Source organism: Herbaspirillum sp. 3R11 (assembly GCF_004563925.1).
In the GTDB taxonomy this organism is placed as follows: Bacteria; Pseudomonadota; Gammaproteobacteria; order Burkholderiales; family Burkholderiaceae_D; genus Herbaspirillum.
Genome location: NZ_SPNJ01000002.1, coordinates 632,355 through 859,465, shown reverse-complemented (window position 1 = coordinate 859,465; position 227,111 = coordinate 632,355). Strand labels below are relative to the sequence as shown.

Below are 227,111 nucleotides of genomic sequence, written 5' to 3'. Positions count from 1 at the left end.
GGCTACCACTACTTTTCAAGGCAAAAAAATGAAACAAGGCATTCACCCGGATTACCGCGAAGTTCTGTTCCACGACGTTTCGAACGACTTCAAGTTCATCACCCGCTCGACTATCGGCACACGCGAAAAGGCCGAATTCGAAGGCAAGGAATACCCACTCGTGAAGATTGAAGTTTCTTCCGAATCGCATCCGTTCTACACCGGCAAGCACAAGATCGTCGACACCGCAGGTCGCGTCGAGAAGTTCCGCCAAAAGTTCGGCACAGTCGGTTCCAAGACTGCAATCGCAGCAGAATAATCTCTGCACGATGTCAAAAAAGGCAGCTGAGGCTGCCTTTTTTGTTTTTTGCGGAACGGGGTGCAGCTTTACCGCTGCAGGATTGCCCCGCCGTTACCATCCAATACATCCTTTAACGGAATTTTGCTGCACAATATCGGCTACCCGATAATTGCACCCGCACAGTGCAGCAACACGTACAAGAGCAATAACACCTTGATGAAGCCAGTCCGCCTCCCTGCCGCCGCGACCAATGCTCTGCCTCGCTGGGGCCTGCTCGCGCTCGGCTTGCTGTATATCCTGCCCGGCCTGATCGGCCGAGATCCCTGGAAGAACGATGACGCCGCCAGCTTCGGCATCATGTGGACCATGGCGCACGGCAACCTGATGGACTGGCTGGCGCCGAATATCGCCGGCATGGCGATGCCCGCCGAGAGTCCGCTGGCCTATTGGTTCGGCGCCATCTGCATCAAGCTGTTCGGCTGGCTGCTGGGCGATCCGCTGGCGGCGCGCATCTCGACCGTGGGCTGCTTCCTGATCGGCTCGCTGTCGATCTGGTACGCCACCTACCTGCTCGGCCGCCGCAGCGAGGCGCAGCCGCTCAAGCTGGCCTTCGGCGGCCAGCCGGAGCCGCGCGACTTCGGCCGCACGCTGGCCGACGGCGCTTTCCTGATCTATCTGGGCTTCCTGGGCTTGCTGCTGCACAGCCACGAGACCAGCGCCAAGACCCTGCAAATCGCGCTGGTGGCCTATGCCATGTACAGCGCGGCACGCGTGTTCGACACCAACAAGCCGCATCAGGCGCTGTCGCTGGGCGCGGTGCTGGGCCTGCTGGTGCTCACGCACGGCTGGCTGCTGCCGGCCGGCGTGCTGCTGGGACTGCTGGTGTTGTCGGGCCTGCATTACCGTCCGGTGTTCAAGTCGCTGGTGGGATTGACGCTGCCGGCGGCGCTGGCGATCTGCCTGATCTGGGTCTTTTCGATCCGGGCTTTGCTGCCTGAAGCCAGCGCACAATTCTCGACCTGGCTCAGCTGGAATATTTATCAGATCAACTGGCCGACCATGGCCTCGCTGAAATTCTTCGGCAAGTACGGCGTCTGGTTCGCCTGGCCGGCCTGGCCGTTCGCCGGCTGGGCCGTGTACGCCTGGCGCCGCCAGTTGCAATCGCTGCATATTTCGCTGCCGCTGGCCTTCTTCATCCCGTTGACGTTGCTGGTGCTGCTCAACGTGCACAGTGAAGAAGGCATCCTGTTGCCGCTGTTGCCGGCGCTGGCGATACTGGCAGCCTTCGGCCTGCCGACCATGAAGCGCGGCGCCATCAATGCGGTGGACTGGTTCTCGGTGATGACGCTGACCACCTGCGCGGCCTTCATCTGGATCGGCTGGATCGCCAAGGAAACCGGCTGGCCGGCGCAGATCGCCAAGAACGCCTTCAAGCTCGCTCCCGGCTACAAACCCGGCTTCAATGCGATCGCGCTGGCGGTTGCGGTGCTGACCACGATTTTCTGGATCCTGCTGGTGCACTGGCGCATTTCGCGCCGGCCGTCGGTGCTGTGGCGCGCGGTGGTGCTGTCGTCCGGCGGCGTGGTGCTGTGCTGGGTGCTGCTGATGACCTTGTGGCTGCCATGGGTCAACTACGGCAAGAGCTATGCCGGCGTGGCGCAACAGATCGAAGAACGCATGTCGGCGGTCAAGCAGTGCGTGGAGTCCAACGTCGGCCCGGCGCAGCGCGCATCGTTCGCCTACTTCGGCCACGTGCATTTCGAAGACCGCCCGGACATGCGCTGCGACTTCCTGCTGCTGCAGGACAGTATCGACAACCAGAACGCCGAACAGATGCTGCGCCAGTATGAAGGCCGCTGGCAGCTGCTGTGGGAAGGTCGGCGCCCCTCCGACCGCGACGAGCGTTTCCGCCTGTATCGCCGCATCGGCAACTGAAGCGATAAGCGAAGCGACAAACGAAGCAACAAACGAAGCGATGCCGGCGTCCTGACCCAGGCCAGGCCGGCGTCGACTTTTCAACAGCATGACATCACGCATCCATACTTTCCGCATCGCTTCGCTGGCCTGGCCGATCCTGATCGGCCAGCTGGCGCTGATCGCCAACGGCGTGATCGACACGGCGATGGTGTCGCGCTTCTCGGCGATGGATCTGGCGGCGCTGTCGCTGGGGGTGTCGATTTACGTGAGCGTGTTCGTCGGCTTGTCAGGCGTGTTGCAAGCACTCTTGCCGACCATCGGCCAGTTGTACGGCGCACGCCGCTTCGGCGACATCGGCCGCGAAGTGAAACAGGGATTGTGGCTGGCCTTCTTCCTCAGTTGCATCGGCTGCCTGGTGCTGCTGTTCTCGCCGGTGTTCCTGTCGTTCGCGCAGGCCTCGCCGGAACTGGCTGAAAAAGCCACCCTCTACCTGCGCATCGAAGCGCTGGCGCTGCCGGCGACGCTGGGTTTCCGCGTCTATGCCGCGCTAAACAACGCCATCTCGCGCCCCAAGATGGTCATGGCGATCCAGATCGGCGCCCTGCTGCTCAAGATTCCACTCAACGCATGGTTCATCTTCGGCGGCCTCGGCATGCCGGCCTTCGGCGGTCCGGGTTGCGCCATCGCCACCAGCCTGATTGCCTGGCTGATGCTGCTGACCGGCTGGATGCTGGTGCGCGGCGCGCCGATCTATCGCGAACTGCGCGTATTCGGCAGCGGCTTCGTCGCACCGCAATGGAAGGCGCAACGCAGCCTGCTGAAGCTCGGCATCCCGATGGGCCTGAGCTATTTCATCGAGGTCACGGCGTTCACGCTGATGGCGATCTTCATCGCGCGCCTCGGCGCGGTGGCGGTGGCCGGACACCAGATCACCGCCAACGTCGGCACCGTGCTGTACATGCTGCCGCTGTCGCTGGCCAACGCCACCGGCACACTGGTGGCGCAAGCCATCGGTGCACGCGACTGGCAGACCGCCAAGAAGATTTCCCGTGCCGGCATCCGCCTCTCGGCGATCCTGTCGGTGCTGATCGGCGTGGCGGTGTGGTTCGCCCGCGAGCAGATCATCCGCGCCTATACGCCGGACGAAGTTATCATCGCCTCGGCCTTGCCGCTGTTCCTGTTCATCGCCTTTTATCAGCTGTTCGACTCGCTGCAAGTGACCACGGCCTTCGTGCTGCGCGCCTACAAGGTCGCGGTGATCCCGACGGTGATTTACGCGGTGGCGCTGTGGGGTATCGGACTCGGCGGCGGCTATATCCTCGGCCTCGATCCGTTTGGCGTATCGCCGGCATGGCTGCACGGCGCCGCCGGCTTCTGGCTTGGCAACAGCGCCAGCCTGGGGCTGGTGGCGTTCTTCCTGATCTGGTATTTGCGCGTCATCCAGCGACGCTCGATTTAGTACCGAGGAGCGTTCAGGCGAACGCCCTGCCCTGTCCCAGGAAATGCTGCACATCCCCCGCTGCAGCCGGACGCGCCAGCAGGAATCCCTGCACCTGGTCGCAGTTGAGTTTCTGCAACGCGGCGAGTTGGGCTTCGGTCTCCACCCCTTCCGCCACCACTTCCATGTTCAGCGCATGCGCCAGCGCGATGATGGCCGAGACGATGGCCAGTCCGGAGTCGCCGCCCTGATCCAGGCGCGACGTGAAGAACTTGTCGATCTTGATCTGGCGGCAGTGGAACTGCTGCAGATACGCCAGGCTGGAATAGCCGGCGCCGAAATCGTCGATGGCGATGTCGTAGCCGAGCTCCTGCAGGTCGGTGATGATGCGCGCGCTCTTTTCGACGTTCTTCATCGCCGCGGTTTCGGTGATCTCAAACATCAGGCGCTGCGGCGCAATGCCGGCATGAGTGACGATGGCGGTGACGCTGTCGATCAGGTCGGGGCGCATCTGCAGCGGCGACAGATTGAGCGCCACCTTGACCGGCGGCATGCCGGCCGCATCCCAGCGCACGATCTGCGCACACACTTCGCGCAACACCCAGTCGCCGATCGGAATGATCTGCCCAGAACGTTCGGCGATGGGGATGAACTCGGTCGGACTCATGCTGCCCAGTTCCGGATGATCCCAGCGCAGCAAGGCCTCGACGCCGGTCAGCGTGCGCTGGTGGCCTTCAAATTTTGGCTGAAAATGCAGCGACAACTGATTGTGTTCCACCGCCAGTTGCAGGGCGTGACGCACCGTCAGATGGCGCATCGCGCTGGCGTGCATGGCCGGCTCAAAAAAACGGTAAGTATTGCGGCCGTTCTGCTTGGCCTCGTACATCGCCGCATCGGCATTCTTCATCAGCGCATCGACGGTGTCGCCGCTGTTGGGATACACCGCGATGCCGATGCTCGACGTCACGCGCAAGGTCGCCTCGTCCACGCGAAAATCCTGACGCAGCACGCTCAGGATGTTTTCCGCCAGGTTCTCGACCACTTCGGGCGAGGCCAGGTTACCCATCACGGCCACGAACTCGTCGCCGCCGATGCGCGACACCATGTCTTCGCTGCGGATGCAGGCGCGGATGCGCTGCCCGACCGCGACCAGCAAGCCGTCGCCGACCGAGTGGCCGAGCGAGTCATTGATCCCTTTGAAGCCGTCCAAGTCCATGAACAACACCGCAAACGACAGCCCGCTGCGCTTTGACACGTGAATTGCGTGCTGGATGCGCTCGGCCAGCAAGGCGCGATTGGGCAGGCCGGTAAGCACGTCGTGCGTGGCGAAGTGCAGCAGCTTGTCATTGGTGCGGCCGACGATCTTGCGCAGCAGCTTGGTCTTTTGCGCGCCGCTGAAAATCAATGCGGCGATCAGCACGAACAGCGTACCAAGCACCACCGCGCTCATCAGGTTGTCGCGGTCAATGCTGGCGTAGGTGCTGCTGACGCTGTCCGGCGAAAAATTCGCCGCCGCCATGTTCAGGCAATGCATGAAGAAGATGCCCAGACCCAGCACGCCCGCAAAAATCACGCGACGCCAGAAGTGATCGCTCTTGCGCGCGTTGAGGGTGTAGATGATCCAGATGTTGAGTACCGCGACGGCCATCGTCGCCAGCACCGACAGAATCTCCACCCAGGGCGTGTAACGCACCGCCGGGAGGATTTGCATCGAATGCAGGCCGAGCCAGTGCACCACTGCCATGCCGCCGCCGAGCGCGACGCCGTCGGCCAGCATGCGCGGCCAGCGCAGCCGGCGTTGGGTGGAACGATGCAGGAGGTAAAACGACAGGCCGATGCACAGCAGCAGCGAGATGCCGGTGAAGAACGCGTTGTAGCCGACGTTGATCGGCAGCTGGAACGCCAGCATGCCGGTGAAATGGGTGGACCAGATGCCGACGCCGAACACCAGCGCGCCGCCGGCCAGCCACATGCGGCGGTAACGTGCGGTTTCCTGCGATGAAATGCGTTCAGCGATTTCCAATACTGTGTACGAAGCGAGCGTCGCAACAAATAGAGAAAAGCAAATCAGCAAAAGGTTATAGGAGCCGGCCATGATCTGATAAATCCGTCTGCATCTTCCGTTCGAACTGCGTGTTACGAAAATGAATCCCGTGAATCCACGACAACAAACAAAGCTTCCCCGATGCGTGACGACGCATCGATGTTCACAAACAAAATCAGGAGAAAAAAGCGTCGCAAACGCTCGGTTTTTTGTATGCGCAGCCGCTTGTCGTTTGCTCTTTATTCATTAGCGACAATGGGCGCCATCCGGCGCAATCCCTTTATCCGCGCCTATTCTAGCTGGTTTGCACCAAAAAATCCCGGCTTCTTCCGCGGTGTTTTCACCCTGCGAAAAGAACTGGCTGTTCTGACGAAATCACAGCTTCCGCACGCGACTCCGGAATGTGACCGCCAAGGCAACTTTTCTGCCGTGGGGCAGGCGCCGAACGAGGTTCGCGCAAACACCGTTACCGGCCTGAAAGTCTTGCTGGGCGTCATGTTGGGAGATTCCCACACGTTACAATTGTTATCTATCAGTCAAGTTGAAAATAAGACAAGATAGCTACAACTTGGTGACGTTAAGCGGCGTTGATTATAAGTCACATCCTCCGCGTAATTATTCCGAAAACCAAAAGTACCCAATCCTCACCCACTAGGCAGTAAGTTCCAGTCATGGAAAACGCGAACGAAAAATTTGCAAAACGACTGCGCGCCTCGATGGAAAAAGCGGGATATGAACCAAAGCCCGCTGTTCTGGAACGCGAGTTCAATTTGCGCTATTGGGGTAAACCGATGACGTTGCACGGCGTGCGACGCTGGCTTCTCGGCGAGTCCATGCCGAATCAGGACAAGCTCGAGACGCTCGCAGAATGGCTCATTGTCACGCCGCAACATCTGCGCTTCGGCGAAGAAATCGGCAAGCGCATCGACAAGCGCCGCGCGCGCTGGGAAGAAGCCATCGGCTATCGCGAACGCGAGGCCTTCGAAGCCTTCATCAACCTGCCTGCGCCACAACGCAAGATCGTCAAGGAAGTCATCTTCGCCTTTGCGCAAGTCGCTGCAGCGCTACCCGTCAAGGTCGTCAAACCCAAAGCCTGAGCAGCCGTCGCGACCGCGCTCATCAGCCTCAGGGTGTGCGCGCCTTGATCGCTTTGGATACCGTCATGCAATGCTCGACCTGTTCGGTGATCGCAATCGGTACGGTTTTCTCGCCGCGCAGTACCGCCTCAATCCAGCGCGCCGTCACGGCGGCGTCCCTGCCCTCCGGCAAGTCCGGAATCTCTTCCGCCACTTTCTGTTTTTCCACCAGCAACGTGCGTTCGCCGCCATGGAACCAGTCGATCTGCTGTGCACGCCGCGCATTGGCGACGGTCTCGCCTTCGGTGCCGCGCATCAGGAACGCGTCGCCGCGTTGAGGCGGCGCGGCGTCGACAAAATACTTGCCGAGCATTTCCAGGTATTCGGGATGGGTGTATGAGGTCAGGCGCAAGGACGGTGCCGAAAAAGGCTGCATGATCTTGACCAGCGTATGGGTCGAATTGCGCACGCCGAGTACGCGGCGCATCGCCAGCAGGCGCGCCATCTTTGGCGCCAGCACCTGGATCGGAATGAATGCCGGTTGCCGGTTGGCCAGCGCCGCCTCGGCTTCGTGCGGACCGATCGCGTGATGGATCCCAAGCGCTTCGAAAATCTCTGCGCTGGTGACGCGTTGCGGATCCTGGGTCACCCCATGCATCAGCACCGGCACGCCTTCGCGCGCCAGCAGCAAGGCCAGCAAGGGTGTCAGGTTGGCCATGTGGCGCGAGCCGTTGTAGCTCGGAATCACCACCGGCGCATAATCGCCCAGCGGCGCCTGTAGCGGCGTGAACGAGGCTTCGGCGGCATCCAGGAAGCCGGCGATTTCTTCCACCGATTCGCCCTTGACGCGCATGGCCAGCAGGATCGCCCCGAGTTCGAGGTCGCTGACACGGCTGTCCAGCATGGCGCCGTAAAGCAGCTGCGCGTCGTCGCGCGACAAGCTGCGCGCGCCGTCCTTGCCGCGGCCGATTTCCTTGATGAAGCGGGCCGCAGCCAACATTTCCTTGCCTGATTCCGTCATGAGTTTGCTCTCGTATTGGTGCCGACGTTGTTGCCGTTATTGCTGCCGTTTTTGATGTGCGCAAGAGTACACCATGCGACGCTTCTTGTGCGCCGCCGGGCGCTTGACATTCCCCTGTGCGCCTTTCCTTTACAATAGCGCCTTCGGACGCAGTCGTCCCCATTGTTTTCCCTGCTGCAATCCATGATAGTTCTCGGCGTCGAATCCTCCTGCGATGAAACCGGTCTGGCGTTATACGACACGCAAAAAGGCCTGCTCGCCCATGCCCTGCATTCGCAAATTGCGATGCATCAGGAATACGGCGGTGTCGTCCCCGAACTGGCCTCGCGCGACCATGTGCGGCGCGCGATTCCTTTGCTCCGGCAAGTCTTTGAACAAAGCGGTATCGCCCACGACGACATCGACGCCATTGCCTACACCCAGGGCCCCGGACTGGCCGGCGCGCTGCTGGTCGGTGCATCGGTCGCCTGTGGTCTCGGCCTGTCGCTCGACAAGCCGATGCTCGGCGTGCATCACCTGGAAGGCCACCTGCTGTCGCCGCTGCTGTCGTCCAACCCGCCGCAGTTTCCGTTCGTGGCGCTGCTGGTGTCGGGCGGCCATACGCAGTTAATGCGCGTGGACGGCGTCGGCCAGTACGAACTGCTGGGCGAAACCCTCGACGACGCCGCCGGCGAAGCCTTCGACAAGTCGGCCAAATTGCTCGGCCTGAGCTATCCGGGTGGTCCGGCGATTTCGCGGCTGGCTGAGTTCGGCGATCCGGGCGTATATCAATTGCCGCGTCCGATGCTGCATTCCAAGAATTTCGACTTCAGCTTTTCCGGCCTGAAGACCGCCGTGCTGACCGTGGTCAAGAACCAGACCACCAACATCTGCGAGCAGGACAAGGCCAACATCGCACGCTCCTTCGTCGATGCCATCGTCGACGTGCTGGTGGCCAAATGCATGAATGCGCTCAAGCACACCGGCATGAAGCGCCTGGTCATCGCCGGCGGCGTCGGCGCCAACAGGCAGTTGCGCGAAGGCCTCAATGCCGCTGCGGCCAAGCGACGCTATCAGGTGTTCTATCCGGAACTGGAATTCTGCACCGACAACGGCGCCATGATCGCCTTCGCCGGCGCCATGCGCCTGCAGCAGCACCCCGAAGCGGCAAAGCGCGAGTATGCCTTCAGCGTGCGGCCGCGCTGGCCGCTGGATGAGATCAACACGTAGTCACCGCGTAATCAACACGCAATCAAACGCAATATCCGAATAAATACGATTCCCGCAGGAAATACGCGCAGCTAAGATGCATCTTTTTTTCAAAAACAGATGCCTCACAGCGACTTTTCCGCCTTCGCAAAAAAATACAAATCCAAATTCAGGAAGATCTCCGCAGCGACAAAAGGAGAGCACGAAGCTGATGACGTGCAGGCGGAAGCCTGGCTCATGGCGGAAAAAATAAAAGCGAAACAGGGATTCGAAATCGACTTTCTGAATCCGGCCCACGTCGATTTGCTATTCAGTTATCTGTACCAGCAACTGGTGAATTACGACGAGAAGACTATCCGCATGGCGGTCCGGCTGGACGCGTGGGATTATGGCGACAATCCAGAGCATGACAGCCATCCGCTGCTCAACAAGCTGCACAGCGATTTGGCCGATGATCCGTTGGCGATGCTGGAATTGAAGGAAGCCGAGAATCGGGAGTTGCACGTCAGCCCGCATCATTCACGCGCCGCGGCCTATCTCAAATTGCTAGAACACTGCGACAACAATATCGCAGTGCTTGCTACGTATTTGCTGATTTCCACGTCCTGGTGTTATCGCTGCTACAACCGCGCCAGACACACGGTAGAACGACAAATGCAGTTGCCTGAGACGCTCAGGAGTGATTTCATGCCACGCACGTGGCGGAAATTTCAGTTGATCCGAACATCCCTGCCGCAACAGCGTTCGTTCAATTTCCATTTGCCATGGGAGCAGTAGTCGCTCCCGGCCGGCTGGCGCTCGGCGATTATTTCTTCTTAGCGCCGATCTTGCTTTCCTTGCCGGCCAGCAGGTTGGCGATGTTCTTGCGGTGGCGGAAGACCAGCAGCGCGCTCATTGCCAGCACCGCCAGCAGGATGCCGTCTGCGCTGCCGAACAGCAGGCCGTAGTAGAACGGTGCGAACACGCTGGCAATCAGCGCCGCCAGCGAGGAATAACGGAAGGCATAGGCGATCACCAGCCAGGTGACCAGCGTTGCTACGCCGAGCCAGACGTTCAGCGCCAGCAGGATGCCGAGTGCGGTCGCCACGCCCTTGCCGCCGACGAAGCGGAAGAACACCGGCCACAGATGGCCGAGGAAGACGGCGATGGTCGCCAGCGCGACGCCGGTGTCGCCGACGCCGAATTGCGGCCCCAGCTTGATCGTCAGCCACACCGCCAGCCAACCCTTGAAACCGTCGCCCAGCAGGGTCAGCGCCGCCGCCTTTTTATTGCCGCTACGCAGGACGTTGGTGGCGCCCGGATTTTTCGAGCCGTAGGTGCGCGGGTCCGACAAGCCGAAGGCCTTGCTCACCACCACGGCGAATGAAATGGAGCCGATCAGGTAGGCGGCGATGGCAAACAGTACTGTATTCATTGAATCCTTCTTTCTTGACGCTGTTTTGCAGCAGCTTGTTTATTCTTCCAGCGCGCAGTGTACAGGCTTGCTGGGCAAGACCTTGCTGATGACGTCCGGCGCAATCCCGATCAGGAAACCGCGCCTGCCGCCGTTGATGTAAATCTTCGGAATCGCCAGGATGCTTTCTTCGACGTAGACCGGCATGGCCTTGCGCGTGCCGAACGGCGAGGTGCCGCCGATCAGGAAGCCGGAATGGCGGTTGGCGACTTCCGGCTTGCACGGCTCCACCGACTTGCAGCCGATCTGCCGCGCCAGGTTCTTGGTCGAGACCTTGCGGTCGCCGTGCATGAGCACCAGCATCGGCTTGGCCGCCTCATCCTGCATCACCAGCGTCTTGACGACATGATGCTCATCCACCCCCAGTTCGCGCGCCGACACGCTGGTACCGCCGTGCTCTTCGTAGGGATAGGGATGTTCGGTAAAGGAAATGCCGTGCTTGCGCAGGAATTGCGTCGCCTGGGTTTCGGAAATATGGTCTTTTCTGGAGCTCATTTGGCGCACATTATGCCGCAACTTGAAGCGTGTTATCCACGCGGATGATGTTCCGCATGCAATTTCTTCAGGCGCTCGCGCGCCACGTGGGTGTAGATCTGGGTGGTCGAAATGTCGGCATGCCCGAGCAGCAGCTGCACCACGCGCAGGTCGGCGCCGTGGTTGAGCAGATGCGTGGCGAAGGCGTGGCGCAGCGTGTGCGGCGACAGCGGCGCGCGGATGTCGCCTTGCAGCGCGTATTTCTTGATCAGCGTCCAGAACATCTGGCGTGTCATGGCGCCGCCGCGTGCTGTGACGAACAGGGCGTCGTCGACCTGGCCTTCGAGGATCAGCAGGCGGGCTTCGCGCAGGTAGCGCTCGATCCAGCTGCGCGCCTCTTCGCCGAACGGCACCAGGCGCGTCTTGTTGCCCTTGCCGGTGATACGGAGCACGCCCTCATTCATGCCGACTTCCACCGACTTCAGCGACACCAGTTCGGACACGCGCAAGCCGCTGGCGTACATCAGTTCAAGCATGGTGCGGTCGCGCAGGCCCAGCGGCGTCGTCACGTCAGGCGCGGCCAGCAAGGCTTCGACCTGGCCTTCCGACAAGACCTTGGGAAAGCGCGGCGGCTGCTTGGCCGAGCGCAAGCGCAGGCAGGGATCTTCGCTGATGCGGTTCTGCCGCAGCGCCAGCAAAAAGAAGCGCTTGAGCACCGCCAGCCGGCGATTGGAGGAACTGGCCTTGGTGTCGGCGTGGCGGGCGGCGAAATAGGCGTTCAGGTCCTCTGCGTGCGTCGCCAGCAAATCCTTGTGGCGCTCCGTCTGCAGCCAATGTGCAAACAGCGTCATGTCGCGCCGGTAGGCTTCCAGCGAATTCTTGGCGAGGCCGTCTTCCAGCCACAGCGTGTCGCAAAACTCGTCGATGGCGGCCAGGCTGGCGCCGGTGGCTTCGACCTTGGGCGCACGGCCGGTGACGCTTTTCCTGACGGGCTTGGCTGCGTCAGTAGACACGTCAGCAGATGCGTCAGTAGCCATCGACGCCTTCATGCGCGAGCAGCCAGCGCTTGACGCTGAGCGGGAAGCCATCCTCATCGTCGCGATGCGAATAGCCGCCCAGCCCGCCTGCTGCCGTTACGCGATGGCAGGGAATGACCAACGAAAACCAGTTGGCGCCGCAAGCCTGTCCCACCGCACGCGGCGCCGACCGGATGAATTTGGCGATCTGGCCGTAGGTGCGCACTTCGCCGCGTGGAATCGAGACGATCGCATCCCAGACGCGGCGTTGAAAATCCGAGCCGACTTCGGCCAGCGGCAGCTTGAAACGGTAGTCGGGCTTGTCGATGTAGCGCAGAATTTGCTTGGCAGCCTTGTCCGCCACGGCGTCGGTCGCATCCTTTTCGTGGAAGTGCCTGGGCAGGGTCACCATCTCCAGAATCACGCCGGCAGAAGTGCGAATGCCGATGCCGCCGAACGGTACGTGTACGATGGCGGAGAAAATATCGCCAGCTTGTGTATTCTTCATGACTCGGAAACATTGAGGGAATACGCTATTTAAGCACATCGCCGCGGGCCGCTGCCAACCTGCTGCCAACCCGCCGCCATTCCACCGCCACCCGCAGCAATCCAGGAACCAGATCCATGACAACACCTACCAGCCACGCCGATCATCTTGTCGTCACGGCCCCCACGCTGGCCGCAGGAATTGCCTACATCGAGCAGACCCTCGGCGTATCGCCGCAAGCCGGCGGCGAGCACGTACGGCTCGGCACCCACAACGCCCTGCTCAAGCTGGGCCGCGGCTTTTATCTGGAAGTCATCGCAGTCAATCCCGCCGCCCCTGCGCCGCAACGCGCGCGCTGGTTCGGACTGGACTACGTGACTGCCGGCAGCAAGCCGCGCCTGGCGACCTGGGTGGTGCGCACCGACAATATCGAAGCCGCAGCGGCAGCGTCCGCCATCTCGCCCGGCGTCGTCGAAGAAATGAGCCGCGGCGCGCTGCAATGGCGCATCACCATTCCCGCCGACGGCAAGCTGGTGATGGATGGAGTGATGCCCAGCCTGATCCAGTGGAACAGCTCCAGCCACCCGACCGACAACATGGCCGATCTCGGTTGCGGCCTGGTCAAACTGGAAGGATGCCATCCGCAAGCCGAGGCAATCGCCGCCTGCCTGGCGCAGATGGGCTTGCAAAGCCACGTCGACATGCACCAGCCGGCACCGGGACAGAGGCCGCACATGCTGGCGCTGATTCAGACGCCGACCGGTCTGCATCCGCTGGGGTTGGGTGAATAGTAAAAACAAGCAACGCAATCCGCGCGGAAAATAAAAAAGGCGCATCTTGCGATGCGCCTTGAAATTACCCTTGTGCGTCCCGGCCGTTTAAACAGCTTCTTGAACCCACGTCTCCTCAGTATCCTCGGTATCAATACCGTTTGTTATGTGCATCACCCACTTTAAATCTTGTTTTTAAAGCCATGAACTACCGACAATACTGCGGCTGGAATTCTGTTGTCCTTGCAGACGAGGTCGCACTTTAACAGTACTTGCCCGGCATTAAAAGTATTTTTTGCGCAAATTTAAAACATGTTTTTTGACAACATTTCAACCTGACAATATTACCGTCACCGCCGCTTCCAGCCTGCGGCGACGGCCCTGCAAATCAAACCAAGATCAGTCAAAAACCAGATTCGGCAACCACAGCGAAATCTGCGGCACGTACGTTATCAGCGCGAGGAACGCCAGCATCGTCAGCAGCCACGGCATCACCGCAATCGTCAGCTCGGTAATGCCCATCTTGGTAATGCCCGAGGCCACGTACAGGTTCAGGCCGACCGGCGGATGGCACATGCCGACTTCCATGTTGACCACGATCAGGATGCCGAAGTGGACCGGATCGATACCCAGCTTCATTGCCACCGGGAACAGGATAGGCGCCATGATCAGCACGATCGACGACGGCTCCATCACGTTGCCCGCCAACAGCAGCAGCACGTTCACCACCAGCAGGAAGGTGATCGGACCCAGGCCGCTGTCGGTGATCATCGCCGCCATCGCCTGCGGGATGTTTTCGCTGGTCACCAGGAAGGAGAACAGCACCGCATTGGTGATGATGTACAGCAGCATGGCCGACATCGAGGCGGAGTCCAGCAAGACCTTGGGCACTTGCTTCAGGCCCATATCCTTGTAGACGAACACCGCGATGATGAAGGCATACACCGCCGCCATTGCCGCCGCTTCCGTCGGCGTGAACACGCCGCTGTAGATCCCGCCCATCACGATCACGATCAGGAACAGGCCCCAGCCGCTCTTGCGGAAAGCCACACCGCGCTCGGCCCAGCTTGCCTTCGGCAGGCGCGGATAGTTGTTCTTGCGCGCCAGGTACCAGGTGGTCAGACCGAGCAGGAAGGCCAGCATCAGACCCGGCACCACGCCGGCCATGAACAGCTTGCCCACCGAGGTATTGGTCGAGACCGAATACATCACCATCACGATTGACGGCGGAATCAGGATCCCCAACGCGCCCGAGGTCGTGATGACGCCCGCGCCGAATTTGTTGGGGAAGCCTTGGCGCACCATCGCCGGCAGGATGATAGAACCGATCGCCACCACGGTGGCCGGCGACGAACCGGACACCGCCGCGAACAAGGCGCACGCCATCACGCCTGCCAGCGCCAGGCCGCCGTGCCAGTGACCGACCATCGCCGTGGCGAAGTTGATCATGCGTCGGGCCACGCCGCCGTGCGTGAGGAAGTTACCCGCCAGGATGAAGAACGGGATCGCCATGATCTCGAACTTCTCGATGCCTGTGAACAGCTTCAGCGCCACCGACTGGATCGGCACGTCGGTCATGGTGAACAGGAAGGTCAGGACCGTCAGGCCGAGCGAGATCGAGATCGGCATGCCGGTCAGCATCAGGCCGAACAGCAGGACGAAGATAATTGCTGCGTTCATACTTTTCCTCCTGCGATTTCTTCGTCGAGGCCTTCGACGTAGGCGTGGTCGTGTTTAGGCAATTCACCGGTCTTGATGAAGGCCCAGCAGACCTGCAGGAAACGGAAGCACATCAGGTAGGAACCGAGCGGCACGGCCATGTAGACCATCCACATCGGTATTTCCAGGACTTCAGAAGTGCTGGAGTGCTGCGAGATTTCCCAGACGAACTGAGCACCCAGCGTACCGACGATGCCGGTAAACAGCGCGCCGGCCAGCAGTCCCAGCACCACGAACTTGTTGCGCCATGGCGCGTTCATGCGATTGATGAGCACGTCGACGCCGACGTGGATGCCGGTGCGCACGCCGTAAGCGGCGCCGAACTTGGCCATCCACACGAACATGAAAATGCACAGCTCCTGCGCCCAGCTGGTGTTGATTTGTATCAGTTGGTCCTGCAGCCAGGGAATCGGCAGACCGGAGGCATAGCGGTGCAACACCGCCACGAAGATGATGACGGTCGCGGCCGCCATCAGGAAGGCGATCAGCCACTCTTCCAGGTGGTCCAGAAATTTCAGCATTGTCTTTCCTCGTTGGATGTAAGTCAGGGAATCGGGATAGACGGATCAAACCGAACGAATCGAACGAATCGAACGAACCGCTATCGAACTTTGCCCCATCCCTGTCAGCTTTTTCCGGCGCAGGAGGCTCCATGTGCCTGCCTGCACTCGTCTTTGTTTTTCTGACTGCTTACTTCTGACCCAACGCTGCTGCTTCCTTGTTGACCGCGGCGATCAGATCCTTGCCGATGCGGTCGGCCATTTGCGTCTGCACCGGCAACAGCGCCTTGCGCCATTCGGCCTTTTCCTTGTCGTTCAAGCGGTAGATGGTGGTCTTGCCGGTCTTTTGCACGGCGGCCAGCGCGGCATCGTTCTCTTGCTGCGCGATGGCGTTGGCGTACTTGGTGGCATCCTTCATCGCGCCTTCCAGTGCGGTGCGGATGTCAGCCGGCAGGCCGTCCCAGAACTTCTTGTTGACGATCACCGCGTAGCCCAGGTAGCCGTGATCGGAGACCGTCACGTGCTTCTGCACTTCATGCATTTTCTGGGTGTACAGGTTCGATGGCGGATTCTCGGTGCCGTCGACCACGCCGGTCTGCAGTGCCTGGTAAACCTCGGAGAAGGCCAGCACTTGCGGATTGGCGCCGAGTGCGCGCATCTGCGCGTCGAGCACCTTGGACGACTGGATGCGCATCTTCAGGCCGCGGAAGTCAGCCGGCACGTGCAGCGGCTTGTTGGCCGACATGCCCTTGAAACCGTTATCCCAGTATGCCAGGCCGGTGATGCCCTTGGGCTCCAGCTTCTTGAACAGGTCCTTGCCGATTGGACCTTCGGTCACGCGATACAGCACTTCCTTGCTCGGGAAAATATACGGCAGGTCGAAGACTTCGAATTCCTTCACGCCCAGCGGGCCGAACTTGGCCAGCGACGGCGCCAGCATCTGCACGGCGCCCAGTTGCAGCGCTTCCAGTTCTTCCTTGTCCTTGTACAGGGTGCTGTTCGGATAGAGCTCGACCTTCACGCGTCCCTTGGTAGCTTTTTCGGCCAGCTCCTTGAAGCGTTCGGCGCCTTTGCCTTTCGGCGTATCGTTAGCCACCACATGGCTGAATTTGATGATGATCGGCGCTTGGGCGAACGCGTTACCGGCAATAACGGTCGCTGCGGCAAGTGCGAAAACTAATGATTTGAGCTTCATGGTTGTCCCCTTTTTTGGTTTGAAAAATATGATAAAGGCGTGGTCACAATTCTGACTGAGCGCATTTTGACATGACAAAATGCTGACACAATTGTGGATAACCACAATTTTCATGACGCATCGCAACATCTGACGTACATCCGACGAACATCGTCCACCTCGATGCCGCCCGCGATAAACTACGCGCACCGAGCCATCGCCCACTTCCGAGTCCATGAAGCCGCAGCACATCTCCTCTCCCTCCCACCTGTTGTCGCCGGGGCGCCGCCACCTGCTGCGCTGGGTCATGCCCATCCTGCTGGTGCTGCTGTTCCTGATGACGCTGATCTGGCTGCCGCGCCAGGCGCAACAGATGGAGTCGAGCGAACGCCAGGAACAGCTCATCGCCGATTCGCTGTGGGTGGAGCAGGCGATCCGTTTCCAGCTCAGCCGCGACGATGAAAGCATGCGCCTGATCGCGCGCGAGATCGTCAACGAGCACCTGAAAAAAGACCAGTTCCGCAGCCGCCTCAACGCGCTGCTGCGCAACAACCGCGAGTTCTATCGCGTCACCTGGTTCAGCGCCGACGGCAAGCCGCTCGCTTCCACCGACGATTTCCCGGTCCCGCGCCACGAATTGTCGACGCCGTCGCAACAGGCCGAAGAACAGGCGCGCACCATCCACCGCCCGATCTACAGCGCCCCTGCCGTGCCGCCCGGGATTGCGGAGCCGGTCGTCATGGATTACCACATCCCGCTGTTCCGCGAGAATCACTACCTCGGCAGCGTCGTCGCCAGTTATTCGGTGGCGCGCGTACTCAATGAAATGGTGCCGTGGTGGTTCGCCCAGGACAACGAGATCGTGCTCACCGACACCGACGACAAAGTGGTCGCACGGCGCACCGCCGGCGGCCCCGGCCTCAACGTCTACACCCATCGGCGCGAGCTGGAGCTGCCCGGACTGACGCTGCGGCTGCACACCAACAGCACCAAGAGCGCGCCGAAGCTGCTACCCAATCTGCTGGTCGGCTCGGTCATCGTGTTGTCGCTCGGTCTGCTGTGGAGCCTGTGGGCGCTGTGGCGCGACATCAACCGCCGCATGACGGCGGAAGAAGCGCTGGTGCATGAAGTGTCATTCCGCAGCGCGATGGAAAACTCGCTGGTCACCGGCATGCGCGCACGCGACCTCGAAGGCCGCATCACCTACGTCAATCCGGCCTTCTGCACCATGGTCGGCATCCCCGCCGATGAACTGGTCGGCAAGATCCCGCCGATGCCCTACTGGGCGCCGGAAGCGATGGATGAATACCAGGAGCGCTTCTCCAACGTGCTGGCCGGCCGCGTCACGCCGCAATTCGAAACCATCTTCCAGCGCAAGGACGGCGAGCGTTTTCCGGTGCTGATTTTCGAATCGCCGCTGGTCGATCAGAACGGCAAGCAGACCGGCTGGATGGGATCGATCCTCGATGTGACCGACCGCAAGCGCGCCGAGGACCTGAGTCGCATGCAGGAAGAAAAGCTGCAGACTGGCGCACGCCTGGCCAGCATGGGCGAAATTGCCTCGACCCTGGCGCATGAGCTGAACCAGCCGCTGGCGGCGATTTCCAGCTACACCACGGGTGCGCTCAACATGATGCAGAACGGCGCACTCGATCCAGCCTCGCTGCAACCTGCGCTCGAGAAAATCAATACCCAGGCGCAGCGCGCCGGCAACGTCATCCGCAGCGTGCACCAGTTTGTCAAGAAGCGCGAGCCGACGCGCCAGCCGGTGTCGATCAAGGGCATCGTCGACAACATTGCACCGCTGGTGGAACTGCAGGCGCAGCAATTCCTGGTGGTGGTGCAAACCGCGATTCCCGCCAACCTGCCCAATGTGCTGGGGGATGCGGTACTGCTTGAGCAGGTGCTGCTCAACCTCACCCGCAACGCCATCCAGGCGATGGCCGCGATCGCGCCTGAGCGCCGCATCCTGCGCATTGCCGCCGCACTCGACCGGCAGACGTCGTCGCAGCAATCGACCCAGCAATCCGTGGTGGTGTCTGTGACCGACCAGGGCCACGGCATACCGCCCGAAGTCGCGGCTGCCCTGTTCTCGCCGTTCTTCTCGACCAAGGCCGAGGGCATGGGGATGGGGCTCAACATCTGCCGCACCACCATCGAATTCCATGGCGGCACGTTGACCTATGCCAACAACCCTGCCGGGGGTACAATCTTCCGGTTTTCCTTGCCTTCCCTGCCCGTGCAGGACTCTGCGGTTTGAACCAGAACAAAAACGCGCGCCTTCGGCCAAGCGTCAATATTTCACATGGCATCGATGCTGCACATTGTTGACGACGAAGAGATCATCCGTGATTCGCTCACGTGGCTGGCGCAATCGCGCGCCATTCCCGCCATCGCTTACGCCGGCGCCGCAGCCTTTCTGGCGGCAATGGAGCAAGCCGGCCCCGACAGTTTCGACGCCAATGGCGAATGCATCCTGCTCGACGTGCGCATGCCGGATCAAAGCGGCGTCGCATTGTTCGACACGCTCAAGAGCCGCGGCATCACGCGCCGGCGTCCGGTGATTTTCCTGACCGGTCATGGCGATGTGCCGATGGCGGTCGACATGCTCAAGAACGGCGCCTTCGATTTCTTTGAAAAGCCGTTCAACGACAACCAGCTCATGGACCGCGTGCTGGAGGCCTTGCAGGCCTCGCGCGAAGCCGGCGAACAGGACGCCGTGCGCACGCGGCTGGACTCGCTGTCGACACGCGAACGCGAAGTGCTGGACCTGATCCTGGCCGGAAAAATGAACAAGGTCATCGCCGACGAGCTCGGCATCAGCATGCGCACGGTGGAAGTGCACCGCGCGCATATTTTCGACAAGATGAACGTCAAGACCGCCGTCGAACTTGCGCGCCTGCTCAAGTAACAACGAACGCAAGCCGAATATCCATGCAAGTCATCTCACTGCTACTGCCCGATTTCATCCTGATCCTGATGGGCGTGATCATCTTCCGTATCACCAACTGGGGTGAAGCGTTCTGGGCCGGCATGGAAAAGATGGTTTATTACCTGCTGTTCCCGGCGCTGCTGTTTTATTCCACCGCGCGCCTGCAGCTCAATCTCGCCACCACCGGCACGTTCGTCGAAGTCGGCGTGCTGGCGTTGCTGGCCGGCGTAGCCCTGACCTGGATCGGCAAACCCTTCATCAAGGCCGGTCCGATGACTTACGAGTCGGGAATGCAGACGGCCTTCCGTTTCAATTCCTACATCGCGCTCGCACTGGCGTCGCGCCTGGCGGGCGAAAAAGGCGTGGGACTGATGGCGCTGCTGATCGGCTTCGGCGTCCCCTTGTGCAACATGGCGGCGGTGCATGCGCTGGCCCATCGCAGCGGCAACCTGGGTAGCGAGCTGGTGCGCAATCCCTTGCTGATCGCTACCGGTTCCGGCCTGTTGTTTGCGCTGTGCGGTTTCACCTTGCCGGAAGTTGCGGGCGCAGTCTTGTCACGCCTCGGCAGCGCCTCTATCGCGCTGGGCCTGCTGATGGTCGGCGCGGGTCTGCGCCTGTCGGGAATACGTGAAGACAAACTGATGACGACTTACTTCACCGCCATCAAATTGCTGGCGGTGCCGGCGGTCGCCTATGTGCTGGGACGATGGCTCGAACTGCCGCAGCTGCAACTACAGATCGTCGTGCTGTTCTGCTCACTGCCGACGGCATCGAGCTGCTACATCCTCGCCGCGCGCATGGGCGGCAACGGCCCGATGACGGCCTTCCTGATTTCACTCGGCACGCTGGTGTCTGCAGTGACGATTCCGTTCTGGCTGATGCTGGTGCATTGACCCAATTAACACATCTGCACAAACACGTTGGACCAGAACGTTCTCAAGAACGAAGAAAACTAAAGTATCAGAGAACCCGCCTCATTTGAAATTTCGATTTCCGGGCTTTTTTTCCAAAAAAATCGAACTAGAACCATATCAAAAGAAATCGCGTCAGGCGATACTTGATGATGCGTCAAAATCATTGACTTAGGTATTCCCGACTCTTTCAAACAAGCTACAAATCATCTTAGACATGAATCTTCAAATGAAAAACCTTTGCCACGTCGTTGTTCTCGCAATTTCCCCACTAATGATCGTTGCGTGTGCCACGTCTTCTTCAAATCTTGGCGAAAAACTTACATGTGATCAACATGCCGAGGTAGCGACAACGCTCAATGAGTGGGCCGCCAGAAACTTTGATAAAACGTATGGCGGCGACAAGAATCCGGAAAATGCATATGCGCAGCTTTTCTTAATTGAACAAAAAGCTCCATCAAATTTTGCTACCGCCTTCAATCAATATGAAGCCAAATCGATTGAAAATCGTAAATTTGCAACGGCCAAGAGTTGCGACACATCAGGCTATCCTGCGTCACCTATTCAGGAATTCAAAAATAAAATGAAAACACTTAATCGCTAAGTGTGATCTCAATATAAAGAACCTCCATTCAGCAAAGAAAATTTATGAAATTGTCGGTAATTACATTTTTCGCGCTATCTCTAATTTCTGTAGCGTCCAACGCCGCAGAGCCAGCGCAATGTCAGCAGCAGCTAGTAGAAACAACCATCATTGAGATGTGCATGCATCCTGGCGCTGCTTTTCAACACGATCTGTACACCATGAAAGCCGACGGTGTGATGATCTTTGCCTTGGTCGACGATTACTCGGAGAAAGTGGAGCTGGAACATACTATTCCGCCGGGTGAGACCCTGGAATTTCCATTATCGAAACAGGGAAGCAATCCAATTAAAATCACAGGCGGATGTGTCCCTGAAAGTAAAAATGGTCATGAGGTTGCGCGACTATGCAATTTCCATTGGGGGAAAACACAAGTAGTCAACGATGTTCGATTCACATTTAAGTAGGATCGGGTTTAAATAAAATCACAATATAAAAAAGCCGGTGTCTCCACCAGAGACACCGGCTTTTTCATTGCACCATCATGATCCGAATCACACCATCACTAATCAGTGTCCAGGCTGCAGCACGATCCTCTGTACCGTCGCCTGCTCCACCGCCTTGCGCGAATACAGCAGCGGGAAGTATTCCCCGTTCAGCCACTTGTCGGCCAGGTCGCGATAATGCGGGCTGTCCGGATCGCCTGATTGCCCCGGTGAATTGACGGCCTTGGAGTTATCCCAATTACCTACATCAACCACCACGCGGAACGACGGGCCGTTGGTCTGGCGGAAGTCGCTCGGACGATAGGTCGACTGGTTCGGCGAATAGGCGCCGCCATGTTTCGGCAGCGGTCCGACGTTCAGTTTCGCGCGCGTCGCTTCGTCCACCACGCCGGCCAGCGGATGCTCCATCAAGTTGTGATGCAGCTTGCCCCATTGCCATTTTCTGGCATCGTCACCCTGCAATTTGACCATCTCGGCAAAGGCGCCGCCCAGGCTCGTCAGCAGGACCTCATCGCGCTTCTTCGCCGCGTCGCCGCCGAACCGGGCCTGCGGCTGCTCCAGCGTGTCGAGCATCACGGCGACATCGGGTGCGGCCATCGCCGCGGCCGCTTCCTTGCTCAGCACGGCTTCCTTGAAGGCCTTGCCCAGGTGGCGCGTGAGCCAGACTTCATACAGCGCGGCCTGCGGTGAATCGACGCGTTCAACGTAATCCCAGCTGTTGAAAATATTCAACGCCGCTTGCGTCTGTGCATCGCCCGACGTCAGCGGCTTGAGCAGCGCGCCGAGACGACGTGCCGGAATCGCCAGGTCGTCGTTTTGCAGGCGCATCGAATCTTCCAGCGAGACCTTCGGCAAGGCAGCCAGCACTTCGCTGATACGCGAGAAGCGCGAGTTATTGGTCCACTCGAAGCCGAGTTTGCGCTCGCGGTAAGGATAGTCGTCTGGCAGGTTCATCTGGTTGGCCGAAGCGAACCAGCCCTGTTTGGGATTGTAGGTCGACGGCAACTGGTCGCCGGTCCAGAATCCGGTCCATTCATAATGACCGTCGCCCGGCACCGGCAGCAAGCCGTCCCAGTTCGGCCGCTTCGGCGCAAGACCGCCCGGCACCCAGCCGATATTGCCCTTGACGTCGGCATAGACCTGGTTCTCGGTCGGCGCGCCCCAGTTCAGCATGGCGCGCTTGAAGGACTTGAAATTCTTGGCGCGCATGTAATCGATGCTGCCGAAGTACGGCGACATGCCCGGCTCCAGCCAGCCGGAGCGCACGGCGAAGGCGCGGTTCTTGTCCTTCTCGACGAAGATCACCGGGCCATGTCGGGTGAACTTCAGCTCGGCAATCGCGGGCGCGCCGCCCTTGACCTTGATCGGTTCGCGCAGGACCTTGAAGCGTTCCCACTTGCCCTGGTATTTGTACTCGTCGGGATTGGCCGGATTGAGTTCGTAGACGTAGAGGTCTTCCTGGTCGATGTTGAAGATCGTCAGGCCGAACGCGATGGTGCCGTTGTGGCCGATGGAGACGCCCGGCAAGGCCGGTTCGCCGGCGCCGATGACATTGAGGCCGGGCGCGCTCAGATGCGTGATGTAACGCAGCGACGGTGCAGAGTAAGCGCGATGCGGATCGTTGGCCATGATGGCGCGACCGGTGGCGGATTTTTCCGGCGAGATCACCCAGTTGTTGCTGCCTTCCATGGTCTCTTCGGGGTTCTCGGCAGCGGCAATGCGGATAGCCGCGCCGTGATCATCGGCTGCGGTGCTCAGACTTTCCTTGGTGATCTTGACGTTTTGCGTGGCCAGCCCGAATACCTTGAGCAAGTCCTTGGGCAGGCAAGGATCCAGGCCCTGCGGCATGATCGCCTCCCATTGCGGCGTCAGGCCGGAGCGGATTTCATCGGACTTGAGGTCGGCCTTGCAGGCGACGTTGGCGCGCGCGACTTCGCTGGTGAGGTTGCGCGTCAGGCCGTGGCTGCGGATGCGCACCACATCTTCGGCCTGCCACCGCGCCGGCAGGTAGGCCAGCTGTTTGAATTCATAGGGCAGGCGCTCGGGATGTGCCGTGACGTAATCGACATAGGCGTTGATGCCGGCGACGAAGGCGGTCGCCACGTGTTCGGAATGCTTGCCGTAGGATTTCCACTCGCGCTGCATGTCGCCGCGATAGAGGAACAGGCGCGTCGCCTGGTCCTGCGCGACGTAGGCCGGACCGAACACTTCGGACAATTGACCCAGTCCGCGCCGGCGCCACAAATCAATCTGGAACAGACGGTCGCGCGCGGCGTTGAAGCCCTGCACGAAGAATGCGTCGTCCTGGCTGGCGGCGTAGATGTGCGGCACGCCCCATTTGTCGACGAGGATCTCGGCCTTTTTATGCAGGCCGGGGATGCGCAGGGTTTCGGTGGCGGCATTCTCCGGTGCTGCATGCGCCAGCGACATCGCGGCGCAGCCCGAGAGCAGCAGCGCCAGCGACAGGGGTTTCATTTTTGACATCGCTTGTCTCCATCTTTGTTTTTTGTGGAGACAACACTTTACAAGGAATGCTGTGCGAGCGCCCATTCAACGTGTTCGCGCACCAGTTCGGAAGGATGGTCGAGGCGTGCTTGCAAAGCCGCGACAATTTCCGCATCGCCCTTGTGCGTGCCGGCGGCGTTGCCAAGGCCGACCGCCATGTTGCGCAGCCAGCGTTCGTGACCGACGCGGCGGATGGCGCTGCCTTCGGTGTTGCGGTTGAAATCGTCTTCGCTCCAGTTCAGCAGCTCGACCAGCGAAGCGTTGCCGAGACCGTGGCGCGCGTCGAAGTCGGGCAAGGTCGAGGTCTGGGCGAACTTGTTCCACGGACAATACAGCTGGCAGTCGTCGCAGCCGTAGACGCGGTTGCCGATCAGGCTGCGCAGCTCGACCGGGATGCTGCCCTTGAGCTCGATGGTGAGGTAGGAAATGCAACGGCGCGCATCAAGCTCGTAAGGCGCGACGATGGCCTGGGTCGGACAGACATCGATGCAGGCGCTGCACTGGCCGCAATGCGGTGTGACCGGTTCATCGACCGGCAGCGCCAGGTCGGTGAACAGTTCGCCGAGGAAGAACATGGAGCCGGCTTCGCGGTTGAGCAGCAGGGTGTGCTTGCCGCGCCAGCCGAGGCCGGATTTTTCCGCCAGTGCAACTTCCATCACGGGCGCCGAATCGGTGAAGACGCGATAGCCGAAGGCGCCGATCTCCTTCTCGATGCGACCGGCCAGTTGCTGCAGCCGCGCACGCAAGACCTTGTGATAATCACGGCCGCGCGCATACAGCGAGACCACCGCGGCGCTGCCGTCGGCGCCGCGCGCTTCTTCGCGCTCGCGCCAGTCGGCGGCGGTGTCGCGCGGCAGGTAAGGCATGCGCGCTGTGATCACACGGACCGTGCCGGGCACCAGTTCGGCAGGCCGGGCGCGCTTCATGCCGTGGCTTGCCATATAATCCATCTCGCCGTGGTAACCCTTGTCCAGCCACGCCTGGAAACCTGCCTCCCGATGCGACAGATCGACGTCGGCAATGCGCAGGTCGGCGAACCCGAGTTCGCGCCCCCAGGCTTTGATGGTGTCGGCAAGTGCTACAAGATCAGTCATTAATCGTCGTCAATACATCGCTTCAAACAAGAATTTATGCAGCCATCGCGTCACACCCATTTGCAGGATGAAGCCGGCACCGCCGCCCTGGGCGCGTCGCTGGCCCAGGTGCTGGAACCCGGCATGGCGATCTACCTGCACGGCGACCTCGGCGCCGGCAAGACCGCGCTCACGCGGGCGCTGCTGCATGCCGCCGGCTACGTCGGCCGTGTCAAAAGTCCGACTTATACGCTGGCCGAACCGTATGAGGTGAAGCTGGCAGACCGCATGGTAACCGTAATCCACTTCGACCTCTACCGCATGGCCAGCCCGGAAGAGTTCCTGGATGCGGGTTTTCGTGAACATTTCAACGAAAACAGCATCTGCATCATCGAATGGCCGGAAAAGGGCGACCCCGTGTTGCCCGCACCGGATATCAATATCTCTCTAACGGTTGCAGGACACGGACGTGATGTAGAATTACGAGCGTTGTCTGACAAGGGTCATCAATGCCTCGCTCGACTGAAATTCGCTCCAAATCTGTGACATCCAAGACTCGCCGCACCATCCTCAAGGCAGGCGGCACGCTCCTCGTCTCCGTATTGACTCCCCTGCCGGCGCTGGCCTCGCAAATCCTCGCGGTGCGCGTATGGCCGTCCGACGACTATACCCGCGTCACGCTGGAAAACGACAGCAACCTCAAGGTCACCCATTTCATCGTCAAGAGTCCGGAACGCCTGGTGGTCGACATCGAAGGCATCGACCTCAATTCGACGCTGAAGGACCTGGTCGCCAAGATCCAGCCCAACGATCCCTACATCAAGCAAGTCCGTGTCGGCCAGAACCGCCCCAGCGTGGTGCGCCTGGTGTTCGACCTGAAGGACGAGATCAAGCCGCAAGTGTTTACCCTGGAGCCGGTCGGCGAATACAAGTATCGCTTTGTCATCGACCTCTACCCGGCCAACCCGCCGGACCCGATCGCTGCGCTGATCCAGAAGGGCAACTGGCCCAAGGATCAGCAGGCAGAAGTCAGGCCGCCGCTGGCCGAAGCCAAGCCGGACATCAAAGCCGCGCCGCCAACCCAGGATGAAGATCCGCCGTTCGCCGCCAAGGCCAGACCGCAGGACGACACCAAGCTCCAATTGACGCGCATGATCACCATCGCGCTCGACCCCGGCCACGGCGGTGAAGATCCCGGCGCCATCGGCAGCCGCGGCAACCGCGAAAAAGACGTGGTGCTGTCGATCGCCAAGCGCCTCAAGAAGAAAATCGAAGAGCAGCCGAACATGCGCGTCATGCTGACCCGCGACGCCGACTTCTTCGTGCCGCTGGGCATGCGCGTGCAAAAGGCGCGCAAGGTGCAGGCCGACCTGTTCATTTCGATCCACGCCGACGCCTTCGTACAACCGACCGCGCGCGGCTCGTCCGTGTTCGCCCTGTCCGAAAAAGGCGCCAGCTCGACCGCGGCGCGCTGGCTTGCCAACAAGGAAAATTCGGCCGACATGATCGGCGGCGTCAACATCAAGACCCACGACAAGCAATTGGCGAGCGTCCTGCTGGACTTGTCGACCACCGCCCAGATCAACGACAGCCTGCGCATCGGCAACGCCGTGCTCAAGGAAATCGGCGGCATCAACAAGCTGCACAAGGGCGCCGTGGAACAAGCCGGCTTTGCCGTGCTGAAGGCGCCGGACATCCCCAGCATCCTGATCGAGACGGCCTTCATCTCCAATCCGGAAGAAGAAGCCAAGCTCACCGACAACAGTTATCAGGATGACATGGCCGACGCCATCATGACCGGCATCAAGAAGTACTTCTCTAAGAATCCGCCGCTGGCCAAGAACAAGCTGACCTGAGTCAGCCGGGGTCTGCTCCCTCTGCTCTACTTCTCTTCCGCTCCCGGCCATCGCGCCGGGAGTTTTCATTTGCGCTGTGTTTTTTTGCCGGACGGCATCGGAACCGGCCTCCAAGGCCGAACAGACCGGTATTCACATCTCATTTCGGCCCATCGCTCCCGGCCCGCGCGGCCGTATGATGAATTGTGCCGCGATGTATCGGAGTTATTCCTTTGCGCCGCTGAACAATCATAAAAGAGCCGCCTTGCGTGCATTGCCTTCAGTGCGCTCCGGCTGCTCAACAATAGCAAATCGTCATCTTCCACTGCCATACCCAAGCCTTTACCGACAGCAATATTGTCATTGCGTGTTTTACAACTGGGAGGAATAAGTGAAGATTGCCAACATCACCATCAGCCGTCGTCTGTGGCTGGGATTCGGATTGCTGACACTGCTGATGATCGCCATGGCGGTGGTCGGCGTGAACCGGCTTGCTCAGCTCAACCGCCAGATGAACGACGTCATCCACGACAAATATCCCAAGACCGTGGCCGCCGGCGACATCGTCGACCAGATCAACCTGGTCGCGCGCTCGCTGCGCAACATCCTGCTGCTCAAGGACGCCACCCAGATCAAGAGCGAAAACGACCGCATCGTCGGCGCCGACAAAGCCATACAGGAACGCCTCGCCGAACTCGACAAGCGCATGGTCGACGACCAGAGCCGCACGCTGCTGGCCGGCCTGATCACCGCACAGACGAACTACGTCGACAAACGCGACAAGGTGCGCAAGCTGGTGGCCGACGGCACCCGGGACGGCGCCATCGACATGCTCATCAGCGAGGTGAGGCCGGTCCAGAGCGCTTACATGACCGCGGTCGACAAACTGATCAGGCAGCAAAACGAAATGATGGTGACGTCCGGCGACGAAGTGGAACGCAACTATGAACACGCCAGAAACATGCTCATCGTGCTGGCCGCCCTTGGCCTCGTGATGGCGGGCGGCATCGCCTGGGGCATCACGCGCAGCATCACCATACCGCTCAACCGCGCCGTCGCAGTCGCCAGGACGGTGGCGTCCGGCGACCTCACCTCCGAGATCGACAGCAGCGGCAAGGACGAAACCGCGCAACTGCTGGAGGCGCTGAAAACCATGAACGACAATCTGCTGAAGATCGTCAGCCAGGTCCGCAGCGGCACCGACACCATCGCCACCGCCTCCGGCGAAATCGCCAGTGGCAATCTCGACCTTTCGAGCCGCACCGAACAGCAGGCCGGCTCGCTCGAAGAAACCGCGTCGGCCATGGAAGAGCTCACCTCAACCGTCCGCCAAAATGCGGACAATGCACGCCAGGCCAATGAACTGGCGGCGTCGGCCTCGGAAGTGGCGACCCAGGGCGGCAACGTGGTCGGTCAGGTGGTCACGACCATGGAGTCCATCAACGCGTCGTCCCGCAAGATCGTCGACATCATCAGCGTCATCGACGGCATCGCCTTCCAGACCAATATCCTGGCGTTGAACGCAGCGGTGGAAGCAGCGCGTGCCGGAGAACAGGGGCGCGGTTTCGCGGTGGTGGCGTCGGAAGTGCGCAGCCTGGCGCAGCGCAGCGCGTCGGCGGCAAAAGAGATCAAGACGCTGATCAACGACTCCGTAGAAAAAGTCGGCAACGGCAGCAAGCTGGTGGCGCAGGCCGGCAACACCATGAACGAGGTGGTGCAAAGCGTCAGGCGCGTGACCGAAATCGTCGGCGAAATCACCGTCGCCGGTCAGGAGCAAAGCGAGGGCATCGAACAGATCAACCAGGCCATCACGCAAATGGACGAGACCACCCAGCAGAACGCCGCCCTGGTCGAACAGGCCGCAGCCGCGGCGCAATCCTTGCAGGATCAGGCTGACCGGCTGGCGCAGGTGGTTGGCGTATTCAAGCTTGGCGGATATCAACTACTCGGCGACGACGCGCTTGTGCAGCGCAACGTCAGGCCGGCGGCGATTGCGAAGCCGGTACTGCAGCGGCTTGGACGCACCGCACAACCGGCAGCCATGGCAAGCGGCGACAAACAGTGGGAGGAATTCTGAAAAGACGCAGCCGGGCAAGCGGTTGAGCGGGCTGCGCCTTGTTGACTACGAACGTTTGGAAAGGAACTTGCGGTAGAACTGCCACAACGCGCCGAGCACGATCGGCAGGATGGCGGCAACGATGCCGAGCAGGACCAGCGTGTTGAGATTCTGGCGCACCCACGGCAAGTTGCCGAACAGATAACCGAACACCACCAGGCCGACAACCCATAACAGGGCGCCGATGATGTTGAAGAACTGGAATCTGATGAAGGTCATCTCCGACACGCCGGCGATGAACGGCGCAAAGGTGCGCACGATGGGCGTGAAGCGCGCCAGGATGATAGTCTTGCCGCCGTGTTTTTCGTAGAAGGAATGGGTCTTGGCCAGCGCAGCGGGATTGAGCCAGCGGTAGTTGTGCGTGAAGACGCGGTGCCCGATGGCGCTGCCGATCCAATAGTTAAGTGTGTTGCCGGTCACTGCAGCGATCACCAGCAGGGACATCAGCAGCCAGATGTTCATGGCGCCGGTGGCGCAGAACGTGCCGGCAATGAATAACAGCGAATCACCGGGAAGAAAGGGCAACACCACCAGACCGGTTTCACAGAAGATGATCAGGAACAGCACTACATAAATCATCGTGCCGTATTGCTCTATCAGGATGCCGAGGGACTTGTCGACGTGCAACAGCACGTCCAGTAACTGCAAGTAATCCATGGAACTCATTTCATAAATAGCCGTGAGTGCGAACGATCCTGTTTGGGAGGTAGTGCAAGGCGCGTCGCGCAGCCAAGGGTGGCTCCCTTGGCAAGCGGCGCAACGCAGCAATACGCCCAAACAGGACGTTCCCGAAGGGTTTGCCCCAGAAAGGGCGCTGGCCGCGTTGCGCTCCTTGCGCGTGGCACCGCCACGCGACGCGTCGCACGCCTTGCCAGCGCCCTTTCTGGGGCAAACGCATCTCGCGGCTATTCATGAAATGAGTTCCGCACTCATTTCGTTTTTGACGCCGCTCAGGCTGCGCCGGAATCATACACTACTCGACCGGGCGGGCAGCCGCAGGATAGCGGGGCCGGTTTGGCAGGAATAATCCGGCGCGGACCGGCTTCACAGGTAAATCATTTTAAAGAAAAAACTTATTTGGTCTCCATGCTCAAGAACAACAACTTTTTTTCCGATAACAACGGATGTGCCGACCGCTTCGCTTCCCCAATAAAAGCGGCGGCATGTCTTATAAACGGGAGAACCTGAATGCGCATCACAAATTTGAAAATCGGCGTCCGGCTCGGACTTGGCTTTGCCATTCTGGTCGCGTTGCTCGTCGCCACCGGCTTTCTGGGCGGCAACCGTCTCTCCTCGCTGAACGTCCAGATGTCCACCGTAGTCAATGAGACCTATCCAAAGACGGTGTACGCCAACGACATCATCATTCAGGAAAACCTGATCATCCGCGCCACCCGCAATCTGCTGCTGATGACCGATCCGGAGCAACTCAAGGCGCAGAACGCGCTCTTCGCCCCGGCCTTCCAGACCGTGGCGGCCGACATGGACAAGCTCGACAAGGGCATCAGGAGTGACCGCGGCCGTGAGCTGTTCAAGGAAATCCAGCGCAGCCGCGCCGAATACGTCACCGCCAGCGACCAGGTGCTCAAGAACATCGCCGCCGGCGAAAAAGACAAGGCGCTGGCGCTGCTGTTCGCAGGCGGTACCTTCGACCTGCAACAGAAATACCTGAAATCCCTGGTCGAGCTGATCAAGTACCAGGACAAGCTGATGCAGGACGCCAGCACGGCGGTTCAACAGCAATACAGCAGCGCGCTCAACCTGATCATCCTGCTGACGGCGACGGCGCTGCTGATGGCCGTGACGATTGCCTATTTCACAACGCGCAGCATCACGCAGCCGCTCAACCGCGCCGTCGGCTTGGCAGAAACGGTGGCAGCGGGTGACCTTACCTCGCGCATCGACAGCGACAGCAAGGACGAAACCGGCAAATTGCTGTCCGCCCTGAAGGTCATGAATGCGCGCCTGCTGCAGATCGTCGGCGAAGTGCGCGTCAGCACCGACACCATCGCCACCGCCTCAAGCGAAATCGCCACCGGCAACCTTGATCTGTCCTCTCGCACCGAGCAGCAAGCCGGCGCACTCGAAGAAACCGCCTCCGCGATGGAAGAACTGACCTCAACCGTTCGCCAGAACGCCGACAATGCACGCCAGGCCAATCAGTTGGCGACATCCGCATCGCAAGTGGCCGAACAAGGCGGCGAGGTGGTCAGCCAGGTGGTCGACACCATGAACAACATCAATGATTCGTCGAAGAAGATCGTCGACATCATCAGCGTGATCGACGGCATCGCCTTCCAGACCAACATCTTGGCGCTCAACGCCGCCGTCGAAGCGGCCCGCGCCGGTGAGCAGGGCCGCGGCTTCGCCGTGGTGGCTTCCGAAGTACGCAGCCTGGCCCAGCGCTCGGCTTCGGCCGCCAAGGAAATCAAGGAACTGATCGCCGACTCGGTGCAAAAGGTCGGTGAAGGCAGCAAGCTGGTGGCGCAAGCCGGCACCACCATGGACGAGGTGGTCGCCAGCGTCAAGCGCGTCACCGACGTGGTCAGCGAAATCAGCGCAGCCAGCCAGGAACAGAGCCAAGGCATTGATCAGATCAACCAGGCCATCACGCAGATGGACCAGACCACGCAGCAGAACGCCGCGCTGGTGGAAGAAGCCGCCGCCGCCGCGCAGTCGATGCAGGAGCAAGCCGGACGGCTGACGCAGGCGGTCAGCGTGTTCAAGATTTCGAGCAGCGATTTCGCCCAGGCGCCGGTTGCGGCTGCTGTCGTACGCAAGGCGGTGCCTGCGATCACCAAAACCATCAAGCCGAGCACAGCGCCTGTCAGGAAAACTCCGGCAGCACTGCCCGCAGCAAAGGTCATCACGGCCAAGGCCGACGGCGACGATCAGTGGGAACAGTTTTAAGCGGATAGCTTTACACCGCACAAAACGGGACTAGACTCAAATTAGACTCAAATTGGATGCAGATTGGCTTCAGATTAAATTCAGATCAGGCTCAAACCGGACGCAGGACAGAAGCAACATAATCATACCGAGCGGAGATGTGACGCGTATGAGTGCAGTCAAGGAACGGGAGGGGAACGACTCCATGATGGACGCCGAACGCATCGGCCTCGAGCTTCAGCAATGCCGCAGCTCCCTTGAGGAAAAGGAGGCGCTGCTGGCGGCGTTTTCCCGCTCGATGGCCATCCTCGAACTGGCGCCGGACGGCACCATCCTGTCGGCCAACGAAAACTTCCTTACGTTGATGGCGTATCAGGAAGGCGATATCGTCGGCTGCCATCACCGCATGCTGTGCAATCCCGCGCATGCGGAGTCGCCCGAGTACGCCGAGTTCTGGCGTCGCCTGCATCAGGGTGAAGTGGTGTCCGGCACCTTGCAGCGCATGCGCAGCGACGGTTCGCGGCTGTGGCTGGAAGCCACCTGCAATCCGGTGTTCGACGCCGAGGGACGCTTGCTGCGGGTGGTTTCAATTGCCGCCGACATCACCGCGCACATCGACGACTCGCAGGAAAAACACAGCGTGCTGCGTGCGCTCAACCGCTCGCTGGGCGTGATTGAATTTTCTGCCGACGGCATCATCGTCGGCGCCAACGGCAACTATCTCAAGACCATGGGCTACCTGCCCGAAGAGATCGTCGGCAAGCATCACCGCTTTCTGTGCGAACCGGATTATGTCGGCAGCCAGGAGTACGACAATTTCTGGCGCGACGTCAACCAGGGCCGGTTCTTCTCCGGCCGCTTCAAACGCATCGCGCGCGACGGCCGGCCGGTCTGGTGGGAAGCCACCTACACGCCGGTGTTCGATCTCGAAGGCAAGCCGATCAAGATCATCAGCATCGGCTCGGACGTGTCGTACCGCATGGTGCGCGAGCAGCGCGACCGCGAGTACCAGCACTTGCTGTCGCTGGGCATCAATGAAACCGACAACGCGGTGTTCATCACCAACGACGCCAATCACATCGTCTTCCACAACACCGGCTTCAGCCGCATGCTCGGCTTCACTGCCGAGGAAGTCATCGGCCGCCGGCCACGCGAGTTGTTCGAGGGACAGACCGCCATCCTCAAGCTGATCGAGGATTGTTACGCAGTGATCGCCGAAGGCCGCAGTTTCCACGGCGAAGAAATGATGGTCGACAAGCAAGGCCATCCGCTGTGGGTCTCGACCGTGGTCAACCCCATCCTCGACGGCGACGGCAAGCTGATCAATGCGGTCTGCATCCTGACCGACATCACCAACACCAAGATGCACGAAGTCTTGCAGTACAAGACGCTCAACGCCATGGTGCGCGAAGCCAGCCTGCAGGAAGTGCTGACCATGGTGTGCGTGGAACTCGAACGCATTGCGCCGGACGTGGTGGCGTCGATCTTGCGCGTCGATGACAACGGCCTGCTGCATCCGGTGGCAGGCCCCAGCTTGCCCGACGCATACAACCGCGCCATCGAGGGCGTGGCGATCGGTCCGTGCGTCGGTTCCTGCGGCACTGCGGCGTTCCGCGCCGAACCGGTGGAAGTGGTCGACATCGCCACCGACCCGCTATGGGCCGACTATCGCGACCTGGTGCTGCCGACCGGACTGGAGTCGTGCTGGTCGACGCCGATCAAGTCGGCCGACGGCCGGGTGATCGGCACGTTCGCGTTCTACTATCACGGCAAGCGCCGTCCCGATCCTTTCCACCACCGCCTGGTGGATGTCAGCCTGCACTTGTGCGCGCTGGCGCTGGAGCGCGAAGAGACGCGCTCGCGCATCCACCGGCTGGCGTTCTACGATTCGCTGACCGGACTGCCCAATCGCAGCCTGCTGCTGGTCAACGCCAACCAGGCCATCGCCAATGCGGCGCGCACCAAGATTCCGCTGGCGGTGCTGTTCATCGACCTCGACCGCTTCAAGCAGATCAACGATTCGCTCGGTCACCAGGCCGGCGACGAATTGCTGCGCACCGTCGCCAGCCGCCTGCAGATCGAGGCGCGCAAATCCGACATCGTCGGCCGCCTGTCCGGCGACGAGTTCGTCATCGTGCTGGCGCAATGCGACCTGAACCGCGTCACGGATGTCGTCAAGCGCATCCAGGCCAGCCTGTCGCTGCCCTGCCATATCGCCGGCGTGGCGATCACGCCCTCGGCCAGCATCGGCATCAGCCTGTTTCCCGACAACGGTGAAACCATCGAGATCCTGCTGCATCGCGCCGACATGGCGATGTACCAGACCAAGGCCAACAACCGCGGCCGCTTCAGCTTCTTCAGCGAAGAGATGAATTCCCAGGCGCAGGAACGCCTGGCGCTGGAGGGCGCGCTACGCGACGCGCTGCGTGGCGGCGATTTCGAGTTGCACTACCAGCCCCAAGTCAATTTCCACACCGGCCTGTTGCACGGCGTGGAGGCGTTGGCACGCTGGCATCACGATCAGCTCGGCCAGGTCTCGCCGGCGCGCTTCATCCCGATCGCGGAAGAATGCGGCCTGATCGGAGAGCTCGGCAAATGGGCGCTGGAAGAAGCCTGCTTTCAATTGCACGACTGGCGCCGGCGCGGCATCAATGTGCCGTCGGTGTCGGTCAATTTGTCGTCCACCAATTTCCATGATCTGGAACTGCCGCAGTTCATCGCCGGCCTGCTGGAGCGCTTCGAACTGGCGCCGGGCGACCTGACGCTGGAAATCACCGAGACCGTGATGATGGACACCAACCCCAGCACCACGCGCACCATTCGTGAGGTACACGCGCAAGGCGTGAAACTGGCGATGGACGATTTCGGCACCGGTTATTCAAGTCTCGGCTACCTGCGCAACCTGCCGGTGTGCGAACTCAAGCTGGACCAGAGTTTTGTGCGCGACATGGACCGCGACGAGACGGTGCTGGCGCTGACCAACGCGGTCATCCGTATCGGTGAAAGCCTCGATCTGATCGTGGTGGCCGAGGGCGTCGAAGACAAGCGCCAATACGATTTGCTGAAACAACAGGGCTGCGATGTGGCGCAAGGCTACCTGTTTTCGCGACCGATGCTGGCGACGATTTTTGAGCATTGGCTGAAAAATTTCAAAATTGATAACTTTCTCTAAAAGTTTTATCAGGGAAACAATATTACGTAGCATTGTTGCATCGTTTTTCATTGGTCTTACCGTTAAAACTGCTTCATAAACAACGGGTTACGTTGTTTTTTGGCTCAAATGAGACCGCATGAAAAGCGAAGTTGGCTATACTTGCTCGCGTTCAAAAAACTGAAGTGTTTCTATCCAGCCGCGCACGCGCAAACGTTTGCTGAAGTTCGTCCTAGAACGTTTGCTCGCGGTTCCCAGGCGTCTTGCGCCTAAACAAAAAGAAAACCACACCATGCAAACATCTGCTTTCCACTATCGCAGCTGGGCCGTCGGCACCAAGCTCACTTCCCTTACCCTTGCGCTGGTCGGCGCGCTGTTCGTCGCGGCCATCCTGCTGATCGACCTCACCACGTCGGCCATGCTGGAACAGCGTTCGATGAACCAGATCAGCGGCGAGACGCGCGGGGTGGTCAACATGGTCGAGATGTTTGACCGTGCGGTGAACAGCCAGGTGGAACGCTTCTCCAACATGTTCTCGAACTCCTTCCCGGGCAAGTTCACGCTGGACGCCAACCGCACCGTGCAGATCGGCGACAAGGCCACACCGGTGCTGCGCAACGGCGACACCGATCTCAATCTCGACTTCACGATTCCTGATCGATTCACCGCGCAGACAGGCGTCACCGCGACCATCTTTGCCAAAACCGGCGACGATTTCGTACGCGTCTCAACCTCGGTCAAGAAAGAAGACGGCGAACGCGCGGTCGGCACTCTGCTCGACCGTGCGCATCCCGGCTACGCGGCATTGAAGGCGGACAAGTCCTATAGCGGCATCGCCACGCTGTTCGGCAAGCAATACATCACCAAGTACGTGCCGATCAAGGATGCCGCCGGCCAGCTCATCGGTGTGCTGTATGTTGGCGTCGACATCTCCGGCGACATCAAGGCGTTGAAAGACAAGATCAAGGCGCTGAAGATCGGTGAGACCGGCTTCTTCTATGTGCTCAACGCCAAGGAAGGCAAGGATTTCGGCACGCTGCTGGCCGGTCCGAAGGATGAAGGCAAGAACCTGCTGGGACTGAAAGACGTCGACGGCAAGGAATTCATCAAGGACATGCTTACCAAGAAGCAAGGCGTGATGCGCTACATGTGGGACAACCCGGACACCGCCGGCCACAGCGGCGAAGAAAAGATCGTCGCCTTCTCGCAATTCCCGGCCTGGAACTGGGTCATCGTGGGTGAGACCTACGCAGACGAAGTGACCAAGGAAATCGCCGCCATGCGCAACCGCTTCATGCTGTTCGGCGCAATCTTCCTGCTGCTGGTCGGCGTGGTGCTGACAATGGTGATCAAGCGGGTCGTGACGCGTCCGCTGGCGCGCGCCCGTGCCGCCGCCGATTTGCTGGCGAGCGGCGACCTGACTGCGCGCGTGCGCGTCAGCGACGGCCAGCAGGATGAAATCGGCCAGCTGATGCGCGCCGTCAACGGCATCAGCGAAGGCCTCGCGCATGTGGTCGCCGACGTCCGTCAGGGCACCGAGCAGATCACCACGGCCTCGAGCGAAATCGCCACCGGCAACCTTGACCTGTCCTCGCGCACCGAGCAGCAGGCCGGTTCGCTGGAAGAGACCGCCTCCGCCATGGAAGAATTGACCTCAACCGTGAAGCAGAACGCCGACAACGCCGGCCAGGCCAACCAGCTCGCGCTGTCGGCCTCGGAAGTGGCCTCGCAAGGCGGCGCCGTGGTCGGCAAGGTGATCGACACCATGGGCTCGATCAATGAATCCTCGCGCAAGATCGTCGACATCATCAGCGTGATCGACGGCATCGCCTTCCAGACCAACATCCTCGCCCTGAACGCTGCGGTGGAAGCCGCCCGCGCCGGCGAACAGGGCCGCGGCTTTGCGGTCGTCGCCTCGGAAGTGCGCAGCCTGGCGCAACGCTCGGCCGCCGCCGCCAAGGAGATCAAGGGCCTCATCGACGACTCGGTCGACAAGGTCGAAGCCGGCAGCAAGCTGGTCGAACAAGCCGGCGCCACCATGGGCGAAGTGGTCGCCAGCGTCAAGCGCGTGACCGACATCGTCGGGGAGATCAGCTCGGCCAGCCAGGAACAGCGCGCCGGCATCGAGCAGGTCAATCACGCCATCGTGCAGATGGAGCAAACCACGCAGCAAAACGCCGCACTGGTCGAGCAAGCCGCCGCCGCCGCGCAATCCTTGCAAGACCAGGCGCACAAGCTGACCGCCTCGGTCAGCACCTTCAAGCTGGATGAAACACATGCCATGGCGTTCGGCTCCACAGCGACACCAGCGGCGCCAGCGCACAAAGTCGTCACCAAGGCTGCGCCGCTCGTCAAACCGGCGGCTGCACCGAAAGCCGCGCCCATCACCAAACTCCCGGCAGCAAAAAAATCCTTGCCGGCGCCCTCCAAAGACGAGGACTGGGAACAGTTCTGAACACAATCTGCACAGCAGGCTAAAGGTGATCCCCGAGCGATCCCTGAGCCTGCTGGCGGTATAATCGCCGGATGAATGCACCAGATCGCCCGCCCCGCCCAATTCGCCCCATCCAGGCCCTGCCCGACCAGCTGATTTCCCAAATCGCTGCCGGCGAAGTCATCGAACGCCCTTCCGCCGTCGTCAAGGAATTGCTGGAGAACGCGCTCGACGCCGGCGCCACGCAAATCACCGTGCGCCTGGAACAGGGTGGCGTCAAACGCATCGCCATCACCGACAACGGCCGTGGCATTCCACCGGAGCAAATGCCGCTGGCGCTGGCGCGTCACGCCACTTCCAAGATCGCGTCGCTGACTGATCTGGAAAACGTCGGCACGCTGGGTTTTCGCGGTGAAGCGCTGGCCTCGATCGCCTCGGTCGCGCAACTCACGCTGACCACACGCACCGCCGACGCCGCCCACGCCTGGGAAATCATCGGCTCGCAGGAAGGCAGCGTCGTGCCCGCTTCCGGCGCGCCCGGCACCACCATCGACGTGCAGGATCTGTATTTCAATACGCCGGCGCGGCGCAAGTTCCTGAAATCCGAACAGACCGAATACGGCCACTGCGCCGAAGTCGTGCGCCGCATTGCGCTGGCGCGTCCGGACGTGACGTTTTCGCTGACCCACAACGGCAAGACCGTCGATCACTGGAACACCGGCGAATTCGCCAAGCGCAGCGCCCACATCCTCGGCGACGAATTCGCCAACGCCCGCCTGCCGCTCGACGAGAGCGCCGGCCCGTTGCGCCTGCATGGCTTCGTCGGTTTGCCGACCGCGTCCAAGGCGCGCGCCGACGGCCAGTATTTTTACGTCAACGGCCGCTTCGTGCGCGACAAGCTGCTGGTGCACGCGGTGCGTGCCGCCTATCAGGACGTGCTGCACGGCGACCGCTATCCGTCGTACGCGCTGTCGCTCGATCTCGATCCGGCGCTGGTCGACGTCAACGTCCATCCGTCCAAGATCGAAGTGCGCTTCCGCGACAGCCGCAGCGTGCATCAATTCGTTTTCCATGCGGTCAGCCGCGCACTGGCAGCGACGTCGGCGACTTCGTTCGGCAATGCGCCGGCGCCGCAAGCCGCAGGCAACGGTCCGCTGCCGTGGATGCGCGATCAGCAATCGCAGCCTCAGCCGCAATATCAGAACGAATTCGGCGCGCAGCTGCGTCCGAATTTCTCCGCCGGCAATTTCGGCGTGGCGCAGAACACGGCTGAATACGGTGCGATGTTCCGACCGGGTGAGCAAACGAATCTGGACATGGCGTCGACCTTCGGTAGCGAAGCAGCGCCGGGCGCTTTCACCATCCCGACATCCCCCAACACGCAGACGCTGCCGACCGACGACTTCCCGCTCGGCTTCGCGCTGGCGCAACTGCACGGCATTTACGTGCTGGCGCAAAACAGCAAAGGCCTGGTGGTGGTCGACATGCACGCCGCCCACGAGCGCATCCTGTATGAACAACTGAAGAACGCGCTCGACGACAATTCCATGTTCGTGCAGCCGCTGCTGATCCCGGTGACCTTCTATGCCGACGCCGTCGAAGTCGGCACCGTCGAAGAACATCAGGAAACCTTGAGCGCACTCGGCTTCGACATCGCCGCGATGTCGCCGACCACGCTGGCCGTGCGCGCGGTGCCGGCGCTGCTCAAGAACGCCGACGCTCAGACGCTGGCGCGCGACGTGCTGCGCGACGTGCGCGAGTTCGGCGGCTCGCGCGTGCTGCTCGAGCGTCGCAACGAACTGCTCGGCACGCTGGCCTGCCACACCGCCGTGCGCGCCAACCGCAGCCTGACCGTGCCGGAAATGAACGCGCTGTTGCGCCAGATGGAAGCCACCGAGCGCGCAGACCAGTGCAACCACGGCCGCCCGACCTGGAGCCAGCTGGCCCTGTCCGACATGGACAAACTCTTCCTGCGCGGTCAATAGGATGGTTGCAGCTCCAGCAGGACCTTTGCTCCCCCTTGCGGTCGCCATCATGGGACCGACCGCTTCCGGCAAGACGGCGGCGGCGCTGGAAATCGCCAAACACATTCCCTGCGAAATCATCTCGGTCGACTCGGCGCTGGTATATCGCCAGATGGACATCGGCACTGCCAAACCCAACGCAGAAGAACTTGCGAGCGTGCCGCACCACCTGATCGACATCCTCGACCCGGCCGAAGCCTACTCGGCCATGCAGTTCCGCAACGACGCGCTGCGCCTGGCGCAAGACATCCGCGCACGCGGCAAGCTGCCGCTGCTGGTGGGCGGCACGATGCTGTATTTCAAGGTCTTGCGCGACGGCCTCGACGACCTGCCCGAAGCCGACCCCGAAGTGCGCGCCCGCCTCGACGAAGAAGCCGCGCGCGACGGCGTACCGGCCCAGCACGCGCGTCTCGCCACGCTCGACCCGGAAACCGCCGCCCGCCTCAAACCCAACGACAGCCAGCGCATCCAGCGTGCGCTTGAAATCATCGAACTGACCGGCAAGCCGATGTCGGCCTTGCTGACGCAAAAGACCGCGGCAGCGCTGCCCTTTACGCTGCTGCCGCTGGCGCTGGAACCATCCGACCGCGCCGTGCTGCACGAACGCATCGCGCGCCGCTTCGACCTCATGCTGGAAAACGACGGCCTGCTGGCCGAAGTCCGCAAGCTGCGCGCCCGCGGCGACTTGCACTTGGGCCAGCCATCGATGCGCTGCGTCGGCTACCGCCAGGCCTGGGAATATCTCGACGGCCAGTACGACCACGCCGAAATGCGCGAGCGCGGCATCATTGCCACACGGCAACTGGCCAAACGCCAGATCACCTGGCTGCGCTCGACGCCGGACCGCATCGTCATCGACTGCAACGCGCCAGACGCCACGCAAACCGTGATGGCACATGTGCGCAAGGCACTAGACGTCGATTTGAAGAGCCAGTAATCATCGCAGGTTAGCGATACACCAACCCCGGGGCCAATTCGCTTGACTAAATCAGCGCCTGACACTATACTTGCGGGCTTGCTTTTGGTGATATAGCTCAGTTGGTTAGAGCACAGCACTCATAATGCTGGGGTCGGTGGTTCAAATCCACCTATCACCACCAAAGACACTGTAAGCCGTTGATTCGAAAGGATCAGCGGCTTTTTTGTTTTTTGCGCGCACTTGATCCAGGTCTATTGCCCGCCCCGCAAGACATGAGGGACAATCAGGTATCGTCAACGGAGGAGCAATGGCTGGAGTCAGCATCAAGAAGATCATGACCGTGAAGCTTGTCACCGTCACCCTGGACGACAAGCTGGAAACGGTCAAGGAGATTTTCGACAGCTTGAAATTCCACCACCTGCTGGTGGTGGAAGAGCACAAGCTGCTGGGCGTGGTGTCCGATCGCGACCTGCTCAAGGCGCTGAGCCCGAACATCGGGTCGGCCCGGGAAACTTACCAGGACATCGCCAGCCTGAACAAGCGCGTGCACCAGATCGTGACGCGACGTCCGATCGTGCTACAGGAAAGCGCCACGGTCGATGACGCGATCCAAGCCTTCAATACCCACGGCATTTCCTGCCTGCCGGTGGTCGACCTGAACTTCAGGCCGGTCGGCATCGTGACGTGGCGCGACATTCTCAAGAATCTGCGGATCAAGCCAAGCAATCCGGCCACCCCAGCCAACCAGTAAACATCCCTGTTAGTTCAACGCAGCCGCATCCGGCACGATCGTCGCAAAACGATCGGACAAGGCCGCCAGGGTCGCGCGCTGTACTTCGGCCGCCGGCACCACGCCCTTGCCCAGCGCATCCGGCAGGTCGCGCGTGGCGCACGCCGCCGCCACCACCGTCGACACATAGCCATGATCCAGCGCCGAGCGCGTGGTGGCGCTGATGCACATGTGGGTGGCGAAGCCGGCGATGATCAATTCCTTCTTTCCGGCTTTCTTCAGCTCGGCGTCCAGCGTGGTGCCGGCGAAGGAATTCGGCAGCGCCTTGACCACCGTGACTTCGCCGTCCTGCGGCTGCAGGCCGTCAATGATGCCAACGAATTCCCGCTGCGGATCGAACAGCGCCGCGCCCGGCTTGGCGTGATGGACTACATGGAATACCGGTGCGCCGGCGGCGCGCGCCTGCTTGAGCAAGGCGGCGATCTCACCGATGGCGGCGTCGATGCCGGCCAGCGGCACGCCGCCGGCGGTGTATTCGGTCTGGTGGTCGATCAGCACCAGCGCGGCGTCTTGCCACTTGGGCGAGCGCGGCGCGGCGCCGGCGATTTGCAGCAGAGTTTTTGGTGTGGACATGTTTTTCTCCTTGATGATGGTGAACGATGGAACCATCCTAGACGGTTAAAATACGTTCATCAATTCACAAAAAAAGCGAGCCATCCGTGAATAAATTAACAGCACCCGTCATCCCTCCGCCGCCCCTTTCTGCCGATTGGGAAGGCTTGCGCACCTTTGCCGCCTTCATCGAATCGGGCAGCTTCTCTGGCGCGGCGCGCACGCTGAGCGTGACCCATGCCACTGTCAGCCGGCGCCTGCAGATGCTGGAACATGCCTTGCACGGGCCGCTGTTCACACGGCGCGGCGACGATACCGAGCTGACACGGCTGGGAGAAACGGTGCTGGCCGCCGCGCGTGAAATGCAGGCGCAGACCGCGCAGCTGGCGCGCCGGCTGGCCGGCGAAGACATTCGCATGGAAGGCAAGCTGCGCATCGCCAGCACCGACGCCATGGGCACCATGTTCCTGGCGCCGCGTCTGCCGGCGCTTCTGGAGCGCTGGCCGCAGCTCGACATCGAGTTCAGCATGAGTCACCAGACCGTGAGCCTGGCGCGCCGTGATGCCGACCTGGCGATCCGTTTCGCACGGCCACAGGATGGCGATCTGATTGCGCGCAAGCTGGGCAAGATCCGCTATTTCCTGTGCGGCAGCCGCGAACGCGTGGCCGAATGGCGCGCCACGCCCGGGTCGGCGCCGTTCATCGGCTTTGACGACGGCGTGCCGGACATCCCCGAAACGCAATGGCTGGCCGACCACGCCGGCGGCAATCCGGTACGCTTTCGCAGCACCAGCCTGGTGACGCAGTGCATGGCGGCGCGCGCCGGCGTCGGCATGGCGTTGCTGCCGCATTACCTGCTGGCGCCGGAGCTGGAGGTGGCCGAAGTCGATGGTGATTCGGCGCCGCAATTGCAACGCGAGGCGTGGGCCGTGTATCACCGCGATCTGCGGGCGCTGCCGCGTCTGCGGGCGGTCCTGGACTGGCTGGAAAGCTGCTTTGCCGACGGTTCGCCCGCCTGAATGGTGCAAAAGCCTCGCTGAAAAACTGAAGAGTTGCCTGGATGGCATTTTCCGGTATTTACAACAGTGTTTCCGGCATCCCCTGATCCGCGCCCGCCAACGGCTCCGCATGGCATCCGGTGCTATAATCGCGGACCTTGGAAGCACTGACTGCAGGCGCTCCAGATCGCGCCGCACAAGCCGGCTTTCCGGCTGCTTCGACTGTAGTTTTTCATGATCAGCTTCCCCTTGCCGGCGCTTGGCCGATGCGCTCCATAGATCATCGCGCACAGGACCAGGCCTCCCGCCGCGCCCTCATGCCTGAATGACACTTATGCAGAAAAAAGTATTCATCAAAACCTTCGGCTGCCAGATGAACGAGTACGACTCGGACAAGATGGCTGACGTGCTGCACCTTTCCGACGGCCTGATCAAGACCGACCGGCCGGAAGACGCCGACGTGATCCTGCTCAACACCTGTTCGGTGCGCGAAAAAGCGCAGGAAAAAGTGTTCTCGGACCTCGGCCGCCTGCGCGAACTGAAGAAGAAAAATCCCGACCTGCTGATCGGCGTGGGCGGTTGCGTGGCCTCACAGGAAGGCGAAGCCATCGTCAAGCGTGCGCCCTTCGTCGACATGGTGTTCGGCCCGCAAACCCTGCATCGCCTGCCGCAGATGATCAGCGAGCGCCGCTTCACCGGCCGGCCGCAGGTCGACATCAGCTTCCCTGAAATCGAAAAATTCGACCACATGCCTCCGGCCCGCGTCGAAGGCGCGACGGCCTACGTGTCGATCATGGAAGGTTGCAGCAAGTACTGCAGCTACTGCGTAGTGCCGTACACGCGCGGCGAGGAAGTGTCGCGCCGCTTCGAGGACGTGCTGACCGAAGTGGCCGGACTGGCCGCACAGGGCGTCAAGGAAATCACGCTGCTGGGCCAGAACGTCAACGCCTTCCGCGGCATCATGGAAGACGGCGAGATCGCCGACTTTGCGCTGCTGATCGAATACATCGCCGAGATGCCCGGCATCCAGCGCATCCGCTTCGTCACCAGCCATCCCAAGGAATTCACCCAGCGCCTGATCGACACCTATGCCAAGGTGCCAAAGCTGGTGGATCACCTGTACCTGCCGGCGCAGCACGGCTCCGATCGTATCCTGGCGGCCATGAAGCGCGGCTACACGGCGCTGGAATACAAATCGGTGCTGCGCCGCTTGCGCGAAGTGCGTCCCAACATCACGATTTCGAGCGACTTCATCGTCGGTTTCCCGGGCGAGACCGACGAGGATTTCAATGCGCTGATGAAGCTGATTACCGATATCGGTTTCGACAGCAGCTTCAGTTTCGTGTTCAGCCCGCGGCCCGGCACGCCGGCCGCCAACCTGGCCGACGACACGCCAGCCGAGGTCAAGCTGAAGCGCCTGCAACATCTGCAAGCCGTGGTGCAGGACAATGCAAGCAAGATCAGCCAGGCCATGCTGGGCACGGTCCAGCGCATCCTGGTTGAAGGTCCTTCAAAGAAGGATCCGAACGAATTGCAAGGCCGCACGGAAAACAACCGCGTGGTGAATTTCGACGGCGGTCCGAACAGCGCCCGCCTGATCGGCGAATTGATCGACGTCACCATCGTGCAGACGTTCGCGTTCTCGCTGCGCGGCGAGATCATCGTCAAACAATGACGCCATCGCCATCCGTTACTTAAATCCACCTGACGACAACGAGCCAGATTGAAAAAATCACCCAACCAGCCTCACTACTTCATCCCGCAGCCGCTCGACAACAAGCGCCTGGCGCATCTGTGCGGTCCGCTTGATGAAAACCTGAGGCAAATCTCGTCCGCCCTCGACGTGACGATTTTCCGCCGCGGTGAAAAGTTCATCGTCAGCGGCACCAACGCCGAGCGCGCGGTCGCCGTCCTTGAGCGTTTTTACACGCTGGCCGACAAGCCGGTGTCGGTGGAAAATGTCCAGCTGGCGCTGGTCGAACAACGCGCCACCGCGTCCATCGACGCCGAGCTCGACGCTGCGGATATCGCCGTCGACAAGAAAGACAAGACCGAAATCGAAAGCCCGGTGCTGAAGACGCGCAAGCACGATCTGCGCGGCCGTACGCCGCATCAAAGCCAGTACCTGCACGCCATTCTCGAGCACGACATCACCTTCGGCGTCGGCCCGGCCGGCACCGGCAAGACGTATCTGGCGGTGGCCTGCGCCGTCGATGCGCTGGAGCGCGACGCCGTGCAACGCATCGTGCTCACGCGCCCGGCGGTGGAAGCCGGTGAACGCCTGGGCTTCCTGCCGGGCGATCTGGCGCAGAAGGTCGATCCGTATTTGCGCCCGCTGTATGACGCGCTGTACGACCTGCTCGGCTACGACCGCACGCAAAAGCTGTTCGAGAAACAGGCGATCGAAATCGCGCCGCTGGCCTACATGCGCGGTCGCACGCTGAACCACGCCTTCATCATTCTCGATGAGGCGCAGAACACCACGCCGGAACAGATGAAGATGTTCCTCACGCGTATCGGTTTCGGCAGCAAGGCCGTGGTCACCGGCGACGTCACCCAGATCGACTTGCACCATGGCCAGAAGAGCGGCCTGGTCGATGCGCTCAATGTACTGCACGACGTGCGCGGCATCGCCTTCTCGCGCTTCACCAGCAGCGACGTGGTGCGCCATCCGATGGTCGCGCGCATCGTCGACGCCTATGAAGCAGTGTCGGCGGCCGGCAGCTCCCATAACGCTCATAACGCCCACGTCACTTCCACCACCGCCGTCAAACGCCTCAGCCAAGGCCTGACTCAGTCAGCCAAGCCACGCAATGCAAAAAAATAAACTGACCCTGTCCGTCCAGTACGCTGATCCACGCCTCAAGGAAAGCGTGCCGCGCCCGCAGATCCGCCGCTGGATCCAGGCCGCGCTGTTCGCGCCGGCGGAACTGACGATCCGTTTCGTCGACACAGAAGAAGGCCGTACGCTCAATCGCGACTATCGCGAGAAGGACTACGCCACCAATGTGCTGACCTTTGCCTACACGGAAGAGGAAGACGCCGAAGTGACGCAGGCCGACATCATCCTGTGCACCGACGTGCTGGAGAAAGAAGCGCTGGAGCAGAAGAAGCCGCTGCTGGACCACGCGGCGCATCTGATCGTGCACGGCGTGCTGCATGCGCAAGGCTACGATCACGAAGACGAAGAAGAAGCGACTGAAATGGAAACGCTGGAAACTGAAATCCTGGCAGGCCTGGGTTTCGCCGATCCTTACGCGGACCGCCGGTAACCTCTGCCGCAACACTGAACATTGCCGGCCGCAGCGTTGCGCTGCGACGGCATTATGTTCCCTACCCTATTTTTCTGCACTACTTCTCGCCTTACTTCCCATCCCCGCCGTCGCGGTAACGCCGCACCGCCGTCCGCAGGAAATCCAGCTGACGGCCGAAACGCGTGCAATGGTCGCAGATAGCCAGATGCCAGCGCAGCGTCAGCCGCCGGGCAAAGGACAATTTGCTGTCTTGCGCCTCACACAAGACGCGATGTGCTTCCTTGCAGTTCATATATTTGCTCCTGTGGCGCTCCGGTTGGCATTGTAAATCAGCCAACTCGCAGTCGCGCTTTCAGCGCCGTTCTCCGGCTCCCTGCATGTTGGTCGCGGCAGGGCGTCGTTTCTTACAGTTCACTGACAATTATTTTCTGCGACGGCATTCCTGTTGCTGCGAGCAGAATTGCGCCGGCAATTTTCACTTTTTTCAAATTCCTTGTAAGAAACCACAAGCTCGTCCGACCAAGCTGCATGAAACAACTATTCGCCATGCAGTGAGGAGACGAACTTGAACATCCACGCCCCCGCCCTTCCAACCACGCCCGCGACCATCCATCCGCTGTGGCTGCGCGTCACGCACTGGACCAATGCGCTGGCCGTCGTGCTCATGATCCTGAGCGGCTGGCGCATCTATAACGCCTCGCCGATTTTTTCCTTCTCGTTTCCCAAGGAATGGACCTTGGGCGGCTGGCTGGGCGGCGCACTGCAATGGCATTTCGCGGCGATGTGGCTGCTGGCAATCAACGGCGTGATTTACCTGGCGCTCAATCTGCTGAGCGGACGTGCACGGCGCAAGTTCTTTCCGCTGCGCCCGAAGGAAGTCTTCCACGACTTTGTCCAGGCGCTCAAGGGCAAGCTGCAGCACGCGTCGCTGGATCATTACAACGCCGTGCAAAAGCTGGCGTATCTCTCGGTGATCGCCGACCTCGTGCTGATCGTGGTGTCGGGACTGGCGATCTGGAAATCAGTGCAACTGCCTTTGCTGCGCGACCTGATGGGCGGCTATGACAACGCGCGCATCGTGCACTTTTTTGCCATGAGTTTCCTGGTGCTGTTCATTGTGGTCCATGTCGCGATGGTGGCGCTGGTGCCGCGCACCTTGCTGGCCATGCTGCGCGGACGCTGAAAGGAGACCATCATCATGATCAGAAAACCCAACCGCCTGCCGTCCACCCTCGACAGCGAACTGATTCTCAAGGATGCACGCCGCGAACTGGAATTGTCGATGCCGTCGCGACGCCTGTTCGGCAAGCGTGCGCTGACGCTGGGCGGGCTGTCGCTGCTGAGCGGCTGCAACCTCACCGAGCAGGAATCGGTGAACCACATGCTGACCAAGATTTCACGCATGAACGATGGTGTGCAGGGCTGGCTGTTCGATCCGAACAAACTGGCGCCGACGTATCCGGCGTCGATGATCACGCGGCCATTTCCGTTCAATGCATTCTATGGCGAGGACGAAATCACCGAAGTCGACGGCGACGCCTATCGCCTTGAGCTCAAGGGCCTGATCGCCAGCCGCCGCAGCTGGGCCTTGCCCGAACTGCGCCGCCTGCCGCAGGTGGAACAGATCACACGCCACATCTGCGTCGAAGGCTGGAGCGCCATCGGCCGCTGGGGCGGCGTGCCGTTCGCCGGTTTCCTCAAGCATATCGGCGCCGACCTGAGCGCGAAGTACATCGCCTTCCGCTGCGCCGACGACTATTACACCAGCATCGACATGGCCACGGCGCTGCACGCGCAGACGCAGCTGACGCTGACGTATGACGGCGAAATATTGCCGCCGAAATACGGCTTCCCCATGAAGCTGCGCATGCCCACCAAGCTGGGCTACAAGAATCCGAAGCACATCGTTTCGATCGAAGTAACCAACACTTACCCCGGCGGTTACTGGGAAGACCAGGGGTACAACTGGTTCGGCGGCGCTTAGCAATGGGCCAAGCATCTGCCGTAGTCATGGCGCTTTTGCCAATTTTCAACATCTAGGAGATTCACATGAAAAAAGCACTCTCGACCCTGTTCGCCTGTCTGATGATGGCTGCCGTATCGGGCGCCTACGCTGCCGATACGATGGCCAAGGACGACATGTCCAAGGATTCCATGTCGAAGGACGGCATGAAAAAAGACGGCATGAAGAAGGATGGCATGAAAAAGGACAAGATGAAAAAGGACTCCATGGGTAAAGATGGCATGGGCAAGGATGAAATGAAAAAAGATGAAATGAAGAAGTAATCTTCGTTTCTTTCGACATGTCTGCGGCATCCCCTCGCCGTGGACATGTCCGTCGGTGGACATGTCCGTCGGGAAACTGTTGCCATTTGATCCAGTCTGCCGCTTGCATTCGTTGTGCGTCTCGGGCGCGAAATCGTGTTTTAGTAGATTTGTCATATATTTGTTGTATCCTATGGCTCATCGAAACAACGTCGGACCCACGGCTCACGCCATATGCAAGATCACTCTAGTAGCGTCAAATCTCTTGACGCTAAACCACATCGTTCCCTGTTCGAACGCCTCACCGCCCTCATCTCCCCCGAACCAGAAAACCGAGCAGAGTTGCTCGAGGTCCTGCAAGACGCCCATGAACGCAACCTGATCGACGCCGATGCGCTGTCGATGATTGAAGGTGTGTTCCAGGTATCCGATCTCGCCGTGCGCGACATCATGGTGCCGCGTTCGCAGATGGACACCATCGATATCAGCAAGCCGATTGAAACCTGGATGCCCGACGTGCTGTCGACTTCGCACTCGCGGTTCCCGGCAGTCGAAGGTGAACGCGACAAGGTCGTCGGCGTGCTGCTGGCGAAAGACCTGCTGCGTTATTACGCTGAAGAATCCTTCGACGTGCGCGACATGCTGCGCCCGGCCGTGTTCATTCCCGAATCCAAACGCCTCAATGTGCTGCTGCGCGACTTCCGCGCCAACCGCAACCATATGGCCATCGTGGTCGACGAATACGGCGGCGTGGCCGGGCTGATCACGATTGAAGACGTGCTGGAACAGATCGTCGGTGACATCGAAGACGAATACGATTTCGACGAGGAAGAAGACAACATCCTCGCCATCAAGGACGGCGCCCACGGCCCGCGCTGGCGCATCAAGGGACTGACCGAGATCACCCAGTTCAACGAGACGCTGGAAACCGCCTTCTCCGATGAGGACGCCGACACCATCGGCGGCCTGGTCGCCAACCACCTCGGCCGCGTGCCGCGCAAGGGCGACGAATTCGACATCGGCGGCATGCGCTTCGAAGTGTTGCGCGCCGACGCCCGCCAGGCGCATGTGCTGCTGGTGGAAAAACTGCCGGACACGCCGGCAGCCGAGGAAGAATAATAGTTTTTCCGCGTGAATTCTTCTTCGCCCATCCCTGCTGACTTTACCGATGCTGCGGCTGCCGCCAACAGTTCGACGGTGTCCCGCTTTGCACGCTGGACGCCGCTGTTCGCCTTGCTGGCCGGCGTCGCCAACGTGCTGGCGTTCGCGCCGTTCAACATCTGGCCGGTACAGATCCTCACGCTGGCATGGCTGTTTCGCCAGATCTCCCGCACCGCGTCCTTCCGCCGCAATGCATTGACCGGCTGGCTGTACGGCTTCGGCTGGGCCGCCGCGGGCGTGCACTGGCTCTACATCAGCATGCACGACTACGGCGGCATGGCAGGATGGATGGCGGCGCTGGCGGTGGGCTTGCTGGCGGCTTACCTGGGTCTCTATGCCGCGTTGACCGCAACACTGGCGCGCTGGCTGCAGCAGCGCTGGGCGGCCTCGCAAGTGGTGCTGTTGCTGCTGCTGTTGCCGGCGCTGTGGGCCTTGTCGGAATGGTTGCGCGGCTGGCTGTTCACCGGTTTCCCATGGCTGACCTCGGGTTACGCACACAACGTCGGTCCGCTGGCAGGCTTCGCGCCCGTGGTCGGCGTCTACGGCCTGGCCTGGCTCGCCGCGATCGTTGCCGGCAGTCTCGCCATGCTGAGCCTGCGCACCGGGCCGCGCGTCCTGCCCGCCGCGCTGACGCTGCTGCTCGCCGGCGCCGGCGTGGCGCTGCACGCGGTCGATTGGACGCATGCAGCGGGACAGCCGATCAGCGTACGTTTGCTGCAGGGAAATATTCCGCAGGAGATGAAATTCTCCAACGAAGCGCTGCTGTCGTCGCTGATGATGTACGACGAGATGATCCGCAGCGCGCCGGCCGATCTGATCGCTACTCCGGAGACGGCGGTGCCGCTGCTGCCGCAACAATTGCCGCCGGATTACCTGGCGCGCCTGACGCGCTTTGTACAGACCTCGGGCAGCCACTTGGCACTGGGGATTCCCTTGTCGGACGGTCCGGGCCAGTACGCCAACAGCATGGTCGGCTTTTCTCCGGATCCGGCCAGCGAGCGCACACCGTATCGCTACGACAAGCATCACCTGGTGCCTTTCGGTGAATTCATCCCACTCGGTTTTCGTTGGTTCGTCGACTTGATGAACATCCCGCTGGGCGACATGACGCGCGGCAAACCCTTGCAGTTGCCGCTCCAGGTCAAGCAGCAATGGATCATGCCCAACATCTGCTACGAGGATCTGTTCGGTGAAGAGATCGCCGCCCAGCTCGGTGGCGCCTACTACGCCGGCCAGCCGCAGGCCAGCATGCTGCTGAACCTGTCCAACATCGCCTGGTTCGGCAATTCGATCGCGTTGCCGCAGCACTTGCAGATTTCCCAGATGCGCGCGCTGGAAACCGGCCGCCCGATGCTGCGCGCAACCAACACCGGCGCCACCGCCGTGATCGGCCCCAAGGGCCAGCTGGTGTCAGAATTGCAGCCTTACACACGCAACATGCTGAGCGCATCAGTACAAGGTTTCCAGGGCCAGACGCCCTACATCCTGCTCGGCAACAAGCTGATGCTGGCATTGACTATCGCTGCGCTGGCGGCGGCCTGGCTGCTGTCGCGCCGCAAACGCTAGTCGCTACTGCGTTTTTCTTTGTTCGTTCCCGGGCCTGTCTTCGTTATTTCCGGCCTGTTCCTGCGTTTGGGCCGCATGACCCCCTCAAAAACCGCTAAAATTCAGGGTTTTAGCAATTCCTTGCCCGCCATCACCGGCAACATAAAAAGATGCTTACATTTCAACAGATCATTCTCAAGCTACAAGAATATTGGGATGCGCAAGGTTGCGCATTGCTCCAGCCCTACGACATGGAAGTCGGTGCCGGCACTTCGCACACCGCGACCTTCCTGCGCGCGATCGGGCCGGAGCCATGGCGCGCCGCCTACGTGCAACCGTCGCGTCGTCCCAAGGACGGCCGCTACGGCGAAAACCCCAACCGCATGCAGCACTACTACCAATATCAGGTGGTGTTGAAGCCGGCGCCTGAGAACATCCTCGATCTGTACCTCGGTTCGCTCGAAGCGCTCGGCCTGGACCTGAAGCAGAACGACGTGCGTTTCGTCGAAGATGACTGGGAAAACCCGACGCTGGGCGCTTGGGGTCTGGGCTGGGAAGTCTGGCTCAACGGCATGGAAGTGACGCAATTCACCTACTTCCAGCAAGTCGGCGGCCTCGACTGCAAACCGGTGCTGGGTGAAATCACCTATGGCATCGAGCGCCTGGCGATGTACCTGCAAAACGTTGAAAACGTCTACGACCTGGTCTGGACCGAATGGGTCGAGAACGGCGTCAAGAAGAAGCTGACCTACGGCGACGTGTTCCATCAGAACGAAGTGGAACAATCGACCTTCAACTTCGAGTATTCGAATACCGACTTCCTGTTCTCGCTGTTCGGCAACTACGAAGCCGAAGCCAAGCGCCTGCTGGAAGTGCCGCTGGCGCTGCCGGCGTACGAAATGATCCTGAAGGCGGCGCATACCTTCAACCTGCTGGATGCACGCGGCGCCATCTCGGTGACCGAGCGCGCAGCCTACATCGGCCGCATCCGCAATCTGTCGCGCGCCGTGGCGCAGGCGTATTACGAATCGCGCGAACGCCTCGGCTTCCCGATGGCGGGCCCTGATGTTTCCCGCCAAGCGGCCTGAATAGCGTATTGACCGGATCGCGTTGCGGCTGATACCAGTTGCAACGCCAAATAAGCAAGAAATCGGCAAGAAAACAGAAAATGACTCAAACACTTTTAGTAGAACTCCTGACCGAAGAACTGCCGCCGAAAGTGCTCGCCAAACTGGGCGACGCCTTTGCCAACGGTATTTTCAACGGACTGAAATCGCGCGACTTCCTCGAAGAAGGCGCGGTCGCCACCACTTACGCGACACCGCGTCGCCTGGCCGTGGCTATCACCAAAGTGCGCGCCACCTCGCTCGACAAGGCAATCCGCGAAAAGGTATTGCCGGTCAGCGTGGCGTTGGATGCAGAAGGTCGCCCTGCGGCGCCGCTGGTCAAGAAACTGGCGGCACTGGCGGCGCAAGTCGGCGCCACCGTGATCACGCCGGACCAGTTGGAACGTGCCCAGGACGGCAAGGCCGAGAGCTTCTTCTACAACTACACCTCCAAGGGTTCGGCACTGCAATCCGGTCTGCAAGCCGCGCTGGAAGAATCGGTCGCCAAGCTGCCGATTCCGAAGCTGATGAGTTACCAGCGCCAGCACGGACGTGATGCCGGCAATACCGTTCATTTCGTGCGTCCCGCACACCGCCTGATCGCGCTGCACGGCGCCGCCGTGGTGCCGCTGAACATCCTCGGCCTCGACGCCGACAAGATCACCCAAGGCCATCGCTTCCTGTCGCAAGGCGCGATCGCCATCGACTCGCCTGAGAGCTATGTCGAAACGCTGATCAGCAAAGGCAAGGTTATTCCGGGCTTTACGGAACGCAAGGAAAAGATCCGCCTCGACCTGCTCGGCAAGGCCGGTGACGACAAGGTGCTGATGCCTGAAGCGCTGCTCGACGAAGTCACGGCGCTGGTCGAGTGGCCGGTGGTCTACGAATGCAAGTTCGACGATCAATTCCTGGCGGTGCCGCAGGAATGCCTGATCCTGACCATGCAGACCAACCAGAAATATTTTGCGCTGACCGATGCCAACGGCAAGCTGCGTTCGCGCTTCCTGATCGTCTCGAATCTGGAAACCGCCAACCCGCAACACATCATCCAGGGCAATGAACGCGTAGTGCGTCCGCGTCTGTCGGATGCGAAATTCTTCTTCGAGCAAGACAAGAAGAAGACACTGGCCGACCGCGTCCCGCAACTGGCCAACGTGGTGTATCACAACAAGCTGGGCAACCAGTTGCAACGCACCGAACGCGTTCAGGCGCTGGCGGGCGCGATTGCCAAATTGCTGGGCAATGACGTGGCGCTGGCCGAACGCGGCGCGTTGCTGGCCAAGACCGATCTGCTGACCGACATGGTGGGCGAGTTCCCTGAGCTGCAAGGCATCATGGGCACCTACTACGCGCGTCACGACGGCGAGCCGAATGAAGTCGCGCTGGCCGCCTCCGAACATTATCAGCCGCGTTTCGCCGGCGACGCCTTGCCGGCATCCGCGACCGGCACCGCCGTGGCGCTGGCCGACAAGCTCGAAACCCTGGTCGGCATCTGGGGCATCGGTCTGCAGCCGACCGGCGACAAGGATCCGTTCGCCCTGCGCCGTCACGCTCTGGGCATATTGCGCATGCTGGTTGAAAAGCGTCTGCCGCTGGCGATTCCTGCTTTGCTGCAGGCAGCAGTGGCGCAATTCGCCGGCAACAGCAATTTCAAGGACCCGAGCGCCGACGTCAGCGCCTTCCTGTTCGATCGTCTGCGTGGTCTGCTGCGCGAGCGCAATTACTCGCCCAACGAAATCGAGGCGGTGGTGGCGCAACAGCCGGAAGTGCTCGACAACATCACTGAACGCCTGGATGCAGTGCAAGCCTTCGCCGCGCTGCCGGAAGCCGAAGCGCTGGCCGCCGCCAACAAGCGCATCACCAATATCCTCAAGAAGATCGAGGGTGGAGTGAGCGGTACCGTGCAGAACGGCTTGCTGCGCGAAGCCGCCGAGCAGGCGCTGTACTCGGCCATGCTGCTGCTCAAGCCGCAAGTCGACGCTGCGTATGTGCAAGGCAATTTCAGCGGCGCATTGAAGGCGCTGGCGCAATTGCGTCAGAATGTCGACGCCTTCTTCAACGACGTGATGGTCAACGCCGAAGACGAACAACTGCGCAACAACCGCCAGGCTTTGCTGGCCGAATTGCATCAGATGCTCAACCAGGTTGCCGACATTTCCAAGCTGGCGGCATAAGGTCCATCAAGTTCTCAGGGATAGGGTAAGAAGAACATGAAGCTGATCATTCTGGATCGCGATGGCGTGATCAACCAGGACTCGGACGCCTTTATCAAGTCGCCTGCGGAATGGATTCCGATCAAGGGTTCGCTGGAGGCGATAGCCCGCCTCAACCAGGCCGGCTATCGCGTCGTCGTCGCCACCAATCAGTCGGGCGTGGGCCGCGGACTGTTCGACATGATGACGCTCAACGCCATTCACCAGAAGATGCACAACGCTGCGCAGCAGGTCGGCGCCGATATCGACGCCGTGTTCTTCTGCCCGCACGCGGCCGACGACAATTGTGATTGCCGCAAACCCAAGCCGGGCATGTTCAACGAGATTTCCAAACGCTTCGGCATCAGCCTGCGTGGCGGCGTGGTCACCGTGGGCGATTCGCTGCGCGACCTGCAAGCCGGTTTCGTCGCCGGCTGCGCGCCGTTCCTGGTGCTCACCGGCAAGGGTGAAAAGACCCGCGAAAAAGGCGGCCTGCCGCCCGGCACGCTGATCTATCCGGACCTCGCCGGCGTGGTCGACTTCATATTGAAAGCACCGGTAGAAATGTCGGTTTAGTGGATAAGTGAGAAGGCAGCAGGCCGCCGCATTGCGGACATGGCCTCGCCGGCTCTGAAAAGGGAGACTGTATTTTGCGTATCAACCTGTTTTTGCGTTCCGTGCTGTTCACGCTGGTGATGACGGTGACCACCGTGGTGTGGTCGATGGCTTGCATCCTGTTTGCACCGTTCCCGTACGCCAGGCGCTATTACCTTACCTCGCGCTGGAACGTCATCGTGATCTGGGCCGCGCGCGTGATCTGCGGCATCCGCTATCAGATCAAGGGCATGGAGAACCTGCCTGACGCGCCGGTGATCCTGCTGTCCAAACATCAATCGGCGTGGGAAACGATTTTCTATCTCATCGTCATGCCGCGTCCGCTGGTGTTCGTGTTCAAGAAGGAACTGACCTACATTCCCTTCTTCGGCTGGGGCATCGCGCTGTTGCGCATGATCCCGATTGATCGCAGCAAGGGCCGCGACGCCTTTGCACAAGTCGTGGTGCAGGGTCGCAAGCGCCTGGCCGACGGCCAGTGGGTGATCATGTTCCCGGAAGGCACGCGCATCCCGGTCGGCCAGACCGGCAAGTACAAGCACGGCGGTTCGCGCCTGGCGGTGGAAACCAACACCGTGGTCGTACCTATCGCCGTCAATGCCGGCGAGTGCTGGCCGAAGGGTTCATTCATCAAAACTCCGGGTATGATCACGGTATCGATCGGCAAGCCGATCTCGCCGGAAGGCCTGGATCCGGCACAGTTAAGCCAACGCGTTGAAAATTGGATAGAATCCGAAATGCGCGTGATTTCCCCGGCGGTTTATGCCGCCGTCGACAAAACAAGAAACTGACACCATCGGCCCCACTACATTGAAACTGCTTCGTCACTCTCAGCCGGATCCTAACCAGCTCACGCTGCAACTGGATTTCTTCACACCGACGCCTCTGGAGACGACGCAGGACAGCCCACCGCCACCGCTTTTGCAGCAGGACTACGCACCGGCGCCCGAACTGAAACAGCAGACGCCGTTGCCGCCGATGTCGCCGCCTATCGGTCGTCCGGCCGACGGCATGCGGCGCATCCAGCTCGGCGAACATCATCTCGACTATGCGCTGCTGCGCTCGAAACGCCGCTCGATCGGCTTCCTGATCAGCGACGAAGGCTTGCGTGTCACTGCGCCGAAATGGGTGACCCTGGGCGAGATCGAAAACGCCATCCGCGAAAAGCAGCGCTGGATCTTCACCAAACTCAATGAACGCCGCGAACGCTCGGCGCGCCGCCTGCAACCGCAGATGCAATGGCGCGACGGCGCGACGCTGCCGTATCTGGGCCAGGACATCACATTGCGCATCGGCACCAACCAGGCGGCCGGCATTGCTTACGATGAAGACACACTGGAATTGACCGTGGGCCTGCCCGCCGACGCCGGTGAACAGCAATTGAAGGACCGCGTACAAGGTTGGCTGCAAGCGCGCGCCAAGGAAACCTTTGCTGCGCGGCTGCCGATTTACGCCGAGAAACTGGGCGTGACCTATCAGTCGTTCGCGCTGTCGTCGGCCACCACGCAATGGGGCTCCTGTACTGCCGACGGTCGCATTCGCCTGAACTGGCGCCTGATGCATTTTTCCCTGCCGCTGATCGACTACGTGATCGCGCACGAGTTGTCGCACCTGCGTGAAATGAACCACAGCCCGCGCTTCTGGGCCACGGTGCAATCGATTTTCCCTGAGTTCGAAACCGCCAAGCGCGCCCTGCGCGACAGCGCACCCGAGACCCTGCCGATCTTCTGACCGGCAATTCCGTTCGGCAAAAAAAATCGGCCTGCTGCATGTCTCCATGCAGCAGGCCGAATCGTTCGGTGCCCCGCGTCGACTTAGTCTTTGCGTTCGATGAACTCGATCTTGTAGCCGTCGGGATCCGTCACGAATGCAATCACCGTGCTGCCGCCCTTGACCGGGCCGGCTTCGCGCGTGACATTGCCGCCTGAAGAACGCGCGGCGTCACAGGCCTTGTAGGCGTCGTCGACCGAGATCGCGATATGGCCGTAGGCAGTGCCCATCTCATACTTGTCGACGCCGTGGTTGTAGGTCAGCTCGAGCTCGGCGTGATCCGGATTGCTGCCGTAGCCGAGGAAAGCCAGGGTGTATTTGTATTCGGTGTTTTCGCTGGTGCGCAGCAATTTCATGCCGAGCACCTTGGTGTAGAAATCGATGGAGCGTTGCAGGTCGCCAACCCGGAGCATGGTGTGCAGGATACGCATAGTGAGCCTTTGCCTAAGAACTTATCGGAGTGCAGGATTGTAGCGCTGTTCGTGCCGGCTTGCCGGGGTGCATTATTAACGTCGCGTTCCAGATCGGGAAAATGCCGCGCGCCTGCGGTCAGGTGACGGCAGGCGCGCAGTGATGGCGATAACATCAGACAACGATCAGAACTGCTCCCAGTCGTCCTCCTTGGTGGTGACAGGCGTGCGTGCAGCAGCCGGCAGACGCGGCGCTTCCTGCTTGCGCGCCAGCGATGGCGTCTTGGGTGTCACGTCACGTGACCGCTGCTGGGCCGATGGCGAGACGCCGGCATTATTCGGCAGGCGATTGCTGTCGATCTTGAACACGCCGACGATCTGCGACAGGCTGGTGGCCTGATCCTGCAGCGATTGCGCCGCAGCGGCGGCTTCTTCGACCAGGGCGGCGTTTTGCTGCGTGACCTGGTCCATCTGCGTGACCGCCTGATTGACCTGCTCGATGCCTTCGCTTTGCTCGCGGCTGGCCTCGGTAATTTCACCGACGATGTCGGTCACGCGGCGCACGCTGCTGACCACTTCGTTCATGGTCTGGCCGGCCTGCTCGACGAGCTTGCTGCCGGAGTCCACTTTTTCCACGGAGTCGTCGATCAGCGATTTGATTTCTTTCGCTGCGGCGGCGCTGCGCTGCGCCAATGTGCGTACTTCGCTGGCCACCACTGCGAAGCCGCGGCCCTGCTCTCCGGCGCGCGCTGCTTCGACGGCGGCGTTCAGCGCCAGGATGTTGGTCTGGAAGGCAATGCCGTCAATCACACTGATGATGTCGACGATCTTGCGGGATGAGGCGTTGATCGACTCCATCGTATGCACCACTTTGCCGACCACGTTGCCGCCTTCGACGGCGACGGCCGACGCCGACACGGCCAGCTTGTTTGCTTCGCGTGCGTTTTCGGCGTTCTGCTTGACGGTGGAAGTCAGCTCCTCCATTGACGAGGCGGTTTCTTCGAGCGAACTGGCCTGCTGCTCGGTGCGGCTGGACAGGTCCAGGTTACCGGCGGCGATCTGGGTCGATGCGGTGGCGATGGTGTCGGTGCCGTGGCGAACCCGGCTGACGATGTCGAGCAGGTTGTCGTTCATGGAGCGCAAGGCGCGCAACAACTGACCGGTCTCATCCTTGCCGGAGGCATCGAACTGCGAGGTCAGGTCACCTGCTGCGACGGTCTCCGCGACCTTGACGGCGCGGCTCAAGGGCGATGTGATGCTGCGCGTAACGAGCCAGGCAATCAGGCCGGCGAACACCAGCGCGATGGCGCTCAGCGCAATCACCAGATTGCGCGCTTCACGATATTCTTCTTCGACTTCCTTGCTGGCGACATGCATCAACTCATTCTGATGCGCAATCAGGGTTTCCACTGCCGACATGTAGGTCAGTTGCAGCGGCCGCACCGTCTGCAGCAGCAGTACGGTAGCTTCGTTCTTCGCGCCGGACACGACCAGGCGCAGCACTTCGTCGCGACCGACATTGTATTGCGTGCGCGCATCCATGATCGACTTCATGAGCGCGCGGCCCTTGTCGCCGGTGATCAGGCTGTCGAGCTTTTCAAGCGTGGTTTTGGTGTTGTCGCTGGCGGTCCGGATGGTCTGCATTTCCTTGCCGACCTCGTCGGCATCGGTCATCAGCAGCACGTTGCGCGAGGATCGCGCGATCACATTGACGTTCTTGATGATGTCATTGGCCAGCACCGTCTTCGGATACTTGTCGTTGATGACTTCGTCCATCTGTTCATTGAGCCCGGACAGGCGTGTAACCCCGAGCACCGCCATGGCGACCAGCAGCAGCACCAGGAAGCCGAATCCTAAACCCAGACGTGCCCCGATCTTGAAATTCGCTATGCGCATACATTTCCCCTTGTCATGTAAAAGTGCAATTGAACGTATTGGCTGACGGCTGACGCGACGCGTCCCGGGTACTCCGATCCGGATGAGTCGATACTACGCGTCGGGAGATCACGCTTCAACAAGCATTTGTCGAAGGCGTCGCTGATGCAATGACGCAATATTGAAGTGCGGAAAATTTCCGCAAGACTAATCCGCAACGCATCGCGCTGCCATCGGGAAATTCCTGATGACCATGTGCGACGTTTCCCTGTCAGATGACAGCATGCGCAAATACAGGTTTCATCTCGCGGTCGGCGAACTATGATGAAAGAAAGGACGCTCGTCCGCGCAGCTGTCATAAGCGAGCCGCTGCGTGAGAGAACCTGCTGATCTCTTCGCCTGCCTGCCGATTGCCGCCTTTCGTGGTGCGGTTCCGACAGGGTTGAATCGTCAATGCCGCAAAGCAAGATTTATTTTTGCTTGCAGGCCTTGGTTTGGCGTCGATTATTTGCGCAATACGCAATATTTTAGCAAAAAATTTGTCCGCACGACTTTGCGCCTCACGCAATGTTGGCAGGAGAATTGATAAATGAATATTGGCCAAGTCCTACGCAAGATTCGCAAGGAAAGAAAAGCGAGCCTGGAAGAAATTGCATTGGTCGCCGGCACCGATGCCGCCAATCTGTCGCGCGTCGAACGCGACAAGCAGCGCCTCACTCCCGACATGCTGGAAAACGTCGCCAAGGCGCTTGACGTCCCGGTGTCGTCACTCTATCTCATCGCCGAACAGAACAGCCAGTCAGGAAAAAACGCCAGCGACGCCGGCAAGGCGGCTGCGGCGCGTCTGGAAAACGCGCTGGGCCGCTTCATCCTGCTGGGGCCGCAGGATCAGCAACTGGCGGTGGACTTCATGGAATTGCTGCTGAAATCGATGCGTAAATAATTTACGACCGCACAGCGGTCGCAGATTCAGCCGGCGCGATGTTGCCGCAACACGTTGGCCAGCGCGACGAACTGCTCCATCGGTACGGCTTCGGGGCGCGCCTGCGGATCGATGCCGGCGGCGATCAGGTCGGCTTCAACGAGCAAACCGGCGACACAATTGCGGATTACCTTGCGGCGTTGGGAGAACGCCTTGGTGACGACTTCTTCGAGCAGGGACTGATCGCATTCAAGCGGCTGCGCAATCGGGATCATGCGCACAATCGCCGACTCCACGCGCGGCGGCGGATCAAAGGCGGTCGGCGGCACCACGAACATCAGCTGCATCTGATAACGCCACTGCAGCATCACCGAGAGACGCCCGAAAGCCTTGCTGCCGGGATCGGCGACCATGCGCTCGACGACTTCCTTCTGCAGCATGAAATGCTGGTCCTGCACCAGCGGCGCCAGCTCGGCCAGATGGAACATGAGCGGACTGGAGATGTTGTACGGCAGGTTGCCGACCACGCGCAACTTGCGCCCGGCAGGTACCGGAATCGACGTGAAATCGAATTTGAGCGCATCGGCCGAATGCACATGCAGACGCTTCGGATCGAACTGCTTCTGCAGGCGCGCCACCAGGTCGCGATCAAGTTCGACCACATGCATCTCGTCGAGTGATTCGAGCAACAGGCGGGTCATCGCAGCCAGACCGGGACCGATCTCGACCATGACGTCGTCCTTCTGCGGTGCGATGGCGCTGATGATGTCGTACAGGACGGTCTGATCGGTCAGAAAATTCTGGCCAAAACGTTTACGGGCGATATGTTTCATAGGGAATTCTTGGCGCGGGCCATGAGCGCCGCTGTCCTGATGGCTTCGACCATGCTGCCGTGGTCAGCGCGACCCAAGCCTTGGGCGGCGAGGTCGAGCGCGGTGCCGTGGTCAACGGAGGTGCGGATGATGGGCAGGCCCAGCGTGATGTTGACGCCCTGGCCGAAGCTGGCGAATTTCAACACCGGCAGGCCCTGGTCGTGGTACATGGCGAGCACGCAATCGGCATGCTCAAGATATTTGTGCTGAAACAGCGTGTCGGCCGGATACGGACCGGCGACGTCGATACCGCGCGCCTTGGCCGCAGCCAGCGCCGGGCTGATGACGTCGATTTCTTCGCGACCGAGATAACCATTTTCGCCGGCGTGCGGATTGAGGCCGGTGACCAGGATACGGGGCCGTGCGATGCCGAATTTGTCGCGCAGGTCTGCATGGATGATGTCGAGCGTGCGGCTGAGGCCGTCGAAGGTGATCGCCGCCGACACGTCCTTGAGCGCCAGATGCGTGGTCGCCAGCGCAACACGCAAATGTGGCGCATCGCCGCCGGCCAGCATCATCACGACGTGCGCGGTGGCGGTGCGCTCTGCGAGATATTCGGTGTGCCCGGTGAAGGGCACGCCGGCATCATTGATTGTGCTTTTTTGCAGCGGCGCGGTAACGATGGCGTCGAATTGCCCCTGCAGCGCCCACTGAACCGCAACGTCGAGCGTCTGCAGCACGGCGCGGCCATTGCGCGCATCGAGCAAGCCCGGAACGACCGGTTCGCTGGTGGGGCAGTCAATGACGATCAAGCGATCCTGCGGGAAGTTGGGCAGTCCGCTGTTGCGAAAGGCCTGCAACGACAAGGCCGACAAGGCGATGGCGGGGTCCAGCGCCTGCGCCGTCTGTGCCAGGAAGGCGGCGTCGCCGAGCAGGACGCTGCGCACTTCTGCACGCAGCTGCCAGGCGGCCCGGATGGAAATTTCGGGGCCGATGCCCGCCGGCTCTCCGCACGTGATTGCCAGCGTGGGACGCCGGCGTTGATCTTCAGGAACTGCGGACGAAGCTGCGGACATCAGGGTGATCAGTTGTCGTCGGCGCGGAATTCGACGTAGGCGCGGTCGCGCAACTGACGCAACCAGTCTTCGGTCGCCTCGTCGATCTTGCGTTCGCGAATCGCCTGGCGTGCAGCCAGGCGTGCACGTTCCTGCGAACCGTTATCGGTCTTGCGCTCGACCACCTGGATCAGATGGAAACCGAATGGCGATTCGATCGGCTGGCTCACTTCACCCGGCTTCAGTTCGTTCATCGCGCGCTCGAATTCCGGCACGGTGTCGCCCGGATAGATCCATCCCAGATCACCGCCCTTCGACGCCGACAAGTCATTCGAATACAGCTTGGCCAATTCTTCGAAGGTCGCCGCCTTATGGTCGAGACGCTCTTTCAGTTCCAGCAATTTGCGACGTGCTTCGGCGGCGGACACCACTTGATTGACCTTGATCAGAATGTGGCGCGCATGCGTTTGTTCGACCGCAGGAGCACCGGCCTTGGCGGTGGTGCTGGCGCCACGACGATCAATCAGTTTGACGATATGAAAGCCGTTGCCGCTCTTGATGATGGCGGAGACTTCGCCCGGCTTCAGAGTGGCTACCGCGTCAAGGAACAGTTGCGGCAGACGGTCTTGCGCGCGCCAGCCGAGATCCCCGCCGTTGAGGGCATCGCTGCTGTCGGAATAAGTCGCTGCAGTCTTGGCAAAATCGGCGCCGGTCTTCAGTTGACGCAGCACTTCCTCCGCACGCTGGCGACGTGCCGCCACTTGCTCCGGCGACGCATTTTCCGGCACGCGCACGAGAATTTGCGCCAGGTTCAGGTCTTCGTGCTTGACGGCGGTGTTGTTCTCTGCCGCCAGGTAATTGTCCACTTCCGATTCCGACACCAATACCTTGTTGTCGACTTCGCGTTCACGCAGGCGCTGCATGATGATTTCGCGACGAATGTCTTCGCGGAAGGCCGGGTAAGCCATGCCTTCACGTTCGAGCTGGGTGCGGAAATCAGCCATCGACATCTTGTTCTGCTCGGCAATGCGCAAGATCGCGCGATCCAGCATGACGTCATCGACGACGATACCGTTTTCTTTTGCCATTTGTGTCTGTGCGCGCTCGACGATCATGCGTTCGAGCAACTGGCTCTGCAACTGATTGCGCGGCGGCAGCGCGACGCCCTGCGAAGTCAGACGCTTCTGCACCGACACTAGGCGCTCATTGAGTTCCTGGCGCGTGATGACGTCGTTGTTGACGACGACAAGAATCGAATCAACCGGACGCGGCGCGCGCGATGCAGCGGCTGCCGGCGCAGATGCTGCCGGCAAGGCGCTCGGCGGCACCTGCAGTCCGGGAACAGCCGGCGTGGCAGTCGTGGCAAATTGCGCCTGGGCGTTGCCGACCATGCCGAGCGACATGCACAGCAAGACGATACCGGATGTGATGCGAGTGGAGATGCCAGCGGAAAGATGACGGCGCAAGGAAATGGAAGCGTTCATATAATTATCGGTTTAATAACGTGTGAGATCGTCTGGCTTGTTGATGATCTGATAGCCGGGAATGCTGGCACTGAGCGCATCCAGCGGGTTCGAGCCAATCTTGGAGAAACCGTTCAGCTCAAGCTGGATGAAGAACGAAGTGGACGCTTTGCTCGACGAGGTCGGAATGCGCTGCGCCACCAGGCGGAACACCCAGCAATCGGCTTTGTATTCCATGCCCAGCAGACCTTCTGCCACGGTCTTGTCGGGAATCGAATAGTTGATGCGGCTGACAGCATACCAGCGTTGCGACACCGGCCACTGACCGGAGATATCCATCTGCTTGAGGATGCCGGTGGCGTTGGTGCGATCGAGACGATAGGTCAGGTTCAGCACTTTCTTGGGGGCCGGTTGCCAGCGCGCGCCAAAGTTGGAACGCACCATCTGACGCAGCGTTTCGCTGTATTGGACGGTGTTGTCGAGAGAGAGCTGCCTGGTGATCTGACCGCCGAGGGACAGCAGCAGATCGGATTTGCTACCGTTGACGGTGGCGGAAGTACCATCCAGCACAACCTTCGGATCAGCAAAATAGAAGCGCTGACCAACTGCCACACGCAAGCGCTCCAGGCCGTCTTCTTCGATGAAACGGGACACCAGCGCACCGGTGATCTGGTTCGCATCGCTGATGCGATCATGGCCGACAAAACGGTTCTCGCTGAAAATCTGCGCGTAGTTGAAATCGGCCAGGCCCGAGTCGAAATTCGGATACTGGCTCTGGTCGCGATAAGGGGTGCGCACGTAGAACAGACGCGGCTCCAGCGTTTGCGTCATGTCGCGACCGAACAAGTTGGTATCGCGCTCAAAGGTCATGCCCGCGTCAAGCGAATACGTCGGCACAACACGCGTCAGATTGGTCGGCGCACCGACACTGACATTGTTCAGGCGATACGTGGTGGCATCCAGAGATGCCTTGGGCGTAATGAAATAGCCGGGTCGGATGATCGGGTAGGAGACCGACTGGTTGGCGTACATGCGGTCACCGCTGACCATTTCGGAGCCGGCGAAGGCTCCGGTGGTGAACGTGTTCGAGAACCGCGCAAATTCGGAGGCGAAATTGAGATCGAAACCACCGACATCCTGACGTATGGCGGTCAACGTCAATTGCGGGACACGATCATACGGCTTCTGGATAGGATTATTGATATCCTGCAGCAACTGGTACTTGGTCATGCGACCCACCGCATTCCAATACGTCCCGGAATAGCTCAGGCTGACGTCGCGGGTCAGCAAGCGCTGCGTGCTGGCCGTCACCGAATGCGAAAAATCGCTCGGGTAGTCGTTGTCCGACGCCTTGTTGACATTCCAGCCGAACACCAGATTCGGCGCCAGCGTTTGGGAATGCAGGGACGAAAGGGAGTAACGCCCCGTGCCTGTCACGCGATCCTGAATTCCTTCAACCCTGGTTGTCCCGGAATAGTCCTCGCCGAGATAGCGCCCCTCAACGCCCATTTGCAAACCACGTCGCGCGATATAACGCGGATACAGCGTCAGATCACGATTGGGAGCGATGTTGAAATAGTAAGGCACGGTCAATTCCGCGCCGCCGGTGCTGGTGACGCCGAAAGTCGGTGGCAGCACGCCCGACTTGCGCTCCCCGGACAACGGGAAGGACATCAGCGGCGCGCCGAGGATAGGCACGCCCTTGAAATACACGATGCCGCTATGCATGGTGCCGACATCGCGGCCGCTGTCGAGATCCATGGTCGACGCCTGGATGTACCAGTCCGGATCGAGCGCTTCACAGGTGCTGTAAGTGCCTTCGGTGACCTTGGCCTGGTCGTCGGACAGGAAGTCGATCTTTTCAGCCTTGCCGCGACCGCCGTTCTTGCCGAACAGGTAAGTCGGATTGGTGACATAGCCCTTGCCCGAATCCATGTTCATCAACGCCTTGTCGCCGGTATAGCGATCCTGCAGACGCTTCATCCAGACGTGTCCGGTCGCTTCGACCTCATCCTTGATGATGCGATACTCGGCCTTGTCGGCCTTGATGGTAGTTTCGCCGCGCACGACTTCGACGTCGCGGTCAAGGTTGATCTGGCGGTCAGGACGGCCGGTCATCTGCTCGGCGCTGACGTTGACGGGAGCATCCTTGTCGTCGGTTTTGGAATTGGGCTTGGCCGGCGTATTCTGGGTGGTCTGCGCCTGCGCAGAGATCGGTAAAACGGTCGTGGCCGACGCCGCGACTGCAAGAGAGGCAAGGGACGTAAAGAAACGCGACATCCGCAAGTCGGCACTACGACCAAATGGAAACTTGAAAAAGCGGATCATGTAAAGAAGCGTTCAAACACCATGGCAGGCGATTTTTTGGATTTAATCCCTTATTATATGGGAACTCAACATCATCAAACGAATTCCTCTGATTGTTCATGTCTTTAAATAATTCCCCTGCCGATCCGCGCCTGTCCCAGCTGCAAGAATGGCTGCCCACCCTCGCCGTCCCCACCAAGGTCGATACGCTGCGTCCCGCCTCGGCCGATGCCAGCTTCCGCCGCTATTTCCGCGTGGATACGCCGGACGGTAAAACGCTGATCGTCATGGATGCGCCGCCGCCACAAGAAAACGTGCGCCCGTTCATCCACGTCGCCGAGGTCTTCGGCAAAACCGGCGTGTCGGTGCCGACCGTGCTGGCGCAAGATGTCGAACGCGGCTTCCTGCTGCTGTCGGATCTGGGCACCACCACCTACCTGAACCAGCTCAACAACGATACCGCCCACAAGCTCTACATCGACGCCATCGACGCGCTGGTGCTGCTGCAGACTCAGAGCAAGCCGGATGTGCTGCCGGAATATGATCGTGCCCTGCTTTCACGGGAGCTGCAGCTGTTTCCAGACTGGTACATCGCCAAGCATCTGAACGTGACGCTGACCGACGACCAGAAGAACACGCTGGCCAAGGTGTTCGACACGCTGCTCGCCAATAACCTGGCGCAAACGCAGGTGTTCGTGCACCGCGACTACCACTCGCGCAACCTCATGGTACTGCCGGCCGGCAATCCGGGCATCATCGATTTCCAGGATGCGGTCTACGGCCCGATCACCTACGACCTGGTTTCGCTGCTGCGCGACGCCTACATCCAGTGGGACGAAGAAATGGTGCTGGACTGGGTCATCCGCTACTGGGAACGCGCCAGGCGCGCCGGCCTGTCGGTGGCGCCGGACATCGACACCTTCTACCGCGATTTCGAATTCATGGGCCTGCAGCGCCACCTGAAAGTACTCGGCATATTTGCACGCCTTTACCATCGCGACGGCAAGGACGCCTACCTGAAGGACATGCCGCTGGTCATGGAATACACGCTCAGGGCTGCGCGCCGCTATAGCGCGCTGATCCCGTTGGTCAGACTGATCGAAAAGTTGGAAGACAAAGCGCCGCAAGTCGGCTATACCTTCTGAGGCCGGATACGCCATGAAAGCGATGATTTTTGCCGCCGGCCGCGGCGAGCGCATGCGCCCGCTGACCGACACCTGTCCCAAACCTCTGCTGAAAGTACGCGGCCGCCCGCTGATCGTCTGGCAGATCCTGAACCTGGTGCGCGCCGGCATCACTGACATCGTGATCAACCACGCGCATCTCGGTCACCTGTTTGAAGAGACCTTGGGCGACGGCACACAGTTCGGCGCGCAGATTCACTACTCCTCCGAAGGCACTGCGCTGGAAACCGCAGGCGGCATCGCCAAGGCACGCCACCTGCTCGGCGAAGAACCCTTTGTCGCCATCTCGGGCGACATCTATATCCCCCATTTCGATTTCGAACAGGTCAAGACCGTCCTCGAAGACAACGACCTGTGGGGAAATCCGATACCATTGGACAAGCGCGACGTCGCCTGGATATATCTGGTGAAAAATCCACCGCATCATCCCACCGGCGATTTTGCGCTGAACAGTTTTTCGATCGCCAATGAAGGATCGCCCTTGTTCACCTTCGCCAATATCGGCGTGTACCGGCCACAGATGTTCGACGCCATTACGCCGGGCGAGCATGCCAAGCTCGGTCCGCTGCTGCGCGAATACGCAGCACGCGGCCAGGTCGGCGGCGAAATCTATCGCGGTGAATGGATCAACGTCGGCACCGTCGAACAGCTGGAAGAATTGAATACGCCCCTCGCCGGCAGATAATCCGGATCATCCGGAAGAAAGCACCAAGATGACCACAGCTTCCTTTACCGCCCGCCGCGCCAAGTTGATCGCGCAGATGCAAGCAAAAGGCGGCGGCGTCGCCATCATCCCGACCGCGCACGAAGTCATGCGCAATCGCGACGCCGACTACCCTTATCGTCACGACAGCTATTTCTACTATCTGTCCGGCTTCACGGAACCGGAAGCGGTGGTCGTGCTGATCGCCGGTCCCGGCAAGGAAAGCCGCAGCATCCTGTTCTGCCGCGACAAGAATCTCGAACGTGAAATCTGGGACGGTTATCGCCACGGCCCCGATGCCGCGCGTCAGGAATTCGGTTTCGACGAAGCCTTCGCCGTCGATACGCTGGGCAAGGAAATGCCGCAGTTGCTGGCCGATGCGCCGGCCGTCTTTTATGCGCTGGGTCACGACGTCAAGCGCGATGCGCAACTGCAGGAATGGCTGCAAAGCGTGCGCGCCCTGGGTCGCTCGGGCATCACCGCACCATCATCCATTGTCGACGTCAACGTGCTGCTCGATGAAATGCGCCTGTTCAAGGACGCCGGCGAAATCGCGATCATGAAGCGCGCCGGCATCATTTCGGCCGAAGCCCATTGCCGCGCCATGCGCCTGTCGCGTCCCGGCCTGCGCGAATACCATCTGGAAGCCGAGCTGCTGCACGAATTCCGCAACAACGGTTCGCAGTACCCCGCTTACGGCTCCATCGTCGCCACCGGCGCCAACGCCTGCGTGCTGCACTATCGCGCCGGCGACGCCGAACTCAAGGACGGCGACCTGGTGCTGATCGACGCCGGCTGCGAGCTCGACAGCTATGCGTCCGACATCACGCGCACCTTCCCGGCCAACGGCAAATTCTCCGGTCCGCAAAAGGAGTTGTACGAGATCGTGCTCGCCGCGCAAGACGCCGCCATCGCCGACACCCGCCCCGGCAAGCGCTTCATGGACGGCCACGACGCCGCTGTGCGCGTGCTGGCGCAAGGCATGCTCGACACCGGCCTGCTCGACAAGAACAAGGTCGGCTCGCTCGACGACGTAATCGCCAAAGGCGACTACCGCCAGTTCTACATGCACCGCACCGGCCACTGGCTGGGCATGGACGTGCACGACGTCGGCGAATACCGCGACCCGGCCACGGCCGACGGCGATAAGCCGTGGCGCACGCTGCAGCCGGGCATGGTGCTGACTGTGGAACCAGGTATCTACGTACGGCCGGGTGAAGGCGTACCGGAAAAATACTGGAACATCGGCATCCGCATCGAAGACGACGCTCATGTCACGCCGGACGGTTGTGAAATCCTGACCACGGCGGTGCCCAACAAAGTGGCCGACATCGAAGCGCTGATGCGCTCGGCGTGAATCGTTACGGATATCTTTCCACGCCTGCCATGAGTTCTTCCGACACCACCGCGCCAGCGCAACCGGATTACGACGTCGTCATCTGCGGCGCCGGTCCGGTCGGCCTCAGCGTCGCCGCCCTGCTCTGCAAGCGCGGCATGCCGGCACACCGCATCGCCCTGATCGACGCCAAGTCGGCCGAACAGGCGGCGCAGGACCCTCGCACGATTGCGCTCTCCCACGGCAGCCAGCAAATCCTGCACGACGTCGGCGCGTGGCCCCTGATGGCATCGTCGGTGACGTCGATCAACCAGATCCACGTGTCGCGACGCAAGCATTTCGGTCGCACGCTGATCAATCGCGAAGACTATGACCTGCCCGCGCTCGGTTATGTGGTGCGTTATGGCGCGCTGGTGACGGCCTTGTCGGCAGCGCTGACGCCGACCGGCGTGACCGTACTGCGCCCGGCGCAGGTGTCCGCCATCGACGAGCAAGGTCTGCAAGCCCATGTGCAACTGGCCGACGGCCGCGCGCTCAGCGCCGGCATCGTGGTGCAAGCCGAAGGCGGCGTGTTCTCTGAACAAACCGCCAAGGCGGTGCAGCGCGATTACGATCAGATCGCCATCGTCACCCACGTCACTGCCACGGCCGCGATTGCCCACCGCGCTTTCGAACGTTTTACCGCCCAAGGCCCGCTGGCTTTATTGCCGCAAGATGACGGATATGCGTTGGTCTGGTGTGTGCGTCCGGACACGGCGAAGCATCTGTTGGCGCTTGATGACAAAGCTTTCTTGCATGAACTCGGCGAAGTCTTCGGCGGACGCGTCGGACGTTTTTCTTCCAGCAGCGCCCGCCATAGTTATCCGCTGGGCCTGAATGCCGCCCCCGGCGCCTCGGCGCGCACGGTCGCCATCGGCAACGCCGCACAAACCCTGCACCCGGTCGCGGGACAGGGGCTCAATCTGGGCTTGCGCGACGCAGTAGTATTGGCCAGCGCACTGACGCGCACAAGCTCCGGGCCGGCCGCTCTTGAACACTTCGCGGTGCAACGGCGTCGCGACCGCAATGCCACGATCAAGCTCACCGATGTGATGGCGCGGGTTTTCGCCAGCGCGCCGGATGGTGCACCGTCACAAGCCTTGCTTGGTTTGTCATTGGGACTGATCGACGTGGCAGCGCCGGCGAAACGGGTGCTGGCGGAGCAGATGATGTTCGGCTGGCGTTAAGAGTCGGCCCTGAATCCCTTGCCCGCAGCGCCTGGCATGAGACAATGCAGCATTGCCGCACGCTTGCGGTCCTGACTGACAAGACCATGAAATAAGATCATGAAACAAGATCCCCGCTTCCCCAATCTGTTCATCCTCAACCATCCGCTGATTCAGCACAAGCTCTCGCACATGCGCGACAAGCGCACCTCGACACGCACCTTCCGCGACCTGCTGCGCGAGATCACCTTGCTGATGGGCTACGAAATCACGCGCGACCTGCCGCTGACTACCGAGTCGATTGAAACGCCGCTGGTCACCTACGAAGCGCCGGTCATCGCCGGCAAGAAGCTGGCCGTGGTTCCCGTGCTGCGCGCCGGCATCGGCATGAGCGACGGCTTGCTGGAACTGATTCCCTCTGCCCGCGTCGGCCATATCGGCGTGTATCGCAACGACCAGCATCAACCGGTGGAATACCTGGTGCGCCTGCCCGACCTGCAAGACCGCACCATGATCCTGTGCGATCCGATGGTGGCGACCGGCAACTCCGCGGTGTATGCCGTTGACGTCCTGAAAAAACGCGGCGTGACGGCCGAGAACATCATTTTCGTCGCACTGGTGGCGGCGCCCGAAGGTGTGCAGGTGTTCCATGACGCGCATCCGGATGTGAAGCTGTATGTCGCCTCGCTCGATTCGCACCTCGACAGCCATGCCTACATCGTGCCGGGCCTCGGTGATGCGGGCGACCGGATTTTCGGCACCAAGTAAATCTCCGCACCATGAAAAAAGCCGCCGGGTTTTGAATCCGGCGGCTTTTTTATTTCAGGCAATCAAGGCTTACTCAACTGCCTTGACCATGTCCTCGATGACCTTCTTGGCATCGCCGAAGACCATCATGGTCTTGTCCATGTAGAACAGTTCATTGTCCAGACCGGCATAACCGGCTGCCATCGAGCGCTTGTTGACGATGACCGTCTTGGCCTTGTAGGCCTCCAGGATCGGCATACCGGCGATTGACGATTTCGGATCCTTGGCGGCCGGATTGACCACGTCGTTGGCGCCCAGTACCAGCACCACGTCGGCCTGGCCGAACTCGCTGTTGATGTCTTCCATCTCGAAGACCTGATCGTACGGCACTTCAGCTTCCGCCAGCAACACGTTCATGTGGCCCGGCATACGTCCGGCAACCGGATGGATCGCGTACTTCACGATCACGCCCTTGTGGGTCAGCTTCTCGGTCAGTTCTTTCAACGCATGCTGTGCACGCGCCACCGCCAGGCCGTAGCCTGGGACAATGATCACGGTTTCCGCATTGCCCATCAGGAAGGCCGCATCGTCAGCCGAACCCGACTTGACGTTGCGCTGCGCCTGACCGCCAACCGCCGCGGCAGCCGCCGGATCGCCGCCAAAACCACCTAGGATCACGTTGAAGAACGAACGGTTCATCGCCTTGCACATGATGTACGAGAGGATCGCGCCGCTTGATCCGACCAGCGAACCGGCAATGATCAGCATCGAGTTGTTCAGCGAGAAGCCGATGCCCGCCGCCGCCCAGCCGGAGTAGCTGTTGAGCATCGACACCACCACCGGCATGTCGGCGCCGCCGATGGGGATGATGATCAGCACGCCGAGCACGAAGGCGATTGCCGCCATCAGGATGAACGGCACCCAGTTCTGCGTCAGCACGAAGATCACGCCGAAGCCGATCATTGCCACTGCCAGCAACAGGTTCAGCATGTGCTGGCCCGAGAAGCTGACCGGCGCGCCTTGGAACAGGCGGAACTTGTACTTGCCCGACAGCTTGCCGAACGCAATCACCGAACCGGAGAAGGTGATCGCGCCGACGAAGGTGCCGATGAATAATTCAACGCGATTACCCAGCGGGATCGCTTCGCCATGCGCGGCGATGTTGAAGGCCCAGGGTTCGGCCACGGCTGCGACGGCGATACAGACTGCCGCCAAGCCGATCAGCGAGTGCATCGCTGCGACCAGTTCCGGCATCTTGGTCATTTCGACGCTCTTGGCCAGATACGCGCCAATGCCGCCGCCGACCACCACGCCGCCGGCCACCAGCCAGAAGCCGATGCCCGAACCCGGCATGTCGCCCTTGAGCTTGATGATCAGCGCGATCGTCGTGAGCACCGCAATGGTCATGCCGGCGATGCCGAAGGCGTTGCCGCGACGTGCAGTGGATGGATGCGACAGACCTTTCAGCGCCTGGATGAAGAGCACCGAGGCCACCAGGTACAGCAGGGTTACCAGATTCATGCTCATGCTTATGCCCCCGCCTTGTCTGTCTTGATTTTAGGTTCTTTTTTCTTGAACATTTCCAGCATGCGCTGCGTGACCATGAAGCCGCCGAAAACGTTGACCGCCGCCAGCGCCACGGCCAGCGTGCCGGCGATGCGGCCTACCGGTCCTTCGGTCAGGCCGGCGGCCAGCATGGCGCCGATGATGATGATCGCCGAGATGGCGTTGGTAACCGCCATCAGCGGCGTGTGCAAGGCCGGTGTAACGGTCCAGACCACGTGGTAGCCGACGTAGATCGCCAGCACGAAGATGATCAGGTTGATGATGGTGTGACTGACTTCCATGATGTCATTCCTTTCTGTGGCTGCAGCATGAATTGATGTATCGATGCCGCGACCTGTTTGGTTTTATATGGCTTTCAGGCTGGTGATGTGATTCTTGTCGTCGACGAAGACGATCTTCGGTACATAGCTGGCGATTTCTGCGTCCGTCATGGGTGCATAGGTGCAGATGATCAGCAGATCGCCCAGGTGCGCGCGGCGGGCTGCCGCGCCGTTCAGGGAAATCTCGCCGCTGCCACGCTTGCCGCGGATAGCGTAGGTGGAGAAGCGTTCGCCGTTGTTGACGTTGTACAGCTCGATCTTTTCGAATTCACGGATATCGGCGGCGTCCAGCAGGTCTTCGTCGATACCGCAGGAACCTTCGTAATTCAGGTCACATTCGGTCACAGTCGCACGATGGATCTTCGCGCGCAGCATGATTCGTTGCATAAGGCTTTACTCTTTAATTCTTGGTTCTGCTCCGGAGCGCTTGCGCGAACCGGCATGCATGGAATGGCCTCGTTATTTGCGCAGCACTTCGCCGCCGCTGCACAGCAAGGTCGCCGCGACGATGTCGTCTTCGCGGTTGATGACCAGCTTGCCTTCGGCGTCGACGATCAGCTTGAGGAAGTCAAGCACGTTGCGCGAATACAGGGCCGAAGCATCAGCCGCCACCAGCGCGGCCAGGTTACCTTCGCCGATGATGTGCACGCCGTGCTTGATCACCGTCTTGCCCGGCTCGGACAACGGACAGTTGCCGCCCTGGTCGACCGCCATGTCGAGGATGACCGAACCCGGCTTCATGGCCTTGACGGTTTCTTCGCTGATCAGCACCGGCGCCTTGCGGCCGGGAATCAGCGCAGTGGTGATGATGATGTCGGCTTGTTTGGCGCGCTCATGCACCAGTTCAGCCTGGCGGCGCATCCAGTCGGCCGGCATCGGACGGGCGTAGCCGCCGACGCCCTGGGCGATTTCCTTTTCTTCCTCGGTGATGAAGGGTACGTCGAGGAATTTGGCACCCAGCGATTCAATCTGTTCCTTGACTGCCGGACGCACGTCGGAGGCTTCGATCACCGCACCCAGGCGCTTGGCCGTGGCGATCGCTTGCAGACCCGCGACGCCGGCGCCCATGATCAGCATGCGCGCGGCTTTGACGGTGCCGGCGGCGGTCATCAGCATCGGCATGAAGCGCTGATAGGTATTGGCAGCCATCAGCACGGCCTTGTAGCCGGCAATGTTGGCCTGTGAGGACAGCACGTCCATCGACTGTGCACGGGTGGTGCGCGGCGCGGCTTCCAGCGCGAAAGCGGTCAATCCGGCGGCGGCCATGGCGGCGAGGTTGTCGGCATCGAACGGATTCAGGATGCCGACCACGACGGTGCCCGACTTCAGGCGCGCACGTTCGTCTGCACTCGGCGCACGCACCTTGAGCAATGCTTCGGCGCCATAAACGTCGGCCGTGGCTGCGATGACCGCACCGGCAGCGACATAGGCTTCGTCCGTAATGCTGGATTTGATGCCGGCCCCCGACTCCACCAGCACCTCATGTTTGGCGGCGACCAGTTTTTTGACCGTTTCCGGGGTTGCCGCAACGCGTGTTTCTCCGTCCCGACTTTCGACGGGGATGCCTAGCCTCATTCAGAGCTCCTGTAGTTGTAAATTCTTACCGGAATCTTACACGTAAAATTTGAAGATCAACAACTTTGCGCAAAAGCATTACAGGAGCCGGGACTCGCATATGCGATGCGTTCCGGGCCGCCGCGCTGAAGCCTTTGCCCAGCCACGGTAAAATGTCGGCTCTTGTAAGGAAAATTATGTCTGAAGTCTGGAAGCCCTCCGTCACAGTCGCCGCGATTATCGAGCGTGAGGGCCGTTTTTTGATGATAGAAGAACAGGCCGGCGACGGCTTGCGCCTGAACCAGCCGGCCGGCCACCTGGACCAGGGCGAGATGCTGACGCAGGCGGTGGTGCGCGAGGCGCTGGAAGAATCCGCCCACGATTTCGAGCCGACCGCGCTGGTCGGCATGTATATGTCGCGCAATGTCTCGTCCTCGCGCGGCGGCGCCGACACGACCTACTTGCGTTTTGCCTTTGCCGGCCGACTGGGCGTGCAGCACGACCGCCCGCTCGATGACGGCATCGTGCGCACACTCTGGATGACGCGCGACGAAATCGCCGCCAGCCGCGAACGCCACCGGAGCCCGCTGGTGCTGCGCTGCGTGGACGATTACCTTAGCGGCCAGCGCGCGCCGCTGTCGCTGCTGTATACCGACGCGAGTGTGACCGCAGCGGTCGGGATTGACGCAGGAGTTGCCCATGGCTAAGAAAAAAGTGGTGATCGGCATGTCCGGCGGCGTCGACTCGTCGGTCTCGGCCTGGCTGCTGAAAGAACAGGGTTATGAAGTCATTGGCCTGTTCATGAAGAACTGGGAAGACGACGACGATTCCGAATACTGCTCGACGCGCCAGGACTGGATCGACGCGGTCAGCGTCGCCGACGTGGTCGGCGTCGACATTGAAGCGGTCAACTTTGCCTCCGAATACAAGGACCGCGTGTTCGCCGAATTCCTGCGCGAATACCAGGCCGGCCGTACGCCCAACCCGGACGTGCTGTGCAACGCCGAGATCAAGTTCAAGGCATTCCTCGACCATGCCATGCATCTGGGCGCGGACCTGATCGCCACCGGCCATTACGCGCGCGTGCGCGAAAATCCGGTCGGCAAGTTCGAACTGATGAAAGCGGTCGACGCCAGCAAGGACCAGAGCTATTTCCTGCACCGGCTGAACCAGGCGCAGTTGTCGAAGACGCTGTTTCCGCTCGGAGAAATCCACAAAACCGAAGTGCGCAAGATCGCCGAGCAGCTAAAACTGCCGAACGCGACCAAGAAGGACTCGACCGGCATTTGCTTCATCGGCGAACGGCCGTTCCGGGAATTCCTGAACCGCTACCTGTCCTACAAACCCGGCCCGATGAAAACGCCCGAGGGCGACATCGTCGGCGAGCACGTCGGTCTGAGCTTCTACACGCTGGGCCAGCGCAAGGGCATCGGCCTGGGCGGTATCAAGGCGCACCAGAATGCCGACGGCAACAGCGATGCCTGGTACGTCGCGCGCAAGGACGTCGAAACCAATACGCTCTACATCGTGCAGGGTCACGACCATCCGTGGCTGCTATCAGCGCAACTCGGCGCCAGCCAGATCAGTTGGGTCGCAGGAGAGGCGCCGGACATGGCAGAGCTTAGCGCCAAGACGCGCTATCGCCAGGCTGACGTGCCCTGCTCGTTCAGCGATGCCGGCGGCCGCTTCGACCTGCGCTTCAGCGAACCGCAATGGGCGGTGACGCCGGGCCAGTCGGCGGTGCTATATCAGGGGGATGTTTGCCTCGGCGGCGGCATTATCGAGTCCGTTTAAGCGCTTCTATCCCCTCGGAAACGCCCCGCTTGCCTTGCGCAACGGGGCGTTTTTGCTTTTTCGGCAACAAATTTTCACGTCCCGATTTCCCTGCTGCAAGAAACTCGCAACAAATCATAAAAGAGCTTGCAATCTTGGATCAAATGACGAATAATCTAAATAAGAATTGTTCGCATTTAATAGGAGATCATCATGAACCAACTGATCGAGCACGGATCCGAGCGCCGCAACAAGCCAGCCACAGCAGCAAATGGCTCCCCCATCACTCGCATCAAGAGCCAGGATCTGTTCCGGCAAATGCGCGAGCTGGAAATCGACCACGGCGGTCGCATTTACAAACTGCGTCTGACGCAGCTGAACAAATTGATTCTGACGGCGTAACCATATTAAGGAGTCGCTTCAGGATTCGTAGTGAAGCGATGTAAAAACCAGCCAGCCAACGGTGATGCCATGCGTTACGCGTTAGCCAGCCAAGCTAGCCGATTAAGGAGAGTTTGATGGTTACCGACAAAATGGATTCCGCTTTCGTGGAACCTAATAACGCACCGGCACAGCCAGAGCTGCTGGTCTCAGCAGTGCTGCATTTGATGTCTCATTACACTGCCAGTAATCAGGAAACCAAAAGCTGCGTCAAATTGGCGTCAGTGATTGAACGACACCTGAAAGCGCTGGCGGATTTGCCGAATCTGGCGCCGGTATTGCGGGCAACTTGCCAACAATTGTCGGAACAGTGGGGAACCGTAGTGGAACGGACAATGCCGCAACCCGAGAAATTTAATCTGTTCGCTCGCATCGTTTCAGGAGCGAGATCCATTTAAGAGCCTACATACCCGGGCGGCAAGGCGTACAATGATCGTATGTGTTTGTAACAACATTTCCGAAGGCAAGATTCACCAGGCAGTGAACGCAGGCATGACCACCATGTCCGAGCTTCGCAAGGAGCTCGGTATTGGCACTTCCTGCGGCAAATGTCACACCTGCGCCAAACATGTCCTCCGTGAATGTCTGAGCAATTCCAATCAAACACGCAACACAGTGCAGACTCTGGTATTCCGTGCGAATACCATGATTGCCTAAAGATCATTCCATTCATGAACGCTTCATCGCCTACTATGAGTAGCAGCTCGTCCAATCCGGTTGGTCTCGCCTGGCGCCAGGTCAAGAAAATCGGCCCGCTCGGCTTCATCATCCTGCTGCACATCGCCTTCTTCTATGCCCTGCAAAGCGGCCTGATCCATCAGGTCGCCAGCGCGATCCCGAAAGAAGTGATCGCAACCTTCATCACGCCTGAACGCGCTCCCGAACCGGCACCGCCAAAAGCGCCACCGGCGCCGCCCAAGGTCGTCCCCGTGGTCAGGAAGTCGGTGACGCCACCGCCGCCGATTCCTGTCACTCAGGCGCCCGCACCGACTGCGATCAGTGCACCGCCTACTCCACCGCAACCGGCCGAACCGTCACCACCCGCCGCTGCTCCTGCGCAGGCCCCGGCATCACCGCCGGGTCCACCGCCGATCAAGCAGATTACCTCCGGCATCGAATACATTGAACCGCCGCGCGTCAACTACCCCGCCGCCTCCAAGCGTATGGGCGAAGAAGGCGTCGTGCAATTCCGGGTACTGGTCAATACCGGCGGCAAAGCCGAAAAAGTCGACATCATCAAGGGCTCGGGCTCGTCCCGCCTGGATGATGAAGCGCGACGCGCAGTCATGCGCGCGGTATTCAAACCCTATATCGAGGACGGCAAGGCCATTGTCGTGTCCGCCACCGGCGTCATCAATTTCAAGCTCGATCGCTAATTTAGTCACTCATTCGTCTATTCATTCAAGTCAATAAGCAAAGGAAGTCATCATGGAAGTAAGTCCGTACGGATTGGAAAGCCTGTGGGCACAGGGGGATTTCGTCACTAAAGGCGTCGCAGTGCTGCTGGTCGCCATGTCGATCGCATCCTGGTATGTCATCGTCACCAAGGCGCTGCAACTGCTGCGCTTCCGTCGCGCATCCGATGCGGCCGGCCATGCATTCTGGGACACCACCAGCCTGCCGGAAGGCGTCGCCACACTGGGCAACGACAATCCATTCGCCGAAGTCGCCAAAGCAGGCGTCACATCGATGAGCCACCATACTGCCCACAAGGGTCACCTGCATGACCAACTGTCGGTCAGCGACTGGGTGACGCTGTCGCTGCGTCAGGCCATCGACGAAGCATCGGGCAAGCTGCAAACCGGCATGGCCGTGCTGGCGTCGGTCGGCTCGACCGCACCGTTCGTCGGTCTGTTCGGCACCGTCTGGGGCATCTACCACGCACTGGTGTCGATCGGCACTTCCGGCCAAGCCAGTATCGACAAGGTCGCAGGCCCTGTCGGCGAAGCGCTGATCATGACTGCGCTGGGTCTGGCAGTGGCGATTCCTGCAACCTTCGGCTACAACGCCCTGGTGCGCGGTAACAAGACCACGATCGCCAAGCTGAACAAGTTCGGCTTCGACCTGCACGCCCTGTTCGTCACCGGCGCCCGCTCTGCTACCGAGGACGCTGAAACAGGCGCCACCAAAAGCGCCAAGCTGACGGCTGTCGGGAGAGCGTAATGGCGATGGGTTCCCTGTCCGATTCGGACGACGATTTCAACCCGGAGATCAACACCACGCCGCTGGTCGACGTGATGCTGGTGCTGCTGATTATTTTCATCATCACCATCCCGGTCATGAACCACGCGGTGAAGATCGATTTGCCGCGCGCCACCAACCAGCCGGATGAGCCGAAACCGCAAAACATCAGCCTGTCGATCGATGCTTCCGGCAAGGTGTTCTGGAATGAAGAAGCGATCGACAGCGAGCAATTGACTGCGCGTATCGCCGAAGCCGCCAAGAAGCAACCGCAACCCGAATTGCACCTGCGCGCTGAACGCACAACGCAATACGAAAAAGTCGCGCAAGTGATGGCGGCGGCCCAGTCGGGCGGCCTGTCAAAGATCGGCTTCGTCACCGACCCGCAAGCGAAATAAGTCTCTGCCGTTTCGCTGCCAGCAAAGCCCCCGCCCTCACCGGCGGGGGCTTTGTTTTTGCAGGCCTGGAACAAATCTCATTGCGCGATAGAAATAAAGTAAGAATGATTCGCGCTAATTTAAGGTGAAGTCTGTAACCCGCTGCGCTATGATGCGTCCGTTCACACGGCTGAGCTTCATGTGCGCCGGATTGCTTATCCGCCCCGCCAGCCGATCTTCTTCCCACCCTATTCTCAGAGGTACCTATGAAAGGCGATCCAGCGGTCATCAAACTGCTCAATGCTCAGTTAACCAACGAACTGACAGCGATCAACCAGTATTTTTTGCACGCCCGCATGTACAAGCATTGGGGCTTTGAAAAGATTGCAAAGAAAGAATACGCAGAATCCATCGGCGAAATGAAACACGCCGACAAGCTGATCGACCGCATCCTGATGCTGGACGGTTTGCCGAACCTGCAGGCCTTGCACAAGCTGATGATCGGCGAGAATACGCCCGAGATGCTGCAATGTGACCTGAACCTGGAAAAAGCTGCGCACAAGACCGTCAAGGAAGGCATTGCCACTTGCGAACAGCATGGCGATTATGTCTCGCGTGAACTGTTCCAGATGATCCTCGACGATACCGAAGAACATATCGACTGGCTCGAAACCCAGCTCGATATCATCGACAAGATCGGCATCCAGAACTACCTGCAAACGCAGATCATCGCAGAGTAAAAGTACCAATCCTGCTTCGAGAGCCGACGCTCTCGGGCGAGGGCGTAAAAAAAGCGCAACCTTTCGGGGTTGCGCTTTTTTTACTTCAGACGCCGTGATCTGCATTGACATGCAGCGACACCGCTCTTACTGCGGGAAGGTATCCTTGAACGACTGACGTTCCGACAGCTTCTCGTACAGGCGCAGCAATTCCGGATAGTTGTCTTTCCACTTGGTTTCCGGGAAACGAAACTCCAGCCATCCCAGCGCACAGCCGACGGCAACGTCCGCCAGGGTGTAGTGATTGCCGACGCAATAATTCTTTTCGCCCAAACCGACCGACATTGCCTTCAAGCCGGCTTCGACCTTACTCCATTGCCGCTTGATCCATTCCGGACTTTGCTGGCGTGTCGGGCGCTTCTTTTCAAGACGAACCAGGATGGCGGCTTCGAGCAAACCATCGGCCAGCGCTTCCCAGCATTTGACTTCGGCGCGCTCGCGACCACTGCTCGGCATCAGCTTGCCCACCGGCGTCAGAATATCGAGGTATTCGGAAATCACGCGCGAGTCGAACATGGCGCCGCCGTCATCCATCATCAGGCACGGCACTTTGCCGAGCGGGTTGAATTGCTGGATCGTGGTGGTCTCACTCCATACGTCTTCCAGCACCAATTCGAAATCGATCTTTTTTTCCGCCATGACAATGCGGACTTTGCGAGCGTAAGGGCTTACCAGCGAGGCGATCAGTTTCATAACATTTCTTGTAATAATCCGGCCCGATTATAGCATCGGGGATTGACCATCAACGCCTGAGACGGCTGTCTGGAGGACAAGCGGCAACGTTACGGATTACGGCCCCGGGCAATGGTAAAATCGCGAGTCATTGCAGGTTCGCAGCGCTGCCGGGCCACTACAGCACGCATTGCAAGCCCCGTGCATCTTATTTTCAACGCCTTTTCATCCGCATATCATCATGTCCCTTTCCGCACTTTCCGCCCTTTCCCCGCTCGACGGCCGTTACGCCGCCAAAACCGACAAGCTGCGTCCCATCCTGTCCGAAGCAGGTTTCATGCATCATCGGGTGAAAGTGGAAATTGCCTGGCTGCAAGCTTTGTCGGCTGCCGGTTTTGCCGAAATCAAGCCGTTCTCCGCCAGCGCCACTGCGCTACTGGACAAACTGGCATCCGACTTCACCGAAGCCGACGCCGCCCGCATCAAGGAAATCGAAGCCGTCACCAACCATGACGTCAAGGCGGTCGAGTACTGGCTCAAGGAAAAGGTCGCGGATGTGCCGGAACTGGTCGCCGCTTCCGAGTTCATCCATTTCGCCTGCACCTCCGAAGACATCAACAATACCTCGCACGGCATGATGCTCAAGTCCGCACGCGACACGGTCGTGTTGCCGGCCTTGCAAGGCCTGATCGCCAAGCTGACCGAACTGGCGCATGAGCACGCCGCCGTGCCGATGATGTCGCGCACCCACGGCCAGCCTGCCAGCCCAACCACGCTGGGCAAGGAAATCGCCAACGTCGTCGCCCGCCTGCAGCGCGCCGTCAAACGCATCGCCGCGGTCGAAATCCTCGGCAAGATGAACGGCGCCGTCGGCAACTACAACGCCCACCTGTCCGCCTATCCGGAAACCGACTGGGCGGCGTTCTCCAAGAACGTCATCGAACAGCGCCTAGGCCTGGTGTTCAATCCGTACACCATCCAGATCGAACCGCACGACTACATGGCCGAACTGTTCGACGCCGTGGCGCGCGCCAATACCATCCTGCTGGATCTGAACCGCGACGTCTGGGGCTACATTTCGCTGGGTTACTTCAAGCAACGCACCAAGGCCGGTGAAATCGGTTCCTCGACCATGCCACACAAGGTCAATCCGATCGACTTCGAGAATTCCGAAGGCAACCTCGGGATGGCCAACGCCGTACTCAAGCACCTGTCGGAAAAACTGCCGGTCTCCCGCTGGCAGCGTGACCTGACCGACTCGACCGTACTGCGCAACATCGGCGTGGCGTTCGGCTATGCGGTGCTGGCCTATGACAGCTGCCTGCGCGGCCTGAACAAGCTGGAAGTCAATCCGGCGCGCCTGGCGGCCGATCTGGACGCCACCTGGGAAGTGCTGGCCGAGCCGGTGCAAACCGTGATGCGCCGCTACGGTATCGAAAATCCGTACGAGCAGTTGAAGGAACTGACCCGCGGCAAAGGCATTTCCAAGGAGGCGCTGCGCGACTTCATCAACGGCCTGGCGATTCCGCAAAGCGCCAAGGACCATTTGCTGGCGATGACGCCAGCAAATTACATCGGCGAAGCGATTGCACTGGCCAAGAATATTTAATGAAGCAAGTGATCGGACGGAAACCAAAGCCGTCCGATCCACTCCAATCGCGCGGTAATCAGCTTCATTCATAGCATCAATGGATGAGTGAAATCAAATCTGCCCATCTATTGCCGTCGATGAAAACACCTTATTCTGCTGAGTTAGCCTGCCGCTACGACGCAACCGCGGAAGATCAGACTCCGCATGCAGTCGCGCCGGTGCCTGTACGATCCGGCACCGCCTGCCGTCCAACCTGATACTCCACCAGCAATCGCCATGGAACGCTACACAAAACCCGCCGTCCTGCTGCACTGGCTCATTGCGCTGCTGATCATCGCCGCCTTTGCGCTCGGCCTGACGATGACCAACATTCCCGGCCTGACGCCGACCAAGCTCAAATATTTTTCCTGGCATAAATGGTTGGGAGTGACCGTGCTGGGCCTGGCTTGCCTGCGCTTGCTCTGGCGCCTGACGCATGCAGCGCCGCCGTATCCGGTGCAGATGCCGCGCTGGCAGCAGAGCGCCGCGCACGCGCTGCATTTCCTGCTCTATATTCTGATTTTCGCGATTCCGGTTTCCGGCTACCTGTACAGTCTTGCGGCCGGCATTCCCGTGGTCTATCTCGGCCTGGTGCCGCTGCCGGTCATCATTGATCCGAATCCCGAACTCAAACCCTTGCTCAAGCTGGTGCATTACTGGCTGAACATGACTTTGCTAGCCGCTTTCTGCCTGCATGTGCTGGCCGCCCTGAAGCATCAGTTCATCGATCGCGACGGCGTGCTCAGACGTATCCTGCCCTGATCCTCTTTCTCAAGGAAATTTCATGACTCTGCGTACTACATTGGTCCACGCCATGGTCGGCGGCATCGCCGTCTTCGGCCTGGTTGCCTCCACCGCCGCAGTTGCGGCGCCGCTCAAAGTCGACGCTGCCAAAAGCACCGTCGGCGCCGTCTTCAAGCAATTGAACGTGCCGGTCGAAGCAAAATTCAAGAAATTCGTCGCGCAAATCGACTTCGACGGCGCCAAACCTGACGCCGCCAAAGCCAGCGTGGACATCGACATCACCAGCTTCGATCTGGGCGAAGCCGAGTACAACAAGGAAGTGCTGAAGAAGGAGTGGTTCAACGCCGCGCAATTCCCCAAGGCTACCTTCGTCGCCAGCTCGATCAAGCCGACCGCAGGCGCGCCCGCCGGCACCAAGTATGACGTCGCCGGCAAGCTGACCATCAAGGGCAAGACTGCGGACGTGCACTTCCCGCTGACGGTCAAGAAGGAAGGCAGCGGCCAGACCTTTGACGGCGCCTTGCCGATCAAGCGCCTCGCGTTCAACATCGGCGAAGGCGAATGGAAAGACACCGGCATGGTTGCCGACGAAGTAACGATCAAGTTCCACGTCGTCACCACGCCTTGAGACTGACTCATCACAAAGCGTTTCGATACTCAACTAACTGCTTATTAGCGCTCACCGAAAAGGATTCACCATGAAACTGAAATTCGCTCTGATTTCCCTGCTGGCCGTGACATCGGTCTCGGCCTTCGCTGCCGACACCTACACCATCGACCCAAGCCATACCTACCCAAGCTTTGAAGCCGATCATATGGGCATTTCCGTGTGGCGCGGCAAGTTCACCAAGACTTCCGGCACCGTGACGCTGGATCGCGCAGCCAAGACCGGCTCGCTGGACATCACCATCGACGCATCGTCGGTCGACTTCGGCCACGCCAAGCTCAATGACCACGTCAAGAGCGCCGACGTGTTCGACGTGCAGAAATTCCCGACTGCCACGTACAAGGGTACGTCGATCAAGTTCGAAGGCGACAAGCCGGTTGCCGTCGACGGCGAGCTGACTTTGCATGGCGTGACCAAGCCGGTGCAGTTAAAGATCAACAAGTTCACTTGCATCCAGCATCCGATGCTCAAGCGTGAAGTCTGCGGCGCCGACGCATCGGGTACGTTCAACCGTACTGACTTCGGCATCAACTACGCCGTGCCGCCGTTCGCACCGGAAATCAAGCTGGCGATCCAGGTCGAAGCGATCAAGTCCAACTGATCCGTCTCTCTTCTGAAAAAGGCCGATGCGCGTCATGCGTATCGGCCTTTTTTGTTTTATGTCATAGGCCACGCTGACGCTCCCGCACATAATGGCGTGCGCCTGAAAGCATTCCCCAGCCTGCCTTGCACGACGACGGAAGCGCTGCTCCGGTGCAAGTTTTTTGAAAACGCGCTACTCTAGCGCAGTTCCCGCGGTACCCATTTAGGATAAAGCAACGATGTCGATAGCAGATCTTCGCAAGGATTACAGCCGTGCCAGTTTGTCGGAAAACGACGTCGCCGCTGATCCTGTTGTTCAATTTTCAACATGGTTCGATGAGGCGCTGAAAGCGGAACTCCCCGAACCCAATGCCATGAGCATCGCCACCGTCGGCGCCGATGGCCGGCCGTCATCGCGCATTGTGCTGCTCAAGCAGGTCGACGCCGACGGTTTTACCTGGTTCACCAACTATCACAGCCGCAAGGGACGCGACATCGCGGAACATCCTTATGTCGCCTTATTGTTCCATTGGGTAGAACTAGAACGCCAGGTTCGCATCGAAGGAAAGATAGAACAGGTTGCCGCCGCCGAAAGCGACGCCTATTTTCTCAGTCGTCCGCTGCGCAGCCAGTTGGGCGCCATCGCGTCCGAACAAAGCGCCCCGGTCGACAAGCGCGAAACGCTCGAAAAACAGTTCGCCGCGGTGGAACAAGAGTACGGCACGCATCCAGTCCGCCCGGCGCATTGGGGCGGTTACCGGGTGATACCGGAAAAAATCGAATTCTGGCAAGGCCGGCCGTCACGGCTGCATGACCGCGTTGTCTATACCCGCGGTGCAGACGGTGCATGGAGCCGGCAGCGCCTGCAGCCCTAGTTCGTCCTTGTTGACGACGCCATCGGAAAGGGCCGCGCTACAGCATCATTACTCGCACGGAGGGAATTATCGTGTTTTGGGAAAAGAAGCTAGCAGCTTGGGTCGACAACGTACGACATGCAACGGCACTGCCGTTGCGCCTTGAGTTATGGAACGGCAGCCGATTCGATTTCAGCGACAACGCGCCGCAGGTCACCTTGCGCGTGCCGCACGTCTCGGCGCTGCCCTATCTGTTCCGTCCCTCGCTCTCCAATCTGGGAGAAGCCTACGTCGAAGGCAAGATTGACGTCGAAGGCCCCGTCGCCAGCATCATCAACGTCGCCAACCAGCTCGCCGCCAAAACTCTGAAGGCCGAAGGCAAGCTGTCGCGCATCGTCCGTACGGTACGCCACAGCAAAGAAAAAGACGCTGAGGCAATTCGTTACCACTATGACGTCTCGAACGAGTTTTACAAACTCTTCCTGGACGAGAACATGGTGTACTCCTGCGCCTACTTCGAGAACGGCGACGAAGATCTCGCCACCGCGCAGATCAAGAAGATCGACCACATTCTCACCAAGATCAAGGTGCGCCCCGGCGACAAACTGCTCGATATCGGCTGCGGTTGGGGTGCGCTGGTGCTGCGCGCGGCACAGAAATTCGGCGCGCAATGTGTCGGAGTCACGCTCTCGGAGAACCAGTATGCGCTGGCCAGGGAGCGCGTCGAAAAAGCCGGCCTGAGCGACCGCATTGAAATCCGGCTGCAGGATTATCGCGACGTCACCGGCACCTTCGACCGCATCACCAGCGTCGGCATGTTCGAACACGTCGGCCTGAAGAACCTGCCGATGTACTTTGCGCATGTCAACTCGCTGCTTGCCGATGACGGACTGGTGATGAATCATGGCATCACGAGCACGGATATTGAAAATGGCGAATCACCCTATGGCGGCGGCGAATTCGTCGACAAATATGTGTTCCCCGCCGGTGAGTTGCCGCATGTCAGCCTGGTCCTGAAGACCATGCAACAAGGCGGCCTGGAAGTCTTCGACGTTGAAAACCTGCGCCGTCACTACGCCAGGACCTGCGCCCTCTGGGCCGACAACTTCGAAGCACACGCAGATGAAATCAAGAAGCTGACCGACGAGAAGCGCTACCGCATCTGGCGCGTGTATCTTGCCGGCAGTGCGCATTGCTTCGACAAGGACTGGATTTCGCTCTATCAGGTCGTGTGCGGCAAAGCGAATCGTCCCGCCGCCGCCTTACCGCAATCGCGACGATATATCTACGGCGCTCAGCAGCAATGACGGGATTGTCGTCCACATGAAAACAGCCGGCACGTGGCCGGCTGTTTCTTTTTCCTGCTCCTGCTCTTGTTTACTCCTGCTTGCTCTTGGCAGCAAACACTTCCCGGAATTTAGCCAGTTTCGGCGCCACCACAAATGCACAATAGCCTTGGAACGGATGTTGCTGAAAGTAATTCTGATGGTAGTCCTCGGCCTTGTAATACTTTTCCACCGGGCTCAGTTCCGTCACCAATGGTGCATCCCATACCAGCGCCATCTCTGCGATGATGTGCTTCGCCGTATCCTGCTGCTCCGGCGAGTCGTAATAAATCACCGAACGGTACTGAGTACCGACGTCGTTGCCCTGGCGATTCAACGTGGTCGGGTCGTGGATGGTGAAGAAGATTTCCAGAATTTCCCGAAAACTGATGAGCGCCGGGTCGAAACTCAGCTTCACCACTTCTGCGTGACCGGTATCGCCGTTGCAAACCTGTTCATAAGTCGGATTCGGCACCTTGCCGCCGGTGTAGCCGGACTCCACGTGCTGCACGCCCTTGAGCTGCTGGTACACCGCTTCCAGGCACCAGAAACACCCACCGCCGAGAACTGCTGTTTCAGTTGAAGTACTCACGATCGCTCCTGCATATTGATTCAAATGGGCTTTTGCAGCTGTATTTTGCAATTTGTGCTCGCATAACTACGTTTATACCATTGCTTGCGAACAAAAACATGGCAACGAAAAAACGCCCTCTGACGAACAAGTTCAAGCGAGGTATTTTTGCTTCGAAACTAAATCAATAGTTAACCAATTTACGTACTCCATAATTACATTTCAGGCACCTATGGGAGGTGCAGGACAGGGCTTTGAGTTACGTGCGATGATTTTTTGGGCATAATGTCCTACTTGTCAGAACCGTTTCCACAGGTCTTAGATGCATTCTCGCTCCCCGCGCGCCACTACGCGCGCTTTTGACGCACCCCATTTCCGCAAGGCATTGTCCCAGTTCGCGACCGGCGTCACCGTCATCACAACGCGCCTGGACGACGGCACTTTGCTGGGACTGACCGCGAGCTCGTTCAATTCTGTGTCGCTGACGCCGCCGCTGGTGCTGTGGAGCCTGTCAGAACAGGCAAGCAGCATGCCGGTATTCTCCGGTAATTCGCACTATGTCATCAACATCCTCGGCGCCAATCAGGCAGCCCTGGCGGAACAGTTTGCGCGAAAATCGACAGACCGTTTCGATGGCGTCGAATATACCTTGTCGCGCACCGGCCAGCCGGTGCTCAAAGGTGTTTCGGCCTGGTTCGAATGTCATAATCGCAGCCGCTATCCGGAGGGCGACCACGTCATTTTCGTCGGTGAGGTGGAGCATTGCGAAGTAATGCCACAGGCAGCGCTGGTGTTCCATGATGGACGATTCGCGAAGACCGACGAGATCTGAAAATACTTTCCCAAATAAAAAAGCGCCCGAAGGCGCTTTTTTATTTTCAGCACTGCAAGAAATCAGAACTTGTAGCCAACCGACAGGAAGGTGACGATCGGATTCAGAGTCAGACTGGTAGACGACTTGAATTGCGTGCCGGTAGGCAGTGTAGTCGTGATGTCGGCCTTGGTCTTGAGGGGAATGTACGCGACCGAGAAACCCAGCGACCAATTTTGATCGAAGTTATAGGTTGCACCCACGTTCAGGACCGGCGCCAGGGAGGAGCTCAGATCTGCTGTGGATTTGCCGGCAGTAGTCGCACCATTAGAGAAGCGGCTCGCCAACGCGCCCTGGAACTGACTGGTCAGCTCGACATCCGAGTACCACACATACGACACACCAGCGCCCACGAACGGACGGAACTTGCTGTTGCCGTCGCCGAAATACCATTTCGCGATGATTGCCGGACTCCATTGCTTGGCCTTGCCCAATTCACCTGCGCTTGCCAGCGTTCCGGTGCCGGTCAGCTTGAACGTTGGCGGAATGCCGACGTCAGTTGTCAGCGCGAAGTTATCGGTGAAGAAATGCGTGAAGGCGATACCCAATGTATCCGCATTGCCGACCGCAGCACCGCTGCCTGGCAGGGTAGTCTGGATTGGGCTGTTGACACGCAAAGTTTCGCTCGAATCTTGCGGCGCCAGATGGAACCATCCCAGATTGACGATGTTGCTGCCGGCGGTTTGTGCCATTGCTGGCGCAGCGAAAGCGGCAGCGATGGACAGCGCAGCGATTTTTGGCAAAAGGGAAAATTGTTGCTTCATGTGTCGTCTCCAAATGTGAAGGGCTGCGCCCTGTTTTATAAATTATTCCGACTATGGTTCGGAAGTGTCGGCAACGTTGTTCGTCGCCTGTTCTTGTTGAATGCACATTGGGAACGGTTGCCCTCCCGTCTTACATTCATCTGACAAAAAGAACGCGCGTGCTATTCTTTTGCGATACTATGCCAGCTTTAATTCGCTTTGTATAGACGTGTATTTTTTTGGCAACTGGAAATAATTTCCAGGCCAAAAACAGTGCGGAAGAAGAGAAAAAAAGAACGTCAGGTCGCCAATAAACGCGACAGAATTCCGGTCGAATCGAAGGCTGCCCGACGCAGCCGATCATTGATGCCTTGCCATTCCGCAGTCTGCGGCAATGACTCCACCACGATGACGTCAGCCGCTTCATGATCCATATCCCGCAACGCAGCATACAGATCATGAGCATAGCGATCAGCATCCGCCGGCATGGCCACCGAAGCATGCGCCGGCATTGCCGCGGTGCGATAAATCAACGCTGTTTTGTAACTGCCGGCAGCGAGCTGTTGCAGCACGCCGGCGAGTTGTTCCGGCGCCACCTGGGCCACCGGCGTATGCGGCGCATAGTGCGCATCGAGCGTACCTGAGGCGCGCGGCGCGGCCGCATCGGGCGCGCGCGGCGCGGCACCCAGCACTGCAGCAATCTGATCCACGCTGATCTGGCCGGGGCGCAGCAAGACGGCGCCATGGGTTTCCACGCGCGACAGATCGACGATGGTTGATTCGATGCCGACTTCGCTTTGCCCGCCATCCAGGACGTAATCAAGCAGGCTGTCGGCTTCGCTGAATTCTTCGCGCACGTGTTGCGCCGTGGTCGGACTCACGTGACCGAACTTGTTGGCGGAGGGTCCGGCGACGCCGCCCTTGCCACCCTTGAATTCACGCAGCAGAGCCTGCGCAACCGGATGCGATGGACAACGCACGCCGATCGAATCCTGACCGCCGGAAGCGGCCGCCGGAACATGCGCGGCGCGCTTGAGAATCAGCGTCAGCGGACCGGGCCAGAATGCTGCAATCAATGCATGCGCCTGCGCCGGCACCTCGGCGGCCCAATAGGAAATATCTGCTTCAGGAGCGACGTGAACAATGACGGGATGATTGGCGGGGCGACCTTTGGCGGCATAGATGTCGGCGATCGCTGCAGCGTTCTCTGCATCGCCGCCGAGACCGTATACCGTCTCGGTAGGGAACGCCACCAGCTTGCCGGCCTCCAGCTTGCGTGCGGCGAGCCGCACCGCATCCATGTCGATCGTCATCATTGAAAAATCCTTACAGCGCGATGCCGAGAATGGCGCATGCGGCAGCCAGTTGCGCCTGCGCCTGCGCCATGGTCGGTGCGACGAAGGTGACGTGTCCCATCTTGCGTGCGCGGCGCGCCTGCGCTTTGCCGTACAGATGCAGATGTGCACCCGGCAGCGCCAAAATCTTGTCCCAGGCCGGCTCACGCATGCTGTCGTTGTCACCGCCGCTGTCACCTTCATACCAGACGTCGCCGAGGATGTTCAACATCACCGCCGGCGAATGCTGGCGCACGTCGCCCAGCGGCAATCGCGCCATGGCGCGCGCCTGTTGTTCGAACTGGCTGGTGATGCAGGCGTCGATGGTGTAGTGACCGCTGTTGTGCGGACGCGGCGCCATTTCGTTGACGACCAGCGAACCGTCCGTCAACACGAAGAATTCTATACACAGCACGCCGACATAATCGAGCTTGGCAATGATCGCCAGTGCGGCGTCTTGCGCCTTCTTTGCAACAGCATCAGAGACATGATCCGATGGCACAGTGGTGGTAAACAAAATGCCGTCGCGATGAACGTTCTCGGCAATCGGATACACCACAGCGGCGCCATCGGCGCCACGCGCGACCAGCACCGACACCTCATAGGCGAGCGGCAGCATTTTTTCCAGCAGGCAGGTCACGCCCTTCATCTCGGCAAACGCTGCCTTGACGTCGGCGATGCTGCGCACGCGCACCTGGCCTTTGCCGTCGTAGCCCATGCGCACGGTCTTCAGAATCCCGGGCAACAAGTCTGCCGGAATCGCATCGATATCCGCTTCGGCGGCAATGATCTTGTGCGGAGCCGGCTGTACGCCGGAGGCAGCGCTGCAATCAACGAAGAAACGCTTTTCGGCGATACGGTCCTGCGCAATCGAGACGCCGGCAGCCGACGGCGCGACATAGGTTTTTGCGGCCAGAACGGCAAGGCTGTCGGCGGAGACGTTTTCAAATTCGGTCGTGACCGCACCGCACAATGAAGCCAATTCTTCCAGACCCTTGGCATCGGTATAAGACGTCCGGATCAGGCGATCGGCGACTTGTCCGGCCGGGCAATCTTCTTCCTGCTCCAGCACGGCGACCTTGAAACCCATCGCCTGCGCGGCGTGAGCAAACATGCGGCCGAGTTGGCCGCCGCCCATCACGCCCAGCCAGGTGGCCGGCGTCGTGGTGGGGATCGAAACGGTATTCAACGGGGACTGCTTCTGACTCATAACGGCAACTTCATATCCAGGGCAACTTGCGTTTGCTTGACGCGGAAGGCTTCCAGCTTCGCAGCCAGGGCATCGTCGGTGGTCGCCAGCATGGCGATGGCCGACAAGGCCGCATTGGCCGCGCCGGCTTCGCCGATTGCATACGTTGCGACCGGAATGCCCTTGGGCATTTGCACGATGGACAGCAGCGAATCTTCGCCGCGCAGATACTTCGACGGCACCGGCACACCCAGCACCGGCACGATGGTCTTGGCTGCGATCATGCCCGGCAGATGCGCTGCGCCGCCGGCGCCTGCGATGATGGCGCGCAGACCGCGTCCACGCGCTTTCTCGGCGTAATCGAACATCTGGTCCGGCATGCGATGCGCGGAGACGACCTGTGCCTCGTGCGGGATGCCGAATTCCTTCAGGATCGCCACAGCGTGCTGCATCACGTCCCAGTCGGACGAGGATCCCATGACCACGCCGACGACCGGCGCTTGTGCGTTGTGCTCGCTCATGTCAGTCCTTCAGCGAATTGCCGGTCAGACGCTCCAGCGCTTCACGGTACTTGGCGCCGGTCTTTTCGATCACTTCGGCAGGCAGTGCAGGCGCAGGCGGCGTCTTCTTCCAGCCGTCGACGGTTTCCAGATAGTCGCGCACGAACTGCTTGTCGAACGACGGCGGCGAGATGCCGACCTTGTAGCTGTCGGCAGGCCAGAAGCGCGACGAATCGGCCGTCAGCACTTCGTCCATCAGGTGCAGCACGCCGTTGTCGTCGAGGCCGAATTCGAACTTGGTGTCGGCAATGATGATGCCGCGCGTCGCTGCGTAGTCGGCGGCAGTCTTGTACAGCTTGATGCTGATGTCGCGCATCTTGTTGGCCAGTTCGCTACCGATGCGTTGTTCCATGTCGGCGAAGCTGATGTTTTCGTCGTGCTCGCCGAGGTCGGCTTTGGCCGCCGGCGTGAAGATCGGCTCGGCCAGCTTGGCCGCTTGCTGCAAGCCTTCGGGCAATTTGATGCCGCAGATCGAACCGGTGTCCTGATAGTCCTTCCAGCCGGAGCCGATGATGTAGCCGCGCACCACCGCTTCCACCAGGATCGGCTTGAGGCGCTTGGCGACGACGGCGCGGCCGCGTACCTGTTCGACTTCATTGGCGGCAACCACGGTTTCCGGAGCGATGCCGGTCAAATGATTCGGCACGATGTCGCCCAGCTTCTCGAACCAGAAATCCGACATCTGGTTCAACACTTTGCCCTTGCCCGGAATCGGCTCGTTCATGATGACGTCGAACGCAGACAGGCGGTCGGTCGTCACGATCAGCAGCTTGTCGTCGCCGACGGCGTAGTTGTCGCGTACCTTGCCGTTGCCCAGCAGGGGAAGTGAAGTGATGGAAGTTTTGTAGAGGCTGGTCATGTTGATTCCGGTCATTCCGTGGGTTGAAGGTCAGGGATTCGGGGTTACCCTGGAACGGCGAAAGCGCCGTTTTTCTGCCCACCTTTAAAGTCAAAAAACCGGGACTGCTGTTGCCAGTCCCGGTCGCTTGGTCCGCTCGCCAGTCGTCTTATTGCACGATCTGGGAGAGCTCGCCCTTCTTGTATTTCTCTGCAATCTTTTCCAGCGGGATCGCCTTGATCTTGCCGGCCTGGCCTTCGCAGCCGAACGACAGGTAGCGCGCCTTGCACACCAGCTTCGCTGCTTCACGGGCAGGCTTGAGGTAATCGCGCGGATCGAACTTGCCTGGATTTTCCATCAGGTAGCGACGGATCGCGCCGGTCATCGCCAATCGGATGTCGGTGTCGATGTTGATCTTGCGCACGCCGTGCTTGATGCCTTCCTGGATCTCTTCCACCGGCACGCCGTAGGTTTCCTTCATGTCGCCGCCAAACTCGCGGATTTCAGCCAGCAGTTCCTGAGGAACCGAGGACGAACCGTGCATCACCAGATGGGTGTTCGGAATGCGTGCGTGGATTTCCTTGATGCGATCGATGGCGAGGATGTCGCCGGTCGGCTTGCGCGAAAACTTGTAGGCGCCGTGCGAGGTACCGATGGCGATGGCCAGCGCGTCGCATTGGGTCTGCTTGACGAAGTCGGCGGCTTGCGCGACGTCGGTCAGCAACTGTTCGCGCGTCATCTTGCCGTCGGCGCCGTGGCCGTCTTCCTTGTCGCCCATCATGGTTTCCAGCGAACCGAGCACGCCCAGTTCGGCTTCCACCGTGACGCCGATGGCGTGCGAGAACTCGACCACCTTGCGCGAGACTTCGACGTTGTACTCGTAGCTGGCGACGGACTTGCCGTCTTCCATCAGCGAGCCGTCCATCATCACCGAAGTGAAGCCGGACTTGATCGCTGCCATGCAGACTGCCGGCGACTGGCCGTGGTCCTGGTGCATGACGACCGGGATGTGCGGATAGGCTTCGACCGCGGCTTCGATCAGGTGGCGCAGGAACGCTTCACCGGCATATTTACGTGCTCCGGCGGAGGCTTGCATGATGACTGGCGCGCCAACTTCGTCGGCAGCCTGCATGATCGCAGTGACTTGCTCCAGATTGTTGACGTTGAAGGCTGGCAGACCGTAGCCGTTTTCGGCGGCGTGGTCCAGCAATTGACGCATGGATACGAGAGGCATGATAGAACTCCAGAACGATAAAAATCAGTACTCGCCGACCCTGAGAATCTTCAGGGCATTGGTGCCGCCGACTTGTCCAATCGGCTCACCCCAGGTCACGACGATCAAATCACCCTTTTGCACGACGCCTTGCTCCAGCAGCAAGTCCTGCACCGCCTTCAACACCACTTCGGTGTCGGTGGACTGCGCCAGTTCAAACGTACGCACATTGCGGAACAGCGCGGCCTTCTGGCGCGTCGCAACGTTGGGGGTGATGGCAAAAATAGGGACGTCAATGTTGTGCCGGCTCATCCACAAGGCGGTGGAGCCGGATTCGGTCAGCGCGGCAATCGCCTTCACACGCAGGTGATGCGCGGTGAACAGCGCGCCGTACGCGATCGACTGGTCGACGCGGGTGAATTGCAGATTCAGGAAGTCGGCGTCGAGCTTGCAGTCTTCGGATTTTTCCGCGGCCAGGCAGATCGCCGACATGGCTTCGACGGTTTCCACCGGATACTTGCCGGAAGCGGTTTCAGCCGAGGTCATCACGGCATCGGTGCCGTCCAGCACGGCGTTGGCAACGTCGGACACTTCCGCGCGCGTCGGCACGGCGTTGACGATCATCGACTCCATCATCTGGGTGGCCGTGATGGTCAGCTTGTTGGAGGCGCGCGCCATCTTGATCATGCGCTTTTGCAGGCCCGGCACGGCGGCGTTGCCGACTTCCACGGCGAGGTCGCCGCGCGCCACCATGATGCCGTCGGAGGCGTCGAGGATTTCCTGCAGCAGCGGGATCGCTTCAGCGCGTTCGATCTTGGCGATCATCAGTGGCTTGTGGCCGAACGGCTCGCCGGCGACATTGCCGAGCTGGCGTGCCATTTCCATGTCGGTGGCGTTCTTGGGGAACGACACGGCGACGTAATCGGCCTGGAAGCTCATTGCCGTCTTGATGTCGTCCATATCCTTGGCGGTCAGCGCCGGTGCCGATAAACCGCCGCCCTGGCGGTTGATGCCCTTGTTGTTGGACAGCTCGCCGCCGATCTTGACGACGGTGTGGATCTCATTACCGAAAACGCGCTCGACCACCAGTACGATCAGGCCGTCGTTGAGCAACAGCACGTCGTCGCCCCTGAGGTCGCGCGGCAATGCCTTGTAGTCGAGGCCGACGCGTTCCTGGTTGCCCATGGTGCAGTCGGCGTCGAGGATGAACTTGTCGCCGTTTTCGAGATTGATCTTGCCGTTTTCAAACTTGCCGACGCGGATCTTCGGACCTTGCAGGTCGGCCATGATGGCGACCTTGACGCCACAGGCGTCGGCCACTTCGCGCACCAGCACGGCGCGGTCGATATGGTCCTGCGCCTTGCCGTGAGAGAAGTTCAGGCGCACCACGTTGACACCCGCCTTGATCATGCGCGTCAACGTGTCTCGGTCGCTGGAAGCGGGGCCGATGGTGGCAACAATCTTGGTGGCTCTTTGCATGAAAATCTTTCTCTGGTGAGTTAAGCGTAAACCTTAGCTGTTGTTCTTTTATTGGGCGCGCTGCATCAGGATTTCCACGGCCGGCAAGGTCTTGCCTTCGAGGAATTCCAGGAAAGCGCCGCCGCCGGTCGAAATATAGCCGACCTTGTCGGTAATGCCGTATTTGGCGATTGCCGCCAGCGTGTCTCCGCCGCCCGCAATCGAGAAGCCGTCTGAGTCTGCAATCGCCTGTGCCAGCACCTTGGTGCCGCCGCCGAACTGGTCAAACTCGAACACGCCGACCGGGCCATTCCAGACGATGGTGCCGGCCTTAGCCAGCTGCGCCGCCAGCGTTGCTGCGGTCTTCGGGCCAATGTCGAAGATCATGTCGTCGTCGGCCACGTCCTTGGCGTCCTTGACGGTGGCCACTGCAGTGGGCGAAAACTCCTTGCCGCACACCACGTCGACCGGGATCGGCACCGATGCGCCACGCTTGGCCATCATGTCGATGATGGCCTTGGCTTCGTCGACCAGATCGGCTTCGGCCAGCGACTTGCCGATCTTCAGGCCGGACGCCAGCATGAAAGTGTTGGCGATGCCGCCGCCGACGATCAGGTTGTCGACCTTGTCGGCCAGTGCTTTCAGGATAGTCAATTTGCTGGAGACTTTCGAGCCGGCGACGATCGCCACCAGCGGACGCGCTGGCTGGTTCAGGGCCTTGCCCAGCGCATCCAGTTCAGCTGCCAGCAGCGGACCGGCGCAAGCGACCGGGGCAAATTTGGCGATACCGTAGGTGGTGGCTTCAGCGCGGTGGGCAGTACCGAAAGCATCGTTGACGTAAACGTCGCACAGCTTGGCGATCTTTTGCGCCAGCTCGTCGCTGTTCTTCTTTTCGCCCTTGTTGAGGCGGCAGTTTTCCAGCAGGACAACCTGGCCGGGCGCGACATCGACGCCTTCGGTCCAGTTCGAGACCAGTTTGACCTCTGCGCCCAGCAATTCCGACAGGCGTTTGGCGACCGGCGCCAGCGAATCTTCCGGCTTGAATTCGCCCTCGACCGGACGGCCAAGGTGCGAAGTCACCATCACTGCCGCGCCGACGTCGCGCGCCTGGCGGATCGCCGGCACCGAAGCGCGGATACGCGTATCTTCGGTGATATTGCCGGCATCATCCTGCGGCACGTTCAGATCGGCGCGAATGAAAACGCGCTTGCCTTGCAGTTGGTTGGCGGAGATGAGGTCGCTGAGTCGGTTGAATTTCATTTTTCGCGGAATCTAAGGTGGGGCAAAAAGGCGTTATTTTACTCTACCAGCCCTGCTCCCAGCATGGTTTTCAGACAGGAATGCAGCATTCGGCAATATAGACGCCGTGTTCCCGCAGTAATCGGCCCGGCGAGCGGGCAAGGCCTTCCGGGAAGAGCTTACAGCGCCAGGCGCAGCACGGTGAATAGTGCCATTCCGGCAACAATCGTCCCCAAAAGATGTCGCGTTACCAAGAAAAACACGCCGCCGCCGATGCCGGCCAGCAATTTGGGATTGGCCCAGTTGATGTCAATCGCGCCATTCGTCGTCACCAGGTCCGGCAAGATGATCGCCGCCATCGCCGCCGCCGGCGCGTAACCGAGCGCGTGCTGCAGCTTGGGCGGCAACTTGACCGCATGACCGAACAGGAAAAAACCGCTGCGTGTGATCAACGTCGACACAACCAACAAGACTATAGAAACCCAAACGTCGAAGGCGTTCATTCTTTTTCCTTGTCGATGAATTTGTCGGCCACCATTGCCGCGGCCATGCCGATCACCACCGCCAGCAACAGGCCCAGCCGGTAAGGCAGACTTATTGCCGCCACCGCGACGGCACCGGAGACCACCACACCCGCCAGCGCCGCGCGGTTGATGATCATCGGAATCGTGATGGCGATCAGCGCCAGCGTGCCGGCGAAGCCGATGTTCCAGCTTTCTGGGATCTGGCTGGCCAGCAGGATGCCGACGATCGCGCCGATCTGCCAGGCAAACCAGCCCGGATAGCAGATCGCCTCGAAAAAGCCGATCTTGCCGGCCGGCTGATGCACCGTGTGGGCGGGAAAGCGGCGCGGGAAGAATCCCATCGAAATGTCGCCGTTGAAATAACCGTACCAGACCCGCCGATACCACGGCAGATGGGCGAAATGCGGCGCCACGGCGGCGGAGAAGATGACGAAACGGAGATTGACGATCATGGCCGTCAGGAAGATCACGATCAGCGGCGTATGCGCCGCCAGCAAGGGCAACACGGCAAACTGGGCGGAACCGGCGTAGACCGTCAGCGTCATCGCCAGCGATTGCCAGAGGGTCATGCCGGACTTGACCATGGCCATGCCCGAGACCACGCCCCAGGCGGCCACGGCCGGAATGGTCGAGGCGCTCGCGCGCCAGCCCTCCTGAAACGCTTCCTTTTCGATGCGCCGCGCCGAAAGCACAGCAGCGGCAGCAGGTGCTCCCGCATTTGCCACATTGACTACCGGGTCAGGTCGACTGTCCCCGGCGTCTGTCTCCTTATTCATTCTTGCCCTGGTCCGCTTTTATTGAATGCGATGAACTTGCAATACGGCATTTTTACGCAGTCCGGACATTTTACAGATGAAACTTTTTACGCGCTTGTTCCGTTAAAATGTGGTCTTTGCCTCTTTGAACCACCTCGGAGACTTCACCATGTCCATGGACGACCGCGACGGAAAAATCTGGAAAGACGGCGCATTGATCGACTGGCGCGATGCGACCATCCACGTGCTGACCCATACGCTGCACTACGGCATGGGCGTGTTCGAGGGCGTACGCGCGTACAAGACGCCGCAGGGTACGGCGATCTTCCGGCTGAAGGAGCACACCCAGCGCCTGTTCAATTCGGCCAAGATTTTCCAGATGGAAGTGCCGTTCGACCAAGCCACCATCCTCGAAGCGCAACGCCAGGTGGTGCGCGAAAACAAACTCGAGTCCGGCTACATCCGCCCGCTGATCTGGATCGGCTCGGAGAAGCTCGGCGTCTCCGCCAAGGGCAACAAGATCCACGTCGCCATCGCCGCCTGGACCTGGGGCGCCTATCTCGGCGAAGACGGCATCAACAAGGGCATCCGCGTCAAGACCTCGTCCTTCAGCCGCCACCACGTCAACGTCTCGCTGGTGCGCGCCAAGGCATCCGGGTACTACATCAACTCGATCCTCGCCAATCAGGAAGCGCTGACCGACGGTTACGACGAAGCGCTGCTGCTGGACACCGACGGTTACGTCTCGGAAGGCTCCGGCGAAAACGTCTTCATCGTCAAGAACGGCAAACTTTATACGCCCGATCTCGCCTCCTGCCTCGACGGCATCACGCGCGATGCGGTGCTGACGATGGCGCGCGACCTCGGCATCGAGGTCATTGAAAAGCGCATCACGCGCGACGAAATGTATTGCTGCGACGAAGCCTTCTTCACCGGCACCGCCGCAGAAATCACCCCCATCCGCGAACTCGACAACCGCACCATCGGCAACGGTGGCCGCGGTCCGATCACGGAAAAACTGCAAACCTTGTTCTTCGACGTCGTGTCGGGCAAGGCGCCCCAATATCAGCATTGGCTGACACTGGTTTAATTTAAATAAGCAATATCGCACCGGAGAAACACCATGAGCCAAGTCCAACAAACCCAGCCAGTTCAACTCGACGGCAAAGACCTGCCGGCCCACTGCCCCAACCCGAACATGCCGCACTGGTCGTCGCACCCGCGCGTATTCCTGGAACTCGACGACCACGGCGCCGCCAAGTGTCCGTACTGCGGCACGCAATACCAGCTCAAGCCGGGCGCCGTCGTCAAGGCGCACTGAGGCCGGAGATCATTGCCGCCCAAGCAGCTGCAACACCGATAAAGAGGACCACCAGGAAACGATTGGTCCTCTTTGCTTTTTCTTCCTGGAGAAAACATGCCGCGCGCCAAACTGTTACATGGTTCACCCGATGAAATCGAAGCAGCGTATTACGATGCGCTGTCCCGCGCCGACCTCGATGCGCTGATGGCGCTGTGGGCCGACGACGAAGAAATCGTCTGTATCCATCCCGGTGCAGCACGCCTGGTCGGTCATGTCGCCATCCGCAACAGCTGGGAAGAAATCCTCGCGCGCGGCGGCCTGCACATCCAGCCGCGCCAGCTGCATGCGGCGCATACCATCACCACCGCCGTGCACAACGTGATCGAGGACATCCACCATCCCGACAGCAGCCAGCCGGACGTACACGTCATCGCCACCAATGTCTACATGAAGACCGCGCAAGGCTGGCGCATCGTCACGCACCACGCGTCGGTCGCACCGGGACCGGCGCCGTCGGAGCCGATCGCCGAGACCATGCTGCATTGATATTTTTCCTGCGCCGCCCGCTTGGCATCCTGTCCTGCAGCGGCGCACCCACTGTTCTCCATCCATGCACTACATCGCGCCTCGCTGGCTTCCCGGCGGCAACCTCCAAACGATTTATCCGTCGACCTTCATCGCCAAGCCGCCGGTGCGCTTCCGGCGCGAGCGCTGGGACACGCTCGACGACGACTTCATCGATGTCGACTTCGTCGACGGCCAGCCGGGGCAACCGCTGGTGGTCTTGTTCCACGGCTTGGAAGGCTCATCCGACAGCCACTATTGCCGCGCCCTGATGGCGGCAGTAGCTGCGCGCGGCTGGACCGGCGTGGTGCCGCATTTCCGCGGCTGCTCGGGTGAAATAAATTTGGCGCCACGCTTCTACCATTCCGGCGACAGCGGCGAGCTCGACTGGATATTGCGCCGGCTGGTTACGCATCGGGCGACCATCGGCGCCGGCAAGTTCTACGCCACCGGCGTCTCGCTCGGCGCCAACGCCTTGCTGCGCTGGCTAGGCGAATCCCAGCATCAGGCCGAATTCATCGATGCCGCCTGCGCAGTGTCGGCACCGCTTGATCTGGCCGGTGGCGGCGCCGCGCTGGCACATGGCTTCAACCGGATCTATTCGCATGTGTTCCTGCGCACCATGCGTCCCAAATGCCTGGTCAAGCTGGATCAGTTTCCAGGCTTGTTCAGCCGCGACGCACTGCTGCAGGCGCGTGACCTGTACACCTTCGACAACATCGTCACGGCGCCGCTGCACGGCTACCGCAATACCGAAGACTACTGGGACCGCGCCAGCGCCAAGCACATCCTGCATGACATCACCGTGCCGACGCTGGTGCTCAACGCCAAAAACGATCCATTCCTGCCACCCCAATATTTACCGCAGAGCGCGGCGGCCTGCGTCAAACTGGAATATCCTGATGAAGGCGGCCATGTCGGCTTCCCCACCGGTGCGCCGCCGGGCGAGCTGGGCTGGCTGCCGCAGCGCATGCTGCATTTTCTGGAAGGCAAATAAGCAATGGATGACGTCGTCAGGCAAGCGATGGCCAAGTGGCCCAATGTGCCGCACTGCTTCGGCTGGCTGAAGCTGGATGCGCGCGGACACTGGCGCATGCGCGATGAACGCGCCCAGCATCTTGATCTTCCCGGCGACAAGATCGCGCATCCGGCGCTGCTCGGCTTCATCAATCGCAATTACACACACGATGAGGAAGGCCGCTGGTATTTCCAGAACGGCCCGCAGCGGGTCTACGTTGATCTTGAATTGACTCCGCATATCGTGCGCACCGATCCGGCGGCGGGATTCATCACCCAGACCGGCGCTACGCTGGAGGCGATTTCACAAAGCTGGATGACGCAGGAAGGACAACTGGTGCTGGCGTCGGAAACGCTCGTTGCAGCGTTGGACGATCGCGATGCCGCCGCCGTGTTGGCGACGCTGACGGTCGCTGGGCGGGCTGCGAGCGACGAGGAAATCATGGAGTGGCTGGATGGAAGCGATGCGGCCGCCTTGATTTTTCCACATGGCGGCAATGAACTTCCCCTGCAGCATATCGGCGCAGACGAGCTGGCCGGCAAATTCGGCTTCGTCGCACAGCCTCGCGCGACGCCCTGACAAGATCGCCGGAGACGACGCTTATCCGCGTCCCTTGGTTTCCTTCATCTCATCCTTCCACTGCTCCTTGAGATCACGTTCACGCGCATCAATCATGGCCTGGTCGTAGAAGGTCGCATCCGGCGCCTTGCGCGCGATGCCGAGCTGTTCCAGCGCCGCCGGCAAACTGCCTTGCAGTACATAGGATTCGGCCAGCGCCATATGCTGCAAGGCTTGCTTGCCCTGTGCCGCGTAGGCCTTGGCGAGCAGATCCTGCACCGCGACTTCGTGGCGATACAGTTGCGCCTGATCGCGCAAATAGGCAACGGCGACATCGTTGCGCTGCCCCTCGATCAGCGCGTCCGCATATTGATGCGCCACCACACGCGACAACGGGAATTGCTTGCGCGCGGCGTCGGCTTCCTTGAGCGCCTGAGCGCCTTGTTTTTTGGCCAGCTTGATATCAATATCGAGATTGGTGAACAGGATGCTCGGCACCATCGGCTGCGACGCCGCGCGCGCTTCCTGCAGCAAACCCTCTGCCTTGTCGTAAGAACGTTGCAGGTAAGCCGCGTACGCCAGCCCGTACTTCGACACCATGATCTGCATCTTGGTGTTCTGGCGCAGTTGCGACTCGAAATAGGCCTGTGCATCGCGGATGCCTTGCGACGTATTGTTCTGCAGCAGACGCACGCGCGCACGGATCAGCTGAAAATCGGGATTGTCGGCGCGCTGCTTGTAACGCTGGTCGCGGATGCGCGCCTGGATGTCGGCGATACGCTCGGTGGTCAGCGGGTGCGTCAGCAGATATGGCGGCACGGCATCGCCAAAACCGCGCGACGCGCTTTGCAAGCGCCCGAAAAACGCCACCATGCCCGAGGTATCGAAGCCGCCGTCACGCAGGATTTGCAAACCGACGCGGTCTGCTTCGCGTTCGGCGTCGCGACTGAAATTCAACTGCCGTTGTATCGCCAGGCCGGTGCCGCCCATCATCGTCGCCATGGCGGCGTCGCCGCCGACTCGCGATACACCGGCCAGCGCACCGAGCACGATGGAGGCCAGTTGAATCATGGAATTCTGCTTTTGCTGACCGATCATGCGCGCGATGTGACGCTGCGCGACGTGGCCGATTTCATGCGCCAGCACCGAGGCCAATTCGGACTCGCTTTGCGCCGCCAACAGCAAACCGGAGTGCACCGCAATAAAACCACCCGGCAAGGCGAAGGCGTTCAGCACCGGATCGCGCACCGCAAAGAAAAAGAAATCGTAGCCGGCTTCACCGCGCACATCGGGGCGCACGGAGACCAGGTTGGAGCCGAAGTTGTTGAGATATTCCAGCACCGGACCGTCGTCGAGATAATCCGGATCGCGCCGGATGTCGCGCATGATCTGCTCGCCGAGCTTGCGCTCCATCAGCGGCGACAATCCTTCGCGCTCGGTGTCCCCCAGCGTCGGCAAAGCCTGCGCAACGCCTGTGGTCGGCGCAACGGCCAGCGGCAGGATTGCTACAGTGAGCGAGAGTGCTGCGAACAGGGAGCGCAAAGCTGGACGCAACACGGGACGCAACAGCGAACTACGACGACGTGTTTGTTCAGAAGATACAGACTGACGCATAGACGGGCACAGAGTAATGGGTGGCTTGGAGCGTGAAAGGCTCTTTCAATGCCTGCTATGATACCCGCAGTAATGACCGACTTTCACTTTCCGCCGCCATGACCGATTCCAAAACCGCACATTCACCAGTCGACGCCAATCAGGGCCTGACCCATTTCGACCAGGGCGGACAAGCGCACATGGTCGATGTCGGCGCCAAGCAGGATACCCATCGCGTCGCCGTCGCCAGCGGCGTCATTTCCATGAAGCCCGAAACGCTGGCCGTGATCCAGTCGGGCACCGCGAAGAAAGGCGACGTCCTCGGCATCGCCCGCATCGCCGCCATCATGGCTTCCAAGCGCACCAGCGACCTGATCCCGCTGTGCCATCCGCTGGCGCTGACGCATGTGTCGGTGGAGTTCTCCGTCGATACAGAGCAATCGCGCATCAGCTGTACCGTGCGCGTTGAAACGAACGGCAAGACCGGGGTGGAGATGGAAGCGCTGACGGCGGTGCAGGTCGGATTGCTGACGATTTACGACATGTCCAAGGCAATTGACCGCGGCATGGTGATGTCCGATATTCGCGTGCAGGAAAAGCATGGCGGGAAATCGGGGTCTTGGTCGCAGGCTTGATGTGTTCGTTGCGGACGTAAAAAAAGCGTGCTGAGTGCACGCTTTTTTATTGCCGCCGGATGAATCAGCCGCGGCAGACTTCCGGAGCGTATTTTGCCGGCAGCATTGGCGACTCCGCAGCAGCGGTGGCAGGAGCCGTCTGGCACAGCCAGGTAATGGCGCTCGGGTTGGTTGCCGATGGCACCAACTTCAGCGTCTTGCCTTTTGCCTCGCCGCCAATGTCACCAAAGGTAATGGTGATAGCGCCGCCTTTTTCGATTGCGATGTTGGAAACCGATGTAATTTCCTTCGACGGGGTAAATGCATAACCCGTCGCGGCCTGTTCAAAGTCTGTGCTCCCCTTGGAAGCAATTGTCTCGGACACGGCCATCTTGGCTGGCGTCGCCAGATTCAGCCCCTCGGCCACTTTGGTACGAACCAGGTAATCCCGGTATTGCGGAATCGCCACCATCGCAAGCACACCCACAATGGCGATAACGATCATCAATTCAATCAGGGTAAAACCGGTGGGTGAGTAACGTGCAGACCGCTTCGCTTGCATATTGTTTTCCTATTACAAAAAAATCGAATTTTCGGGAGCGTTGCCTGACCATCTGTCCACGGCCGTCGTTTTCTCTCGGGCAACGCCAGACTCCCCGCATGGATCATATTCGCCAATGGCGAATTTGTGAACATTTTTATAACCGTGCGGGCAAGGCGGGATTGATCATCCCGCCTCACTCCGGCATCACTCCGCCTGTCTTTTCGCCCTGCGTGCCAGCCAGCTGCCAACGATCACGACGCCGATCGCACCGACCACGCCGGGCAGACTCAGATGCAGTTGCAGGCCCGGCACCACGAACTCATGGTGCGGCAGATAGGTCTGCACCCAGCCCTTGATCGCCACGTCGGAGATGATCATGCCGCCCGCAAGATAGCCGAGCAAAGCCGCGCCCAGCGTGATGATCAGCGGCGCTTTTTCCATCAGCTTGAGCACCAGCGTGCTACCCCAGACAATGATGGGGATGCTGACCAGGATGCCGAACACCACCAACAGCAACTGATGTTCGCCGGCTGCCTGTTCGGCGGCGCTGGCGATCGCGATAACGTTGTCCAGGCTCATGACCAGGTCGGCGACGACGATGGTCTTGATCGCCGACAGCAACTTGTCGCTGCCGCTGATTTCGCCGTGACCATCATCATCGCTGAGCAGCTTGGTTCCGATCCAGAACAGCAGCACGCCGCCCACCAGCTTGATGAACGGCATTTGCAGCAAGGTCACCGCGAAGGCGATCAGCACGATACGAATGGCGATGGCGCCGAACGTGCCCCACAGGATGCCGCGCAGGCGCAGGTTGGCCGGCAGGTTGCGACAGGCCAGCGCAATCACGATGGCATTGTCGCCACCGAGCAAAATATCGATCAGGATGATCTGGCCGACTGCGAGCCAGTTCAATTCCGCCAAAAATTCCATACAACCCCCAAAATATTCGTGAACACTAAAGCAATATGGGGAGCCGGAGCTCCCCATATTGGTATGTCACCGGTCAGGCCGGGAAGTTCTGCCGAGTTTGCAACGATCGCAACAACGTCGACAAATCAATCCAGCCTGCCGTTCGCTTGCCAGTACGGCAAATGAATTACAGAACCGACTTCAGCAGACGCGCCATTTCCGAAGGATTGCGTGTTGCCTTGATGCCGCATTCTTCCATGATCGCCAGCTTCGCTTCGGCAGTATCAGCACCACCGGAGATCAGCGCGCCGGCATGGCCCATGCGCTTGCCTGGAGGCGCAGTCACGCCGGCGATGAAGCCGATGACTGGTTTCTTCATGTTGTCCTTGACCCAGTACGAAGCGTTGGCTTCGTCAGGACCGCCGATTTCACCGATCATGATGACGGCGTCGGTGTCAGGATCATCATTGAAGGCCTTCATGATGTCGATGTGCTTCAGACCGTTGATCGGGTCGCCGCCGATACCGACTGCGGACGATTGACCCAGACCCAGTGCGGTCAGTTGACCGACTGCTTCATAGGTCAGTGTGCCCGAACGGGAAACCACGCCGATGCGGCCCTTTTTGTGGATGTGACCCGGCATGATGCCGATCTTGATTTCGTCCGGTGTGATCAGACCTGGGCAGTTAGGGCCCAGCAGCAATGTCTTGCTGCCGGATTTTGCCATGCGGTTTTTCAGTTCCAGCATGTCGCGGACCGGGATGCCTTCAGTGATACAGATGGCCAGGTCCAGCTCGGCTTCAACGGCTTCCCAGATGGCAGCAGCAGCGCCTGCAGGTGGAACGTAGATCACGGAAACATTTGCGCCGGTGGCCTTCTTGGCTTCGGACACATTCGCGAAAATTGGAATGCCTTCGAAATCTTCGCCGGCCTTCTTCGGGTTCACGCCTGCAACGAAGGCGTTCTTGCCGTTCGCGTATTCGCGGCACATGCGGGTATGGAATTGACCGGTTTTGCCGGTAATACCTTGGGTGATGACTTTGGTGTCTTTATTGATCAGAATCGACATAGCTATTCCTTGTCCTATTATTTACCGTTGGCTGCAGCAACAACTTTTTGCGCAGCTTCTTCCATGCTGTCTGCCGAGATGATCGGCAGGCCGGAGTCGGCCAGCAGCTTCTTGCCGATTTCTTCGTTGGTGCCCTTCATGCGCACGACCAGCGGCACTTTCAGGGAAACGGCCTTGGACGCAGCGATCACGCCTTCGGCGATCACGTCACAGCGCATGATGCCGCCGAAGATGTTGACCAGGATGGCTTTCAGTTCAGGGTTCTTCAGCATGATCTTGAATGCTTCGGTAACCTTCTCTGTAGTTGCACCGCCGCCGACGTCCAGGAAGTTGGCAGGCTCGCCGCCGAACAGCTTGATGGTGTCCATGGTGGCCATGGCCAGACCGGCGCCGTTGACCAGACAGCCGATGTTGCCGTCGAGGGAGATGTAAGCCAGGTCGAACTTGGAAGCTTCGACTTCAGCTGGATCTTCTTCGTCCAGATCGCGGTAGGCGACGATTTCAGGATGGCGGAACAGCGCGTTGGAGTCGAAGTTGAACTTGGCGTCCAGAGCGATGACCTTGCCGTCGCCGGTCAGGATCAGCGGGTTGATTTCGGCCAGCGATGCATCGGTGTCCCAATATGCCTTGTACAGACCTTGCAGTTGCTTGCGCGCGTCGACCACGGAAGCGGCTGGAACGCCGATCTTGGTGGCGATGCTGTCAGCGTCGGCGTCGGTCAGGCCGGTGGCCGGATCGATAGCGATCTGATGGATCAGTTCAGGGTGGCTTTCAGCAACTTCTTCGATGTCCATGCCGCCTTCGCTGGATGCCATCAGGACCACACGTTGGCTGACACGGTCGGTGACCATGGAAACGTACAGTTCCTTCTTGATGTCCGCGCCTTCTTCGATCAGCAGGCGACGCACTTTTTGGCCTTCAGGGCCGGTTTGATGCGTAATCAATTGCATGCCGAGGATCTGGCTGGCGTATTCCTTAACTTGTTCCAGGGACTTGGCAACTTTCACGCCGCCGCCCTTGCCGCGGCCACCCGCGTGGATTTGCGCCTTGACGACCCACACCGGACCGCCCAGCGTTTCAGCTGCCTTGACGGCATCTTCAACGGATTGGCATGGAATGCCGCGTGGAACGGTCACGCCGAATTGGCGGAGGATTTCTTTGCCCTGATACTCATGGATTTTCATGGGAGCTTCCCTTTAAGACACTATTAAATAAAACTTACTGGATTGAAATCCGGCTGGCGGCAACACCGCGCGGCGCGAATGGAGGCAAGAATCCGCGCGGACGCGCTTTCTCCGAACGAGGAGACGCGTGGCTGATGCAGCCGGGCGGATTGCTTAGTAGAAGGTGCAGACAGTGCATTGGGCATAGAGAATGCCATTTGATCAACATTAGTCGTTGTCGCATTGCGTGTCGTCATCGCAAAGATTGCCATGACAGCCGCTAATGCGGCGCAGCAAAAACCCGGAGATTTTAGCACAGCTCGCCCCGCCTAGGCAGCAGGATGGGCTTAAGGAGACTATTTTTGCGGGATTGCCGTATGGACAAAAGCCCCCGCTACGACAGGGGTAATGAAGAACAACCGATGTGAAACCTTGATTAATCGACCGATCGGTCAATCAAAATCGTCGTGCTCGCCGTCGCTCCAGGCAGTTTTGACCGCCGCCTGAATTGCCCGATGCGAAAAACCACGCTGCTGCAGAAAGCGCATGCACTTGGCGCGTGCCATGCCGTCGGCCGGCGCCTCATCGAACTTGCGCCGCAAGACTTCGCGCGCACGCTCGTTTTCACCCTGGGTCAGGCCGATTTTGGCTTCACCCAGCGCTTCGCCTGTGATGCCGTGGCTTTTCAATTCGGAAAGGATGCGGTTGTTGCCGTAACGGCCGACGCGACGATTCACCAATGATTCGGAGAAACGTTCTTGGGAAAGGAATTTGGATTCTTGCAGCCAGTTGAGCAGAGCTTCGATATCGTCGTCATCTTGCGCGTAAGGGGTTAGCTTACGCGCAAGTTCCAGACGACTATGCTCACGTGAAGAGAGATATTTGAGCGCTCGCGCCTTCAGGCTGATTTGCGGCCTGGGCATCGGTCACACCGTCGCGATCGTTGCGACCGACAAGACTCGAGCGAAGTACAACGACATCAGGATTCTTCGGCAGCTACGTTCTTTGCAGAACCTTTGCCAGTTGGCGCCGGTGTTGCCGCTGCGGCAGCACCTGCAGCACCAGCGCCACTTGCAGCCAATTCAGGAACGCCCAGGGAAGCACGTACCTTGTTTTCGATTTCGCGCGCCAGTTCCGGACGTTCCTTCAGGAAATTGCGTGCATTGTCCTTACCCTGACCGATACGTTCGCCGTTATAGCTGTACCAGGCGCCGGACTTTTCCACGATCTTGGCGTCTGAGCCCAGATCGAGGATTTCACCTTCGCGGGATGTGCCTTCGCCATAAAGAATGTCGAAGTGGGCTTCGCGGAACGGCGGCGCCACCTTGTTCTTGACGACCTTGACCTTGGTTTCGCTGCCGATGACTTCGTCGCCGGACTTGATCGAACCGGTACGACGGATGTCCAGGCGCACGGAGGCGTAAAACTTCAGCGCGTTGCCGCCGGTGGTTGTTTCCGGATTACCGAACATGACACCAATCTTCATGCGGATCTGATTGATGAAGATCACAGTGGTGCTGGTGCGGTTGATGCTGCCGGTCAGCTTGCGCAGCGCTTGCGACATCAGGCGTGCTTGCAGGCCCGGCAGGGAGTCACCCATGTCGCCTTCGATTTCGGCGCGTGGCGTCAGGGCGGCGACCGAGTCGATGACGATCAGGTCAACGCCGCCGGAGCGCACCAGCGCGTCGGTGATTTCCAGCGCTTGTTCGCCGGTGTCAGGCTGCGAAATCAGCAGTTCGGACAAATTGACGCCCAGCTTCTGCGCGTAAGTCACGTCCAGAGCGTGTTCCGCGTCGATGAAGGCGCAGGTGCCGCCGATTTTTTGCATTTCAGCAATGGCTTGCAGCGTCAGCGTGGTTTTACCCGAGGATTCCGGACCGTAGATTTCAATCACGCGGCCACGTGGCAGACCGCCGACGCCCAGTGCGATGTCCAGGCCGAGAGAACCGGTCGAGACGACCTGGATTTCTTCGAGGACTGCGCCGTCTTCCATGCGCATGACCGAGCCTTTGCCGAATTGCTTCTCGATCTGTGCAAGGGCTGCGGCCAGCGCTTTGCCCTTTTCAGAGTTGTTCGCGGATTTTTTATCGTCCATAGGGTTCTTTCAACAAAGTGTTCGTTTGGATCAGTCAGAGATCAACTAAGCAGCACTGTATAAAAAAACAGTTGTTTGTGCAAGTTCTTTTTCTGCTGTTGCAATTTGGAATGGCGGAATGCGTTGAAAAGGCGTGGCAGCACATGTAATACGGCTGCGAACAAAAAATCTTTCGATAGTCTGTTAGTATGCCGCCGATTCCCCGGCTCGCGGAATTCCGATTATAACGGCCCAGCCGGTACGGTTCATGCATGCGCAACGTGGGCTCCCGGTCTTTCGGAAGCGACGGCTGTAGCGTCTTTCAGCGATAATGCAGATGATTTCAAGGAATATCCTAGATTTATTACGGATATTCGGCGTATTTGATATACATTTCTAGCTAGTAATATTACGAGTTTTCTGCTTTCCCCCTATGACTCTGGTTCCATTCAGCCGCATTTCCAGCCTGCGTTCGCTCATCATTGACGACATGCCGGCGATGCGCCAAAACATTCGCATGCATCTGGGCCAGCTTGGCATTACAAAAGTTGACCAGGCCGGCACGCCCGACGAAGCGATTCGCGCCGTCCAGGGCGGCAGCACCTACGACCTCATCGTCTGCGACTACAACCTGAACAAGGAAACCAACGGTCAGCAGTTGCTGGAGTTCTTCCGCACCCAGCACATGTTGTCGCCCACCACCATGTTCATCATGGTCACGGCTGAAAGCGGCTACAACCTGGTCGCCAGCGCCGCCGAATTCCAGCCTGACGCCTACATGCTCAAGCCGCTGACGGCATCCAAGCTGGCCGACCGGATCGACCGCCTGCTGGAAAAGCAGAATGCGCTGCTGCCGATCAATGAAAAGCTCAAGCGCAAGGACCAGGCCGGCGCCATCGTCGAATGCGACAACGTGCTGAAGGTCGCGCCCAAATGGATCGTCGACATCCTCAAGACCAAGGGCAGCCTGCTGATCGAATTGCGCCGCATCGAAGAAGCGCGCGCGGTCTACGCGCAGGCGCTGGAAATGCGCGACGACCTGGTATGGGCCAAGGTCGGCATGGCGCGCTGCAATATCGTGGCCGGCCAATTCGACGACGCCAAGGTGCTGGTGCAAGCCGTGCTGGCGCAGAATTCGCAATACATTGAAGCCTACGACTTGCTGGCGCAAATTGAAGACGCGCAAGGCAATCAGCAACAGGCGCTGGACGCCCTCGCGCGTTCGTCCGAAATCATCCCGTCGGCGCGCCGCAGCCGTCTGGTCGGCGACGCCGCCTATCGCGTCGGCGACCTGGACCAGGCCAAGGAAGCGTTCGACAAAGTGCTCAAGCACACCAAGGGTTCGCTGACCGCGCAGCCGAGCGACCTGCTGACACTGGCGCAGGTGCACGTCGACACCGGCGACGGCGATGCGGCGCTGGCGCTGCTGGCCAATGCGCCCAAGCGCTACGCCGAATCGAAGATGTTCATCTCGACGCAATCGGCCGTGGCGGCGCAGGCGTATGTCCAGCTGGGCGACATGATTTCCGCCGAAATGGCTTTCGAAGCGGCACGCAATGCCGCCGAAGGTACGCCGTCGGAAATGGGGACGCTGGCGCTGGCCAAGGCGGCGTTCTCGGTCGGTCGCGACGAGGAAGGCGCGCAGCTGATTTCGCAGGCAGTGAAGTCCGACCACGAAAACAAGACGCTGCTGACGCTGGCGCGCAAGGTGTTGGCCGATTGCGGCAAGGAAGGCATGACCGACGAGCTGGTCGATGGCGCTGTCAAGCAGTGCATGGGCATCATCGCCGAAGCAAATGCGCTGATGCGCAGCGCCAAGCCGGACGAATCGCTGGCCAAACTGGAAGAAGCATTGCACAGCATGCCGGAAAACACCGGCGTGCTGATGGCAGCCGCCCAGCTGCATCTGCTGTGGATGAGCCAGCGCGGGATCAACCAGGATTACGTCAAGCGCGTCAATCGCTACCTCAATACGCTGGACCGTCTGATCCCGGGCAACGACCGCGTCAGCAAGATGCATAAATTCCTGCGAGACGCGGTTGCCAAAGCTGCGCAGAAGAGCTGATCCATGGACGCAAAACTGGCCGCCATCATTGTTCACGACATCAAGAATTCGCTCGGCGTATTGGAAGGTGAATTGCGCGTGCTTGCCGCCGAGTCGCCCGACGAACGCGCCGGACATGCGCACCTGACCTGCCTCACGCTGCAGGAAAAGCTGATCGGCTTCCTGACGCTGTATAAAGCGTCCTCGCAAGGACTGACGGCGCAGATCGAAGCGCTGTCGCCGCAGGATTTCCTCGAAGGCCTGCTGCGCCACCTGACCATCAGTCAATCCGGCCTCGAGGTCACGATCAACAGCGAAGGCATGCCGCTGATCGCCTTCTTCGACGAAAACCTGGTCGGCCTGGCGCTCGAAGCGGCGTTGCAGAACGCCACCCGCTTCGCCCGCTCGCACATCGAACTGGCCTGCCGCAAGGATGGCAACGGCGTGGTCTTCAGCATCCGCGACGACGGCCCCGGCATCGGCACGCACGAAATCAAACCATCCACCGGTCTCGGCATGGATTTGTGCAAAGCCATCGCCGCCGCCCACCAAAAGGGCGACAAGAAAGGCGAAGCACTGCTGAGCAACCATCCCGACGGCGGCGCCCAGTTCGAACTGCACTTACCCTGATTTTTCCCTGACCCTCTCCTTGCCCGGCATGCGTTGAGCGCATAAGCAAGCGCGAAAAAAATCGTTCTTTTCCCCGGACTTCGTCCGTAGAGTCATCCCGACAGGGACAGGCTGGCCTCGTTTGCAACGAGGCGGCCTGACAGACTCGAACAAGAAAAGGACATCATGCAACGCCGCCACTTCCTCCAGTTGAGCACTGCCACTGCAGCAACCTTCGGCTCTGCCGCACTGGGCTTGCCGCTGATCGGCCGCGCCGCCGACGCGCCCAAGACCATCCGCCTCGACTACGCAACCTATTCGCCACCCAGCCTGGTGCTGAAGAAATTCGGCTGGCTGGAAGAAGACCTGAAGTCCTCCGGCGGTTCGGTGAAATGGGTGCTGAGCCAGGGCAGCAATCGCGCGCTCGAGTACCTCAACAGCGACAGCGTCGACTTCGGCAGCACCGCCGGCCTGGCGGCCCTGCTGGCGCGCGCCAACGGCAATCCGGCCAAGGCGGTGTATGTGTTTTCGCGTCCGGAATGGACGGCGCTGGCGGTGCAAAAAGATTCCACCATCAAATCGGTGAAAGAACTCAAGGGCAAGAAAATCGCCGCCACCAAGGGCACCGATCCCTACCTGTTCCTGCTGCGCGCGCTGCACGAGAACGGTCTGACCAAGAGCGACGTGGAAATCCTCCACCTGCAACATCCCGACGGTCGTGTCGCGCTGGAACAAAAACGCGTCGACGCCTGGGCCGGCCTCGATCCGCATCTGGCGGCCAGCGAGCTGGAAGCCGGCTCGAAGCTGATCTATCGCAACGTCAATTTCAACACCTACGGTTTCCTCAACGTCAGCGACAGCTTTGCCGCCAAATATCCGGACGAGGTCAAGCGCGTGATCCGCGCCTACGAACGTGCGCGCCTGTGGATCATCAAGAACCCGGACGAGACCGCCAAACTGATCGCCGAAGAAGCCAAGCTGTCGCTGCCGGTGGCGCAACTGCAACTCAAGCGCAACGATTTTTCCAATCCGCAAATCGGCAAGGAACATATCGACGCGCTGCGCGCCGCGGCGCCCATCCTGCTCGACGAGGAACTGGTCAAGAGCGGCACCGATCTGTCCAAAACCATCTCGGCGCTGATCGATCCTGCGTACTCGCAAGGCCTGATCCGCCAGGCATGAGGCCATGAAAGAGTCGCACTCGCTGCTGTCGCTGGAAGCGCATCAGGCTGATTTTTTGCACGATGCTGAAGACCGCGCCACGGAGGTCGCCCGGGCGCCGAAGAAGTCGATCAACTGGCCATGGGGAGCACTGCTGCCCGTGGCTTTTTTGGGCGCGCTGGAAATCGGCTCGGCGCTGGACTTGATTCCCTCGCGCCTGCTGCCGCCGCCGAGCGAGATTGCGCAGACCATCTACGCGCTGGCCAAGCGCGACCTGTTCGCCCACATCGCCGTCAGCGTGGCGCGCGTGGCCGCGGGCTTCTCCATTGGCGCGCTGCTGGCGGTCGCCTTCGGCGTCTTGGTCGGCATGCATAGACGCGCCGAGTCGCTGCTGGAGCCGTCCTTTCAGGCGCTGCGTGCGATTCCGAGCCTGGCCTGGATTCCCTTGCTGTTGCTGTGGCTGGGCATCGACGAGACGCCCAAGATTGTGTTGATCGCCATCGGCGCTTTCTTCCCGGTCTACATCAATCTGGTGGCTGGCATCCACAACGTCGATCGCAAACTCCTCGAAGTCGGCGAAATCCATGGCCTTTCATCACGCGACCTGATCCGCCGCATCCTGCTGCCGGCAGCCTTGCCGAATCTGTTCACCGGATTGCGCACCGGACTCAGCCTGTCCTGGATGTTCCTGGTCGCAGCCGAATTGATCGCCGCCACCAAGGGCGTCGGCTACCTGTTGTCCGACGGCCGCGAAAGCAGCCGCCCCGACATCGTGCTGGCCGCCATCATCATCCTGGCCACGCTAGGCAAACTTTCCGACAGCCTGCTCAAACATATCGAGACGCGCAAATTGCGCTGGCGCGACGTGCTGGCTTCTCGGCCAGACTGACCCGACTGATTATTGTTCGACCTTACCTTATCTCCTCATGACAACTCAATTGCAACGCCGCCGCCTGCTCCAGGCCATCGCTACACTGACTTCCGCCGCTGCAGCCGGCAGCCTCGCCCTACCCGCCTTCGCACAAACCGGCAAACCGGTGCTGGCGCGCATCGGCTATCAAAAATCCTCGACGCTGCTGACCGTGCTCAAGGCCAACGGCACGCTCGAAAAACTGCTGGCGCCGCTCAACGTCAAGATCAGCTGGCATGAATTCTCCAGCGGCCTGCCGCTGCTGGAAGCGCTCAACGTTGGCGGTGTCGATCTCAGCGCCGACGTTGCCGATACCGTGCCGGTGTTCGCCCAGGCGGCCGGCGCAAAACTGACTTACGTGGCGCAGGAAGCGCCGTCGCCATCGGCGCAAGCGATCGTGGTGCGCGCCGATTCGCCGATCAGGACCGTGGCCGATCTCAAGCGCAAGAAGATTGCCGTGACCAAGGCGGCCGGCGTGCATTACCTGTTGATTGCAACATTGGAAAAAGCCGGTCTGAAATTCAGCGACATCGATGCCGCCTACCTGACTCCGGCCGATGGTCGCGCCGCATTCGAACGCGGCAGCGTCGACGCCTGGGTGACCTGGGATCCGTTCCTCGCAGGCGTGCAGAAACAGACACAGGTGCGCATCTTGTCGGACGGCCGCAATGTCGCCGATTACCAGCGCTATTACCTGGCGTCGACGCCGTTTGCGGAAGCGCATCCGGATGTGCTGGCGATCGTGTTTGACGAGTTGAAAAAGACCGGATTGTGGGTACGCCAGAATCCGAAGGAAGCGGCCGCTTTCCTGGCGCCGATCTGGGGCCTGGATGCGCCGACCATCGAACTGGCCAACAGCCGCCGCAGCTATGACGTGCGTGCGGTGGTGGTAAATGCGCTTGGTGAACAACAGCGCATCGCCGATGCTTTCTTCGCGGCAGGCTTGCTGCCGAAGAAGGTCAACGCCACCGACGTGTCGATCTGGAAACCGGCTTAACAACGCCGGCCGGATCACGAATAAAAATGGACTGGCTCGACGCAGCGACCGCAGCACTGGCGATCATCGCCGTGCCGCTGGCTTTGCGTTATCCCTTGCGCGCGAAAGATGACTCTGCGGCGTGCGATTGCACTGCAACCACAGAGATCACGCCAGCCCATCCGCAAGTCTTTCCTCAGGAAGAAGAGCCGACGCAAGAGCGGCAACCCGACTCATCTCCCAAGTCCCTGCGCTAGGTTTTAAACCAGGCTGGCGCGCACGCTGATCTCGGCCTTCAATACCTTCGATACCGGACAGCCCTTCTTGGCCGCATCAACCGCTTCGTCGAACTTGGCCTGGTCCGGATTCTCCAGCTTTGCCTTCACGTCCAGCACGATGGTGGTGATGGAAAAACCGTCTTCCACTTTTTCCAGCGTCAGCGTGGCGTTTGTATCGATGCGTACGACGCCGAGTCCGGCCTTGCCGAGGCGGCTGGACAAGTCCATTGAGAAGCAGCCTGCATGCGCGGCAGCAATCAGTTCTTCGGGATTGGTGCCGACGCCGTTTTCAAAGCGCGTGGAAAACGAATACTGCGTCGCGTCCAGCGTCTTGCTCTCAGTGGTCAGTGCGCCCTTGCCGTCTCTCAGGCTGCCGTTCCAGACGGCGGAAGCTTGTCGTTGCATGGTGTTCTCCTTGGCATCGTTGGACTAAAGGATCATCATGCGGCCGCCGCCGCGATGGCAACATAGGACAAGCGCGCAAGCAGGCGTAGGAGTTGAGGACATCGATACCGCAGGCAAAAAAAAGCCGCTCCGAAGAGCGGCTTTCCAGTCCGGTCAAACGTCGATCAGGACAATTGCTGAATACCAGCCAACACCCAGCCACCGTTGCCGGTGACAGGCTTGGACAGGTTCCAGATTTCGTTGAACTGGGTCGGCGAAGTGTTCGGGTCTTCCTTGATGAAGCCGAAGAATTTCACGCTTGCCAGATAGTCGTTGCCGACTGTCTCGACGCCCAGCATGTCCGCATCCAGCGACACCACATCGGTGTGGTTGGCCGAGGCGCCGCGCTCGGTTAATTGCATCTTCAGTTCACCGAACATTTCCGGCGTCGTGAATTCGCGGATGTCGTTGGCGTCGCCCTTGTCCCAGGCTGCTTGCAGACGGATGAAGTAAGTCTTGGCATTGCGCACAAAACCGACCGTATCGAAATCCGCAGGAACGCCGTAAGACGATGGCTCAAACGCCGCACCACTGGCGCCGCCGACAGCAGCAGCGCCGCTGCCGAAGGTATTGCCTTGCAGCGCCTTCGGTTGCTCGGCTTCCAGTTGCGAGCCGATGGCCGGCGTCTGGTTGCTGAAGTCGCCCTGATTGGCGGCGTAGGCCGGACGCTCATTGCTATTGCTGTTGGCTTCCGATTTGCGGCGGAACATGCGGTAGATGAACATGGCGGCGAAAGCCAGCAGGGCGACCATCAGAATGGTGCTGATCATGCTGGCCATGGCGCCGCCAAGGCCGAAGTGCGACAACAGTGCGCCGAGGCCGAGACCCAGCAAGGCGCCGCCGAGGATGCCCTTCCATGGGCTAGGCTTCGGCGCTGCTGCTGCAGGGGCTGCGGCGGGCGCAGCCGGCTTGGCCGCTGCGGCCTGGTTTTGCTGCATAGGGCTCTGCGCCTGGCGGCTGGCGCCCGACGATTGCTTGCCGATCGAACCACCGCCGCCGAGGCGCTTGGCCTCAACGCTGGTGACGCCGATGGCGAGGGTCATCGCAGCCACTATCAGCGCGACAAATACTTTTTTCATGCTATCTCCTGAGATGGAATGTGATGCGAAGGCGGTCGCATCGGCCGTAGAACAATAGGAACAGGTTGGTGCTTGTACCGATTCAAGTCGGATGCAGCAGATGGCAAGGTCGCAACGCAAGACAATGCAAGATGCGCGCAATCAGCTATCGCCGCACTAGGGACGAAAACCGGTGCTTGCCGCGAACGGCAATGGGGGACTTAAACGCGCGGCGGACGGCCGGCGAGAGGGAGGAAAGGCGGTTGGCGCGCATCGTCGCTGCGAAGCGCAGGCGCCAGTGTGGCCGAGTCTGAAACGAAGGCCATGGCCGGATTGAGCACGGTTTCGTCGCCCACGCCGGCATGGCTGGAAAAATCTTCGGTGTCGGCATACGACAGATCGTCGTCGCCATCGGTGGAATCGGCCAGCGCCTGCTGCTGGGCTACGGCATCGTCGGCATTGACGTCGGCACCGGATGCGGCGGCAAGCTCCAGCGCCTGGCGCAATTGCTCCTGTTGTTGCACTTGCTGCTCAAGCGCCACCGAGTCGATGGCCGTCTTGTACGTGAGCATCCCTGCAAAGACTTGCACGGGCAGCAAACAGATCAGCAAAATGGCAAACAGACGCTTCATCGCAGTTTTAAGACAATCAACTCGAAAATTATACCAACAGTAACCCCAAATGCGGGCGTTAAGCTGATTTATCAAGGGCTTACATAAAAATAGGCTGGTTTGCGCGAACGCAAGAACAGGCCTGATTATGCATTGCAATAGGCCTCGATTTAGTAGAATATGCAGAAAAATATTGCAAAATTCCTAAAATAACTCGAGACAATGGCCGCCACCTGCGCGGATTACCACGATGCGTATCCTGCTTGCAGAAGATGACAGTGTTCTGGCTGACGGTTTGACGCGCTCGCTGCGCCATTCCGGTTATGCCGCCGATTGCGTCAAGAACGGCGTCGAAGCCGACTCTGCGCTGTCGACCCAGGATTTCGACTTGCTGATCCTCGACCTCGGCCTGCCCAAGATGTCCGGCCTGGAAGTGCTGCGCCGCCTGCGTGCGCGCAATTCGCGCCTGCCGGTCCTGATCCTCACCGCCGCCGACTCGGTCGAGCAGCGCGTGCAGGGCCTCGATCTCGGCGCCGACGATTACATGGCCAAGCCGTTTGCCCTGTCCGAACTCGAAGCGCGCGTACGCGCCCTGACCCGGCGCGGCGCCGGCGGCGGTCCGACCGTCATCCGCCACGGCTCGCTCAGCTACGACCAGGTTGGCCGCATCGCCTACATCGGCGAACAAATGCTTGATCTTTCCGCACGCGAACTGGGACTGCTCGAAGTATTATTGCAGCGTACCGGACGGCTGGTTTCCAAGGAACAGCTGGTGGATCATCTATGCGAATGGGGCGAGGAAGTCAGCAATAATGCGATCGAAGTCTATGTCCACCGCCTGCGCAAGAAAATCGAAGTCGGCGGCATCCGCATCGCTACCGTGCGCGGCCTCGGCTATTGCCTGGAAAAACTGCCCGAGTCCATCGCGAGCGCCGGCGTTGCCAGCAACGCCTGAACACGCCGCTTTCTCCGTTTCCTCACCCTACATCGCGCAGGCCTGAGCCATGCCTGACGCCCGCCAGATCGATCCGCAACCAGTAGTTACTCCCGCACCTCCCAAGGGCAAGCGCCGCGCCGTCATCGAGACGCAGCCGGAAGAACGCATCCAGCGCTCGCTGTTCGGCGAAATCCTCGACTGGATGCTGGCGCCGCTGTTACTGCTGTGGCCAATGAGCATCGCCATCACCTATCTGATCGCACAATCGATCGCCAACCAGCCATTCGACCGCGCGCTCGAAGACAGCGTCACCGTGCTGGCCCAGCAAGTCTCCGAAATCAACGGCAAAACCGTGGCGCGCCTGCCGGTCTCGGCGCGCGACCTGCTGCGCGCCGACGACATCGACAACATCTATTTCCAGATCACCGGCCCGCGCGGCGAATTCGTCGAAGGCGATCGCGACATGCCGCAACCGCCGGTTGACGAAGACAAGACCATCGGCTCGGTGCAGTTCCGCAACGACATCCTGCACGGCAACGACGTGCGCATCGCCTACACACAAGTCGATCTGCGCCGCACGTCGGAACAACGCGCCGCGTCGTCGAAGGAGCCGCGCCTGGCCACCGTGCAGGTCGGTGAAACGCTGGAGAAACGCGCTCAGCTCGCCAATGAAATCATCAAGGGCGTGATCCTGCCGCAGTTCGTGATCCTGCCGGTGGCGCTGGCGCTGGTCTGGTTCGCCTTGTCGCGCGGATTGTCGCCACTATCGGAATTGCAGCAACGTATCCGCGCGCGCCGTCCCGATGATCTGAGCCCGATCGACTCGGGCCAGGTGCCGGAAGAAATCTCGCCGCTGGTGCGTTCGCTCAACGACATGCTGGCACGATTGTCGCAAACCATCGCGCTGCAAAAGCGCTTCATCGCCGACGCCGCGCATCAGATGAAAACGCCGCTGGCGGGCATGCGCATGCAATCCGAACTTGCCCTGCGCCAAACCGACCAGGCCGACATCCACCGCTCGCTGGAACAACTGGCCAAGAGCTCGGAATCGGCCACGCGCCTCGTCAATCAATTGCTGTCGCTGGCCCGTGCCGAAAACCAGACGCCGGCAACCGCGCCGTTCGAACCGATCGAATTATCGGAGCTGGCGCGCAACGTCGTACAGGACTGGGTGCCGATGTCGTTCACGCAGCGCATCGATCTCGGCTTCGAACAACCCGGCCATCCCATCATGATCTCGGGCAACTCCATCATGCTGCGCGAGCTGCTCAGCAACCTGCTCGACAACGCCCTCCACTACACGCCGGCGCTCGGCAGCGTCACGGTGCGTGCGCGCGCCGATGAAGAAACCGGGCAGGCATTCCTTGAAGTGGAAGACACCGGCCCCGGCATCGCGCCGACTGAACGCGGCCACGTGTTCGAACGCTTCTACCGCATCCTCGGCACCCACACCGCCGGCAGCGGTCTTGGCCTGGCCATCGTGCGCGAGATTGCGCAGCAGCATGAGGCGACCGTCGACATCTCCAACAATCCGCGCAGCACCGACCCGAAAGCGCCGGGCTGCCTGTTCCGCGTGACGCTGCGCATGACGCCGCGCCAGACCTACATGGACGACATCGGCTGACATGGAACACCAGACTTCCTCCGCAACGACATCCTCGCCACCACCGAGCTACTGGGACAAGACGCGTCGCCTGACCATGACGCTGCTGGGCCTGTGGTTCGTGATCACGTTCGGCGCGGTGTTTTTTGCGCGCGAGCTGGACCGCGTCAACCTGTTCGGCTGGCCGCTGTCGTTCTACATGGCGGCGCAGGGCATCATGCTGGTCTATCTGGCGATCGTGGTGGTCTATACGATCCGGATGGGCCGTGCGGAACGACAACTACAACAAACCGGCGAGCACACGCATGGAGAGTGACAAGAGTTTTTTCTGGCGACTGACGCGCTACTACTCGTGGTACACGGTCGGCTTCATCCTGTTCCTGCTGGTATTGGCGGTGCTGGAGCACGAAGGCATGCCGCGCGCCTGGATCGGCTACCTGTTCATGTTCGTGACGATCGCGCTGTACGCCGGCATCGGCGTAGTCAGCCGCACCTCCGATGTGCCGGAATATTATGTCGCCGGACGACGCGTGCCGGCGCTGTTCAACGGCATGGCAACGGCGGCCGACTGGATCTCGGCGGCGACCTTCATCAGCCTGGCCGGCGGCCTCTACCTGCAAGGCTTCGACGGCCTCGCCTACATCATGGGCTGGACCGGCGGCTATTGCCTGGTGGCGCTGCTGATCGCGCCTTACCTGCGCAAGTTCGGCCAATACACCATCCCCGATTTCCTGGCCGAACGCTATCCGGGCCGCTACAGCGGCAACCTGGTGCGCATCCTCGCCGTGATCGCCACCATCATCATTTCGTTCACCTATGTGGTGGCGCAGATCTATGGCGTCGGGCTGATCACCTCGCGCTTCACCGGCATTGATTTTTCGATCGGCATCTTCCTCGGGCTGGCCAGCATCCTGGTGTGCTCCTTCCTCGGCGGCATGCGCGCGATCACCTGGACCCAGGTGGCGCAATACATCATCATCCTGTTCGCCTACCTGATCCCGGTGATCTGGTTGTCGGCCAAGCACACCAGCGTACCGGTGCCGCAGGTTGCCTACGGTTCGGTGCTGCCGAAACTGAACGCCGCCGAAAAACGCATCGCCGACGATCCCAAGGAAAAGGAAGTCAGCGCGATCTTCCAGGCGCGCGCCGACGACTACGAAAAGAAGCTGCACAGCCTGCCGCGTTCATGGGAAGAAGGCCGCATCGACGCCCAGCATCACATCGAAGAGGTCAAACGCAACAGCCATGCCTCGCTGGCCGACATCAAGAGCGCCAGCCGCGCACTGACGGCCTATCCCAAGAGCGCCGAAGAAGCAGAACGCAAGTGGACCGACGCCAAGGCCTACAACATCGCGCGCGCGCAACCGCCGGTGTCGCAGACCGAACCCTTCCCCGGCAAGGACGAGGACGCGGCCAACATCAAGCGCAACAACTTCCTGGCGCTGGTGTTTTGCCTAATGGTCGGCACCGCGGCGTTGCCGCACATCCTGATGCGCTACTACACCACGCCGTCGGTGCACGAGGCGCGCAAGTCGGTGTTCTGGACGCTATTTTTCATCATGCTGATCTACATCACGGTGCCGGCGCTGGCGATCCTGGTGAAGTACGACATCTACACCTCGCTGGTCGGCAGCAACTATGCGCACCTGCCCGATTGGGTCTACTACTGGGCCAACATCGACAAGGTCAATCCGCTGGTCAGCATCACCGATCTCAATCACGACAACGTGGTGCAACTCGGCGAGATTGCACTCGACGGCGACATCATCGTGCTGGCCACGCCGGAGATTGCCGGCCTGCCTTATTTCATTTCGGGACTGGTGGCGGCCGGCGGCCTGGCGGCGGCGCTATCGACTGCCGACGGCCTGCTGCTGACCATTTCCAACGCGCTGTCGCATGACGTGTATTACAAGGTGATCGATCCGGCCGCCTCGACGCAAAAGCGCGTGACGATTTCCAAGTTGCTGCTGCTGGTGGTGGCCTTGCTGGCCGCGTACGCGGCGTCGCTCAAACCGGGCGACATCCTGTCGATGGTGGGGGTGGCGTTTTCACTGGCGGCGTCGACGCTGTTCCCGGCACTGGTGTTCGGGATCTTCTGGAAGCGCGCCAATCAGCCTGGCGCCGTCGCCGGCATCGTCGCCGGCTTCGTGATGTGCGTGTACTACATGCTGACCACGCATCCGGCCTTTGGCGGCAATGCGGCGAACCAGTGGTTCCACATTGCGCCGATTTCAGCCGGGCTGTTCGGCGTGCCGGTGGGCATCGCCGCGCTGGTGATCGTCAGTTTACTGACGCCGCCGCCTGACGAACGCACCCTTGCGCTGATCGATCACATCCGCACACCGTAGTCGTCGAAATTCGTCAACGGGCGAACGGCAGTCCCGGCACTTCCTGCGCCGGCATCACCGTCACGGCTACCTGCATGGTCTGCTGGCCGCCGCCGATCAGCACGCCGCGCAAGGGCGAGATGTCGAGGAAATCGCGACCCCAGCCCAGCGTGATGTGGCTGATGTCGGGGAAGATGCCGTTGGTCGGATCGGCATCGATCCAGCAATCCGGCTCGCCGTCCTGGCCCGGACAATACACCGACACCCAGGCATGCGATGCGTCAGCGCCGATCAGGCGCAACTGGCCCGGCGGCGGCTCCGTCAGCAGATAGCCGCTGACGTAACGCGCCGACAAACCCAGCGAACGCAAACAGGACAGCATGAAATGCGCATAGTCCTGGCAGACGCCGCGCTTGCTGACGAATACGTCGGTCACCGGCGTCGACACCGTGGTCGCCTCCGGATCAAAGGTGAATTCATTGAAGATGCGTTTCATCAGCGCCTCGACGCCATGCAGCAAGGGCAATCCTGGCGTGAAGCATTCCGCGGCATAGCGTGCGAACTCGCGCTTGATCCTGACGTGCGAAGACTCGAACAGGAAGCGCGAGGCTTCCAGCATGTCGGCCGACAGGCTGCGCCCGGCGTGATACGACAGCGCCTCGGCGACCTGCTCCCAGGGCGGTGTCGCCGCCGGCAGCTGGCGTGATGAAATCTCTACCCACGACTCAGCGTAGACATCGAGGCTGGCGTGATCCTGATCCAGCGAGAACGACTGCAGCGCGTTGCCGAAGCTGTCTGTGTACAGATTGATCAGGTTCGTCGGCCCCGGCAGGATATTGATGAAATGAGAGGTGCAGGTCTGCCACGGCAGCGAGCGCGGCGTCAGGCGCAACACCTGATGCGACAGCCGCACCGGCGCCGCATATTGGTAGTTGGTCTCGTGCACGATGTGGTAAGTAGCGTCGCTCATCGTCATACTCCCTGGCTGACCGGTGCGCTGAGCGGCGTGAAGAAATGCCGCGACAGATCATCGGTCAATGAGAAGCCTGCGCCGCGCGCTTCGCGCATCAGTTGGATCAGGCGTTCGCCGGCGGCTTCCGAAGTCGCCGCATCACGCGCGAAATCGGGCAGCGCAAAACTGTTGAGCTGCTCGCTCAGGTGCGCCGGGATATTCATGCTGAGGATGCCGAGCTGCTGCGCGATGTCGGTCAGGTAGTGTTGCAGCATGCGGAACTGGTAAGCGATGCTGTGCGGATTGCTGACGTCGAACACCAGCAGGTGCAGCACCTGCAGCCACTCCGGCGTACGCCGGTAACGCACGCGATACGTGACGATGCTGCTCGACGATTCCAGCAGCCAGGTCAGCGCCGCGTTCTGGCGCGCCGGTTCGAGTTGCATGAACTGATCGAACAAGGCTGCCAGGTGCACCATGCGTTCAATGTGGCGGCCGATCATCAGGAACTGCCAGCCTTCATCGCGCGTCATGTCGTCCAGCGCATGGCCGGCCAGGCCGGAGCAAGCCTGGACGACGTTGTTGAGGACGTGCAGCATGGCGGTCGGCGAGTTGATTTTTTCCTGCACCATCGGCGGCATGCGATTGAGCGCGTGCCAGTTGTCCAGCGACAGATGCTCGCGCACCTGGTAACCGGAATGATGCAGGTGACGCACGTGCGTGGAGATGCTGACCGTGGCGCTGGGGTCCGCGATCGCCGCCTGCAAGCTCTGTTGCAGGGCGGTGATGGTGGGATGGGCTTGCTCCGATTTGGGCATCAGGATGCCGAGGCGGATACAAATCTCGCTGACACTGCGCAGGATCACACGGTTGTCGGATTGCGGTTCGATCGTGCATTGCAGGGTCGTGCGCAACAGGCGTGCGAGATTGTCGGTGCGTTCGGCGTAGCGGCCCATCCAGAACAGGTTTTCGCCGGCATGCGAGGAGACGTCGACGGTGGTGCGAATCAGTTCCGACGTGCGCGACACCGGATCGGTCATCGCACCGGGGCCAACGGCGACGCTGGTCTCAGCGGCGGCCATGGCGCTGGCGACGCCGGCGGCATCGTCCGCGTCAGTCTTTTCACCGAGCACCCAGACGTCCTTGCTGGTGCCGCCCTGCTGCATCGACACAACGTCGCGGCGCTGGCGCGGGGCCACGCGCGTGAGGCCGCCCGGCATTACGTGATAGCCGCCCTCGCCGTCGGCGGCGGCGAACACGCGCAGGCTGACGGTGCGGTTGGTCAGGTGATACTCGCCGCTGCGCGACAGCACCGGCGCTTGCGACAAGCGCACCCATTCTTGCGCAACGTAAGCGTGCGGCTGCAATTGCAGGCTTTCGACCAGGCGGCGGCGCGCCGTGGCATTGAGCGTATGGCCGAACACCGGCTGCATGCGCATCGACGGGAAGGCCGGCATGATCACCAGTTCTTCCAAATGTGCCAGCGTGTATTCCAGCGCCGGTTTTTCACCGCACCACCATGACGCCACGGCCGGCAAAGCGAGTTCTTCGCCGAGCAGACGCTGGCTGATCGCCGGCAGGAAACCGTGCAGCGCAGTCGACTCCAGCACGCCGCTGCCGAGCGCATTGGCGATCAACACGTTGCCGGAGCGCGCTGCCTGGGTCAGGCCGGGAATGCCGAGCGCGGAGTCCGAGCGCAATTCAAGCGGATCGCAGTAGTCATCGTCAAGGCGGCGCATGATCGCATGCACGCGGCGCAGGCCGGTCAGCGTCTTCAGGTAGACCATGTCGCCGCGCACAGTGAGATCCACGCCTTCGACCAGCGGGAAGCCCAGCGTATGCGCCAGGAAGGCGTGTTCGGAATAGGTTTCGTTGTACGGTCCCGGCGTCAGCAGCACCACCATCGGCGGTTCGCTGCTCTTGGGCGCGAGCCGCGTCAAGCATTGATGCAGCGCGTGGAAATAATTCAGCAGCGGCTGCACGTGCATGTCGCGCATCGCTTCGGGCAAGGCGCGCGTCATGATCTGACGGTTCTGCAAGGCGTAGCCGGTGCCCGAAGGTCCTTGGGTACGATCGGCGATCACCCACCAGTTGCCGTCGGCCGAGCGTGCCAGGTCGATGGCGTACAGATGCAGATGCACGCCGCCCGGCGGACGCACATCGCGGCACGGCCACAGATAGCCGTGCTGGCCGAACACCAGCGCCGGCGGCAACAGGCCTTCAGCCAGCAAGTGCTGTTCGCCGTAGAGATCGTCGAGCACAGCGTTGAGCAGACGCGCACGTTGCGCCACGGCGGACGAGAGTTGCTGCCATTCGTCGGCGGCGACGATCTGCGGCAGCAGGTCCAGTTCCCACGGACGGCTGACGCCTTGCGGGTCGGCATAGACGTTGTAGGTCATGCCGTCGGAGGCGATGGCGTCGCGCACTTCGTCGGCGCGGCGGCGCATCATCTCGGGCGAAAGATTTTCCAGCTGATCGATCAGCGTGCGCCAATGCGGTCGCAAGCGACCGTCGGCAGCCAGCATCTCGTCGTAACGATCGGCGTCGGCGGTGTAGCTTTGCAGGAGGCGCTGATACATAGATTTTCGAGGGCGCCGTTGCCGCAATCACCCATGATGGCGATGATCTGCGGCAACGGCAGAACTGCCTGCGTTATTAATTAGTAATGTCGCAAGTCTAACGTAAATGGGAACTCGATTGATGGTCGCGCAGCGCTTACTTCCATCTTTCCCGGCGTGTGGTTGAGACGCAGATAACGCGTCAGACGCCGGCTTTCCGCTTCGAAGGCATTCACCGGGAAGGTCTCGTAGCCGCGTCCGCCCGGATGCACCACGTGATACTGGCATCCGCCCAGGCTGCGGCCGTTCCAGGTATCGACCAGGTCGAAGGTCAGCGGCGAATCGATGCCGATGGTCGGATGCAGCGCCGACGGCGGCTGCCAGGCGCGGTAACGCACGCCGGTGACGAACTCGCCGACCACGCCGGTCGGTTGCAGCGGCACCGCGACGCCGTTGCAGGTCAGCACATAGCGGTCCTTGGCCATGCCGTTGACCTTGACCTCAAGCCGCTCTACCGACGAATCGACATAGCGCGCGGTGCCGGTCGAGCTGCCCTCTTCGCCCAGGACGTGCCATGGCTCCAGCGCGGTGCGCAATTCCAGTTGCATGCCCTTGACCGCAAAGTCACCGATCTTGGGGAAGCGGAACTCGAAATGCGGCGCAAACCACTCGGCCTGCATCGGATAACCGGCTTCCTGCATGTCGTCCATGATGTCGTTGAAATCCTGCCAGATGAAATGCGGCAACAGGAAACGATCGTGCAACTCGGTGCCCCAGCGCACCAGGCGCTGCGGCTTGTACGGCGTCTTCCAGAAACGCGCCACCAGCGCGCGCAGCAACAACTGCTGGGTCAGGCTCATGCGCGCATGCGGCGGCATTTCAAAGGCGCGCAATTCCAGCAGGCCGAGGCGGCCGGTGGCGCTGTCGGGCGAATACAGCTTGTCGATGCAGAACTCGGCGCGGTGGGTGTTGCCGGTGACGTCAATCAACAAATTGCGCAGCAGACGGTCGACCAGCCACGGCGCACAACCGCCCTGGGCAATCTGCTTTTCCATTTCGGCGAAAGCCAGTTCGATTTCCACGGTGGAATCGTTGCGCGCTTCATCGATGCGCGGCGCCTGCGAAGTCGGGCCGATGAACATGCCAGAGAACAGATAGGACAGCGACGGATGGTTGTGCCAGTAGCTGATCAGGCTGCGCAGCAGATCGGGCCGGCGCAGGAACGGCGAATCCGCCGTCGTGGCGCCGCCCATCACCATGTGATTGCCGCCGCCGGTGCCCGAATGATGGCCGTCGAGCATGAACTTCTCGGTGGTCAGGCGCGACTCGCGGCCGGCTTCGTACAGGTGCGTGGTCTGGTCGACCAGCTCGCGCCAGTTGTAGGCCGGCTGGATGTTGACTTCGATCACGCCCGGGTCCGGCGTGACGCTGAACTTGCGCACGCGCGGATCGTTCGGCGGCTCGTAGCCTTCCATCAGGACCGGCTGTCCGAGTTCTTCGGCGGTGGCTTCGATGGCCGCGACCAGTTCCAGATAATTTTCGAGCTCGGCCAGCGGCGGCATGAACAGGTACAGCACGCCGTTGCGCACTTCGGCGCACAGCGCGGTGCGGGTGATCCAGTCGGCCGACTGGAACAGCGCCGGCGCGCCGCCTGCGACGGCTGGTACGCCTGGCACGCCCTTGCCCGGTCCAGTCACCGGACTGCCGCGACGCGTGCTGAAGTGATTCGGCTGAAACGCCACCGACGTCGCGCCGGTGAGCGCAGGCCGCTGAACAAATTTCAGACGCACATCGTTCGCCGGCGTCAGCGGACTGAACTGCTGCGTCGGATCGGCTGCATGCACGTAGGGATAGTCGGTCGACTTGACCCACGGCTGCGAATCCAGCGGCAGGCGATAGCCCAGCGGCGAATCGCCCGGATACAGGTAGCAGCGCTCGCTGCGCAGGAACCAGTCGCCGCTTTGCCAGCCGAGGTCGTCAGGACGGCGCGCCACCGGCAGCACGTGGCCGGCGACCTTGTCGAGGCCTTGCGAAAAGACCCGCATGAGACGCGCACGCTCCTGCTTGTCGTCGAGCTTGGAATCGAAAGGATCGACGTTGCCCGGCAGGCGGCGCTCGCGCCACATGTAGTAGAACACGTCCTCATAGGCCGGGAAGATGTGCTTGCCGTCGAGCGCCAGGCGTTCAGCCACGCCCTTGAGGAAGCGTTCCGGAATGTCGTCGTCCTTGACGTTGGGTACGGTCTCGTCGCCGATCAGATCGCGGTTATGCCAGATCGGCTGGCCGTCGCGACGCCAATAGCAGTTGAGCGCCCAGCGCGGCAACTGCTCGCCCGGATACCACTTGCCCTGGCCGAAATGCGGCAGGCCCTGCACCGCGTATTTTTCGCGCATGCGGTGGTACAGGTCGGCCGCGAGCGGCTTCTTGGTGGCGCCCAGTGCGGCAGTAGCCCATTCAGGTTCGTCGGGATAATCGAGCGACACGAAGGTCGGCTCGCCGCCCATGGTCAGGCGCACGTCGAGCGCTTCGAGGTCGTCGTCGATGGCGTGGCCGAGTTCTTCGATCTCGCTCCATTGCGCTTCGGTGTAAGGCTTGGTGACGCGCGGCGCTTCCCAGAAGCGCGACACGCTCATCGAATGTTCGAATTCCACTTCGCAGGGATCGACCATGCCGCTGACCGGCGCCGCCGAAGATGGCTCGGGCGTGCACGACAACGGGATATGGCCTTCGCCGGCGAACAGGCCCGAGGTCGGATCGAGGCCGACCCAGCCGGCGCCCGGCAGATAGACTTCGCACCAGGCATGCAGGTCGGTGAAGTCGGCTTCCGGTCCGGACGGGCCGTCGAGCGACTTCTGGTCGGCGGTGAGCTGGATCAGGTAGCCGGAGACGAAGCGCGACGCCAGGCCGAGGTGGCGCAGCACCTGCACCAGCAGCCAGGACGAATCGCGGCAGGAACCGGAACCGATCTCGAGCGTCTCTTCCGGCGTCTGCACGCCCGGCTCCATGCGGATGGTGTAGGCGACCGCGTCGGCCAGCTTCTGGTTCAACGCAACCAGGAAGTCGGCGCTGTTCATCTTCTCGCGCGAAATGCCGTCGATGAATTTCTGGAAGCGCGGTGTCAGCGGCAGCGTCTTGCGATACGGCGACAACTCGTTAACCAGCTCCTCGGCGTACTTGAACGGAATCTGTTCGGCATACGGCTCAAGGAAAAAGTCGAAAGGATTGATGACCGACATTTCGGCCACCAGATCGACTTCAATGCGGAATTCTTCGGTCTTCTCGGGAAACACCAGCCGCGCCATGTAGTTGGCCTGCGGGTCCTGCTGCCAGTTGATGTAATGCGGTTCGGGAAGAATGCGCAGCGAATAGCTCAGGATCCGCGTACGGCAATGCGGCGCCGGGCGCAGGCGCACGATTTGGGGTCCCAGATTGATAGCACGGTCATAACGGTACGACGTGACATGGTTCAGCGCCACATGAATTGACATGAAGATCCTTTACTACAAACAAGTTGAGCTGATGGACTGCTGTGATGGACTGCTGTGATGTCCTATTGTTGCTTGGGTTGCACCAGATCAGGAAACGTTCACCTGTGGTGCATATTAATGAAATCCCTCAGGCGTGGATAGATTTCATTTTCCCAGCGGCGCCCGTTGAAGACGCCATAGTGGCCCACCGCCGTCTGCACATGGTGCAGTCGCATGTACGGGCGGATGCTGCTGCACATATCCTGTGCAGCGACAGTCTGGCCGACGGCGCAGATGTCATCCTTCTCACCTTCCACGGTGAACAGTGCGGTGCGCCGGATCGCCTTGAGGTTGACCGGACGCCCCTGGAATTGCAGCAAACCCAGCGGCAAGGCGTGTTCCTGGAACACCACCCGCACCGTTTCCAGGTAAAACTCGGCCGGCAGGTCCGACATGGCGAAGTATTCTTCGTAGAACACCTTGATCGCTTCGGCCTTGTCGTGCTCGTCTTCGATCAGGTAGGTGTACAGGTTGCGGAAGGCGTCGACGTGGCGGTTGAGGTTCATGTTCATGAACGCCGCCAGCTGCATGAAACCCGGGTAGACCTTGCGGCCGCCGCCGGGATGGCGCGCCGGCACCGTGCTGACCAGATTCTTCTCGAACCATTCGATCGGCTTGCTCTTGGCCAGCTCGTTGACCGTGGTCGGATTGACGCGTGTGTCGAGCGGCCCGGCCATCAGCGTCATGGTGCGCGGCTGGGCCGGATCCTCGCCTTCGGCCATCACGGCGGCGGCGGTGATGGCCGCCACGGTCGGCTGGCATACCGCCACGAGATGTGCGCCGGGGCCGATGACCTGCAGGAAACGGATCAGGTGACCGACGTATTCGTCGAGGCCGAAGCGGCCATGCTCCAGCGCAATGTCGCGCGCATTGTGCCAGTCGGTGATGTAGACGTCATGGTCGCGCAGCAGGGTCTTGACGGTGCCGCGCAGCAGCGTCGCAAAGTGGCCCGACATGGGCGCCACCAGCAACACCGCCGGTTGTTCGGCCGCTGTTTCCTTGCGGAAACGCAAGAGCGTGCAAAACGGTGTGCGGTCGATGACCTCTTCACGCACCGCAACGGTGCGCCCGCCGTCCAGAACGCTATCGATAGCGAAAGGAGGACGTACATGCGTCAATTGCGTGCGTGCAAATACCTCGTAGGCTGCGGCCATTTTGCGCAGCATGGGACTGGACGGCAAACCCGGCCAGGTATGCCCCAGGAACGGCGCTGCCGCCCGGGCCGAAGCGCGCAGCGGATCGGTGGCGTCGACGTATTGCTGGTAGGCCTGGTAAATATTTGTCATATACAACCCACTCCCTCGGTTTCACCAGTATCTCCTTCGATGCAATATGCATGCCATTGACCTTCGGTGGCGTATGAACCCGGCATTGCATCCGCAGTGTCGCTGGCACGCCCTTTGCAAGTAGAGGACTCGCAACATCTGCAGGCCGGGAAATAGCGGTCTGCCCGTACGGACGCGTCCACGCAAACCGCGCGTCAACTTATCGACGCGCCAAAGTCAAAAGCACCCATACACATAAAGGACTGACATGCCTAAAACGACTTTGCGCATCACCAGCAAGAACTACTCTTCCTGGTCCATGCGTGGCTGGCTGCTCGCAAAATTTGCCGGGTTGCCGTTTCAGGAAGACATCGTGTCGCCGGACGACCCCGATGCGCGCGCAGAAATCCTGCTGCTGTCGTCATCGATCCTGGTGCCCAGCCTCAAGCATGGCGATATCTTTGTCTGGGATACGCTGGCGATCGCCGAATATCTCAACGAAATCCGCCCGGCCGCCAAGCTGCTGCCGGCCGACCAGGCGGCTCGCGCACATTGCCGCGCGATCTGCGGCGAGATGCATTCCGGCTTCAGCGCCCTGCGCTCGGCGCTGCCGATGAACCTCAAGGCGCACTTCCCCAATTTCAAAGTCTGGTCGCGCGCGCAGGCCGACATCCAGCGCATCACCACCGTCTGGAAGGACTGCCTGGCCACCTACGGCGGACCTTACCTGTTCGGCGAGCGCACCATGGCCGACGCCATGTATGCGCCGGTGATCACGCGCTTCATCACCTATGACGTCAAGCTGGAACCGATCTGCGCGGCTTACAGCAAGCGCATCATGGCGATGCCGGAGATGAAGGAATGGATCGCCGCCGCACAGAAGGAACCCGAGGATATCGACGAACTGGACGTGGAATTCTAAGAAAAGCGAAGAGTGGATCAGGAGACGCAAGCCAAGGTATTTCATCAGCCAACCGAATGCGGCCCGCCGCAGAAAGGACCAGTGTCATGAATACGATAGCCGAAACAAAGCCGACCGCCCTGAATGTGTTCTCCCACGTCAGCGAGGGCGACACGCAGTATGAACAAGGCGGCCTGCGCGACTTCTTCCTGTACCGCGACCTCGGCATCGCCGCTGCCACCGGCGGCCAGGTCATCGCCCAACTGGTCAAGGCCAATATGGCGCCGGAAGCCGGCACCGGCTGGCACCGGCACGAAGCGAATTTTCATATCGTCATCATGCTCAAGGGCTGGGCGCGCTTCATGTACGAAGATCAGGTCACGCTGGTGAAAACCGGCGATTGCGTGCACCAGCGACCGGGCATCGTGCACTTCCTGTTCGACTACTCGCCGGACATGGAGTACCTTGAAATCGTCAGCCCGGCCGACTTCACCACCATCGACATGCCCGCACCGGCCGCCGTTCCTGCGCCGACGCCGTGGGCCTGAATCAGGAGGAACAAATCATTTTCAATCCGCATCAACAAACCGGATCAGCCATCGCTGGCGCAATTGAGGACCAGAACCGCATGCAATTTTCGCTGTCCAAAAGCGGAAATGGCGTGATAGTCTGTGCCTACCTCCACCAGCGATGAGGATGCCGGCAACTACCAATGAACAAATAATATTCGCCCAGTCTCAAGCTAAAGCCTCAAGCTAAAATCCCCTCGCATCAGCACCAGAAAACGAAGCAAATTTATGGCAAATTTTTTCGATGAGATGTACTCCGACGGCACCGTTTCTGTCCGCAAGCATTACGATGAATTCGCGGCGTGGCTGTCTTCCCAAACCGCTGAGACGATTGTCCGCAAACGCGCAGAGTCCGACCTGATTTTCCGTCGCGTCGGCATCACCTTCGCGGTCTACGGCAACGATGCAGGCACGGAACGGCTGATCCCCTTCGACATCATTCCGCGCATCATTCATGCCGCCGAATGGGCCAAACTGGAAGCGGGCCTGGTGCAGCGTGTCAAAGCGCTCAACATGTTCATCCATGACATTTATCACGGCCAGAAGATCATCAAGGCCGGCGTCATCCCGGCTGAGCAGATCCTGAAGAACGCGCAATACCGTCCCGAGATGCAGGACGTCGACGTCGCCTCCGACATCTACGCCCACATCGCCGGCGTCGATATCGTGCGCGCCGGCGAGGGTGAGTTCTATGTGCTCGAAGATAACTTGCGCGTACCGTCCGGCGTGTCCTACATGCTGGAAAACCGCAAGATGATGATGCGCCTGTTCCCCGAACTGTTCACCCGTCACAAGATCGCGCCGGTCGATCACTACCCCGACATGCTGCTCGACAATCTGCGCTCGGTCGCGCCGGTCGGCGTGGTCGATCCGACCGTGGTGGTAATGACGCCGGGCATGTACAACTCGGCGTATTTCGAACATGCATTCTTGGCGCAGCAAATGGGCGTTGAACTGGTCGAGGGACAGGACTTGTTCGTCAAGGACAATACCGTCTACATGCGCACCACGCGCGGACCGAAACGCGTCGACGTGATCTATCGCCGCATCGACGACGACTACCTTGATCCGCTGGCGTTCCGCGCTGACTCCTCGCTGGGTGTGCCGGGCCTGCTGGCCGCCTATCGCGCCGGCAAGGTCACGCTGACCAACGCCATCGGCACCGGCGTCGCCGACGACAAGTCGATCTATCCCTACGTGCCGGACATGATCAAGTTCTACCTGTCCGAAGAGCCCATCCTCAACAACGTCCCGACCTACCAGTGCCGCAAGAAGGAAGATCTTTCCTATACGCTGGCCAATCTAGACAAGCTGGTGGTCAAGGAAGTGCACGGCGCCGGCGGTTACGGCATGCTGGTCGGCCCGGCGTCGACCAAACAGGAGATCGAGGATTTCCGCCAGCGCGTGATCGCCAAGCCGGACGGCTACATCGCCCAGCCGACACTCGCGCTGTCCGTTTGCCCGACCTATGTCGACTCCGGCATCGCGCCGCGCCATCTCGATTTGCGTCCCTTCGTGTTGTCCGGCAAGACCGTCTCGATGGTCAAGGGCGGCCTCACGCGCGTGGCGCTCAAGGAAGGCTCGCTGGTGGTGAATTCGTCGCAAGGCGGCGGCACCAAGGACACCTGGATTCTGGAGAAATAAATCATGTTGAGCCGCACCGCTGACCACCTGTTCTGGATGGCGCGCTATACCGAACGCGCCGAAAATACCGCCCGCATGCTCGACGTGCACGTGCAGACCGCCCTGCTGCCGCAATCAACCGACGACGCCGAGCAAGGCTGGCGCGCACTGCTCGGGATTTCGGAGCTGCAGTATGGCTATAACAAGAAGTACGATGCGTTGACGCAAAAAGACGTCATCGACTTCATGGTGCGCGACCCCAGCAATTCGTCGTCGATCGCGTCCTGCCTCAAGCAGGCGCGCGAGAACGCCCGTGCAGTGCGCGGCGCGCTGACCACCGAAGCCTGGGAAATCCAGAACGCCACCTGGATCAAGATGCAGGGCTACCTGCAGACCAATGCGCTGGAGCAGAATCCGAGCGATTTCTTTGAATGGGTCAAGCATCGTTCGCATCTGTCGCGCGGCGTCACCATCGGCACCATGCTCAAGGATGAAGCCTTCCACTTCATCCGCCTCGGCACCTTCCTCGAGCGCGCCGACAACACCGCGCGCATCATCGACGTCAAATTCCACGGCGCCAAGGAAACTGTCAAGCCGGGCCAAAGCCAGCAGCAAGGCCTGCTGAGCAAGGAAACAAAAGGCCAGGACAGCCAGATCGACTTCTATTACTGGGCGGCGATCCTGCGCTCGGTGTCGGGTTTCGAGATTTACCGCAAGGTCTATCGCGACGTCATCACGCCCGAACGCGTTGCCGAATTGCTGATCCTGCGCGCCGACATGCCGCGTTCACTGGCGGCCTGCATGGACCATGTGCTGAGCAACCTGAAACACGTGCGCAACGATGTCTCGGCCGATACCGAACGTTTTGCCGGCAAGTTGGACGCCGACCTCAAGTTCAGCCGCATTGAAGAAGTCTTCGACGCCGGCCTGCACGATTACCTGACGGTGTTTCTGGAACGCATCTTTGAGCTCGGCAACCGCATCAGCAAGGATTTTCTTGTTCCTTTGGCAGCATAAATCGTAAAAAATTAATTATTTGCCAAGCTGACGGTTAAGAATTGTCTGGAATTTGCCGATAATGTGTCAGGTCCACGACATTTGGGCCCCGCCCGCACTCAGTGCCGGCGGGGCTTCCTGTAAAATCCGGCTTTTACATTTTTAGCTCACATCATGACTTATTGCGTCGCCATGCGCCTGAACGAAGGCCTGGTCTTTTTATCCGACTCGAGGACCAATGCGGGCGTCGATCATATCGGCACGTTCCGCAAGATGAACGTCTACGAGAATCCGGGCGAGCGCGTCATGGTCATGATGACGGCAGGCAATCTTTCGATTTCTCAGTCGATCCGCCAGATCTTGTCCGAGAAGACCAATGCCGAAGGCCACACCATCTGGACCGCGACCACGATGTACGAAGCCGCGCAGATCCTCGGCGACGCCATCCGCACCGTGCATCAGCGCGATGCGGAAGAACTGGCCAAGTTCGGCATCGACTTCAATGTGAGCATCATCTTCGGCGGCCAGATCAAGGGCGAGCGCTGCCGTCTGTTCCAGATGTATTCGGCCGGCAATTTCATTGAGTCACACGACGAGAACACCTATTTCCAGATCGGCGAAGCCAAGTACGGCAAACCGATCATCGACCGCGTCGTCACGCCCCACACCTCGCTGGACGAAGCTGCCAAGTGTGCGCTGATCTCGATGGACTCGACATTGAAGTCCAACATCTCGGTCGGCCTGCCGCTGGATCTGCTGGTCTACAACAGCAACGACCTGGCGGTGACGCGTTTTGTCACCATCGATGAACACAATCAATACTTCCAGATGATCCGTCGCAGCTGGGGCGCGCAACTGAAGCGCGTGTTCGAAGCGATCGACGATCCGGTCTGGGATGCGGCTCCTGAAGCGACGCTCAATGTGCTGTCGTCATCGGTCGACCACAGCCAGCCGGTGCGCGTGCAGCCGCCGGAAGCGGTGGCGCGCGATGTACCGCCGGTCACCCGGCAGACGCTGGCCGGCGACGGCGAAGCGGATGTGGCGCAACAACCGAACTGATTGCGCGTCCGGATCGCCCAAACAAAAACGGCTGCAATTGCTTGCAGCCGTTTTTTATTGCCCGGCGTCAACCGGGCACGCAATCGATGAGACTTAGGCCACGATAGTCTGTGCTTCACCTTCGGCGCGAGCGCGAATTTCGCCGATGCGGAAGACGGTCTCGCCGGCCGCCTTCAGTTGTGCTTCAGCGGCGTCGGCGTTTTCTTTCGACACAATCACAGTCATGCCGATGCCGCAGTTGAAGACGCGGTGCATTTCGGCGTCAGCCACGCCGCCATGCTGCTGCAGCCAGGTGAACAGCGGCGGCATGGTCCAGGCCTTGCTGTCCAGCACGGCAGTCAGGTTGTCCTGCAGAACGCGCGGGATGTTTTCGACCAGGCCGCCGCCGGTGATATGGACCATGCCCTTGACTTCCATCGATTCCATCAGCGCCAGCAACGGCTTGACGTAGATGCGGGTCGGTTCGAGCAGCACGTCGGCCAGCTTGCGGCCGTGGAAGTCGGCGTTCAGGTCAGGCTTGGCGACTTCCAGGATCTTGCGCACCAGCGAGTAACCGTTGGAGTGCGCGCCCGACGAGGCCAAGCCCAGCACGACGTCGCCCGGGATGATCTTGGTGCCGTCGATCAGCTTGGACTTTTCGACCGCGCCGACGGCGAAGCCGGCCAGGTCGTATTCGCCGTCCGGATACATGCTCGGCATTTCAGCGGTTTCGCCGCCGATCAGCGCACAACCGGCTTGTTCGCAGCCCTTGGCGATGCCCTTGATGACATCGGTGGCGCTGGCCACGTCAAGCTTGCCGCAGGCAAAGTAATCGAGGAAGAACAATGGCTCAGCGCCTTGCACCAGGATGTCGTTGACGCTCATGGCGACCAGGTCGATGCCGACCGTGTCATGTCGGTTCAGGTGAAAAGCCAGTTTCAGCTTGGTGCCGACACCGTCGGTGCCGGACACCAGCACCGGCTCCTTGAATTTCTTGCTGATTTCAAACAACGCGCCGAAACCGCCGATGCCGCCCAGCACGCCTTCGCGGGTCGTACGCTTGGCAAACGGCTTGATAGCCTCGACTAAAGCGTCGCCCGCATCGATGTCGACGCCCGCGTCGCGGTAGGAGAGGGAAACATTGGATGATGAAGTCATGATGATATTGGCACTGGAGGCGGTAAAATAGAGGAGTATCTGCGGCAACAAGGCCGCTGAAACCTGAAGTAAACCGTGATTTTAACAAACCGATTCATCTAAAGCCCTATTTCCATGCCTTTTTCTTTAACGGATGAGCAAAAACAAAGCTTGTTGTGGCTCACCTTAGGGCTGTTGTTGGTAGGCCTCCTGATCTTGCTGGGGCCGATGCTGACCCCGTTCGTGACCGCCGCCATCCTGGCCTACGCCCTCAATCCGGGCGTCGACTGGCTGGCGCGCCGCCGCATCGGGCCGTTTTTGCTGCCGCGCCTGGTGGCGGTGCTGATCGTCGTCATGCTGCTGGTGCTGGCCGGACTGGCGCTGGTCCTGATCGTCGTGCCGGTGCTGGTGAAGGAAATTCCGCTGCTGCAACAGCAGATTCCGAACTTCCTCGACAAGCTCAACGCCAAGGTGGCGCCGCGCCTGAGCGAATTCGGCATCCACGTGCGCCTCGACATTACCGGCATCAAGCGCATCCTGACCCAGCAGCTGGCCACCAGCGGCGATGAAATCTGGGCCTCGGTGCTGGCCTCAGCCAAGATCGGCGGCACCGCGCTGCTGACCTGGGCTGCCAACCTGCTGTTCATTCCGATGGTGCTGTTCTATCTGTTGCAAGACTGGCATCCCTTCATCAAGCGCCTGCGCGGCATGATCCCGCGCCGCTGGGTCGGCAAGATCAGCGCCATGACCGAAGAAGTCGACGACCTGCTGGCGCAATACCTGCGCGGCCAATTGCTGGTCATGTTGATTCTGGCGACCTATTATTCAGTTGCGCTGGCGATTGCCGGCTTCGACATCGCCTTGCCGGTCGGCATCCTGACCGGCCTGCTGGTGTTCATCCCGTACGTCGGCTTCGGCCTCGGCCTGGTGCTGGCGCTGATCGCCGCCGTGCTGCAATTCACCGGTCTGTACGGCCTGGTTGCCGTGGCCATCATCTACGGCATCGGCCAGGTGCTGGAAAGCTTCATCCTGACGCCGCAACTGGTGGGCGAACGCATCGGCCTGCATCCGCTGATGGTGATCTTCGCGCTGCTGGCGTTCGGTCAGTTGTTCGGTTTTGTCGGCGTGCTGGTGGCCCTGCCCGCCTCGGCGATCATGTCGGTGGTGGTGCGCCACCTGCGCCAGCATTACCTGAACAGCAGTTTCTACAATAGCGAGACATGAGACAACTTCTGCTGGATTTGAGCGCGCAGCAGCCGCCGACTTTCGATACGTTTGTGACAGGCCAGAATGCAGAATTGCTGCAACGCCTGCAAGACATCGCCGCGGCGCACGCGCAACCACCGCTGAACGACCGCTTCATCTATCTCTGGGGCGAAACCGGCGCGGGTAAAACGCATCTGTTGCATTCCTTGGCGCAAAAAATCCCGACCGGCTCCCGGCTGATTCCCGCCGACGCCGACGACAGCGCCTTCGACTACGATCCGGCCGTCCAGTGCTATCTGCTGGACGACTGCGAGCAATTGCCGCCGGCGTCGCAGATCGCCGCCTTTGCCCTGTTCAACCAGATCCGCGAACTGGGCGGTTATCTGGTCAGCGCAGGCGCACAACCGCCGGCGCAGCTGCAGGTGCGCGAAGACTTGCGCACGCGTCTCGGTTGGGGCCTGATCTATCAGGTGCACGGCCTCACCGACGACGAAAAGATCGCCGCACTGACACAATCGGCGCAGGCGCGCGGCATGACCGTATCGCCCGCGATCCTGTCTTACCTGCTCACCCATTACCGGCGCGACATGCCTTCGCTGTCGCGCATGCTCGACGCGCTCGACCGCTATTCACTCGAAACCAAGCGCCCCATTACCCTGCCGCTGCTACGCGACCTTCTTCAACAGGAAGCTGAAAACGAAACGCCATGAATCTCGCCTTATTTGACCTCGACCACACGCTGATCCCGATCGACTCCGACCATGAGTGGGGCGAGTTCCTGGCCCGCACCGGCGCCATCGACGCCGCCGCTTTCCGCAAGGCCAACGATGAATGGTTCGCGCATTACCAGGCCGGTACGCTGGACCCGGTGAAGTATCTCGAGTTCGCCTTCGGCACGCTGTCCAAATTCCCGCGCGCCCAGCTGGACGCCTGGCATGTGCAGTTCATGGACGAAGTCATCAAGCCGGCCATGGTCCCCGCCGCCATCGCGCTGGTGCAAAAGCACCTCGATGCCGGTGACCTGGTCGCCATCATCACCGCCACCAACAGCTTCGTCACCGAACCGATCGCCAAGCTGTTCAAGGTGCATCACCTGATCGCCGCCCTGCCGGAGTTCGATGCCGAAGGCAACATCACCGGTCGGCTGGTGGGCACACCGACCTTCGGCCCCGGCAAGATCGTGCACACCCAGGCCTGGCTGCAAGAGCAAGGCAAGAGCATCGCCGATTTCCCGCAAAGCCATTTCTACAGCGATTCCCAAAACGACATCCCGCTGTTGGCCGCCGTCACTCACCCGGTCGCCACCAATCCGAACGACAAGCTCAAGGCGCACGCGATAGCCCAAGGCTGGCCCATCCTGAATCTCTTCGACGCCCACGCGCAATGATCAAAAAATTCATCCGCTCCTTCCTGGGCAAGAAAAAAGAGCTCGACACCACCGAGCCCACCGTACTCAGCCAGAAGCAGCACGGCATCGATCTACAGCTGGTCTCGCCGAACGCGATCCGCGTCACGCAGACCTTGCAGGAGGCCGGCTTCAAGGCCTTCATCGTCGGCGGCGCGGTGCGCGACCTGCTGCTGTCGGTCAAGCCCAAGGACTTTGACGTCGCCACCAATGCCACGCCTGAAGAGATCAAGCAATTGTTCCGGCGCGCCTTCATCATCGGCCGCCGCTTCCAGATCGTGCATGTGATGTTCGGCCAGGACCTGATCGAAGTCACCACCTTCCGCGGCAGCTCCGCCGACGCTGCGCCCAAGGATGAACACGGTCGCGTCCTGCGCGACAACACCTTCGGCGAACAGCATGAAGATGCGGTGCGCCGCGACTTCACCATCAACGCCATGTATTACGATCCGGCGGCGCAAACGGTGCTCGATTACCACGGCGGCATCGCCGACATCCGCGCCAAGACCTTGCGCATCATCGGCGTGCCGGAAGCACGCTATCGCGAAGACCCGGTGCGCATGCTGCGCGTGGTGCGCTTCGCCGCCAAGCTCAAGTTCAGCATCGACGCCGCCACCAGCGCGCCGATTCCGGTCATGGCGCCGCTCATCAACAACGTGCCCGCCGCGCGCGTGTTCGATGAAATGCTCAAGCTGCTCATGAGCGGCCACGCACTGGCCTGCCTGCAACAGCTGCGCAAGGAAGGCCTGCATCACGGCCTGCTGCCGCTGCTCGACGTGGTGCTGGAACAACCGCTCGGCGAAAAATTCGTCACGCTGGCGCTGGCCAATACCGATGCGCGCATCAAGCAGGGCAAGCCGGTCTCGCCGGGCTTCCTGTTCGCTTCGCTGCTGTGGCATCAGGTGCTTGAGAAATGGCGCGCCTACCAGGCTTCCGGCGAGTACCCGATCCCGGCGCTGCACCTGGCTGCCGACGACGTCCTCAACGCACAGACCGAGAAGCTCGCCCTGCAGCGCAAGATCGCTTCCGACATGCGCGACATCTGGGCCATGCAGCCGCGCTTCGAACGCCGCACCGGCAAGGCGCCATATAAATTGCTGGAACATCTGCGCCTGCGCGCCGGTTACGACTTCCTGCTGCTGCGTTGCGCCTCCGGCGAAATCGATGCAGAGCTGGGCGACTGGTGGACCGACTTCATGGAAGCCGACGGCTCGGGCCGCGAATCGCTGCTGGCGCGCAAGCCGACCACAAGCAGCAGTGCGGGCGGCGCTGCCGGCGCAAACTCTGGCCCCGGCGCCGGGGCCAACTCAGGCCCTGCCCCGGCAGCCCGCAAACGCAAGCGCCGCGGCGGCCGCAATCGCAGCAAGAGCGGTGGCGGCGAAGGTGGTGAAAGCGGTGGCGGCAGTTCCTCGTCTGACGGCGAGGCATGACGCTTGCGGTGACGGCATTGGCGGCGCGCACCTTCATCGGTATCGGCGGCAATCTGGGCGACGCCCGCGCCACGGTGGAAGATGCGTTGCGACGCCTGGCGCTGTTGCCCGATACAACGCTCAGCGCACAATCGCGCCTGTACCGCACTGCACCGGTTGACGCCGGCGGCGACGACTACGTCAATGCCGTCGCCCAGCTTGACACCACGCTCACGCCGCAGGCATTGCTCGCAGCCTTGCAAGCCATCGAACTGGCGCACGGACGCGAACGCCCCTACCGCAATGCGCCGCGCACCCTCGATCTCGACATCCTGTTGTACGATCAATTGCAGCTTGCGGATGACGTGCTGACGCTGCCGCATCCGCGCATGGCGCAGCGGGCATTCGTGTTGATTCCCTTGTTGGAAATTGCGCCGGACACCTTCATTCCAGGCATCGGTGCGGCCCGTGACTTGCTCACGCAAGTGCGGGATCAGGCGATCGACTTACTGACCTGAACGGACCACCGCGCTCAGGTCTCGATGGCGGCTGCGGCTGCGGGAGGGCGCAGCTCCCCCAAACGGCGATGATGGCCTTTGAGCCATACCGGCAAATCGTTTGGCGGCATCGGCCGGGCGATTAGGTAACCTTGCCCTATCGTGCATCCCGATTCCTGCAACAAACGCCAATCCTCAATCGTCTCGATGCCCTCCGCCACGGTCACCAGCTCCAGCCGCCTGGCCATGTCCAGCGCCGATTGCAGGATCACGCGCAGGTTCTGGCGCGCATGCGCGCCGTGCACGAACGAGCGGTCGATCTTGAGTTCCGTGAACGGGATGCGCGCCAACTGCTGCATTGACGAGAAGCCGGTGCCGTAATCGTCGATCGACAAACCGAAGCCCTTGAGACGCAGCCGCGCCAGCGTCCCCAGCGCCATGCCAAGATTGGCCACGACGGAACCCTCGGTAATTTCCAGCACCATCTGGTCCGCCTGCAAGGCATGCTGCGCCAGCAGGTCGACGATCTTCTGCACAAAACCAGGAATGTCGAGCGACAGCGGCGACAGGTTCACCGCCACCTTCAGCGGCAGGCCGCGGTCATTCCACAACGCCGCCTGCGCCATCGCCTGCGTCAGCATCGACAGAGTCAGTTCGTGGATGAGCCCGCTCTTTTCCGCCAGCGGAATGAAGCGATCCGGCGGCACCATGCCGTTGGTCGGATGCATCCAGCGCGCCAGCGCCTCGACGCCCTTGAGCATGCCGGTGCGGATATCCACCTTGGGTTGATAGAAGGCGATGATTTCACCGTTGCGGATCGCCGATGCCAACTCCGTTTCGCACACCGCAGGCAGCGCATCGTCTTTCGTCGGGAAGGCCAGATTGCTGTTGAACGAATTCAGTGCGCCGAGGATTTTTTCCTGGTTGAGCGGCTTTTGCAGCGCCCCCAGCACATGCATGCCGAGCGCCTCGATCATGGTCTCGACCGATGCCAGCAAGGAGGTCTCGCGGCTGGAGGCCACGATGATGGGGAAATTCAGTTTTCTTTCCTGCAGATGCTGGATGAACTCGACGCCGTCCATGCCCGGCATCTCCAGATCGACGATCACCAGGCTCGGCGGCAGTTTCAGCAAGGCCAGCAAATCGAGCGCTTCCTGACCGTCGCCGGCCTCGTAGATCATCTCCACGCCGAGGTCGCGCATCAGGCCCACAGTATGCAAACGTTGCAAGGGACTGTCGTCGACAATCAGCAAGGTCTCAATGGTGAAGGGCGTCATGTTAGTAGCCATATTGGTTGATCACGGAAGACATGCTCTCGAGAGAAATCACATCGCATACGCCGCCCTGCAACATTGCCTCTTTGGGCATGCCGAAGACCACGCAACTGCTTTCATCCTGTGCATACGTCGACGCGCCGGCGTCGCGCAATTCCTTCATGCCGCGCGCGCCGTCGTCGCCCATTCCTGTCATGATGACGCCGACTGCATTCTTGCCGGCAGCTTTGGCGACGGAGCGGAACAAGACGTCCACTGATGGCTTGTGACGGCTGACGAGAGGGCCGTTGACCACTTCTACATAGTACTGCACGCCATCGCGCTTGACCATCATATGCGACCCGCCCGGCGCAACGAGTGCGCGTCCTGGCAACACCAGGTCGTGGTGCTCGGCTTCCTTGACCTCGATGACGGAAATGGCATTGAGGCGTTTGGCGAAACTGAGCGTGAATTTTTCCGGCATGTGTTGCACGATGACGACGCCCGGACATTCTTCGGACAAATCGCGCAACACTTTTTCCAGCGCTTGCGGGCCGCCCGTCGAGGCGCCGATGGCGATGATTCTCTGCGTGACGGGAATCAGTGCGTCGAGGTAGCCTGGCGGATCCAGCATCACGTCGGCCGTGAGCCGGCTGCCATCGGCGATGCCTGCCGCAACGGCATCATGACGTGCGTTGCGCTCGCTTTCGTTGCCGAAACTCAAGCCGCCGGCTGCAGTCGGCACGCTCGGCGTACGCCGCAAGCGAGCCTGCGCAGCAGCGCGTATCGCCGCAATCAAGTCCTCCGAACTGTCCTGCAAAAAATCGCGTATGCCCAGCTGCGGCTTGGTGATGATGCCGACCGCACCAGCCGCCAATGCTTCCATCGTGACCGTGGCGCTGCGCTCGGCCAGCGACGAACAGATCACCACCGGCGTCGGCCGTATCGCCATGATCTGGCGCAGGAAGGTGATGCCGTCCATGCGCGGCATTTCAATGTCCAGCACGATAACGTCGGGCCAGTTGGCGCGCATCTTCGCCATCGCGAAAATCGGATCCTGCGCCGTCGCAATGACGTTGATGTCATGACAGGGTTCCAGCAGATCCTGGATGACCTGGCGCACCAACGACGAGTCGTCGACTATCATGACCTTGATCGTCATGTCCGCTCCTTGCCAAGCCCTGCAGTGCGTTGCGGCCTGCAGGCAGTTGCAGCAGGTACTTTTTCCATGTCGTGCGACACGCCGTGGCCGCGCCTGACCCAGACGTCGCCGTTGTTGAGATCGAAGCGCAGGTAGCGATAGCCCTCGCCGGCAACGTCCTGCGCGGTCACCGGAATGTGATGCTGCTGCAGGATGTCCAGTGCGAAGTCGGCGTTGGCCTGGCCTATCCTGAGTTTGGTCGGCGGCAGGCCCAGCACGTTGCCGCCGCCAAAGACCTTGACCGTGTAATCGGCGATACGCGTGCCGTGCACCCGAACCTGCTCCAGCAAGCGCGACAAAGCCTCGTCGCCGTACCGGCCGTCTGGCGCTTCGTGTACTTGCACACCGTCAGCGTCCACCCGGAGGGAATGCCTCCGCTCCGGCAAGACGAAATGACAGAGGCCGCCGAAATGCCGCACCGGATGCCACAGCGTGATCGCCACACAGGAACCCAGCAGTGTCTCGATCTGCAGGTCTCCCTGGCCGAAATACACTTCTCCCAGATTGACGAAGATGCGCTGAGTCATGGCAGCCTCATGGCAGCCGCCGATAGATCGAGGGCGCATGCATCTGCAACTCCAGCGGCATGCCGTGCAGCGATTCAGAATGACCGACGATGAGCCAGCCGCCTGGACGCAGTTTGTTCACCACGGAACGCAGGACATCGACCTTGGTCGGAAAATCGAAATAGATGATCACGTTGCGCAGGAACACGATGTCGAACTGCCCATCCATCTCAACCGGAAGGCTCATCAAATTGCGCTGCTCGAAGTTCACGCGCTTGCGGATCTTCTGGTCGATCAGGAAATGGCCGTCGTACTCGCCGGTGCCGCGCAGGCAATAGCGCGATAGATACGACGACGGGATCAACTCTCCGCGCACCATCGGATACAGGGCGCGCCGGCCGAACGACAGCACGCGCTGGCTGATGTCGGACGCGAGGATGCTCCACGGAAGCTGGCTGCGATGATCATCCAGCACCATCGCGATGGAATAGGCTTCTTCGCCGGTCGAACTGGCAGCGCTCCATACCTTGAGCGGATGGCGCCGGTCGATCGCCGGCAGGATATCGTCGCGCAAGGCGTCGAAGTGCTTTTGCTCGCGAAAAAAATAAGTCTCGTTGGTAGTGATCAGGTCGATCGCGCGCTGCCGCTCCGCTTGTTCCTGCGGCCGCGAAATCAGCGCGTGGTACTCCTTGAGGCTGGACAAGCTCAGCTCGCCCAGGCGACGCGAAAGGCGGCTGCACAGCAGCGCCTTCTTCGAGAAGGGCAGGTACAGCCCGATGTGCTCCCTGAAAAGCTGCTGGAACAACAGCATTTCCTGATCGCTCACATCCAGTGCCATTGACTCGATGCTGGAACTCATCTGCGTGATCCCCGGTTGACGGTTGCTTCGGTTGCTTCGGTTGCTTTTGTTTCTGCTGCCGCGCGACGTCGCTGATGCGCTGTCGCCTCAGTGCGATTCCTACTGCCCCGGCGGAACCGACAATTCTTCGACGGCCGCCATGCCGATCAGCGTCGACAATTCGTCCACCGACAAGACCGCCTTGACATCGAGCACGACCACAAAGCGATCCTTGATATTGATCATGCCCTCAATGAAGTCCGCGCGCAGGCGTGCACCGAACGACAGCGGCGGCTCGATTTTTTCATCCTCGACGGTCAGCACCGCACGCACCGCATCTACCATCACGCCCAGCAGCAAGCCCTGCTGCTCCTGCATGAGTTCCATGATGACGATGCAGGTGCGCTTGGCTACCGGCGTCTGCGCCCTGCCGAAGCGCACCGACAAGTCGATCACCGGTACCACGGCGCCGCGCAGGTTGATGACCCCGCGCAAGAAATTCGGCATCAGCGGCACTTCGGTAAGGCTGCTGAATTCGATGATTTCGCGGATATCCTCAATCGGCATGGCGAACATTTCTTCGCCCAGCACGAAGGTCAGGAACTGGCGACTCTGCACCGGTTCCTGATGCTGCGTCCTGGCGAACGACGACTCGCCGTTAAGCGACAAACTTGGCATGCATGTACTCCTCAAACATCCGACAACACCGTTTCCATTTTTCCATCGGCAACTGCAGCAGCAGCGCCGAGGTATTTTCCTTCGCGCACGCGAGGCGACTCAGGCGGCGATGATTCGCGCTCGCCCTCAGCCGCATCCAACGAAAAATAACCCATCAGTTCGCGCAGCTGATGGGCCTGCTCGTTCATTTCCTCAGACGTCGCCGACAACTCCTCGGAAGCCACCGCATTGAGCTGGATGGCTTGCGTGATCTGGCCGATGGCGCTGTGTATCTGCACCAGGCTGGCATTCTGGTCGCGCGCCGACAACGAGATCGCATCGACCAGATCGGCGGTCTGCTGTATCGACGGCAACATGCCTTCGAGCAGCATGCCTGCCTTTTCGGCCAGGCCGACGCTGTGGTCCGACACCGAGACGATTTCCTGCGCAGCGATCTGCGAGCGCTCGGCCAGCTTGCGCACTTCGTTGGCGACGACGGCAAAGCCCTTGCCGTTCTCACCGGCGCGGGCCGCTTCGATCGCGGCGTTGAGCGCCAGCAGATTGGTCTGGTAGGCAATGTCGTCGATCACGCCGATCTTGGCGACGATCTGGTGCATGGCTTCCAGCGTCTCGCGCACCGCTTCGCGCCCTTCCATCGCAGCGCGCGCAGATTCACTGGCGATGGCATTGGTGTGGTTGGCATTGGCAGTGTTATGGCTGACCGTCAGCGAGATCTGACCGATGGCGCTGCTGGTCTCTTCGGAATCAGCCGCCTGCTGGGATGAATTCTTGCTGAGCTGTTCTGCGGCCGAAGTCAGCTGTCCAGACGCCGACGCCAGCGTGACCGCAGCCGTGTTGACGTCCCTGAGCACTACCGAAAGCTGATCGAGCATGCGCTGCGCACTGTGCAGCACGCTGCCCTGCCCCTTCTTGCCGACGGCGAACTGCACGGTCAGGTCGCCATCGGCAATCTTGCGCAGTATCCGCATGACTTCGCGCGGGTCGCCGCCGATCTGGCGTGCGAATGTGCGCCGCGTGTACAGCGCCAGCACCAACGCAAGGACCAGCGCCAACCCGGTGACGGCGACGATTTCTTCCAGCGTCTTGCGCTCGAGCATCGCCGCCCGGGTTTTGTTTCTTGTCGCCTGGCGCACGTTCTCGTCCACCAGCGCCGCCAGCTGCGAACGCAGGCTGTCGGATTCGATGCGCAGAGAATCAGGATTGCCTTTGACGTCTTCATCGCGCAGCAACTGGTCGCGCCTCTGCTCCACGCGTTTGATGTAACCGTCGACCAGCACATCCGCCTGCTGCTGCAGAGTACGCTCAAGATCGCTCAGGACCGTAGTCGACTTGTAGTTGGTATAAGCCTGTCCCAAATCTTCCAGGTGATACCTGAGCACATCGGCGATGCGCTTTCGTTCAACCCGCTCTTCCGTTCTTTCCATATTTTGGAGGGACGCGGCGATCTCGACGGCGACCTTGTTGGTCTGATTGAGATTGACGATCGTCAGCAGGTTGGCCGTGTAAATCTCTTGCAGCATGGCATTGACGCGAAACAGGTTGACCACGCCATCGGCCCCGACCGCAGCGGTCAGCAGGGCCCCGAAAGCAAAACAGACTGCAAGCTTGCTGGAGAGCTTCATCACAATTCCTCCTCGCCTAAACCTGTCCCGGCGTGCCGATCAAAAGCGCTTGAACGAAGATTCGTCAATCGGATCGTCGCCACCGTCCAGCATCGAAATGCGGGCGGGCTTGACGAACTTGGTGCTGATTGCCGGCGGCTCATTGATTACTTTGCCGGTTTTCGCTGCTTTCTTCGACTGCGGGCGCTTTTCTTCACCGACCTGGAAAAACAGGATCAACTCCTGCAATTGCATGGCCTGCGCGCTCATTTCTTCGGAGGTGGACGATAATTCTTCGGAGGCCGACGCCGTCAGTTGCGTGGTCTGCGCCATCTGATGGACGGCGTTGTTGATTTGTTCGAGTCCGGCCGACTGCTCGCGCGAGGCCGCCGAAATTTCCTGCACCAGGTCGGCAGTCTTGCGAATCGACGGCACCATCTGGTCGAGCAGATGGCCGGCCTTCTCGGCCAGGCTGACGCTATTCTCGGCGACCGCAATGATTTCCTGCGCGGCAGTCTGCGAACGCTCCGCCAGCTTGCGCACTTCGGCTGCGACCACCGCGAAGCCTTTGCCGTGCTCGCCGGCGCGCGCCGCTTCAATCGCCGCGTTCAACGCCAGCAGGTTGGTCTGGTACGCGATATCGTCAATGATGCCGATCTTGCCGGCGATCTGCTTCATTGCCAGCACCGTTTCGCGCACCACTTCGCCACCCTCCACCGCGGAACTGGCGGACTTGCTGGCGATGCTGTCGGTGACCCGGGCGTTCTCGGCATTTTGCGCGATGGTGGCGGTGATCTCTTCCACCGACGCACTGGTTTGCTCAACGTTGGAGGCTTGCTGCGACGCGTTCTTGCTGAGCGCCTGCGACGATGCTGAAATCTGTTCGGAAGCCGACGCCAGCGAACTGGCGGTGCCGTTGACGTCGCCTATCACGGCAGTCCATTTGGCGATCATCTGCTGGGTGCTGTGCAACACGCTGCCGGTATCTCTCTCGGAAACCGGCACCTTGACGGTAAGGTCGCCCTCGGCCACTTTACGCAACACGATCATGGCGTCGCGCGGCTCGCCGCCGAGCTGCGAACGGATCACGCGGTAGGTGAAGAACAGGCACACCAACAACAACAGCATCGATGCCCCGAGTAGTGAGAAGATCACCATCTCCAGCTCGGAGTAACGGCTCTGCGCCACGCTCACGCGTTTCTGCGTGCGCTCGTCCACCATACGCAGGAAGTCGTTGATCGGCACCATGATGCGTCCCACCATGGTGCGGTAGTTCTGGTCGAACATCAACTCCTGCGCCATGGCCTGATTGGGGGCGCCGGTCACGGTGAAATTGCCTGCGCCGTCATCGAACTGACCTTTGACCGCATTGAATGCCGTGATCTCGGTTTTTGTCAGCGCATCCGAATTGACCTTGGCCTCCTGCATCTTCGCCAGTTCCTGCGTGGTGAAACCGGCCTGCTTCATCAGGTCGATCAGCGGTATCGCCGGATCGGCCGGCATGGCATTGAGTTGCTTGGCCATCACCAGATCGAGATTCACACGTTCATAGTTCTTCGGACGCGGACGCTTGCCGTTGCGAATATCGAGCACGATGTAATAGCGCTCTTCGTCGTTCGGATCGCCGGTCGTGACGTACGCGCGACCGAACTTGGTCAGGTCTTCCGAGCTGCGCCGCATTTCGTTGGCAAGCACGAAGGAGTAGTAACGCGACTCATGCGCCAGGTCGAGATTTGTGTTGGCCTCCTTGAGCGCACGCGTGACGCTGACGATTGATCCCATCAGCACGGCCAGCACGATCACCAGCCAGACAAAGAGCTGTCGGATGCTCATTCGTTGCGTCAATTTGTTTTTCATGACCACTCCCCTGTTCTGCATTCTGTCTTCCCTGTCGGCAGCGCGGCGGATGGATTCCGTTGCGCGCGCCGGTTTGTTCATGTCAATCGTTCGCCGCGCTCATCCGGCTCTCGGTGCGACGCACGTCGGCTTGCTCCATTCTTCCTGTATGCGCGATCAGATGCGGCACATCCAGGATCAGCGCCACGCGTCCATCGCCGAGGATGGTCGATCCGCTCAAACCCTTCACCTTGCTGAACAGCTTGCCGAGCGGCTTGATCACCGCCTGGCATTCGCCCAGCAGGTTGTCGACCAGCAGGCCTGCACGCAACGGTCCGTACTGGACGATCACCAGGCTCTTGCGCGCCGATTCACGCTGCGGCAGGTCGAACAGTTCGCGCAAGGGAATGAACGGCAGCGGCTCGTCGCGCAGCGTCACCACGTTGTTGTGCACCTGATGGCTGGAGAGGTTGATGCATTCCACCACCAGGTCGAGCGGGATGACGAACACCGCACCGCCGACCACTACCTGGAAGCCGGCGATGATCGCCAGCGTCAGCGGCAGGCGAATGCGCACCATCGTGCCCTGACCGGGATTGCTGTAGATCTCGACCTCCCCTTGCAGCGCCTCGATGTTGCGCTTGACCACGTCCATACCGACACCACGGCCGGACAAGGACGTCACTTGCTCTGCGGTAGAAAATCCGGGCTCGAAAATCAGGCGGAAGATGTCACGCTCCGACAAGCCAGCATCCGCCGTCACCAGACCTTGCTGGACCGCCTTGCGCAGGATGCGCTCCTTGTCGAGACCGCGGCCGTCGTCGAATACTTCAATCACGACACTGCCTGATTCATGCGTCGCGTTCAGACGCAGCACGCCAATTTCGGGCTTGCCGGCGCTGCGTCGCGCTTCCGCCGATTCGATGCCGTGGTCCATGGCATTGCGCACGATGTGCATGAGCGGGTCGGAGATTTTTTCCACCATCGACTTGTCGAGTTCGGTGTCGGCGCCGGTGACGATCAGTTCGATGTTCTTGCCGATTTCGCGCGACATGTCGCGCACCACGCGTGGGAAGCGCTGGAACACTTCGTTGATCTGCACCATGCGCAGCGTCAACGCGGCGTCGCGTATCTGCTCCACCAATCCGGAAATCACCTGTGTCGCTTCTTCAAAACGCTGATCCTTCTTGCGCTTGGCCACCAGGCTGGCGCCGGCGCCGGCGATCACCAGCTCGCCCACGAGATCGATCAGCTGATCGAGCTTGGAGACTTCGATCTTGATGAACTTCTGTTCCAGGTTTTTCTTTTCTTCGCCGCCCCGCTGACGCAGGGCCGGGATCGACGCCAGGACCTGCGACGGCGCGGCGCGCGCGCCGGTTTCAATAGTCGAGGAAAAATCATCGGCATCGGCGACATCAAGCTGCAACTGGCGCCATTCAGCGGCGGTGAGCGCCCCCGACTGCAACAGATGCAGCGCCACCTCTTCGCGCTCCGGCAAAACTTGCAGCCAATCCCGATATGCCGTCAGTTGGCTGTGCGGCGCAAGGATGACGATGACGCTGTCTTCGCGCACGAACTCAAATACGCTGTCGATCTCTTCGTGTTCGGCGGTACTGGCGAAACCGATTTCAAAACCGAGATAGCACAGCTCCGCATCCATGTCGTCGGCGGCGGGAATCGCCAGATCGATCACGTGCGCATACACCATGTCGCCCATCGTCAGCAGGTAGCGTAGGAAGGACAAGGGATCGAGGCCGTCGCGCAAGACGTCCGGACTGAAACGCAGGGACAGATGCCAGTGCGGGTTGGCGACTGCGCCTTCATCCGTTGCAGCGGCCGTCGCCTCTGATGCGGCAGCGGCAACGGCTGGAGTCGGCGCCGTCGCCACACCCTCCGGCTGCGGCTGCGTAGCCTGTTCGAGGTACTCATTGAGCGTTGTTTCCAGTTCAGCCCGCCGCACCGGATCCGGGTCTTGTTCTTCCTTGCGCTCTGCGATGGCGTCGACCAGTTCGCTCATGTAGTCGCCGCAGTTGAGCAACAGCGACATCATGGCGTCGTCGAGTTTGACGATGCCGTTGCGTACCTTGTCGAGAACATTTTCCAGCAGATGGGTGAAGCTGACGATGCTGTCGAAAGCGAACAACCCCGCCGATCCCTTGATCGTATGCGCAGCGCGAAAGATGGCATTGATCGCGTCGCGGCTGGCGCCATCGCTTTCGATCTGCAACAGGGCTGCTTCCATCGCGACCAGCAGCTCGCGCGCTTCCTGCACCAGTGCATCGCGGGCGGCGTCTTTTTTCATGCCAGCCCCTGCATGGAAGCCGACACCGAAGTTGACAATGCCGTCGGATCGACGCGCATCAGATCCTGCAGCTGCAACATGTCCAACACGTTTTTCACCGCCGGACCGGCGCCTCCCAACAATAACTGCTTGTACTGGGCAGTCGCCTCGCGCCTGAGCAGCAACAATAGTTGCAGGCCGGCGGTATCGAGCTCATCGCAGGCACTCAGATCGAGTTCCAGCACATCGTCGGCGTTGTCGAGCACGCCCAGCAGTTGCGGCTTGTATTCGGCTGCCTGGAATATGGTAAAGCCTCCGCTCACCACCAGCAGCAAATGTCCGTCGCGCGTGCTTTGCGTCAATGGCATGTCGGATCCTAAGGAGTGACCAGTTTGGCCACGGCATCAAGCAGCACCGGCGGCAGAAACGGCTTGTGCACCCAGGCGCGTACGCCGATGGCCTTGCCTTCCTGTTTGCGGGAGTCGCCGCTTTCGGTGGTCAACATGAGCACCGGCGTGAACTTGTAGTTCGGTTTCTGTTTGGCTTCGCGCACGAAACTGAGGCCGTCCAGGTTGGGCATGTTGACGTCGGAGATGATCAGGTTGTACTTGCGGCCGTCAAGTTTGTTCAGCGCGTCACGGCCGTCGATCGCTTCGACGACTTCGTAGCCGGCGGCCTTGAGCGCGATGCTGATCGTTTGGCGCAGGCTGAACGAATCGTCGACGATGAGGATGGTCTTTGGATTCATGTCAACGATCCCCGCAAGAAATGATTGCAGAAATGTCCGCGCTGCCGGCGACAAGGAAGAAACTCGGTTCGTGCATGCATGCCATCCTCTTCAAAAGAAATCAACTTGCGATTGCAGTGACTTGTCGGCCTGCTGGCCGGCGTGTACTTGGCGTTGCTCCTGCGTGGTATAGGTTTTTTCCAGATCGGCCAGCCATGCGGCGCTGGGCGGCAGGGGGCCGGCGCTCTGCACCAGCCCGGTCAGCTTGACCATGTCGAGCTGGACGTGATCGAGGATCTGGCTGATGCGATCCTGGAATTGCAGATTGACCAGGATGTCGCAGACTTCCTGATCGACTTCTCGATTTTCTTCTTCAAGCTGGCCGACCGTGCCGCTGAGCTTGTCGGCAGACTGGCGGAAATCGGCGATGACCGAATCGATCACCATGCGCGAATCGTCGACCATGCGGCCGGCGTCCGCGTCAAGCTGGTTGGCGGACAAATGCGTGGCCTGGATCTGCTGCTGGACGACCTTGGTCTTGTTGACGATCTGGCGACCGGTCTCGGCCGACCGCGCCGCCAGTTCAGTCCAGCTGGCCTGATCCGAGAACAGATCGGTGACGCCCGTACGCCCGGCGATCTGCTCGACCTGCAGGCCGAGCTGGCGGATGTCTTCGTTGTGCTGGCTGAGCGTTTCGATTTTGCGCAGCAAGGCGTCGCGCGTGGTCAGCACTTGTTCCAGTGCGTCAGCGATACCGCCGAGCTGCTGCGCGGCGTTCTGGATGACTTGCAGCACGTCGCCGTTCTTGCCGCCTTCGGCCAGGCTTACCGCGCCGCCGAGGCGTTGATGGATGCCGACGAAACGTTGCGTGAGCTTGTCGATCGCTTCCTGAGTCTGGGTGCGCGCGAGTTGCACGTTGTTGCGCCAGGCCGGAACGATCGCCTGCACCAGCACGGGCAGGTCCGATGGATTGCCTGCATGCGAACTTATTGGTGAGGAGGAAACATTCGCAACCGGCGGTATGACGACTTCCGTCCGGGCTGCGCCCAGCACCCACGCTACACCGGCGATCAAAGCGCCGGCGACAACGCCCTGCCACCATCGCGGCGCCAGCAGCGCGAGCAAAAGAGCGTTGATCCCCCACAACGTAAGCAAGGCGCGGTAGTTCGACTTCACGATGTTCCAATCAGAATGTTTGATTTTTGATGGTTCAGGCGGGACGATCCCCATGTCGCCCTCACATGCCGCCTGTACATGCCGCGTGTACATGCATTAACGGCAACATGCCGCCGGTTTTTATACATTCGTCACGAATAATTAAAATTTCCGCAGAACAACGTTCTATCTCGACGGTCATATTCTGCATCCCTATTCTGGACCGCCGAGGACTTGGTCTGTGGGCGGAATAGAGGCAGAATTCAGCTTGATTTGTCAGAGTATGCGTTGCCATCCAGAAACAAGCTTCACTACCCTCGTTGATCCCATGCAAATTCCTGTCGCGTTACAGACCGTCGGCTTGCTGGCGTTGTCGAATATTTTCATGACCATCGCCTGGTACGGCCATCTCAAGAGCCTGGCCTCCAAGCCCTGGTGGATCGCAGCGCTGATCAGTTGGTCGATCGCGCTGTTCGAGTACTTGTTGCAGGTGCCCGCCAACCGCATCGGCTACACCCAGTTCAGCCTGGCGCAACTGAAGATCATGCAGGAGGCGATCACGTTGACGGTGTTCGTGCCGTTTGCAATGATTTACATGCAGCAGCCGTTCAAGCTCGACTATGTGTGGGCTGCGCTGTGTCTGGTGGGCGCGGTGTATTTCATTTTCCGCAGCTGAAGCGCGCCAATCGTTTTACGGAACCGGTTCTGACAGCGCGCTGACAGCGCAGCGCGACTCTCGTACAATGCGGACTCCCAGCCACTGTGTGCGGTGCAATAACCGCCAAGAGCGAGAATGGATCTAGACAGTTACCACTACATCGTCATCGAAGGCCCGATCGGCGTCGGCAAGACCACGCTGGCGCGCAAGCTGGCCGAACGTCTCGGTGTGCAGTCCGTGCTGGAACAGCCGCAGGAAAATCCTTTCCTCGAAAAGTTCTACCGCGACGCCGGCCGTTACGCGCTGCAGACGCAGATGTTTTTCCTGTTCCAGCGCATCCAGCAATTGCAGGAGCTGGCGCAGTCGGACCTGTTCAACACCCGCTTCGTCGGCGACTTCCTGCTGGAAAAAGATCCGCTGTTCGCACGCCTGACGCTGGCCGATGAAGAACTGAAACTGTACGAACAGCTTTACCAGCACCTGCGCACGCATGCCGTGCAGCCGGATCTGGTGATCTATCTGCAGGCGCCGGTGGAGACGCTGGTCGAGCGCATCCGCAAGCGCGGCATTCCGATGGAAGCTTCCATCTCGCACGATTACCTGCAGCGCCTGGGCGACAGCTACAGCCGCTTTTTCTACAACTACGATGCCGCGCCGCTGCTGATCGTCAACAACGAGCACATGAACATGGCCGACAGCGACGAGGATTTTGAGCTGCTGCTGTCGCACATCGTCGAGATGCGCGGCAAGCGCGCATTCCTGAACCGAGGAGAATAACCATGGCCGCTTATCTGCAAGACGCTCCAAGCCCGGCAGCACGCAAGAAAGCCGTCACCATCCACACGCTGCAAGCGATGCGCGACAAGGGTGACAAGATCACGATGCTGACCTGTTACGACGCCAGCTTTTCAGCATTGATGGACCGCAGCGGCGTCGACACGGTGCTGATCGGCGATTCGCTGGGCATGGTCTGCCAAGGCCACCAGTCGACCTTGCCGGTGACTATCACGGACATCGCCTATCACACCGCCAGTGTGGCGCGCGGCAACCTGTCCATGCTGATCATCGCCGACATGCCGTTCGGCGCCTACGGCTCGCCGCTGGCGGCATTCGACAACGCCGTGAAGCTGATGCAGGCCGGCGCGCACATGGTGAAGATCGAAGGCGGCGCCTGGCTGGCCGACACCATTCGCCTGCTGACTGAACGCGGCATCCCGGTCTGCGCGCACCTGGGCCTGACGCCGCAATCGGTGCATCAGATGGGCGGTTTCAAAGTACAAGGGAAAACACTGGAAGGCGCTGAATTGCTGCACGCCGACGCCCGGGCCGTGCAGGCGGCAGGCGCGTCGCTGCTGGTGCTTGAAGCGATCCCGGCGGCGCTTGGCGCGGACGTGACGGCGCAGTTGCGCATCCCCACCATCGGCATCGGTGCTGGTCCGGACTGCTCCGGCCAGGTGCTGGTGATGCACGACATGCTGGGCGTATTCCCGGGCCACAAGGCGCGCTTCGTGAAGAATTTCATGGACGGCGCGACCAGTGTGGAAGATGCCGTGCGCGGCTATGTGGCGGCGGTCAAGGACGGGAGTTTTCCGGGGGCGGAGCATTGCTTCTGAGCGCGTTGCCTGGATATTCGCAGTCGTAAAAAAGCCCGCTCGCGCGGGCTTTTTCTTTTCAAGGTGAGGTTTCGCTTCAGCGAATGTCCTTGATGTCCTTGATATCCTTGTAGCGCTCCAGGCTGACGGCCAGGTTCTTGCCGCATTCGTCAACGTTGCTGATGGTCGGCGACAAGGCCTCCAGCAAGCCGTCATGCACGCCGTAGACCAGCGCATGGATGCTCAATTCCTGACCGCGTTCCCAGGCATCGGTGACGATGGTGGTGCGGCAGATGTTGGCGACCTGCTCGAGCACGTTGAGCTCGCACAGGCGGTCATGCTGATCACCCTGCGACATGTGGTCGTGGAAGCAGCCGATGTGCTTTTCATGGACGTCCTGCACGTGCTGCAGCCAGTTGTCGGCGAGGCCGACGCGGCGCTTCGTGAGTGCAGCCTGGACGCCGGCACAGCCGTAGTGGCCGCAGATGATGATGTGCTTGACCTTCAGCACGTCAACCGCGAACTGCAGCACCGACAGGCAATTCAGATCGGTATGCACCACCACGTTGGCGATGTTGCGGTGGACGAACAGTTCACCCGGCAACAGGCCGAGCAGATCGTTGGCCGGAACGCGATTGTCCGAACAGCCGATCCAGAAATATTCGGGGGAACGCTGCGAGCCGAGCTTCAAAAAGAAGTCGGGATCTCGCGCGGTGATTTCACTTGCCCAGCGGCGGTTGCCTTGCAGCAGTTGCAGCTGAACCTGGTCTTGTTGGCTTGGTATTGTCATAGTCGGCAAGATCGAGTTTCACGCTTGTAGTCGCATCGCACCCGAAAGGGCCGATCGCGGCGGGCATGAGGATGAATGAAAGAAGACCGGACGTTCGCCGTGTTTGCCGCGGCGGGCGCTGGATGCGGCCGGGCGGCCGATGGCGCATGCTAACGATGTCTTCCGGAAATGTGCGGCGCATGTTCTGAGCACTGTGTTACCAGCACCATGGGCCGCGACTGCATTGTATAGAAAAAAAGCCGCAAAAACCGGCGCAGCCTCAAACGGCGGCGCCGGTCTTGTCAGGTTACTCGAAGAATTCCTTGACCTTGTCTTTCCAGGTCTTGGTCTGCGGGCTATGCTTGGCGCCGCCTTCGGCCGTCAGTTTCTCGAACTCGCGCAGCAGGTCCTTCTGGCGCTCGGTCAGCTTGACCGGTGTTTCCACCACGACGTGGCAGAACAGGTCGCCGGCATAGCCGGACCGCACGCCCTTGATGCCCTTGCCGCGCAGGCGGAAGGTCTTGCCCGATTGCGTGCCTTCGGGAATCGTGAAGGAGGCCTTGCCGCTCAGGGTCGGCGCTTCGATGTCGCCGCCCAATGCCGCCTTGGCGAACGAGATCGGCATTTCGCAATGCAGGTCGTCGCCGTCGCGCTGGAATACTTCGTGTTGCTTGATGTGAATTTCCACATACAGATCGCCCGGAGGACCGCCGTTCATGCCCGGTTCGCCGTTGCCGGACGAACGGATGCGCATGCCGTCGTCAATGCCTTCGGGAATCTTCACTTCCAGCGTCTTGTTGCGCTTGAGGCGACCGGCGCCGGCGCATGTCGGGCATGGCTCGGGAATCACCTTGCCGCTGCCGTGGCACTTCGGGCACGTCTGCTGGATGCTGAAGAAGCCCTGCTGCATGCGTACCTGGCCGTGGCCGCCGCAAGTGCCGCAGGTGGTCGGCGAAGTACCAGGCTTGGCGCCGGAACCGTGGCATGTGTCGCACTCGTCCCAGGACGGTACGCGGATGGTGGTGTCGAAACCGTGCGCAGCTTGTTCCAGCGTGATCTCGAGGTTGTAGCGCAAGTCGGCGCCGCGATACACCTGCGGACCCGCACCGCGACCGCGGCCACCGCCGCCGCCACCACCGAAGATGTCGCCGAAGATATCGCCGAAGGCGTCGGCAAAGCCGCCCGCACCCGCGCCGCCACCGCCGCCCATGTTGGGGTCGACGCCGGCATGGCCGTAACGATCGTAGGCGTCGCGCTTCTGCGCGTCGGACAACATCTCGTAGGCTTCCTTGACCTCCTTGAACTTCTCTTCCGCACCCTTGCTGTCAGGGTTGCGGTCAGGATGGTGCTTCATCGCCAGCTTGCGATAAGCCTTCTTGATTTCGTCGTCGGTCGCGTTTTTCGCTAAACCAAGGATTTCGTAAAAGTCACGTTTTGCCATGTTTTATAACACCTTGTTATTGGGCTTCCCCGCACCTGCGCGAGAACCAACAATGTGAAAAAGCCGAGAGACGATCTTGCGACCATCTTGCTCGGCGTGTCGGACGGCAAAGCCGGCCGACGTGTATCTGAATTTGAATCTGAATTTAATCCGAATCCGAATCCGAATCTAAATCTGAAGCTGAACTGAATGACTGCATCGGGCCGCGGGCGAAAGAGAAATTTCTCCTTCGCCCGCAATCCGTATTACTTCACTTCCTTGAAGTCGGCATCGACCACGTCGTCGTCCTTCGGACGCGATTCACCGGCACCCGCAGAACCGCCTGCCGCGCCGGCAGCACCGCCGGCCGCAGCTTGCTGCGCCTGCTGGTCGGCGTACATCTTTTCGCCCAGCTTTTGCGCAGCCACGGACAGCGCTGCAGTCTTGGCGTCGATGGCGGCCTTGTCGTTCGCCTTCAGGACTTCTTCCAGCTCCTTGATGGCGGCTTCGATGGCGTCCTTCTCACCGGCTTCCAGCTTGTCGCCGTATTCGGTCAGCGCCTTGCGTGTCGAGTGGACCAGCGCGTCGCCCTGATTGCGGGTTTCGGCCAGTTCCTTCAGACGCTTGTCTTCGTCGGCGTTGGCCTCGGCGTCGCGCACCATCTTTTCGATCTCTTCTTCATTCAAGCCGGAATTGGCCTTGATGGTGACCTTGTTTTCCTTGCCGGTGGCCTTGTCCTTGGCGCCGACGTGCAAGATGCCGTTGGCGTCGATGTCGAAGGTCACTTCGATTTGCGGCGTGCCGCGCGGCGAAGGTGGAATGCCTTCCAGATTGAATTCGCCCAGGCCCTTGTTGCCGGCCGCCATTTCACGCTCGCCCTGATAGACCTTGATGGTCACCGCAGGCTGATTGTCGTCGGCAGTCGAGAACACCTGGCTGAACTTGGTCGGGATGGTCGTGTTCTTCTTGATCATCTTGGTCATCACGCCGCCCATGGTTTCGATACCCAGCGACAGTGGTGTGACGTCCAGCAGCAGCAAGTCCTTGCGTTCGCCCGACAACACCGAACCCTGAATCGCAGCGCCGACGGCGACCGCTTCATCCGGATTGACGTCCTTGCGCGGCTCCTTGCCGAAGAACTCCTTGACCTTCTCCTGCACCTTCGGCATGCGGGTCATGCCGCCGACCAGAATGATGTCGTCGATGTCGGTGACCTTGACGCCGGCATCCTTGATGGCGGTGCGGCATGGCTCGATGGTCTTGGCGATCAGTTCTTCCACCAGCGATTCCAGCTTGGCGCGGGTGATCTTCAGGTTCAGGTGGACCGGTGCGCCATTGGCCATGGCGATGTACGGTTCGTTGATTTCGGTTTGCTGCGACGACGACAGTTCGATCTTGGCGCGCTCGGCCGAGGCCTTGATGCGTTGCAGAGCGATCGCGTCCTTCGACAGGTCGAGGCCGTTGATCTTCTTGAACTCGTCGATGATGTAATCGATGATGCGTTGGTCGAAGTCTTCGCCGCCGAGGAAGGTGTCGCCGTTGGTGGACAACACTTCGAATTGCTTCTCGCCATCGACGTCGGCGATTTCAATGATGGAGACGTCGAAAGTACCGCCGCCCAAGTCATACACGGCGATCTTGCGGTCGCCCTTTTCGGTCTTGTCCAAACCGAACGCCAGCGCTGCGGCAGTCGGTTCGTTGATGATGCGCTTGACTTCCAGACCGGCGATACGGCCGGCGTCCTTGGTTGCCTGACGTTGCGCGTCATTGAAGTAAGCAGGAACAGTAATGACCGCTTCGGTGACTTCTTCGCCGAGGTAGTCTTCGGCAGTCTTCTTCATCTTGCGCAGCACTTCTGCGGAGATTTGCGGCGGCGCCAGCTTGTTGTCGCGCACGCCGATCCAGGCGTCGCCGTTGTCGGCCTTGACGATGGCGTAAGGCATCAGGGAGATGTCCTTCTGCACTTCTTTTTCGTCGAACTTGCGGCCGATCAGACGCTTGGCGGCGTAGATGGTGTTTTTAGGATTGGTGACGGCCTGGCGTTTGGCAGGTGCGCCAACCAGCACTTCGCCGTCTTCCTGATACGCGATGATGGAAGGCGTGGTACGCGCGCCTTCGGAGTTTTCGATGACTTTCGGCTGGCCGCCTTCCATGACGGAGACGCACGAGTTGGTAGTACCCAAGTCAATACCGATGATTTTGCCCATGATTTTTCCTTCGATCCTTAAGTCCCTGTTAGGGAACAACAATAGTTTTGATAGTTTTAATATGTGGAGAAAAATCTGACTTTCAAGCGGCGAGTGTCACTTAAAAGCAAATTTTGTGCCGTTTATCGTTTTTATCTGTACAGCGCCAGCTTACTTATCCTTACTTGCCCTGCGCAACGGTCACCAGAGCCGGACGCAGCAGGCGTTCGGAGATGGTGTAACCCTTTTGCAGAACGGTCACGACGGTATTGGCTTCCTGCTCGGCCGGCACGGCCGAAATTGCCTGATGCTTCATCGGATCCAGCTTTTCACCGGCTTGCGGGCTGATTTCCAGCAGTTTGTTCTTCTCGAACGCGGCCGACAGTTGCTTCAATGTCATGTCGACGCCTTCCTTGAGCGATTCGACCGACGGTGTTTCGATCTTCAGCGCCATTTCAAGGCTGTCCTTGACCGACAGCAGCGACTCGGCAAAGCCTTCGATCGCAAACTTGTGGGCGCGGCTGATATCGTCGTGGGCGCGGCGACGGATGTTCTCGGCCTCGGCCTTGGCGCGCAGGAAAGCATCCTGCATCTCGGCGATCTTGGCTTCGGCGGCGATCAGTTGCTCTTCCAGGCCCGGCTCGACGCCGGCTTCAGATGTCTGTGCCTGCGCTTGCGCGTCCTGCACTGCTTCGTTTTCCGCTGGTTTTTCCGTATCTTGCATAGTTAATACTCTCCGACATGGTACGTATGGTAGGTTTTACGCGCCCGATGACGCTTGGGGCTGCACATGAGGCTTAACCTTAGTTTTTCAATGGTTATTACGCGCCGAGGCCATATCCAGAAGTCATATGGCATCCAACTAATCGTTCTAACGTCTTGTTACAGAATTTACTACACTTGAAACAGGCGTTTGCGATGCAACATTTATGATGGTGCGATCAAACTCGATTTAAGTTTTCCCCGCCAATTTTCAAGGAGACGTCATGAAATTGCCGCTTATCTCCGCCACCATCCTTGCCTATACCCTGCTGGCAGCAGCGTGGATCAGCTATTCACAACTGGTTGCGCTGTACTGAGGCCAAAACGTGAAGCCGACACCGGGATCTCTTCCCGCAGTGCCGGACGGCGCATCTGATCTGCAATTTATTTCCAGCATGCAAGACCAACGCAGCCCGCTATTTTAACAGGCTGCAGCCCTGTTTCGTCCAGTTTGCGGTGCAGACGCTATTGCGTAGCGCCGTGACGGCGGGCCTGTTCGGCGGAGGTCGCGGCCTGTTTTTGTTCTTCTTCGCGCAGCGCGGCGCCAGCCAGCGTCGGCCAGCCGATCAGATGCTGCTCGGCAATTTCCATCATGCCCTGGCCCCAGGCGGGCGCGTCGTTCAGGCATGAGATGAAATGGAACTCACGGCCGCCGGCGTGCAGGAATTCAGCCTTGGCCTCCATGGCGATTTCTTCCAGCGTCTCAAGGCAGTCGCTGGTGAAGCCCGGACACATGACGTCGACGCGCTGCACGCCCTGGCGCGCCAGTTCCTGCAAGGTCGGCGCAGTGTAGGGCTGGAGCCACTCGGCCTTGCCGAAACGCGACTGGAACGTCACCACGTATTCCGCCTCGCTCAGGCCCAGCGCTTCGGCCAGCAGACGCGCGGTCTTGTAGCATTCACAATGGTAAGGGTCGCCCAGCAGCAGCGTACGCTTGGGCACGCCATGGAAACTCATGACCAGCTTGTCCGGCTGGCCGTTGGCGTCCCAATGCGCCTGCACCGACTGCCTGAGCGCCTGGATATAGCCGTCGTGATCGTGGTAATGCTTGATCAGGCGCAGTTCGGGGACATTGCGCACCTTGGCGAAATGCTGGAATACGGCGTCGAAGATCGAGGCAGTCGTGGTGCCCGAATACTGCGGATAGGCGGGCAGGATCAGGATGCGGTCGCAACCCTGCGCCTTGAGTTCGTCGAGCACGTCCGACACCGCCGGACTGCCGTAACGCATCGCATGCGTCACGTGGACGCGGTGGCCGCGCTCAAGCAGGCGCGCGCGCAGCAAGGCCGCCTGGCGCTCGGTGTTGATCCTCAGCGGCGAGCCTTCGGCGTCCCAGATGGAAGCGTATTTTTCGGCCGACTTGCTTGAACGAAACGGCAGGATGATGCCGTTGAGGATGAACCACCAGATGGCGCGCGGGATTTCCACCACACGCGGGTCTGACAAAAACTGTTTCAGGTAACGCCGCACTGCCCGCGCGGTCGGCGCATCCGGCGTGCCGAGATTGACCAGCACGACGGCCGCCTGCGCCTGCACCTTGCTGCCGTGGATGTAAGGGGGTTCTTTGCGAAATGACATGGAAATCCGTGAAAGTCTGGCGGTGGCTGGAAGAAGATAGTGCTGCCGGGCCTTACAGCGCCAGCAGCTCGCGCGCATGCTTGCGCGTGGTCGCAGTGATTTCCAGGCCGCCCAGCATGCGTGCGATTTCTTCCACGCGGGATTTGGCGTCCAGCGCTTCGATCTGCGACACGGTCTTGCCGGCGTCGTTGCGCTTGCTGACCTGGAAGTGCTGGTTGCCTTGGCTGGCGACTTGCGGCAAATGCGTCACGCACAGGACCTGGCGATCCTGGCCCAGGCGCTTCAACAGGCGACCGACCACTTCCGCCACACCGCCGCCGATGCCGCTGTCGACTTCGTCGAAGATCAGGGTCGGCGTCGCCGTCGAACTCGATGCGATCACTGAAATCGCCAGAGCGATGCGCGCCAGTTCGCCGCCGGAGGCGACTTTCGCCAACGGCCGCGGCGCTACGCCGGCATGCCCCGCCACCAGGAATTCCACCTGTTCGACGCCATAAGCAGCGGGTTCGCAGGCTTCCAGCGCGATGGCGAAACGCCCGCCCGACATGCTCAGGTCCTGCATCGCCGCAGTGACCGCTTCGCCCAATGCTTTGGCCGCCTTGGTGCGGCCTTTGGACAATTTCTGCGCGGCGCCGGTGTAGGCGGCCTGCAGTTTTGCTTCCTGTGCGCGCAAGGCGTCGAGGTCGCTGGCGTCAGCCAACTGCTTCAGTTCTTCCGCCAGTTTGGCGTGCTCCTGCGGCAAATCGTCGGGCGCCACGCGGAATTTGCGCGCAGTGGAGTGGATTGCTTCCATCCGCCCGTCCACCTGCCGCAAACGCGCCGGATCGAGCTCGACCCGGCCCAGGTAATCGTTGAGTGCGTAGACCGCTTCCTGCAACTGGATCTGCGCCGGTTCCAGCGCATCCATGACCGGCTTGAGCGCGGCGTCGACGTCGGTCAGCTTGCCCAGCTTTTGCGTCAGTGATGACAGTTGCGAGAGGATCGGCGAATCCGATTCGGAGATCGCGCTCAGTGCCTCCTGCGCGCCATCGATCAGGCTGGCGGCGTGCGACAGGCGGCTGTGTTCGTTGCTGATGTCGCTCCATTCGCCCGGCTTGACGGCCAGCTTCTCGAGCTCGCTGACCTGCCATTCGAGACGTTCGCGCTCAAGCAAAACGTTCTTGGCATTGACTTCGAATTCTTCGCGCTGTTTCGCCAAGGCGCGCCAGGTTTTATATGCAGCGGCGACGGTTTTGGCTTCGTCCAGCAACCCGGCCTGGCTGTCCAGCAACTGGCGCTGGGCGTCGGCCTTGAGCAGGGACTGATGCGCGTGCTGGCCGTGGATGTCGACCAGCAACTCGCCAAGTTCGCGCAATTGCGTCGCGGTGGCGGCGATGCCGTTGATGAAGGCTTTGGAGCGACCGGCGTTGTCGATCACGCGGCGCAGCAGCACGCCGCCATCTTCTTCGGAGAATTCATGCGCTTCCAGCCAGGCGGCAACGTCGGAGCCGGCGCTGAAATCAGCCGTGATGTCGGCCTTGGCTGCGCCTTCGCGCACCACGCTGGCGTCGCCGCGGCCGCCCAACGCCAACGCCAGGGCGTCAATCAGGATGGATTTGCCGGCGCCGGTTTCGCCGGTGAAGACGGAAAATCCGGGAGCGAACTCAAGTTCGATGGCATCGACGATAACGAAATCACGAATCGACAGGGTACGCAGCATGGGATGGTGGACTTGGTGTTTTATCAATGTCGGCGGCCGTCTTTCCGTAGGGAGAACCATATGGAAAAACAGCCGAAGCGCCTATTGTACTTATAGATGGCCCGCTTACTGCAGGCGGCCTTCAACCGACGGGTATTCGTTCCAGTGCAGCTTTTGCCGCAAGGTGTCGTAGTAGCTCCAGCCTTCCGGATGCAGGAAGGTGATCTTGTGCGCCGAGCGCCGGATCACGATGCGGTCGCCGTGCGACAAGCTGGTCAGCGACTGCATGTCGAAGTTGGCGCTGATGTCGCGGCCATTGACGACCTGGATCGAGATCTCGCAGGAATCAGGAATCACGATCGGACGGTTCGACAGGGCATGCGGCGCAATCGGCACCAGCACGATGCCGTGCAGACTCGGATGCAGGAGCGGGCCGCCGGCCGACAGGGCATACGCGGTCGAGCCGGTCGGCGTGGCCACGATCAGGCCGTCGGAGCGCTGGTTGTACATGAAGCGGCCGTCAACTTCCACGGTCAGTTCGACCATGCCGGACGAGGCGCCGCGCGCGACCACCACGTCATTGAAAGCGAGCGCGTTGAAAATCTGTTCGCCGTCGCGAAACACCGTGGCTTCGAGCAGCGAGCGTGTCTCGACATCGACCTTGCCGTCCAGCATATCGGCCAATACCGGTATCATGCGGTCTAGCGAAATATCCGTCATGAAGCCCAACCGCCCCTGATTGATCCCGATCAGCGGCACGTTGAACGGCGCCAGTTGCCGCGCGATGCCGAGCATGGTGCCGTCGCCACCGACCACGATGGCGGCGTCGGCGAACTGACCGATCTGTTCCGGCGACATGGCGTCATAGCCTTCCAGCGCGATGTTCTGCGCGGTCTCGGCTTCGAACACGATGGTGTGGCCGTGTGCCTCCAGGAAGGCGGCGATGTCGGAAAGGGATTGCGCGATGCCGGCGGCATGATATTTGCCGACGATTGCGATGGTTTTGGGCGTTGCCGCCTGTACGGGTAATTTGATGGGCCACATGCTGCGGATTAAAGCATAATTTAGACGACTTTGAATTGATTTTCATGAACAAAACCGACATCCAGGCAGTCCTGTTCGACCTCGACGATACGCTGTGGGCGATCGAGCCGGTGCTGCACCTTGCCGAAACCCGGCTGTATGAATGGCTGACCCAGCATGCGCCGGGCGTGGTGCAACGCGAGAGCATCGTCAGCCTGCGCGCGCGCCGGCAGGCTTTGGCCAAGACCGATCCAGCCTACCAGATCAACCTGTGGGCGTTGCGCCATGCGGCGCTGACCGCGGTGCTGGCGGAGCATGGGGAAGACCCGGCGCTGGCCGATCCCGCCATGGAGATTTTCACTACCGGCCGCAATGCCGTCACACCCTTCGACGACGTCGTCCCCGCTCTGCAGCAGTTGAAGCCGCGCCTGAAGCTGGGCACCGTGTCGAACGGTTTCGCCGATCTGGCGCGCATCGGCCTGGCCGAGCATTTTGAAATCTCCATCGCCGCGCACCAGTTCGGCACCGCCAAACCAGATCCGGCCATCTTCCATGCCGCCTGCACCGCGCTCGGCGTGGCGCCGGAACACACCGTCTATGTCGGCGACGACCTCACGCTGGATGTGCTTGGCGCCCAGCAAGCCGGCTTGCGTGCCGTCTGGATGAACCGCTTCCAACGCGAGCTGCCGGATCACGTCCGGCCCGATGCGGTATGCACCGATCTGAACGAACTGGCGCGCTGGCTGGCGCCATAGTGCGCAGGAACAGATATATATGGCGGGATGTTGGCACGCTTGGCCCCGCCTCGTTAGAATGAAGACATGCAACTAGATAATCGCGCTCAAACCCTGCTCAAGGCCCTGGTCGAACGGTACATCGCCGACGGCCAGCCGGTCGGCTCGCGCGCGCTCTCCAAGATTTCGGGACTGGAACTGTCGCCGGCGACCATCCGCAACGTCATGGCCGACCTGGAGGAAATGGGCTTCGTCGCCAGTCCTCACACTTCCGCCGGGCGCATTCCGACGCCGCGCGGTTACCGCGTCTTTGTCGACACGCTGCTGACAATCGAGTCGATGGACGCGATTGACGAGGCAACGCTGGAGACCAAACTGCAATCGCGCTCGCAGATCAACTCGCCGCAAAAGATCATTTCCAATGCGGCGCAAGTGCTGTCGTCGCTGTCGCAATTTGCCGGCGTGGTCATGACGCCGAAGCGCGAGTCGATCTTCAAGCAGATCGAATTTCTGCGCCTTTCCGAAAAACGCATTTTGCTGGTCATCGTCGGCCCGGGCGGCGACGTGCAAAATCGCCTGCTGTTGACGGAGGTGGACTACACGCCTTCGCAATTGGTGCAGGCGGCAAATTACATCAACCAGCATTACGGCGGTCTCGGCTTCGACGAAGTGCGCCTGCGTCTGCAAAACGAGCTGCGCCAGTTGCGCGATGACATGACCAGCCTGATGCAGGCGGCCGTTGAAGCCGGCAGCGATGCGATGGCGGACGAATCCGACAACGTGGTGATTTCCGGCGAGCGCAATCTGCTGAGCGTCGCCGATCTGTCGTCGAACATGACCTCGCTGCGCAAGCTGTTCGACATGTTCGAGCAAAAGACCAGCCTGATGCAGTTGCTGGATGTGTCGAGCAAGGCCACCGGCGTGCAGATCTTCATCGGCGGCGAATCGCAGCTGGTGCCGATGGACGACATGAGCATCGTCACGGCCCCATATGAAGTCAACGGCAAGATCGTCGGCACACTGGGCGTGATCGGTCCCACGCGCATGGCTTACGAGCGCGTGATTCCGATCGTCGACATCACCGCCAAACTGCTGTCGAGCGCGCTCAGCGGCAACAACAATTGAGTTGAAGCCGTTGGACTGCAGCGAACTGTTGCACACCGCTTACCCTTCTTTACAGCCTCGGCCGCCATCATCGCAGCAGCAATAAAAAAGCCATCCGGCGACAGCGGGATGGCTTTTTTGCAAACAGGGTCCGATTGAGCCGGGCCCGATGAGTGCTTACTTTTTGGTTTTGCGGCAATCCTTGCAATGGCCGTACAGGGCCAGCGCATGATCGGCGATCTCGAAACCGTGCTCTTGGGCAATCTTGAGCTGGCGCTTCTCGATTTCGGCATCGAAGAATTCCTCGACCTTGCCGCAATCCAGGCAGACCAAGTGGTCATGGTGCGAGCCTTCGTTGAGCTCGAACACGGCCTTGCCGGTTTCAAAGTGATTGCGCTGCAGCAGGCCGGCTTGCTCGAACTGCGTGAGCACGCGGTAGACCGTGGCCAGGCCGACGTCCAGATTGTCCGCCAGCAGCATTTTGTAGACATCTTCCGCACTGAGGTGACGCACCTCGGTGTTTTGGAAGATTTCCAGGATTTTCAGACGCGGCAAGGTAGCCTTGAGGCCGCTGGCTTTCAGTTCGGATGGATTATTAGGCATGTTTCAGTAAAAATCAGGTTATCTGCTTTATCATATAGCGTTTTAGCACAATTGCTCAACCAATTGAAATCTTTATGCGAATGTTGCCTTCCTACCGTACTACCGCTCTGGCGTTGATCGCCCTGAGCACCCTGCTGTCCGGCTGTGCATCCAAAAAACCGGTGGAAGGCGCAGCGGCGCCCGACGCGACCGGCGTGCAGGTTTCGAAGAGCAGCAGCCTGTTCGGCTTCCTCAAGCCTTATCGCATCGATATCCAGCAAGGCAACTTCGTCTCCAGGGAGATGGTCGCGCAACTGAAGCCGGGCATGACCCGCGAGCAAGTACGCTTCGTGCTCGGTACGCCGCTGCTGGCCGATGTGTTCCACTCGGATCGCTGGGATTATGAATTCCGCCTGGCCAAGGGCAACGGCGAACTGATGAGCAGCCGCGTGTCGGTGTTCTTCAAGGACAATCTGCTGGAACGCTTCGAAGGCGGCAACGATCTGCCGACCGAACAGGAATACCTGTCCCTGATCGCCGGCTCCAAGAAGGGCGCCATGCCGGAACTGTCGGATACGCCGACGACGACCACCACGACCCCTCCTTCCTCCGCCAAGTAAGCAGGTAAATAAGCAGGCACGCAACAGCAATACCCGCCACTACAGCAACCACAAGTACAAGCACTATGAGCGCATTGAAAATCGCCGTCGCCGGCGCATCCGGCCGTATGGGCCGCATGCTGATCGAAGCCATCCAGAACGCCGATGACATGGTCCTGGCCGGCGCCCTGGACGTGCCGGGTTCGCCCAGCATCGGCACCGACGCGGCATCCTTCCTGGGCAAACCCGCCAACGTCGCGATTGAATCCGACCTGGCCAAGGGCCTGGCCAATGCCGACTTCCTGATCGACTTCACACGTCCGGAAGGCACCCTGAAGCACGCCGAATACTGCGCCGCACATGGCGTCAAGATGATCATCGGCACCACCGGCCTGGAACAGGACGCCAAGGATGCCATCGCCGCTGCTGCGGAGAAGACCGCGATCATGCTCGCGCCCAACATGAGCATCGGCGTCAACGTCACGCTCAAGTTGCTGGAACTTGCCGCCAAGAGCTTCTCGCAGGGCTACGACATCGAAATCATCGAAGCGCATCATCGCCACAAGGTCGACGCGCCGTCCGGCACCGCCCTGAAGATGGGTGAAGTCATCGCCGACGCCATCGGCGTCAAGCTCGACGACGTCGCCGTCTACGCCCGCGAAGGCATCACCGGCGAGCGCGACCCGTCGTCGATCGGCTTCTCCGCCATCCGTGGCGGCGACATCGTCGGCGACCACACCGTGCTGTTTGCCGGCATCGGCGAGCGCATCGAAATCACGCACAAATCCTCGAGCCGCGTCACCTACGCCCACGGCAGCCTGCGCGCCGCACGTTTCCTGGCCGACAAGACAACCGGTCTGTACGACATGCAGGACGTGCTCGGACTGAAGTAAGCATCCGTCGCTGCATCTGATCAACGGATGCAGCGAATCTTTTTGCGGATGCGTGCTCCAACGGATTGCCATTTATCTTCCCACCAAGAGAACACGATATGGAACAAACCGTTGGATTCGCCCATTACTGGGCGCAAGGCGATGCCGTTTCGCACGCCGTTGCCTATGTGCTGCTGCTGATGTCCGTCGCCAGCTGGTATTACATTCTTTCCAAAACCTGGAGTTCATGGCGCATCCGTCGCGGCAGCAATGCGCTCGACGGCTTCTGGAAAGCGCCCACGCTGACCGACGCCATCGCCGTCATGCAGACCGTCGACAGTGAGGAAATCTTCACTCCGCTGGCGCAACGTTCATCCGAAGCCGCCGGCATTTCCTCCAAACAGAATACGCCCTCCCTCAATGCCGCGACCGATCCCGGCGAACTGATCACGCGCACGCTGCGTCGTGAAATCAATCGCGTCTCGGCGCGACTGGAACGCGGCCTGACGCTGCTGGCCTCGGTCGGCTCGACCGCGCCGTTCGTCGGCCTGTTCGGCACCGTCTGGGGCATCTATCACGCGCTGGCGGCAGTGTCGGCCAGCGGCACGGTGCAGATCGACAAGGTCGCCGGTCCGGTGGGCGAGGCGCTGATCATGACCGCGCTGGGTCTGGTGGTGGCGATTCCGGCCGTGCTGGCCTACAACGCCTTCACGCGCCTCAACCGCCTGACGCTGGCCGAACTCGACGGCTTCGCCCATGACCTGCACGCCTACCTCACCACCGGCGAACGCGTCGGCAAGGGGGAAGCATGAGTTTCGGCGGCTTCAACGACAACCACCAGGCCGGCCCGATGGCCGAGATCAACGTCACGCCGATGGTCGACGTGATGCTGGTGCTGCTGGTGATCTTCATTCTTTCAGCGCCGTTGTTTACGCATTCGCTGCAGCTCGATCTGCCGACCGCGAAGTCCGCCCCTGCGCCTGAGAAACCGCAAACCGTCAGCGTCGCCATCGACGCCGCCGGCAAGCTGTATTGGCAGGATCAGCCGGTCACGCTGGAAGAATTGACGCAGCGCATGGCCGAGGCCGCCGGCAAGCAGCCGCAGCCGGAAGTGCAACTGCGCGCCGACAAGGCGACCCGTTATGAAATGATTGCCGACGTGATGTCGGCGGCCCAGAGCAACGGGCTGAACAAGCTCGGCTTTGTGACCGATCCAAAACCAGATACAACAAGTACAGAGAAGAAGTAATCATGGCAACAGCACGCCTGAACGGCGAACTCATCACCGACTGGGACAGCTTTCACAGCCAATGCGCGAGCGTATTCGGCTTCCCCGATTTTTACGGCAACAACATGAACGCCTGGGTTGATTGCCTGAGCTATTTGCGCGACGACGACGGCATGAGCAAGTTCGTGCTCAAAGAAAACGAAGTGCTGACCATCGAAGTCCAGCACAGCGACAAGCTGCGCGCCGCCGCGCCGGACATCGTCGAAGAGCTGCAATTCTGCGTCGCCATGATCAACGACCGCTGCGAAGACTACGAAGAAGCGGCCACGCTCAAGCTGGCGCTGCTCTGAGAACAGGTTCTAAGCAAATTCAATCGATCAACTGATCACCGTCATAGAACGGATACGGCCCGTCGAATTCACCGACGTAAGCCGTATGACTGATCAGCCCCGTACGCTCTCCCCACCAATGCAGCTGGAACCCCGGCGGCTCCATCACGAATTGCGACGGCGCCTGCGGATCCAGGTCCAGCACCACCTGATGCGACACACCCGGACAGGTTGACGCCATCGTGCCGCCGAAGCGCGCCTGTATCGACCGATGCAGGTGACCGCAGATGACCCGTTCCACCTGAGGATGGCGACGTACTACCGGCTCCAGCAGTTGCGGATTGATGAGGCCGATGTCGTCCATGTGTCCGATGCCGGTAGTGAACGGAGGATGATGCATGGCGATCACGGTCGGCCGTTGCGGCTGCTCGCTCAGCACCTTGTCCAGCCAGTCCATGCTGGCCGCGGCCAGTTCACCTTTGCTGGAACGCGGGATCACCGTGTCGAGCGTAACGATGCGCAAGGGATGATCCTCAATCACGTATTCGATACGGGCGTCGTCAGCGGTGCCTTGCAGATAAGCGTGATCAGGGAACGCCTGGCGCAGCGCAGCGCGCTCGTCGTGATTGCCCGGCAGCAGGTAATACGGCATCGTCAGCGGCGCCAGCAATTCGCGCAGGACCGCATATTCGTCGGCCAGGCCGAAGTCGACCAGGTCGCCGGTGAACACCACCGCGTCCGGCCGCTGTTTCAGGCGATTCACCTGCGCCACACAACGCCGCAGACTCTCGGCGGTGTCGACCACGCGATAGGATTTTTTACCCTGCGCCTTGATGTGCAGGTCGGAAATCTGACACAGAATCATGAGCGCGTCTCCCCGGAAAAATGCTGCATCGGCAGTTGCATCACTGCATGTTCCGGCACGCGCAGGCCGATGCGCTCCCCGGCATGCCAGACGCCGCGCCGGCGCGTCTCGACGATCACCGGCATGTCGGCGCCGACATCCACCAGCAGACGTGTGCGGTCGCCCATGAAGAAGGTCGACATGACGTCGCCGAACATTTCCGCGCCGGCGGTATCGAGCGGCACAATCTCGACGTCTTCGGGACGGAACATCACCGTCGCCTGCTCATCCGCTTTTCCATTACCATTCGCATTCGCCAGCGGCACAATGCCGGCCGGGATCTGCAGGTGGCCGACACGCGTCACGCCCCGCACGCGGTTCATGGTGCCGATAAAGTCGGCCACGAATTCCGACGCCGGACGATAGTAAATGTCCTGTGGCGTACCGATCTGCGCGATCTTGCCGCGCTCCATCACGACAATGCGGTCGCCCAGCGCCATCGCTTCGCCCTGGTCGTGCGTGACGTAGATCGCCGTGATGCCGAGTTTGCGCAGCAACTGGTTGAGGTCGGCGCGCAGCGTTTCGCGCAGCTTGGCGTCGAGTGCGGTGAGCGGCTCGTCCAGCAGCAGCACGCGCGGCTCCACCGCCAGTGCGCGCGCCAGCGCCACGCGTTGCTTCTGCCCGCCCGAAAGCTGATCGATGCGGCGATGACCCAAGCCTTGCAGGTGCACCATCTCCAGCAGCGTGTCGATCCGCGCAGCGCGTTCGGCCGTCGGCATCTTGCGGATCTTGAGGCCGTAGGCGATGTTCTCGCCGACCGTCATGTTGGGGAACAGTGCATAGTTCTGGAACACCATGCCGACGCCGCGCTTTTCAATCGGCAGGTCGGTGACGTCGTCGTCGCCGAACAGCACGCGGCCGCCGGCGTCGGGAAACTCCAGCCCGGCGATCAGCCGCAGCGTGGTGGTCTTGCCGCAGCCGGACGGCCCCAGCAACACCAGCGTTTCGCCTGGATGGATTTCCAGGTCGATCGGTTCCAGCGCGGGGCTACCGTTGCCGAAAGTCTTGGCGCAGTGGCGCAGTTTGATGGAAAGAGAAGAGTTCATAGGCGTACGCGTGTGCGCGTGGTCTGGGTCGCCCATTGCATGGCGACCAGCAGCGGCACGATCATCAAAAGAAAAATCAGGGTATAGGCGGAACCGACTTCCAGGCGCATCGAAGCGTAGGCGTCGGCCAGTCCGACCGGCAGGGTCATGGTCAGCGGCGTATGCAGCATCCAGGTGATGTTGAACTCGCCGATCGACAAGGTCACCACCATCAGCGCGCCGGCCAGGATGCCCGACGCGGCGTTCGGGATCACCACGCCGAAGAAGCGCTGGCGGGCACCGGCGCCGAGGCTGGCGGCGGCTTCTTCCAGCACCGCCAGTTGCGACGATTGCATCACCGCCAGCACCGGCCGCACCATGAACGGCAAGGTGAACAGCACGTGTCCGACCAGGATGAACAGCAGACTGCCGCGGAAGGCGCGGTACTGGCCGTAGGCCATGATCAGCGCCAGCGACGTGGCCAGGCCTGGCACCGCCACCGGCATCATCAGCAGCTCTTCGAAGACGCGCGCCAGGCGGCTGTTGCCATCTTTGTGGCGCGCCAGCATGTAGGCCAGCGGTACGCCGACCAGCAACGTCACCACCAGACAGGCCAGCGCAATCACGATGGACCGCCAGATGGTCATCTGATAGGTGTCCCACACCTGGGCGACCCAGCGCAGCGTGAAGCCGCTCGACAAACCGATGAAGAAGTTCTCCGTCACGCCGGCAAGCACTGACAGCACCACCGGCACGATCAGGAAGGCGCACACCAGCAGCGTGAATGTCAGTTGCAGATAAAACCGCAGGGAGTATTTCATTGTTTTCCCTCCTTCATGCCTTGGCCGGAACGCTGCTGCCGGACAGCGAACGCGCCAGCGCCAGGGCGATCCAGGTGATCAGGCCAAGCACGATGGACAAGGCCGCCGCCATCGCGAAATTGGCGTAGCTGGTGAATTCGTTATAGATCGCCATCGGCAAGACATCAATGTTGGTCGCCAGCGTAAACGCCGTGCCGAAGGCGCCGACGCTAGTGGCGAAGCAGATCGCCCCCGACGAAATCAGGGCCGGCATCAGGGCCGGCACGACCACGTCGAAGAACACGCGCAACGGATGGGCGCCGAGCGAACGCGCCGCTTCTTCCAGCGCAGGATCGAGCTTTTCAGCGGCCGCCATCACGGTCAGGATGACGCGCGGAATCGAGAAATACAGATAGCCGACGAATAGTCCCGCCAGCGAATACGCGAACACCAGCGACTCACCGAACAGCTTGTCGGTCAGCGCGCCGATCAGTCCCTGGCGTCCGGCCAGCATGATCACCATGAAGCCGACCACCACACCCGGGAACGCCAGCGGAAACGTCAGCATCGCCAGCAGCAGCGACTTGCCGGGGACGTGATTGCGTTGCAGGAACAAGCCGACCAATGAGGAAATCGCCAGCGTCGCCACGGTGACCACGCCCGACAACAGCAGCGTCGAGACCAGGCTCCAAAAATAATGACGATTGGTCACCACCGCCAGATAGGCCATCGCGCCGCTCGGACCGCTGGCGCCGACGCCGACCAAGCGCAGCATCGGCAACAGCCAGAACGCGGCGAAAAGCGTCATGCCCGGCACCGCAAACAGCCAGACCTTGCCGGCTGGACGTTTGCGGCGCGGCTGACTTGAACGAGTCAGTTGCACGGACATGCTTACTTCACTTCAGCCAGGTAACGTTCGCTGAACTGGCGCTGCACTTCCGCCATCTTGCCGTAGTCGACCGACTTGGCGCGGGCATAGTCGGCAGCCGGCAGGAAGCGGGCTTCGGCTTCCTTCGAAATCGCCGAGGCGCGCACCGGACGCAGGTAGGCGTTGGCCCAGATGGCCTGGCCTTCGTTGGACAACAGGAAGTCCAGCACTTTTTTCGCGTTGGCCTGGTTCGGACCGTTCTTCACGAGGCTGACGACGTAAGGCACGGTGACGCTGCCTTCGGTCGGAATCACGAACGCGACATTGGCCTTGTCCTTGTACTTGGCGCGATAGGCGTCAAAGTCGTAGCCGAACAGGATCGGAATTTCACCCGAGATCAGGCGTGCGTAGGAAGTCTGCTTCGGCACAATTGGTTGATTTTTTTGCAGCGCCTTGAAGTAGTTGATGCCCGGCGTGAAGTTGTCGAGCGTGCCACCCAATGCCTGGTTCACGGCGACCGCGCCGACATAGCCGACGAAGGCACTGGCCGGATCGAGGTAGCCGATCAGGCCTTTGTACTCAGGCTTGAGCAGGTCCGCCCACGAACGCGGCACCGGCTTGCCCTTCAATGCATCGACGTTGACCATCAGGCCCATGGTGCCGGAGTGGATGGTGGTCCAGTAGCCTTCAGGATCCTTCAGGCCTGCAGGCACGTCGTTCCAGCCGGCCGGCTTGTAGGGCGTGATGATGTCGTTCTTTTTCGCTTCGATGCCGAAGGTCACACCGACGTAGGTGAAGTCGGCGACCGGGCTGGCCTTCTCGGCCATGATCTGCGCCAGCGCCTGGCCGCTGTTCTTGTTGTCGGGCGGCACGGTGATGCCGGTCTTTTCCTTGATGGTCTTGATCTGGGTGGCCCAGTCAGCCCATTCCGGCGGACAGTTGTAGCAGATGACGTTTTGCGCCGCGGCGCTGAACGAGACGGCAAAGGCTGCAGTTGCCGCCATGGCCAGGAGAATGCGTGACAAACGTGGAAGTGATCGCATGTCGTTTCCTTTCTATTGCTGTTGATGTGAACGAGTAAAAATCTGAAGAAGCGTCAGGAGAAAAACCGCACCGTGCCGCCGTGGCGGATCGTGTGCGCGAGTGTTTGCGAGACCGGACCGGCGGCGCCTTCGACCCGCCCGATGGCCGTCACCAGCGTACGCAGCGCGACTTCGCCGATCTGTTCTGACGGCTGCACGGCGCTGGCCAGAACCGGCGACATCATCTCGCCCAGCGGGATGCCGTCGAAGCCCATGACGGAGATGTCTTCCGGCACGCGCAAACCCAGCTCGCGCAGATCGCGCATCGCGGCCAATGCGAGCAAGTCGTTGGAACAGAACAAGGCGCTCGGACGTTGCTGCGGATCGGCAAATGCCTGCAGATGCGCGCTGGTCAGGCCGGTATGGCGCGGCACTTCGATCGGCGTCATCGGCGCCAGGCCATGCGCGCGCATCGCGTCGAGATAGCCGTGGTAGCGCTGGATCGCACGGTCGGACGCATTGAATTGACCGGTGAGCATCTGAATACGTGTGTGGCCGAGCGCAATCAGGTGCGCCACGGCATCATGTGCAGCGGCGCGATTGTCGACCGAGACCGACAGGCGAGAAACTTGCTGCGGCTGGTTGTAGGTCAGCACATATGGAATGCCTTCACGGTCGAGCACATCCAGCGTGCCGCTGGCGCTGGCATCGGCGACGGTCAGGATGACGCCGTCGACGCGATGGCTGAGCAAGAGGTTGACCGCCGCCGCTTCGTCTTCCTGGCGGTATTCGGTGGCGGTGAACATGACCGAGTAGTCGAGTGCGCGCGCCGCCAGTTCGATGCCTTGCAGGCATTGCGCGAATACCGTGTTGGACAGCGTCGGCACCACCACGCCGACCGTGCGCGAACGTCCCGCACGCAAGTTGCGGCCGTTGAAATTGGGACGAAAGCCGAGCGCGGCAATCGCCTCATTGATCTTGCCGGCCGTGTCGGCGCTGACCGATGCCGGGCTATTGAGCAGGCGTGACACCGTTGCGGTGGATACGCCGGCTTGCAGAGCGACTTGTTTGATGGAAGGTGGCACGATGGTCGATGGGTTCGCATGAAAACGATTACATCGTGCCAGTGGAATGTTACGGGGCGATGACCATGATGCAGAGAAAGGAAGGGAAATTGATCGTAGCCAGCGCCGCCATGGCGCAAATCCGCTTCGCGCTGATGGCGATGCGCGTCAATTCCCGCTCTTGATCTATTTCACGATGGAGAAATTGCCGGGAGACACCGCGAAAAACACATTGGTCTCACAGCCGACGCGAATACGCGCCCTGGATATGTCACGACCCAGCGGCGGGACGTCAACCTGAGCACGCCCGGTATTTGGCACCGAGACGAGCAAGGGAGGGAAAAGATAGCTGTGGCCGCCGTCGATCGACAAATCAATCCGTACACGCTGGCAAGAAATCGGCGCCTGGGCCGTACCCGCACTATTCCAGCTTAGCGATTGCCTGTCGCGCGCCCGCCATTTTTCACCTCCCGCAGGATAGGTGACGGTAAACGCTTGCCCGGTGTCCACCACCCGGATTTTCCGATCGACGTAAGCGGTGGAGGATAGCGCCCCCAGATTGTCACGCACCGTCAGGCGAAAATTCAGTTCACGTGTTGTTGCCGGATAGACTTCACCTATGCTGAGCTTCTCTTCTCCGAGGATTGCTTCCAGTTTTGGAAAAATGCGGGTGCCGCTGATGCCGGGTGGATAGGAGCGAAAGATTGGCCCCTTCCCCTTGTCGCTCAGGACTTCATTTTTCAGTTGCTCCGGACCGAGGTCGATTTGCTCCCAGGTATAAGTCAACTGCGCACGAGCTTGTTGCGATCGTGCAAACCCGGTAAGAGAGAACGGTGTCTTCGCGGGAATGAACATGCTTGCCTCGCCGTTCTGAATGACGATTTCGGGAGGGCGATTGGGGTTGCTCCGTTTGATGCCGCATGTCGCACCGCCTTCCTTCAGAAAAGTGCGTATCTGCTCGATGTTCTTTGCATGGAAGTATTCGCCCTTGATATCTTGCAGACTGTGCAAGGGGTTATTGACTGCCTCATGGCCATTCCAGATGGGGCACTCACCTGCGTAGCTCATGATGGTGGAACCGCTCCCCGGCTCGTAGGCGTTTCTTGCTTCGGCGCCCTCATTTCTTTCGCAACCATTCATCGTATGATCGGCGCCGAACTGATGTCCGATTTCATGAGCGACGGTATTGAGAAACTCCTGGTTCAACTTCGCAATCCCGGTGGACTTTCGTATCGACAATCCGCTGCTTGCATTGGCTTTGATCTGATCCCGGCAAACCCCGTTATTGTCGGAACTGCCGCCCTCTGACAGCTCGAATACGTGTCCCACGTCGAAATTATCCTTGCCGATGATTTGCGTCACTATTTTCTGACTCTGCTTCTTTGTGAAGTCGATATCCCAATCGGGCGATTCCGGCCCAGGGCCGATAAAGGGGTCCGATGCCGGATCAAGAAAAATAATCTTGTTGTTGTCTTTTACCAGGGTGAGATGGATGCCAAGGTCGCGCTCATATATCGCATTGACGCGATTGAGCACTTCGGCAATCGTCGCCAGACTCTTGCTGACACTGCCGCCGAAGTAGCGGGAGTAAGCGCTGGTGGTGGCGACGGCAATACGGTAGTCGCGATGGCCGTTGTCGTTGATCGGGGGCTTGCCGTCCGCCTCAATAAAACCCGTCATCGACAAGGTCGTTTTATTGAGCGATGCCCGCTGCTTGAGGCGTTGATTTGATGAGCCCGTCCATGCAGGCGCTGCAGTTTCGCGAAAGCTGAGGTATTCGTTTATTCCGGAAGCAGACGGGCCAACTGCATCGGCTGCACGCTGCACCAGCCAATTGCCGTCTCGATCAAAAACGATGGCCCGTGCGCCTTCTTCGGACATATCAAGGCGCACTTCCCGACCTTGCCGATCATGCCCTTTCAAGCTGCGGATATGGGGATAACGCTGCGCCAGCTCGGGCGGAAAAATCTCCGAGTCAGTGAGGGTAAATTCGGTTTCTCCACCTTCCGGCAACGGCAATGTAAACAAGACGGCAGCCTTCCGGTCGGCATCAGCGGCATTTTGCAGTCGGGAGAAATCCAGGGAAACGGTGCGAACGGGGCGAACAGTGCGATATGACGGCGTTTTTTCTTGGGCGCCGTCAGTGCTGAGGGACGCGGCAGGAGCGCTGCCGACCGGATTCTGCGGAGCCGCCATCGCGGAGCTTACGAGTATCGTACCTAACAGGGAAAACCATTTTTTCGGGAATTTTTCAATAGACGGCGAATGTGGCATGCGACTCTCCTAATATCATTGCTTGCGAACTTGATGCGCTGCTTGCTGGTGCCGGCAGAGAGGTAAGGAGCGCTTCAAGTGAATTTGATGCTGTCGGCGTTCGTCAACGCCGGCCACACCCTATCCTGATATCGGGCAGCTACGACAGATGCGCGGGAATACAGCCGCATCCCACATTTATTGATGCGTATCGCAAAAAATTATGGATTTTTCATCCATCGGTCAAAAGAAGACAAGGCAAGGAATTGCCCATATAGAGCCCGGCATCTTGGGCGGAATTCGGCAAGCCCGGCACGCGCCCAGCATTAATTCGTCTTATATATTGAAATATTGCTATTTATTAACTTCGCATTTTTGAGAGTTTTCTTATATAAATCCGAGGAACTCTGCATCAGAATGGTCTTGCCGTCTGCGCACCATCCCGCCTGCAGACAGCTTATCCAGAGAGGCTTCATGAGACCCCCTTTGCTACCCTTCCTGTTTTCCTCCTTGGCGTCGCTGCTGTTGAGCGCAGCCGCAGGCGCCCACGCTGCCGACACCGCAGAACTGGTGGTCAAGGGGACGATCCGCCCTTCCGCCTGCCTGGCCAGCTTTCCCGGCAACAGCGTGATCGATTTCGGCACCATCAAATCGGAGCCGCTGCTGAAAGAACGCTTCAAGGACTTGCCCTCGCAGCGCGTCGACATGCGCATTTCCTGCGACGGCCCGACCAAGATTGCGGTCAAGGCGGTCGACAATCGCGAAGCCACGCGTGAGAAGGACATTCCCGGCATCGACGCCGGCGACAACTTCGGCCTGGGCCTGTACCGCGGCAAAAGCATTGGTGGCTACGCCGTGCGCGTCGCCACGGCGGTCGCGGACGGACAGTCGGTCGGCATCCTGGGCCGCCCCAACGGCAGCGCCGCCTGGAGCAGCAACGCCCTGCGCGGCCTGCGCCAGGACGGCAGCCAGATATCGTTCGGCACGGGTAATACCCCGGTGGCCTTCAGCGAACTGATCACCGGGCTCGACATCAGCGCCAAACTGAGCCGCGTGGCCTATCAGTTGCTGGCCGACGACATCCAGCTGGACGGCTCGATCAGCATCGAGATGCTCTACCTTTGACGCGCACCCGCCGCATCCTCGAAGCCGCTCTGACGTAGAGCGGCTTTTTTTATTTCCATCATGCAATTCGTGGTCGGATTGACATCGACACAGAACTAGGTCTCCCCTCTGGCGAGCCGGTATAATGCCGGGTTCCGATCTTTCCTTTGCCTCAACCCGACATGCAAGATAAATACAGCCCAGCAGAAGTAGAACAATCCGCGCAACAGCACTGGATCGCGACCGACGCGTACAAGACCGTCGAACACGCCAAGGACAAGCACGGCCGCGACAAGAAGAAGTTCTATGCCTGCTCCATGCTGCCTTACCCATCGGGCAAGCTGCACATGGGCCACGTCCGCAATTACACGATCAACGACGTGATGTACCGCTACCTGCGCATGAGCGGCTACAACGTGTTGATGCCGATGGGCTGGGACGCCTTCGGCATGCCTGCCGAAAACGCCGCGATGGCCAACGGCGTGCCGCCGGCGCAATGGACTTACTCGAACATCGAGTACATGAAGAAGCAGATGGCGTCGATGGGCCTGGCGATCGACTGGTCGCGTGAAATGACGGCCTGCTCGCCCGAGTATTACAAATGGAACCAGTGGATGTTCCTGAAGATGCTTGAGAAGGGCATCATCTACAAGAAGACCGGCACCGTGAACTGGGATCCGATCGACCAGACCGTGCTGGCCAACGAACAGGTCATCGACGGCAAGGGCTGGCGTTCGGGCGCGGTCATCGAGAAGCGTGAAATCCCGATGTACTACGCCAAGATCACCGACTACGCCGAAGAGTTGCTGGAACACGTCGAAACCAAACTGCCGGGCTGGCCAGAGCGCGTGCGCCTGATGCAGGCCAACTGGATCGGCAAGTCAACCGGCGTGCGTTTCGCCTTCCCGCATGACATCAAAGATGACGGAAAGCTGATCAACGACGGCAAGCTGTGGGTCTTCACCACGCGCGCCGACACCGTCATGGGCGTGACGTTCTGCGCCGTGGCGCCGGAACACGCGCTGGCGACCTTCGCCGCGAAGAACAACCCTGCGCTGCAAGACTTCATCGCCGAATGCAAGAAGGGCAGCGTCATCGAAGCCGACATGGCGACGATGGAAAAGAAGGGCATGCCGACCGGCCTGTTCGTCACGCATCCGCTGACCGGCGCGCAAGTTGAAGTGTGGGTCGGCAACTACGTGCTGATCACCTACGGCGACGGCGCCGTGATGGGCGTGCCTGCGCATGACGAGCGCGACTTTGCCTTCGCCAAGAAATACAATCTGGCAATCAAGCAAGTCGTCGCCGTCGAAGGCAAGACCTACTCCACCGACGCGTGGGAAGAATGGTACGGCGACAAGGAAGGCGGCAAGACCGTCGACTCCGGCAAATACGACGGCCTCGGCTATCAGGCTGCAGTCGATGCAGTCGCCGCCGACCTGGCCGCCAAGGGCTTGGGCGAAAAGAAAGTCACCTTCCGTCTGCGCGACTGGGGCATCTCGCGCCAGCGCTACTGGGGCACCCCGATCCCGATCATCCACTGCGCCGATTGCGGTGACGTGCCGGTGCCGGAAAAAGATTTGCCGGTGGTGCTGCCGGAAGACTGCGTGCCGGACGGCAGCGGCAACCCGCTCAACAAGCATGAAAAATTCCTGCACGTCGATTGCCCAAGCTGCGGCAAACCGGCGCGCCGCGAGACTGACACGATGGATACCTTCGTCGATTCGTCGTGGTACTACATGCGCTATACCTCGCCGCAGAGCAATGACGCCATGGTCGATTCGCGCAACGACTACTGGATGCCGATGGACCAGTACATCGGCGGCATCGAACACGCCGTGTTGCACTTGCTGTACGCGCGCTTCTGGACCAAGGTCATGCGCGACTTCGGCCTGGTCAAGTTCGACGAGCCGTTCACCAACCTGCTCACGCAAGGCATGGTGCTCAACGAGACCTACTATCGCGAAGACGCTGCCGGCAAGAAGACCTGGATCAACCCTGCCGACGTCGAACTGACGCATGACGACAAGGGTCGTCCGGTCACCGCCATCCTCAGGGAAGACGGCCAGCCTGTCATCATCGGCGGCACCGAAAAGATGTCGAAGTCCAAGAACAACGGTATCGATCCGCAAGCGCAGATCGACCAGTACGGCGCCGACACCGCGCGCCTGTTCACCATGTTCGCTTCGCCGCCGGAACAAACCCTGGAATGGTCGGGCACCGGCGTTGAAGGCGCCAACCGCTTCCTGCGCCGCGTGTGGGCCTTCGCTTACAACAACGCTGCGCGCATCGAAGGCGCCGGCGCGGTCGATGCGACTCAACTGAACGACGCACTGAAGACGCTGCGCCGCGAAGTGCACAAGGTGCTGCAACAGGCCGATCACGACCTGAAACGCATCCAGTACAACACGGTTGTATCGGCCTGCATGAAGATGCTCAACACGCTCGAAGCCGCCAAGCTGGAAGACAGCCCGGTGGCCAACGCCGTGCTGGCCGAATGCACCTCGATCTTCCTGCGCATCCTCAATCCGATCACGCCGCACATCACGCACGCGCTGTGGCAGCAACTGGGCTTCGCCAAGCAACAGGGCGACATCCTCGACGCCGACTGGCCGCAGGTCGACGCCGCCGCGCTGGAACAAAGCGAGATCGAAATGATGATCCAGGTCAACGGCAAACTGCGCGGCAGCATCACCGTCGCCAAGGACGCCGACAAGGCCAGCATCGAAGCCGCTGCGCTGGCCAACGAAAGCGTGCAGAAATTCCTGACCGGCGCGCCGAAGAAGATCATCGTCGTCCCCGGCAAGCTGATCAACATCGTTGCCTGACGCTTTTACGCCGATTCTTTTGCTCACGAACCTGACCACGGACACACTCATGCCATTTCAACCTCACCAACGCAAAGTACTGCAATGGTTCCTGATGCTGCTGGCAGCGGTCATGCTCAGCGCCTGCGGCTTCCACATGCGCGGGCCGGCGAATCTGCCGTTCAAGACGATCTATCTCGGCTTTGCAGACAATTCGCAGCTGGGCACGGAACTGAAGCGCTACATCCGCACCAGCGGCGTTGAAGTGGTGTCCGACCCGACCAAGGCCGAAGCGGTGCTGCAAGTGATCGCCGACACCCGTGAAAAGAAGATCCTGACGCTGAATACAAGTGGCCGTGTGCGTGAATACTCGCTCTATCAACGCTTCAGCTTCCTGGTCAAGGACAACAAGGGGGCAATCCTGATTCCGCCAGCCAACATCACGCTCAAGCGCGATATCACCTACGACGAAAACCAGGAATTGGCGAAACAGGCTGAAGAAGCACTGCTGTATCGCGACATGCAGAGCGATCTGGTGCAGCAAATCCTGCGCCGCCTGTCCGCCAGCAAAACCGCCACTGCAGGTACTGCAGACGCTGTAGAGGAATAATCGATGCAACTGCGGCTGGACGCGCTCGACACCCATCTGACCAAGTCGCTGTCGGCGCTGTATGTCATCGCCAGCGATGAACATCTGCTGGCGCTGGAAGCCGTCGACAAGATCCGCAAGAGCGCGCGCGCAAACGGCTATACCGAGCGCGACGTGCTGGTGGTCGAACGCAGCTTCAAATGGGGCGAACTACTTGCTGCCAACCAGTCGCAATCGCTGTTTGGCGACAAGAAACTGATCGAGTTGCGCATCCCCACCGGCAAACCCGGCAAGGATGGCGGCCAGGCGCTGCAGGAATACGCCGCCAACCTGAACCCCGACAACCTGACCATCATCAGCCTGCCCAAACTTGACTGGGCCACCGCGAAAGCGGCCTGGGTCGGCACCTTGCAGCAAGCCGGCGTGTATATTGATATTCCGCTGGTCGAGCGCGCGCATCTGCCCGGCTGGATCAGTAACCGCCTCGCCGCGCAACAGCAAAGCGCGGATCGCCAGTGCGTGGATTTCATCGCCGACCGCGTCGAGGGCAACCTGCTCGCCGCGCATCAGGAAATTCAAAAGCTCGGCCTGCTCTATCCCACCGGCAAGCTGACGTTCGAACAGGTGCACGACGCCGTGCTGAACGTGGCGCGCTACGACGTCTTCAAGCTCAACGAAGCGATGCTGTCGGGCGACGCCGCCCGCCTCATGCGCATGATGGATGGCTTGAAGGGCGAAGGCGAAGCGCTGCCGCTGGTGCTATGGGCCGTGGCCGAAGAAGTGCGCACGCTGCTCAAGTTGAAATCCGGCGTCGCGCAAGGCAAGCAACTGGGCATGCTGCTCAAGGAATACCGCATCTGGGGTGCGCGCGAAAAGCTGATGGACCCGGCGCTGCGGCGCATCAGCCTGGCAACGCTGCAAACCGCGCTGCAGGAAGCCGCGCAGATCGACAAGATGGTCAAGGGCTTGCGGGCAAAGGCATTCTCGGGCGATGCCTGGGATGCGCTGTCGCAGCTGGGACTCAAAGTCGCGCGCGGCTATTGAAGGCCGCTGAAGCACTGAAAAATACTCAAGCTTAAAAAAACATCATGACGCTCAACATCGAACAGTATATGAACGACATCGGCCGGCGCGCCCGCAAGGCATCGCGCGCCATGGCCCGTGCCGACACGGCGGCGAAGAACCGCGCGTTGACCCTGATCGCCGCGGCCATCCGCCGCGACGCCGACACCTTGCGTGCCGCCAACCAGCAAGACCTGGCCGCCGCCCGCGCCAATGGTTTGTCGGATGCCATGCTTGACCGCCTGACGCTGTCCGACAAAGCCATTGCCACCATGGCCGAAGGCCTGGAGCAGATCGTCGCCCTGCCCGACCCGATCGGTGAAATCTCCAACATGAAGTATCGCCCGACCGGGATCCAGGTTGGCCAGATGCGCGTGCCGCTGGGCGTGATCGGCATCATCTACGAAGCGCGTCCGAACGTGACCGTGGACGCCGCCGGCCTGTGCATCAAGAGCGGCAACGCCACCATCCTGCGCGGCGGCTCGGAAGCGATCCACTGCAACCAGGCGCTGGCGAAGCTAGTCAAGGAAGGCCTGGCCGGCGCCGGCCTGCCCGAAGACGCGGTGCAAGTGGTCGAGACCACCGACCGCGCCGCCGTCGGCGCGCTGATCACCATGACCGACTACGTCGACGTCATCGTGCCGCGCGGCGGCAAGGGACTGATCGAACGCCTGATCAAGGAATCCAAGGTGCCGATGATCAAGCACCTGGACGGCATCTGCCATGTCTACATCGACGACAAGGCCGACCTGCAAAAAGCGCTGGACGTCGCCTTCAACGCCAAGTGCCATCGCTACGGCACTTGCAACACCATGGAAACGCTGCTGGTGGCGCGCGCCGCCGCCGCCGAGGTGTTGCCGAAACTGGCGGTGCTGTACCGCGCCAAGGACGTCGAGCTGCGCGGCGACGCCGAAAGCCGTCAGATCCTGGCCGGCTATCCGCTGCTGAAGGAAGCCGTCGAAGACGACTGGAGCACCGAATACCTCGCGCCGATCCTGGCCGTCAAGATCGTCGCCGGCATGGACGAAGCGATCGACCACATCAACACGTACTCGTCGCAGCATACCGACGCCATCATCACCGAAGACTACACGCGCGCCATGCGTTTCCTGCGCGAAGTGGACTCGGCCTCGGTCATGGTCAATGCCTCGACGCGTTTTGCGGACGGTTTCGAATACGGCCTCGGCGCCGAGATCGGCATCTCCAACGACAAGCTGCACGCCCGCGGCCCGGTCGGGCTGGATGGCCTGACTTCGCTTAAATATGTGGTGCTGGGACAAGGACAGGTTCGCCAGTAAGCCTCACCGTTATCCCCTTTACCGCCAATCGCCAAAGGAAGTCGCATGCTCTGGATCAAAGCCCTGCATATCGTGTTCATCGCCTCGTGGTTCGCCGGCCTGTTCTATCTGCCGCGCATCTTCGTCAACCTGGCGCAGGAGACCGAAACCGTCTCCAGAGAGCGCCTGCTCGGCATGGCGCGCCGCCTGTACCGTTTCACCACCGTGCTGGCGATTCCTGCCATCGCGCTGGGCTTGTACCTGTATCTGGTCATCGGCATCGGCAAAGGTCCCGGCAACGGCTGGATGCATGCCAAGCTGGCGCTGGTGATTCTGGTGATCGGCTACCATCACGCCTGCGGCTCATTGCTCAAGAAGTTTGAAAATGGCCAAAACAAGCGCAGCCACAAGTGGTTCCGCTGGTTCAACGAAGTCCCGGTATTATTGTTGCTGGCCATCGTGATTCTGGTGGTCGTCAAACCTTTCTGATATTTCTGATTCATCCTTTTACGGAGTCCTTCATGGGCAAGGTATGTGAATACTTCTTCGCGCCGCACTCTCCTTTCGCCTATCTGGGGCATGCGCGTTTCGTCGCTCTGGCCAAGCAGTACGACGTCCAGGTCGTGCTCAAGCCGTTCGACCTGAGCAAGATCTTCGGCCAATCCGGCGGCTTGCCGCTGGCCAAGCGCGCGCCACAGCGCCAAGCTTATCGCCTCAAGGAACTGGACCGCTGGAGCAAATTCCTCGGCTTGCCGATGAACCTGCAGCCAACCTACTTCCCGGTGCAAAGCGACGTCGCCGCACGCCTGATCATCGCCACGCAACTGGCGCACGGCACCAACGCGGCGCTCGAGCTGACCGGCGCCGTGATGCGCGCGATCTGGGAAGAAGAAAAGAACATTGCCGACACCGATACGCTGCTGGCGATCGCCAACGGCCTCGGCCACGACGGCGCGAGCTTGCTGAAGTCCTCGGAAACCGCCAGCGTGCAGGCCGAGTTTGACCGCTTCAGCGAAGAAGCAACCACCGCCAACGTGTTCGGCGCGCCATGGTTCATCGTGGACGGCGAAGGCTACTGGGGCCAGGACCGCCTCGACTTCGTCGAGCGCGCATTTGCCGAAAAGTAAGTTGCAGCAGCAACAGCAGCATTAAGAAACAGATTCAGATTCAAATTCAGATTCGTCATTCCCGCGCAAGCGGGAATCCGGCGGCGTTGATAGCAAGATGCCGTCAACGCCGCCGGAAGAAAGACCCGCCACTCAACATCAGGTTGCGTGACGATCCAGGCATCAACCCCCAACGGACAAAAGGTACCCCTCATGAGCACCAACTATTCCTATTTCTGCCCCTGCCCGCGCGGCCTCGAAATCGCCCTCGCGGAAGAACTCAACGAAATCGCCCTGCTGGCCGGCCCCGACGCCAACCTGAAAGTACACACCCAGGTTCCCGGCGGCGTGCACTGCTCCGGCAGCATGCTCGGCGCCTACCAGCTCAACTTGCGCTCGCGCATCGCCAGCCGCGTGCTGCTGCGCCTGGCCCACGGTTCCTACAAGAACGAAAACGACATCTACGACATGGCGCTCGAACAGGAGTGGGAAAACTGGTTCGAGGTGTCGCACACGATCCGTGTCGACGTCACTGCGGTCAAGTCGCCGCTGCGCAGCCTCGAGTTCGCCACGCTGAAAATCAAGGACGCCATCTGCGACCGTTTCCGCGAACGTTTCGACGAGCGTCCATCGGTCAACACCAAGACGCCGGACATGCGCATCTCGGGCTTCCTAGACGCGCACACGTTCACCCTCTACATCGACACCTCCGGCGAAGCGCTGTTCAAGCGCGGCTGGCGTGATGACACCGGCGAGGCACCCTTGCGGGAAAATCTCGCAGCCGGCCTGCTGCGCACCAGCGGCTGGAAGCCGGGCATGGTCCTGTTCGACCCGATGTGCGGCTCCGGCACCATCCTGGCCGAGGCCGCACAGATGCTGGCCGGCATTCCGCCGGGCGCACGCCGCCGTTTTGCGTTTGAAAAATTCGGCAACTTCGACGCCGAAGCATGGCTGGCGATCAAGGGCGACTTCAAGCCGAATCCATTGCCGACCGTGCCGACGATTTTCGGCAGCGACATTTCCGGCGACATGGTCAACATCGCGCGCAACAACCTGCGCAAGGCCGGCATTATGTTCGACGTACCGCTGAAACAGATCGAAGCGCAGGAAGTCAAACCGCCGGTCGACGCCGACGGCAATCCGGCCACCGGCATCATGCTGACCAACCCGCCGTACGGCGAGCGTCTGAGCGTGCGCGGCGATGCGGCGGTGCCGACCGACGAGCTGTTCGTGGCCTTCTTCAGCGCCTTCGGCACCACGCTCAAGCAGCGCTTCGCCGGCTGGAGCGTGTTCCTGTTCTCGGCCGACCTCGGCCTGCCGAAATTGTTGCGCCTGAAGGAAGCTCGCAAGACGCCGTTCTTCAACGGTGCCCTGGAATGCCGTTTGTTCCGTTTCGACATGGTCGAAGGCTTCAACCGCCGCGAGGCGGCCAAGCCCAAGCCTGATCAGGCTTAAGCGCCATCGGCGGGATGATTGTCAAGCTTATCGAAACAATTCATCCCGCCGCGCCGTATTTATCCCAAGCTCGCTTTTCCTTACAGTTGCTCCCATCGAGGCCAATCGTGGCCTCATTCATTTGGGAGCCGCCATGACCACCACTACCCCCCTCAACACCAAAGCCGATTACGCCGCTTTCCTGCTGCGCGTCACCTCGGGCCTGTTCTTCCTGGTGCATGCCGCGATGAAGATTTTCGTCTTCACGCTGCCGGGCACCGCCGCTTTCTTTGAATCGCTGGGCCTGCCCGGTTTCCTCGCCTATCTGATCATCCTGCTGGAAGTGGTCGGCGGCATCGCGCTGGTGATCGGCTTCTACGGCGACCTGCTGGCCATTCCCCTTGCGATCGACCTGGTCGGCGCCATCTTCACGGTGCATGGCAAGAACGGTTTCTTCTTCAGCAACCCCAAGGGCGGCTGGGAATATCTGGCCATGTGGATCGTTGCCCTGATCGCGGTCTACCTGCTCGGCAACGGCGCGTTCGCCGTCAAGCGCAAGAGCCTGAACAACGCTGCATAATCATTATCTTGAAACCTTCGCGGGGCGGAAGTCTCGCGGGGTTTCCCCCTTTTCCGGAGTACTGCCATGTCTACCGCACTGCCATCACTTTTCGTTTCTCACGGTTCGCCCATGCTGGCGGTGGAACCCGGCAGGACCGGGCCGCTGTTGCGCAGCATCGGCGCAAGCTTGCCCACACCCAAAGCCATATTGATCGTCTCGCCGCATTGGGAAACCCAGACGCCGCGCGTCGGCAGCCTGGCCAAGCAGCGCGTGATCCACGACTTCGGCGGTTTTCCACAGGAGTTGTACGAACTCGGTTACCCGGCTGCCGGTTCGCCCGAGTTGGCCGAGCGCGTCGCCGGCCTGCTGCGCGACGCCGGCTTGCCCGCCCAGACCGATGACGGCTGGGGCCTCGATCACGGCGCCTGGGTGCCGCTGCGCTACCTGTATCCGCAGGCCGATATCCCGGTGCTGCAGCTATCGCTGCAACCGCATCAGCCGCCGGCTTATCACTACCGCATCGGCCAGTTGCTGGCGCCGCTGGCGAAGGAGGGTATCCTGCTGGTCGGCTCGGGCAGCTTCACGCACAACCTGCGCGAACTGCGTCGCAATGATCCGGATGCCGCGCTTGGCTCAGACAGCGCCCCGCACACGGTGGAATTCCTGCAATGGTTCCTGACGCAGATGCAGAGCGGCAATCTGGAAGCGCTGCTGAGCTATCGCGACTCGGCGCCGCATTCGGTGCGCACCCATCCGACCGATGAACATCTGCTGACGCTGTTCTTCGCCATGGGCGCGGCCGACGACTGGACGCAATCGGTGCATCTGGACAGCGGTTCGACGTATCATAGTCTGCGCATGGACGCCTTCGCCTTCGGCTCGCAGTCGTCCATCCTCGCCGATTTGCCTGCTGCGGCATAACCCGTCCGGAAAGACATCGCTTGAACAAACTGCGCGAAATCGAATGCTTCATCGCCGTGGCCGAGCTGGGCAGCTTCGTCAAGGCGGCCGACGCGCTGAATGTGTCCAAGGCGGCGGTGTCGCGCACCATTCTTGAACTGGAAGCGCGTCTCGGCACGCGCCTGATGCAACGCACGACGCGCCGGCTGTCGCTCACCGAAGCCGGCGTGCTGTATCTGGATCGCTGCAAGCAGATCATCTCCGCGCTGGAAGACGCCGACCAGATGCTCACCGCCGGCAGCACCGATCCGACCGGCCTGCTGCGCATCAATGTGCCGCAGACTTTCGGCGTGCTGCACCTGGTCAAGGTCTGGCCCTGCCTGCTGCAACGCTATCCCGGCATCAAGCTCGACATCACGCTGTCGGACCGCATCGTCGACATCATCGAAGAAGGCTACGACATGGCGATCCGCATCGCGCGCCTGCCGAGCTCTTCGCTGATCTATCGCAAGCTGGCCTCGACGCGCATCGTCGTGTGCGCCGCACCCGACTATCTGGAACGCCACGGCACGCCGCTGCATCCGGAAGACCTCAAGGACCACATGGTGCTCGGCTACAGCTATTCGGCCGACAAGGATGAATGGCATTTCGAAGGTCCGGAAGGTCCCGTCAGTGTCAAGACCAACGTGCGCATGCACGCCAACAACGGCGACACCTGCGTGGCCGCCGCACTGGCCGGGATCGGCATCACGCGCCAGCCGACCTTCATGCTCAACGACCACATCCGCAGCGGCAAACTGGTGCGCGTGATGCCCGACTACACCTCCGTTGAACTGGGCATCTACGCGGTCTATCCGAGCCGCACGCATTTGCCGGCCAAGGTGCGCGCCACCATCGACTTCCTCGTGCATGCATTCGAGGAAGTGACATGGGAAGATCACTGATCATCGCAGCTTGCTGACCGCAAGCTGACGAGATGAAAAAATCCGCGCACTCGCGGATTTTTTTTCATCTCCCTTTTCATGGCACTGCTTAAGGCGCACAATCCGCGCTCGTCGTGCTGAATGGTCTGACCAATTCGAAGCCGGCTTGGGATACCTGCAAAACCGCCTGTCGGACTCGCATTCAGAGCGCTTCCCTCGTGGGCAGGTGACTTGACATACTTTTCTGATTGCCTCAAAGTGACCACATTACAGACTACATGTCCATATATTGGACTTCCAAGAAAAATAAAAAGGCCGTAGTCGCCACTCACACCGTTACTGAAACCTGAGGAGAAAAAGCATGCAACCCACCACGCCCGAGGCATCGAAAATGATGCCCTACCAATACCCGAACCCGAAAGAAGCGCCGCTGGAAATCGTGGTCAACTCCGCCATTCCCGACGACGAAAAAGTCTGGGTGCCGCAAGCCGAAAACGTCTGGTTCCGTCCGCTGTGCCTGAACGTCTCGCAAGGCTACTGGACCAACCTGCTGCGCGTGCGCAAGTCCGGCGTGCTGAGCCGCCATCGCCATCCGGCTCCGGTGCACGGCATGGTGCTCAAGGGCCGCTGGCGCTACCTGGAACACAACTGGATCGCCGAACAAGGCAGCTACGTGTTCGAGCCGCCCGGCGAAACCCACACCCTGTACGTACCCGAAGACGTGGAAGAAATGATCACCTACTTCCACATCACCGGCGTGATGTACTACTGCGATCCGTTCGGCAAGTTCGAAGGCTATGAAGACGTCTTCACCAAGCTCGAAATGTGCAAGGCGCATTACGAGAAGGTCGGCCTGGGCGCCGACTTCGTGCAGCAGTTCGTGCGCTGAAGACGTAAAGGAATGACCGACGCCATGAGCTACGCACAAGCCGATTACAACTTCCAGGGCGCCGTCGCGGTCGTCACAGGCGGCTCCGGCGGCATCGGCGCCGCCATCAGCGCGCGCCTGGCGCAGGCCGGCGCCGAAGTGGTGTGCTGGGACCTCAAACCCGCCGCCGATTCGCCGTATGGACAAGACACCGTCGACGTCACCGACGCCGCTTCGGTGGACGCCGCCACGCAACGCCTGCTGGCTTCGCGCGGTCACATTGATTTCCTGATCAACAACGCCGGCTTTGCCGGATCGACCGTGCCGCTGGATGAGTACGACGTCGCCGAATGGCATCGCATCGTCAATGTCAATTTGATGGGCGTGTTCCACACCTGTCGTTCGGTGGTGCCCGCCATGCGCGCCGCAGGACAGGGCCGCATCGTCAACATCGCTTCGCTGGCCGGCAAGGAAGGCACACCCAACGCCTCCGCCTACAGCGCGTCGAAAGCGGGCGTGCTGGCGTTGACCAAGTCGCTCGGCAAGGAACTGGCCAACGCCGGCATCCTCGTCAATGCATTGGCGCCGGCGGCGGTGAAGACCACGCTGCTGGAACAGATGAGCCCGGCGCACGTCGCAACCATGATCGCCAAGAGCCCGATGGGCCGTCTCGGCTATGTCGAGGAAGTCGCCGAGATGGTGGCCTGGCTGTGCTCCGGTTCGTGCACGTTCAACACCGGCGCGGTGTTTGATTTGTCCGGAGGACGCGCGACTTATTAAGTCGCCGGAACGAACAGTATTAGTACTACCCGTCCGACCGCCACAAGCGGCCGGATGTTTTTCGCAACGCTGCAGCAGGGCCTAAGCACCGCAAAGACGGCGCAGGCAGGTGATGTTGCTCAGAAGCCGTTTGCCTGCAGCGCTTTACATTTACTTTGGAGACAACATGGAAGTCCAAAAGAGCAGCAAGCTCAAACGCATTCAGTGGGTCGCACTGACGTTCCTGATGCTTGCCGGCATCGTCAATTACCTCGACCGCAGCACGCTGTCCATCGCCAATCATTCCGTCAGCCAGGAGCTGGGATTGAGCGCATCGGAGATGGGTCTGCTGCTGTCCGCATTCTCGCTCGCCTACGCCTTCTCGCAATTGCCGATCGGCGCGATGCTCGACAAGTTCGGCGCGCGCGTGATGCTCGGCGCCGGCATGATGGTGTGGTCGGTGGCGCAGCTGGCCGGCGGTTTCGTCGGTTCGCTGCATCAGTTCCTGGTGGCGCGCGTGTTCCTCGGCCTCGGTGAAGCGCCGCAATTCCCGGCCGGCGCCAAAGTGGTGTCCGAATGGTTCGCCGTGCGCGAACGCGGCGGCCCGACCGGCATCTTCGTCGCCTCGTCGACCATCGGCCCGGCCCTCGCGCCGCCGATCCTGACCGTGCTGATGCTGTCGTTCGGCTGGCGCATGATGTTCGTCATCATGGGTATCGCCGGTATCGCCGTCGCAGTGGGCTGGTACATCTTCTACCGCAACCGCAATGAAGTCGAACTGACGCCATCCGAAATGCTGTACCTCGCCGACGGCACCGACAACGATCCGAACGCCAACGCCAAGCTGACCTGGCACGAGTGGAAGGGCCTGTTCAAATACCGCACCACCTGGGGCATGCTGTTCGGCTTCATGGGCGTGATCTACATGGTGTGGCTGTACCTGACATGGTTGCCTGCCTACCTCGAACATGAACGTCACCTGAGCATCGCGCGCACCGGCTGGGTGGTGGTGATTCCGTACATCTTCGGCACGCTGGGCATGCTGTCTTCGGGCTATATCGCCGACGGTCTGATGAAGCGCGGCATGGCGCCGATCCGCAGCCGCAAGTGGCCAATCTGCGCCGGTCTGATCGGTGCGGGTGCGTTCACCATTCCTGCCGCCTACACCCCGAGCACCTTCATGGCGATCGTCTACATCTCGCTGGCGATGGCGTTCGTGAACATGGCAAGCGGCGGCGCATGGGCGCTGGTCAGCGTGGCAATCCCACGTCGTTTGGTGGCTTCGCTGGGCAGCCTGCAAAACTTCGGCGGCTACCTCGGCGGCTCGCTGGCTCCGCTCATCACCGGCATCGTGGTCGACAAGACCCACTCGTTCGTCAACGCCCTGCTGATCAGCGCCGCGGTCGCGTTCGCTGCCGCACTGGTGTACATGTTCGTGGTGAACAAGCCGATCGAAGGCGACCGGGTAGCAGCGTAATTTTATTTTCGATCTGAAGGAAAGCACATGACATTCACTCCCAATCTGTTCCAGGGTAAAACCGCGCTGGTCACCGGCGGCACCCAGGGCATCGGCGGCGCGGTGGCGCGCCAGCTCGCCGCCATGGGCGCCAAGGTCATCGCGGCAGGTTTGCCACCGTTCGCCACGGAAGAGTTCGACGGCACCGGCATCATGCTGGCCGAACTCAACGTGGCGTCGGAAGACAGCGTCAGGGATCTGTTCGCCGGCATCAAGCAACTCGACATCGTGATCAACTGCGCCGGCATCATCAAGCGCGGCGCCGAACATGAAGTCGAGGTCTTCGAACAGGTGATCGCGGTCAACCTGACCGGCACCATGCGCGTCTGTTCGGCGGCGCGCGCGCTGCTGAAAGAGAGCAAGGGTTGCATCGTCAACCTGGCGTCGATGCTGAGCTTCTTCGGCGGCGGCCTGGTGCCGGCGTACAGCTCCAGCAAAGGCGGCGTGGCACAACTGACCAAGTCGCTGGCGATTGCCTACGCCGCCGACGGCATTCGCGTCAATGCGGTCGCGCCGGGCTGGATCGCAACGCCGCTGACCAAGGCGCTGCAGGAAGATCCGGCGCGCTCCGGCCCTATCCTGCAACGCACGCCGCTGAACCGCTGGGGCACGCCGGAAGACATCGGCAATGTCGCAGCTTTCCTGTGCACGCCGGCAGCCTCCTTCATGACCGGCGCCGTGGTGCCGGTCGACGGCGGCTACCTGGTGTCGTGATCCTGCCGTAACGTATTACCTTCCCGGCACTGCCGCTGTCCTGTCCGCGGCAGTGCCGGGAAACCCCTCGGCTATAATGCCTCTCTGCCGCCTTTTTCTGTCCTGTCCTTCCCTGATTTCTTTCCCCCTGCTTTGCACCCGACGCCCATGCCGCTCATGCCGACCTCCGACACCGCCGCCGAAGACAATCCGAAGATCGCCGGCACTGCTGCGTTCTCCAAGTTCATGGCCGTGCTGCAGCTGATCGCCGACCAGGATGCGCCGCTGTCGATTGCCCAGCTCAGCGCGCTGAGCGGTTATCCGCGTCCGACCGTCTATCGCATCCTGGCGGCGCTGACGGCCGAAGGCATGGTGGTGGAAAATCCACGCACGCGCCATTTCGAACTCGGCCCGCGTCTGATCAATCTCGCCAGCAAATCATGGTCGCGTTCGGATGTCCGCACCGCCGCCATCGACGCCCTGCAACAGCTGCGCGACACCACGCGCGAGACCGTCCACCTGGCCGTGCCCAGCGACAACGGCATGGTCTACATCGAGAAGCTGGAAAGCCCGCAAGCCGTGCGCATGACCTCGCGCGTGGGCACGCGCGTGACGCTGTATTCGAGCTCGGTCGGCAAGGCCTACCTGGCCGCGCTCGACGAGGCCACCCGCAACCGCCTGCTGCGCTCGGTCAAAATACAAAAATTCACCGAACACACCATCACCGACCTCGACGTCCTGCGCGCCGAACTCGCCGTGGCGCAACAGCGCGGCTACACCGAAGACCGCGAAGAGAACGAAGCGCAGATCTTCTGCGTCGGCGCGCCCATCTTCGGCGCCGAAGGCATGCCGGTCGCCTGCATCAGCGTCAGCATTCCACTGTTCCGCAAACCCGCCCAATTGCAACAGGCATTGATCGATCCGCTGCTGTCGACCTGCAAGCTGATCACGCAGAAGCTGTCCGGCCCGGGTCGCTGAGCATTTCCATTTCCATTTCCACTTCCCCTTCCCCTTCCCTCTGATTTTTCTTTCCAGCAAGACATCCTGCGGCAAGCCCCAAAACTTGCCGGTTTTGCCACGCACCGCATTGACGCGGCTTTTCGCACATTTTGCGTGCGCTTTTCTATAATTGTTTTTCAACAACAAATAATTCTCCTTTAAATTCAAGGCACTAATAATTTGCACCGAAATGGAATGTTTTTTGCTTTATAAAGACCTTTTCGCTATTTATTGCACAATTATTGGGAGATTTTTTCGTGGACGATCACAAAAATGGTGCCGATGCGCTCTTCATTTTGCTCGGCGCAGTCATGATTCTGGCGATGCATGCCGGCTTTGCCTTTCTGGAACTGGGCACCGTGCGACGCAAGAACCAGGTCAACGCGCTGGTCAAAATCCTGGCGGACTTCGCGGTATCGACCATCGCTTACTTTTTCGTCGGCTATTACGTCGCCTACGGCGTCAGCTTTTTCAGCGGCGCAGAAGTCCTGTCGGCACGCAGCGGTTTTGAGCTGGTGAAGTTCTTTTTCCTGCTGACCTTCGCCGCCGCGATTCCCGCAATCATCTCGGGCGGCATCGCCGAGCGCTCCAAATTCAATCCGCAACTGATCGCCACCGCCGTGCTGGTCGGCCTGGTGTATCCCTTCTTCGAAGGCATCGCCTGGAACCAGCACTTCGGCGTGCAAGCCTGGCTCAAGAACGCATTCGGCGCCGAGTTTCACGACTTCGCCGGCTCCATCGTGGTCCACGCCGTCGGCGGCTGGATCGCCCTGCCTGCAGTGTTGTTGCTGGGCGCGCGACGCGGACGCTACACCAAGGACGGCAATATCGCCGCGCACCCGCCGTCGAACATTCCCTTCCTCGCACTGGGCGCCTGGATCCTCACGGTCGGCTGGTTCGGCTTCAACGTCATGAGCGCGCAAACCCTCGACAAGATGAACGGCCTGGTCGCGCTCAACTCGCTCATGGCCATGGCCGGCGGCACGCTGGTCGCGCTGATCATGGGCAAGAATGACCCCGGTTTCGTCTACAACGGTCCGCTGGCCGGACTGGTGGCGGTATGCGCCGGCTCCGACCTGATGCATCCGCTGGGCGCGCTGGTCACCGGCGGCATCGCCGGCGCGATCTTCGTGTGGATGTTCACCCGCACGCAAAACAAATGGAAGATCGACGACGTGCTCGGCGTATGGCCTCTGCACGGCCTGTGCGGCACCTGGGGGGGACTGGCGGCCGGCATGTTCGGCACGAAAACGCTGGGCGGCCTCGGCGGCGTGTCCTTCATGGCGCAGTTGTGCGGCTCGCTGCTCGGCATAGCCATCGCCGTCATCGGCGGCTGGATCGTCTACGGCGTGCTCAAGAAAGCCATCGGCATTCGCCTCGATCCGGAACAGGAATTCGAAGGCGCCGATTTGTCTATCCACAAGATTTCGTCGACGGCGGAGCGGGATACCAGTTGGTGATAATGATAGAAATTAATAAAGTCTATCGGCGTGTTTGATACCATACGAATATATTTTCCTTAGGGATATTCATGCCCAAAAAGGAAAATTTATTGAAATCGGCCAGCAGCGGCTCTTGATCGATGGCCGCTGGTCCCCGCTAAACCTCAGACGTCTATTTCTGATCGCATTCCATGGTCGATTCACATTTCAGCACCGCTAGCGCACTGCGCAGCCACTACCAGGACGTCATCTTGCCGATCTGGCGTGATGCGGGTTTTAATCAAAACCTGGGACTCGCCTACGAAAGCGTGGCAGCAGATGGCAAGACGGCATTGCCGCCGGTACGCTATCGCGCCATGGCGTGCGCGCGGCAATTGTTCGTCTTTTCGCTGGCGCAGGAGTGGCAACATGCCGATGCCTTGTTTGCTTCGCTGTGTCATTATTTTCAAGACAAACAGCATGGCGGCTGGTTTTACAGCGTCGATGCCGACGGTGAGCCGAAGGAACGGCAAAAAGACTTGTATACGCACGCATTCGTGATTTTCGCGTGCGCCGAATATGCCAGGCATCCTCATGCGAAACAAGCTCAGCAAGCGCTCGCGCTCCTGGAAGAAACCTCAGCCCTGATTGAACGTCACATGGTTGACGGCGCTCTGTTCAGCAGCGCCATGGCGGAAGATTTTTCCAGCAAGATCAGCGGTCCAACCCAAAATCCGTTGATGCACCTGACCGAAGCCTGGCTGGCCGCTGCCGCCACGACCTCGCAAGCGATTTTTGCGCAGCGGCTGGACAAGCTGGTCAGCGCTTTTGCCGGCACCTTCGTGGATGAGGCAACCGGTTGCGTAGCCGAGCTGCCACTGGACAGCGATAATAACTGGATCGAACCTGGCCATCAGTTCGAATGGCTGTTTTTGGTGGAATCGAGTCAGCACCCGGCCTTTCACAAAGCGGGCATGCAGCAGGCCTTGTATCGTGCCTTTGATTTCGTCCGACGCACTGGTGTCGATGCGCAAACCGGCGGTGTGGCGGCGGCGTTGGACCTGCGCGGAACATTGACCGACAGCACCCAGAGAATCTGGGCGCAAAGCGAATATCTGCGTGCCCTCGCCCATCATCGCGAGGCAGCCGTGCGCGCCGAGCTCCCGCTGCAGATCGCTCGTTTCGGCGCGCGCTTCCTCACGGCGTCTGGCTGGATTGAAAGCCAAACCATTGACGGCAAGATCGTGCGTGCCGAGTTGCCATCCACCACCGCTTATCATCTGGCGACGGCTTACGCGACCTTGTCTTGAGCCGACATGAACGCAAGATGCAGGCATCCAGGTGTCAGCGCTCTTGATATGTGAGCGCTCAAAGTAGCCAAAGAGATATTCGGCATCGTCTTTGAGCAAATCATCAGCAACTGCAAAAAGCTTGTGTGCAACGGCCTCCGCAACGCTGGAGAGCGCGGCCTTTTTTGGCTGCGCTTCAAAAACCGAAGCAGAAAATTTTTGCATCAGAAGTCGGTATCGCCATCTCCAAGCGCCCTTGCTCTTGATCCAAAACAACAGCTGCCAATCACAATCGAAGTATCATTGCACTTAAAAGGTGCCAAAACATTCGGCATTTTCGAACAACACGGTGCAAGACATTCTTTCAAAACAATATTTATTTCCTGATAAATCGACGAATGACGGACGAACTGGATTCAGCAAAAGAAGAAATTCCCACAGCAATCGAGCTGCAACTGGGAAAGCGAATTTCCCGATTGCGCGGCGCCCGCGGCTACACCCTGGAAAACCTGGCAACGGCCACAGGCTTTACGAAGGGCTACCTTTCGAAGATCGAAAACTCCAAAGTCATTCCCCCGATCGGCACCTTGCTTAAAATTACACAGGTGCTGGAAACAGATATTGCAGACCTGCTTGAGCCGGAAGACGCCACCGCCGACACAGACACCGTCTGTGTGATCCGGTCCTGGCAACGAGAATCCGTCATCAAAGGCGGCAGCTCGTTTGGCTACGACTATGTCGCGCTTGCGCACAAGCGCCACCACAAACAGATGGAGCCATTCATCATGGTGTTTCCGTCCAAGGTCGACCGCGACATTCGCTTCGAACATGAAGGCGAAGAGTTCATGTTCATTCTCGATGGAGAGGTAGAATTTGAGGCGATCATCGATGGACGTAACAAGACCTGGGTTTTGTCGCCAGGAGACAGCGTCTATTTCGACTCCCGCTCACCCCATCGAGGACGCAGCCTGAATGGCGAGTCCCGGGCGCTTGTCGTCATCTACAAATCCAAGCCGACATCCATTCCGTAATTCACGGCATCTCCACCGGACAGCGGGTTAAGCAAAATGGATCGGGTTCAACGGAAAAGTTGGTACTCCATTGAACCAGGTCCAACCCTACCTCACTGGCAACGCCAATTTTTGCTGTGCGTACCTGTTCTTCAATCGTTCTCTGCCGCCCGCATCCGGCGCATTCTCTGGCAGAGTCGCAACATGTGCAGGTGCGACTGCCGCCATCGATCTTGCATCTTCCGTTTTGAAGATTTCGACTGCCTGCTTCAAGCGTTTCGCCTGTCCCTCCAGCGACGCAGCAGCCGCCGCCGCCTCTTCGACGAGCGCGGCGTTTTGCTGGGTGACCTGATCCATTTGCATCATCGCATCGTTGATCTGCCCAATCCAGCTGCTTTGCCGCTCTGACGCAGAGGAGATATCGCCGACGATATTCGTTACCCGATCGACGGCAACCATCATCTCCTTCATTGTCGCTCCGGCTTTCTCTACCAGGCCGGAGCCATTGCCGACACGCGCGACGGAGTCGTCAATGAGCCCCTTGATCTCTCTTGCCGCCTGGGCGCTACGCTGCGCCAACGTTCTGACCTCCGTAGCGACGACCGCAAAGCCGCGACCTTGCTCACCGGCGCGGGCAGCTTCGACAGCGGCATTGAGTGCGAGGATGTTCGTCTGGAAGGCGATGCTGTCGATCACGCTGATGATGTCGACCATCTTGAGTGAACTATCGTTAATTCCACGCATGGTCTCTACCACCTTGCTCACCACTTCACCGCCACGCTCCGCGATGCGCGATGCACTTCCGGCCAACTCGCCCGCTTGTCGCGCATTGTCGGTATTTTGTTGTACAGCGGAAGTGAGCTCCCCCATGCTGGCGGACGTCTCCGCCAAAGAGCTCGCCTGTTGCTCGGTGCGTGAAGACAGGTCGAGATTACCTGCTGCGATCTCGCCGGCGCCGACTTCAATTGTGTCCGTGCCTTGGCGGATCTGGCCGACCGTCGCGGACAATTGCCGCTGCATCCGGCGCATGGTGCCCAGCATGCTATTTTCGTTGTCGCCTTTTACGTTGATCTCGAATGCCAGATCGCCATCGGCAATTCTCGACGCAATCTCGGCGGCGTACGACGGCTCGCCACCGAGACTGCGCGCAACGTTGCGGATGACCAGATAGGTCAGCGCCGTCAGCAGCAAACCGATTGCAATCGTAATGCTCAGGATGCCTTTGAGTTCGCTGTAGAACACAAGCTCGATGCTATCGACATAGGCTCCCGTAAAAATTGTCCAGCCCCATGGCTTGAAAAGCTTGGCATAGGTAATCTTCGGTGCGGGAACGGTATCTCCTGGATGCGGGAAAGAATAATCCACCTGCGCTTCGCCTGTGGCATCGATCTTTTTCCGCTGTTCCTGAATAAAGTATTTTCCATCGGTATCTTTGAAATCCCGCTGACTCTTCCCCACAATTTTCTGATTGGCATGGACCAGCGCGATAAAGTCCTGATCCTGTACGACGAAATAGCCTTCGGGGTTGAAGCGCATGGCTGAAATGTTTGCGATGGCACGCTTCTGTGCTTCCGCCATGGTGAGCTCGCCGCTATCCACACGTGCGGCATAGCCCTTGACCACCGATTCTGCAATCTCGACATTGGCGCGAAGTTTCGTGCGCCGCTCTTCCGTCAAAATGCTGCGCGTGTTCCACGCAGACCAGACTCCGAACGACACCAAACCGACCCACATCAGCGCCAATATCAAATACAGCTTCCCGCCCAGGGTAAGATTTTTCATGACAGCCCTCTCCTCCAAAAGTTGAATCGTCTGACGATGGCCGATCGATTCAATGGAGCACATTGACCGACCGCCATGCTCCTTACCTTGGCCCCATTCCAGGCACGCTGTCGCCTCCGGAATCCGCTGGCTGCGATGTCACCATCAACGCCCTGGATTCCGCCTGCAGGCCGCGCCCGCGATGCGGTGTCTGCGAGTCGAAATAGATACTGTCGCCCGGAGACAAAACCCACTGCCGCTCCTTGCCATCAACCACAAAGCTGAACTCGACTTGCCCCTCGAGTATGTAGATGAACTCCTCCCCTTCATGCTCAAATCGCACGTCGTGCGACAGGTCGGAGGGAAATACCATGATGAAGGGATCCATTGTCTTGCGGCGCCGCTTATTGGCCAGCGCAATGTAGTCGTAGCCGAACGAGCTATCGCCTCGCACAATGGGCTCGCGTGCCCATCCGCGCACGACGCAGATTCCGCTCGTGCTCTCGGCCAGCACTTCCGTACCCAGCAACTCAGCCAGATCGGTATGCAGCGCCTGCGCTATTTTTATCAGCGTGCCGATCGGAGGAATGACTTTCGAATTTTCTATCTTTGAAAGATATCCCTTGGTAAACCCGGTCTCGACCGACAGCTGCTCAAGCGTATAACTGCGCGCATTGCGAAGTTCATACACGCGCGTGCCCAGACGTATTTCTACGTCGGACAGCCCGGCAGCCGCGTCGGCGGGAGGAGCGTCCGACATCATCAGGCTTGAACCGGCGGCAACGCAGTTATGTTGGCCTGCCATGCCCGGGAATACTCCATGATCCGGGCGGTCTCATCCGCCACTTTCGGGTCGATTCTTGTCTTGAGCAGATGCATCATCGCGTCGATGCAAAGCGTTACACCACCACCGGTGACGATAGTTCCTTCATCGACCAGGCTGGAATGCACTGTCGAAATCTCCGGATATTTCGACGCCATCACGCTTAACGGAGAAACCTCGGCGCCAATGACTTCAACCTTGGTCGTCGCGCTCTTTCCATCAAGAACGCCAGCCGCGGCCATGATCATGCCGCCGGTGCACACCGACACCAGCAACGTATCGGCCGCACGCGTCCTCAGGAAATCGAGCGTGCTCTTCGCAACAGTCTGCGCCTGCCATCCCGGACCTCCCGTCACGACAATCACATCCAGCGCCGGCGCGTCGTCGACGCCGTAGTCGGCAATCACCCGCAGCCCGTTCGCCAGGCGAACTTCTCCGCTCTGCGGCGCAAGCGTGCAGATCTGAATGTCGGGATCAACACGACGCGCCATCGACAACACGCCGAAGGTCGCCAGATCAATCGGCTCTACATCTGGATAAATAAAAATGCCAACTTTCATGCCAATCTCCTTTATGAAACTTTTGATTAAAATGTTTACTGTTGGGATACTTGATGCTACATTGAGTTTCATCAGCTGTCTAGCTGAACTAGGAGAAGACGGGTAATAGGTACGATTTATTGCATTCAACAGTGAATTTCGCTACGACAATAGTTTCCCAATAAGATATTTTCCACTGCTGATAGATAGAGTTTCTCGTATCGAGAATCGGTTCTTCGTAAAAAATCAAACGAAGGAGACAAAGATGGCAATTCCAACCACGAGTCACACGGTGACCGCAGGAAAGGCAGAAACAAAGGGGAAGATCGGCACAATCGCAGCAGCCAGCTCGATTGGGACGATTATCGAGTGGTACGACTTTCTGATTTATGGCATGGCGGCAGCGCTGGTATTCAACAAGTTGTTTTTCCCGAACGTCTCGCCAATTATCGGCACGCTGGCAGCACTGGGCACCTATGCCGTCGGCTTTTTTGCACGCCCGCTGGGCGGTGCCATCTTCGGGCACTTCGGCGATCGGGTCGGTCGCAAATCGATGCTCTTGCTGACGATGTTCATCATGGGCCTGGGGACGGTTCTGATCGGCTGCCTCCCCACCTATGCTCAGGTCGGACTATGGGCGCCGGTTCTTCTGATCACCCTGCGCTTCATTCAAGGCATTGGCCTGGGCGGCGAATGGGGCGGTGCAGCACTCATGGTATTGGAGCATGCGCCACCAAACCGACGCGGATTTTATGGAAGTCTGGTTCAGGTCGGCTTTCCGCTCGGATTGCTCATTGCCACCGCGGTCTTTTCCATTGTCTCAAAGTTGCCCGAAGCCGACTTCATGGCTTGGGGATGGCGGATACCGTTTTTGCTGAGCCTGGTGCTGGTGGTGGTGGGTTATTTCATCCGCAGCAAGGTGGAAGAGTCGCCGGTTTTCCTCCGCATGAAAGAAAAAAATGAACTGTCGAAGAGCCCGGTTCTGGACGCCATCCTGAAGAACCCGCGCTCATTTCTGACGGCGATCGGACTGAAAATCTCGGAAGTGTCCTGGGTTTACATATTGACCGTCTTTATCGTTCTGTACGCCACCAACACGCTTTCCTTGCCGAAGTCTCTGATCCTGGACGGAATTCTGTATGCGGCGATCGTCGAAGTGGTGACGATTCCCCTGTTCGGGCTGATGTCCGATTACATCGGCCGACGCCCCATGTATATAGCGGGAGCGATCATCACGATGTTATTGGCCTTCCCGCTCTTCACGATGCTGGATACGAAAGACGCAACCATCGTGATCGGCACAATGATCGTGGCGCTGAGCCTGGGCCATGGACTCATGTTTGCGCCGGAAGCGACGTATTTCCCTGAACTCTTCGGTGCGAATGTACGGTACAGCGGCGCCTCCTTCGGCTTTCAAGTCGCAGCTGCCATCGGCGGCGGGCTTTCGCCGATGCTGGCGACGGGGCTGATGGCCTATTTCGGAGGGACCGCCGGCGTCTCGATCATGCTGATCGTACTGGCAGTCATCACGCTTGTCGCGGCGCTGGTCGCCCGGGAAACCAGAAACGAAGTGTTGTAGTAGTTGCTCAACTTATCGCGGAACAGCCGCATTTTTTAAGGAGATGGAAATGAACGCAGTCGTCGAAACCCGCTTGAAGGGAAAACTGGCCCCAACACCTAACGGCTCGACCTATGTCAAGCCGGATGATCTGGAATGGAAGCCGACCAAACACAAAGGCATCCGCATCAAGGCACTGTATGAAAATGCCGAAAGCGGCGAACTGACTTGCCTGCTGAAATGGGAACCGGGCACCACCCTCCCGTTCCATCGTCATCCGGAGATTGAACAAAGTTTTGTGCTGGAAGGCTCCTTCTACGATCACGACGGCATCGCACGTGCCGGCGAGTTCACATGGCGCAAGCCCGGTTCGTTGCACGAAACCCGCTCTGACGAAGGTTGCGTGATCCTGGCGGTGTATCGCAAGCCCAATGTGTTTTTTGATGTTGACGCCGGCTTCTGATTTTCAGAAAGAAAAATCATGAGCTATGTAGTCACCGAAGCTTGTATTCGCTGCAAGTTCATGGAATGCGTGGAAGTCTGCCCTGTGCAGGCTTTCCGCGCAGGACAGAATTTTGTGGTGATCGATCCATCCGTTTGCGTCAACTGCGCAATATGTGAGCTGGTATGCCCCGCAGGAGCAATCCGCGCCAAAGAAACGCTCGCCGGCAAAGACCGCGACTATATCGATATCAACATCCAGTTTGCGAAGACATGGCCCGTCATTACGCAACAGGGAAAAGTGCCGGATGATGCGGAAACCTGGCTGACGGTGACAGACAAAAGAGAATTCCTGCTACCGACCCCCGACCCGGAAGCACAATAAATTGGCAGCGCTTCCAGGTCTCTCCCGAAACGACAGGCGCCTCGCAGGCGCCGTTTTCACTCGGAAAAGATCTGGCGCAAGACGCCGCAATCCCCCTACCCGGCAGTGCTCCGGATGTGTATGCATTCGAGCTATCGTGCGGCTTAAAACCGGCTCCCGCCAAATCTCGAAAGCAAAAGTACCGCCTCAGCCTGACAAGCGCAGCAGTCGCTATTGACCGCGATCCCGGCGCCTTGGTTACTTCCTCATATTTTGATTAGATATTAATCAGGTTTAATGGATTCTCTTTAAAAGTGGTGAGATCTACTATTCATTCCAAGCAAGGCATTCAACACAACAAGTTGACGAAGCGACGTCATCGTCAGCCATTGCATTGCGATCCAACTTATCACTCAAAGGAAAAATCATGAAACTCAGCAACAAAGTGGCATTTATTACCGGCGGCACATCAGGCATCGGACTGGAAACTGCAAAGCTGTTCCAGGCGGAAGGCGCCAATGTCGTGCTGGTTGGCTCGAACGCTGAACGTCTGGCAGAAGCCGGCAAGGCGCTCAACGGCAACGCTCTGCTGATCCAGGCGGACATCCGCAAGGTAGCGGACATCGAACGTGCGGTCGAAAAAACCCGTGCGCAGTTCGGCCACATCGACGTCGTCTTTGCCAACGCCGGCGCCACCACAGTCGCTCCTCTCGCATCCGTCACTGAGGACTACATCAACGACAACCTCGCGTTGAACTTCACGGGCACATTCTTCACGATCCAAAAGACGGCTCCTTTGATGAGCCGTGGCGGCAGCGTCATTGTGACGACCTCCTTCCTGAACACCATCGGTTATCCAGGCCTGTCGATTCTGGCAGCCACCAAGGCAGCAACGCGCTCCCTGGTTCGCACCCTGGGCGCCGAACTGGCGCCACTCGGCATCCGTGTCAACGCCATCAGCCCGGGCGCAATTGCAACCCCGTTCTACAGCAAGATCGGTCTGCCCGACAACGTGCTGTCCCAGGTCGCCGCCAGCATTACAGACAAGGTTGCGCTGAAGCGTTTCGGCACCCCTGACGAGCTGGCCAAGACAGCGTTGTTCCTGGCAAGCGACGATTCGTCGTACACCACAGGAACCGAAATGGTGGTTGATGGCGGTCTGACGCAGTTCTAATGTGCCGCGACACTATGTCGCGACAAACCGGATCCCGTCCTGGCGGATGGGTTCCGGACTGAATCAGACAAGCTGGGGTTAGAATTGATTCTTTATATTTTTTTTGGGTGCATCACGTGGACCGACTAGAAGCGATGGCGATGTTGGTGGCCTCGGTTGAGGAAGGTAGCTTGTCGGCCGCGGCCAGAAAATTGAATGTATCGGCTCCCACGCTCACCAGGAACGTCAGCGACCTTGAAGCGATGGTGGGGACGAGACTGATCATCAGGACAACAAGGAAGCTCGCGCTGACCGAAGCGGGCGTTGAGTATGTCGCCGCGGCAAAGCGAATCCTCGAAGACGTGGACGAACTGGAGCGGCGTGCCGCCGGTGAATTCACGACCCCACGGGGAGAGCTGGTTGTCACCTCACCTGTGCAAGTGGCGCGTTTGCGGGTGCTGCCGGTCATCAATCAGTTTCTCGCGCTGTATCCTGAGATTCGAATCCGGCTGGTGCAGTCCGATCGCATCATTGACCTGATCGACGTACACGCCGATGTGGCCATCCGTGTAGGCAAGCTTCGCGACAGCAGTTTGGTCGCTACGCGGGTGGGGGCATTGCGTGTGGTGACCGTAGCCAGCCCGGCACTTCTGGACAAACATGGTCGGCCCGAGACGCCGGAGGATTTGAGCAAGTTTCCTTGCGTCGTATTCGATAGTCCAAGTCTCTCTCCATGGCGCTACCGTAGTCAGGATACGGGGCAAACGTACACCGTTTCAGATGTACCGCGCTTACTCGTTTCGTCGCCGGATGCCGCAGTTGATGCCGCTATCGCAGGCATCGGCGTGACCTTCATCCTTGAGCATGATGTGCACGACGCGGTAAAGGCCGGGAAATTGAAATATGTCTTGCAAGAGTTTGAGGTTGAACCGATTCCGGTTCATGTGGTTTTTCTTTCCCGGGAAGCGATGCCGGCAAAGCTGCGCCGCTTCATTGACTATGCGGTACCGCAACTCCGCGAGTTGCTTGCTGAATTCGGGCGCATTCCTTCTGATTGAACGCCCCGGACGTATATTCGACATCGCGGGTGTGCCCGGATCACCGGCAACGTTTTTCCTCCTGTCGGATTACTCCGACGCAGTTTGACTCCCCTCCCTTTCTGACGAACGTACAGACGCCGTTGCCCGCCACCTGAGTTCTGATTCCCATCAGGCGCCGGTGCGTTTGCATGCTGCGCATCCCCCTATTGAATATGGCGAAAAACGATCATGACGCCTACTTCGCCATTGCAGAGGCGGACTCATGCACCGCCTTTCTTGATTCAATCGGGTGTCGCCAGGCCAAGAACAAATCGACCAGCTGCGCCCTCTTGCAGATCCCCGCAATCTAATCATTTTCTGAGGAAATGATTCTCGCGTTTGCATGATTCTGTTTTAAAACGATTCAGAGCATGATTCATTTCAGGCAAAGAGATTAAGCGAAACCAGACGACCGATCAGCTCAGATGATTGGGCAGACGCGCAATCGGTGTTTCGTTTGTTGACTCTTCATGCCGCTCAAATCAACCCATGCGAGATAACTGAAATATGAAAATCATGAAAAAAATTACACGCCGCACTGGCAGCAGATCAGGAAACCGATTGGACACTGCCAGCCTACAAGAAAAACTTGGCGTAGGGGTCGCATCATTGACCGTTATGGTGGCACTTATTGCCCTGATCTCTCAGACACCGGCTCAGGCACAGGTGTCGGTCAGCGGCAAGACCCTGCCGTTGAGCACGGCAATTATTGCAGCTCAAACAGCGGTGGATACATGCAAAGCAAATGGCTATGACGTGACTGCGACGGTTGTCGACGTGTCGGGAACCCCACAAGTCGTTCTGCGCGGCGACCATGCGGTAATTCACACCAAGGACAGCAGTTTCCGCAAGGCCTATACGGTCGTGACGATGGGGCCGATCTTCCATGTCGATACGACCAGCGGCTATATCGGTGTTCTGTCGAAGTATCCGCCTCTGCTGGCACAGTCGCTGGCAAGCACGCCCAATGTCACGGCATTGCCGGGCGGGGTGGCATTCAAGGTGGGAGACGAAACCATTGCCGGGCTCGGTGTAGGCGGCTCACCTGGCGGTGACAAGGACGAAGTCTGCGCTCAGGCAGGTGTGGCTAAAGTGGCCGCGCTTCTGAAGAAGTAAATCGGCGTGGACTGATGGGTGGGTAGGTGGGTTGGTATTTACCCTCCTCAATCACGACGCTGATGAGCAATCATGATCCGTGACTGTCACGATCATTCAACATCATTTTTATATCAAAAACTATCATGAACATGAAAAAAGTAATCATTGCAATGGGGCTGGCTTTCGGTGTTTCCATCGTCGCAAGCGCCGCGGACAAGAAGCCTGTGCACGAAGGCCCGTCGGTGAGCGTTCCCGCCGGCGACATCAAGTTCGTTGACACCGGCGTGAAGTCGGATGGCAAGGAGCTCAAGGCAGGTCCGGCCTATGGCAATTTGGCAAATGGACGTCACGGTACTTTCGTTCGCGCACCGGCCGGCTTCAAGAGCGCTCCGCATACGCACACCGAGGACTACTATGCCGTGGTATTGAAGGGTGTCGGCGCCAACTATCAAGCCGGTGGGAAAGCGGTTCCGCTTCCGGTAGGTTCCTACTGGTTTCAACGCGGTGAAGAGTCGCATGTGACGGAGTGCATCTCGGACACCGACTGCTTGTTCTTCCTCGTGCAACCGGGCAAATTTGATTATGTGCTGAGCAAATAATCAACGATGCACAGTTGGGCGGCAAGTGTCGTCACCGCCCTCACAAGCGAAATGCCCGGCAGATTATTTTCCTGGGCATTTTGCATTGTGAGTGTTCCTTTTCTCGCCGAATTTTTCTATCCAACTGATCCACTTTCCATTGCCGGGCAAATGCAGCAATGCGATCGCAAGAGCCTTCCAATCTATAAGCATATGACGTAACCAAAAGATCGGGGTCCAGCTCAAGGCAGGTGTTCCGGATCTCTGCAAGGAATTTCAATGCAAGACAAAACAACCACGTTGTGCGGCGAAAAAAATACATTGCCCGCCGAGGCGGATCGGCTGAATGCCCTTCATGAACTGGAGATTCTGGAGGGCAATTCGGATGAAGATCTGAATCGCATCACACGACTCGTCGCGCTCCATTTCAACGCCCCATTCGCCTATATATCCCTGATAGACAGCACGGTGCAGCAATTGAAATCGACCTTCGGCTTCATGAAGGAAGAGACGCCGCGCGAGAAATCATTTTGTACCCACACCGTGGATGCTGCCGATGTCTTCGTCGTTCAAGATGCGTTGACGGACGACAGATTCAAAAACAATCCCGCTGTCACGGGTGATTTGAAGGTCCGGTTTTACGCCGGCGCGCCGCTGATCACCAACCAGGGATTCGTTATTGGCGCCCTCTGCGTCATGGATACATATCCTCGCGACCTGACCGAAGAACAACAGAATACGCTCAGAGAACTGGCGGAGCTCGTGATTGCGCATATTGGTCTGAGGCGCGCCGTCGGCCGGGTCAATATTTTGAGTGGAATGCCGAACAACTATCAGTTGGAAGAAGACCTCAAGGCGCTCTCCTCTCAAGCGAGCAAAGGCCGCCGCATTCTGGTCCATATCGATATGCCGGATCTGGGAACCGCGATGAAAATTGCCGGCTTTCTCGGAGTAGACGGCTACAACGTGCTGATGCGTAACGTGGCGCACAAGATCAGAAAGATATGCCGGGGAAGGGCTGATATTTACCATCTCAACGACAACCAGTTTGCGCTACTTTCTATCGATGGCAATACGGCCGGCTTCAGGGACTTCGTTCGGAGCCTGCACAAGAATTTTTCAGATCCGGTTGAGAGCGCCAATATTCCGCTGAACCTGCTCAGTTATGGTGGTTTGGTTGAATTTGAGATCGAGGCCGTTGAAATTCAGGACGTGACAAGAAAAGCCTTGGCGGCGGCCCACCAGGCATTCATCAGAAAGCAACGCTGGTGCAACTACGATATAACGTGCGACATCTCGCTCCAGCGTTCGTTTACCTTGCTGACGGATATTCACTCGGCGATCCGCGACGGCGATTTCAGGCTGGAGTATCAACCGAAGCTGGACCTCGCGACCGGAAGATATGACTCCGTCGAGGCCTTGTTGCGTTGGACCCATAAAAAATTCGGTCCGATTTCTCCCGCTGAGTTTGTGCCGCTGGTAGAGAAAACCGCCCTCATCAAACCCTTGACGAATTGGGTACTGGACGCAGCATTGTGTCAGATACGCGAGTGGAAAGAGATAGGGCTGCATCTGAAAGTCGCGATCAATCTTTCACCCAGGAATTTTGAAGAAGATGACATCGTCGAGCGCATCCAGCATGCCTGCCTGCGCCACGATATCTATCCGGATGAAATTGAAATCGAATGCACGGAAGGCGTCTGGATGGACGGTGCAGATGTCCTCGACACCTTGAATCGCATCCGCAGATTTGGCATTCAGATAGCACTCGATGATTTTGGAACAGGCTACAGCAACTTCGCTTACCTCCAGGAAGTACCTGCCAGCGTGATCAAGATCGACAGATCGCTGATCAGCGAAATTGATACGAATCCAAGGGCAGGACGCGTTGTCCGCTCCTTGATTGAATTGGCCAAGCAACTGCAATACCGAATTGTCGCTGAAGGCGTGGAAATGTCTTCCACGCTGCGCTTGTTGCAGACATGGGGTGTCGATGAGGTCCAGGGCTATTTACTGTCACGCCCCCTGATCGCGAAAGAAATCGAGGAATTTGTTCGAAACACCTATGCAGTAAAAAATGAAAGAGCAATATGTCTGAACTGAAGATTGAGCATTACGTGGCAAAAATTAAAACCATGGAGGCAATGATGGTGGCGCTGTGTGCTTCACTACCGCGTGAGGTCGCAGCAACGACCCTTGCTCTTCTTGACAAGGCAGAGGCAGCCCTGCCGCCGTCCGAATTGGTAAGCCCGGAAGAATACGCCATGCTTCTGGGAAAGCAATTCTCCCCGTTTCGCGATGCCCTGACCGCAAGCGTCGTTTCAAAATAGAATTCGCTATCACTGCAAGCAAGAAATAAATTCCATGATCGCTTTTCTCAGTGTCCTTCCGGTCCTCTCGACCATTACCGCCCTGGCTTGCGGAGCGCGGTCTCTTCACGCAGCCTTGCTCGGTGCAGGCTCTGCAATGCTGGCTATCTTGATAGCCTTCCCTATCCCGGCGGAAAGCATGCTGCCTGCGGCCGTGCGCTGGACTCCGATTTTGGTGGAAGTCTTGCTGATTGTTGCTGGCGGCCTTTTTTTATCTGAAGTGTTGCGTGAAGCTGGCGCCCAGGCAGACCTGGCCCGCTGGATTCAAAGTTGGGCCGGCCAGGGAGTTGGCGCGGTGCTCCTGGTCGTACACGGCATCACTCCTTTCTCCGAGTCGCTGACGGGTTTCGGTATCGGCGTAACTATTGGCATCCCGTTACTGGCTCATTTTGATCTTTCCGCTCGCAAGGTAGCCGTCATTGGCTTGCTCGGTTTGTGCGCAGTACCATGGGGCTCCATGGGCCCGGGAACACTGATCGCCTCGACGATGTCGAGGCTGTCGTTCCATGACCTCGGCGTGATGTCTGCGGTGCTCAGCCTGGTACCTTTTTCCGTGACGGGTATTGCTGCTGCCTGGCTCGCAAGTCCGCCTGGAAAGCGCAAGGTCGCAGTCTTATATGGAGCGCTGTCGGGGATCGCCTTCACCATTGCCGTAACCACAATGAACTGGGCCTTCGGGACTGCTCCGGCGGGGGCCTTGGGCGCTCTGGTCATGATTTTGCTGCACCTCTTGCGCGGCCGTCATCAAGGCAAGGCTCCATTGAGCAAGACCGGCCGCAGGGCTCTTGGTGCTTATACAGTTCTGCTAGGTGGAGTTCTGGCCGCAGGATCGGTGGTAAAAGTGCTTGGCCTTTCAGATAACTGGCACTACCTTGGTTCGCCTGCTCTGTGGCTCTTCATCGCAACGCTGTGGTTTGCGCGCGGAAGGCCGGCGATACAACCAGTCCAACGCGCAATGTCGTCCTGGCTGCAAGTAGCGCCTGTGACGGGCCTGTTTATCTTGCTGGGTGTCCTGATGGCCGTCTCGGGCATGGCCGCATATCTTGCCAAGGCACTCTCCGACACAGGTTCAGCCTATCTTGTTGCGGCCCCATTTGTGGGCGCCTTGGGAGGTTTCGTCACTGGTTCAAATAGCGGCGCCAACGCGATGTTTGCTTCCACCCAAAGTGAAATCGCGCGCTCGTTGGGTGTTGACGTCTTGTTTTTCATGGCAGTACATAACGTCGCAGCTGCATTCCTGCTGATGGCATCCCCCGGGAAGATTGAGATGGCTGTACGGCTATCTCCTGCAGGAGCCTCCTCGGATCGACGTTGGATTCAAATGGTGGTGTTGGCCGTATCGTTCGTGGTCGTGACCCTACTCGCTCTGATTAACTTCCTCTGAACTGGATGCAACTGCCTGAGACTGTGCTTTTGTTTTTCAGATTTTTGTCGATTCAGTTTTAAGCCACGCGGATAGTTTGAGTGCGTGCACATCCAAAGCATTCAAAGAAAAAACCACCTGTTCAGGTAGATTTCTCTCTCTCACGGCTTACGCCCGCATGTAAGCCCATCCCTCCGCCTGACGCTGCGCAATATGCAAGACCGCAGCAGGCACCACACTCACGCCTTCCGGCGCGTTGAGCTGGTTGGCTTCCAGCGTGTTGCGGCAGACGCGTAAATGGCTGTCGAACGGCGACGGTGCATCCAGCGCGGCAGCGACTGCGCCGGCGTTGATCACCAGCTCGACCTGTGCGGTGGGCGCTTGCTTCAACAGATTGGCGAGGTTGCGGCGGCCGCGCTCAAGGGCGCCAGCGGTGGGAGCGTGAATGATCAATCGCAGGTTTTCCATGGTGATCTCTGTTAGTCCTATTCCACGCCCAGCCACGACGAAAGATGCGTGACGTATTGAGCAAATTCGGCAGCGTTGCGATCGCGCGGACGCGGCAGATCGATGTGCAGGTTTTCCACCACGGTGGCCGGACGATTGCCTAGCACCACGACGCGGTCGGCCAGGTACACCGCTTCCTCGATATCGTGGGTGACGAACATGACGGCTGAATTAGTCGCCTGCCAGATGCGGATCAGTTCAGTTTGCAGGTTGCGTCGGGTCAGCGCGTCGACCGCGCTGAACGGCTCGTCCATCAGCAGGATGTCCGGTTTGACCGCCAGTGCGCGTGCGATGCCGACCCGTTGCGCCTGGCCGCCGGAGAGTTGGTGCGGCCAGCGGTCGTGCAAGTCTGCGAGGCCGGTCAATTGCAATGCCTCGGCCACGCGCGCAGCGCTTTCCTGCTTGTCGATGCCCAGCGTCTCCAGGCCATAGGCGATGTTGGCGTCGACGGTGCGCCATGGCAGCAGGCGGCTGTCCTGGAACACGATGGCGCGCCGGCGCCGGCCGGGACGTTGTGGCAGATTGAAGCGCATCTCGCCGGAGTCCGGCGTCAGCAAACCCGCAGCAGTGCGCAGCAGCGTCGACTTGCCGACGCCTGAACCGCCGACAATGGCGACGAAACTGCCCGCCTCGATGTCCAGTGACAAGTCCCGGATGACCGGCGTGGTCGCGCCCGGATGCGAATAGGCCAACTGGTCGAATTCGATTACGGACGCCATGCCAGCACCTTTCTTTCGAACAGGACGTAGAGCAGATCGGTGGCGGCGTACACCGCAGAAATCGCCAGCATGTAGACCACCACCGCATCGTAGGCGCCGACGCCGGCGGCGGCGTTCATCTCCTGGCCCATGCCGGGGACGCCGAGCAGTTCCGCTGCGATCAATGTCATCCAGGCCTGGCCGATGCCGGTGCGGATGCCGGCCAGCAAACCCGGCGCGATCGCCGGCAGCGTAATGCTGACGGAGCGGCGCCAATAGCCCCCCTGGCCGAAGCTGCGCGCCAGTTCATAGAAGCGCGGATCGATGTTGCGCACCGCGCTGTAGGTGGCGAAATAGTTGACCCAGAACACGCCGATGGCGACCACGAAGGCGGCCCCGGCGTGACTGACCTTGAACCAGGCAATGGCGAACACGACCCAGGCCAACGGCGGAATCGGCCGCAGGATGCGCGCCACATACGCTTGCAGCATGTCGAAGCGCTGCACTGTCGCAGCAGCCAGGCCGACTGCAATGCCCGCCAGCGCACCGAGGCTCAGTCCCCACACGTAGTGAATCATGCTGGAGCCGATCGCCGGCAACAGCCGGTCGCTTTCCCATTCCAGCCGGAAGGCTTCGGGCAGCAGGAAGGGATCCGGCAGGATGCCGGGATTGACCCAGCCGAACACGCCGACCGCTTTCCACAGCAGCACGAACAGGACCACGCCGGCGACGCCGTAGGCGACGCGCGTCGGCAGGGAATAGGTGCGGGTCAGCATGGTTGCGCAGCGCCCACTGCGTCAATGCGCGGCGGCATCGTAGAACGTGGTATTGAACATCTTGGGCACATCCACCGCGGGGCCCGACAAGGTGCCGCTATCGGCCTGAAATTTCTGCAGCGCCAGCGTAGCGGGAATGATGGTATTCGGATCGGCGACGAACTGGCCCTTGGAATTGCGGATTGCCTGCTCCACCAGCTTGACCGGCAGGCGACCGCCGCCGACGTATTTCTGCACCATCGGCGCAGCCTTGGCCGGCTCGTTCTCAAGCAGCTTGGTGGCGGAGATATGCGCTGCGAGCAAGGCCTTCACGAAGGCCGGTTGTTCGCGCAGGATTTTTTCGCGCACCAGCAGAACCGCGCCCGGTTGCTTGGGAAACAAGTCGGAGCCGCGCGCGATGACTTTGGATTTGGGCGACTTGCCGAGCACGTTGGTGGTGGTCGGTTCGAGGATCACGGCGCCATCGATGGCGCCGGTCAGCAGCGACTCCTGGATTTGCGATTCGCCCTGATAGATCAGCTTCAGTTGCGAGACGTCGGCGCGGATGCGGTTGCGCAGCCAATATTGCAAAGCGGCTTCCGGTACGGCGCCCTTCGGATAGCTGGCGACGATGGCCTGGCGTCCCTTGTCCTTGGCAAAGCGCGTGAACGCCGAAGCCGCCGCAGCCGGATCGCCCGAAGCGAAATAAGGCGCCAGTTCGCCGAGCGCGACGAAGCTTACCTGTTCAACGATATTGGACGCCACCACCTTGATGTCGGCACCCTTGGCGCGCGCCACCAGCGCCGGGCCGATGCCCACGTACGCAACGTCAAGCTGGCCGGCTAGCAGCGCCTGCACCATGGCGGGACCGCTCTGGAACTGGACCAGCTTGGGCGCGCCACCGTCTTTCGGGAATGTGCCTTGCTCCAGTGCAATGAACAATTGCGCATCGGGGATGATCGGCATGTAGCCGACTTCGATCGGCGCGGACACGGCAGACTGGGTGCCGGTCAGTGCAAACATCAGCGGCAGCACGACCCGGATGAACAATCGCTTCATTTTTTTCTTTCCCGATAAGAAGTAAGCGCAATCGACGCAGCCGGTGATTATAGAGGAATCCGTCTGCATGTCTTTGCGGTCATACTCCGGTAAAAATCGCTCCCTAAAATCCCGGTCAAGCGCAATTTGCATTGCACCTACCGGAGCCGGCGGTCGGGAAACATACCGGCACCATATTTCTTCCCCTTTCGCTTCCCTGACGTCCGCGGCCTACTGCCCGCGCGACGCTGCGAAGGTCATATCGTTGTCATACAAGCTGATTAAAATTGCATGTTAAACAACATGTTTTGCTTATCCGGGATATGAACCAGCCTCACACCGATTTCAGCCTCACGCCGATGATGGGCCGCCACCTGCAGCAGCCGACGGCCGACGCCTTGGCGGTGAACGTGCCGGTGATCACGTTCGAGGAAAACAACGCCACGGTGCTGGAAGTCTTCAGCCGCCATCGCGAACTGGTGAGCCTGCCGGTGCTCGAGAATGAACATCCGATCGGGCTGATCAGCCGCAATATCTTCATGTCGCAGATGTCCAAGCCGTATCACCGCGAGCTCTATGAAAAGAAGAGCTGCATCGCGTTCATGGACAAGGATCCGCTGATCGTCGAAGTCGATACGCCCATTGAGACGCTCGGCGCGCTGGCGGTTGCCTCGGGTGACAAGACATTGGCCGACGGCTTCCTGATCGTTGACGGCGGCAAGTTCGCTGGTCTCGGCTCGGGCCTCGAACTGATGCGCATGCTGGTCGAGCTGCAAGCCGAAAAGAATCGCCAGGTCATGCAAAGCATCGACTACGCCAGCGTGATCCAGCGCGCCATGCTGAGCGCCTCGCGCGCGGCAATGGCGCAGGCCATCGGCGACGCCTGCCTGGTGTGGGAACCGCGCGACGTGGTCGGCGGCGATTTCTATCATCTGGAATGTTTCCCCGACGGCTGGTTTGCCGCAGTCGCGGACTGCACCGGGCACGGTGTGCCGGGCGCCTTCCTGACCCTGATCGCCTCGTCATCCATCAAGCAGGCGCTGGAGCAGCACGGTCCGCGCGACCCGGCGCTGGTCATGGGCGAAGTCAACCGCAGCATGAAGCAGGTGCTGGGGCAGCACGCCGCTGCAACGCAGTTGTCCGAATCGGATGACGGCATGGATGCCTGTTTCTTCTGGTTCGATGCTGCCTCACACCGGCTCACCTGCGCCAACGCCAAGATGTCCCTGCTCACGCTGCTGCCCGGCGAAGACACGGTACAGACTTTCGACGGCGAACGCACAGGACTTGGTTACATCGACACGGCCGACGACATGCAATGGAGCAACCGCGAGGTGCAACTGAGCGACGGCGCCATCGTCATGATCGCCACCGACGGCATCATCGACCAGATCGGCGGACCGAAGAACATTGCCTACGGAAAACAGCGACTGCGCAAGGCCTTGCTGGAGCATCGCGACCTTCCGATGCCGGAGGTCGGTAAAAAGATCATGGAAGAACAGCGCCTCTACCAAGGCCAGCAACGCCGTCGCGACGATCTGACCTTTTTCGGCTTCCGCGTGGGCGACTCCCTTATCAACCATCCACCAAGCAGCAGAACAGCATGAGCGGCATGAACAATATTCAAAAGCAGTGGGATGATTTCCACAGTTACGTCGAGCGACGCGACGTCATTTTCTATTACGTCGGCTATTTTTCGCAAACCATCATTGCGGCCATGGCCGATGCAGTCAAGCTGCGCGTGGAGCACGCCGGCGCGGTGGCGCAGACGCGGCGCAAGCTGTTCTCTTCATTCATCGAGATGGCGCAGAACATCGTGCATTACTCGGCGGATTCCTATGAGAAGGAAGGCAGCAGCGAGGCCTCCATGCGGCATGGCGCAGTGTTCATTTCGCTGACCGACGAACGCTATTACCTGCACTGCGCCAATCCGGTCAAGGCGGACGTGGCGGAGAAACTGCGCGAGAAGCTGGAACATCTGCGCTCGCTGACCATCGACGAGATCAAGCTCGAGTACAAGGAAACGCTGCGCGCCGAAACGCCTGCCGACAGCAAGGGCGCGGGACTGGGATTCCTGACCATGGCGCGCGACGCCAGCGCACCGCTGGAGTTTGAACTGTCGCCGGCGACCGCCAATGGCAAGAACAATGGCAACGACAACGGCACCTCGATGTTTTATTTGCGGGCGACCATCTGAAGACGTGCGAGACACATCAGAAAACGAAAAAACAACGACGGGCGCCACTGCCTGTCTGCCTATCAAGAATGAGCATATGGACAATTTATTTATAGCCGCAAGCCCGAGTTCCCCTGAAGTCGATTTTCGCTTCGACGAGCGGAGACTGTCGCTCAAGGGCGAATCCTATCCGGAAAATGCGGCGCAATTCTGGGGCGACATCATTGTCGCGCTGCGCCGTTTCCTGACCGAGGATACGGAGAATGCAACGGTGACGATCAATGTCGCATTGGCCTACTTCAACAGCTCCAGCACCAAGATGCTGTTCTCGCTGTTCGGCGCGCTTAACGACAAGGCCAAGGCCGGGACCGGCACCGAAATAGTGCTGAACTGGTACCACGACGAAGACGACGACACCATCTTCGAGTTCGGCCAGGAGTTGATGGAAGACTTTCCTGATCTGGTGTTCAACGATCACGCGGTGAAAAGCTGATGAGCGACATTGACCTGTTTGAAGCCGAAACTGCCGTGCTGGCGAACGCCAACGACGTGCTGGCCAGCGACGTCGTCAGCGCCGACGAATATCGCACCGCGCTCAAGGAACTGGTGCAGGGCTACGGCCAGCTGATGCGCGAGAGCCGCCGCCTGATCGCACGCAGCGACCGCACCGAGCGCGAGCTCAACCTGCTCAATTCCCGTCTCAAGCAATTGAGTGACGAACTCGATTACAAGGCCCGGCACGACAATCTGACCGGCGCGCTCAATCGCGGCGCGGTGTTCGACCTGGCGCATCGCTTCCTGGAGGATTCCTCGCTGTCGCTGATCGTGCTCGACATCGATTTCTTCAAACGCATCAACGACGAATTCGGTCATCCTGCCGGCGACGCCGTGATCCGCGAGCTGGTCAACCGCCTGCGCAAGTCATTGAACGGCAAGGGTGAAATCGGCCGGGTCGGCGGTGAAGAGTTTACGGTGCTGCTGCGTGATGCCTCGCTTGACGAAGCGGTCCAGCTGGCGGAAAAAGTCAGGCTGACGATTGCGGGAGAATTGTTTTCCTGCCTGCCCTCGCGTCCCGTGACGGCCAGTTTTGGCGTGTCCTGGAGCCAGGCCGGCAGCGACTTCGAAGACGCTTATGCACGTGCCGATGCGGCGCTGTACCAGGCCAAGCACGGCGGGCGCAATCGCGTTGAGCGCGACATTTAATCCCCAGGTATTTCCATGGCTGCAAGCTTTCATATTCAAATCAACGTTGCCGCCAATTATTGACAGATCGTTCCAGAACATTTAAGCTCCGCTCATGGCCCGATCCAAAGAATTCGATCGCGACGTTGCGCTGGCGCGTGCGATCGCTGTTTTTTCCCAGCACGGTTTCGAAGGAACCTCGACGGAAGCATTGCTCGCTGCGATGGATATCCGTCGTCAAAGCCTGTACGACACGTTCGGCGACAAGTGGAAACTCTATCTCGAAGCATTGGAGCGGTACGCCTCGGACAGCATAGGGGCACAGCTTGTGGCGCTCGAAAGCGCGGCCGACGGCAAGGCCGGAATGACGGCCTTACTGACGCATGCCGTGGCGCGCGCGCTGGAAGACAGCCAGCCTTCGTGCCTGGGGATTTCGGCCATTTGCGAATTCGGCCGCAGTTCACCCGAGGTTGTCGGCCTGACCGACACCATGGGCCGGCTGCTGACGCGCGCAGTCGAACGCCGCGTGCGCGAAGCCATTGACGCCGGCGACTTTGCCGCCGATCTCGATGTCGCAAACGCAGGCCAGTTCGTGCTGGCGACCATGACCGGCATCAAAGTCGCAGCACGCGCAGGCGCATCCGAGGCCATGCTGGCCGGCATCGCAGACATGGCGCTGCGCAGTTTTCGTTAATGAGGCGCCTGGACGCGTCTCGTTTTTTTTGCTTTATTTTGGACTAATCAGTCAATTAAGGAGAAGTGCATGGCTCAACAACTTTCCGGCCGTCGCGCCTTCGTCACGGGCGGCTCGCGCGGCATCGGCGCCGGCATTGTTCGCCGCCTTGTGGCCGACGGCGCGCGCGTGGTGTTCACCTATGTTGCATCACCGGAGCGTGCTCAGGCCCTGGAAGCGGAACTGGACGGACGCGCGATCGCGCTGCGCGTGGACAGCGGCGACGCCCCGCAATTGCGGGAGGCCGTCGCCAAGGCGGCTGGCATGCTGGGTGGATTGGATATTCTGGTCAACAACGCCGGCATCCTGATCCGGGGCAACGTCGCCGATTATGCCCAGGAGGACTTCGACCGCATGCTCGACGTCAACGTGCGCGCATCTTTCGTCGCGATCAAGGCCGCGTTGCCGCACATGAATCGCGGCGGGCGCATCGTGAACATCGGCAGCATGGTGGCCGACGTGGTGAGGTTTCCCAACGGTTCGATCTATGCGCTCACCAAAGGTGCGATCGCTTCGTTCACCCGCGGTCTGGCGCATGATCTTGGTCCGCTCGGGATCACCGCCAACAACGTGCAGCCGGGACCGACCGACACCGAAATCGTCAGCGCGGAAGTGCGTACTGCGCTGCAACCAATGATGCCGGTCGGCCGCATGGGGCGCGATAGCGAAATCGCCAGTCTGGTGGCATGGCTGTGTTCGGAAGACGCTGCGTTCATGACCGGCGCGTCGATTACCGCCGACGGCGGTTTCGCGGCCTGATCGAGGCCTCATGACTGCAGCCGGCGCAGCTTACCCGGCTGCAGTTCCGATCAGTAGCGCTCGAGCCAGTGCGCATACGGCGCCGGCAAAGTCCACGACGCGCGCTCGACACCCAGTTCCTTCGCGGCGAAATACGCCCAGTGCGGATTGGCCAGATGTGCGCGGCCGACCATGACGAGGTCTAGCTGCTGGTCCTTGACCACGCGCTCGGCGATCTCCGGCGTACCGAAACCCCAGGCCGACGATACAGGTACATCCGCTTCGCGGCGCACGCGTTCGACGATCGGCGCGAGGAACGCCGGACCCCAGGGAATCGTCGTCTCGGGAATCGTGAAACCCATCGTGACGCTGATCATGTCCATGCCCGAGGCCTTGAATTCGCGCACCAGGCCGATCGATTCCACCAATGTCTGTTCGTCGCGGCCGTCATACTCGAGCACGCCGAAACGGACGGTCAGCGGCAGGTTTTCCGGCCACACTTCACGCACGGCGCGCAGGGTTTCGAGCAGGAAGCGGCTGCGGTTTTCGACGCTGCCGCCGTAGATGTCGTCGCGCTGGTTCGAGTGCGCCGAGAAGAAAGTCTGCGCCAGGTAACCATGCGCGAAATGCAGTTCCAGCCATTCGAAACCGACATCGCGTGCGCGCACGGCGGCATCGACGAAGTTCTGGCGCACGCGGGCGATGTCGTCCAGCGTCATGGCGCGCGGCACCTTCGGCAAACCCTTGCCGTAGGCGATCGCCGACGGTGCGATGGTGTCCCAGCTGCGCGGATCGTTGTCCGCCATGTGGTCGTCGCCCTGCCAGGGACGGTTGGCGCTGGCCTTGCGACCCGCGTGGGCGATCTGGATGCCTGGCACCGAGCCGGCAGCCTTGATTTCGCGCACGATCGGCGCGAAGGCTTGCGCCAACTCGTCCGACCAGATGCCGGTACAGCCCGGCGTGATGCGGCCTTCGGGCGCTACCGCAGTTGCCTCGACCACCACCAGGCCGGCGCCGCCGCGCGCCATGGTGGCGTAATGCGACAGGTGCCAGTCGTTGACCTTGCCGTCGATGGCGGAATATTGGCACATCGGCGGCACCGCGATGCGGTTGCGCAGGGTGACGTCTTTGAGCTTGAAGGGCTGGAACAATGCGGACATGAAGAACCTTTATGAATAGGGGGAATGAATTGGCCGATTTGGTTCGTTATTTCGAATATATACGAACAATGGAACAATTATAACCCGAGGTGTATCATGTCCGCATGCGTCCCTACAAACACCCTGCCGCCAGCGAATTGGCCCTTGAGCGCGTGCTCTATGCCCTGAGCGACTCCATCCGCCTGGACATCGTCCGTCATCTGGCCCGCGTGGAAGCTGCGACCTGCGGCGAGCTGGACGGCGGCCGGCCGAAATCGACCGTGTCGCACCATTTCAAGGTATTGCGCGAGGCGGGCCTGGTGCTGACGGAGAACACCGGCACCAGTCACATGAACACGCTGCGCCGGGCCGACATCGACAGCCGTTTTCCAGGGCTGCTGACGGCGATCCTGGCGCAGTAACCGCCCTCCGCCCTTCTCCACTACCTCAGGCGCTCACGCCTTTCGGACGCCGCACGGCACGCACCTTGCCGCTGGCTCCTCCACCGCAAAAGAACAGATCGGCGCCGTTGGATTCCAGTCCGCTGACGCCGGTGTCGCGCGGCATCGCCAACCGTTCAATGACGGTGCCGCTGGCCGGATCAATGCGGCGAATCTCGCTCTCCTCTCCTTCCCAAGTGCCGTGCCACAGCTCGCCGTCGACCCAGGTCACGCCCGTGACGAAGCGGTTGGAATCGATACTGCGGATCAGCTTGCCCGTGGCCGGATCGATCTGATGGATCTTGCGGTCGCGATACTGTCCCACCCACAGGCTGCCTTCGGCCCAGGTAAGGCCGGAGTCGAAGCCGTGGCCGGGTGCCGGGATCGTTGCCAGCACCTTGCCGCTGGCGGGGTCGATCTTGTCGATGCGCTGTTCGGCAATCTGATACAGATAGGTGCCATCGAAAGCGGTGCCGGCGTCGCAGGCACGCTCCAGCGTGCGCGTCGCATCGCCGCTGGCGGGATCGAAGGCGATCAGGCTGGCGCCGGTCGCGGCCCACACATTGCTGCCGTCCCAGGTGACGCCGTGCACGCGCTCAACGCCGGGAAAGGGACCGTACTCACGCACGATTTCTGCTGCCTGCACGGCCGGTTCAGGTTTGGTTTTCAGATTGGTGTTGCTGGTCATTGCGGTCTCCTGTAGATGCGCCGTGATCGGCGCGCAAGACAACTTTATTCCATCGCCAGCGCAGCAGGGAGTAACAAGATTGTCGTGATTGCCGTGATTCCGCCTCCTCCGGCCAGCGGCGTCGACAGCCATCGACGTGTACGCGCCTGTCCGATGGCGCGTGCATGGCCGGCGGCTTCCAGTCCTGCCAGCGCGCGTTGCACGGTGCGCTGACTGGCCCCGAGCGCCAACGCCAGCGCCGAGGTCGACCATGCTTCGCCGTCTGCCAGCAGCGCCTGCAATGCCGCCTGGTCGCCGGTGATGGGTGGCTCCAGCACGACCACCTCGCGCTCTCCCAATGGTTTCAGCACGAAGCCGCGCGGAGTGGCTTCGATGTGGGCCAATGTTGCGACCAGCGCCCGCAAGCGGCCGATCTCCACGCGCAGACGCGCGCGATGCGATTCGTCCGGACGGCGTGTATTGAAGGCGCGGGCGATCAAGGCTTCGCGATCAACATCGCCGGGCCAGGCTTCCGCCAGAACGCGCGCCAGCGTGAACAGCACCGGCCGGCGCGCCAACGGTTTCCACGCCGCTCCTGATCCCATCGCTGATCCCACGCCGCGTCGGCAAACATCGACCACCAGCGCATCCGAAGCCAGCAGTGCGGCGACCTCATCCAGTCGCAAGGTTTGTTCACGGCCTGCGGAAACGCGCCGGGCCGCCGGTCGCCCAAGCACGGAGTGCGCTTCGGCCACCTCGGCCAGCAACGCCGGCACACCGGCACGCGTCGCCGCGTCGTGTGCACGCGCCAGCGCCGCCTGGGCGGCAGCCATCTGCAACGACCGCAATGCCAACTCCGCCGCGATGAGCGCTGTCACCGTCGCCAATGCAGGCGGCAGGCCGCGCGCATCGAGCCGCGCCAACGCCGCTTCGGCCTGCTCCAGACGACCCAGCAACACCAGCCTGCGTACCGCAATCAAGCGCGCCTGCAAGGCATTGGCGCGATCCCCATGCGCATCCAGCGTGACCGTGGCCGCCGCCAATGCGCGCGGCGAACTGCCGATGTCGCGTACGGCCAGCGCCACTTCCGCTTCGGCGACAATGCAACGGGCCCGCGCCAGTTCTTCATGCACGCCGAAACCGCGCGCGGCGCGGCGCAGCAACTCACGTGCGCGAGGATGTTCGCCGAGCTGGGCCATGGCGATGCCGCGCAAGGCCAGCGCCGGCGGATCGTCGCGCAAGGCGACGCGCTTGAGGGCCCCGAGCGCGTCGCCTTGTGCGAGCGCCCGCGCGGAGGCGGCAATGAGGGAATCCATGTGTTGTGTCTAACGGATGTCGATGGCAGCGCCCGGCTCCACCGGATCGACGTGGGTCATCACATCCAGCACGTGATGCTGCTCCATGACGCGCCGGCGCGCCAGCGTGGCGATGGCATGCCCCTCGGTCACGGTCTGCCGACCGTCCAGTTCGAGGTGCACGTCGACGATGGTGAGATCGCCCATCTTGCGCGTGCGCAGGTCGTGCACGCCGAACACGCCGGGCGTTTCCACCAGCGTGCGCCGGATCGCCTGCGACTCTTCTTCCGACACCGCCTTGTCCATCAGGTCGTTGAGCGCGCGCCAGGAAAACATCGCGCCGGTGCGCACGATCATGAGACCGACGATCAGCGCCGCGATCGGATCGAGCAAAGGGAAACCGAGCAGGTTGCCGGCGATGCCCAGCGCCACCACCAGCGACGACACCGCATCCGAACGCGCATGCCAGGCATTGGCCACCAGCATGCTGGAACGCACGCGCTCGGCGACGCCCAGCATGTAGCGGAACAACACTTCCTTGCTGACCAGCGTGGCCAGCGCCACCCACAACGCCGCCAGATGCACCTGCTGGACATTGGGCGCCTGCAGCTTGAAAACGGCCGACACCAGCATGCCGATGCCGACCGCCAGCAACGCGCCGCCCAGCGCCAGCGACGCAGCGGTCTCAAAACGCTGATGGCCGTACTGGTGATCGGCGTCGGCCGGATTGCGGCTCTGGCGCGCGGCGAACAACACGACGAAGTCCGCCACCAGGTCCGACATCGAATGAACGCCGTCGGCGACCAGCGCCTGCGATCCCGAAAACAGCCCCGTGATGATTTGCAACGTGGTCAGTACGACGTTGACGGCAATGCTGACCAGGGTGCTCTGACGCCCCGCAACGTAGCGCCGGTCGGCGCTTGCAGTGTCGTTTTTATCGATAATTAGCATATTGACAATTCGCGCTTTTGAGCTTAAACAAGCCTTGTACTTAACGGCAATTTACAGGATCATCTTGCCACACAACAATTCAACCTAAAGGAACCGGAAATCCTGCCGATGAGCTGTGCACAAGGACTTCCGAGAAATAACATGGAACAATCAAGCCCGCAATCGCTGTCGCTCAACTTCGACAGAGTCAGCGGAGAACTGGTCGCTGCATTCACCCCGGTTGCGGGTGTTCAAGTCCCCAATCTCGTGATGCTGAAACAGACCCTCACTGACGGCGGCTTCACCAAGCTGTTCATTGATGAAGCAGCGCTCGGCGATTTCGCCGCAAAGATTGCCGACGGCAAGGAAGCGCATTCGCAAAAGATCGGCGAGCGGCGCGACGGCGAGTTCGTGGTTGAAGTCTCCGACGACCTGATGGAAGCGTATCTGACGCTGGTGCCGCCGCAAGGCGGACGCGCGCGCGCCGTCGACGTCGTCAATGAAATCCGCGCCCAGGGCATCACGCAAGGCATCCTGCACGAAAAACTGCGCGGCGCGCTCGGCGTCGGACACTGTTCCAAGCTGCTGATTGCGCGCGGCGAAGATCCGGTGCAGGGCCAGCACGCGCGCTTTGAAGCCCTGCTCGACAAGAAGGAAGAAGAGCTCGCAGAAATCGACGAAGACGCCGTGGTGCACTATGCCGACCTCGGCCACCTGCTGCTGATCAACATCGGCGATCCGCTGATGCGGCGCACGCCGCCGGTGCCGGGCGTCAACGGCGTCAACATCAAGGGCCAGGTAGTGCCGGCGCTACCGGTTCCCGATCTGGGCTTCAACAAGGATTGCATCGGCACCGAACCGTCCGCGGACGACCCCGACCTGCTGGTCGCCGCCATCGCCGGCCAGCCGCAACTGATCACCAACGGCGTCAAGATCAACCCCATCGTCGAGATCGAAGACGTCGACCTGAGCACCGGCAACGTCGAGTTTTCCGGCACGGTCAAGATCAAGGGCGACGTCAAGACCGGCATGCGCCTGCGCGTCTCCGGCGACGTCTTTGTCGGCGGCACCGTGGAAGCGGCCGAGATCATCGCCGGCGGCAACATCACCATCAAGGGCGGCATCATCGGCCACGCTGAAACCCAACCCGGCATGGCGTCGATCGTCGCCAAGGTCAAGGCCGAAGGTTGCGTTCAGGCATTGTTCGCCGAAAGCGCGCACATCGAAGCGGGCGACAGCATCATGCTGGCCGGCAATGCACGCCAATGCGAAATGCTGGCCGGTAATGAAATTCTGGTCGGCAAGACCAATCCGAAACTGGGCCAGATCATCGGCGGCCGCGCCCAGGCCACGATGCTGATCAAGGCGGTGGCGTTCGGCTCGTCCAGCGCAGCGACCACCAAGATTCAGGTCGGCCTCGATCCCTATTTGGAAGAGAAGCTGCGCGCCAAGGAACAGGAATTCCAGCGCAAGCTCGACGACCTCAATCGCGCCATCAAGCAGCTCGCCTACTACAAGCAGAATCCCGAAAAAGCGCGCAACGGCGCCGGTGAAGAAGCCGAACTCAATCGCAAATTGCTGGCGCAAGAGGTCAAGGACCTGGTGGCCGAACAGAACGAGATGAAGGAAGACCTGGTCGCGGCGGAATCGGCGCGCATCGTCGCCGTCAAGACCGTGTACGAAGGCGTGGAAATGCGCATCGCCAAGCAGGTCTGGCAAGTGCTCAGCGACCTCGGCGGCGGCACGGCGCAGCTGCAGGGCGGCAAGATTTCCTTCGGCGGAAAATAAGGAAGCAAGCGATGGCTGATTTACCCGTGCTGGACGGCGCCGGCTTGCGCGCCCTGGCCGAACGCAGCGCGGCCGTGACGGTCGCCTGCGCCTGCAACGAAGCGACGCTCGCAGCGTGGACCAGCACGCCGCTGTCCTTCCCCGAAACGCTGCTGCAAGACGTCGGCACGCTGCTGCTCGATCCCTACGACGAACCCGGCTTCACCGAATACCATCCCGACGGCACCCGCTACGAATCGGCCGACGCGCCGGTGGCGCCGCGCCACTTTCCCTACAACCGCTGCAATGTCGCGGCTTGCAAGATCTGCGGCCGCTGCTATCTGCGCTACACCGAAGCGGGCGGTTATTTCGTCGACCGCCGCATCCGCGCGCTGAACCGGCCGCAGCTGGTGGTCGACGCGGTGGTCGACACCATTTAGGCTTTCAGTTTTCCTTCAGGCTTTCATGCGCATCGCGGTGATAATGCCGTAGGCGCACAGCGTTTCTTTTCCACCGCGCACCGCGCCCACTTCGATCTGGCAGATGGTCAGTGTCCTGCCGCTCTTGACCACCCGGCCGCGGCCGATGAAATACTCCCCTTGCGCCGGCGCCAGCAAATTCAGTTTGAGTTCCGTGGTCAGCACTTCTTCACCGGCATCGAACAGGCTCATCGCGGCATAGCCGCCCGCAGTGTCGGCAATCGTGGTGCTCATGCCGGCATGCAGGAAGCCGTTCTGCTGGCCCAGCTCGGGACGAAAATCGAGACGGATCTCGACCAGTCCCGGCGTCACGTTGTGCAGCCGTGCGCCGATGGTGCGCAGCGCGCCCTGCCGTGAAAAACTCTCTTCGACGCGGCGGACCATGTCCGCATCCACTACTTGCGTAAGCGTTCCTGTCATTGTTGTCTCCTGTATTTTTTTGTTCGTCGATGCTAACGCATTTTTTCACTTCGGCGCATGCAGTTCGCTCGCCATCAATATCTGGTACAGCGTATCGGCCGGCCGGCTCAGGCGTTTTGCTGTCAGCGCCACGTACTCGACATCGGGAAACACCGGCAGGCTGGCGTGGTTGACCGGCAGGCTCAGTTCGCGTGACGCCAGGTGCTGCGGCAGCACGGTCAGCCCGAGGCCGCCGCGCGCCGCCGCCATGCAACCGGCGTGGCTGCCGCTGGTGCAGACGATGCGCCAGTGACGGCCTGCCGCGCCCAAGGTGGCCAGGATCGCCGCGCGCGTCACACTCGGTTCGGGCAGCAGGATCAGCGGCAGCGGTTGCGCCAGGTCGACCACGGTTTCCGGCCGCGCCAGCCACACCAGCGGCACGCGGAACATGGCCTGCCCGCGCTGTTCGCCGGGACGGCGCTTGCCGACGATCAGGTCGAGGTCGCCGTTGTCGAGCCGCTGGTACAGCTCGCCGGTGAGACCCATGGTGATTTCCAGCTCGACCTCGGGATGCTTGTTGCGGAACGCCGCCAGCATGTCCGGCAAGGGGCCCATCGCCAGATCATCCGGGGCGCCAAAGCGGACGCGCCCGCGCAGCCTCGGCGCGGTGAACTGGGCCTCGGCGCGG

224 protein-coding genes and 1 tRNA gene (1 of these 225 only partly in view) are annotated in these 227,111 nt (G+C 60.3%); 135 read left to right on the top strand and 90 right to left on the bottom strand.

The genetic code is table 11. The annotated features are described in order from the left end of the window. Positions 1-28 precede the first annotated feature (28 nt). The 3 genes from E4P32_RS12250 to E4P32_RS12240 all read left to right on the top strand — a co-directional run bounded on the left by E4P32_RS12250 (position 29) and on the right by E4P32_RS12240 (position 3,656). A complete protein-coding gene (locus E4P32_RS12250) occupies positions 29-298 on the top strand; it encodes a type B 50S ribosomal protein L31 (RefSeq protein WP_053196114.1) in 270 nt (89 codons plus the stop codon). Positions 299-496: 198 nt separating this feature from the next. Then, positions 497-2,215: a glycosyltransferase gene (locus tag E4P32_RS12245; RefSeq protein ID WP_116436860.1), complete on the top strand. Its 1,719-nt coding sequence runs from the start codon at positions 497-499 to the stop codon at positions 2,213-2,215. 88 nt (positions 2,216-2,303) lie between these two features. Next, positions 2,304-3,656 (top strand): MATE family efflux transporter, encoded by a 1,353-nt coding sequence (locus tag E4P32_RS12240; protein ID WP_116436861.1) that lies wholly within the window; start codon positions 2,304-2,306, stop codon positions 3,654-3,656. A 13-nt stretch (positions 3,657-3,669) separates the two neighbouring features. On the opposite strand, the gene E4P32_RS12235 is transcribed toward E4P32_RS12240, so the two are convergent. Next, on the bottom strand, positions 3,670-5,730 hold the full coding sequence (locus E4P32_RS12235; protein ID WP_116436862.1) for an EAL domain-containing protein: 2,061 nt from the start codon (positions 5,728-5,730) through the stop codon (positions 3,670-3,672). A 90-nt stretch (positions 5,731-5,820) separates the two neighbouring features. Between E4P32_RS12235 and E4P32_RS12230 the strand changes: the two genes are divergently transcribed. Together E4P32_RS12230 and E4P32_RS12225 are read left to right on the top strand one after the other, a co-directional pair. Next, complete coding sequence (locus E4P32_RS12230; RefSeq protein ID WP_135008740.1) at positions 5,821-6,240, top strand: hypothetical protein; 420 nt, start codon at positions 5,821-5,823, stop codon at positions 6,238-6,240. A gap of 110 nt (positions 6,241-6,350) precedes the next feature. Then, the gene (locus E4P32_RS12225) at positions 6,351-6,776 is read left to right on the top strand and encodes an XRE family transcriptional regulator (protein ID WP_116436863.1); all 426 of its coding nucleotides are present in this window, start codon (positions 6,351-6,353) and stop codon (positions 6,774-6,776) included. Positions 6,777-6,804: 28 nt separating this feature from the next. Here E4P32_RS12225 and ybiB read toward each other — a convergent pair whose 3' ends face one another. Continuing rightward, the gene (ybiB, locus tag E4P32_RS12220) at positions 6,805-7,776 is read right to left on the bottom strand and encodes a DNA-binding protein YbiB (RefSeq protein WP_116436864.1); all 972 of its coding nucleotides are present in this window, start codon (positions 7,774-7,776) and stop codon (positions 6,805-6,807) included. A 183-nt stretch (positions 7,777-7,959) separates the two neighbouring features. Here ybiB and tsaD point away from each other — a divergent pair, with 183 nt between their 5' ends. Continuing rightward, positions 7,960-8,985: a tRNA (adenosine(37)-N6)-threonylcarbamoyltransferase complex transferase subunit TsaD gene (gene tsaD, locus E4P32_RS12215; protein ID WP_116436899.1), complete on the top strand. Its 1,026-nt coding sequence runs from the start codon at positions 7,960-7,962 to the stop codon at positions 8,983-8,985. Between the two features lie 99 nt (positions 8,986-9,084). Next, positions 9,085-9,741, top strand: a complete 657-nt coding sequence (locus E4P32_RS12210) for a hypothetical protein (protein ID WP_116436865.1) — start codon at positions 9,085-9,087, stop codon at positions 9,739-9,741. A gap of 28 nt (positions 9,742-9,769) precedes the next feature. Here the strand turns inward: E4P32_RS12210 and plsY are convergent, their stop codons facing one another. The 4 genes from plsY to E4P32_RS12190 are packed head-to-tail and all read right to left on the bottom strand — an operon-like array spanning position 9,770 to position 12,415. After that, on the bottom strand, positions 9,770-10,378 hold the full coding sequence (gene plsY / locus E4P32_RS12205; RefSeq protein ID WP_116436866.1) for a glycerol-3-phosphate 1-O-acyltransferase PlsY: 609 nt from the start codon (positions 10,376-10,378) through the stop codon (positions 9,770-9,772). A gap of 39 nt (positions 10,379-10,417) precedes the next feature. Then, positions 10,418-10,912, bottom strand: a complete 495-nt coding sequence (ybaK, locus tag E4P32_RS12200; protein WP_116436867.1) for a Cys-tRNA(Pro) deacylase — start codon at positions 10,910-10,912, stop codon at positions 10,418-10,420. Between the two features lie 32 nt (positions 10,913-10,944). Then, positions 10,945-11,940: a site-specific tyrosine recombinase XerD gene (gene xerD, locus E4P32_RS12195; protein WP_233526794.1), complete on the bottom strand. Its 996-nt coding sequence runs from the start codon at positions 11,938-11,940 to the stop codon at positions 10,945-10,947. After that, positions 11,918-12,415, bottom strand: coding sequence for a methylated-DNA--[protein]-cysteine S-methyltransferase (locus E4P32_RS12190; RefSeq protein ID WP_116436868.1), 498 nt, complete (start codon positions 12,413-12,415; stop codon positions 11,918-11,920). Before E4P32_RS12190 ends, xerD begins: the two co-directional genes overlap by 23 nt. Before the next feature lie 116 nt (positions 12,416-12,531). Here E4P32_RS12190 and E4P32_RS12185 point away from each other — a divergent pair, with 116 nt between their 5' ends. After that, positions 12,532-13,185 (top strand): VOC family protein, encoded by a 654-nt coding sequence (locus E4P32_RS12185; protein ID WP_116436869.1) that lies wholly within the window; start codon positions 12,532-12,534, stop codon positions 13,183-13,185. 378 nt (positions 13,186-13,563) lie between these two features. On the opposite strand, the gene E4P32_RS12180 is transcribed toward E4P32_RS12185, so the two are convergent. The 3 genes from E4P32_RS12180 to E4P32_RS12170 form a co-directional block, all read right to left on the bottom strand. Further along, entirely contained in the window at positions 13,564-14,844 is a 1,281-nt protein-coding gene (locus tag E4P32_RS12180) for a TRAP transporter large permease subunit (protein ID WP_116436870.1), read from the bottom strand. Beyond that, positions 14,841-15,401, bottom strand: a complete 561-nt coding sequence (locus tag E4P32_RS12175; RefSeq protein WP_199525711.1) for a TRAP transporter small permease — start codon at positions 15,399-15,401, stop codon at positions 14,841-14,843. The genes E4P32_RS12180 and E4P32_RS12175 overlap by 4 nt, the downstream gene beginning before the upstream one ends. 172 nt (positions 15,402-15,573) lie before the next feature. Beyond that, positions 15,574-16,578 carry a TRAP transporter substrate-binding protein gene (locus E4P32_RS12170; protein ID WP_116436872.1) on the bottom strand — a complete coding sequence of 335 codons (1,005 nt, stop codon included), beginning with the start codon at positions 16,576-16,578 and terminating at the stop codon, positions 15,574-15,576. Positions 16,579-16,792: 214 nt separating this feature from the next. On the opposite strand from E4P32_RS12170, the gene E4P32_RS12165 reads away from it, so the two are divergent. The 5 genes from E4P32_RS12165 (at position 16,793) to E4P32_RS12145 (ending at position 21,450) form a co-directional block, all read left to right on the top strand. Beyond that, positions 16,793-18,817 carry a PAS domain S-box protein gene (locus E4P32_RS12165; protein WP_116436873.1) on the top strand — a complete coding sequence of 675 codons (2,025 nt, stop codon included), beginning with the start codon at positions 16,793-16,795 and terminating at the stop codon, positions 18,815-18,817. Between the two features lie 54 nt (positions 18,818-18,871). Further along, positions 18,872-19,468: a LuxR C-terminal-related transcriptional regulator gene (locus tag E4P32_RS12160; RefSeq protein ID WP_116436901.1), complete on the top strand. Its 597-nt coding sequence runs from the start codon at positions 18,872-18,874 to the stop codon at positions 19,466-19,468. A gap of 23 nt (positions 19,469-19,491) precedes the next feature. Then, the gene (locus tag E4P32_RS12155) at positions 19,492-20,382 is read left to right on the top strand and encodes an AEC family transporter (RefSeq protein ID WP_116436874.1); all 891 of its coding nucleotides are present in this window, start codon (positions 19,492-19,494) and stop codon (positions 20,380-20,382) included. Between the two features lie 235 nt (positions 20,383-20,617). After that, positions 20,618-21,004 carry a hypothetical protein gene (locus E4P32_RS12150; protein WP_135008739.1) on the top strand — a complete coding sequence of 129 codons (387 nt, stop codon included), beginning with the start codon at positions 20,618-20,620 and terminating at the stop codon, positions 21,002-21,004. 44 nt (positions 21,005-21,048) lie between these two features. Then, on the top strand, positions 21,049-21,450 hold the full coding sequence (locus E4P32_RS12145; RefSeq protein ID WP_116436875.1) for a hypothetical protein: 402 nt from the start codon (positions 21,049-21,051) through the stop codon (positions 21,448-21,450). 102 nt (positions 21,451-21,552) lie between these two features. Here the strand turns inward: E4P32_RS12145 and E4P32_RS12140 are convergent, their stop codons facing one another. Together E4P32_RS12140 and queG are read right to left on the bottom strand one after the other, a co-directional pair. Then, positions 21,553-23,964, bottom strand: coding sequence for a penicillin acylase family protein (locus E4P32_RS12140; protein WP_116436876.1), 2,412 nt, complete (start codon positions 23,962-23,964; stop codon positions 21,553-21,555). Between the two features lie 47 nt (positions 23,965-24,011). Continuing rightward, a complete protein-coding gene (gene queG / locus E4P32_RS12135) occupies positions 24,012-25,088 on the bottom strand; it encodes a tRNA epoxyqueuosine(34) reductase QueG (RefSeq protein ID WP_116436877.1) in 1,077 nt (358 codons plus the stop codon). A gap of 36 nt (positions 25,089-25,124) precedes the next feature. On the opposite strand from queG, the gene tsaE reads away from it, so the two are divergent. The 3 genes from tsaE (at position 25,125) to E4P32_RS12120 (ending at position 28,979) form a co-directional block, all read left to right on the top strand. Then, positions 25,125-25,613 (top strand): tRNA (adenosine(37)-N6)-threonylcarbamoyltransferase complex ATPase subunit type 1 TsaE, encoded by a 489-nt coding sequence (gene tsaE, locus E4P32_RS12130; protein ID WP_116436878.1) that lies wholly within the window; start codon positions 25,125-25,127, stop codon positions 25,611-25,613. After that, positions 25,577-26,923 (top strand): N-acetylmuramoyl-L-alanine amidase, encoded by a 1,347-nt coding sequence (locus tag E4P32_RS12125; RefSeq protein ID WP_116436879.1) that lies wholly within the window; start codon positions 25,577-25,579, stop codon positions 26,921-26,923. Before tsaE ends, E4P32_RS12125 begins: the two co-directional genes overlap by 37 nt. 370 nt (positions 26,924-27,293) lie before the next feature. Next, positions 27,294-28,979, top strand: coding sequence for a methyl-accepting chemotaxis protein (locus tag E4P32_RS12120; protein WP_116436880.1), 1,686 nt, complete (start codon positions 27,294-27,296; stop codon positions 28,977-28,979). Positions 28,980-29,024: 45 nt separating this feature from the next. Here the strand turns inward: E4P32_RS12120 and E4P32_RS12115 are convergent, their stop codons facing one another. Further along, positions 29,025-29,675: a VTT domain-containing protein gene (locus E4P32_RS12115; protein ID WP_116436881.1), complete on the bottom strand. Its 651-nt coding sequence runs from the start codon at positions 29,673-29,675 to the stop codon at positions 29,025-29,027. 531 nt (positions 29,676-30,206) lie between these two features. Here E4P32_RS12115 and E4P32_RS12110 point away from each other — a divergent pair. The 7 genes from E4P32_RS12110 (at position 30,207) to E4P32_RS12080 (ending at position 41,186) form a co-directional block, all read left to right on the top strand. Continuing rightward, positions 30,207-31,928, top strand: a complete 1,722-nt coding sequence (locus tag E4P32_RS12110; RefSeq protein ID WP_116433976.1) for a methyl-accepting chemotaxis protein — start codon at positions 30,207-30,209, stop codon at positions 31,926-31,928. Positions 31,929-32,112: 184 nt separating this feature from the next. Further along, positions 32,113-35,079, top strand: coding sequence for an EAL domain-containing protein (locus E4P32_RS12105; RefSeq protein WP_116433977.1), 2,967 nt, complete (start codon positions 32,113-32,115; stop codon positions 35,077-35,079). A 271-nt stretch (positions 35,080-35,350) separates the two neighbouring features. Then, complete coding sequence (locus tag E4P32_RS12100; RefSeq protein ID WP_116433978.1) at positions 35,351-37,513, top strand: methyl-accepting chemotaxis protein; 2,163 nt, start codon at positions 35,351-35,353, stop codon at positions 37,511-37,513. A 71-nt stretch (positions 37,514-37,584) separates the two neighbouring features. Beyond that, positions 37,585-39,477 (top strand): DNA mismatch repair endonuclease MutL, encoded by a 1,893-nt coding sequence (mutL, locus tag E4P32_RS12095; protein WP_116433979.1) that lies wholly within the window; start codon positions 37,585-37,587, stop codon positions 39,475-39,477. Between the two features lie 49 nt (positions 39,478-39,526). Beyond that, positions 39,527-40,453 (top strand): tRNA (adenosine(37)-N6)-dimethylallyltransferase MiaA, encoded by a 927-nt coding sequence (gene miaA / locus E4P32_RS12090; protein WP_233526652.1) that lies wholly within the window; start codon positions 39,527-39,529, stop codon positions 40,451-40,453. A gap of 86 nt (positions 40,454-40,539) precedes the next feature. Then, positions 40,540-40,616: transfer RNA gene (locus E4P32_RS12085), tRNA-Met, on the top strand. A 126-nt stretch (positions 40,617-40,742) separates the two neighbouring features. Further along, positions 40,743-41,186, top strand: coding sequence for a CBS domain-containing protein (locus E4P32_RS12080; protein ID WP_116433981.1), 444 nt, complete (start codon positions 40,743-40,745; stop codon positions 41,184-41,186). Between the two features lie 9 nt (positions 41,187-41,195). Here the strand turns inward: E4P32_RS12080 and E4P32_RS12075 are convergent, their stop codons facing one another. After that, on the bottom strand, positions 41,196-41,798 hold the full coding sequence (locus tag E4P32_RS12075; protein ID WP_116434611.1) for a cysteine hydrolase family protein: 603 nt from the start codon (positions 41,796-41,798) through the stop codon (positions 41,196-41,198). An 86-nt stretch (positions 41,799-41,884) separates the two neighbouring features. Here E4P32_RS12075 and E4P32_RS12070 point away from each other — a divergent pair, with 86 nt between their 5' ends. The 4 genes from E4P32_RS12070 (at position 41,885) to ybeY (ending at position 46,047) form a co-directional block, all read left to right on the top strand. Beyond that, positions 41,885-42,796 carry a LysR family transcriptional regulator gene (locus E4P32_RS12070; protein ID WP_116433982.1) on the top strand — a complete coding sequence of 304 codons (912 nt, stop codon included), beginning with the start codon at positions 41,885-41,887 and terminating at the stop codon, positions 42,794-42,796. A gap of 313 nt (positions 42,797-43,109) precedes the next feature. After that, positions 43,110-44,450: a tRNA (N6-isopentenyl adenosine(37)-C2)-methylthiotransferase MiaB gene (gene miaB, locus E4P32_RS12065; protein ID WP_116433983.1), complete on the top strand. Its 1,341-nt coding sequence runs from the start codon at positions 43,110-43,112 to the stop codon at positions 44,448-44,450. A 48-nt stretch (positions 44,451-44,498) separates the two neighbouring features. After that, positions 44,499-45,602 carry a PhoH family protein gene (locus E4P32_RS12060; protein ID WP_116433984.1) on the top strand — a complete coding sequence of 368 codons (1,104 nt, stop codon included), beginning with the start codon at positions 44,499-44,501 and terminating at the stop codon, positions 45,600-45,602. Then, entirely contained in the window at positions 45,589-46,047 is a 459-nt protein-coding gene (ybeY, locus tag E4P32_RS12055) for an rRNA maturation RNase YbeY (protein ID WP_116433985.1), read from the top strand. The genes E4P32_RS12060 and ybeY overlap by 14 nt, the downstream gene beginning before the upstream one ends. A 91-nt stretch (positions 46,048-46,138) precedes the next feature. On the opposite strand, the gene E4P32_RS12050 is transcribed toward ybeY, so the two are convergent. After that, positions 46,139-46,321 carry a zf-HC2 domain-containing protein gene (locus tag E4P32_RS12050; protein ID WP_116433986.1) on the bottom strand — a complete coding sequence of 61 codons (183 nt, stop codon included), beginning with the start codon at positions 46,319-46,321 and terminating at the stop codon, positions 46,139-46,141. A gap of 273 nt (positions 46,322-46,594) precedes the next feature. Here E4P32_RS12050 and E4P32_RS12045 point away from each other — a divergent pair, with 273 nt between their 5' ends. From E4P32_RS12045 to E4P32_RS12000, 10 genes are all read left to right on the top strand, one after another. Continuing rightward, the gene (locus tag E4P32_RS12045) at positions 46,595-47,212 is read left to right on the top strand and encodes a cytochrome b/b6 domain-containing protein (RefSeq protein ID WP_116433987.1); all 618 of its coding nucleotides are present in this window, start codon (positions 46,595-46,597) and stop codon (positions 47,210-47,212) included. A gap of 15 nt (positions 47,213-47,227) precedes the next feature. Then, complete coding sequence (locus E4P32_RS12040) at positions 47,228-48,013, top strand: molybdopterin-dependent oxidoreductase (RefSeq protein WP_116433988.1); 786 nt, start codon at positions 47,228-47,230, stop codon at positions 48,011-48,013. Between the two features lie 65 nt (positions 48,014-48,078). Beyond that, on the top strand, positions 48,079-48,315 hold the full coding sequence (locus E4P32_RS12035; RefSeq protein ID WP_116433989.1) for a pentapeptide MXKDX repeat protein: 237 nt from the start codon (positions 48,079-48,081) through the stop codon (positions 48,313-48,315). Positions 48,316-48,528: 213 nt separating this feature from the next. Beyond that, entirely contained in the window at positions 48,529-49,413 is an 885-nt protein-coding gene (locus E4P32_RS12030) for a transporter associated domain-containing protein (protein WP_116433990.1), read from the top strand. Between the two features lie 78 nt (positions 49,414-49,491). Next, positions 49,492-51,021 (top strand): apolipoprotein N-acyltransferase, encoded by a 1,530-nt coding sequence (gene lnt / locus E4P32_RS12025; RefSeq protein WP_116434612.1) that lies wholly within the window; start codon positions 49,492-49,494, stop codon positions 51,019-51,021. Positions 51,022-51,170: 149 nt separating this feature from the next. Next, on the top strand, positions 51,171-52,088 hold the full coding sequence (gene glyQ, locus E4P32_RS12020; protein WP_116433991.1) for a glycine--tRNA ligase subunit alpha: 918 nt from the start codon (positions 51,171-51,173) through the stop codon (positions 52,086-52,088). 80 nt (positions 52,089-52,168) lie between these two features. Next, complete coding sequence (gene glyS / locus E4P32_RS12015) at positions 52,169-54,280, top strand: glycine--tRNA ligase subunit beta (RefSeq protein ID WP_116433992.1); 2,112 nt, start codon at positions 52,169-52,171, stop codon at positions 54,278-54,280. Between the two features lie 36 nt (positions 54,281-54,316). After that, the gene (gene gmhB, locus E4P32_RS12010) at positions 54,317-54,874 is read left to right on the top strand and encodes a D-glycero-beta-D-manno-heptose 1,7-bisphosphate 7-phosphatase (RefSeq protein ID WP_016832135.1); all 558 of its coding nucleotides are present in this window, start codon (positions 54,317-54,319) and stop codon (positions 54,872-54,874) included. 74 nt (positions 54,875-54,948) lie between these two features. Next, the gene (locus E4P32_RS12005) at positions 54,949-55,701 is read left to right on the top strand and encodes a lysophospholipid acyltransferase family protein (RefSeq protein WP_233526624.1); all 753 of its coding nucleotides are present in this window, start codon (positions 54,949-54,951) and stop codon (positions 55,699-55,701) included. 19 nt (positions 55,702-55,720) lie between these two features. After that, the gene (locus E4P32_RS12000) at positions 55,721-56,641 is read left to right on the top strand and encodes a SprT family zinc-dependent metalloprotease (protein ID WP_116433993.1); all 921 of its coding nucleotides are present in this window, start codon (positions 55,721-55,723) and stop codon (positions 56,639-56,641) included. 83 nt (positions 56,642-56,724) lie between these two features. Here E4P32_RS12000 and gloA read toward each other — a convergent pair whose 3' ends face one another. Then, positions 56,725-57,111 (bottom strand): lactoylglutathione lyase, encoded by a 387-nt coding sequence (gene gloA, locus E4P32_RS11995; protein WP_016832138.1) that lies wholly within the window; start codon positions 57,109-57,111, stop codon positions 56,725-56,727. 165 nt (positions 57,112-57,276) lie between these two features. Next, positions 57,277-58,986, bottom strand: coding sequence for a methyl-accepting chemotaxis protein (locus E4P32_RS11990; RefSeq protein WP_116433994.1), 1,710 nt, complete (start codon positions 58,984-58,986; stop codon positions 57,277-57,279). Between the two features lie 352 nt (positions 58,987-59,338). Here E4P32_RS11990 and E4P32_RS11985 point away from each other — a divergent pair, with 352 nt between their 5' ends. Continuing rightward, complete coding sequence (locus E4P32_RS11985; RefSeq protein WP_135008738.1) at positions 59,339-59,551, top strand: hypothetical protein; 213 nt, start codon at positions 59,339-59,341, stop codon at positions 59,549-59,551. Positions 59,552-59,554: 3 nt separating this feature from the next. After that, positions 59,555-59,908, top strand: coding sequence for a helix-turn-helix transcriptional regulator (locus E4P32_RS11980; protein WP_116433995.1), 354 nt, complete (start codon positions 59,555-59,557; stop codon positions 59,906-59,908). Between the two features lie 26 nt (positions 59,909-59,934). On the opposite strand, the gene rsmA is transcribed toward E4P32_RS11980, so the two are convergent. From rsmA to E4P32_RS11960, 4 genes are read right to left on the bottom strand one after another with little or no spacing between them, the layout of a single operon-like run. Beyond that, positions 59,935-60,720, bottom strand: coding sequence for a 16S rRNA (adenine(1518)-N(6)/adenine(1519)-N(6))-dimethyltransferase RsmA (gene rsmA, locus E4P32_RS11975; RefSeq protein WP_116433996.1), 786 nt, complete (start codon positions 60,718-60,720; stop codon positions 59,935-59,937). Next, positions 60,717-61,775 carry a 4-hydroxythreonine-4-phosphate dehydrogenase PdxA gene (gene pdxA / locus E4P32_RS11970; RefSeq protein ID WP_116433997.1) on the bottom strand — a complete coding sequence of 353 codons (1,059 nt, stop codon included), beginning with the start codon at positions 61,773-61,775 and terminating at the stop codon, positions 60,717-60,719. The genes rsmA and pdxA overlap by 4 nt, the downstream gene beginning before the upstream one ends. Positions 61,776-61,783: 8 nt before the next feature. Beyond that, a complete protein-coding gene (locus E4P32_RS11965; RefSeq protein WP_199525620.1) occupies positions 61,784-63,238 on the bottom strand; it encodes a peptidylprolyl isomerase in 1,455 nt (484 codons plus the stop codon). 12 nt (positions 63,239-63,250) lie between these two features. Next, positions 63,251-65,545 carry an LPS-assembly protein LptD gene (locus E4P32_RS11960; RefSeq protein ID WP_116433998.1) on the bottom strand — a complete coding sequence of 765 codons (2,295 nt, stop codon included), beginning with the start codon at positions 65,543-65,545 and terminating at the stop codon, positions 63,251-63,253. Between the two features lie 98 nt (positions 65,546-65,643). Between E4P32_RS11960 and E4P32_RS11955 the strand changes: the two genes are divergently transcribed. From E4P32_RS11955 to upp, 5 genes are all read left to right on the top strand, one after another. Then, positions 65,644-66,669, top strand: a complete 1,026-nt coding sequence (locus tag E4P32_RS11955; RefSeq protein ID WP_116433999.1) for a phosphotransferase — start codon at positions 65,644-65,646, stop codon at positions 66,667-66,669. Positions 66,670-66,682: 13 nt separating this feature from the next. Further along, on the top strand, positions 66,683-67,393 hold the full coding sequence (gene murU / locus E4P32_RS11950) for an N-acetylmuramate alpha-1-phosphate uridylyltransferase MurU (RefSeq protein WP_116434000.1): 711 nt from the start codon (positions 66,683-66,685) through the stop codon (positions 67,391-67,393). 28 nt (positions 67,394-67,421) lie between these two features. Then, positions 67,422-68,768 carry a Xaa-Pro aminopeptidase gene (gene pepP, locus E4P32_RS11945; RefSeq protein WP_116434001.1) on the top strand — a complete coding sequence of 449 codons (1,347 nt, stop codon included), beginning with the start codon at positions 67,422-67,424 and terminating at the stop codon, positions 68,766-68,768. Positions 68,769-68,797: 29 nt separating this feature from the next. Beyond that, the gene (locus E4P32_RS11940; protein ID WP_116434002.1) at positions 68,798-69,973 is read left to right on the top strand and encodes an FAD-dependent monooxygenase; all 1,176 of its coding nucleotides are present in this window, start codon (positions 68,798-68,800) and stop codon (positions 69,971-69,973) included. A gap of 99 nt (positions 69,974-70,072) precedes the next feature. Further along, positions 70,073-70,720: a uracil phosphoribosyltransferase gene (gene upp, locus E4P32_RS11935; protein WP_116434003.1), complete on the top strand. Its 648-nt coding sequence runs from the start codon at positions 70,073-70,075 to the stop codon at positions 70,718-70,720. A 69-nt stretch (positions 70,721-70,789) separates the two neighbouring features. Here the strand turns inward: upp and E4P32_RS11930 are convergent, their stop codons facing one another. From E4P32_RS11930 to E4P32_RS11915, 4 genes are all read right to left on the bottom strand, one after another. Further along, positions 70,790-72,226 (bottom strand): NAD(P)(+) transhydrogenase (Re/Si-specific) subunit beta, encoded by a 1,437-nt coding sequence (locus E4P32_RS11930; protein WP_116434004.1) that lies wholly within the window; start codon positions 72,224-72,226, stop codon positions 70,790-70,792. Between the two features lie 2 nt (positions 72,227-72,228). Continuing rightward, positions 72,229-72,546, bottom strand: a complete 318-nt coding sequence (locus E4P32_RS11925; protein ID WP_116434005.1) for an NAD(P) transhydrogenase subunit alpha — start codon at positions 72,544-72,546, stop codon at positions 72,229-72,231. A 63-nt stretch (positions 72,547-72,609) separates the two neighbouring features. Next, entirely contained in the window at positions 72,610-72,972 is a 363-nt protein-coding gene (panD, locus tag E4P32_RS11920; protein ID WP_116434006.1) for an aspartate 1-decarboxylase, read from the bottom strand. Positions 72,973-73,044: 72 nt separating this feature from the next. Beyond that, a complete protein-coding gene (locus E4P32_RS11915) occupies positions 73,045-74,160 on the bottom strand; it encodes a Re/Si-specific NAD(P)(+) transhydrogenase subunit alpha (protein WP_116434007.1) in 1,116 nt (371 codons plus the stop codon). Between the two features lie 176 nt (positions 74,161-74,336). On the opposite strand from E4P32_RS11915, the gene E4P32_RS11910 reads away from it, so the two are divergent. The 9 genes from E4P32_RS11910 to bfr all read left to right on the top strand — a co-directional run bounded on the left by E4P32_RS11910 (position 74,337) and on the right by bfr (position 79,651). Next, positions 74,337-74,846: an NUDIX hydrolase gene (locus E4P32_RS11910; protein WP_116434008.1), complete on the top strand. Its 510-nt coding sequence runs from the start codon at positions 74,337-74,339 to the stop codon at positions 74,844-74,846. After that, the gene (mnmA, locus tag E4P32_RS11905) at positions 74,839-75,933 is read left to right on the top strand and encodes a tRNA 2-thiouridine(34) synthase MnmA (protein WP_116434009.1); all 1,095 of its coding nucleotides are present in this window, start codon (positions 74,839-74,841) and stop codon (positions 75,931-75,933) included. Before E4P32_RS11910 ends, mnmA begins: the two co-directional genes overlap by 8 nt. A gap of 192 nt (positions 75,934-76,125) precedes the next feature. Continuing rightward, a complete protein-coding gene (locus tag E4P32_RS11900) occupies positions 76,126-76,314 on the top strand; it encodes a hemin uptake protein HemP (protein ID WP_094565288.1) in 189 nt (62 codons plus the stop codon). A 116-nt stretch (positions 76,315-76,430) separates the two neighbouring features. After that, entirely contained in the window at positions 76,431-76,751 is a 321-nt protein-coding gene (locus E4P32_RS11895; RefSeq protein ID WP_016832156.1) for a hypothetical protein, read from the top strand. 31 nt (positions 76,752-76,782) lie between these two features. Next, complete coding sequence (locus E4P32_RS11890; protein ID WP_083830777.1) at positions 76,783-77,010, top strand: (2Fe-2S)-binding protein; 228 nt, start codon at positions 76,783-76,785, stop codon at positions 77,008-77,010. Positions 77,011-77,024: 14 nt separating this feature from the next. Beyond that, complete coding sequence (locus tag E4P32_RS11885; RefSeq protein ID WP_116434010.1) at positions 77,025-77,729, top strand: energy transducer TonB; 705 nt, start codon at positions 77,025-77,027, stop codon at positions 77,727-77,729. 52 nt (positions 77,730-77,781) lie between these two features. Then, complete coding sequence (locus E4P32_RS11880; protein WP_016832158.1) at positions 77,782-78,516, top strand: MotA/TolQ/ExbB proton channel family protein; 735 nt, start codon at positions 77,782-77,784, stop codon at positions 78,514-78,516. Beyond that, on the top strand, positions 78,516-78,932 hold the full coding sequence (locus E4P32_RS11875) for a biopolymer transporter ExbD (protein ID WP_116434011.1): 417 nt from the start codon (positions 78,516-78,518) through the stop codon (positions 78,930-78,932). The genes E4P32_RS11880 and E4P32_RS11875 overlap by 1 nt, the downstream gene beginning before the upstream one ends. A gap of 245 nt (positions 78,933-79,177) precedes the next feature. Then, a complete protein-coding gene (bfr, locus tag E4P32_RS11870) occupies positions 79,178-79,651 on the top strand; it encodes a bacterioferritin (protein ID WP_116434012.1) in 474 nt (157 codons plus the stop codon). 126 nt (positions 79,652-79,777) lie between these two features. Here bfr and E4P32_RS11865 read toward each other — a convergent pair whose 3' ends face one another. Further along, a complete protein-coding gene (locus E4P32_RS11865) occupies positions 79,778-80,383 on the bottom strand; it encodes a glutathione S-transferase N-terminal domain-containing protein (protein WP_116434013.1) in 606 nt (201 codons plus the stop codon). A gap of 220 nt (positions 80,384-80,603) precedes the next feature. Between E4P32_RS11865 and purB the strand changes: the two genes are divergently transcribed. The 6 genes from purB (at position 80,604) to E4P32_RS11835 (ending at position 86,146) form a co-directional block, all read left to right on the top strand. Continuing rightward, on the top strand, positions 80,604-81,971 hold the full coding sequence (gene purB, locus E4P32_RS11860; RefSeq protein WP_116434014.1) for an adenylosuccinate lyase: 1,368 nt from the start codon (positions 80,604-80,606) through the stop codon (positions 81,969-81,971). A gap of 258 nt (positions 81,972-82,229) precedes the next feature. After that, positions 82,230-82,754: a cytochrome b gene (locus E4P32_RS11855; RefSeq protein ID WP_116434015.1), complete on the top strand. Its 525-nt coding sequence runs from the start codon at positions 82,230-82,232 to the stop codon at positions 82,752-82,754. Between the two features lie 52 nt (positions 82,755-82,806). Continuing rightward, a complete protein-coding gene (locus tag E4P32_RS11850) occupies positions 82,807-83,364 on the top strand; it encodes a YceI family protein (RefSeq protein ID WP_116434016.1) in 558 nt (185 codons plus the stop codon). Positions 83,365-83,434: 70 nt separating this feature from the next. Further along, positions 83,435-84,004 carry a YceI family protein gene (locus tag E4P32_RS11845; protein WP_116434017.1) on the top strand — a complete coding sequence of 190 codons (570 nt, stop codon included), beginning with the start codon at positions 83,435-83,437 and terminating at the stop codon, positions 84,002-84,004. Positions 84,005-84,224: 220 nt separating this feature from the next. Then, positions 84,225-84,860, top strand: coding sequence for a pyridoxamine 5'-phosphate oxidase (pdxH, locus tag E4P32_RS11840; RefSeq protein ID WP_116434018.1), 636 nt, complete (start codon positions 84,225-84,227; stop codon positions 84,858-84,860). A gap of 71 nt (positions 84,861-84,931) precedes the next feature. Continuing rightward, entirely contained in the window at positions 84,932-86,146 is a 1,215-nt protein-coding gene (locus E4P32_RS11835) for a cyclopropane-fatty-acyl-phospholipid synthase family protein (protein WP_116434019.1), read from the top strand. Positions 86,147-86,216: 70 nt separating this feature from the next. Here the strand turns inward: E4P32_RS11835 and msrA are convergent, their stop codons facing one another. After that, positions 86,217-86,756, bottom strand: coding sequence for a peptide-methionine (S)-S-oxide reductase MsrA (msrA, locus tag E4P32_RS11830; RefSeq protein WP_167735747.1), 540 nt, complete (start codon positions 86,754-86,756; stop codon positions 86,217-86,219). 301 nt (positions 86,757-87,057) lie between these two features. On the opposite strand from msrA, the gene E4P32_RS11825 reads away from it, so the two are divergent. Beyond that, complete coding sequence (locus E4P32_RS11825; protein WP_116434020.1) at positions 87,058-87,567, top strand: flavin reductase family protein; 510 nt, start codon at positions 87,058-87,060, stop codon at positions 87,565-87,567. Between the two features lie 62 nt (positions 87,568-87,629). Here E4P32_RS11825 and E4P32_RS11820 read toward each other — a convergent pair whose 3' ends face one another. From E4P32_RS11820 to E4P32_RS11775, 10 genes are all read right to left on the bottom strand, one after another. Then, entirely contained in the window at positions 87,630-88,370 is a 741-nt protein-coding gene (locus tag E4P32_RS11820; RefSeq protein ID WP_116434021.1) for an OmpW family outer membrane protein, read from the bottom strand. A 278-nt stretch (positions 88,371-88,648) separates the two neighbouring features. Next, complete coding sequence (locus E4P32_RS11815) at positions 88,649-89,665, bottom strand: L-threonylcarbamoyladenylate synthase (RefSeq protein WP_116434022.1); 1,017 nt, start codon at positions 89,663-89,665, stop codon at positions 88,649-88,651. A 10-nt stretch (positions 89,666-89,675) separates the two neighbouring features. After that, positions 89,676-90,893, bottom strand: coding sequence for a 5-(carboxyamino)imidazole ribonucleotide synthase (locus E4P32_RS11810; protein WP_116434023.1), 1,218 nt, complete (start codon positions 90,891-90,893; stop codon positions 89,676-89,678). Further along, entirely contained in the window at positions 90,890-91,393 is a 504-nt protein-coding gene (gene purE, locus E4P32_RS11805) for a 5-(carboxyamino)imidazole ribonucleotide mutase (protein WP_116434024.1), read from the bottom strand. The genes E4P32_RS11810 and purE overlap by 4 nt, the downstream gene beginning before the upstream one ends. A gap of 1 nt (position 91,394) precedes the next feature. Continuing rightward, positions 91,395-92,291: a phosphoribosylaminoimidazolesuccinocarboxamide synthase gene (locus E4P32_RS11800; RefSeq protein WP_116434616.1), complete on the bottom strand. Its 897-nt coding sequence runs from the start codon at positions 92,289-92,291 to the stop codon at positions 91,395-91,397. A 148-nt stretch (positions 92,292-92,439) separates the two neighbouring features. Then, complete coding sequence (fba, locus tag E4P32_RS11795; protein ID WP_116434025.1) at positions 92,440-93,504, bottom strand: class II fructose-bisphosphate aldolase; 1,065 nt, start codon at positions 93,502-93,504, stop codon at positions 92,440-92,442. A 24-nt stretch (positions 93,505-93,528) separates the two neighbouring features. Continuing rightward, entirely contained in the window at positions 93,529-94,962 is a 1,434-nt protein-coding gene (gene pyk, locus E4P32_RS11790; protein ID WP_116434026.1) for a pyruvate kinase, read from the bottom strand. Between the two features lie 48 nt (positions 94,963-95,010). Then, on the bottom strand, positions 95,011-96,201 hold the full coding sequence (locus E4P32_RS11785; protein WP_116434027.1) for a phosphoglycerate kinase: 1,191 nt from the start codon (positions 96,199-96,201) through the stop codon (positions 95,011-95,013). Positions 96,202-96,359: 158 nt separating this feature from the next. Next, the gene (locus E4P32_RS11780) at positions 96,360-96,683 is read right to left on the bottom strand and encodes an AzlD domain-containing protein (protein WP_116434028.1); all 324 of its coding nucleotides are present in this window, start codon (positions 96,681-96,683) and stop codon (positions 96,360-96,362) included. Beyond that, on the bottom strand, positions 96,680-97,480 hold the full coding sequence (locus E4P32_RS11775; RefSeq protein WP_116434029.1) for an AzlC family ABC transporter permease: 801 nt from the start codon (positions 97,478-97,480) through the stop codon (positions 96,680-96,682). The genes E4P32_RS11780 and E4P32_RS11775 overlap by 4 nt, the downstream gene beginning before the upstream one ends. 148 nt (positions 97,481-97,628) lie before the next feature. Between E4P32_RS11775 and E4P32_RS11770 the strand changes: the two genes are divergently transcribed. The 5 genes from E4P32_RS11770 (at position 97,629) to E4P32_RS11750 (ending at position 100,923) form a co-directional block, all read left to right on the top strand. Then, a complete protein-coding gene (locus E4P32_RS11770) occupies positions 97,629-98,549 on the top strand; it encodes a branched-chain amino acid transaminase (protein WP_116434030.1) in 921 nt (306 codons plus the stop codon). Between the two features lie 33 nt (positions 98,550-98,582). After that, the gene (locus E4P32_RS11765; RefSeq protein ID WP_016832182.1) at positions 98,583-98,780 is read left to right on the top strand and encodes a zinc-finger domain-containing protein; all 198 of its coding nucleotides are present in this window, start codon (positions 98,583-98,585) and stop codon (positions 98,778-98,780) included. Positions 98,781-98,876: 96 nt separating this feature from the next. Then, positions 98,877-99,308, top strand: a complete 432-nt coding sequence (locus E4P32_RS11760; RefSeq protein ID WP_116434031.1) for a nuclear transport factor 2 family protein — start codon at positions 98,877-98,879, stop codon at positions 99,306-99,308. Between the two features lie 64 nt (positions 99,309-99,372). Continuing rightward, positions 99,373-100,323: an alpha/beta fold hydrolase gene (locus E4P32_RS11755; RefSeq protein WP_116434032.1), complete on the top strand. Its 951-nt coding sequence runs from the start codon at positions 99,373-99,375 to the stop codon at positions 100,321-100,323. A 3-nt stretch (positions 100,324-100,326) separates the two neighbouring features. Continuing rightward, positions 100,327-100,923 carry a DUF2946 family protein gene (locus tag E4P32_RS11750; protein ID WP_116434033.1) on the top strand — a complete coding sequence of 199 codons (597 nt, stop codon included), beginning with the start codon at positions 100,327-100,329 and terminating at the stop codon, positions 100,921-100,923. A 21-nt stretch (positions 100,924-100,944) separates the two neighbouring features. Here the strand turns inward: E4P32_RS11750 and E4P32_RS11745 are convergent, their stop codons facing one another. After that, positions 100,945-102,516, bottom strand: coding sequence for a M48 family metalloprotease (locus E4P32_RS11745; RefSeq protein ID WP_233526625.1), 1,572 nt, complete (start codon positions 102,514-102,516; stop codon positions 100,945-100,947). Positions 102,517-102,614: 98 nt separating this feature from the next. Here E4P32_RS11745 and moaC point away from each other — a divergent pair, with 98 nt between their 5' ends. After that, the gene (gene moaC / locus E4P32_RS11740; protein ID WP_116434035.1) at positions 102,615-103,130 is read left to right on the top strand and encodes a cyclic pyranopterin monophosphate synthase MoaC; all 516 of its coding nucleotides are present in this window, start codon (positions 102,615-102,617) and stop codon (positions 103,128-103,130) included. A gap of 64 nt (positions 103,131-103,194) precedes the next feature. Here the strand turns inward: moaC and E4P32_RS11735 are convergent, their stop codons facing one another. The 6 genes from E4P32_RS11735 to recA form a co-directional block, all read right to left on the bottom strand. Beyond that, complete coding sequence (locus E4P32_RS11735) at positions 103,195-103,671, bottom strand: pilin (protein WP_116434036.1); 477 nt, start codon at positions 103,669-103,671, stop codon at positions 103,195-103,197. Positions 103,672-103,857: 186 nt separating this feature from the next. Continuing rightward, positions 103,858-104,583: a TerC family protein gene (locus tag E4P32_RS11730; protein WP_116434037.1), complete on the bottom strand. Its 726-nt coding sequence runs from the start codon at positions 104,581-104,583 to the stop codon at positions 103,858-103,860. A gap of 166 nt (positions 104,584-104,749) precedes the next feature. Beyond that, positions 104,750-105,631: a succinate--CoA ligase subunit alpha gene (sucD, locus tag E4P32_RS11725; RefSeq protein ID WP_116434038.1), complete on the bottom strand. Its 882-nt coding sequence runs from the start codon at positions 105,629-105,631 to the stop codon at positions 104,750-104,752. Positions 105,632-105,648: 17 nt separating this feature from the next. Continuing rightward, complete coding sequence (sucC, locus tag E4P32_RS11720) at positions 105,649-106,815, bottom strand: ADP-forming succinate--CoA ligase subunit beta (protein ID WP_116434039.1); 1,167 nt, start codon at positions 106,813-106,815, stop codon at positions 105,649-105,651. Positions 106,816-107,246: 431 nt separating this feature from the next. Further along, positions 107,247-107,717, bottom strand: coding sequence for a recombination regulator RecX (recX, locus tag E4P32_RS11715; RefSeq protein WP_116434040.1), 471 nt, complete (start codon positions 107,715-107,717; stop codon positions 107,247-107,249). 56 nt (positions 107,718-107,773) lie between these two features. Further along, on the bottom strand, positions 107,774-108,889 hold the full coding sequence (gene recA, locus E4P32_RS11710; protein ID WP_116434041.1) for a recombinase RecA: 1,116 nt from the start codon (positions 108,887-108,889) through the stop codon (positions 107,774-107,776). Positions 108,890-109,301: 412 nt separating this feature from the next. Here recA and E4P32_RS11705 point away from each other — a divergent pair, with 412 nt between their 5' ends. The 6 genes from E4P32_RS11705 (at position 109,302) to E4P32_RS11680 (ending at position 114,825) form a co-directional block, all read left to right on the top strand. Beyond that, positions 109,302-110,933, top strand: coding sequence for a tetratricopeptide repeat protein (locus E4P32_RS11705; RefSeq protein WP_116434042.1), 1,632 nt, complete (start codon positions 109,302-109,304; stop codon positions 110,931-110,933). Positions 110,934-110,936: 3 nt separating this feature from the next. Then, positions 110,937-111,542, top strand: a complete 606-nt coding sequence (locus tag E4P32_RS11700) for a HAMP domain-containing sensor histidine kinase (RefSeq protein ID WP_116434043.1) — start codon at positions 110,937-110,939, stop codon at positions 111,540-111,542. Positions 111,543-111,707: 165 nt separating this feature from the next. Further along, positions 111,708-112,703 (top strand): aliphatic sulfonate ABC transporter substrate-binding protein, encoded by a 996-nt coding sequence (locus E4P32_RS11695; protein ID WP_199525621.1) that lies wholly within the window; start codon positions 111,708-111,710, stop codon positions 112,701-112,703. 4 nt (positions 112,704-112,707) lie between these two features. Beyond that, a complete protein-coding gene (locus tag E4P32_RS11690; RefSeq protein WP_116434044.1) occupies positions 112,708-113,571 on the top strand; it encodes an ABC transporter permease in 864 nt (287 codons plus the stop codon). A gap of 37 nt (positions 113,572-113,608) precedes the next feature. Continuing rightward, entirely contained in the window at positions 113,609-114,589 is a 981-nt protein-coding gene (locus E4P32_RS11685) for an aliphatic sulfonate ABC transporter substrate-binding protein (RefSeq protein ID WP_116434045.1), read from the top strand. 26 nt (positions 114,590-114,615) lie between these two features. Further along, complete coding sequence (locus E4P32_RS11680; protein ID WP_116434046.1) at positions 114,616-114,825, top strand: hypothetical protein; 210 nt, start codon at positions 114,616-114,618, stop codon at positions 114,823-114,825. A 3-nt stretch (positions 114,826-114,828) separates the two neighbouring features. Here the strand turns inward: E4P32_RS11680 and E4P32_RS11675 are convergent, their stop codons facing one another. The 3 genes from E4P32_RS11675 to E4P32_RS11665 all read right to left on the bottom strand — a co-directional run bounded on the left by E4P32_RS11675 (position 114,829) and on the right by E4P32_RS11665 (position 116,980). Further along, entirely contained in the window at positions 114,829-115,251 is a 423-nt protein-coding gene (locus E4P32_RS11675) for an OsmC family protein (RefSeq protein WP_116434047.1), read from the bottom strand. Between the two features lie 164 nt (positions 115,252-115,415). Further along, positions 115,416-116,369 (bottom strand): Tim44-like domain-containing protein, encoded by a 954-nt coding sequence (locus tag E4P32_RS11670; protein ID WP_116434048.1) that lies wholly within the window; start codon positions 116,367-116,369, stop codon positions 115,416-115,418. Positions 116,370-116,569: 200 nt separating this feature from the next. Then, complete coding sequence (locus E4P32_RS11665; protein ID WP_116434049.1) at positions 116,570-116,980, bottom strand: hypothetical protein; 411 nt, start codon at positions 116,978-116,980, stop codon at positions 116,570-116,572. Between the two features lie 229 nt (positions 116,981-117,209). Here E4P32_RS11665 and E4P32_RS11660 point away from each other — a divergent pair, with 229 nt between their 5' ends. Genes E4P32_RS11660 through E4P32_RS11645 form a run of 4 tightly spaced genes read left to right on the top strand, consistent with a single transcriptional unit; the run spans position 117,210 to position 121,847 of the window. Then, positions 117,210-117,914: a response regulator transcription factor gene (locus E4P32_RS11660; protein WP_116434050.1), complete on the top strand. Its 705-nt coding sequence runs from the start codon at positions 117,210-117,212 to the stop codon at positions 117,912-117,914. A 49-nt stretch (positions 117,915-117,963) separates the two neighbouring features. Then, a complete protein-coding gene (locus E4P32_RS11655; protein ID WP_116434051.1) occupies positions 117,964-119,520 on the top strand; it encodes a sensor histidine kinase in 1,557 nt (518 codons plus the stop codon). A 1-nt stretch (position 119,521) separates the two neighbouring features. After that, positions 119,522-119,815 (top strand): DUF4212 domain-containing protein, encoded by a 294-nt coding sequence (locus E4P32_RS11650; RefSeq protein ID WP_116434052.1) that lies wholly within the window; start codon positions 119,522-119,524, stop codon positions 119,813-119,815. Further along, positions 119,805-121,847 carry a sodium:solute symporter family protein gene (locus tag E4P32_RS11645; RefSeq protein WP_116434053.1) on the top strand — a complete coding sequence of 681 codons (2,043 nt, stop codon included), beginning with the start codon at positions 119,805-119,807 and terminating at the stop codon, positions 121,845-121,847. Before E4P32_RS11650 ends, E4P32_RS11645 begins: the two co-directional genes overlap by 11 nt. Before the next feature lie 13 nt (positions 121,848-121,860). Here the strand turns inward: E4P32_RS11645 and E4P32_RS11640 are convergent, their stop codons facing one another. The 4 genes from E4P32_RS11640 to phaZ form a co-directional block, all read right to left on the bottom strand. Further along, positions 121,861-122,802, bottom strand: a complete 942-nt coding sequence (locus tag E4P32_RS11640; RefSeq protein ID WP_116434054.1) for a transglutaminase family protein — start codon at positions 122,800-122,802, stop codon at positions 121,861-121,863. Continuing rightward, positions 122,799-125,357 carry a circularly permuted type 2 ATP-grasp protein gene (locus E4P32_RS11635; protein ID WP_116434055.1) on the bottom strand — a complete coding sequence of 853 codons (2,559 nt, stop codon included), beginning with the start codon at positions 125,355-125,357 and terminating at the stop codon, positions 122,799-122,801. Before E4P32_RS11635 ends, E4P32_RS11640 begins: the two co-directional genes overlap by 4 nt. Before the next feature lie 80 nt (positions 125,358-125,437). After that, positions 125,438-128,824: a transglutaminase family protein gene (locus E4P32_RS11630; RefSeq protein ID WP_116434056.1), complete on the bottom strand. Its 3,387-nt coding sequence runs from the start codon at positions 128,822-128,824 to the stop codon at positions 125,438-125,440. 98 nt (positions 128,825-128,922) lie between these two features. Further along, on the bottom strand, positions 128,923-130,149 hold the full coding sequence (gene phaZ / locus E4P32_RS11625) for a polyhydroxyalkanoate depolymerase (protein ID WP_116434057.1): 1,227 nt from the start codon (positions 130,147-130,149) through the stop codon (positions 128,923-128,925). Between the two features lie 247 nt (positions 130,150-130,396). Between phaZ and E4P32_RS11620 the strand changes: the two genes are divergently transcribed. From E4P32_RS11620 to E4P32_RS11600, 5 genes are all read left to right on the top strand, one after another. Beyond that, positions 130,397-131,050: a glutathione S-transferase family protein gene (locus E4P32_RS11620; protein ID WP_116434058.1), complete on the top strand. Its 654-nt coding sequence runs from the start codon at positions 130,397-130,399 to the stop codon at positions 131,048-131,050. 86 nt (positions 131,051-131,136) lie between these two features. After that, a complete protein-coding gene (locus tag E4P32_RS11615; protein WP_116434059.1) occupies positions 131,137-131,577 on the top strand; it encodes a cupin domain-containing protein in 441 nt (146 codons plus the stop codon). Positions 131,578-131,826: 249 nt separating this feature from the next. Continuing rightward, positions 131,827-133,242 carry a circularly permuted type 2 ATP-grasp protein gene (locus E4P32_RS11610; RefSeq protein WP_116434060.1) on the top strand — a complete coding sequence of 472 codons (1,416 nt, stop codon included), beginning with the start codon at positions 131,827-131,829 and terminating at the stop codon, positions 133,240-133,242. Between the two features lie 3 nt (positions 133,243-133,245). Beyond that, positions 133,246-134,238, top strand: coding sequence for an alpha-E domain-containing protein (locus E4P32_RS11605; RefSeq protein ID WP_116434061.1), 993 nt, complete (start codon positions 133,246-133,248; stop codon positions 134,236-134,238). A 153-nt stretch (positions 134,239-134,391) separates the two neighbouring features. Next, complete coding sequence (locus E4P32_RS11600; RefSeq protein WP_116434062.1) at positions 134,392-135,276, top strand: proteasome-type protease; 885 nt, start codon at positions 134,392-134,394, stop codon at positions 135,274-135,276. 93 nt (positions 135,277-135,369) lie between these two features. Here the strand turns inward: E4P32_RS11600 and purM are convergent, their stop codons facing one another. Beyond that, positions 135,370-136,413, bottom strand: a complete 1,044-nt coding sequence (gene purM / locus E4P32_RS11595) for a phosphoribosylformylglycinamidine cyclo-ligase (RefSeq protein WP_116434618.1) — start codon at positions 136,411-136,413, stop codon at positions 135,370-135,372. A gap of 114 nt (positions 136,414-136,527) precedes the next feature. Between purM and E4P32_RS11590 the strand changes: the two genes are divergently transcribed. Genes E4P32_RS11590 through folK form a run of 5 tightly spaced genes read left to right on the top strand, consistent with a single transcriptional unit; the run spans position 136,528 to position 140,930 of the window. Next, complete coding sequence (locus E4P32_RS11590; protein ID WP_116434063.1) at positions 136,528-137,616, top strand: AI-2E family transporter; 1,089 nt, start codon at positions 136,528-136,530, stop codon at positions 137,614-137,616. Next, positions 137,613-138,308 (top strand): DnaA regulatory inactivator Hda, encoded by a 696-nt coding sequence (gene hda, locus E4P32_RS11585; RefSeq protein ID WP_116434064.1) that lies wholly within the window; start codon positions 137,613-137,615, stop codon positions 138,306-138,308. The genes E4P32_RS11590 and hda overlap by 4 nt, the downstream gene beginning before the upstream one ends. Continuing rightward, positions 138,305-138,985 (top strand): HAD family hydrolase, encoded by a 681-nt coding sequence (locus E4P32_RS11580; protein WP_116434065.1) that lies wholly within the window; start codon positions 138,305-138,307, stop codon positions 138,983-138,985. The genes hda and E4P32_RS11580 overlap by 4 nt, the downstream gene beginning before the upstream one ends. Continuing rightward, positions 138,982-140,433, top strand: coding sequence for a polynucleotide adenylyltransferase PcnB (gene pcnB / locus E4P32_RS11575; protein WP_116434066.1), 1,452 nt, complete (start codon positions 138,982-138,984; stop codon positions 140,431-140,433). Before E4P32_RS11580 ends, pcnB begins: the two co-directional genes overlap by 4 nt. After that, positions 140,430-140,930 carry a 2-amino-4-hydroxy-6-hydroxymethyldihydropteridine diphosphokinase gene (gene folK, locus E4P32_RS11570; protein WP_116434067.1) on the top strand — a complete coding sequence of 167 codons (501 nt, stop codon included), beginning with the start codon at positions 140,430-140,432 and terminating at the stop codon, positions 140,928-140,930. The genes pcnB and folK overlap by 4 nt, the downstream gene beginning before the upstream one ends. Before the next feature lie 14 nt (positions 140,931-140,944). Here the strand turns inward: folK and E4P32_RS11565 are convergent, their stop codons facing one another. The 11 genes from E4P32_RS11565 to E4P32_RS11515 all read right to left on the bottom strand — a co-directional run bounded on the left by E4P32_RS11565 (position 140,945) and on the right by E4P32_RS11515 (position 153,006). Then, positions 140,945-142,186 (bottom strand): EAL domain-containing response regulator, encoded by a 1,242-nt coding sequence (locus tag E4P32_RS11565; protein WP_116434068.1) that lies wholly within the window; start codon positions 142,184-142,186, stop codon positions 140,945-140,947. Between the two features lies 1 nt (position 142,187). Next, positions 142,188-143,324: a chemotaxis response regulator protein-glutamate methylesterase gene (locus E4P32_RS11560; RefSeq protein ID WP_116434069.1), complete on the bottom strand. Its 1,137-nt coding sequence runs from the start codon at positions 143,322-143,324 to the stop codon at positions 142,188-142,190. Then, positions 143,321-143,890: a chemotaxis protein CheD gene (locus E4P32_RS11555; RefSeq protein ID WP_116434070.1), complete on the bottom strand. Its 570-nt coding sequence runs from the start codon at positions 143,888-143,890 to the stop codon at positions 143,321-143,323. Before E4P32_RS11555 ends, E4P32_RS11560 begins: the two co-directional genes overlap by 4 nt. A gap of 7 nt (positions 143,891-143,897) precedes the next feature. After that, on the bottom strand, positions 143,898-144,728 hold the full coding sequence (locus E4P32_RS11550) for a protein-glutamate O-methyltransferase CheR (RefSeq protein WP_116434071.1): 831 nt from the start codon (positions 144,726-144,728) through the stop codon (positions 143,898-143,900). 99 nt (positions 144,729-144,827) lie between these two features. Then, the gene (locus tag E4P32_RS11545) at positions 144,828-145,385 is read right to left on the bottom strand and encodes a chemotaxis protein CheW (protein WP_116434072.1); all 558 of its coding nucleotides are present in this window, start codon (positions 145,383-145,385) and stop codon (positions 144,828-144,830) included. Between the two features lie 11 nt (positions 145,386-145,396). Beyond that, on the bottom strand, positions 145,397-147,007 hold the full coding sequence (locus E4P32_RS11540; protein WP_116434073.1) for a methyl-accepting chemotaxis protein: 1,611 nt from the start codon (positions 147,005-147,007) through the stop codon (positions 145,397-145,399). A 39-nt stretch (positions 147,008-147,046) separates the two neighbouring features. Beyond that, a complete protein-coding gene (locus tag E4P32_RS11535; RefSeq protein WP_116434619.1) occupies positions 147,047-148,843 on the bottom strand; it encodes a methyl-accepting chemotaxis protein in 1,797 nt (598 codons plus the stop codon). A gap of 82 nt (positions 148,844-148,925) precedes the next feature. After that, positions 148,926-151,124: a chemotaxis protein CheA gene (locus E4P32_RS11530; protein ID WP_116434074.1), complete on the bottom strand. Its 2,199-nt coding sequence runs from the start codon at positions 151,122-151,124 to the stop codon at positions 148,926-148,928. Continuing rightward, positions 151,121-151,471: an STAS domain-containing protein gene (locus tag E4P32_RS11525; protein WP_116434075.1), complete on the bottom strand. Its 351-nt coding sequence runs from the start codon at positions 151,469-151,471 to the stop codon at positions 151,121-151,123. Before E4P32_RS11525 ends, E4P32_RS11530 begins: the two co-directional genes overlap by 4 nt. Before the next feature lie 8 nt (positions 151,472-151,479). Next, a complete protein-coding gene (locus E4P32_RS11520; protein ID WP_116434076.1) occupies positions 151,480-151,851 on the bottom strand; it encodes a response regulator in 372 nt (123 codons plus the stop codon). Between the two features lie 90 nt (positions 151,852-151,941). Further along, complete coding sequence (locus E4P32_RS11515) at positions 151,942-153,006, bottom strand: chemotaxis protein (protein ID WP_233526626.1); 1,065 nt, start codon at positions 153,004-153,006, stop codon at positions 151,942-151,944. Between the two features lie 307 nt (positions 153,007-153,313). On the opposite strand from E4P32_RS11515, the gene E4P32_RS11510 reads away from it, so the two are divergent. The 3 genes from E4P32_RS11510 to panB all read left to right on the top strand — a co-directional run bounded on the left by E4P32_RS11510 (position 153,314) and on the right by panB (position 155,256). Then, positions 153,314-153,661, top strand: coding sequence for a DMT family protein (locus E4P32_RS11510; protein WP_116434077.1), 348 nt, complete (start codon positions 153,314-153,316; stop codon positions 153,659-153,661). A 117-nt stretch (positions 153,662-153,778) separates the two neighbouring features. After that, positions 153,779-154,420: a deoxynucleoside kinase gene (locus tag E4P32_RS11505; protein WP_116434078.1), complete on the top strand. Its 642-nt coding sequence runs from the start codon at positions 153,779-153,781 to the stop codon at positions 154,418-154,420. 2 nt (positions 154,421-154,422) lie between these two features. Beyond that, on the top strand, positions 154,423-155,256 hold the full coding sequence (panB, locus tag E4P32_RS11500; RefSeq protein ID WP_116434079.1) for a 3-methyl-2-oxobutanoate hydroxymethyltransferase: 834 nt from the start codon (positions 154,423-154,425) through the stop codon (positions 155,254-155,256). Positions 155,257-155,332: 76 nt separating this feature from the next. Here the strand turns inward: panB and can are convergent, their stop codons facing one another. From can to E4P32_RS11465, 7 genes are all read right to left on the bottom strand, one after another. Next, positions 155,333-156,025, bottom strand: a complete 693-nt coding sequence (can, locus tag E4P32_RS11495; protein WP_116434080.1) for a carbonate dehydratase — start codon at positions 156,023-156,025, stop codon at positions 155,333-155,335. A 286-nt stretch (positions 156,026-156,311) separates the two neighbouring features. Next, positions 156,312-157,445 carry a molecular chaperone DnaJ gene (gene dnaJ, locus E4P32_RS11490; RefSeq protein ID WP_116434081.1) on the bottom strand — a complete coding sequence of 378 codons (1,134 nt, stop codon included), beginning with the start codon at positions 157,443-157,445 and terminating at the stop codon, positions 156,312-156,314. A gap of 245 nt (positions 157,446-157,690) precedes the next feature. Continuing rightward, a complete protein-coding gene (dnaK, locus tag E4P32_RS11485; RefSeq protein ID WP_116434082.1) occupies positions 157,691-159,631 on the bottom strand; it encodes a molecular chaperone DnaK in 1,941 nt (646 codons plus the stop codon). A gap of 160 nt (positions 159,632-159,791) precedes the next feature. Further along, the gene (grpE, locus tag E4P32_RS11480) at positions 159,792-160,334 is read right to left on the bottom strand and encodes a nucleotide exchange factor GrpE (RefSeq protein ID WP_116434083.1); all 543 of its coding nucleotides are present in this window, start codon (positions 160,332-160,334) and stop codon (positions 159,792-159,794) included. A 503-nt stretch (positions 160,335-160,837) separates the two neighbouring features. Next, entirely contained in the window at positions 160,838-161,950 is a 1,113-nt protein-coding gene (hemH, locus tag E4P32_RS11475; protein WP_116434084.1) for a ferrochelatase, read from the bottom strand. A 52-nt stretch (positions 161,951-162,002) separates the two neighbouring features. Beyond that, positions 162,003-163,649: a DNA repair protein RecN gene (gene recN / locus E4P32_RS11470; RefSeq protein ID WP_116434085.1), complete on the bottom strand. Its 1,647-nt coding sequence runs from the start codon at positions 163,647-163,649 to the stop codon at positions 162,003-162,005. A gap of 105 nt (positions 163,650-163,754) precedes the next feature. Continuing rightward, positions 163,755-164,672 (bottom strand): NAD kinase, encoded by a 918-nt coding sequence (locus E4P32_RS11465; RefSeq protein ID WP_016832073.1) that lies wholly within the window; start codon positions 164,670-164,672, stop codon positions 163,755-163,757. 44 nt (positions 164,673-164,716) lie between these two features. Between E4P32_RS11465 and E4P32_RS11460 the strand changes: the two genes are divergently transcribed. Both E4P32_RS11460 and hrcA read left to right on the top strand, forming a co-directional pair. Continuing rightward, entirely contained in the window at positions 164,717-165,406 is a 690-nt protein-coding gene (locus tag E4P32_RS11460; RefSeq protein ID WP_116434086.1) for an HAD family hydrolase, read from the top strand. 66 nt (positions 165,407-165,472) lie between these two features. After that, a complete protein-coding gene (hrcA, locus tag E4P32_RS11455) occupies positions 165,473-166,510 on the top strand; it encodes a heat-inducible transcriptional repressor HrcA (protein ID WP_116434087.1) in 1,038 nt (345 codons plus the stop codon). Between the two features lie 156 nt (positions 166,511-166,666). On the opposite strand, the gene fur is transcribed toward hrcA, so the two are convergent. Then, the gene (gene fur / locus E4P32_RS11450; RefSeq protein WP_029362949.1) at positions 166,667-167,092 is read right to left on the bottom strand and encodes a ferric iron uptake transcriptional regulator; all 426 of its coding nucleotides are present in this window, start codon (positions 167,090-167,092) and stop codon (positions 166,667-166,669) included. An 80-nt stretch (positions 167,093-167,172) separates the two neighbouring features. Between fur and bamE the strand changes: the two genes are divergently transcribed. The 5 genes from bamE (at position 167,173) to E4P32_RS11425 (ending at position 170,120) form a co-directional block, all read left to right on the top strand. Continuing rightward, positions 167,173-167,691: an outer membrane protein assembly factor BamE gene (gene bamE, locus E4P32_RS11445; protein ID WP_116434088.1), complete on the top strand. Its 519-nt coding sequence runs from the start codon at positions 167,173-167,175 to the stop codon at positions 167,689-167,691. Between the two features lie 65 nt (positions 167,692-167,756). Then, positions 167,757-168,563 (top strand): 4-hydroxy-tetrahydrodipicolinate reductase, encoded by an 807-nt coding sequence (gene dapB / locus E4P32_RS11440; RefSeq protein ID WP_116434089.1) that lies wholly within the window; start codon positions 167,757-167,759, stop codon positions 168,561-168,563. A 98-nt stretch (positions 168,564-168,661) separates the two neighbouring features. Beyond that, a complete protein-coding gene (locus tag E4P32_RS11435; RefSeq protein ID WP_116434090.1) occupies positions 168,662-169,354 on the top strand; it encodes a MotA/TolQ/ExbB proton channel family protein in 693 nt (230 codons plus the stop codon). Beyond that, complete coding sequence (locus tag E4P32_RS11430) at positions 169,351-169,791, top strand: biopolymer transporter ExbD (protein ID WP_116434091.1); 441 nt, start codon at positions 169,351-169,353, stop codon at positions 169,789-169,791. Before E4P32_RS11435 ends, E4P32_RS11430 begins: the two co-directional genes overlap by 4 nt. 2 nt (positions 169,792-169,793) lie before the next feature. Continuing rightward, a complete protein-coding gene (locus E4P32_RS11425; RefSeq protein WP_116434092.1) occupies positions 169,794-170,120 on the top strand; it encodes a barstar family protein in 327 nt (108 codons plus the stop codon). Positions 170,121-170,139: 19 nt separating this feature from the next. Here E4P32_RS11425 and E4P32_RS11420 read toward each other — a convergent pair whose 3' ends face one another. The 6 genes from E4P32_RS11420 to E4P32_RS11395 all read right to left on the bottom strand — a co-directional run bounded on the left by E4P32_RS11420 (position 170,140) and on the right by E4P32_RS11395 (position 175,803). Then, positions 170,140-170,964, bottom strand: coding sequence for a phosphodiesterase (locus E4P32_RS11420; RefSeq protein ID WP_116434093.1), 825 nt, complete (start codon positions 170,962-170,964; stop codon positions 170,140-170,142). Then, positions 170,961-172,049 (bottom strand): ABC transporter ATP-binding protein, encoded by a 1,089-nt coding sequence (locus tag E4P32_RS11415; protein WP_116434094.1) that lies wholly within the window; start codon positions 172,047-172,049, stop codon positions 170,961-170,963. The genes E4P32_RS11420 and E4P32_RS11415 overlap by 4 nt, the downstream gene beginning before the upstream one ends. Beyond that, positions 172,046-172,849, bottom strand: coding sequence for an ABC transporter permease subunit (locus E4P32_RS11410; RefSeq protein ID WP_116434095.1), 804 nt, complete (start codon positions 172,847-172,849; stop codon positions 172,046-172,048). Before E4P32_RS11410 ends, E4P32_RS11415 begins: the two co-directional genes overlap by 4 nt. A 13-nt stretch (positions 172,850-172,862) precedes the next feature. After that, a complete protein-coding gene (locus E4P32_RS11405; protein WP_116434096.1) occupies positions 172,863-173,717 on the bottom strand; it encodes an ABC transporter permease in 855 nt (284 codons plus the stop codon). Positions 173,718-173,719: 2 nt separating this feature from the next. Then, positions 173,720-174,700: an ABC transporter substrate-binding protein gene (locus E4P32_RS11400; RefSeq protein WP_116434621.1), complete on the bottom strand. Its 981-nt coding sequence runs from the start codon at positions 174,698-174,700 to the stop codon at positions 173,720-173,722. A 92-nt stretch (positions 174,701-174,792) separates the two neighbouring features. Beyond that, the gene (locus tag E4P32_RS11395; RefSeq protein ID WP_116434097.1) at positions 174,793-175,803 is read right to left on the bottom strand and encodes a LacI family DNA-binding transcriptional regulator; all 1,011 of its coding nucleotides are present in this window, start codon (positions 175,801-175,803) and stop codon (positions 174,793-174,795) included. A gap of 8 nt (positions 175,804-175,811) precedes the next feature. Between E4P32_RS11395 and E4P32_RS24095 the strand changes: the two genes are divergently transcribed. After that, the gene (locus tag E4P32_RS24095; protein WP_158559717.1) at positions 175,812-175,967 is read left to right on the top strand and encodes a hypothetical protein; all 156 of its coding nucleotides are present in this window, start codon (positions 175,812-175,814) and stop codon (positions 175,965-175,967) included. Between the two features lies 1 nt (position 175,968). On the opposite strand, the gene E4P32_RS11390 is transcribed toward E4P32_RS24095, so the two are convergent. Then, positions 175,969-178,056: a reprolysin-like metallopeptidase gene (locus tag E4P32_RS11390; RefSeq protein ID WP_116434098.1), complete on the bottom strand. Its 2,088-nt coding sequence runs from the start codon at positions 178,054-178,056 to the stop codon at positions 175,969-175,971. A gap of 453 nt (positions 178,057-178,509) precedes the next feature. Here E4P32_RS11390 and E4P32_RS11385 point away from each other — a divergent pair, with 453 nt between their 5' ends. The 19 genes from E4P32_RS11385 to E4P32_RS11295 all read left to right on the top strand — a co-directional run bounded on the left by E4P32_RS11385 (position 178,510) and on the right by E4P32_RS11295 (position 198,375). Next, positions 178,510-179,160: a DUF1120 domain-containing protein gene (locus E4P32_RS11385; protein ID WP_158559718.1), complete on the top strand. Its 651-nt coding sequence runs from the start codon at positions 178,510-178,512 to the stop codon at positions 179,158-179,160. A gap of 161 nt (positions 179,161-179,321) precedes the next feature. After that, positions 179,322-181,967 (top strand): leucine--tRNA ligase, encoded by a 2,646-nt coding sequence (leuS, locus tag E4P32_RS11380; RefSeq protein ID WP_116434100.1) that lies wholly within the window; start codon positions 179,322-179,324, stop codon positions 181,965-181,967. A gap of 49 nt (positions 181,968-182,016) precedes the next feature. Beyond that, the gene (gene lptE, locus E4P32_RS11375; RefSeq protein ID WP_116434622.1) at positions 182,017-182,556 is read left to right on the top strand and encodes an LPS assembly lipoprotein LptE; all 540 of its coding nucleotides are present in this window, start codon (positions 182,017-182,019) and stop codon (positions 182,554-182,556) included. A 3-nt stretch (positions 182,557-182,559) separates the two neighbouring features. Then, on the top strand, positions 182,560-183,579 hold the full coding sequence (gene holA / locus E4P32_RS11370) for a DNA polymerase III subunit delta (protein ID WP_116434101.1): 1,020 nt from the start codon (positions 182,560-182,562) through the stop codon (positions 183,577-183,579). Between the two features lie 44 nt (positions 183,580-183,623). Then, positions 183,624-184,895 (top strand): glutamate-5-semialdehyde dehydrogenase, encoded by a 1,272-nt coding sequence (locus E4P32_RS11365; RefSeq protein WP_116434102.1) that lies wholly within the window; start codon positions 183,624-183,626, stop codon positions 184,893-184,895. 45 nt (positions 184,896-184,940) lie between these two features. Continuing rightward, positions 184,941-185,363 (top strand): CopD family protein, encoded by a 423-nt coding sequence (locus E4P32_RS11360; RefSeq protein WP_116434103.1) that lies wholly within the window; start codon positions 184,941-184,943, stop codon positions 185,361-185,363. Between the two features lie 32 nt (positions 185,364-185,395). Then, a complete protein-coding gene (locus tag E4P32_RS11355; RefSeq protein WP_116434104.1) occupies positions 185,396-186,001 on the top strand; it encodes a 2-hydroxychromene-2-carboxylate isomerase in 606 nt (201 codons plus the stop codon). Positions 186,002-186,193: 192 nt separating this feature from the next. After that, on the top strand, positions 186,194-187,435 hold the full coding sequence (locus E4P32_RS11350; protein ID WP_116434105.1) for a THUMP domain-containing protein: 1,242 nt from the start codon (positions 186,194-186,196) through the stop codon (positions 187,433-187,435). A gap of 133 nt (positions 187,436-187,568) precedes the next feature. Further along, on the top strand, positions 187,569-187,994 hold the full coding sequence (locus E4P32_RS11345; protein ID WP_116434106.1) for a DoxX family protein: 426 nt from the start codon (positions 187,569-187,571) through the stop codon (positions 187,992-187,994). 66 nt (positions 187,995-188,060) lie between these two features. Then, entirely contained in the window at positions 188,061-188,897 is an 837-nt protein-coding gene (locus tag E4P32_RS11340; RefSeq protein WP_116434107.1) for a class III extradiol ring-cleavage dioxygenase, read from the top strand. A 20-nt stretch (positions 188,898-188,917) separates the two neighbouring features. Next, the gene (locus E4P32_RS11335) at positions 188,918-189,820 is read left to right on the top strand and encodes a LysR family transcriptional regulator (RefSeq protein WP_116434108.1); all 903 of its coding nucleotides are present in this window, start codon (positions 188,918-188,920) and stop codon (positions 189,818-189,820) included. Positions 189,821-190,160: 340 nt separating this feature from the next. Continuing rightward, positions 190,161-190,688 carry a 2,4'-dihydroxyacetophenone dioxygenase family protein gene (locus E4P32_RS11330; RefSeq protein ID WP_016834527.1) on the top strand — a complete coding sequence of 176 codons (528 nt, stop codon included), beginning with the start codon at positions 190,161-190,163 and terminating at the stop codon, positions 190,686-190,688. A gap of 24 nt (positions 190,689-190,712) precedes the next feature. After that, on the top strand, positions 190,713-191,447 hold the full coding sequence (locus tag E4P32_RS11325) for an SDR family NAD(P)-dependent oxidoreductase (RefSeq protein WP_116434623.1): 735 nt from the start codon (positions 190,713-190,715) through the stop codon (positions 191,445-191,447). A gap of 166 nt (positions 191,448-191,613) precedes the next feature. Further along, positions 191,614-192,903, top strand: a complete 1,290-nt coding sequence (locus tag E4P32_RS11320) for an MFS transporter (RefSeq protein ID WP_094565389.1) — start codon at positions 191,614-191,616, stop codon at positions 192,901-192,903. 27 nt (positions 192,904-192,930) lie between these two features. Next, complete coding sequence (locus E4P32_RS11315) at positions 192,931-193,656, top strand: SDR family oxidoreductase (protein ID WP_116434109.1); 726 nt, start codon at positions 192,931-192,933, stop codon at positions 193,654-193,656. Positions 193,657-193,812: 156 nt separating this feature from the next. Continuing rightward, positions 193,813-194,613: an IclR family transcriptional regulator gene (locus E4P32_RS11310; RefSeq protein WP_116434624.1), complete on the top strand. Its 801-nt coding sequence runs from the start codon at positions 193,813-193,815 to the stop codon at positions 194,611-194,613. 278 nt (positions 194,614-194,891) lie between these two features. Then, positions 194,892-196,094, top strand: coding sequence for an ammonium transporter (locus E4P32_RS11305; protein ID WP_116434110.1), 1,203 nt, complete (start codon positions 194,892-194,894; stop codon positions 196,092-196,094). A 173-nt stretch (positions 196,095-196,267) separates the two neighbouring features. Next, on the top strand, positions 196,268-197,365 hold the full coding sequence (locus E4P32_RS11300) for an AGE family epimerase/isomerase (RefSeq protein WP_116434111.1): 1,098 nt from the start codon (positions 196,268-196,270) through the stop codon (positions 197,363-197,365). Between the two features lie 377 nt (positions 197,366-197,742). Continuing rightward, positions 197,743-198,375 (top strand): cupin domain-containing protein, encoded by a 633-nt coding sequence (locus tag E4P32_RS11295; RefSeq protein ID WP_116434112.1) that lies wholly within the window; start codon positions 197,743-197,745, stop codon positions 198,373-198,375. Between the two features lie 87 nt (positions 198,376-198,462). Here E4P32_RS11295 and E4P32_RS11290 read toward each other — a convergent pair whose 3' ends face one another. The 3 genes from E4P32_RS11290 to E4P32_RS11280 form a co-directional block, all read right to left on the bottom strand. Continuing rightward, entirely contained in the window at positions 198,463-200,136 is a 1,674-nt protein-coding gene (locus tag E4P32_RS11290) for a methyl-accepting chemotaxis protein (protein ID WP_116434625.1), read from the bottom strand. A gap of 82 nt (positions 200,137-200,218) precedes the next feature. After that, positions 200,219-200,920 (bottom strand): XRE family transcriptional regulator, encoded by a 702-nt coding sequence (locus E4P32_RS11285; protein WP_233526627.1) that lies wholly within the window; start codon positions 200,918-200,920, stop codon positions 200,219-200,221. Continuing rightward, positions 200,878-201,498: a DJ-1/PfpI family protein gene (locus E4P32_RS11280; protein ID WP_116434113.1), complete on the bottom strand. Its 621-nt coding sequence runs from the start codon at positions 201,496-201,498 to the stop codon at positions 200,878-200,880. The genes E4P32_RS11285 and E4P32_RS11280 overlap by 43 nt, the downstream gene beginning before the upstream one ends. Positions 201,499-201,742: 244 nt before the next feature. On the opposite strand from E4P32_RS11280, the gene E4P32_RS11275 reads away from it, so the two are divergent. The 10 genes from E4P32_RS11275 to E4P32_RS11230 all read left to right on the top strand — a co-directional run bounded on the left by E4P32_RS11275 (position 201,743) and on the right by E4P32_RS11230 (position 211,501). Continuing rightward, positions 201,743-203,056 carry an MFS transporter gene (locus E4P32_RS11275; protein ID WP_116434114.1) on the top strand — a complete coding sequence of 438 codons (1,314 nt, stop codon included), beginning with the start codon at positions 201,743-201,745 and terminating at the stop codon, positions 203,054-203,056. Between the two features lie 49 nt (positions 203,057-203,105). Beyond that, complete coding sequence (locus E4P32_RS11270; protein WP_116434115.1) at positions 203,106-203,498, top strand: cupin domain-containing protein; 393 nt, start codon at positions 203,106-203,108, stop codon at positions 203,496-203,498. A gap of 18 nt (positions 203,499-203,516) precedes the next feature. Next, positions 203,517-203,861, top strand: coding sequence for a ferredoxin family protein (locus E4P32_RS11265; RefSeq protein ID WP_116434116.1), 345 nt, complete (start codon positions 203,517-203,519; stop codon positions 203,859-203,861). Between the two features lie 406 nt (positions 203,862-204,267). Next, positions 204,268-205,014 carry an SDR family oxidoreductase gene (locus E4P32_RS11260; protein WP_116434117.1) on the top strand — a complete coding sequence of 249 codons (747 nt, stop codon included), beginning with the start codon at positions 204,268-204,270 and terminating at the stop codon, positions 205,012-205,014. Between the two features lie 116 nt (positions 205,015-205,130). Then, positions 205,131-206,051: a LysR family transcriptional regulator gene (locus tag E4P32_RS11255; protein WP_199525622.1), complete on the top strand. Its 921-nt coding sequence runs from the start codon at positions 205,131-205,133 to the stop codon at positions 206,049-206,051. 537 nt (positions 206,052-206,588) lie between these two features. Further along, positions 206,589-207,188, top strand: coding sequence for a heme-binding protein (locus tag E4P32_RS11250; protein WP_245192546.1), 600 nt, complete (start codon positions 206,589-206,591; stop codon positions 207,186-207,188). Positions 207,189-207,313: 125 nt separating this feature from the next. Further along, positions 207,314-207,769 (top strand): DUF4437 domain-containing protein, encoded by a 456-nt coding sequence (locus E4P32_RS11245; RefSeq protein WP_116434119.1) that lies wholly within the window; start codon positions 207,314-207,316, stop codon positions 207,767-207,769. Positions 207,770-208,027: 258 nt separating this feature from the next. Further along, the gene (locus E4P32_RS11240; protein ID WP_116434120.1) at positions 208,028-209,851 is read left to right on the top strand and encodes a sensor domain-containing phosphodiesterase; all 1,824 of its coding nucleotides are present in this window, start codon (positions 208,028-208,030) and stop codon (positions 209,849-209,851) included. Then, a complete protein-coding gene (locus E4P32_RS11235) occupies positions 209,839-210,078 on the top strand; it encodes a hypothetical protein (protein WP_116434121.1) in 240 nt (79 codons plus the stop codon). Before E4P32_RS11240 ends, E4P32_RS11235 begins: the two co-directional genes overlap by 13 nt. A 34-nt stretch (positions 210,079-210,112) precedes the next feature. Next, the gene (locus E4P32_RS11230) at positions 210,113-211,501 is read left to right on the top strand and encodes an L-lactate permease (RefSeq protein WP_116434122.1); all 1,389 of its coding nucleotides are present in this window, start codon (positions 210,113-210,115) and stop codon (positions 211,499-211,501) included. Between the two features lie 147 nt (positions 211,502-211,648). On the opposite strand, the gene E4P32_RS11225 is transcribed toward E4P32_RS11230, so the two are convergent. From E4P32_RS11225 to E4P32_RS11210, 4 genes are read right to left on the bottom strand one after another with little or no spacing between them, the layout of a single operon-like run. Further along, entirely contained in the window at positions 211,649-211,948 is a 300-nt protein-coding gene (locus tag E4P32_RS11225) for a hypothetical protein (protein WP_116434123.1), read from the bottom strand. A gap of 17 nt (positions 211,949-211,965) precedes the next feature. Next, a complete protein-coding gene (locus tag E4P32_RS11220) occupies positions 211,966-212,706 on the bottom strand; it encodes an ABC transporter ATP-binding protein (protein WP_116434124.1) in 741 nt (246 codons plus the stop codon). Further along, positions 212,694-213,461 carry an ABC transporter permease subunit gene (locus E4P32_RS11215; RefSeq protein ID WP_116434125.1) on the bottom strand — a complete coding sequence of 256 codons (768 nt, stop codon included), beginning with the start codon at positions 213,459-213,461 and terminating at the stop codon, positions 212,694-212,696. Before E4P32_RS11215 ends, E4P32_RS11220 begins: the two co-directional genes overlap by 13 nt. A gap of 21 nt (positions 213,462-213,482) precedes the next feature. After that, positions 213,483-214,499, bottom strand: a complete 1,017-nt coding sequence (locus tag E4P32_RS11210; protein ID WP_116434126.1) for an ABC transporter substrate-binding protein — start codon at positions 214,497-214,499, stop codon at positions 213,483-213,485. A gap of 302 nt (positions 214,500-214,801) precedes the next feature. Between E4P32_RS11210 and E4P32_RS11205 the strand changes: the two genes are divergently transcribed. The 6 genes from E4P32_RS11205 to E4P32_RS11180 all read left to right on the top strand — a co-directional run bounded on the left by E4P32_RS11205 (position 214,802) and on the right by E4P32_RS11180 (position 219,328). Beyond that, entirely contained in the window at positions 214,802-216,085 is a 1,284-nt protein-coding gene (locus E4P32_RS11205) for a SpoIIE family protein phosphatase (protein WP_116434127.1), read from the top strand. A gap of 5 nt (positions 216,086-216,090) precedes the next feature. Next, complete coding sequence (locus E4P32_RS11200) at positions 216,091-216,675, top strand: SiaB family protein kinase (RefSeq protein ID WP_116434628.1); 585 nt, start codon at positions 216,091-216,093, stop codon at positions 216,673-216,675. 76 nt (positions 216,676-216,751) lie between these two features. Continuing rightward, positions 216,752-217,147 (top strand): DUF1987 domain-containing protein, encoded by a 396-nt coding sequence (locus tag E4P32_RS11195; RefSeq protein WP_116434128.1) that lies wholly within the window; start codon positions 216,752-216,754, stop codon positions 217,145-217,147. Then, entirely contained in the window at positions 217,147-217,857 is a 711-nt protein-coding gene (locus E4P32_RS11190; RefSeq protein WP_116434129.1) for a GGDEF domain-containing protein, read from the top strand. The genes E4P32_RS11195 and E4P32_RS11190 overlap by 1 nt, the downstream gene beginning before the upstream one ends. A gap of 94 nt (positions 217,858-217,951) precedes the next feature. Beyond that, complete coding sequence (locus E4P32_RS11185) at positions 217,952-218,530, top strand: TetR/AcrR family transcriptional regulator (RefSeq protein WP_116434130.1); 579 nt, start codon at positions 217,952-217,954, stop codon at positions 218,528-218,530. A gap of 69 nt (positions 218,531-218,599) precedes the next feature. Continuing rightward, a complete protein-coding gene (locus E4P32_RS11180; protein WP_116434131.1) occupies positions 218,600-219,328 on the top strand; it encodes an SDR family oxidoreductase in 729 nt (242 codons plus the stop codon). Between the two features lie 50 nt (positions 219,329-219,378). On the opposite strand, the gene E4P32_RS11175 is transcribed toward E4P32_RS11180, so the two are convergent. Beyond that, on the bottom strand, positions 219,379-220,467 hold the full coding sequence (locus tag E4P32_RS11175) for an NADH:flavin oxidoreductase/NADH oxidase (RefSeq protein ID WP_116434132.1): 1,089 nt from the start codon (positions 220,465-220,467) through the stop codon (positions 219,379-219,381). A 104-nt stretch (positions 220,468-220,571) separates the two neighbouring features. Between E4P32_RS11175 and E4P32_RS11170 the strand changes: the two genes are divergently transcribed. Continuing rightward, on the top strand, positions 220,572-220,868 hold the full coding sequence (locus E4P32_RS11170) for a helix-turn-helix domain-containing protein (RefSeq protein WP_116434133.1): 297 nt from the start codon (positions 220,572-220,574) through the stop codon (positions 220,866-220,868). A 25-nt stretch (positions 220,869-220,893) separates the two neighbouring features. Here the strand turns inward: E4P32_RS11170 and E4P32_RS11165 are convergent, their stop codons facing one another. The 3 genes from E4P32_RS11165 to E4P32_RS11155 are packed head-to-tail and all read right to left on the bottom strand — an operon-like array spanning position 220,894 to position 223,799. Further along, positions 220,894-221,574 (bottom strand): PQQ-binding-like beta-propeller repeat protein, encoded by a 681-nt coding sequence (locus E4P32_RS11165; protein ID WP_116434134.1) that lies wholly within the window; start codon positions 221,572-221,574, stop codon positions 220,894-220,896. A gap of 44 nt (positions 221,575-221,618) precedes the next feature. Further along, positions 221,619-222,869 (bottom strand): helix-turn-helix domain-containing protein, encoded by a 1,251-nt coding sequence (locus tag E4P32_RS11160; protein WP_116434135.1) that lies wholly within the window; start codon positions 222,867-222,869, stop codon positions 221,619-221,621. A gap of 9 nt (positions 222,870-222,878) precedes the next feature. Further along, a complete protein-coding gene (locus E4P32_RS11155) occupies positions 222,879-223,799 on the bottom strand; it encodes a cation diffusion facilitator family transporter (RefSeq protein WP_116434136.1) in 921 nt (306 codons plus the stop codon). Positions 223,800-223,940: 141 nt separating this feature from the next. Here E4P32_RS11155 and E4P32_RS11150 point away from each other — a divergent pair, with 141 nt between their 5' ends. Both E4P32_RS11150 and E4P32_RS11145 read left to right on the top strand, forming a co-directional pair. Further along, entirely contained in the window at positions 223,941-225,566 is a 1,626-nt protein-coding gene (locus E4P32_RS11150; RefSeq protein ID WP_116434137.1) for a FapA family protein, read from the top strand. A gap of 11 nt (positions 225,567-225,577) precedes the next feature. Then, the gene (locus E4P32_RS11145; RefSeq protein ID WP_116434138.1) at positions 225,578-225,985 is read left to right on the top strand and encodes a hypothetical protein; all 408 of its coding nucleotides are present in this window, start codon (positions 225,578-225,580) and stop codon (positions 225,983-225,985) included. 15 nt (positions 225,986-226,000) lie between these two features. Here E4P32_RS11145 and E4P32_RS11140 read toward each other — a convergent pair whose 3' ends face one another. Together E4P32_RS11140 and E4P32_RS11135 are read right to left on the bottom strand one after the other, a co-directional pair. Continuing rightward, entirely contained in the window at positions 226,001-226,444 is a 444-nt protein-coding gene (locus E4P32_RS11140; RefSeq protein WP_116434139.1) for a PaaI family thioesterase, read from the bottom strand. A 45-nt stretch (positions 226,445-226,489) separates the two neighbouring features. Beyond that, positions 226,490-227,111 carry the 3' portion of a LysR family transcriptional regulator gene (locus E4P32_RS11135; RefSeq protein WP_116434140.1) on the bottom strand. The gene runs 230 nt beyond the window's last position, so the window shows 622 of its 852 coding nt (coding positions 231-852); its start codon lies beyond the right edge, outside the window — the gene reads right to left on this strand; it ends in the stop codon at positions 226,490-226,492.

Excerpts from the sequence above, each read along its gene's own strand:
- E4P32_RS12250 (WP_053196114.1), top strand. The coding sequence starts at position 29 with ATGAAACAAGGCATTCACCCGGATTACCGCGAAGTTCTGTTCCACGAC.
- E4P32_RS12245 (WP_116436860.1), top strand. The coding sequence starts at position 497 with ATGAAGCCAGTCCGCCTCCCTGCCGCCGCGACCAATGCTCTGCCTCGC.
- E4P32_RS12240 (WP_116436861.1), top strand. The coding sequence starts at position 2,304 with ATGACATCACGCATCCATACTTTCCGCATCGCTTCGCTGGCCTGGCCG.
- E4P32_RS12235 (WP_116436862.1), bottom strand. The coding sequence starts at position 5,730 with ATGGCCGGCTCCTATAACCTTTTGCTGATTTGCTTTTCTCTATTTGTT.
- E4P32_RS12230 (WP_135008740.1), top strand. The coding sequence starts at position 5,821 with ATGCGTGACGACGCATCGATGTTCACAAACAAAATCAGGAGAAAAAAG.
- E4P32_RS12225 (WP_116436863.1), top strand. The coding sequence starts at position 6,351 with ATGGAAAACGCGAACGAAAAATTTGCAAAACGACTGCGCGCCTCGATG.
- ybiB (WP_116436864.1), bottom strand. The coding sequence starts at position 7,776 with ATGACGGAATCAGGCAAGGAAATGTTGGCTGCGGCCCGCTTCATCAAG.
- tsaD (WP_116436899.1), top strand. The coding sequence starts at position 7,960 with ATGATAGTTCTCGGCGTCGAATCCTCCTGCGATGAAACCGGTCTGGCG.
- E4P32_RS12210 (WP_116436865.1), top strand. The coding sequence starts at position 9,085 with ATGCCTCACAGCGACTTTTCCGCCTTCGCAAAAAAATACAAATCCAAA.
- plsY (WP_116436866.1), bottom strand. The coding sequence starts at position 10,378 with ATGAATACAGTACTGTTTGCCATCGCCGCCTACCTGATCGGCTCCATT.
- ybaK (WP_116436867.1), bottom strand. The coding sequence starts at position 10,912 with ATGAGCTCCAGAAAAGACCATATTTCCGAAACCCAGGCGACGCAATTC.
- xerD (WP_233526794.1), bottom strand. The coding sequence starts at position 11,940 with ATGAAGGCGTCGATGGCTACTGACGCATCTGCTGACGTGTCTACTGAC.
- E4P32_RS12190 (WP_116436868.1), bottom strand. The coding sequence starts at position 12,415 with ATGAAGAATACACAAGCTGGCGATATTTTCTCCGCCATCGTACACGTA.
- E4P32_RS12185 (WP_116436869.1), top strand. The coding sequence starts at position 12,532 with ATGACAACACCTACCAGCCACGCCGATCATCTTGTCGTCACGGCCCCC.
- E4P32_RS12180 (WP_116436870.1), bottom strand. The coding sequence starts at position 14,844 with ATGAACGCAGCAATTATCTTCGTCCTGCTGTTCGGCCTGATGCTGACC.
- E4P32_RS12170 (WP_116436872.1), bottom strand. The coding sequence starts at position 16,578 with ATGAAGCTCAAATCATTAGTTTTCGCACTTGCCGCAGCGACCGTTATT.
- E4P32_RS12165 (WP_116436873.1), top strand. The coding sequence starts at position 16,793 with ATGAAGCCGCAGCACATCTCCTCTCCCTCCCACCTGTTGTCGCCGGGG.
- E4P32_RS12160 (WP_116436901.1), top strand. The coding sequence starts at position 18,872 with ATGCTGCACATTGTTGACGACGAAGAGATCATCCGTGATTCGCTCACG.
- E4P32_RS12155 (WP_116436874.1), top strand. The coding sequence starts at position 19,492 with ATGCAAGTCATCTCACTGCTACTGCCCGATTTCATCCTGATCCTGATG.
- E4P32_RS12150 (WP_135008739.1), top strand. The coding sequence starts at position 20,618 with ATGAATCTTCAAATGAAAAACCTTTGCCACGTCGTTGTTCTCGCAATT.
- E4P32_RS12145 (WP_116436875.1), top strand. The coding sequence starts at position 21,049 with ATGAAATTGTCGGTAATTACATTTTTCGCGCTATCTCTAATTTCTGTA.
- E4P32_RS12140 (WP_116436876.1), bottom strand. The coding sequence starts at position 23,964 with ATGAAACCCCTGTCGCTGGCGCTGCTGCTCTCGGGCTGCGCCGCGATG.
- queG (WP_116436877.1), bottom strand. The coding sequence starts at position 25,088 with ATGACTGATCTTGTAGCACTTGCCGACACCATCAAAGCCTGGGGGCGC.
- tsaE (WP_116436878.1), top strand. The coding sequence starts at position 25,125 with ATGCAGCCATCGCGTCACACCCATTTGCAGGATGAAGCCGGCACCGCC.
- E4P32_RS12125 (WP_116436879.1), top strand. The coding sequence starts at position 25,577 with ATGCCTCGCTCGACTGAAATTCGCTCCAAATCTGTGACATCCAAGACT.
- E4P32_RS12115 (WP_116436881.1), bottom strand. The coding sequence starts at position 29,675 with ATGGATTACTTGCAGTTACTGGACGTGCTGTTGCACGTCGACAAGTCC.
- E4P32_RS12110 (WP_116433976.1), top strand. The coding sequence starts at position 30,207 with ATGCGCATCACAAATTTGAAAATCGGCGTCCGGCTCGGACTTGGCTTT.
- E4P32_RS12105 (WP_116433977.1), top strand. The coding sequence starts at position 32,113 with ATGATGGACGCCGAACGCATCGGCCTCGAGCTTCAGCAATGCCGCAGC.
- E4P32_RS12100 (WP_116433978.1), top strand. The coding sequence starts at position 35,351 with ATGCAAACATCTGCTTTCCACTATCGCAGCTGGGCCGTCGGCACCAAG.
- mutL (WP_116433979.1), top strand. The coding sequence starts at position 37,585 with ATGAATGCACCAGATCGCCCGCCCCGCCCAATTCGCCCCATCCAGGCC.
- miaA (WP_233526652.1), top strand. The coding sequence starts at position 39,527 with ATGGGACCGACCGCTTCCGGCAAGACGGCGGCGGCGCTGGAAATCGCC.
- E4P32_RS12080 (WP_116433981.1), top strand. The coding sequence starts at position 40,743 with ATGGCTGGAGTCAGCATCAAGAAGATCATGACCGTGAAGCTTGTCACC.
- E4P32_RS12075 (WP_116434611.1), bottom strand. The coding sequence starts at position 41,798 with ATGTCCACACCAAAAACTCTGCTGCAAATCGCCGGCGCCGCGCCGCGC.
- miaB (WP_116433983.1), top strand. The coding sequence starts at position 43,110 with ATGCAGAAAAAAGTATTCATCAAAACCTTCGGCTGCCAGATGAACGAG.
- ybeY (WP_116433985.1), top strand. The coding sequence starts at position 45,589 with ATGCAAAAAAATAAACTGACCCTGTCCGTCCAGTACGCTGATCCACGC.
- E4P32_RS12050 (WP_116433986.1), bottom strand. The coding sequence starts at position 46,321 with ATGAACTGCAAGGAAGCACATCGCGTCTTGTGTGAGGCGCAAGACAGC.
- E4P32_RS12040 (WP_116433988.1), top strand. The coding sequence starts at position 47,228 with ATGATCAGAAAACCCAACCGCCTGCCGTCCACCCTCGACAGCGAACTG.
- E4P32_RS12035 (WP_116433989.1), top strand. The coding sequence starts at position 48,079 with ATGAAAAAAGCACTCTCGACCCTGTTCGCCTGTCTGATGATGGCTGCC.
- E4P32_RS12030 (WP_116433990.1), top strand. The coding sequence starts at position 48,529 with ATGCAAGATCACTCTAGTAGCGTCAAATCTCTTGACGCTAAACCACAT.
- glyQ (WP_116433991.1), top strand. The coding sequence starts at position 51,171 with ATGCTTACATTTCAACAGATCATTCTCAAGCTACAAGAATATTGGGAT.
- glyS (WP_116433992.1), top strand. The coding sequence starts at position 52,169 with ATGACTCAAACACTTTTAGTAGAACTCCTGACCGAAGAACTGCCGCCG.
- gmhB (WP_016832135.1), top strand. The coding sequence starts at position 54,317 with ATGAAGCTGATCATTCTGGATCGCGATGGCGTGATCAACCAGGACTCG.
- gloA (WP_016832138.1), bottom strand. The coding sequence starts at position 57,111 with ATGCGTATCCTGCACACCATGCTCCGGGTTGGCGACCTGCAACGCTCC.
- E4P32_RS11990 (WP_116433994.1), bottom strand. The coding sequence starts at position 58,986 with ATGCGCATAGCGAATTTCAAGATCGGGGCACGTCTGGGTTTAGGATTC.
- E4P32_RS11980 (WP_116433995.1), top strand. The coding sequence starts at position 59,555 with ATGAATATTGGCCAAGTCCTACGCAAGATTCGCAAGGAAAGAAAAGCG.
- rsmA (WP_116433996.1), bottom strand. The coding sequence starts at position 60,720 with ATGAAACATATCGCCCGTAAACGTTTTGGCCAGAATTTTCTGACCGAT.
- pdxA (WP_116433997.1), bottom strand. The coding sequence starts at position 61,775 with ATGTCCGCAGCTTCGTCCGCAGTTCCTGAAGATCAACGCCGGCGTCCC.
- E4P32_RS11965 (WP_199525620.1), bottom strand. The coding sequence starts at position 63,238 with ATGAACGCTTCCATTTCCTTGCGCCGTCATCTTTCCGCTGGCATCTCC.
- E4P32_RS11960 (WP_116433998.1), bottom strand. The coding sequence starts at position 65,545 with ATGATCCGCTTTTTCAAGTTTCCATTTGGTCGTAGTGCCGACTTGCGG.
- E4P32_RS11955 (WP_116433999.1), top strand. The coding sequence starts at position 65,644 with ATGTCTTTAAATAATTCCCCTGCCGATCCGCGCCTGTCCCAGCTGCAA.
- murU (WP_116434000.1), top strand. The coding sequence starts at position 66,683 with ATGAAAGCGATGATTTTTGCCGCCGGCCGCGGCGAGCGCATGCGCCCG.
- pepP (WP_116434001.1), top strand. The coding sequence starts at position 67,422 with ATGACCACAGCTTCCTTTACCGCCCGCCGCGCCAAGTTGATCGCGCAG.
- E4P32_RS11940 (WP_116434002.1), top strand. The coding sequence starts at position 68,798 with ATGAGTTCTTCCGACACCACCGCGCCAGCGCAACCGGATTACGACGTC.
- upp (WP_116434003.1), top strand. The coding sequence starts at position 70,073 with ATGAAACAAGATCCCCGCTTCCCCAATCTGTTCATCCTCAACCATCCG.
- E4P32_RS11930 (WP_116434004.1), bottom strand. The coding sequence starts at position 72,226 with ATGAGCATGAATCTGGTAACCCTGCTGTACCTGGTGGCCTCGGTGCTC.
- E4P32_RS11925 (WP_116434005.1), bottom strand. The coding sequence starts at position 72,546 with ATGGAAGTCAGTCACACCATCATCAACCTGATCATCTTCGTGCTGGCG.
- panD (WP_116434006.1), bottom strand. The coding sequence starts at position 72,972 with ATGCAACGAATCATGCTGCGCGCGAAGATCCATCGTGCGACTGTGACC.
- E4P32_RS11915 (WP_116434007.1), bottom strand. The coding sequence starts at position 74,160 with ATGAGGCTAGGCATCCCCGTCGAAAGTCGGGACGGAGAAACACGCGTT.
- E4P32_RS11910 (WP_116434008.1), top strand. The coding sequence starts at position 74,337 with ATGTCTGAAGTCTGGAAGCCCTCCGTCACAGTCGCCGCGATTATCGAG.
- mnmA (WP_116434009.1), top strand. The coding sequence starts at position 74,839 with ATGGCTAAGAAAAAAGTGGTGATCGGCATGTCCGGCGGCGTCGACTCG.
- E4P32_RS11900 (WP_094565288.1), top strand. The coding sequence starts at position 76,126 with ATGAACCAACTGATCGAGCACGGATCCGAGCGCCGCAACAAGCCAGCC.
- E4P32_RS11895 (WP_016832156.1), top strand. The coding sequence starts at position 76,431 with ATGGTTACCGACAAAATGGATTCCGCTTTCGTGGAACCTAATAACGCA.
- E4P32_RS11890 (WP_083830777.1), top strand. The coding sequence starts at position 76,783 with ATGATCGTATGTGTTTGTAACAACATTTCCGAAGGCAAGATTCACCAG.
- E4P32_RS11885 (WP_116434010.1), top strand. The coding sequence starts at position 77,025 with ATGAACGCTTCATCGCCTACTATGAGTAGCAGCTCGTCCAATCCGGTT.
- E4P32_RS11880 (WP_016832158.1), top strand. The coding sequence starts at position 77,782 with ATGGAAGTAAGTCCGTACGGATTGGAAAGCCTGTGGGCACAGGGGGAT.
- E4P32_RS11875 (WP_116434011.1), top strand. The coding sequence starts at position 78,516 with ATGGCGATGGGTTCCCTGTCCGATTCGGACGACGATTTCAACCCGGAG.
- bfr (WP_116434012.1), top strand. The coding sequence starts at position 79,178 with ATGAAAGGCGATCCAGCGGTCATCAAACTGCTCAATGCTCAGTTAACC.
- E4P32_RS11865 (WP_116434013.1), bottom strand. The coding sequence starts at position 80,383 with ATGAAACTGATCGCCTCGCTGGTAAGCCCTTACGCTCGCAAAGTCCGC.
- purB (WP_116434014.1), top strand. The coding sequence starts at position 80,604 with ATGTCCCTTTCCGCACTTTCCGCCCTTTCCCCGCTCGACGGCCGTTAC.
- E4P32_RS11855 (WP_116434015.1), top strand. The coding sequence starts at position 82,230 with ATGGAACGCTACACAAAACCCGCCGTCCTGCTGCACTGGCTCATTGCG.
- E4P32_RS11850 (WP_116434016.1), top strand. The coding sequence starts at position 82,807 with ATGGTCGGCGGCATCGCCGTCTTCGGCCTGGTTGCCTCCACCGCCGCA.
- E4P32_RS11845 (WP_116434017.1), top strand. The coding sequence starts at position 83,435 with ATGAAACTGAAATTCGCTCTGATTTCCCTGCTGGCCGTGACATCGGTC.
- pdxH (WP_116434018.1), top strand. The coding sequence starts at position 84,225 with ATGTCGATAGCAGATCTTCGCAAGGATTACAGCCGTGCCAGTTTGTCG.
- E4P32_RS11825 (WP_116434020.1), top strand. The coding sequence starts at position 87,058 with ATGCATTCTCGCTCCCCGCGCGCCACTACGCGCGCTTTTGACGCACCC.
- E4P32_RS11820 (WP_116434021.1), bottom strand. The coding sequence starts at position 88,370 with ATGAAGCAACAATTTTCCCTTTTGCCAAAAATCGCTGCGCTGTCCATC.
- E4P32_RS11815 (WP_116434022.1), bottom strand. The coding sequence starts at position 89,665 with ATGATGACGATCGACATGGATGCGGTGCGGCTCGCCGCACGCAAGCTG.
- E4P32_RS11810 (WP_116434023.1), bottom strand. The coding sequence starts at position 90,893 with ATGAGTCAGAAGCAGTCCCCGTTGAATACCGTTTCGATCCCCACCACG.
- purE (WP_116434024.1), bottom strand. The coding sequence starts at position 91,393 with ATGAGCGAGCACAACGCACAAGCGCCGGTCGTCGGCGTGGTCATGGGA.
- E4P32_RS11800 (WP_116434616.1), bottom strand. The coding sequence starts at position 92,291 with ATGACCAGCCTCTACAAAACTTCCATCACTTCACTTCCCCTGCTGGGC.
- fba (WP_116434025.1), bottom strand. The coding sequence starts at position 93,504 with ATGCCTCTCGTATCCATGCGTCAATTGCTGGACCACGCCGCCGAAAAC.
- pyk (WP_116434026.1), bottom strand. The coding sequence starts at position 94,962 with ATGCAAAGAGCCACCAAGATTGTTGCCACCATCGGCCCCGCTTCCAGC.
- E4P32_RS11785 (WP_116434027.1), bottom strand. The coding sequence starts at position 96,201 with ATGAAATTCAACCGACTCAGCGACCTCATCTCCGCCAACCAACTGCAA.
- E4P32_RS11780 (WP_116434028.1), bottom strand. The coding sequence starts at position 96,683 with ATGAACGCCTTCGACGTTTGGGTTTCTATAGTCTTGTTGGTTGTGTCG.
- E4P32_RS11775 (WP_116434029.1), bottom strand. The coding sequence starts at position 97,480 with ATGAATAAGGAGACAGACGCCGGGGACAGTCGACCTGACCCGGTAGTC.
- E4P32_RS11770 (WP_116434030.1), top strand. The coding sequence starts at position 97,629 with ATGTCCATGGACGACCGCGACGGAAAAATCTGGAAAGACGGCGCATTG.
- E4P32_RS11765 (WP_016832182.1), top strand. The coding sequence starts at position 98,583 with ATGAGCCAAGTCCAACAAACCCAGCCAGTTCAACTCGACGGCAAAGAC.
- E4P32_RS11760 (WP_116434031.1), top strand. The coding sequence starts at position 98,877 with ATGCCGCGCGCCAAACTGTTACATGGTTCACCCGATGAAATCGAAGCA.
- E4P32_RS11755 (WP_116434032.1), top strand. The coding sequence starts at position 99,373 with ATGCACTACATCGCGCCTCGCTGGCTTCCCGGCGGCAACCTCCAAACG.
- E4P32_RS11750 (WP_116434033.1), top strand. The coding sequence starts at position 100,327 with ATGGATGACGTCGTCAGGCAAGCGATGGCCAAGTGGCCCAATGTGCCG.
- E4P32_RS11745 (WP_233526625.1), bottom strand. The coding sequence starts at position 102,516 with ATGCGTCAGTCTGTATCTTCTGAACAAACACGTCGTCGTAGTTCGCTG.
- moaC (WP_116434035.1), top strand. The coding sequence starts at position 102,615 with ATGACCGATTCCAAAACCGCACATTCACCAGTCGACGCCAATCAGGGC.
- E4P32_RS11735 (WP_116434036.1), bottom strand. The coding sequence starts at position 103,671 with ATGCAAGCGAAGCGGTCTGCACGTTACTCACCCACCGGTTTTACCCTG.
- E4P32_RS11730 (WP_116434037.1), bottom strand. The coding sequence starts at position 104,583 with ATGGAATTTTTGGCGGAATTGAACTGGCTCGCAGTCGGCCAGATCATC.
- sucD (WP_116434038.1), bottom strand. The coding sequence starts at position 105,631 with ATGTCGATTCTGATCAATAAAGACACCAAAGTCATCACCCAAGGTATT.
- sucC (WP_116434039.1), bottom strand. The coding sequence starts at position 106,815 with ATGAAAATCCATGAGTATCAGGGCAAAGAAATCCTCCGCCAATTCGGC.
- recX (WP_116434040.1), bottom strand. The coding sequence starts at position 107,717 with ATGCCCAGGCCGCAAATCAGCCTGAAGGCGCGAGCGCTCAAATATCTC.
- recA (WP_116434041.1), bottom strand. The coding sequence starts at position 108,889 with ATGGACGATAAAAAATCCGCGAACAACTCTGAAAAGGGCAAAGCGCTG.
- E4P32_RS11705 (WP_116434042.1), top strand. The coding sequence starts at position 109,302 with ATGACTCTGGTTCCATTCAGCCGCATTTCCAGCCTGCGTTCGCTCATC.
- E4P32_RS11700 (WP_116434043.1), top strand. The coding sequence starts at position 110,937 with ATGGACGCAAAACTGGCCGCCATCATTGTTCACGACATCAAGAATTCG.
- E4P32_RS11695 (WP_199525621.1), top strand. The coding sequence starts at position 111,708 with ATGCAACGCCGCCACTTCCTCCAGTTGAGCACTGCCACTGCAGCAACC.
- E4P32_RS11690 (WP_116434044.1), top strand. The coding sequence starts at position 112,708 with ATGAAAGAGTCGCACTCGCTGCTGTCGCTGGAAGCGCATCAGGCTGAT.
- E4P32_RS11685 (WP_116434045.1), top strand. The coding sequence starts at position 113,609 with ATGACAACTCAATTGCAACGCCGCCGCCTGCTCCAGGCCATCGCTACA.
- E4P32_RS11680 (WP_116434046.1), top strand. The coding sequence starts at position 114,616 with ATGGACTGGCTCGACGCAGCGACCGCAGCACTGGCGATCATCGCCGTG.
- E4P32_RS11675 (WP_116434047.1), bottom strand. The coding sequence starts at position 115,251 with ATGCAACGACAAGCTTCCGCCGTCTGGAACGGCAGCCTGAGAGACGGC.
- E4P32_RS11670 (WP_116434048.1), bottom strand. The coding sequence starts at position 116,369 with ATGAAAAAAGTATTTGTCGCGCTGATAGTGGCTGCGATGACCCTCGCC.
- E4P32_RS11665 (WP_116434049.1), bottom strand. The coding sequence starts at position 116,980 with ATGAAGCGTCTGTTTGCCATTTTGCTGATCTGTTTGCTGCCCGTGCAA.
- E4P32_RS11660 (WP_116434050.1), top strand. The coding sequence starts at position 117,210 with ATGCGTATCCTGCTTGCAGAAGATGACAGTGTTCTGGCTGACGGTTTG.
- E4P32_RS11655 (WP_116434051.1), top strand. The coding sequence starts at position 117,964 with ATGCCTGACGCCCGCCAGATCGATCCGCAACCAGTAGTTACTCCCGCA.
- E4P32_RS11650 (WP_116434052.1), top strand. The coding sequence starts at position 119,522 with ATGGAACACCAGACTTCCTCCGCAACGACATCCTCGCCACCACCGAGC.
- E4P32_RS11645 (WP_116434053.1), top strand. The coding sequence starts at position 119,805 with ATGGAGAGTGACAAGAGTTTTTTCTGGCGACTGACGCGCTACTACTCG.
- E4P32_RS11640 (WP_116434054.1), bottom strand. The coding sequence starts at position 122,802 with ATGACGATGAGCGACGCTACTTACCACATCGTGCACGAGACCAACTAC.
- E4P32_RS11635 (WP_116434055.1), bottom strand. The coding sequence starts at position 125,357 with ATGTATCAGCGCCTCCTGCAAAGCTACACCGCCGACGCCGATCGTTAC.
- E4P32_RS11630 (WP_116434056.1), bottom strand. The coding sequence starts at position 128,824 with ATGTCAATTCATGTGGCGCTGAACCATGTCACGTCGTACCGTTATGAC.
- phaZ (WP_116434057.1), bottom strand. The coding sequence starts at position 130,149 with ATGACAAATATTTACCAGGCCTACCAGCAATACGTCGACGCCACCGAT.
- E4P32_RS11620 (WP_116434058.1), top strand. The coding sequence starts at position 130,397 with ATGCCTAAAACGACTTTGCGCATCACCAGCAAGAACTACTCTTCCTGG.
- E4P32_RS11615 (WP_116434059.1), top strand. The coding sequence starts at position 131,137 with ATGAATACGATAGCCGAAACAAAGCCGACCGCCCTGAATGTGTTCTCC.
- E4P32_RS11610 (WP_116434060.1), top strand. The coding sequence starts at position 131,827 with ATGGCAAATTTTTTCGATGAGATGTACTCCGACGGCACCGTTTCTGTC.
- E4P32_RS11605 (WP_116434061.1), top strand. The coding sequence starts at position 133,246 with ATGTTGAGCCGCACCGCTGACCACCTGTTCTGGATGGCGCGCTATACC.
- E4P32_RS11600 (WP_116434062.1), top strand. The coding sequence starts at position 134,392 with ATGACTTATTGCGTCGCCATGCGCCTGAACGAAGGCCTGGTCTTTTTA.
- purM (WP_116434618.1), bottom strand. The coding sequence starts at position 136,413 with ATGACTTCATCATCCAATGTTTCCCTCTCCTACCGCGACGCGGGCGTC.
- E4P32_RS11590 (WP_116434063.1), top strand. The coding sequence starts at position 136,528 with ATGCCTTTTTCTTTAACGGATGAGCAAAAACAAAGCTTGTTGTGGCTC.
- hda (WP_116434064.1), top strand. The coding sequence starts at position 137,613 with ATGAGACAACTTCTGCTGGATTTGAGCGCGCAGCAGCCGCCGACTTTC.
- E4P32_RS11580 (WP_116434065.1), top strand. The coding sequence starts at position 138,305 with ATGAATCTCGCCTTATTTGACCTCGACCACACGCTGATCCCGATCGAC.
- pcnB (WP_116434066.1), top strand. The coding sequence starts at position 138,982 with ATGATCAAAAAATTCATCCGCTCCTTCCTGGGCAAGAAAAAAGAGCTC.
- folK (WP_116434067.1), top strand. The coding sequence starts at position 140,430 with ATGACGCTTGCGGTGACGGCATTGGCGGCGCGCACCTTCATCGGTATC.
- E4P32_RS11565 (WP_116434068.1), bottom strand. The coding sequence starts at position 142,186 with ATGACGCCCTTCACCATTGAGACCTTGCTGATTGTCGACGACAGTCCC.
- E4P32_RS11560 (WP_116434069.1), bottom strand. The coding sequence starts at position 143,324 with ATGACGATCAAGGTCATGATAGTCGACGACTCGTCGTTGGTGCGCCAG.
- E4P32_RS11555 (WP_116434070.1), bottom strand. The coding sequence starts at position 143,890 with ATGACTCAGCGCATCTTCGTCAATCTGGGAGAAGTGTATTTCGGCCAG.
- E4P32_RS11550 (WP_116434071.1), bottom strand. The coding sequence starts at position 144,728 with ATGAGTTCCAGCATCGAGTCAATGGCACTGGATGTGAGCGATCAGGAA.
- E4P32_RS11545 (WP_116434072.1), bottom strand. The coding sequence starts at position 145,385 with ATGCCAAGTTTGTCGCTTAACGGCGAGTCGTCGTTCGCCAGGACGCAG.
- E4P32_RS11540 (WP_116434073.1), bottom strand. The coding sequence starts at position 147,007 with ATGAAGCTCTCCAGCAAGCTTGCAGTCTGTTTTGCTTTCGGGGCCCTG.
- E4P32_RS11535 (WP_116434619.1), bottom strand. The coding sequence starts at position 148,843 with ATGAAAAACAAATTGACGCAACGAATGAGCATCCGACAGCTCTTTGTC.
- E4P32_RS11530 (WP_116434074.1), bottom strand. The coding sequence starts at position 151,124 with ATGAAAAAAGACGCCGCCCGCGATGCACTGGTGCAGGAAGCGCGCGAG.
- E4P32_RS11525 (WP_116434075.1), bottom strand. The coding sequence starts at position 151,471 with ATGCCATTGACGCAAAGCACGCGCGACGGACATTTGCTGCTGGTGGTG.
- E4P32_RS11520 (WP_116434076.1), bottom strand. The coding sequence starts at position 151,851 with ATGAATCCAAAGACCATCCTCATCGTCGACGATTCGTTCAGCCTGCGC.
- E4P32_RS11510 (WP_116434077.1), top strand. The coding sequence starts at position 153,314 with ATGCAAATTCCTGTCGCGTTACAGACCGTCGGCTTGCTGGCGTTGTCG.
- E4P32_RS11505 (WP_116434078.1), top strand. The coding sequence starts at position 153,779 with ATGGATCTAGACAGTTACCACTACATCGTCATCGAAGGCCCGATCGGC.
- panB (WP_116434079.1), top strand. The coding sequence starts at position 154,423 with ATGGCCGCTTATCTGCAAGACGCTCCAAGCCCGGCAGCACGCAAGAAA.
- can (WP_116434080.1), bottom strand. The coding sequence starts at position 156,025 with ATGACAATACCAAGCCAACAAGACCAGGTTCAGCTGCAACTGCTGCAA.
- dnaJ (WP_116434081.1), bottom strand. The coding sequence starts at position 157,445 with ATGGCAAAACGTGACTTTTACGAAATCCTTGGTTTAGCGAAAAACGCG.
- dnaK (WP_116434082.1), bottom strand. The coding sequence starts at position 159,631 with ATGGGCAAAATCATCGGTATTGACTTGGGTACTACCAACTCGTGCGTC.
- grpE (WP_116434083.1), bottom strand. The coding sequence starts at position 160,334 with ATGCAAGATACGGAAAAACCAGCGGAAAACGAAGCAGTGCAGGACGCG.
- hemH (WP_116434084.1), bottom strand. The coding sequence starts at position 161,950 with ATGTCATTTCGCAAAGAACCCCCTTACATCCACGGCAGCAAGGTGCAG.
- recN (WP_116434085.1), bottom strand. The coding sequence starts at position 163,649 with ATGCTGCGTACCCTGTCGATTCGTGATTTCGTTATCGTCGATGCCATC.
- E4P32_RS11465 (WP_016832073.1), bottom strand. The coding sequence starts at position 164,672 with ATGTGGCCCATCAAATTACCCGTACAGGCGGCAACGCCCAAAACCATC.
- E4P32_RS11460 (WP_116434086.1), top strand. The coding sequence starts at position 164,717 with ATGAACAAAACCGACATCCAGGCAGTCCTGTTCGACCTCGACGATACG.
- hrcA (WP_116434087.1), top strand. The coding sequence starts at position 165,473 with ATGCAACTAGATAATCGCGCTCAAACCCTGCTCAAGGCCCTGGTCGAA.
- fur (WP_029362949.1), bottom strand. The coding sequence starts at position 167,092 with ATGCCTAATAATCCATCCGAACTGAAAGCCAGCGGCCTCAAGGCTACC.
- bamE (WP_116434088.1), top strand. The coding sequence starts at position 167,173 with ATGTTGCCTTCCTACCGTACTACCGCTCTGGCGTTGATCGCCCTGAGC.
- dapB (WP_116434089.1), top strand. The coding sequence starts at position 167,757 with ATGAGCGCATTGAAAATCGCCGTCGCCGGCGCATCCGGCCGTATGGGC.
- E4P32_RS11435 (WP_116434090.1), top strand. The coding sequence starts at position 168,662 with ATGGAACAAACCGTTGGATTCGCCCATTACTGGGCGCAAGGCGATGCC.
- E4P32_RS11430 (WP_116434091.1), top strand. The coding sequence starts at position 169,351 with ATGAGTTTCGGCGGCTTCAACGACAACCACCAGGCCGGCCCGATGGCC.
- E4P32_RS11425 (WP_116434092.1), top strand. The coding sequence starts at position 169,794 with ATGGCAACAGCACGCCTGAACGGCGAACTCATCACCGACTGGGACAGC.
- E4P32_RS11420 (WP_116434093.1), bottom strand. The coding sequence starts at position 170,964 with ATGATTCTGTGTCAGATTTCCGACCTGCACATCAAGGCGCAGGGTAAA.
- E4P32_RS11415 (WP_116434094.1), bottom strand. The coding sequence starts at position 172,049 with ATGAACTCTTCTCTTTCCATCAAACTGCGCCACTGCGCCAAGACTTTC.
- E4P32_RS11410 (WP_116434095.1), bottom strand. The coding sequence starts at position 172,849 with ATGAAATACTCCCTGCGGTTTTATCTGCAACTGACATTCACGCTGCTG.
- E4P32_RS11405 (WP_116434096.1), bottom strand. The coding sequence starts at position 173,717 with ATGTCCGTGCAACTGACTCGTTCAAGTCAGCCGCGCCGCAAACGTCCA.
- E4P32_RS11400 (WP_116434621.1), bottom strand. The coding sequence starts at position 174,700 with ATGGCGGCAACTGCAGCCTTTGCCGTCTCGTTCAGCGCCGCGGCGCAA.
- E4P32_RS24095 (WP_158559717.1), top strand. The coding sequence starts at position 175,812 with ATGGGTTCGCATGAAAACGATTACATCGTGCCAGTGGAATGTTACGGG.
- E4P32_RS11390 (WP_116434098.1), bottom strand. The coding sequence starts at position 178,056 with ATGCCACATTCGCCGTCTATTGAAAAATTCCCGAAAAAATGGTTTTCC.
- E4P32_RS11385 (WP_158559718.1), top strand. The coding sequence starts at position 178,510 with ATGAGACCCCCTTTGCTACCCTTCCTGTTTTCCTCCTTGGCGTCGCTG.
- leuS (WP_116434100.1), top strand. The coding sequence starts at position 179,322 with ATGCAAGATAAATACAGCCCAGCAGAAGTAGAACAATCCGCGCAACAG.
- lptE (WP_116434622.1), top strand. The coding sequence starts at position 182,017 with ATGCCATTTCAACCTCACCAACGCAAAGTACTGCAATGGTTCCTGATG.
- holA (WP_116434101.1), top strand. The coding sequence starts at position 182,560 with ATGCAACTGCGGCTGGACGCGCTCGACACCCATCTGACCAAGTCGCTG.
- E4P32_RS11365 (WP_116434102.1), top strand. The coding sequence starts at position 183,624 with ATGACGCTCAACATCGAACAGTATATGAACGACATCGGCCGGCGCGCC.
- E4P32_RS11360 (WP_116434103.1), top strand. The coding sequence starts at position 184,941 with ATGCTCTGGATCAAAGCCCTGCATATCGTGTTCATCGCCTCGTGGTTC.
- E4P32_RS11355 (WP_116434104.1), top strand. The coding sequence starts at position 185,396 with ATGGGCAAGGTATGTGAATACTTCTTCGCGCCGCACTCTCCTTTCGCC.
- E4P32_RS11350 (WP_116434105.1), top strand. The coding sequence starts at position 186,194 with ATGAGCACCAACTATTCCTATTTCTGCCCCTGCCCGCGCGGCCTCGAA.
- E4P32_RS11345 (WP_116434106.1), top strand. The coding sequence starts at position 187,569 with ATGACCACCACTACCCCCCTCAACACCAAAGCCGATTACGCCGCTTTC.
- E4P32_RS11340 (WP_116434107.1), top strand. The coding sequence starts at position 188,061 with ATGTCTACCGCACTGCCATCACTTTTCGTTTCTCACGGTTCGCCCATG.
- E4P32_RS11330 (WP_016834527.1), top strand. The coding sequence starts at position 190,161 with ATGCAACCCACCACGCCCGAGGCATCGAAAATGATGCCCTACCAATAC.
- E4P32_RS11325 (WP_116434623.1), top strand. The coding sequence starts at position 190,713 with ATGAGCTACGCACAAGCCGATTACAACTTCCAGGGCGCCGTCGCGGTC.
- E4P32_RS11320 (WP_094565389.1), top strand. The coding sequence starts at position 191,614 with ATGGAAGTCCAAAAGAGCAGCAAGCTCAAACGCATTCAGTGGGTCGCA.
- E4P32_RS11315 (WP_116434109.1), top strand. The coding sequence starts at position 192,931 with ATGACATTCACTCCCAATCTGTTCCAGGGTAAAACCGCGCTGGTCACC.
- E4P32_RS11310 (WP_116434624.1), top strand. The coding sequence starts at position 193,813 with ATGCCGACCTCCGACACCGCCGCCGAAGACAATCCGAAGATCGCCGGC.
- E4P32_RS11300 (WP_116434111.1), top strand. The coding sequence starts at position 196,268 with ATGGTCGATTCACATTTCAGCACCGCTAGCGCACTGCGCAGCCACTAC.
- E4P32_RS11295 (WP_116434112.1), top strand. The coding sequence starts at position 197,743 with ATGACGGACGAACTGGATTCAGCAAAAGAAGAAATTCCCACAGCAATC.
- E4P32_RS11290 (WP_116434625.1), bottom strand. The coding sequence starts at position 200,136 with ATGAAAAATCTTACCCTGGGCGGGAAGCTGTATTTGATATTGGCGCTG.
- E4P32_RS11285 (WP_233526627.1), bottom strand. The coding sequence starts at position 200,920 with ATGGCAGGCCAACATAACTGCGTTGCCGCCGGTTCAAGCCTGATGATG.
- E4P32_RS11280 (WP_116434113.1), bottom strand. The coding sequence starts at position 201,498 with ATGAAAGTTGGCATTTTTATTTATCCAGATGTAGAGCCGATTGATCTG.
- E4P32_RS11275 (WP_116434114.1), top strand. The coding sequence starts at position 201,743 with ATGGCAATTCCAACCACGAGTCACACGGTGACCGCAGGAAAGGCAGAA.
- E4P32_RS11270 (WP_116434115.1), top strand. The coding sequence starts at position 203,106 with ATGAACGCAGTCGTCGAAACCCGCTTGAAGGGAAAACTGGCCCCAACA.
- E4P32_RS11265 (WP_116434116.1), top strand. The coding sequence starts at position 203,517 with ATGAGCTATGTAGTCACCGAAGCTTGTATTCGCTGCAAGTTCATGGAA.
- E4P32_RS11260 (WP_116434117.1), top strand. The coding sequence starts at position 204,268 with ATGAAACTCAGCAACAAAGTGGCATTTATTACCGGCGGCACATCAGGC.
- E4P32_RS11250 (WP_245192546.1), top strand. The coding sequence starts at position 206,589 with ATGAAAAAAATTACACGCCGCACTGGCAGCAGATCAGGAAACCGATTG.
- E4P32_RS11245 (WP_116434119.1), top strand. The coding sequence starts at position 207,314 with ATGAACATGAAAAAAGTAATCATTGCAATGGGGCTGGCTTTCGGTGTT.
- E4P32_RS11240 (WP_116434120.1), top strand. The coding sequence starts at position 208,028 with ATGCAAGACAAAACAACCACGTTGTGCGGCGAAAAAAATACATTGCCC.
- E4P32_RS11235 (WP_116434121.1), top strand. The coding sequence starts at position 209,839 with ATGTCTGAACTGAAGATTGAGCATTACGTGGCAAAAATTAAAACCATG.
- E4P32_RS11230 (WP_116434122.1), top strand. The coding sequence starts at position 210,113 with ATGATCGCTTTTCTCAGTGTCCTTCCGGTCCTCTCGACCATTACCGCC.
- E4P32_RS11225 (WP_116434123.1), bottom strand. The coding sequence starts at position 211,948 with ATGGAAAACCTGCGATTGATCATTCACGCTCCCACCGCTGGCGCCCTT.
- E4P32_RS11220 (WP_116434124.1), bottom strand. The coding sequence starts at position 212,706 with ATGGCGTCCGTAATCGAATTCGACCAGTTGGCCTATTCGCATCCGGGC.
- E4P32_RS11215 (WP_116434125.1), bottom strand. The coding sequence starts at position 213,461 with ATGCTGACCCGCACCTATTCCCTGCCGACGCGCGTCGCCTACGGCGTC.
- E4P32_RS11210 (WP_116434126.1), bottom strand. The coding sequence starts at position 214,499 with ATGAAGCGATTGTTCATCCGGGTCGTGCTGCCGCTGATGTTTGCACTG.
- E4P32_RS11205 (WP_116434127.1), top strand. The coding sequence starts at position 214,802 with ATGAACCAGCCTCACACCGATTTCAGCCTCACGCCGATGATGGGCCGC.
- E4P32_RS11200 (WP_116434628.1), top strand. The coding sequence starts at position 216,091 with ATGAACAATATTCAAAAGCAGTGGGATGATTTCCACAGTTACGTCGAG.
- E4P32_RS11195 (WP_116434128.1), top strand. The coding sequence starts at position 216,752 with ATGGACAATTTATTTATAGCCGCAAGCCCGAGTTCCCCTGAAGTCGAT.
- E4P32_RS11190 (WP_116434129.1), top strand. The coding sequence starts at position 217,147 with ATGAGCGACATTGACCTGTTTGAAGCCGAAACTGCCGTGCTGGCGAAC.
- E4P32_RS11185 (WP_116434130.1), top strand. The coding sequence starts at position 217,952 with ATGGCCCGATCCAAAGAATTCGATCGCGACGTTGCGCTGGCGCGTGCG.
- E4P32_RS11180 (WP_116434131.1), top strand. The coding sequence starts at position 218,600 with ATGGCTCAACAACTTTCCGGCCGTCGCGCCTTCGTCACGGGCGGCTCG.
- E4P32_RS11175 (WP_116434132.1), bottom strand. The coding sequence starts at position 220,467 with ATGTCCGCATTGTTCCAGCCCTTCAAGCTCAAAGACGTCACCCTGCGC.
- E4P32_RS11170 (WP_116434133.1), top strand. The coding sequence starts at position 220,572 with ATGCGTCCCTACAAACACCCTGCCGCCAGCGAATTGGCCCTTGAGCGC.
- E4P32_RS11165 (WP_116434134.1), bottom strand. The coding sequence starts at position 221,574 with ATGACCAGCAACACCAATCTGAAAACCAAACCTGAACCGGCCGTGCAG.
- E4P32_RS11160 (WP_116434135.1), bottom strand. The coding sequence starts at position 222,869 with ATGGATTCCCTCATTGCCGCCTCCGCGCGGGCGCTCGCACAAGGCGAC.
- E4P32_RS11155 (WP_116434136.1), bottom strand. The coding sequence starts at position 223,799 with ATGCTAATTATCGATAAAAACGACACTGCAAGCGCCGACCGGCGCTAC.
- E4P32_RS11150 (WP_116434137.1), top strand. The coding sequence starts at position 223,941 with ATGGAACAATCAAGCCCGCAATCGCTGTCGCTCAACTTCGACAGAGTC.
- E4P32_RS11145 (WP_116434138.1), top strand. The coding sequence starts at position 225,578 with ATGGCTGATTTACCCGTGCTGGACGGCGCCGGCTTGCGCGCCCTGGCC.
- E4P32_RS11140 (WP_116434139.1), bottom strand. The coding sequence starts at position 226,444 with ATGACAGGAACGCTTACGCAAGTAGTGGATGCGGACATGGTCCGCCGC.